The sequence below is a fragment of the Rhizobium etli CFN 42 genome (genome assembly GCF_000092045.1).
In the GTDB taxonomy this organism is placed as follows: Bacteria; Pseudomonadota; Alphaproteobacteria; order Rhizobiales; family Rhizobiaceae; genus Rhizobium; species Rhizobium etli.
This window is the reverse complement of sequence record NC_007762.1, coordinates 1-194,229: the sequence shown is the minus strand read 5'-3', so window position 1 is coordinate 194,229 and position 194,229 is coordinate 1. Positions and strand designations below refer to the sequence as shown.

The following is a 194,229-nucleotide window of genomic DNA, read 5'->3' as shown; positions in this document are numbered from 1 at the left end:
CTACGCCGACCTCAGATTTCTGCCGCCGGACCGCATAAGGGCCATCAACATCGGGCCAAGGCTAAACTCGCCCCTTCGCGTTCGCGCGGTCAGATCGCGTAGATATCCACCGGCCGAGTTTATATGTCCGGCTCGTTCCAGAATGCACGCTATTGCGACGGCGGCATTTTCCGGCCCCATGAGCTCGCAAGCGTCCTGATATGCCGACGGCGAAACTCCAAGCATGGAACGAACCACGACAGCGGCGGCCATTAAATCGCGCCAATGCTCAATTCGCCCGCCGGGGGCGTAATCCGATATCTGCGGGCACGCCCGAGCGACCATACCAAGTGGAAATGTCCTTATCGGCTCTGCATGAAGCTTCGGCCCTTGGCTCGGCTTCCCGCCCAGCTCGTTTCCAGAGCTAGGTTCAAGTTCATTAATGGAGTCAGTATTTGAATTCTGTATGTGCTGACGGATTTCGTCAGCATTGGCGTCGGATTCTTGCGAAATAAGCTGATCTTCCAACAAGTTGACAATGCCTTCTCGCAACAGTGTCAGTTCTTCGAGGATCTCCCCAAGGGCTGTGGGCGTCTTCGCGGTTCGAAGACTGCTAATCATAGCAACAAAACCGTCCTCAATGCTCTGCCAGTCGCCCGAAGCGCCCTCCTCGATCGCGGCGGAAATGAGCTTTCGTATATCCCGGCGCGCGATGGTGATCTTCTCCTTGATCACCTTCAAGCGTCGGTTTTCTTCAGCAACTTGATGAGCCATGAGCGCCAGTTCTTCGGATCGAGCGAGCAGCGGCGCTAGGTTGAAGCCGTAAGCGGTTTCAATAGACCCGTCTCGACCCTTTCGGGCATAGCGCTTGCCGTTCGGACTATCGTTCCGATGGATCAAACCAGCCTGGACGAGAAGCGCCAGATTCTCCCGAAGCGTCGTGCCGGCGATGCCGTTGGCACGGGCAGATAGCTGCGCGTTCGATGGAAACACGATGAGGTTGGCGCTCTCGATCAGATCGGTTTCAGGATAGAACGACAGAAGTGCATTGAGTACTGCGAGCGCCCGATCGCGCAGCCCGAGAAGGGAACGCGCGTCACAGGCGTCACGGTAGATCTTCCACTTATCGGCCGATTTGCCCTTTTTGATGCCTGCGGACTCGAATTGGGTCTTCACCAAGGCAAGCGTCATCGGCCGCCGCCCAAAGGGCGTCGCTATATGTTCAGTCTGCATTTTCCTCTACCTTTCTAAAGGCAACAGAAAAACGCCCACCAAAACGATGCCAAAGACTCTTGACGTGGATTCCGGGAAATGCGATTCTCTTAGGTGCGAACTAATTGAGAAGGGCTTCCGGGATCTGTTTCGGGGGCCTTTTTCTTTGCCGTGTGAGTGCGGTCTAGCCACCTATCACAGGCTTAGTTCATCGCTCATCTCCATCACCGTTGAGTTCCTGAAATTCCTTGTAAAGCTGGTCCAGCTTTGCCGAAACAAACTGTCCAAACGCTGGGACGACTTTCTCTTCGAAAGTAATTGACGTCTTTCCTTCACGCGCCTCGACGCGGGCAGCCCGTTTCCCAAGAGGGGTCTTCCAAACGTCCGTCCTATTGGCGCGCGATTTCTTGCTCGGCTCGCTAAGGGCACGCAACAGTGCGTCTAACCGCGCGTCGCTTTGAAGTCTGTTCTCCGCGAAACCAGCTACCAGTTCATGCGCAGTCGCAAGTTTAGCTGGGGAGGAGAGGTGTTCGACAAGGGTCATCCAACGCGCGCGTCCGGCTTTCGGCGCTGGGCCAATCAATTTGACCAACTCCTCCGGTACCTGTCGGGCGACAGCCACATAGCGGCTCACGTCCGCTTTGTCCGAGACAAGCGCCGCAATGATCGTCGGACGATCACATCCGTCGTCTTCAAGGTTCTTTGCAAAGAACGCTTTTTCGATGAAAGATAGGTCTTTACGATCGAGGTTTTCGCGGCCCTGGGCGATATAGAGCTGGCTATCCGAGAGGTTGCGGACGATCGCACGAACCGGGCGGCCGAGTTTCTCGGCCGCCTTTACGCGCCGACGACCGTAAGCGATCTGGAATCGCCCCGAGGCTTGCGGGTTCGGTCGCACGAGGATCGGCACTTGCTGTCCGTGTTCGGCGATACTTTCGACCAGAGCGTCGAACGCGGGGTCTACATCGATCGGAATTCGGTCGACGATTTTCGACGTGTCGATAGAAGCCGTTTCGATGGAGATGACTGCCTCACCTTCGGCGAGCTGCTGCTGTAGCTTGCTCGCCTGTTTCGCATTCTCAGCCATCTCATGCAGGGACGAGCCCATGGCCGAGATTGCGCCGGTGCGCACACGGTCGGATGACTTTGAGGCTGATGAAGCCGTCGCAACGGGCTTCTTCAGGAAGAGGGAGTCGATTGAATCCTTCCTGCTCACATTACCTCTCCTGCTGTCTTTGCGCTCGAAACTTCGGCACTGTTGGGAGCTCCCAACAACTGGCGAGCCTGCCGGCGTTTTGCGATTTGGTGAAGGTCCGTCACGCTCGACCCCATGCCTGCTTGATAAGGGTTTCGACCTCGGAATTTACCGCGTCGAGCGCTTCCATGGCCCGGTCATAGGTGGATCGGGTCAGGTTCTCGCGTCCGATCTCATAGAGCGTTTGCTTCGTGAGTCCGGCATCTGATACGGCTGCGGATTTGACCATCGGGTTCGTCAGGACGTGATCGTCAAATAGGTTACGGAGGAGGGCAGCTACTTTCGTTTGCGGGGCGTCCTGCGGCTCGAATCGCGTTAGAAGATAGCGAATGAAATCGTACTTGAGGTCGCCGCCGGCATCGCGAACGACACCAAGGAGGTCGCGGGTCATCAACAGAAATTGGCTCATCGACGAGATATCAAGCATCTGCGGGTGCACGGTTACAATCATCGCGGTCGCAGCGCATAATCCGCTCAAGGTAAGAAAGCCGAGCTGCGGCGGGCAATCGATCACGACGACGTCGTAATTATCGGCGACTTCATCGATTGCTGCTGCGACGCGCGCAAAGAAAAGAGTTTCACCGACAGCGCCAGCGCTCAGCGCCTTGGGTGTGGTATGCTCGAACTCCATGAGCTCCAGGTTGCCCGGCACGAGATCGAGGCCGTCAAAATATGTCGAACGGATAACCTCCGAGAGATTGCGGCGCTCGCTATCATATCGGATTGCAGCATAGAGGGTCTGGTTGGACGCAACGTCGAGTTCAGGGAGAACGCCGAGCAGGGCGGACAAGCTCGCTTGGGGATCGAGATCTACCGCAAGAACGCGATAACCCTGCAGCGCGAGGTACTGTGCAAGATGAGCAGAGGTGGTCGTCTTGCCTGACCCGCCTTTGAAATTCGTTACGGCGAGGACCTGAAGATGCTCGCCGGGACGGCGATGAGGAACGAACTCGATGCTTTCGCGGCCGCGGGTCGATTGTGCCAGCAGTCGTCGGATTTGATTGATGTCGGACAAGGTATAGAGCCGCCGACCGTTGCTGGTCGTTTCAGGCTGCGGGCCTTCGCCCGCCAGCGTCATCTTTCTTAGCGTGGAATCAGACACACCCATCAACCGGGCGGCTTCGCCGGAGGTGAACTTTCGCAGGATCTTCTGAGAGGAGGGCGGAAAGAGTGCTTCGCTCATCGACTGAAGCTGCGAGCTCAGCAAATCGGCCTGCTCACCAATGGTTTCATCGACGCTGGGCAAAGCCTTGCGGTTCGGGTTTGTCGCCACGCTCACGTTAGAATCTCTCATCACGGTTTTTTTGCCAGAACGGCAGATTTACCGTGACGATACGCAAAAGCCATTCGTTGGCAAGGACTTAATGGTTAACAGCCGGTTAACGCAACGAAGGCGAAAACTCAAGGCCAAGCCTATTTGTCCTTGAATATTCGCCGGTTAGCAAGCATTCTATTCCGGCGCGTTCACTATCCGTTTTACTGTGAATCCTGCAAGTCCGCCTCATCGTTTTGGGCGCAAAAGTAGCCGCGTTCGCCAACCTGGAGGCTTTCGCGGCGCGACTCACTCGTCGTGAGCTTGTAGGATTCTACAACTGCATCCCAATTCTAAATCGTGCTCATTTCCCCGCCGACCACAAACGACGGAGAAATTCATGCAAGTTGTCGCGTTCTCAACGCCTCGAACGATCGAAGAGGCACATCTCCTCCATAGTCACCACCAGCTTCGCGCACGTGTCTTCTCCGCTCGATTGGGTTGGGAAGTCGACGTTACGGCGGGATGCGAGTCGGATAATTTTGACGCGCTTCGGCCGACCTACGTTCTTGCCATCGCAGGGACTGGCCAACTGGCGGGGTGCGCGAGGCTTCTTCCCGCACTCGGCCCCACTATGGTGACCGACGTTTTCCCGGCGCTGCTCCCCGAGGGCCAACTCAATGCTCATGCCGCGATGATCGAGAGTTCGCGTTTCTGCATTGACACTTCCCTCGGAGAGGGCAGGGGAGTCGGCTCAGTGCATGAAGCGACGCTGACCATGTTCGCAGGCATCATCGAATGGTGCATGTCGAATGGCTACACCGACATCGTCACCGTGACCGATCTCCGCTTCGAGCGGATTCTCGCCCGCGTCGGTTGGCCGCTGCAGCGATTGGGCGAGCCCAAGAAGATCGGCGTGACGATGGCCGTCGCTGGCATCCTGCCCGTGAATGCCAGCATGTTCCTACGTCTGCGACCCTCCGACTATCGATCCGAACTCAGCTCCGTCAGTAAAGCAGCGTAAGGAGACAGCCGTGAACCAGCTTCGCTCCCATCCCCGACTTGTCCGAAAACTTCAGGAGGCTCTCGGCGATCAGCTTTGCGTCGCGTTGGACGACTCAACCGTCGTTGAAATCATGCTCAATCCCGATGGCAAGCTATTCATTGAACGGCTGGGGCATGGCGTGGCGCCAGCCGGCGAAATGTCTTCAGCGGCTGCGGAAATGGTGATCGGAACCGTGGCACATGCACTCCAGTCGGAGGTCGACACCGAGCAGCCGATCATCTCAGGGGAATTGCCGATCGGAGGTCATCGCTTCGAAGGATTGTTGCCTCCGGTCGTCGCCAAACCGGCCTTCACCATCAGGCGGCGTGCCTTGCGCCTGATCCCGCTCGACGATTATGTGCGGTCTGCCATGATGACCGAACACCAGGCTTCGACCATCCGCAGCGCGATTTCGTCGCGGCTCAATATCATCATCTCCGGGGGCACAGGATCAGGCAAGACGACGCTCGCCAACGCCGTTATCGCTGAAATCGTCAAGTCGGCCCCTGAAGACCGTCTGGTCATTCTGGAGGACACCGCCGAGATTCAATGCGCCGCCGACAACGCCGTGCTTCTCCACACCAGCGATACAGTCGACATGGCGCGACTGTTGAAGAGCACCATGCGCCTGCGTCCGGATCGGATCGTGGTCGGCGAGGTCCGCGACGGGGCTGCGCTCACGTTGCTGAAGGCATGGAACACCGGTCATCCAGGAGGCGTGGCAACCATCCATTCCAACACTGCAATGTCGGCGCTTCGCCGCCTTGAGCAACTGACCGCCGAAGCCAGCCAACAGCCGATGCACGAAGTGATCGGTGAAGCGGTCGATCTCATCGTCTCGATTGAACGGACGCCGCGCGGGCGGCGTGTTCGCGACGTCATCCAGGTCGAGCGCTTCGCAGGCGGCCAATACGAGATCGAATCCGACCAGCTTACAGAAGAACAGGAGGCGCGCCATGTCGCGTAGGAACGCAGTCGTAGCCGCGGTACTCCTCGCGGCACCCATCGTCCTTGCCTCGGTCGCGCCGGCGCTCGCCAGTTCCGGCGGCAGTCTTCCCTGGGAAGGACCGCTGCAGCAGATCCAGGAGTCGATCACCGGTCCGGTCGCGGGTGCCATTGCCCTTGCAGCGGTCGCAATCGCCGGCGGTATGCTGATCTTTGGCGGCGAGCTGAACGATTTCGCGCGGCGGCTCATGTACATCGTGCTCGTCGCCGGCATCCTACTTGGGGCCACCAACATCGTCGGCCTATTCGGCGCGACGGGAGCTTCCATCGGAACTCCAGACGAGCAAACCACCTCAATCGGTCAAAGCGAAACAGGGGAGGGGGCTCATGGCTGAGTCCCTGTCCGGGCTGCAACGCAACCGCATCCACCGTGCGCTGTCGCGGCCGAACCTCCTGATGGGCGCGGACCGGGAACTGGTGCTGATCACCGGCCTTGCCGCAGTCATTCTGATCTTCGTCGTCCTCACGGTCTATTCCGCGCTCTTCGGCGTTGCCGTCTGGATCGTCATCGTCGGGCTTTTGAGGATGATGGCCAAGGCCGATCCGCTGATGCGACAGGTTTATGTCCGCCATATCTCCTACAAGCATTACTACAAGGCGACCTCCTCGCCGTGGCGCCGGTATTGAGGGGCAGGCATGGTTGCTCTCAAACGTTTCCGGGCCACCGGCCCCTCCTTTGCGGATCTCGTTCCCTATGCCGGCCTGGTCGACAATGGCGTGCTCCTGTTGAAAGACGGAAGCCTGATTGCCGGCTGGTATTTTGCCGGGCCGGATTCCGAAAGCGCCACGGACCTCGAGCGCAACGAGCTCTCGCGGCAGATCAATACGATCCTGTCGCGTCTTGGAAGCGGCTGGATGATCCAGGTTGAAGCCGTGCGCATCCCGACATTCGACTATCCGTCGGATGATCGTTGCCACTTTCCCGATCCCGTCACGCGCGCGATCGACGCCGAGCGGCGGGCACACTTCGCGCGCGAGCAGGGGCATTTCGAGAGCAAGCACGCGCTCGTCCTCACCTATCGGCCGCTTGAATCAAAAAAGACGGCGCTCAGCAAATACATCTACTCGGACGAGGAAAGCCGAAAGAAGACCTATGCGGATACGGTGCTGTTCATTTTCAAGAACGCTGTCCGGGAGATCGAGCAGTATTTCGCCAACACCCTTTCAATCCGTCGCATGGAAACCCGGGAAACCGTCGAGAGGGGAGGGGAGCGGGTCGCCCGCTATGACGAGCTGCTACAATTCGTTCGCTTTTGCGTCACAGGCGAGAACCATCCGATCCGGCTGCCGGATGCCCCGATGTATCTCGATTGGCTTGCAACTGCCGAGCTCGAGCATGGCCTGACGCCGAAGGTCGAAAACCGTTTCCTCGGCGTCGTGGCGATCGACGGACTGCCGGCCGAGAGCTGGCCGGGAATTCTCAACAGCCTGGATCTGATGCCGCTCACTTATCGCTGGTCATCGCGCTTCATCTTCCTCGATGCGGAAGAGGCGCGGCAAAAACTCGAACGCACCCGTAAGAAGTGGCAGCAGAAGGTGCGGCCGTTCTTCGATCAGCTCTTCCAGACGCAGAGCCGGTCGGTAGACCAGGACGCGATGACCATGGTGGCCGAGACGGAAGACGCCATCGCCCAAGCCTCCTCGCAGCTGGTGGCCTATGGCTACTATACGCCGGTGATCGTTCTCTTTGATCACGACCGGGAGGCCCTGCAGGAAAAAGCAGAAGCAATCCGCCGGCTGATCCAGGCGGAGGGATTCGGCGCGCGGATCGAGACGCTCAACGCCACCGACGCCTTTCTCGGCAGCCTGCCCGGCAACTGGTACTGCAATATCCGCGAACCGCTGATCAACACGAGCAATCTCGCCGATCTGGTTCCGCTTAACTCTGTCTGGTCAGGCAATCCGATCGCGCCGTGCCCATTCTATCCGCCGAACTCGCCGCCGTTGATGCAGGTGGCGAGTGGGTCGACGCCGTTCCGGCTGAACCTGCATGTCGACGATGTCGGCCACACGCTGATTTTCGGGCCGACCGGTTCGGGGAAGTCGACGCTGCTGGCACTGATTGCCGCACAGTTCCGCCGGTATGAACGGGCCCAGATCTTCGCCTTCGACAAGGGGAGCTCGCTGCTACCGCTGACGCTCGCCGCCGGTGGCGATCACTATGAGATTGGTGGAGATCACAACGAAACGGAGAGGGCACTGGCCTTTTGTCCGCTATCGGAGCTCTCCAATGATGCAGATCGCGCATGGGCCACGGGATGGATCGAAATGCTGGTGACGCTGCAGGGTGTTGCCATCACCCCTGATCATCGCAACGCCATTTCGCGCCAGATTGGGTTGATGGCCAGCGCAGCCGGTCGATCGCTTTCGGACTTCGTCAGCGGCGTGCAGATGCGCGAGATCAAGGACGCGCTCCACCACTACACGGTCGACGGACCGATGGGCCAGCTTCTCGATGCGGAACAGGATGGTCTCTCGCTGGGTGCCTTCCAGACTTTCGAAATCGAGCAACTGATGAACATGGGCGAGCGCAATCTCGTGCCCGTGCTCACCTATCTGTTCCGACGTATCGAGAAGCGTCTCGACGGCTCACCGAGCCTGATCGTCCTGGACGAGGCCTGGTTGATGCTCGGCCATCCGGTATTCCGTAGCAAGATCCGCGAATGGCTTAAAGTGCTACGCAAGGCCAACTGCGCCGTTGTGCTCGCCACGCAGTCGATTTCGGATGCCGAGCGTTCCGGGATCATCGACGTGCTGAAGGAATCCTGCCCAACGAAAATCTGCCTGCCCAACGGCGCAGCCAGGGAGGCGGGGACCCGCGAGTTCTATGAGAGGATCGGGTTCAATGAGCGACAGATCGAGATCGTTTCGAACGCAATCCCCAAGCGCGAATATTACGTGGTCACCCTTGATGGCCGGCGCCTATTCGATATGGCGCTCGGTCCCGTGGCGCTCAGCTTCGTCGGCGCATCGGGCAAGGAAGACTTGAAGCGCATCCGCGCGCTCAATTCCGAACACGGCCGCGACTGGCCGATCCACTGGCTTCAAACGAGAGGAGTTCACGATGCCGCATCGCTGCTCAACTTCGAATAGGCTGTTCGCCGGCCTTGCGGCGGTCGCATTGACGATCGCCGCCGCAAATCCCGCAGATGCCGGCACCGCAACTGGTGCCGCCACCGAGTGGACGCAGGTCCTCAACAACGGCGAGCTGGTCGCTTTGGTCGGGAAGTCCGGTGAGCAGATCCAGAACCAGCTCACCCAGATCAGCCAACTCGCCCAACAGATCGAAACGCAGCTGAACATCTATCAAAATCTGCTTCAGAACACGGCAACTCTCCCGTCGCATATGTGGGGGCAGGTCGAAAGCGACCTCAATCAGTTGCGCAGCATCGTCGATCAGGGTCAAAGCATCTCGTTTTCGATGGGCAATGCGGATGACGTGCTGCAGCAGCGCTTCCAAAGCTACTCGAGTCTCAAGACCAATTTGCCGGACGCGACAAGTTTTTCGTCGAGCTACCAAACTTGGTCCGATACGAACCGGGACACGATCGCCAGCACACTGAAGGCGGCGAGTCTGACGGCGGACCAGTTCGATAGCGAGGAAGGCACGATGTCCTCGCTGCGGTCGATGTCCGAGACGGCCGACGGGCAGATGAAGGCTTTGCAGGTCGGCCACGAGATTGCTGCTCAGCAAGTCGCGCAAATGCAGAAGCTTCGCGGTCTCGTCTCCCAACAGATGACAATGATGGGGACTTGGCTTCAGACGGAACAGACCGACAAAGACCTTGCCCAGGCGCGGCGCGAGAAATTCTTCAATGCCGAGATCAAGAGCATTCCCGAAGGTCAGAAGATGGAGCCCCGCTGGTGAGCCGCGCCGTTGTCATTGCCGTGCTCGCGCTTGTGGCAGCTTTCTCCTCAGCGGCGACCGTGCTGATCGTCAATTCCAAGGAATCCAACAAGCCTGCGCTCGCCGAAGAACAACGCACCGTCAGGGAGAAGTTCTTCGGCTCGAACATGGAGCCGCCGCCGATCAAGGACGGCCAGGAGATGCGCCCAAGATGGTGAAACGCACCCTTGAACAATCGTTCCTGATCGCTGGCCTCCTTTGCCTCGTCTTTGCAGCTCCTGCCTTCGCGCAACAGGGACAAGTCCTGACAGAACTAGAAAATCAGGTTTCCACCGCCGCTAAAGGGTGGGAGACCACCATCATGGATGCGGCGAAATCTCTGTTCTGGATCCTGGCAACTATCGAGGTGGGCATTGCCGCGGTCTGGCTGGCGCTCCAGGCGGCCTCCCTCGACAGCTGGTTTGCTGAGCTTGTCCGGCGCATCATGTTCATTGGCTTTTTCGCCTTTGTTCTCACGCAAGGGCCGACTTTTGCCCGAGCGGTCGTCGACAGCCTCTTCCAGATTGGCGCCGGCGGCGGATCCGCGTCGCCCGCCGAAGTGTTCGACGCAGGCATCCGGGTTGCCTCGCAAATGTCGCAGCAGGCACAATTCGGCGTGTTCGAGGACAATGCTTTGGCGATCGCGGCCGTGCTGGCGATGGGTGTCGTCGTCATCTGCTTCTCGCTGGTCGCAGCAATTTTCGTGTCGGTCATGGTCGAGATGTATGTCGGTCTGCTTGCCGGCATGATCATGCTCGGGCTGGGGGGATCCTCCTTTACCAAGGACTTTGCTGTCCGCTATCTCGTCTACGCCTTCGGCGTCGGCATGAAGCTGATGGCGTTAGTCATGATCGCGAAGATCGGGTCCGAAGTCCTCATGGGTCTGGCAAACGCGCCAACTGCCTCCTCGGACCAGTTCGTGACGACGCTCGCCATCGCCGGGATCTCGGTCGTGGTCTTCATCATCGCCATGTATGTGCCGAACATCATTCAGGGTGTCGTTCAGGGCGCCTCCGTCTCGGGCGGCATGGAAGCAATCCGGCACGGTGGGCAGGCGGCATCCTTCGCGACCGGCGCGGGTTTCCTCGCGGCCGGCGCGACGGGCGCAGGGTTCGCGGCTGGTCAAAGCGCGCGGGCCGCAGGGTCCTCCGTTGCAGGAGCGATGCTCCGAGGTTTCGGCGCAGGGATCGGCTCGGCAGGAAAAGCAGCGGGCTCGGCTGCCAAGGAGAAGGCCATCGGCTCTCCCGGCGCCTATGCCGGGTCTATCCTGGGGCTCGCCAATTCCAAGCTCGATCAGGCGCGCAGCGGGCAAAGCGGACCAAAATCACCTCCCGAACGCAAAGACTAACAGCAATCAGAAAGTGATCGATCGATGGCAGCGAACCGCGCCCCCGAAAACCCGTATCTCGCTGCGCGCCAGGAATGGAGCGAGCGATACGGCTCCTATGTCCAGGCAGCCGCCGCATGGCGCATTGTCGGCATTCTCGGTCTGACCATGGCCGTCATAGGCTTTGGCTATTCGATGTATCTCAGCACTCAGGTCAAGCTGGTTCCCTATATCGTCCGGGTCGATAAACTGGGCACGGCGGTGACCGCGGGCTTCCCTGAACAAATCGAATATGCGGATGTCCGGGTGGTGCGTGCCACACTCGGCAATTTCGTCACCAGCTTCCGTTCGATCACACCCGATGCCGTGGTGCAGAAAAAATATATCGACCGGACCTACGCACTCCTTCGAACATCTGATCCATCGACCGAGAAGATCAACGCCTGGTTCCGCGGCAATTCCCCATTCGAGAAGGCGAAATCGTCGACGGTGGCGATCGAGGTCAACAACATCGTGGCGCTGTCGAACCAGACCTATCAGATCGACTGGACTGAATACGAACGGGACCGGAAGGGCAAGGAAATCGGCACACGCAGATTCCGCGGGATCGCGACGGTTACGCTCACCGCGCCGCAGGATGAGGCGACGATCCGCCTCAATCCGATCGGTCTCTACGTCCGGGATTTCGATTGGACAGCGCAGCTTTAAGGGCAGGGGATTTCTCAATGCACAGAACAGGATTGATCGCAGCCGCCGGCTGCCTGGCCGGGCTCGTCTTTGTCGGGGGCGCTGAGGCGCAGAGCATGACGAACAACGAGGTGAAGGGGACGAACATCTCCAGGAAGTGGCGTGGGACGTCAGGGCTGGTGACGACCGGCCCCGATGGCAAGGTCATCTTCCTCTTTGGCGAAACGCAGCCGTCGGTCGTCTGCTCGCCGCTGCAGGTCTGTGATATCGAATTGCAAGGTGGCGAAATCGTCCGCGATGTCTTGGTTGGAGACACCGTGCGGTGGAAGGTGGAACCGGCGACCTCGGGCGCCACCGGCGGGCAGGCGATCCACCTGATCGTCAAACCATCGGAACCGGGGCTCGTCACCTCGATGGTGGTCACGACATCGCGCCGCACCTATCATATTCAACTCAAGTCTCATCCGAGCCAATATATGGCCCGCGTCGGCTTCGAGTACCCGGAGGACGTCTCGACCAAGCTCGCCGATATCAATTCCCGGCTCGAGACCGGCGGCATCTCCGGGACGGCACCTGACAAACTGAACTTCTCCTACTCGGTGAACGGCAGCGCGTCCTGGAAGCCGAAGCGTGTCTATTCGGATGGTATGAAAACATACATTCAATTCTCGAAATCAGTCTCGAGCCAGGATGCACCGGTGCTCTTCGTCGTCAGCGGCGGTCAGAACCGCATCGTCAACTACAGGATGAAGAACGACATGATGATCGTCGACTACGCGATCGACAAAGCGATCCTCGTCTCCGGCGTCGGCTGGCGTCAGCAAAAAATCACCATCCGGCGGGGAGGCTGAACCATGCGCAAGCTTCTCGTCATCATCGTCGCCGGCACCCTGCTTTCAGGGTGCCAGACAGCCGAAGACGGATTGACGACCAGTTCCACGCCCGTCGCGGTCACTGGCCCCGCTGCAAGTGCGATTGCCGGCGACATGGCGAGTCGGCTCGCCGAACAGATCGGTCCGGCAGGTGCGACGACGCTTAAAATTCAAAAGGACTCCTCGGACTTCGCAACGGCACTGGAGGCGGCGCTGAAAGGATGGGGCTACACGGTCGTCAAGGACGGCAAGGTCGGAAAGGACGTGAAACCGGTCGAGCTCGCCTATTCGCTCGATGGCGTCGACGGTCAGGTGCTCGCACAGCTTTCAACGCAGTCGATCGTCCTCGGCCGGGCCTACACGACAACGGCAGCCGGCGCCACGCCGGCAAGCCCGCTCTCAATCATCCAGCGGAATTGAGGGGAGGCGGACATGGTCCAATCGCTCCAGCTGGGCGCATCCAATCAGGCTGACGATCAGAAAGGCATGCGCCGTCTCAATCGGCTGCCGGTCATCATCGCCATCGTCATCATCGCGCTGTTCGTCGGCGTGGTGGTGATCGGACTTTCATGGCGCGGGCTCCCCTTCAATCGGAACATCGAACTCGACAGCGCCTCGAATGCTCCCGCAACGAACTTCGGAGACCAACTCAAACGCGGCGTCACGGACGGCATCATCGGCGAGCCGGTGGAACGTGAGGCGTTTCAGCCAACGCCCGCCGTCGAACAGAAGGCTGAGAAGGAAACACCCATTGTAGACCGCCGGCCGACGGAGAGGGAAGAACGGCGGCCGAGGCTTGAATCCGAAGAGGAATGGAAGGCGCGCCTGAAGCGGGAGCAGGACGAGCAATATTTCCGCGAGGCTCAGCGCCAAAGGATGGCCCGGCTGCAGGCGCGGGCAACGGCGCTGGACTCGCCGTTGAAGGTGGATATCTCCGATGTCGAGAAAGCCGCCAACAACTCCACGGACGCAAGCCGGCAGACGACGACTGCGACAGCCAACAATGCCTCGGACCTCTACGCCGCCGCCATGAAATCCGGGCTCATGGGCCAGAACGTCGACCAGAATGCCCAGGGTTCCAAGGAGGACTTTTTCAATCAGGACATCAAGGATCTCGGCTATCTGCCGAACCAGGTCGTGCCTCAAATGTCGCCCTACGAACTAAAGCGCGGCTCCGTCATTCCCGCCACGTTGATCACCGGCCTCAACTCCGACCTGCCGGGGCGCATCAGCGCGCAGGTCAGTCAGAACGTCTATGACAGCGCCACCGGTTACCGGCTTCTCATCCCGCAGGGGGCAAAGCTCTTTGGCCGTTACGATTCCAAAGTTTCGTTCGGCCAGGAGCGTGTCCTCGTGGTCTGGACCGACCTCATCTTTCCGAATGGATCGACGCTGCAGATCGGCGGCATGGCCGGCACGGATGCCGAAGGATATGGTGGCTTCAAGGACAAGGTCGATCGGCATCTCTGGCGCACCTGGAGTTCGGCAGCACTCGTCGCGTTGATCGGAACCGGGATCGACATGTCGATGCCGGAGAGTTCAACGCTTGCGACGCAGGACACGGCGTCCGACGCGGCCAGGCGGAATTTCGCGGAAAGCTTCGGTCGCGTCGCCGAGCAGACGATCTCGAAGAACCTCAATGTCCAGCCGACGATCCAAATCCGACCAGGCTACAAATTCAATGTGCTCGTCGATCAGGATATTATTTTTCCGCAAGCTTATCGACCGTCGCAACTGTAATGAGTTCTCTTATCATTGCAAATGCTCCAAAAGATACTCGCGTCGATAGCGGAGGCCGCAGCATGTCGGTCTTTTCCCGCTCTCAGGGGTTGCATTTAGCGACTAGCTCGGCGATTCTATGGTCGCTAACCCGCAAACGATAATCACTGTTACGGAAAGAAGCATGCAGGAAAATGAGCATTCGACCACCTATCCCGACGCTTTCAGCGCGATGAAAAATGCGGCGACAGTGGCGGCCGCTTTGGATGAATTCCAATCGCACTATCCCATTGATTTCGTCACGTTTCATCTTGCGAGAACAATCGTCGATAACGTTGACGCTCCGTTTGTACGAACGACCTATCCCGATAGCTGGGTTTCACGCTATTTGCTCAACGATTACATAAACGTCGATCCAATCATTCGGGAGGGCTTTTCTCGACAGTTGCCTTTCGATTGGCGCGAGATCGATATTACCGAGACTGCGCAAGAGTTCATGGTCGATGCCGAGCTGCATGGGATCGGCACCAACGGAGTCTCTGTCCCGATTGTCGACAAATCGAGGCGTTCGCTCCTCTCGATCAACTCCCAGAAGAGTGATGAAGAATGGACGTTGATCGAGCGCCAGTTTTTGCCAGAGTGGCTTGAGCTTGGATTTCTTCTGCATCGCAAAGCAGTGTTCGAACTCCACGGTGAGAATGATCCCGTACCTGCGCTCGGATCACGGGAAATCGAGTGCCTTCATTGGGCCTCGCGCGGCAAAGATAGCAAGGACATTGGCAAGATCCTGGGACTATCCGAGCATACAACACGCGGCTACCTCAAATCAGCACGCTATAAGCTCGGTTGCCCCACGCTGTCGGCCGCAATAGCTCATGCAGTACACCTGAACCTCATCACGCCTCACGTGGGTACCCCAAGTTAGGGGCATCGGTTCGGGGGATTTATCTCCTCGCATTCCCGTCGCATGTTCGAACAGTGGCACGAACATGGGGAGAGTGAGATTGAATGACGCACTGAGGAATTTGATCGATACCGTTGAGGCGTCACAGGACGAGGTATCGGTCAAAGTGGCTTTGCGTAACTATGGAGCTGCATTCGGGCTCGAGCGATACGCTTACCTCGAAGCGTCAGGTGCGGAAGTCCGTACATTCAACAACTATCCTAAAGACTGGCAGGAAGCATATTTATCCGGTCACTATACACGGATAGACCCCGTAGTCACTGAGGCGAAGCGTCGACAGGAGGCCTTTGGGTGGACTGCAGATAATTGGCCAGCTCGCGGGACGTCCGACCTTCGAAAATTCCGAGAACAAGCCGTGGATCATGGGCTAAGAAGCGGCGTCACGATAGGGACCGATGGCAGTTTCGGCTCGCATCTGATGCTAACGTTTGCGACTTCCGAAGCGAGGACCGACTTAGTTGAGATGCAGCAGACGTTCCAAGCTTTGCAGGCGTTGCTGGTCGTTCATTACCGGCTGCGCTTCATAGCCGCGAGGACACAGCTGGCGCCGAAGCGAACGCTATCACCGCGGGAAATGACGTGCTTGCTTTGGGCGACGAAGGGAAAAACGGCACCTGAAACGGCGATGCTTACCGGAATCAATGCTAGAACCGTGCAACACTATCTCGACAAGGCGCGTGAAAAGTTTGACGCCCAGTCCGTGCCGCAGCTCGTCGCCATTGCCAAGGATCGTGGCCTGCTCTGACGATTACTCGTTATTCTCAAGCAGCACGTCCGGAACGTAGCCGAGCGCGTCCAGGATTTCCGAGAGTTCCTCCTGCTGGTTCTCAGACTTCTTCTGGCGCGAGATGTATTCGTTTTGAAGAGCTTGAAGGACCGACCCGGAGATCGACGGATCGTCGCTCGCGTGCGCCCACTCGTCATATACGGCTTGGTCGGCTGCGAGGAGCCGACGGTGTTCCCGGATTGCCGAAATAGCCAGCGCCTTCAAGTCCGATTTTAGCATCGAACTGTAACGAGATTGTCTTCCGTTTGTTTCGTCTGCGCCGGATAAGCTGGCGTCCTTCATCCCCGTCTCCTCAAATTGCATTTTGTGACGTCAAGAGCCGAGGCTGCATACGCTCGCGATTAAATACCAGATCGTCACAGAATGGGAGGGAGTTCATATTTTGAGCGGCTCAGCACGCGCGCGAAACTAACTTTCTGACGCTGCTGCATCATCTTGATTCGTCAACGGAATGTCTTTGTAGAGAATACTCCGTGGTGAAATACTCTACAAGCCGATGCTCTCTCGATCATGGAGATTCGAGAGGTATTTGCACGAAATTTGAAAGCCGCGCGGCTGGCCAAAGGCCTGTCGCAAGAAGAGCTTGCTTTCAGGGCAGATATCGATCGCACTTACATCAGTTCTCTGGAGCGCAGCGTCTACAATGCGAGCATCGATGTGGTAGACCGCCTGGCCGCGATTTTGGAAATGGAAGCATCTGATCTGCTGAAGCGGCCGCCGGAAAAGAAGTGAATCTTCCTTACCGGTCTGACGGGACCCCGGTATCGAGAAGCTCGGTCACAGTCTTTACGGGGTACGTGAGCTGTATTATATATTCTCCACAAGGAGAATGATTATGACCACCACGTCACACGCATACACGCCCGCCGAGGCGGCGGCTGTCAGTGAGGTCGCTGTTAAGTCGGTGCACAATGCGATCGACAAGCGGATCATCGAGACTCATCTCGTTGACAGCCGGGGTCGAGCGCTCACCGATGAGGATCTGCTTCGGTTGAAGCTCTGGTATGGCGTCGGATCGATCTTGTCTGCCGAGCGCCGCAAACGCTTGTTCGATACGATCGACCAGAACCCCGATGCCGAAACCGTGAGAGCAGACGACTATCTCATTATCGACGTCGCTCGGGCACGGGAGCAACTGGCCGCGCGGGCCGAGGCGCTTCGAGAAGCCGAACGACTGATCGAAAGTGTGAAGGGTGTCGCGGGCGGCGAGCCGGTGTTCAAGCGAACCCGTGTTCCCGTGCGAGTAATTGCCGCGATGAAGACCCAAGGCGCAAGTACAGCGGAAATCGTCGAGGGTTATCCGTCGCTCACCGAGCGCATGGTGGAACTTGCCGAGATCTGGGTTGCGGCCCATCCCGCCAGGGGGCGTCCGAGGAAGCTTTCTGAGCAGGGCCTGAAGGTGAAATCCGTGAAGCGCCTGAGCCTTCGGAACGAAAACGTCTCCAAACCGTCTGGCTCGACCTCGTGAAGTTTCTTATCGATGAATGCCTTCACACGTCTCTCGTGGCCGTCGCTCAAGCGCACGGCCACGATTGCTTCCATGTGAATTGGCTGGGACTGAGCGGCGAAGCCGACTGGGATCTGATGCCTCGGATCATCGAGGAGGATTTTACCTTCGTCACGAACAATGCTCGCGACTTCCGGAAGCTGTACGCGAAAGAAGAATTGCATACGGGCCTGGTGATCATTGTCCCGCAGGTGCTTCCCGCGCAGCAACGAGAATTGTTTGCCCTCATACTACAGGATTTGGCGGGAGAGCAGGCTATGGTCAACGAAGTCATCGAAGTGATCCTCGATGGCGAGGACGCTGTTCTCACGCGCTATTCGCTTCCGGAGGCATAGCGGCCTTCCCAAGGAGATCATTGTCCTCCAATCCTTGATAGGTCGATCCGCATTTCTGCCGATCCAACGCTCTCGCCTTTCTCGACGCTTTCAGTGTTTGCATCCGCGGGCGGTATGTCCGCGCTGGCCTTGTCCAGGTTGGCAGGCAACGTATTGTCGATCGTGACGCTTTTTCCGGGATCGTCCGCCTGGAAGACACTCACGCCCTCGAACTCTCCACTCTTCCAGGCATAGACGGCATCGTCGAAGATCTGGGGGAAGACGTCGTCGCTCTTCGGATTGCCGTACCACTTGGCAACGATCCGCAAGACCTTGGCGAACATCGCCGTTCCCTTGCGGAGGTTTTCGCAAGGATCGACGAGATCGGAGTTCAGATCGGCGGCGTCCTTCACGCCAACGCCCGCCGGAAACTGCGTCAGGCCGACGCGCACCACGGTCTGGCCGACATACTGCCGGATGATCGCCATTGCCTCGTCCTGCGTTGTCGCCTTCGGAACGAGGATCAATCTGCCACCTGATTTGACGGTGACGGCAAAGGGATCATTTGCGCCCGCCGCGGTCACGAACTGCTCGACGATCGCGGGCTTCAGTGAAGGGTCGGCGCATTGTTGAATCAGGGCGGCATCGAGCATCTTGGGCTCCTGGGAAATCAGATGTTAAAGGAAAAAACGACGGACTTGTCGAACAGGCGCGCCCAGGCTTGCGTGCTGGCGCGCTGGATGGCGACGATGGATGTCCCCTTGGTCCACCAGCCGTTGCCGACAGCGACGAGGATATCCGGCTCCTGCAGCATAGACTGCAGAACGGGCCAGACGATCAGCTGCTCGTAGCAGATCAGCGGTGCGATGCGTCCGCCGGCAACGGTCACGACGGGGTTCGAAAAGAAGTGCGCCCGCGCGCCGCCACTTGCCCCAAGCAAGGGACGCCAAGGTTGCCACATCGAGCCTGGCACCGGCATACGTTCGCGATAAAGGAGCCGAGCGGCGTCGCCAGAGATGGCGATCAGAACATTGTCGTATCCGCCCGCATCGACAACTGCCGCGCCGGCGATAACGGTGGCGTCAGTTGCCTGCAAAGCTCGCACCCATAGCCGCTTGACGGTCGGCGTCCAGAAGCCAAGAGAGCTTTCGGGAAGAACAATGGACCGGGCGCCACCGGATGCCCGATCCGTCACCGTGGCAATCAGATCACGGTGACGCTCAATGCTGGCATCCCGCCCCAGCGACGCACCCATTTCGAGGTCGATCCCCTGCCAGGATTCCGGTGGGTTCGGTTCGTCCCAGGTTGCGGCGGACCAGATCCAAAAGCTTGCCAGGACAAACGCGACAGCTGGCCACATGCGGGTTACGAGGCCCATGAGGCCGGCTGTCGCGGCAGCCAGTCCCCACCATCCCCATCCTGGAAATAGTACGCCTGCAGCGGTGATCGGATGAGCCCAGCCGGCAATGCCGAATGGCGGAACGGCCATCAGAACCGCTGCCAGGAGATAGCGACGCGGACGAGCACCCGTCCTCTTCGTCCAGAGGACGGTATGCACGATGACGAAGCCGGCGGACGCACAGAGCCACAGCAATAATCCAGGCCAAAGGTCCGAGGAATAGAAGGTCGCGGCGCCCTGCGGCAGTCCCCGGGATGCGGTCAGGAAATAGACGGCCGAGATGACCGCGGCCGTCCACCGTGCTCGCGCAAGCGCCCAGAGAACCGGAAACGCGAGGGCGACCGGAAGAAGCAGGACGTGGCCACTCCATCCCACCGTCCCGGCGACGGTTGCGACGGCAATCAATGCGGTTGGCTGGAGATACTCACGGCGCATAGGTGAGCACCGGTTTCGCCAGGCCGAGGATTCCGGAGGCGGGCAGGGGGCCGAAATAGCGGGAGTCATAGGAGCTCCTGAAGGGTGAAAGGAGAAAGACGCTTTCATCAGGCACGACGCCGCCGGGAAATGGCTTCATCGGCCGGCCCTTGCCGTCCCGTTCAGCCAGTTCGGAAAATGCAATTGGGCGTCCATCGATCGTCACGCCGGCGCCGATTTCGATATGCTGCCCGGCAATGGCTATGACCGTCTTGATGAGCGGCGCGATGCCGCCTTGGCACGTTCCGGAGCGGAGATAACCACGCTCTCTCGCCTCCCGCATTTCTGTCGTTTGCGGGGGGCAAATGAAGATGAGATCGCCGGCAACCGCCGGGCGATCGAGCGCGACGATGCGCCAGAGACCGAGAGGTTCACTGGGTGTCATGTTGATGCGAAAGCCGCCGACGGTCGCGGCAGCAACACCGCCGCCAACGATGGATGCCGCCAGGGCCAAGAGCACGACTGCATTCGTCCTCTGAGCGCGTCGCGTCCCGAACGCAAACACGGTTATCTTCATTTGAGCGACAGCCCCTGGCTCTTCGTCTGACGCAGGGCCTCGGCTTGCTTCAGCGCCTCGGTCGTGCGCTCATGCGCGGCGAGCTGCTGCACCGTCCGTATCATATTCCACGCCGATTGCACCTCGGCCTTTTGTCCGGCCGTCATTCCCGACGTGACGGCATTGAACGTCTGTCCATTGGGGTCCTTCGCGGCAAGCGACAGGAAAGTCCGCTCGCCGAAACGCTCGGAGACAGCCTTGGCGAAACCCTCCAGTTCAGCCTTCACCATTTTGTCGGCGAGCGCATATTCGAGGCCGGCGGGCAGGTCGTTTCGGTCGATCGCATCGCGAACGCGTTCCAATGTCTGTTTTGCGTTTGGCGACAGCGCGGGAATATCGATCGAGACCTTCAGACGGACAGCGCGTTCTTCGACCTCGAACTTACGTTCCGCCTCCGCCCGCTGGCGCAGATAGCGCTCCAAATTTCGGGCCAGCGCCGGCGCATTCGTTTGTGCCTTTTCTCGCTCCTGCTTGTCAGAGCGGCTGGCGAGGATCCCGGTCTTGCCCTTGAGCGCGCCGAAGCTTTCGGGCTCCGACCCGAGCTTGGTCAACGTGGATTTCGCAACGGTCTCGTTCTTCAGCATGGCGTCGACATTGACGGCCTTGAATGCGCTTTCCGCCTGTGCGTAAACGAGATGGAAGCGGGCCGAGACCTCCTCCCATTGCTTCTTCAAACCCGGATCGGCGGCGACCTTGTCCTCGATCGCCTGGTCGACCGATTTGGCGAAGGTTGTGATGCCCGAGACCATCGGCTTTGCCTCCTTGTTGCTGTTTTGGATTGGGGACTGCGCAACGCCGCGGACGAGCCGGAGCCTGTCGGCAACGGCCGCAAGGCGGGCGCCTAGATTGGCAAGCTTTTGCTTCTGACTGACGACCCATTCCAGCCGGTCGCGAACCAGGGTTCGGGCGACATTCACAAGATGCAGACCGCGGGTTTCGGCAAAACGAAGCGCTGCGCGATAGAAGGCGCTCTTTTCGTAATCGAGCGTCGTTTCCTTCGCATTCCTTCGCGACAGGATCGGGATCAACCCACCGTTCTTGGCGAAGGATCTGCGGCCGTAATAAACAGCCAGGTCCTCACGATGACGCGTCATGGCGACATAGGTGAGATGACGGTCCAGCGAAAGGGAGGCGAGCACTTTGACCTGGTCGACGGTGGCGCCCTGGCTCTTGTGGATGGTCGTGGCATAGCCGTGATCGAGGTTGTCGTAGAAGCGCTGTTCGACCAGCACTTTTCGGGCATTCTCGCCATCGCCGATCAGCGCGATGATCCGTCCCGGTCCCGCCTCGACGACCTTGGCCAGCATGCCGTTTTTGACGCCCAGTGATCCCTCGTTCTTCAGGAACACGATCTGGTCGCCGACGGCAAAATTGCGGCTGCCATCGGCCGTCTTGAACATGGATCCCTCACCAAGGATCCCGCGTTCGATCAGTTTGATGCGCGCCATCTGGTTTAGCATGCGCACGTCGCGGCGCAGATGAGCAAGGATCAGCGACGTCTTCGTCGGATCGTAATCGCGGTCCCAGGCCGCGATCAGGTTGTCGACGGCCTCGGCTTTGAGATCCGACCCGATGACCCTGCCATTGGCGCGGTAAGCATCGATCGCCTTGCCGACCTTGCCGCGCGCCAGATCAAGTGAGGCATCGCGCATCCATTGCTGGCGCTGGCGATAGATGGTTTCGAGTTCGGCATAGCCGATGCGATCGGCGATGGCGCGGAAGGCGGCACCCGCTTCGATCGGTTGAAGCTGTTCGGGATCGCCGACGAGGACGAGCTTGGCGCCGGCTTTCGTCACTGCTTCGACGAACAGCGCCATCTGCCGCGACGACACCATGCCCGCCTCGTCGAGAACGAACACCGTCTTGCTATCGAGCTGATCACGGCCTTGGTTCCAGCGGAGCTCCCACGACGCAAGTGTGCGAGAGATGATGCCCGCTTCCTTCTCCAGTCCCTCGGCCGCCTTGCCGGCAAGTGCTGCGCCGACGACCCGATAGCCGGCCGCTTCCCAGGCCTCACGCGCCGCCTTCATCATCGTCGTTTTGCCGGCGCCGGCGCGGCCGATCACGGCCGCGATCCGCTCAGTTCCCGCCACATGCTCGATCGCGGTTTTCTGCTCGTCCGACAGACGCTCATGACGCTCGAAAGTCGCGGCAAGCACTGTGTCACGCACGCCATGCGACGATCGCTGCGACAGCCAGACGGCACGATTGGCCATCTCCGCTTCGAGCCGGATCATGTCGCGGGTCGTGTACTTGGCCGGCTCGCGGGTACCGCTGGCAAGGTCGACCCGTTCGCGCTCGATGCGGAAGGTTTCGGGGCAGAGCAGGATCCGAACCATGAGGCTTTGGAACAGCACTGCGTCGTCGACGTAGCGGTGCAGGATCTTAGCCACGTCCCGTTCATCAAAGACGCTCTTCTCACGCATGATCAGGTCGAGGACGAGTTCAGGATTCCTGTCGATGCGCCTGACGTTTTCGCTCCGCCTGGCGTTCTGCAATTCGAGGCGTTCGAGCTCAATGGGCTTGGGCGCACCATCGGATTTCCGCTCGATCGCCTTCGTGCCAACGCCGAGATGGATGGTCGGCTCGAGATCGATCCCTTGCTTCTCAAAGGATCGGCCATCGACGCGAATGTCGAGACCCGCAAGCGCCAGGTGCCGGTTCTGACAGGCAAACCATCCGTCGCGGAACGCATTGAAATCATCGATGCTTCCGGCCCAGAGTTCATAGACGATCTTGCCGGCGTCGTTGCGGATCGGATTGCCGTCCGGTCCTGTTACCGCTACCTTCTTGGCACCAAATCCGTCCGCAGTCAGCGGCCGCAAGGTCGTCATCAGATGAACATGCGGGTTGCCGGGCGCGTCGTGATAGACCCAGTCCGCTACCATGCCGTTCGCCGTGATGTGCTGCTCGACGAAATCCCGCACCAGCGCAATGTTCTGCTCGGCGGTCAGCTCGATCGGCAGGGCGATCGTCACATCCTTGGCGAGCTGCGCGTCGGAGCGCTTCTCGAAACCTTCGACCTTGTTCCAGAAAGCCTCGGAGGCACCGGAAACCGAACGATCTGCGATCATCGAGCGCAGCCAGTCCGGGGCATCGGCGGGGATTACGAACTCTTCGTGGAGCAATCCCTGCTTGCGGGTGTAGTCGATCGTGCGGGCCTCACGCTCGAACTCCATCTTGGCGCAGTGGCGGTAGGCCGCCGACAGCACGGCGCTGCGGCCGGAGCCACGAGCGACGACGCTGACGGAGAAATGGGGGACGGCCACGGCGGAATTCTCTCCCGGTTGCGAACGAAATCAACGGGTTCGTCGGGAGCGGCAGGCCCCGCCGGGGCCAAAAAGCAGGGCGTCGCGCCAGCGACGTATAATTGCGCCCTTCGGATCCGCTCCTTCGGAACGGCCGGGATCATTCACCAAAGCTTGCGCTTTGGCGATTGAAGGATTCACAGTAGTGCGTGCCGCACTCACCTCCGAAAAAATGGGTTCGAAAGACAAGCTTTCTCACCCAAAGGGAGACGAACGGACATGAAGAAACCCTCCTCGAAAATCCGCGACGAAATCGCCAAACTCCAGGAGCAGCTCAAGGCCGCCGAGACCCGTGAGGCCGAGCGCATCGGCCGGATTGCCCTCAAGGCCGGTCTTGGCGAGATCGAGATCGACGAGTCCGAATTGCAAGCGGCCTTCGAGGACCTGGCGAAGCGGTTTCGCGGAGGAAAGGTCACTGCGAACGGAGGGAAAAGGGGAAGCAGCGCTGGCGAAAGCAGCGCATCGTCCACGCAGGACGCGTCTGGCGCGGCTGCGGGTGGGACTGCTGAGGCTTGAACGGATGGCACGCACGACCACGTCCGATGCCCGCAAGAAGGACACACGGGAGAAGATCGAGCTTGGCGGTCTGATCGTCAAAGCCGGTCTTCGCTACGAGAAACGGGCGCTTCTGCTGGGGGCGCTGATCGATTTGCGCCAGCGCCTCAAAGCCGACGAGATGGAACGTTCGCGACTGATGGCGATCGGTGCGGAGGCCTTCGGGAAAGCCGATGAATAGGATCATACTCTTCATCGCGCCCATCGCTCTGATGATCGTGATCGCCGTTGGTTTGACCGGGATCGAGCACTGGCTGTCCCAATTCGGAAAGACGGATGCCGCACGGCAGATGCTCGGCCGAGCCGGGATCGCGCTGCCGTATGTCGCTGCAGCCGCCATCGGCATCGTCTTCCTGTTTGCCAGCGCCGGCGCGATCAGGATCAAGACGGCAGGTTGGGGAGTGGTCGCCGGCGGTGTGGCGACGATCCTGATCGCCGCCATTCGCGAAGTAATTAGGCTCTCGGCCTTCGCGGAACAGATTCCGGCCGGCAAGTCCATCCTCTCCTATCTCGATCCGGCGACTCTGGTCGGAGCTGGGGCGGCGGCGATGGCCTTATGCTTCGCTCTGCGCGTCGCATTTGTTGGCAACGCGGCAATCGCCAATGCGGAGCCAAGGCGCATTCGCGGCAAGCGAGCGCTGCATGGCGAGGCCGAGTGGATGAAGCTGCCGGAAGCGGCAACCCTGTTTTCGGATACCGGCGGCATTGTCATCGGCGAACGGTATCGCGTCGACAAGGACAGCACCGCGGCGCGCGCGTTTCGGGCCGACGAGCCGGAAACATGGGGCGCCGGCGGCAAGTCACCGCTGCTCTGCTTCGACGGGTCCTTCGGTTCGTCGCACGGCATCGTCTTCGCCGGCTCCGGCGGTTTCAAGACGACGTCGGTGACGATACCGACGGCGCTCAAGTGGGGTGGATCGCTGATCGTTCTCGATCCGTCGAACGAGGTGGCGCCGATGGTCGCGACCCACCGGACGAGCGCCAACCGGGACCTGTTTGTCCTCGATCCCAAAAACCCGGAGACAGGCTTCAATGCGCTGGACTGGATCGGGCAGTTCGGCGGCACCAAGGAGGAGGATATCGCTTCCGTCGCCTCATGGATCATGAGCGATAGCGGCGGCACGCGCGGTGTGCGCGATGATTTCTTCCGGGCTTCGGCATTGCAATTGTTGACGGCGATGATCGCCGATGTTTGCCTGTCCGGCCATACGGAGAAAGAAAACCAGACACTGCGCCAGGTTCGCGCCAATCTCTCCGAGCCGGAGCCGCAACTGCGCCAACGCCTGCAGGAGATCTACGACAATTCGGAGTCGGATTTCGTGAAGGAAAATGTCGCGGCTTTCGTGAATATGACACCCGAAACCTTCTCTGGCGTCTACGCCAATGCGATCAAGGAAACCCATTGGCTATCTTACCCGAACTATGCCGCGCTGGTTTCGGGCAAGACGTTTTCAACGGGGGACCTTGCCCAGGGGAATACGGACGCGTTCATCAACATCGACCTCAAGACGCTGGAGACGCATGCGGGACTGGCGCGCGTCATCATCGGCTCGTTCCTCAACGCGATCTACAATCGCGATGGCTCGATGAAGGGCAGAGCGCTGTTCCTTCTCGACGAGGTGGCGCGGCTCGGCTACATGCGGATCCTGGAAACCGCTCGAGACGCCGGCCGAAAGTACGGCATCACGCTCATCATGATCTATCAGTCGATCGGCCAGATGCGCGAAACCTATGGCGGCCGCGACGCGGCAAGCAAATGGTTCGAGAGCGCGAGCTGGATTTCCTTTGCCGCGATCAACGATCCGGAAACCGCAGATTACATCTCACGTCGATGTGGCATGACGACGGTCGAGATCGACCAGGTCAGCCGCAGTTTCCAGGCGAAGGGATCGTCGCGCACGAGATCGAAGCAGCTGGCCGCGCGGCCGCTGATCCAGCCGCATGAAGTGCTTCGCATGCGCGCAGATGAGCAGATCGTCTTTACGGCGGGGAACGCGCCGCTTCGATGCGGGCGCTCGATCTGGTTTCGGCGCGAAGACATGAAATCCTGCGTTGGGATGAATAGGTTTCACAAAGTCAGAAACACGCCGGAAGGCGCTCGGATCGAGCCGGCGCGCAGTACAACGAGCAAGGCCGATCCAGAGAGATGAAGAATATCGGAGAAATCAGCATAGCGGCCGCACGACAGGGCGGGATTTCGGGAATTCTCGCCGTGCGAGGGGCGGGAAACAGCGCAGCCGCAGGAGCCTCAATATAGTGGCCCGCAGGGGAGACGGGACCGACTGCGCCCCGCGCCTCGCACACCGCTTTACCGGCCCGACTTCAGGTCGGTCGTAAACGCAGATGAAACCGAGTCCGAGATAGGTTGAGGAAAGCAGGAGAGGAGCGGGCAAGTGGCGAAATCGAATGTGGTTCCGTTCAGAAGGCCGCGGAAGTCCGGCAGTAGGAATGATCGATATCGCCTGCGGGGAAAGTCACCCCAGTCCGGACAGAAAGGTCCGCGCACATCGCTGATGGCATTGATCTCAGCCATCATGATTGCTGCTGGAGGCTGGTTTGCCATCGGCGGCGGCGATCTCTCTGGTGTGCTCGCTTTTGCCACAACGCCGACGGCGGATAGATTGGCGGCTGCGTTTGCGTATTGCCGCGAGAGCGCGCGCATGAACTGCGTCGTCGATGGGGACACGTTCTGGTTCGAGGGCGAGAAAATCCGCATCGCAGATATCGACACGCCGGAACTCAGCCCGCCTCGCTGCGAAGCGGAACGCATCAAGGGCGAGGCCGCGAAAGCACGCCTGCTGGCGCTGCTCAATGCCGGCAACTTCTCACTCGCGTCCGGCTGGCGCGACGAAGACAAGTATGGCCGCAAGCTCCGGACAGTATTGCGATCGGGACACTCGGTCGGAGACAGTCTCGTTAACGAGGGCCTTGCCAGGCGTTGGGACGGGGCCAGACACGGATGGTGCGGCTGAGGACCCGCGAGAGGATCGTTGCCGGATGGCCGAAACCGCCCAGCGGGTTCGGGGAGCGTAAGCGAGTAGAGCTGTACGCCGACGGCGTCTCGCCCAAGGCCACCACTTGTGTTTCATCACAGATCTGAATCAATCCATGCCCACCGATTCATAAGTGTCGTTGGACGGGATTCCCGCGATCAGAGATTCTGACCTCATGATCGCGCAACCCTACCATCTTTATGTCGAACGCACCGATGCGGCGAAGAACATGGCGCGCTATTATGCCATGTCGATCGAGCCGAACCTGTTTGGCGATGTCTGCCTGCTCAGGAAGTGGGGCCGCATTGGCGCCAAAGGCCAGATGTTGGTCCATCATTTCGGACGGGAAGAAGAAGCCGTCGAACTGTTTCTCGATCTGCTCCGACAAAAGCGAAAACGCGGTTATCGCCCGCGTGCCTGCGTGGCGAGTTGAGCAAGGCCCGCCGAAGCGGGCCGTGCCAGCACGTCATCGGCGCCGGTTCCAATCGGTCTCGAAGGACACTTCGATCTCGACGAAGAACGGGATCTTGATCGCGAGTTTCAGGCCGAGCTTTCCCTTGCGGAAGAAGTGGCTGATCACCTTGCCGAGAGTGCGGAGCCGGCGGCCGGTAGATGCGAGGAATTGAGCGAGTTGTTGCATGATGGATCTCCTTTCGAATTGCGGTCATCGCGGGGTGAGAGCGCAGACCGGAAAGGAGGGATGCACCTGACAAGGCCGAAACGAATGTGGAGGACCTGGCGGCGGCTGAATTTTGATCGGCGAGGAGCCGCAGAAGGCGGCGGGGAAAATTCTGTTGCCGGCAGGTTGCGTCCCGACGAACGGGCTGCAACATCCCCGATAACAGATGACAGCAGGTCGAAAGGAAGAGGCTCAACTGGCCGTTCTCGCCATCATTGCGATGGTCTCGCAGGCATCTCAACGAAGGGCCGCTGTCGCCGCCCTCCGGATGGTCGAGCCCGCCGCAGGATTGATTACGATCCTGTGCACCTGATGTAGCTGACACTGGAGGCCCTTACCGCGATACCGGTTTCGCGTGTGATATCCTTGACGATCGGCGCAAGTGAGCCGAGTTCGGCGTCGGTGAGCGCAATCAGCTCCGGATAGTCGATGTCGACGCCGGTATAGTCCGCCGTCAAAGCGCTGGACCAATCGCCGCCGTTGATGCGGAATTCGTGCGTGTCGAAATCGATGTCGAGCTCATCCATCAGGTTGATGGTGAAGCGCCCGAAGATCTCAGCCTCACCCTCAAGCCGATACTCCGCGAACTCGTCGTCTCCGATGAGAACGCTGCGCTCCAGCGCCATGATAATCCGCGCGCGCCCAATTGCTGCCTCCAGTCCTTCGAGCAGGCGATCGTGGAGGGCTCGCGAGAATTCGCTGTCGCAGCCGAAGCGGTTTGCGAGGACGACGAGCCGGAAGCCGGCAAGCTTGGTGTAAAGCATGAGGTTCTGATTGGTTGTCATGATGTGATCTCCTTCGTTGATGACGGAGATCGGCCACTCCGTGGCAAAGAGGGGTCAAGGAGCGCGGAACGCGGCTCGCAAGCGGGGGAACCGATTTTTTCGGGAAGCGAAGTGCAACGCAGCGGCGGAAAAATTGGGGGAGACCGCGCCGTCCTTGACGCCGGATTTGCTGGAGTACCATGGGACGTCAGAGAGAGAAGAGACCCACGGCCCTGGAGGGGACGTGACCGTATCCGGCGCGAGCCGGCAAGATTGTCGAGGGGGTGAAACCCCTGACAGCCGGGAGGCCGGTCGATCCGGCGGACCGGCTCATGATCCAGCAGAATGAGAGCCGCCTCAGAAAGGCGGCTCGGCTTCGATGGTGCCGTCCTGTTCGGCAAGCGCCACGGTCAGGTCGGCCTGGGCGAGCTGAAGCTCCGCTTCGATCTGGCGCCGCTCGGCGGCGTCGCAGGCGTTCCTCAACTCGGCCCGCAGTTCCTCGATGTGCTGTTCGATGGTCATCGTCTCATCTCCTTGAGTTCGTGAAAGACGAGACGGCGGGGCGGGAAGAGGTGGCGGGGTCAAGGAGCGCACAAGCGACCGGCGGAGCCGGCGAGTGGGGGGAGCCGATTTTGTTGGAGCGGAGGGAACCGGAGCGGAGGCTAAATTGGGGGAACCGCTCGTCCTTGAGGCCGGCATTTCCTCCCGGCACGATAGCATCCACTGAGCAGACATATTCCGGTTCCGCATCGCACCGAAAAAGCAGGCGGCAGGCTCGATGCCTGCCGCCTGCTTGTCTTTGTGGCCGGTTGGCCCCGCCTCGGTGGCGGGGCCGTCCGGGGCCTCAGTCCCGGTTGGGGCGGGACCAGATCAGCTGGTAGCCGTCCTCGCCCTCGACCTCGGTGAGCGTCGCGTAGATCGGAGCGGGGAAGCTCGGGTCGTCGAGCTTGACCGAGAGATAGTCGCGATCCTGCTCGGAGCGCTTCTGCCAGGCCGCGCCCAGCTCGACATTGCCGGCGTAGATGCGGTAGTGCGGACCCTTGTCGGAGGGGTTCTCGATGCGGGCGATGCGGGCCTTGACGTTGAGGGCGAGCGTGCGGATCGAGCCGTTGAAGCCGGTTTCGGTGGAGGTGAAGGTGCCGATGGTTGCCATTGTCGTATTCCTTTTGCCGTTTCGGGCCGCGCCCATCGCGGCCTCGATGGCTGTCGCAAGGATCGGGGACGATCGGCCCGCACCCCCGGGGTCCCCGTTGCGCCTGCGCAATGGGGTGGCTCGTAGGGCCGGAATGAAATGGAGGGCGGCCAAGAGAAACTTTGTTGCCGCGCGAGGAATGGCGGCGCCGCCGCCAGGGGAAGAAAGTTTCGCATGGCCGTTGCGGGAGGACGATCGAGGCGAAGCCGTTCTCCGGTCAGACATGCCTCATCGAGCCCGCGAAGGACGGGCCTGGCTGAGCCGCCAAGGGAATATGTCGATGGCAGCCACTCCCCGACTGCCTGCCGGATCCCTGCGACGGGGGATCCGCCGCCCTGTCCACATGTCAAAATCAAACGTCCGGGCATCGCCGAACAAGGGCGTTGCGTTGGCCGCTCTTCGGGCTATCGTCGTGCTCGCGAATCGTCGCCTGGAGGATCTATGCGTCAGCAGCCAAAGCCGTTTGTCGTCGAAATCAAGCCGTCCCGGAAGCTCAAGCCGACCGACCGGAAAACCTCGATCTGGGGCAAGCTGGACCTTACGGCTGATCCTGACACGCTCTCCGCGTTGAAGCCCGAACAGGTGCCGGCCGCTGACGAGACCAGCGACCGACGCTAAAGTCCTCAGGCAGCGAGCCGGTCGTCAGCACGTTCGGGCTGTAGGCCATGCAGGAAACTTACGGCCCGCTGCGCATGCGCCGCCGCCTGAAAGAGAGCCCGCCTGTCGTCGCTGAGGACCTTGAGCCAGGAGCCGACGTACGAGGCGTGATCGGGGCGGGGCTCGACCTCGGGAACAATGCCGAGATCGGCGCACAGGAAGCAGCTGCCGAGTTCAGCAATCAGTTCCTCTCGCGCCCGCTCGGATTTGTCCTTGGCATAGCGGCTGAGATCGCGGCCGAGGCGATGCGCCGGCGCCGTCCAATGGGTGACTTCATGACTCAAGGTCGCGTAATAGCTTGCCGCATCCTTGAAGCTCTCAAACGGCGGCATCTGGATGATGTCGGCGGCCGGCGCGTAGAAGGCCTGGTTGCCACCGTGGCGGATCACGGCACCAGTGTTGCGAAAGAACCGGTCGGCATCCTCGATGCGCTTGATCGGATCCGGACCAAGTGCCGGCCGGTGATAATATTGGTCGGGGAGGCCATCGATCTGTTCGACGTTGAAGACACTGTAGGCTTTCAGGAAAGGAATCTCCCGCTCGACCTCGCCGCCATTTCCATCGGTTTCGGACTTGGTGAACCGGCTGGCGAAGACGACCATGGCACCCGTCTCGCCCTTGCGGACGGCAGCACCCAGTTCGAGGGCCTGCTTGAACGTCATCCACGTAGATGACTCATATCCCCGGGCGTTGCCCTCCGACCAGAGAAGCAGCACGTTGACGCCCGAATATGGCTGCCCGTTATGACGCAGCGGCCGGGTAATACGGCCGGTCGTGTTCTCGGCGTTCCATGGCTTCATCCACGGCCGCACGCCCTTCGCCAGATCCTCAACGATTCTGTCAGTGATGCGGGTATAGAGATCGCCCCGTTGTTTCTCAGTATTGCTCATCTTCAAGCCTCCGGTTTTGAGGCCGCGCCCATCGCGGCCCGTTACGGAGGGGCGAAAGCAGAAGCAAGTCAGCCGGCGGATGCACCGGAACGGCCGTAACGAAGTGGAGGACGGCGAAGCCGTTGCATCTGCCGGTGGCTCCTGCAGACCCGACAAGCGGAACGGGCCGCTACGGGCGATTGCCTGATTTCCGTTCCCGATTGACCGTGTCAGCGACACGAGAACAGCCGGCTCCGCCCGGGAACCGGCCGTTCTCGCGTTTATCGGAGGGCGGGGGCCGGAGCCCCGCCGGCAGGGCCTAGTCGAAGGCCGAGATCTGCGCTTCGGCGGCCTTGCGGTTCAGCGAGTGGCCCGGCTGCTCGACGGGCCGGTCGAACGGCTTCCAGGTCTCGCCGATCACCTGGGCATACGCGGCAACTGCGCCCTCAGCCGCCATTCTGAGCGAATGGGCCTGTATGCCCATGTCGGCGGCGAATTCGCGCTTGCGCTGGGCGGCGCTGTCAAAGCCGACGGGGCCGTCGAGGTCCTCGTCGCGGGCATCGTTGGCGGCCTTGGCGGTAGCATCGCGCGCCTCGGTGACAGCGCGGCTGTAGAACTGCCCGGCGCCGTGGGCAGAGCCGACGAAAGCGCCGACGATCCGCTGCAGGTGGATCTGCATCGCCTTGTCGCCCAGGCCATCACCGAGCGCATCGGCGGTCTCGATGACGAGCCGTTCGTGCAGTTCGCGGATGCCGTCGCTGTCAATGACCGCGGTGCCGAAACTCTCGGCGATCTTCAGCGCCTGGCTGGCGTCCGGGCACGTCAGCCGGACCATCTCGATGGTGGCGCCCTTGCGCAGTTGCACGACGCGGGCGGATTGGCGAGAGGAGGGTGCGGGCTTGGCCATGATCGTTTCCTTTCGAGGTCGTCCGAACGGGCTCCGGCTCATGCCGGCTTGCCCTTCGGTGCGGTCGCCCCGCTCCGGCGGAAGACGGGCGTTTCAGGGTCCGGCCCTGCCTGGACGAGCGGAGCCGGTTTGCGGGCGAAGAGGGCACACTGCCCTCGATAGAGCACGCGAGCCTGCTCCGCGAAGGACGGCGGGGTCCGGCCGCCCCGCGGCGCGACAGCGGCCTTGAAGCGCACGGCCGCCGGTTCAGACCGCAGCAAAACCGAAGGGCGATCCGGCAGGGTAGGGATCATGACGTCCTCGAACGAAATGACAGGCGCCGCCGCCTCTCTCCGCCTTTCCGGCTCGCTGACGTCAAGCGCTCGGCCTATCGCTTGACCGGCTTCGGCAACCGGTAGGATTGCAGCCAGGTCGGACCGTGCGAGTTACGAATACCGCGAAGCAGACCACCGTCATCATGCGGCGGCCCGCCCATCCAGGCGTTGTTGAGGATCGATTTCCAGCGCCGTCCGTGCCTGGCGGCATAGGCATGAAGTGCTGCTTCCTGTTCCAGCGTCAAAGGCGGCAGGGTTTCGCGTGTGCGACGAAGGGCGCGCGTTTTTGGCCTAGGATCCACCCGTGCTTCCCTTAGAGCGATCAGCCGCCTGAGTTCCGCGACACCTGCCTTGAGGCAGGCTTCGCCTTCGAGGTGATGGAACTGCCGCCAGAAAGCGGTTCGCTCCGCCGGTGATGCGCCGATACCTGCTCTTCGCTCCAGGTCTCCGATCGTGCTCATGGCTTCCTACCTCCCGGGCCGGTAGCGGTCACGACTGTGCCGTCGGAACCGGCTCTCGCCCGCAGCGCCGCGATTGCCGCATCCTGTCGGGCGAGTTTTCTCGAAAGCGCGTCGATTTCCGGCTGACGCTCGGCGGTAATCGCTGCCAGATTGGCCCGGTAGCGTTCGAGAAAGACGCCCGGCTCGGGCGCCTTGCCGCGACGATATCCGAAGTGACGGCGACCAAGCTGGGGAATGATCGTCGTCATGCGTCGCGTGATCTGCCGGTCGATCAGATCGAGCTGGTGCTGGGTCTGCCGTCGCGCCGATTCCATTCTGGTAAACTGCGCGGCGCGTTGCTCGGGATTGGACATCATGCCGCCCTCCCGCGCCATGCGGCGAAGCTGGAGGAACCCTCATAGATGGCATGCCGTGTCTCATCGATGATGAATCCGAAGCGGCCGACCACATACTCGTCGCTCGGCACCAGAAACCGGCGCTCTTCCACTCGCTCGCCGCGCGTGCCGCCGATGGTGGCGATCACCTCGGTCATACCAGGATGATGGTCCGAACGAAGTGCCGCGATGACGATCCAGTCGCCGAGATGTTCCCGTGCGAACGCCTGGGCGTCCTTCTCGTACGATTCGCCGGGTGCGAGCGACCGACCGAAGATCGTTTCCCAGGCATCCGGCCAGCTGTCGCGGATCGTCTTGTCGGCGCACTTGCGCTCATAGGTCGTGAACAGGTCGGGATACGTGAGGGCGACGATTGCCCAGGCGGCGTCCTCTTCATACCAGCCACCATCTGTCCTGAGCATCGGGTGGACCTTGGCATTGCGGGCGTCGGAGAGCCTGAAGCCGCCATGACCTGCCGTCGTATGACAGACAATTCCGTCCGCGTAGACGGTGGCGCCCTGCGACGGCCCCCATGGCGTGCTGCAGGTCACCCGGACGGTCTGGCGGGATAGCAGCCGCAGTTCCCGGCTGTGTCCGGCCTGTTCGATCATGCGGTTGCGGAAAGCGGCTTCGCCCTCGACAGAGCCGTGGTGCGAATAGAAATCATCGCGCTTCAGTTCGGAAAGCGGCCGTGACACGCGCCAGGCGCTGGCAAGAAAATACCGGCCATCCCGGGCGGGAACCAAAGCAAAGACGTGATCGCCGACACGCGCGACAGCCATGCCGTCGGCGCTTCTGCCGAACTCCGCCCCTGATGCGTCAGGGGCGGAGACTTCGAAGGATTGCGAAGGAAGCATAGTCATGCTGCAGCCCTCCCTTCGATATGATCGGCGGCGACCTCGTCGGCAGTCACCTCCTCGAGAATGGCGTGGGGATATCCATGCCGGCTGAGCCATTCCGCAGCCGCCTGCCGATGCGTTGCCAGGTGAACGAGTTCGGCATTGGCGCCGGGGCGATCGAAGATGCGAACAGATCCAAGGGTGGGACGCTCGACGACTTTGAACGTCAGGCCGCTGTCGAGCGAAAAGGTCCGGTGGATCCGGACGGTAATGATGCCATTTGCGCCGAGATTGCCTTCATGCAGCGTGAAACACGGTGTCAGGCTGGTGGCGCCGACGCCGCGCTTGCCTTCCTTGCGGATCAGCCGGCCTTGGCTATTGCGCGTTTGCCAAGCTGACAGCTTCTTCTTGTGGCGCTCGGGCGGCCGTGGGGTACCATCCGACCAGGCAACGGTGGAGCCGATCGGGGCGAGATCATAAATCAGAGACGCGGACATCGCATCCTCCTTCAAATTTTGCGGGTGGTGGAAACGAAACCGCCGCCGGGAGGACCGGCGGCGGAAGGTCAAGCGGAGAAGGACGGGGCGGCGGCTATTCCGCCGCGATGCCGTAGGCAGTTTCCTCCTCGTCGGAGGCCGCATTACTCACCAGGTCGGCGACGGGATCGTCATGTCCCGTCTCCATCGGATCGAGCCCGTCGACACCGATGCTCTCGCCTTCAGCACCGTCGCTATCGTCGCCCGCGACATCATCGGTGTGTTTCATGAGATCTGCGATGTCCTTCGGGTCAGGCGCAAACAGCGCCGCCCGAAGGACGAAGGCAGCATCGGCCGCGAAGTGGTCGACGAGTGCCGCGCGGGTTTCGCGGACTCGCGCCCGCGGGACGAGATTGACCGACTTGGCTGCGGCTTCCAGCGCCTGACGCGACAGGCACAAGAGGAAATCCTCTGTTCCCATGTTCGGAAGGAAACCGTCCGCGCCGATCGCGTCACCGGCAATGCGCGAGACGACGCCACTGTTCGACATGCCGCGCCGGCATGAGAGTACATCTATGAGAACGGAGCGGGCGGCGACACGCACGCTGTCCATGTCGAACGACAAGCTTCCATCCGCGGAATAGAGGCGCGCGACATGACGCTGGAAACGCTTCGGCCCGAACACGGTGTCGTTGGCGCCGGAATCGACCCGAACATTGGTGCCGGCGAAGGCCATGACCAGGAGCGCCATCAGCATGTCATCCTCGATCGGCGCCCGGGCGAGCGCCTCATGCAGCGCATCGGTACGGAAATCACCGATCATGTCCTGGCCCTTCTGCGTGACCTCGGGCCTGGTCTTGCCGACGACATTAATGTCGTCGTCGGGCTCCGTCGAAGCGTCACCGGCGGGGCCGGGTCGCCCATCGGTTTTCCTTGGCTCCGGCATCCGGTAGTGGACGCTCTGCACCTTGCCGTCGCGATCGAGATACATCGCGGTGCAATCGCCCTTGGCCGGCTTGCCGTAGATGCGTTCGGCCTTCTTGGGCAGGTCGGGCTGTCCCCAGTTGTTGACCTCGACGATTGCGCCCTTCTTCGGAAGGCTACTCGCCATCCACTCCTGCTGGGCGCCGAGGAAAGCCTCAACATTGGTGGTGTAGCGATTGTCCTGATCGGCCGGGCCGAACAGGTCCTCGGCCCACTCGATACCGTAAGCGAGGCGAAGATCGTCGCCGAAGCTTGCATCGCGAGCATACATGCGGGTTTTCGAGAGGCCGTTGGCGATCTGCCACCAGGCTGCCGTGTCGCCCTTCTTCGGCTTGTGGGCTTTCCAGACCTCCTTCTGCTCCTCGGACGATGCGGCCGCGATCGTCCTCAGTTGCTGCTCGTTGGGCATGTCCCCCTTCGCCATCTGGTCGAGCATGGAAGGCAGCACGTTGGCGAGCAGACGGAGCTTGCGGATCTGGCGGACGGGGAGGGCAAGCGCCACGGCGATCGCCTCCTCTGTCCAGCCGAGCGTGACCAGCCGCTCGATGCCCCGCCATTGATCGACCGGATTGAGCGGCTCGCGCGCGATGTTCTCGACCATCGAGCGCATGGCGCCGTTGTCGTTGGCCGCCTCGACGACGATCACGTCGATTTCCTCGATCCCGGCGGCGATCGCCATGCGGGTGCGCCGGTGGCCGGCTTCGATGACGTAGCCGTTGCCGCCTGCTTCCGGGAAAATGACTGGCGGCTGGATCACGCCGACGGCCTTGATCGTCGCCAGAAGCAGGGCGTCGGCCTGCGGCGTCGACTTCGACTGGCGCGTGTTATCTGGGTTGTCCTTCAGCGCACGCGGATCGACCTTCATCAATTGCATGGGATACTCCTTCTCGGGGATTGGACACGGCCCTCTGCCGGCCCTTCTCGCGTCTTCATTCTTTTCGAAGACAATTCCCGGACCGCGGAGCGGGCGGTCGGGTGCAACTGCGGCCGAGCATTGCTGCCACGAAGGACGAGCGGGTCTGACAGCCCTGCGAAGGACGAGTGGCCGGGATGCGGAGGCGGCGGTTGAGCGTCAGCGGCGACCGGCGGACTGCTCTGCGACCGGTTCATCTCCCTCTTCCTTCTTCTCTCCCCTGCTTGCCTCTCATTTCGGCGGCTGAAGCGTCGGCTTGCACGCGACTGGATATCGATCGGGATAAGATGGGAGATAAAAAAATGGGCCAGCGGAAACCGCGGCCCATGAAGTGTGAAGGTCAATAAACCTCCAGAGGGGAACAGCTGCTGCGGCGGAACTGGGAGGAAAGCCGCCATGTGCATCAGCTGTGTGCGTTATGCTTGATTTTTGACCACTTGGAAAACACTTTTTGTGCACTGCAGCTATGTGAATGCTGCAGCGCTTCCAAAACCAGAGCGGACGGAGGTCCGGCATGGCGTCGGACCTCAGGCCGCTTCCGAGGCGGATAAGCCCTCCTCGCGAGCCACGGCTGCAAGCGCCTCGTCGACGTCCCATAGCTGCCGGCGCTTCTCGGCGAGTTCTTCCGAAAACGCAAACAGGCCGCCCTTGCGCGAGCGGTAGGAGGCAAGGCGCCGGTGGGCGTCATACAGTCGATGGCGATAGCGTTCCTGCTCCTCGCCAAAACCCTCGAGCGCGTGCTCGAGGCGGGAGACGGCGCCGAGCGGCGTCACGGTCACCGGCAACTCGATCTCGTAGTCCGCGCCGGTGCGCTGAAGCAGGGTCGAATAGCGATAATCGTCACCCTTGCCGAACCGCTCACCGGAATAGACGAGATCGAATCCGCCAATCGAGGCGATGACGACTTCCTGCTCCTGCTGGAGCTGGACGAGGGTGAGAATTTCCTTCATCAGCGCACGGCCGGCGAGCTTCCGCTCGTGGTGAGCCTTGCCGACGATGGTCATGGCAAAGGCGTCGGCCGCGGTCGGAACGAGGCGGTCGATGTCCTTGCCGATTTCCATGATACGCCGCTCCGAGATCTCGATATCGCGTTCGGCGTCGCGGATCTGCCGGCGCACCGCATACTGATCGTCGTCATGCGCTGCGCGCAGCCGTTCAAGACGGGCAATGTCCGCCTCGAGTCCCGCCTTCTGCATCAATCGCTCGTCGCCGCTGGCAATCGCCTTTGCCATGGCGAACTGGTTGGCCGCCCCTTCGCCGAGATCTTCCAGCCGGCGGATCGATGTGTCGCCGGACAAGGCCGCGGCGATAAAGCGGGCCTTGCGTTCGTTGTTCTGCCACATGCTGGCGTCCAGCGAGCCTTGTGTGGCATAAGCGAAGATATCGACCTCGTCGTGCTGATTGCCCTGGCGCACGATCCGGCCCTCCCGCTGTTCGATCTGCGAAGGCAGCCAGGGGACGTCGAGATGATGCAGCGCCTTGAGACGGAGCTGGGCATTGACGCCGGTACCCATGGTGTCCGACGAGCCGATCAAGAAGCGGATTTTGCCGGCGCGGACGTCGGCGAATAGACGCTGCTTCGCCTCAGTCTTCTTGTAGTCCTGCATGAAGGCGATTTCGGATGCCGGAACACCCAGGCGCACGAGCTCATCCCTGATCCAACGGTAAGCGGAAAAACCGCGGCTCTTCTCGACATTTATTGTGCCGAGATCCGAAAAGATCATCTGCGCCGCACCTGAGAGATCGTAGGGCTTGCCGTCGGGTCGCACAAACGTGCTTTGCGACGTCTCCTGCCAAATGCGGAAGGCGTTCTGGACGAGCAGGTTGAGCTTGTTGTCCGGCTCGTTGTCATTGTCCGCGTCGACCAGGCGCAAGTCGATAGCGGCATGGCGACCGTCGGTGATGACGGAGAGCAGGATATCGTCGCCGGGCTGTGCCGGCCCCTCGCGCATCTCGATCGCCTTGATACGGGCGTCGAGGATCACCTGATAATTCTTGAAGGCCTGCGTCGGTTTCGCTGTCAGGATCTGCCGCCGACCGGTCGAGATATCAGGCACCTTGACGTAGTCGCGGAGATCCGCGGGCATCACCACATCGGCGAAAGACCGGAACATGGCGATTAGCTCAGGGACGTTGACGAAGGAGGCGAAGCGGCTGACGGGCTTGTATTTGCCGGATGGTTGGATCTCCAGTTCCGTCGTCGTGTCACCGAAGGTCGAGGCCCAGGCGTCGAATTCATGCAGGCCCCGTTCGGCCAGCGCCGCGTGGCCGAGCAGACGTTGAACCGAGAACATCTCGCCAAGCGTATTGGTGATTGGCGTGCCGGACGCAAGAACCAGAGCGCGGCCAGGATTCTTCGTCTCGATGAAGCGGGACTTGACGTAGAGGTCCCAGGCACGCTGCGATCCGTTCGGATCGACGCCTTTTAAGGTCGACATGTTGGTGGCGAAGGAAAGTTTTCTGAATTCCTGCGCCTCATCGACGATAATCTGGTCGACGCCGATCTCGGAAATGGTCAACAGGCCGTCCTTGCGCGTGGACAGCGCCTCCAGTCGTTCCTTCAGTCCCTCCTTGAGCCGCTCCAGACGCTTGCGGGAGACACGGTCCTCGCTGTCGACCTTGGTCAGCAACTCCTCGTAGAGCTCGAGCTCGTCCTGGATCATCTGCTGTTCGAACGCCGGCGGCACGGCGATGAACCGGAACGCCGAATGGGTGATGATGATCGCGTCCCACGTGGCGGTCGCCGCGCGGCTGAGGAAGCGAGCCCGCTTCTCCTTCGTGAAGTTCGTTTCGTCGGCGACGAGGATTCGTGCATTGGGATAGAGCGCCAAGAACTCGCGGGCCGCCTGCGCCAGGCAATGGCTCGGCACGACCACCATCGCCTTGGCGATCAGACCGAGCCGGCGCTGTTCCATGATCGCGGCCGCCATGGTCATCGTCTTGCCGGCGCCGACAGCGTGCGCGAGATAGGTAGAACCCGATGAGATGATCCGCCAGATGCCGCGTTTCTGGTGCCCATAAAGAACAAAGGCGCCAGAGGCGCCGGGAAGTTTCAGGTGCGAGCCGTCGAATTTTCGTGGGGCGATGTTGTTGAAGCGGTCGTTGTAGACCCGCGCCAGTCGGTCGGTGCGATCAGGATCGGTCCAGACCCAATTCTGAAACGCCTGCTTGATCTTCTGGAGCTTGTCGCGGGCGGCCTCGGTATCGACGACGTTCAGAACGCGCCGCTCACCATCGGCGTCTTTGAACACGTCGAAGATCTGCGGCACGCGGCTGTTCAGCGCATCGGCAAGCAGTTCGCCGGCGTGCCGGCGATCGGTGCCCCATTCGGACGTGCCTGCCGCCGTCCATCCGAGCTGCCGCGCCTCGACGGTCCAGGAGCCCAGTTCCGGCATGTGGTGGATCCTGATCTCCGCACCCATCGTCTCTTGCACGAACTCGACGATATCGGCAGCTGGAATCCAGGGCGCACCCAGCCGAGCAGTGATGTCCGAGGGGCGAAGGTCGACGGGCTGCACCGCCTGAAGCGCACGGACGTTTCGATCATAGGCAGCATCGAGGCCGGCGGCGGCTTCCGCAATCTCAAGCTTGGTGCGCACGGCGCCGGAGAGATAGGCGTCCGAAGTTTGCCAGGAGCCATCGGCCGGATCGCGAAAGATTGCGTCACCGAGCGCATCGAGAACCGCATCCGTGTCGCAATGCAGAAGCTCGGCGATATGATCGAGATCGAGCCGACCGCGCTCGTTGAGGACGACGGCCAAGGCATCGGCGGCGGAGGTGATGACGGGCGGGGAAGGGGGCGCGATGACGCGCTCGGAGAAAATCGGCCCGGGCCTGGCGGTATCGGTTTCGAGGTCATAGTCCTCGATGGAGGCGACCAGCCAGCAATCGGGGTCATCGCGGAAGGGCATAAGGTTCGGCTGGCGATGGGTTTCACGAACCTCGCCGGTCGTCTCATCCTCCATGATCGAAACAGTGGTGTGGTTGATCGGGCCAAAATCGCGGACGAAGCTCGACCAGGCGATGCGCAGCCGCACCTGCAGCTCGCGCCACGGCCGGTCCAGTTCCTGGGCTTTCAGGACGTCGCGCACGGCATCGCGGATCGGGATCAGTTTGCGAATGATCCGGACATGCTTTTCCGAAACTCCCTCGCCGCTGCGGGCCTTGCGCACCTGAACAGGAATAGGCTCGCCATCGACGACCTGCATGAGATCATGCCCAACATCGACAAAATAGCTGCCCTCGCGCACCATGGCGTTGTCGGGCCGGAGATCGACGATCTCGGCAAGCTCATCCTCCAGATCGATGTCGATGGCCGTCGGTTCGCCGTCATAAAGGCCTTCTGGAAGAAGCGCGATGGCTCCAGTCAGTGCCGCGTCGAGCTCCTCGTCGGCGCGTGGCCGGCACGTATAGGTCTCCCCGAACGGGCCGGAGGTCAGGGCATGATCGCCGAGAACAAAGTCCGGATGCTGCGCGAACCACCGGTTCACGCGGATCGCCCCCTCGTCCTCGGCAGCCGGTCGGACTTCCTCCAAGTCGAGCCACGAAACGTCGCCTTCCGGCTCGCCTGCTTTGCGCTTACGGAAGAAGAGGACGTCGACCACGACGTCGGTTCCGGCGTCGCGCCGAAAACTGCCTTCGGGCAGTCGGATCGCGGCGATTAGGTCGGCGGACTGGGCGATATGCTCGCGGGCAGTGCCATCCACCTTGTCCATGGTGCCGGCGCTGGTGACAAAGGAGGCCAGGGCGCCCGGTTTCAGGAGATCGATCGACCGGGCGATGAAGTAATCGTGCAGCCGAAGGCCCAGCGAACGATATTGCCGGTCGGAGCGAACGGTCCGGTCGGAGAAGGGCGGGTTGCCGATGGCAAGATCGTAGATCGCATTGAGGTCGGTGCGCGCGAAGTCTCCATTGATGATGCGCGCCTTCGGCTGGAGCTGTTTCACGATACGGGCCGTGACGGGATCGAGCTCGATCCCGGTGACGTAGCTCAGTTGGCGATATTGTTTCGGCATCAGCGCAGGAAAGAGCCCGGTGCCGATACCCGGCTCCAGCACGCGGCCGCCGCGCCAGCCGAGACGTTGAATGCCCATCCAGATTGCCCGAATGACGAATTCGGGGGTGAAGTGGGCATATTGGGTGCAACGGGCGAGCGACGCGTACTCGCCCTCGCTGACCGCTGTCTCCAGCGAGTTGCCGAGATCGTCCCAGCCTGCGCGGAAGTCGGGTTCTCCCGGCCGCCGGAACATGCCATTCGCAAGCTCACCGGCGCCGAAACCAGTGAAGCGGATCAGCCTCGCCTGCGCGGCCGGGGTCGCCGGCAGGTTCATCTTCTCGATTTCGTTTGCGGTGAGGATGGCCGCGACATTGATGCGTGCCCGCTCCTTCCACGTCGCGGCGAGCTCGCGGTCGCCATCGTCGAAATAGAAGTTGGTGCGCTGCCCTTGCTTTCGCGGGACCGGCCGGTTGGTCGCCGGCAGAGCCCGCGCCGGCGCAGGAGAGGGCGGGGTCGGGTTGGGCTCGTCGTCGTTGGCGGCGAAACCGCCGAACGCGGTGACGCCAAGACCAAGTCCTGATGACAAAGCGCTGCTACCAAACATATCGAGGGTGAAGGGATCGTTGCTCATCGAAAGCTCCTTGTAAGCGAGCGTCATCGATCTGCCGCAAGGGGCAGTCGAGGAACGCGAAGGGGGGGAAGGGGCCGCCGGCATGGGCTGCGCGGCTATTGCTGGCCGAGCGCCATTGCTTCGCGCCCGGATGCAATCGGAAACTCTCAAGCCGCGATAGGCGAGGGGAGGTGGCGCAGTTGTACCGGCAGCTTGGCGGCGATCTCGTCGTCGCTGAGGTCTTCCAGCAGCTTTAGGACGGCGCCGCCTTTACCGCCGTAGATCATCAGGGTGCGCTTGCCGCGCGAGGCCTCCGGCCAGCGCTCGCCCGCATAGCCGCGATAGTCGTCCGCCGTAGTGCTCCAGATGTGCTCGAGGCGTTCCGCGCGCGTCATGGCCCGGACCGGGGGGCTCTCGCGCTCGATAATCGCTAGGCGCATGGTCTCGACGGACGATTGATCGGCAAGGTCGCAATAGCCGTGAAAATAGCGGATCGCCTCGTCGATCCGGAGTGCGAAGAACACTGACGTCACCGAGCCGGTCAGGAACTCGCGCATCGCGAACATCGAACCGCGGATCCAGAGCGGCGGCAGGATTTCGAACATGTAGTCGTGCTCGGCCTCGCCGATCTCGAACCATTCGCCGGCATAGAGCGGCATTGCGTCGTCCTCCCAACGGTTCGGCCGCTGGAGATGACGGTCAAACATGCGGAACATCTGTGGTCGGCTTGCGACGCCCTGGAAAACTTTTCGGATTGCGGGAGAGGGGTTCATCTGCAGCTCCTTCGGAGGTTTCGGACCGAAGCGCGGCACTGTCCTCTCGACCTTGCCTTCCTCTTCAGCCCTTCATGACCCCTTCGCTGCCGCCGGCATCGCGACCGTCAGCGTCAAGGGCCGGTTCCGCCGGGCGAAGCCTCCCTTGACGCAGGCGGCGCGCATGCGGCACGCCTCCTCCTTCCATCCTTTCCCTCTTTTCCTTATCCCTGATCTTCAGGGTTTCGTTCCAGTCATCTTCCGGCGGCCGAAGCCGTGTCCAGTCGCAGCCGGCATCGTCGGCAAGCGTCCGCAGCCGTTCGGCAAACATGTCGCCCTGCGGATTGGCGTCCGTCGCCGCTACCATCTGGACGCCAGTTTTCGCGGCCAGCTCCCGCAACGCTGCCTCCGTGGCCGGCGACCATCCCCCGCCGGTGCTGAAATAAAGCGTGCCCTCCCGCAAACCCTCGATCGCCGCGAGGCTCATGGCATCGATCGCGGCTTCCGTGACGGCCAGGCGCGAAGCGCTGTCCGAACCGAAACGGAAAAGAACCTTGGTTCCTCCGGATGCAAAACCCCGGTATTGCGGACCCCGCGCTTCCCAGCCGGTCAAGACCCCCGCCTGGTCTCGGTGCGCCGCCCACATGCTGCCTTGCGGACCCTCTCGCAGAAGGTCAGCTTTAATCGCCGCTTGCAGCACGTAAGTTGGCACGTGGCGCTCGCCATTGAGGTATCGCCATGACGCGGAACCTGGCCACAGACGACGGCGGGTCTGCCAACGATCGGAAAGGGATAGGTCGCATCTCTCGCCATCTTTCGCGGGCTGCCACTCCGGCTCCGTGATCCGAAACCCGACGAGAGCCGCGACCCGCTCGGCGCCTTCGAGAAAGCCGACCCGATCGAGATGCTCGACGAGCCGGAACACATCGCCTTTCGCGTCGGACAAAGGATCGAACCATCCGCGTCCTTCATAGGTGACGATGACGATCTCGCCGCCGCGGCGGAATTTGACTGCCCGCCGTGTGCTTTCCTTCGCGTCTATTGCAAACCCGGCATGCTCAAGCACCGCCGCACAGCTGACCAGCTCGCGCAACGCTTCTATCTCTCTTCTCTTCATTTTTCCTTCCGATCGCCCGGCGATCGGCCTCCATAGTCCTTGCCCGTCGGTTCACCGACGCCTTTCGGCAGGCCCCGAAGAGCAAAGACCGCAAGGGCGCGGCGCGCAATTGTCGGATCATGCAGGGTGAATTGGCCGCGGCGAAGCTTCCCTTGCGGCCTGCCGCTCGCAAGGGGCACACCCCTGAGGCGCCGGCTCAATGAGCCGGCCAGGGCATGTACTCATGCACGATCGCCAGATCATCGTCGGCATCGATCTCGTCGGAAGGAAGGACGCCGTATTCGCCGTCGACCTCGAACAGGGTGACCGGGACCATCAGGTCACGGGAGAGCTGGAAGGCGTGGGACTGAGCGAGAGAGAGATCGTGCGACATTTAAGAGGCTCCTTCGGGAGCGGGCCAATTCCCGCTCGATGGCTCCTCAAAAGGCACGGGGTCCGGGCGCGATCACCGCGACGCGAAGCGGAAGCGGCCGCAGCTTGCTAGCGGACCCCTCGCGGGTTGATCGTGGAAGATCCGGAACCGGGCCAGGACGCCATCACAGACAAGCGGGATTGGCTTGCTTCCGTTTGAGCACCATTTGCCGCACGATCCTCGAGCTTGGTGTCAGGTCGTCGCGTTCCCCGCGGCCGATTACTCGTGTCTTCGATTTAGCGGGGCACGTTGTTGGCTACAGGTGACTGCTCAATGTCGATCGGAGTGAGACCCATTGGTCTTTGCAATGGCTTCCTCAACCGACTTTGCTTCGAGTAAGACAAGCGCATGTTCCAGGCAAAGCTCGATTTCGGTGACGCTCTTACCCTGCAGTAGGGCGATTTAGGCGACGGTTTTGCCTCGAGCAACCCAGCGCAGGCACGTCATTTCCAACGGTGGCAGCATCCGTGTCTTCATATGTTATTACGTCATAACTGTGGCGGGGAAGTTGGAATGTCCGCCGTTGTGCAAAGTAGAAATGTCCGCGAGGTTGCTACGCGGCACACCGATCAGCCCCGATCTGAGCGGCTGATACCGGTTGCAAGAGCAGATCGGGGCGGGTGAGAGACACCCCTTCGGCTTTAGATCCCATGAGGAGTGAACAGCGGCCGCCGCTCTGGCAGAGTGAGGTTGCATCAAAACACTCGCTCAGGAGGAGCAGTTTATGGAACCTGCATCCATTCATCCGACCGCTGTCCGCATTGATCTTGGCGCAATTTTTGTATCATTGGAACTGAGCCGATCGACCTGGTTGATCACTTCGCTGTCGCCTGGCAGTGGCGAGAAGATGTCGAAGCACGTAGTGGCCGGTGGCAATGTAGCCGAGCTGCTGGATCGATTTGAGCAGCTACAACAGAAGGCGCGGTTGAGAACAGGGAAGTTATTTCCCATCGTGACGATCCAGGAGGCAGGATTGGACGGCTTCTGGATACACCGCGTGCTGGAGACTCACGGCATCGAAAGTTACGTCGTCGACGCAGCTTCGATCGCGACTTCCCGTCGACGTCGGCGTGCCAAGACCGACAAGATCGATGGAGAGGCTCTGACGCGCACATTGCTTGCATTCAAGCGCGGCGAGCCTCGCGTATGTGCGATGGTCAGAGCGCCAGATCCGAAGGACGAAGATCGACGTCGGATTTGCCGGGAACGCAAAGTTTTGATTGCTGAGCGGGTCAGGCATGTCAATCGCGTGAAGGGGCTACTCTTCGCTCAAGGCGTCAGCGGCTATCAACCGCTCCGTAAGGATCGCCGTCAGCGGCTGGAGGAACTCCAGACCGGAGATGGGCGCGAGTTACCGAAACACCTGAAGGCTCAAATCAATCGCGAACTCGACCGTCTCGAGTTGCTGCTAGAACAGATCGCTGCAGTGGAGAGCGAGCGTAATTCTCTCCTATCGATGGACGAGCAGCCAGCGGTTGAGGCAACCTCGCCCGCAGCGATGCTGCTGTCCTTGAAGGGTGTTGGCGCTGAATTTGCCGCCGTTCTTTGGACCGAAGCCCTGTCCCGGCATTTTGATAATCGGCGGCAGATTGCCGCCTATGCAGGTTTGACACCAACCCCATGGATGAGCGGGACCATCGACCACGAACAGGGTGTCTCAAAGGCAGGAAACCCTCGGCTGCGCACCACGATGATCCAACTGTCTTGGTTGTGGCTACGCAATCAGCCAGCATCAGCGCTTAGCCGTTGGTTTGTGGATCGGGTTCAGTCGAATGGTGGACGCTTAAAAAAAGCCGCGATAGTGGCCCTGGCGCGCAAACTCCTTATCGCACTGTGGAAGTTTGTCACCGCGGGTGTTGTCATCGAGGGGGCTGTCATGAAGACCGCCTGACGACCCCAAAAGATTGCCGAATACACAAATCTTCCAGGACTGATCACTCCTGGCGGATCCAGGTGAGCGAACCGCCTCAAAGTCGGGCTTTAAATGCCGCGCTTTAGATTGGTCCCGTTCTCCTGAGCCTTGCCGCTACGCAAGCGGGATAATGGTGCTGCCGGACAAAACGGCGACCGTATGTGAGTTTGAACCGGTGACGGAAACGTGCCGCGTCAAGCAAAGTGGCTCAGACCATGGGTTCGAAACGAAATTGAAGGGAACAAGCTATGAAACTATGATTGATCTTGACGGCAAAATCCTCATGTGAGCTTTGAGACTATCCGATCGACGGTTCACTCGGCAGCCTGCTGCCTCAACAGCGCTTTCTCTCGCCGCGCAATCACCGCCGGATCATTCATGTAGTCCGTGCGCCTTCCGGGCTTGCGACCTCTCGGCTTATAGCCATTTTTGTCGCTGTTGCTCTTCACGACCGGCTTTTCCTGCTGGTCCTGACGCTCCTTGATATAGGCCAGAACATCACCGAGCCGCTTGTTCTCGGTAATTGCCGCATGCGTCACCCGCTGGTCCTTGTCGAACACCGTGTAGGGCAGGGAATGTCCCTTCCAGCGCACATCCAGGCGGCCGTCAGCATAGGCATAGGTCTCGACATAGCGGCCCACCAGACCGCGCGTCACCTCGGTCTCCTCCAGCATGATCCGCTTGCGTTCAAACGAAAACGTCAACTGCGCCCCGACGTAACGCTGCTCGCGCTTGCAAAGGACCTCAGTTAACCGACCCGGGGCCAGATTCAGCGGCCGGTGCAAATCCTCGGACCGGGCAGGGATGATCGCAAACCGCGCATTGTAGTGCTCCATGAAGCCAGGCAAAAACGCATTGCCAGTCTCCATGTCGCAGATTCCCGCCAGCCGTAATTCCTTGACCAGCCGATCCTGCAGCGTCCGGTTCATGCGCTCGACGCGACCTTTGGCCTGGCTCGAATTTGCGCAAAGAATCTCGATGTTTAGCTCGCAAAGCGCCCGCCCGAACTGGGTCATCCCCTGGCCACCCTTGGCGTCCTTCTTCGCCACCCGGAATACCGAATGCTTGTCGGAGTAGAAGGCCACAGGCGCGCCGTGACGCCTGAGGTATAGCGCCAGTGCCTCGAAATAGCTGAAGGCGCTTTCCGAGCGCACAAACCGCAACTGCATCAATCTGCCAGTCGCATCGTCGACAAACACCAGCAGCGAGCACGGCGGCCCGCGATCCTCGAACCAGCGGTGTTCCGACCCGTCGATCTGCACCAGCTCGCCATAGGCCTCGCGCCGCAGCCGCGGCTGATGAAACGTCCGCCGCTGCTTGGCAGATAGCCACAGGCCAGCCTCCACCATCCAGCTGCGCAACGTCTCGCGCGACACACGCAATCCATCGCGTTCGGCCAGCTTCTCGGCCGCCAGCGTCGGACCGAAATCCGCATAGCGTTCGCCAACCAACGTCATCGCATAATCGCGAACGCCGTCGCTGATCCGGTTGTTCGATGGCCGACCGATCGCCTTGTGCCTTATCGATGCCGCGCCGTCAGTGCGGATCCGATCCAGCAGCCGACGCACCTGGCGCTCGCTCAGATCAAGCACATGTGCCGCCGACACCAACGTCATGCGGCCGTCGACCACCTTCGACAAAATCTCGATCCGCTGCAGATGGCGCTCGCTCATCGCTATCAATCCCATCCGCAATCTCCACCGTCATCAAAAACGGGAAGAGAGTGACATTCTAACTTTGCAGAAACAGGACACTTTAACTTTGCGGCTACAATAACATATCGCATAATCTAATTTATGGAACCGAAAAAATCTGACGGCAAGTACCTGCAAACCGGAGTGAAGGGCAGGGAGCCTTGCACGAAGCATCGGCGTGACGCCCCGACCCTAGGCCCCGGACCATCTGGATTGACCCCCGAAAGCTGGACATCGACCTTCGGGGGTCAGTTCACATCATCGGGCCTTTTGCTGGACTTATCTGTCCCGGCGGGTGGGACCCGACCACAGCAGGGCGAGGTGAGCCCCGTGGCCGCTTCCCCTCGCGCTCCCCTCCCACCCCAAAGGTTCGAGAGTTGGTATCCGCGAGATGCCGATACCGTGTTCGCCGGAAGTGAGGGGTAACTTCTACCATGTATGGATTTTTTGACGACAGACTCAGGTCCTGTGGCGATTTCCCGCCGCTTGGCAATTTCGTCATTGCTGGCGCGCATCTGCACGAGCGTGCCAAATGCGGCTATGACGGCAGGCTTCGCCAGCTTAATCGATCAGCGAAGCCGATTGATAATTGTCGTTGGGCTGCGGCCTCCATATCATGATCGCACAGCCTAGTGCCGTGTCGGATTCTTCACACATATGTCCAATACCTGACGTAGTTCTATGCTTTGAAAGTCAGATAGGGCCTCCGGCGTTGACGCCGAAGATGGCCCCTGGGAATTCGGGTGACAACGTTGCGAGAGTTGTGATCGCGTTGCTGGCAACCTGGCTTTTTAGCTTTTTAGAATTGATGGTTAGGCTAAAAGTTCTCTTGGAAGCCAGCTTTGTGGCTGCCTCTTCATGGCGTTGAATAGGATGTCTCGACCAAAGTGGGATTTCCGGCTACCTTGATGATCAGGCACTCGCGCTGTGAGGATTAGTTTTAACTGCGCCACCGACCTGTTCGGGCGATTTCTTGGTGTAAGCAGGCCCTGAGGGGTATATCGGTCACGTGTGTCCCCTTTGCCTTAGCGCCGGCCATCTGACCGCTTCGCCTGATGTACACATGGCACGCAGGAACACAGAAAGCTTTCGCGAACACCGCAACACTTGCCTTGCGGCGCGCATGGATTCCTTTCGAAGGAAATAGAGTACGGATCGTGTCCCAGTACGTGGTGTAGGTGGCGGGAGGTAGCAAAGCCGAGTGCCCGCGCGCTTCTCGTTGCGCTGTAGCGGGTGATCGGCTTTGCGGGCGGCCATCGGTGTTTTCCGCTAGGGTCGGGTGTTTAAGACCAACCTGACGGAAAGACCACCAATGACCAATGACCAATGACATGATGACGTGCGCTCCCTCGTTGAGAAGAGCGCGGATGCAGATTATTGCGTGAGATGATTGGCTTTGCCGCCGAGCGGCGGATGGAGCTGGAAGTAGGCTCGGCCACGGGTGCAGAGGTCGAGCTTCGCATCCCGAAGCTGCGCAAAGGCAGCTACTTTCCGAGCTTCCTTGAACCGCGCCGCATGGGGCATGTGCCCAGATGATTTCGCCAGCCGCCATAGCTTCCTTGATCAGGGGGATGGCCGAGCCGCCGCAGAGCCGTTGAAACAGAGGCCCCCGAAGGAGCCCCTGCATCTCGTTGCAGGTCTTGCGCGATTGGAATTTTTGGCGGCCGCAGGGGAGCTATCGAAGATTCGGCCAATCCGATGCTCGAGGATTACTCGGCAGCCTCTTGAAAGGTCGACATGAGCCTATTCGAAAGAGAGACGAAATTCCATTGTTGAGCAGGCGAACCGTTAAACTGGAATAGCCAGATCCGATTGCCGGTACTCGTTCCACGAGCGTCGTTGTCAATGCACAGCCGGTTGTCGCCGTTGCTAAGGATGAAGCCTGGTTTCTTGAGCAACTCCCATCGCTGCTTCTCGTCGGTGGGGTTGTAAACCTTGAGCGAGAGCTGAGCTTGTGGATCAAGGCGATCGGATCCAATCGCCAGATTGCCAGCGCTCGAGTTCAACGTGATGGCGCCACTATCTGAGTTCAGATCCCAGAGAGCGTGGCGATAAACCGTCGAGTCTTTTTTGCGGAGTACAACCTTAGCGCCCTCCTTCTGGTCGTCAACCCCGAGCACGAAGTCTGGATTCTGTTTAAACTCGATTACGTACTGTCCCATTTCTTGCCTCCTGTTGATTTGTTGGCTTCGTGAAGGCAGGTCTCCGCCCGACGGTGTGACACAATCGGGTGTGTGAGCCTTCACCGTGGTCTGAGCAAGGTATGTGCCAAATCGTACTATGATCGTGTCCCGGGAGGTGGTGTAGGTCGCGGCTGATGGCCGTGCTTTCCCGACATGGGTCGGAAGGGGATATCAGCGTGCCACAGCGGGCAGGCTGATTTGGGGATCATCGCTCATTTGGGCCATGGTCTCAAGCGTCATATACCTGGCGCGTTGAACGGCCCATTCATCATTCTGTTCGAGCAGCAATGCACCGACGAGACGGACGATGGCTTCGTCGTTCGGAAAGATGCCGACGACCTCGGTGCGTCGCTTGATTTCGCCGTTGAGACGCTCAATTGGATTCATCGAGTGCAGCTTTGCCCGGTGCTCTTTCGGGAAGGCCATGTAGGCGAGCACGTCCTCTTCAGCGTCGTCCATGATGGTGGCAAGCTTCGGCACTTTCGGTCTGATTTGATCGGCGACACTGCGCCATTGAGCGCTTGCTGCCTCCGGGGTCTCCTGGGCAAAGGCCGTCGCGATGAAGGCGGATAATCGCAGACCAAAGGCTGCTGCGGCTGATGGGATCTGCTCCTACGACGCCTGGCCCGGGCCGTCGGCATGCGATGCTGTAACGCGGCGTTGGCAGCCGCCGCTTCAGCCCTCCGCGGTCGGCTGAATGCCAATCTGAAAACCCTCGAGTTTTCTTTGCCGCCGCACGGTGGCAGAGGAGGGGGCGTGTCAAAGCCCGGATGCCTTGGTAAGGTTGACCCGGAAGCGGTCGCGCCGGCGCTGGTACTTGCGGCCATCTCGGCGGATGCGTGACCGAGTTGCTTCTGCACTTAGCGCTCCTCGACCTCGGCCGAGGAGGCCAGGCCTGCGCGCAGCGAGTGGCCGGAGAACTTTTCCGCACGCTCGGTTTCGGTAAGGTCGGGTCGCACGCCGGCAGCCAGTGCCGCCTTCTTGACGAGGCGCGCCACTTCCTGATCCAGCAGCCGTTCGGGGCCAACATCCTTGCCTTGACCGGTCACCCGCCGGAACAGGGGGCCGTGCGCGATCCTCGCAAGGTTGAGCCAGGTCTGCAGCGTCACGATCGGGCAGGTGGCGTCCGACGAGCCGCGGCCGATTTCCACTTCGCCAGCCGCGCTTTCCCCGCACCGTGACGACCATGCCCTTGTCAAGAATCTCGACCCAGCCGCGGCTTTCCTTCGTTTGGTCGCGGCCGACGTCGAGCCCGACGATCTCGGAACGCCGCAGCCCGCCGGCAAAACCGATCAGCAGCATCGCCCGGTCGCGCAGTCCCCAGAAGGTGCCGCAGGGCAACGTCTCCAGCATGGCGATCAGGTGTTCGGGCAGCGCCGCTTCCTTCTGGCGGGGTTGCGTGGCGTGGGTGTTGCGGATCGCGGCGAGCACAGTAGCGACATGGCGGTCCTTTCGGTCGAGCGTTGTGCCACGCCGGGCATAATTCCAGGTCAGCGCCGAAAGTCGCCGCTCGATCGTTTGACCGAATTCGACTTGCGACCGGCGATTGTCGCGCGAGGCGGTGATCCCGTCACTCCCGGCGGCACAAGCGGTGATGTAGAGGCCGACCGTCTGTGGGTCGGGCGGAAGCACCCAACCCTTGCCGGCGGCACCACACGGAACGAGATGGCGGCCGACCACTGCGGCGCGGAAATGTCACCGGCGGCCGCCGTGCTGAGGGGCGGAGAAGAGCCCGCCTCGACGTGAATTTCGCTGTTTTGCTCGGTGATTTGCGTCATTTCTCTAATGAACGACAATGGAAGTTTATCGTTCATATCACCGTGCCGGCAAGGTGTGCGGTTTGATCCTTTATTGGTGGCAAAAACCGCGCTCATGTTTATGCTCTTCCGCACGGATTCGCTCATTGCCGCCGCTCCAACGACGTCGCCATGGCCTCACCGTCTACCAGGTTGGGGATTGGCACGCGGCCGCGACGTCAGCGAATCCGATGCTGCCTTTGCCGCAGCTATCGCTTTGAAATCGCTCGATGATCTAATCCGTGCAGACCCGCCATGGCTGGGCTGTTGGCGCGATCGCCTCGCCCTCAAATCGGCCGCCGTCGCCGCCAGGATGCACGGCCGCAACGGGGAGGAAAACAACCATCGCCTTGAACTCGAACAGTGCCGCCGCCCCCTCCCCTTGTTGGCGCTGCCGAAGTTCGGATGGTCTCGGCGAACCGCGATCGTGTTTGGTGCGGCCAGCCGCCCGCGACCGACACCAATTCGTACGGTCGATCCCACAGCTCCTCGATGAGATCGTCGATCAACAGGTCAATGCTACAGTCTTTGCCGACCACCCGCGCCAGGGTCTCTCGCCTGATCGGCTCGGCCGAGGCAAAAATCACACCGCCTCGACCCGCAGCATCTATTCCCGCCAGCGCAGCTCCGGCGGCAGGTCCTCGAGCTCGCGATCGTACAGGACTTCTTGCTGTCGCCCTTTCGCCTGTCGCCGACTGGTCTTGGCTGTGCTCGATCCCGCCATCGTCACAGCCCAAAAATCCGGAAGGAGGACCGGCCGGACAGTGCGCGCACCGCCTCAAAACTTTCGAGCCGCTCGAACAGGCGGTTTGCCGCCCAGCGTGACAGAGCGCTGCCCGGAGCGGACGCCGGTACCGCGTCTTCGGTCAGCAATCGGCGAATGACCGGATCGGCGCCCTTGGTCCGGACCTTCGGCGCTACCGCCAATAGCCGCGCCTTGCCGCCGGCCCCTGGATCATCTCCCGCGGCGGTCAGCAAGACCGCGTCGCGAATGTTAAAACACGGCAGGAGTGAGGGCCACCGAGCTACCTGGGCGCGATCATGCAACGGTATATCAGCAACTCCGATTGCAAACCTCTCGTCATTTGAGCGATAAGACCGTCTGGTCTGTTTCGACTTGAACCACGGCTTAGCGGGGGGCGGCTATGAACGCTGGGGAACGCACGGCAGGGCTTGCGAAGCCAGCATGGATGCGGCGCGCGTGGAGTTTCGCCGCCTTCTGGAAGATCCGAAGTTCCAGGCGACGGAGCGCAGCCGCACGATCCCGTCGTATCTGGTGCAAAGACGGTTTGAAGGGCACCACGATCCCGTCAAGGCCTACGACATTGCGATTGACGTGCTGGCGAGACCCCATAGCTTCGATCCCGCCGACCCCATTGTTCGCATCGAAGTCGGTCGGGTGCGGACTTTCCTGAAGCAATACTATGTCCGGCGATCATCGGATCATGCTGAGCGTGCCGAAAGGGCGCTATCGGCTGGCGTTCGGGGAGGAGGACATTGGTCCGACCGAAGAGCTGGAAGACGAGGCGACGGGCTGAGAGCAGGAGTTGCAGTCTTCAGAGCAAGGGGCAAGGAAAATCATTCTCCCGTATCCGCGCTTCGCGGCTGTCGCAATCCTCTGTTTGACATCCGTTACGGGGCGGGCGGCGCGGTTGAGTACGCGGCCGGTCGTGATCGAAAAGCCTCTGCTTGCGGTGACCATGTCGGCGTCCGAGAAGCGGCTCGAGGGCGAGGCGAGCGTTACCAGGGACTTTCTGCTTTCGGCGCTGACGGGGTTCGATACGCTGACGGTTGCCACGTCGACCGGGCAGCCCATGACCACCGACGGCCGGAGAAATCTCTATTCGGCGGAACTCAAATATTATGCCGATCAGCGGTGCGGACGATCTGGTGGCAAGTCACCGACGACGCCGACGGACATGTCGTCAAGAACGGCGTGGAATCGACGCCGACGATCGATCGGCGGTATCCGCGAGGGAGGTGCTTGTCCAGTCGCTTTCACTGAAGCTTGCCGGAGAGCTCGGTGGGATCGGGCAATTCGAGATCGAACGAGCGCCGGGCCGAGCCGCAGGCAACGTCTGCGTCCTGAAGGCCGGCATCCCCTCGATCTCCCAGGGCGAGACGAGCATCCGTGCCGCGCAGCGCTGCCTGCGGCGCACCGTCGACTGGGATCGACCTGGTGCGGAAGTGCTGGCGACGCTCGCACGGACGCAGCTCGCCCTCGATCCATCGGATACGGATGGGCCGCTCGGCCTCGCTAACCAGGCGGTCGCGATGGCCCCCCTCTCTGCACGGGCGAACACCGCCCTCATGGTGGCGCAGTTTCTGAGCGGGCGCCCCGAGGCTGCGATCGAAGCTGGCAGGCGCGCTCAGGCGCTCAATCCCGGCAGTCCGAAGGTAGCGGCCAAGCTTGCCACCGTCATGTTCGCCGCCGGCCTGGTCGAGGAAGGTGTCGCTCTGGCGGGAGAAGCTCGGGCGCCGTCGAACCGCCGCCGCGGGAAGCAACGATGGTTCTTGCGCTCAACGCATATCGCAAGAATGGTCGACGGCCTCCCTCCTTGCAGAACAGGTGAATTCGGAGACCTTCTCGTCAGGGCGTTGCGGGCCGCGTCCCTCGCTCAGCTTGGATCTCCGCAGGCCCCCGCGGGCCTCGCCGATCTCAGGCGCTTCCACCCCGGATTCGAGCAGACGTTCAGCCGGAAGATCCGGGAGAGACGCTTCAAGACCGACGTCGCCGACGCCCTTGAAGCGGGCTTGCGGAAAGCGGGCGCCGGATCACTCCCGAGTTGGCGAACGCCAGTCCGTAGCTGGATCGCGTCGCGCTCAGCCGCAGTCTGCTCCTCCCTATCCATACTGTCGACAGTCCAAGCGAACTCATGCCCCCGCCCGCGTCACTCCTCAGCCCGTCAATGTTTTGATGCAGCGAAAGCCGACATGGCTGGTCGAGGTGCCTTCCGGCTCGGCATGTCGGGCGGCCGGGCGGTAACGCCGGCAATAGTTCGGCGCGCAAAGATGCGAACCGCCCTTCAGGACCCGGCGGCGGATGCGAATTTCCGGTTGCCGAGGATCGTAGCTCGCCTCCGGATCGCCGCCGCGCGGGTTGCTCGGGATGCAGCAGGAATGTCGTGCGAGCTCGGGGTGACTCGTCGACCAGTAGTCTGTCGTCCACTCCCATACGTCGCCGATCATGTCATAGAGGCCGTGGCCGTTTGCCGGGAACGACCCGACGGCGCTGGTGCGTTCGGCACCCTTAAGCTTCGACGATCTCACGGAAATCCCCTGCCAGATGCTTGCCATCGGCATGGCCTCGGGCTCCAACTCGTTACCCCAGGCATATTCTGCGTCGTCCAATCCACCACGAGCCGCCAGCAGGACCACACTGGCAGCATTAAGTCTCGTACACAACAAGACGCGCTCCGAACCATAAGAGAACGAGTACGACTTCGTACAGCGGGTTCTGAACGATAACGATGATAAAGCCGGCAGACATCATAAATAGCCCGGCCAACGTTAGCGGCACCCCAAGAAACAATGCGGGCCGTGTCGCCGCCAGGTAAAGGGCTTCTCCCAGACGGTTACTAATCAACCACCTCCAGTCAGCGTCTTGCCGAGGAAACTCGCTCCAAACATGATGACAACGCCGCCGACAACGCCGGCGATAAGACCCAGTGAAGCGCGACCGAACATCCAGGAGAGTCCGATCGCCACGATTCCAAGAACGGCGAGTGACTGGCCGAACGGACCAAGGATAAACGTGCAAATGTTGCTAACCATTGTGGCCGGGTCGGTGCCGCCACCTGCGGATTGGGCCGCAGCTGGCCCAAAGGAGAACATGCTCCAACCCATCGCGCCGCCCACGCTAGGAGCATAGCCAGATACCAGGCGCATCACCGCGTTCGACAGGGAGAGGCGATTCAGATGTACGCGGTATCTCTCAAAGCATCGCATCATTGCGAATCTCCTTTGTTTAGATCGAACAAGAGTTGGTCTCCGGATTTACGCTCGTCCTGGTCCGGCGACGGTGGCGGACCGGATGGATCGCGCCGCCCTTCGGAGAACGACGCGTATATGAACTCCAAACATCCCATTCTTCGGATGCCGACTTTTCCCGGTCATGCTTCGGCTGCTCGGTTGACGGGGGAACTAGCTGTTGAGCGGCCATTTCAACTTTTCGCACGTAGCGTTCGCAAAGCCGTGCGTGGAAGAATCTGTGTTGTAGGCGGAGATTGGCCGACGAAGCGCCAATTGCTCCTCGTCAGCCGTCTCGCCGCCAGCACACGGCGGCGCGTCGTTGAACGGGCGCGTGGAGGCCAACAAGACGATCGACAGCGGCCCCGTTGCCTTCAACATTCCTATCTCCGCGTGCTCATAGCTAACACAGCCCCTTCGGTCGGAAGAGATGCCGTCATCTGATGTTCACGATTATCGGGAGGCTCGGTTACACTAGAGTTTTCGATTTCTACATTTCAATCTCATTTGAAGCGAAAATTGAACAGCACCGGTGCGTAGCGCAATCTAGTTGAGACTCGTATTGCCTCACCCAAGAGTGTTCCCAGAAAATAATGCCGTTGCCTCACTCGGATGTTCTCGAATGCCTCACGGGTTGTTCCGATCGTATCCCCGCACCTGGTGCAGGTGACGGAGGTAGCGAAGCCGCTCGCGAGCGCGCCTCTCAATAGCGCTGTAGCGAGCGGGCGGCTTCGCGGGCGGTCATCATGTTTTCCGGTGGGGTCGGTTGTCGAAGGCCAACCTGGCGGTAAGAGCGCGGATGACGATCCTGTATTGTTCGGTAATGATCTCACTGCCCGACCTCTATACTTTCCGTCTGCCGCGCCGCATCGGCGAATGGCCCGAACACCAGCGCATTGGCCTGTGTACTGCGCCAGATTTTCATTCGGCGCTGCACGGTTCGAATGAGCGGGGTATTTGGGGTCGGAACAAGATTTGTTCCTGGCGACACGCTAAGCTCGAACGGATCGTGAACTTTCGTCACGAACCCGCATAACAGCAGCGCGCGGCAGCAATTGGATTGAGCTGGCCGTTGCCGGGCGAACTCACTGACGATGCGCTCGAGAACAAGCTCTTCGCTCGCAACGGCATCAAACAGGGCACGAGACGCCGTGTCGAACCCAATTGGGCCGATCTTGCCGTCGAACTCAAGAAGCCCGGCGTGACTCTGCTCATCCTGTGGGAGGAGTATCGTGGGTCGCATCCCGACGGTTACGGCTACAGCCGCTTTTGTGAGCTCTTTAGAAGCTTCGAGCAACGGCTTTCGCCGACGATGCGCCAGGAACACGCCGCCCACGCGGCATTGACAATCAGTTCACGGGCCCAATAATGCGCCGTGGCGCAAGCTTCCACACCAACAAGGCATGGTCTTGCAGTCGTGAAGAATTTGATCATCTCTGACCTGCCACTGCGAATTTCCTCCAGAATTGATTAGAGTCCGGCCCATCAAAGGACGGACGAATGAAGAAGCAGAGATTTACCGAAGAGCAGATTATTGCGGTGCTGAAGGAGCAGGAGGCTGGTGCGAAGGCAGCCGACCTCTGCCGCAAGCACGGGATTTCAGAAGCGACGTTTTACAACTGGAAGGCCAAATACGGCGGTATGGAAGTCTCCGAGGCGAAACGGCTAAAGGCGCTTGAAGACGAGAACGCGAGACTGAAGAAGCTGCTGGCCGAGCAGTTGCTGGATGCGGCCGCGCTCCGCGAGCTTCTTGCAAAAAAATGGTAGGGCCTGCCGCCAAGCGCGAAGCCGTCACGCATCTGAAGGCCGTGATGGGTCTTTCGGAGCGGCGGGCCTGCCAGATCATATCCGCCGACCGCAAGACGATCCGCTACCAGGCGAACCGACCGCCGGAGACGGAGTTGCGAGCAAAGCTGCGTGACCTTGCCAACGAGCGTCGGCGTTTCGGCTACCGGCGGCTGTTCGTGCTGCTTCGGCGGGAGGGAGAGCTGTCCGGGGTAAACCGCATCTACCGGCTCTATCGCGAGGAGGGTCTTTCCGTTCGCAAGCGTAAAGCCAGACGCCGTGCTGTCGGCACGCGTGCACCGATCCTGGTCGAAGCGAAGGCCAATGCCCGCTGGTCGCTGGACTTCGTGCACGACCAGTTTGCCTGCGGCAGACGATTCCGCGTGCTCAACATTGTCGATGACGTGACGCGCGAATGCCTGGCAGCAATCCCGGACACCTCGATCTCCGGCCGCCGCGTCGCACGGGAGCTGACGACGCTGATCGAACGACGTGGCAAGCCCGGAATGATCGTCTCCGACAACGTCCTATAATCGGAATGAAACGCCGTTTTGGCAGCAGGTCGTTATCGCGTCGGTCTCCCGATGCGTTTGAATTATGATGTAGGCCCGGCCAATCGTCAACGAACGGTCTCTCCCATAACAAACACAGAGTACGCATGATCGCGGCTCTCACCGTCCTTAAGACGAGATCCTTTTTGCCGTCGAGCGGAAGGCCTGAACATTATCTACGAGGTCGCTGAGCAGCTCAACGCCTCCACGGCACTGTCAGAGAAGGGTCCTTCCGCTGTGGATCGTCCCTTCAAAGAAGGGGCGATAAGGTTCACCGCTTTTGATAACCGCATGTACGGTGCGGGCCATCTTGGCGGCGATTGCTGTTGACGCCTTGCGACGTAAATGGGTGTTGTGACGGTCCTTGGTGATGTATCGCTCGAACTTGTCGCGGAAGCTGTTGGCGCGCTGCAATATCGCGACTTGAGCTGCCATCCATAAGGTCCGCCTCAGCCGTGCATTTCCATATTTGGAGAGTTTGGTCTGGCCTCGAAACATTCCTGACTGGATTGTCGCAAGATCCATGCCGCAGAACTTCAGGAACTGGCGATGGTGTTGAAACCGGCGCAGGTCCCCAGCTTCTGCCATGATTGTCAGAGCATTGATTGGGCCAATGCCGGGGATTGTGCATAAGAGCTGGTAATCTGCGTTGTCCTTCAGCATCGCAACCGCACGCGCCTCGATCTCATTACGTTGGGCGATTAGGCTTCTGCCCTCGGCCAGGATCATACGAAACATGCAGATAGCGTCAGAGTCCGGTGCAACTGGAAGGCCTATCGAACGGGCGGACGTTGCGTAAATATCTGCCAACAAACGCTCTTTGCCAACTTTGCGACCAACCACCTCCCAGGCAGCTTTGATGAAAGCGTCCTTGTTCATGGCTGCGATGAAGTGCGGAGACGGAAACAGTTCAAGGAAAGCAAAGAACCAGTCGCTGCGCGAACTGCGGTGGAAGCGATCCGCTTCAGGGAAATACAACGGCAGGTAATGCGTCAGAATCCGATGCCACAGTTCGGTCTTCGACCTTGAGATCATATCGTGGGTCTTCGACAACTCCTGAATGTCGTTGGTGCCGCGCATCAACGGGTCATGGTAGAACTGCTCGGCACCAATGGTCATCATATGGAGGATAACCTGGGCATCCTTTGGATCATTTTTATCCCAGGAATTATGCAGTGCCTCCCTGGTCCGAGCCAGTGCGATGGACGAGATCAATTTGATCTCGAAGCCCGCTAAGCCGAGCCGATATGCCAATGCGCGATGATAGTTTCCCGTTGCCTCAAAGGCGACACGGACAGGACGCTGATAGCTACGCAGCAGGCCGATGAGGCGATCGAACTCATCGAGATTGTTGAGCACGATCACTCGACGTCGACGCTTTTTGTCCGGTGCTTCGATCAGCACCTCGTGGCGTTCTTTGGAAACATCGATAGCTGCCAGAACGGGGGTAAATGCGGTAATGTCACAATCGGTCATAGCCTGTCTCCTTTACAGTGTGGCTTCGCAAAACCACTGTGAGACCTGAGGCCTGGCTATGACCACCTGCTTCGCCTGATGGGGGCTACGCAGCTGGTCAAAGCCTCATTCAACGCAGACTTCCGAAGGTGTTACGGCACCGAACTCACCTCGAATGCTATCCTTGCTTGGTCGAAGGATCACAAGGTTGACTGGCACTACATCGCGCCGGGGAAGCCGATGCAGAACGGCTATGTCGAGAGCTTCAACGGCCGGATGCGCGACGAACTGCTCAACGAAAGCCTGTTCTTCGGTCTCGATCATGCCCGAAGCGCCATTGCCGAATGGGCGGACGACTACAATCCTGTTTCATAACACCCATCTTTCTATGTCATTGAAAGAAATAGATTTTCCTGATCTGGAGGCGATCCCGCGGGGTGGCGAGGGTTCTTCCGTACACGATCGAGAATCTGACGTGCTTGCGGGGTCGCGAGTTTGGAACGGCTGAAGATCCATGGGCCATCGGGTAGCGGATGAGCCCCCTTAATATCGCCAGCCTCGGCCGCCAGACGCAGCGTCTTTGGCGATATCCCGAGTAACTTTGCCGCACCGCCCAGATTAAGCCATGGCTCAACCCCGTCGATCTGCGGACGGAAGACCGGAATCTTGCGATATGACCTCAGCGCGGTGACCCGCTCCCGTGTCCAGCGATTGCCATTGCCGGTCGTCAGTCCGTTGCGATTGAGGACACCGGCAATCACATCATCATTGGCGATCAAGACGAGCTGTTTCACAGCGTCGACAATGTCGTCAGGGGTCGCATTTCTTTGGCTACGGTGTCGCTTCGGCAGGCGCAGTTCGGTGTGGACGCCTCCAACCCAATGAATGACGAGGACGATCTCAGAGGTTCCATCATCGAGATCGGCGACCACTTCATTGATGAGCGTGCGCACGATGCGCTTCTTCAGCCTTGCATCGGTTGTCGGCGCCGTCCAGACGGCGCGAAGGTTTCCCGCAAGTGCGGTTACCTGTGATGCGGACATGGGGAACGGATGCGGCGTAACTGTCCGATGTTTGGCAATCTTGGCCTCGATCTCACCGACGCCAGTCAGCGCCTTGTTCCAGCGTGCTTCCAGCTCCGACGTCACCAGCCTATTCTCTGGATCGGCCGCGTCATATTGCCGGAATGCCCGGTCGGCTACATAGCGTGCTGCCTCGAGGTCGCGCATCAGGGCATCCTGAACCTGATCGCGTTGGTTGGCCATATTGCGTTCCGCCTCGACGGCGGCGGCAATGGCTCCTGGCTCGACCACGCCGAGAAGTGCCTCTTCGATCGCGTCATCGACCCGCAGACCGCCGAAGGCGATGCAACGTGGTTCGCCGTTGTCGAGCAACCCTCGCCAACAGGAATAGCGCGGGATGTTATGGTTGGCTCCTGTGTAACGAACCGTCAGCTTCCGGCCGCACCTTTTGCAGCGGAACAGGCCGGCAAGCAGAGCGTCGCCATGCTTCGGCGCTCCATGATGGCGACTGGCCGGTACATTGTCGCTGACCATCTTGCGGATCTCCTCCGCCCGTTCCCAACTGATGTAACCTTCGTGCGCATCCGGGATCAGCGCCAGCCATTCATCACGCGCCTTGCGGCGAATTCCAGATCGGCCATCGTATCCTGGTACGGAACGACTCTTACCATAAGCATAAGCGCCGCCGTAGATCGGGTTCGCAATCATCCGGTGGATGGTGGCATAATTTGGCCTGCGCCAGATGACGTCACCGTTGGCGCACCTGACGGGCAGGTCCAATCCCTGCTCAAGGAACCATAGCAAGGCCTGCCGGGCACTCCCGAGTTCGGTGACCTTGTCGAAGACGAGTGCGATGGCTTCCTGGATGCGCCGATTGGGATCCTTCTCGATCCTGTCACCGGCCTTTACGAAGCCGGCCGGAACAGTGACGACGAGTTCACCGCGGCGAGCCTTCTCATAGCGGGCGGAAAGGGAACGCTGACGCAAGAGATCGAGTTCATACTCGTTGAGGCTGCCCTTCAAACCCAAGAGCAGGCGGTCGTTGCCCTGGCGGGGCGCATAAACTGCTTCCTGGTCGACCAGGACGGTATCGACAACGCGGCACATCTCGATGAGTTGCTGCCAATCGCGGCTGTTTCGGGCGAAGCGCGATACCTCACGCGCGGCCACGGCGCCTACCTTGCCAAGGCAGACTTCCGCCACCATCCGATCAAATCCAGCGCGGGTCACGCCGCCGGCGGCCGAACGACCAAGGTCGTCATCCACCGTCTCTATATGTGACCATCCAAGCGCTGCCAGACGGTCGCGCATGGCGTACTGGAGGGCGCTGCTCTCTCGATTGTGCAGAACCTGGTGAGCCGAGGACTGCCGAACATAGAGGATGGCCTTCCGCTCCAGATGATGCGGCGCGATCTTCTCATGCATCATGACCGGCCTCCTTCTGTTGGCAGGCATGTCCGCACTTTGCGTGATCGACGAACAGCCGCACGATGAGCACCGTCAACGCTTGGCGGGTCTCCTCCGGCAACTCCGGCCATTGCGGCGTCCCTGCCGTCTTCCCCCGCTGCGGGGCCGAGAACAGATCGAACTGGCATGTCATGGGCTGGCGAGGCATGAACATCTCTCCGACTCGTTTCGTGAAAGACCAATGCTGCGCCCATTACCGAAGATTGCGATGAGGCATCAGCGTCCTTCAGCAATCTTGCCAAAGAATGCAGGCTTGCGAGATCGACGTGCGGGACCGCCAGGCTGCGCCAACAACCACTCACTGATCGGTCGAACATCCACGACGGGACCTCAAGAAGTCGACCAGAAGAAGAACCAGAAAGGCTGCAGCGGAAAATATGCGTCCCTTTAGACACCGCCTCATGCACGTGAACAAGCCGTCCGGACCAGGGATGCCACGGATACAGAAGCTCGCGAACCTCGGTCCCGTGGGTGTTCTGTCGTCGTGTTGTACAATAATTTCCGGCCGCACTCATCGCTCGGATATCAGACCCCGGCAGACTATGCCGGGACCATCGCCGCAACCGGCTCCAACGCTGCGCAAGATGAAAGCTTCGCGTTTCCGCCGGTTGCTCACACCGCGCCACTTGGCATATTCAAAACCGCCGAGGCTCCAATCGCAGTCGGATGAAAATTCAGTGGCAGGTCATCTCGCTTCGTCGGAGCGTCGCGGCCTTAATCACTAGGCTCAGGACTCGTTAAATCACATCCAGAAGATGACGGCTGCAGCGATGCATATGCTTGAGAAATAGGTGTGTGCGCAGCGGTCGTATCGGGTGCATGCCGCGGATGAGATCCTCGAGTGCGCTCTACGATATCCCCTGCGATGAGTGATTTGCTCGGCAAATAGCCAGTTTTTGTGCGCGCGATGGCACTGAAGAACAGGATCGCATTGTTCATCGACGAGGAACTGGCGGATTCCACCATCCCACGTCCGGATGTCGGCGAGGAGACTTTGAAGGTCGTCGATTCCATTTTCGGTCAGACCCTTCGTGCCATCGGGCCAGACAAGGGCGGCGAGCGCATCGCAAATATCCTGACCATCATTGAGACTGCCAAACTCCATGGCCACAATCCACCGGAGATCTATTTGACAGACGTCCTGACCAGGATACAGGATCACCCCAAGGACCACCTCCAGGAATTACTGCCGTGGCTTTGGACGCCGGCGATGCGAGGCTGCGTGATGGCACGTTCAAGGTTCATCTAAACGCTGAAAGAAGTCGCCAGCATGATCGGCGAGAACCTCGATTGGCGGTCGCCTCCTCGAAGATGATCGACCGTGTCATGGTAGGTGAAGCGCGTCCCATAGTCTTCAGCCGGTTGGCTTCCGATACGTCCATGCCGCCGAATTTGGTCTTCCATTTATAGATGCTGGCATTACTGACGCCGTGCTTGCGGCAAAGCTCCGAGACCGGCGTGCCAGCCTCGTGCTCCCTCAGAACGGTGATGATCTGTTCGTCTGTGAAACGTTGCGCTTCATTCCCTGGTCAAGGTCAGATTGTCGACGGACAAGACCTCAATGGGGGAAATGATTGTAGCGCATGGCCATGGACTTAAAGCCAATCGGCAATTCAGGATAGACGGCCTTCGCCGGACGGATACGTACTATGGGCGTATTCGAGATGATAGCCGGTCGATCCGGCGCATCAACGACAGGTCGCCATCGAATATTGCATTACCGGGGCCAAGGTTATCGACGCCAGATGGGGTCTTGCTCTTACGGTTCACTTTAGCTTCGGATGTAACGCAATCACACCCCAGCAACTCGCCCTCCATGGTATAGTTCATATCAGGACAGTGAACGACATCGGCGAATTCAAAAGCAGAATCGGACGCCGCTCAGGAGGCCTGGTTTTCTTAGAGCTGCTGGCGTCCCAGGGTTAAAGTATCGCTGTTAGAACAAGTTTTGCTTCAACGCGACAATGCGTCATCAAAGACGCGATTTAGTGTGAACGCTGGCGATGAAGCTTGCGCTTCGGAAAGTGAGAAGGACCACGCACTATGGCCAATCGCACGAGAGAAATTATGGCGGTCAAGTATCTAACGGATGTCATGCGAAGCCGAACTCCAGCCTATGTTCCAGACGGCAGCATTAGAAATGAATTAGAGTGGCCGCGACCAGTCCCCGGCCGCTCCTTGAAGGACGCACTTGAAATTCGAATAGACCGGCTTCTAAGTCGAACTATTCCCGATACGCCTGCATATAATAAACAACGGCTCTATGCATTGAATGCAATACATCGAGCTAATATTGGTGAGCTTACCGCGAACCCGGATCCTAACGAACTCCATCGCGTCATTGATAAAATCTATGCAAGGCGCCCGCAGTTCCCGATAGCTCTTTCTCCTAATGTAGCTGCTGCACTTTATGAGAAACTGCAGCAATACGCCAAAACCAAAGAAGGCGACCCGCGAGAATTCCCACACATTGAAATTCTGGGTCACAGACGCGATGAACTGCAGCTTCATCAATTCGATGAAAACTTTTCAAGCGGTACGCCCCGTAATCCAGCTTTACAGAAGGCCACTCTGAAGGAGCTCAATACTTTGTTGGACAAGATCGTGCCGGACGGCGCTTTTTTCAATGGTCTGCGCCAGGCGGTAGTAGATGAGGTTTGGGAAAGTGGCGAAATCTTGTCACGCTGGGCTAAGCGGGAGGCGGAAATTGTGGAAACGAGGGCCACCACTGGCGAAATAGGCTTCATCCCGAACTCCTTTCACTATGGCAAAGTGACGGTGATCAGAGCCATTGAAGAGAAAATCGTTCCTCGGAGATCGGAGTTACTACCGCAACAAAGGTTAACTCCAGAAACTGCTGTAGACATCGCAAGGTTGATACAACGGCATTGCGACCTAACCTGGCAGCGTGGTGGTAATCGTTTTTTCCTGCCCAAGCAACTGCCAAAAGGGATTAGGGACTCAATACGTCGAGCGCCTCCTCAACGAGGGCGTAACAGAGTCGCCAAGGAAATGGCAACGCGTGTTCTTGATGCCATGGACGCGGTCGTTGGCCCTCGTCGCGGAAACTTCGCGAGCCGCGCGTGGTTCCTCAAAGCGGCGTCGGAACACCGGGAATACTGGCTGGAGCGGAACAGTACGGCAGCAGATTCCCCGACCCTTTTCTCGTTGCTCCGCAGCTATTCGCGCGTCTTGAAATCAAGGACTTTGGAGATGGAAAGGCTTGTGCGAACCATAGAGGGTTACCACCGAGCCTGGCAAGGTCGTCTGCGCGAACTGCCAGAGAATGATCATCTAAAGAGATCAACAGTACCCGTACGGTCGAGCAAAATCGATTTAGAACATTCCCAAGTCATGCTTGAACTTGCCAAGGCAGCCAATATGCCTGGTCAACAGAAACTAAAACTGCCGCATCGCAATGAGTCAAAGGTGGTGGCGCCGGCTGAAAATCTGGCACGATCTATATCACCAAAAATAAAAGCGCCGCACCCCTTACAAGGGACTTCCGGCTCTTCCAGCCATAACGTCAATGGAGATATTGAAATAGGCAAATCGCCTAATGGGAGTAAGCGGCCACGCGAACTGGAGGAACGTGAGAGGGCCAACTCGATCAGCCTCTGAGAGATAGGTAACTTTTCGTGGCAACTGGCCACCTGTCAAGGGTCGACCACGTTGTTTTTTAAATGATCCTCTCGCTCGTTGCGGGAGCGCTCGCGGACAATTTTGATTGTCGATACCGGATCAATACATGGAGAGGTAATCGCGGCGCGATCCCCTTCCGGCATGCCCCTGGAGGATGACTACCTGCATTGCCGGGACCAAGGGTGTCGACGCCAGATGGGGTCTGCTTGCCGCTTAGTGCTTGCGCGGCATAACAGGATCTGCCGTTCGGCAACACGGAGTAGCAAGCTGGACGGCAGGTAGTGAGGGTGATGAGATGATGGGAACCGGACGAACCGGGGATTGGATTAATCCGAGATTCTCAAGACGCTCCGAGCGCGTTAATTTGATTGAAACCCGATCCGGGGATCCGGGGACTTCATCACGGGCCGCGGCCTTATGCGCCGCTGCGCGAAGGCGGGCGCATGGCTTGCACGCACCAGAGCGGCATCAGAGATTTTCTCTCTTGCAACAAACGGCCGCTCGAACGCGCGAATCGTGAGTTTAATAATCTAACCCGGGGCTGCGAGTCCGCTTACGCTCGTTTAATTCGCGTCGATTGCCTTCCGATCCATTGATCTCATCATGCGCCGCCTTCGATCCCAGCGCGGCGGCCGGTTCTTGCAACGAAGTGCCTTTTGACTTGCGAAAGCTAATGGTAGCGGGGTCAAAAGCTAGCCTCTCCGCGTCATCTACACCATCTTCCATACGACCAGTTGCAGCTTTGGTATGGCTCCCTTCTCCAGTCACATACGCTCTCCACGCCGACCGGTCGTCATCGAACGCCCCCGAAGAGTGGCTGTCCTCGTTCGATCGCTGTGACCTTTCAGGAGAGACATTTTCGTCCCGAAACAATTCGTTGCTACCAGGCGAGGCCGTTCGGCTGCTTAAGCCCTCTGTCCCTGATGCGGGCGAGGGTGCAGATTGCGCCTCGAAGAACGGGTCATGATCGACATCCGCTCGCCTCGCCTCGGCCTCACCATCAAGGCGTACCAGCGTTGGATCTCGCTTTTCCCTTTCCAACTGATGGGAAAGCAAGCCGATACTGGGCTCGATATCATGGATCAACGCGACGTCGTCCCTCGACCGATCTTGGAATAAATGGTCTATCGTGTACAGGCGCTCTCTAATATCCTCATACAAATGGCTCACCTCATCAACCAGCTCTATTGCCTGCTCAGACGTGAACGGGATGGTGGGTCGCACCTGTCTGGGCAGGCCCCTCTCCCGCGCTCGAAGGAACCGAAAAAGCTCCTCGGATTTGTCAATAGCATTTAAGCTCTCAGCGATTGTTTCACCGGTAGCAGTCCAGCCGAGCCCTTGCTGGTAGGGAGCGAAGTCGGTAAACTTCCCAACTCGTTCAATCAGCAAGCGCCGCCGATTGAGTGTTGGGCGGCCTGGGTCAATATGCTCATCAATCATAAGGCCCACAGCGTGGAAGCGAGTCTGAATCTCCGGACAAAAGACCGCCGGCTCACGCCTATGGATTCCTTCAGCGATGCACTCCCCGATATAGCCTACCGCCCGTTCGCGTGCTATTGTAGCTTCAGCCATATCCCACAACTCATTAGTGCGGTTGGCCCAGCGTTTCTTTAACCTTGATAGGTTCGCCAGTGCAACGAAGGTATCCAAGCTGTCTTTCATGGAAAACTCGTTGTTCATTTTCAACTCGTCTCTTTGTTTGCTGAGTCGACGGGGAGTAGTGTTAAACGGCCTGCAATCTTAAAGGCGTCGCGGTCTGCTGCTATGCTACGCAAAGCGCTGGTTGAATCGGCCCCCGTTTGAGCCGCCCCTAAAATGTTTGAAGGAAGCGTCTTCGGCCAAACCTCATGTTTGGCGGTGAGTTGGAAAGACCGTGTGGGTTTGCGTTTTCGACCGGAGTTTTCGCTTTCAAGCGTTTCGCAATCTCGGTCGGCCGCGCGCGCTCTGTGCTAGAGGACGCTTGGTCTCGCAATCCATCGTCGTGTAACTCCGGTGTTTCCAAGTCGTACGTCTAACACCCAGAACCGACTAGCTGAACCAAAATCGTGTTGCATTTGTCGCTCGTTAGCTATGCAAGCCAATCCTTCTTGCGAAGATGACGCGCGGCGATGCGGTTGAGAAGGTCGGCAAGCCGCGCCCGCGGAGTGGCTGTCGCACGGATTGATTAAAGCAGCCTAACCTGCGGCCTTCACCGACCTTACGTGAAGCAGGTTTTGTTATACGCTCAAGAGCGGACCGCTTCATTGGCGACTTGTGGGGATACCGTCCGCAAAAGTCGTCACGATCTTCAAATGCAGAAATGTGCAAACTACTTCGCAGTCACCCAGCACATCGTTGCGCTAAAACGCTCATTTGGTTATCGTTGAGCAAATTAAGCCGGGGCAATTCGAATCCGTGCAACAGTTCCAGCATTTGCGATGGAGAACTTCAAGGACCAGAAAAGGTAAAAGCCGCGCCGAACCCAAGCTCGGGCGGTTTGATGACGACTTTTCATATCTTCTAATAGCAAACCTCCCAGCTCGATCCAGTCTAAAACGCCCGTGGGATCGTGTCCATGGAAGTGGTGTAGGTCGCGGCTGATGGCCGTGCTTTCCGACATTGGGTCGGAGGGATATCAGCGAGCCACAGCGGGCAGACTGATTTGCGGATCATCGCTCATTTGCGCCATGGTCTCAAGGGTCATGTATCTGGCGCGTTGGACGGCCCATTCATCATTCTGTTCGAGCAGCAATGCGCCGACGAGACGGACGATAGCATCATCGTTCGGAAAGATACCGACGACCTCGGTACGTCGCTTGATTTCGCCGTTGAGACGCTCGATTGGATTCGTCGAATGCAACTTTGCCCGATGCTCTTTCGGAAAAGTCATGTAGGCAAGCACGTCCTCTTCCGCATCGTCCATGATGGTGGCGAGCTCCGGCACTTTTGGTCTGATCTGATCGGCGACGCTGCGCCATTGAGCGCTTGCTGCCTCCGGCGTCTCCTGGGCAAAGGCCGTTGCAATGAAAGCGGAGACCACCCGCCTACCGCTCTTTCCAGCATGCGCGAGCACGTTCCTCATGAAATGAATCCGGGGGCTGAGGCCCGCGGTCGGGATGCCGACAGCCGCTCCACGCTGCGTCAGAAGAAGTCTATGGCCATCGTCGCCAGCCTCTTCGATCTTTGGGAAAAGGAATGGGCAAGGTCTAGCGATCCATGATGCCCAGGGATGTTCCGCCTGCAGTCCTATTTCTACAATGGCGAGCGACAGGGTTATGGGGCCGGATCAACCATCATCTTGTGATGGAGGCGCGTGACTTGGAATGTCGGGAGGCCTCGCCGTCTGCGGGCGTGATCGACAGTCAAAGCGTGAAAATCACGGAACGTGGGGGAATTTCGGGCTATGACGCGGGCAAGAAGATCAAGGGACGCAAGCGTCATATCGTCGTCGACACGCTCGGACTGATGGTCGGCCTCATGGTTCACAGCGCCGATATTCAGGATCGCGACGGCGCGCCTGCCGTCCTCAAAACCATCAGGCGCTGGCCGTGGCTGAGGCATATCTTCGCCGATGGTGTTTATGCCGGACCGAAGCTGAAGGGCGCACTGCAAAAGATCGCTGCGTTCACGCTCAAGATCGTCAAGCGGACCGATAAGGCCAAGGGGCCTCGAGGTTCTGCCGCGTCGCTGGGTCGTGGAGCGCACCTTCGCATGGCTTGGCAGATGCCGACGATTGGCGAAGGATTGGGAAAAGTCCGTCGCATCAGCCGAGGCCTGGATCACTATCGCCCACATTCGGCTCCTGACACGACGCTTGGCAAGGTGCGGATATTGTTGAAACCGAGAGGAAGTCAATCTCCTGTGGTTGAAGAGGTGCTAGCTCGACGCGTGAACGGACCGCAGCAGCTACATTACAACTGTAACGCGCATGCGTTGACGCTCATCCCAAGCATTGTGGTATATAACCACATCCTCCACAGAAATGCCTCTGCTTTGAGAAATAGTGGCGCGGGGAGTTTCACATGCGTCTTAGTCGCCAAGCCAGCATCCGGCCAACTCTGGTCAAGCCGTCACATCCCAACTTTTGATCGATGCGTCGTTAATGTTACAGTTCCAATTTTAACTTTTAAGGAGCAGTGAGATGCGAATTGGGATTAAGCAACTTCCACGCTTTTCGCCACTACGGATCGTTGAAAGGCCGGGGCCGGCCACCAAGACACCGACTGCGCGCGATGTAGCGGTTAACTCACCCACTGTGCGTCCTTCCCCGCGCGCCGCAATCTCAGGTGGCGCGGATCCTGCGAAACCAAAGAAGGAGCTTGCAGAACAAGGAGCAAGTACAAGGTATAGCAGATCCCAAGGGCAAAACCTGCGTGGGTTGAAGTACGCCTTGTTAATAGCTGCTGGGGGCTACGCCTACGATAAGATCGTCAATGACTTTCCCCTCTCCACCACATCGCTGCATGACGGTAAAAAAGGATTCACCTCCAGTGAGCGGCTCAGGAGGGCTCAAGGCAGGGCACGAGAAGCTCACACGCGGTATCATGCGGCCACCGCTGAAACTCAGCGTCTAAACAAGCCGCCGATAAATCGAATTCGTACCTGCGGCGATAGACAATTTGTCACCATGATTGACTACCGGGCAGCGACGCGTGTTCACATTGCGCGGCGGGTGGACTCTGCTGATGCCCGCCGGTCGCTCGCCCTGAATCTGAATTGCATGAGGGGCCTTCTCGTGAAGGACGACTGCGTGGCAAGGTATATGCCGCCTCAGGTTCCGAAAAACTTCGACCTAACAAAAAGCCCAATCTATGACGAGAAGAATAAGTATGCGCTGACGGGAGTTTTCAACGAGCAGACCGGCGCGTATGGATACACGTCAAGATCGATTACTCATCCATTCATCAACAACGGCGTCCGGCACTTCAGGAACACTTTCCGAAGCGAGAAGGGCTTGTCGTTCAAGAACTGCGTCGAGATGCTCGAGCCGCTCCTGGCCGGTAAGACCTGCGGTCTTAGCGAAGAGGCGCAGTTTGCGGCCGGTCAGACGATCCTAAACTTCAGAAAGGTATATGCTGCTGAGGCGCACTGGGGACATGCCGAAAACGTTCTGATGAAGACGCTAATCGAGCATGGTTTGCTCTCCAAAGAGGAAACGGAAAAGCTCGATGCGACCTTAATGTTTGAGGATCCCAAGAAGAATAAGCTCAAGCGCAATTCCAGTTTGGTGGGGCCGTGGCTGCACAAGCTAGACATCTGGCTCCAGGAACTGCGATCCGGCTATGATCCCGAGCTTGTTGAGGATCTGAACCACCCGGAAATAGCAGGCATGAAGAACCTGCCGATCGCTCATGTAAAGCTGAATGAGCAAGGAGACGGATTCGAAGATTGTTCTGGACTTGGTGACTCATTTACATGCGCAAACGCCGTCGCCTGCATGAACCACGCGCGTCTGATGAGTGGTCAGGCACGGTTGTCAAAGAAAGAGGTCATTGTGATCGTAGCCTGCCTTAACGCCGTATACGACGACACGAGTTCGATTCGGCATACACTCCACGAGGTGGCGCGTGGCTGTTTTGTGGGCGCTGGATATACGGTTGAGGATGCAGACGCTTTCTATCGTGAAGTCTGCCGAAAAGCAGCGGAAGAGTACTATGGCGGCAGGAATATATCGGGCCGTTTGCAAGGCAATTCGCCTCATTCAAAGCCTGCGGAAGGAAGTCTTCTTAGGAAAGAACCGGATCTGAGAGAACCGCGTAACTCCGAAATGCGGCTGTCTGCAGCGCGTTCGCGTGACCGAAGTCATGGATTTGGCTTGTGAAAACAAACGCCGTGCCCGATTGTTCTGCTGTCAGCGAGGCATCGTAATCTATGACGGGCACCTTGTGGCCGCGTGCTGATGAACGCGGCCACAGGTTGAGCCGGTCATTCCGACGTCGCCATTATAAGCCCCTGAAACAGCTTCGGGATGTCGATCCCAGTCAACGGCTTTTCGCCAGTGGACGAAACGGCCGGATGCGGAGGTGTGATCAGGTTCGGCGTCACGATGAAGGGGTGCGTGGACATGAACAGGTTTTCGAAGGGAAACACACCTTCCCCGGTCGGCCGACGTGCACGAGCAAGTTTTATGATGACCTGTGACCTGACCTGATGTGATGGACGGCCTCCGCTCTCGGCATCGCAATGTGCCAAGATGTGGGTGTCGAACTCACATCAGGAGATGCATCCATGGAGAAGGTTACCATAATTGGCCTGGATATCGCTAAGCAGTATTTCAGGTTCACGGGATCAATGAGGCAGGCGCGATCGTGTGCCGTCGCAGGCTTCGCCGTGACGATGTCGTTACATTCTTCAAGGTATTGCCGCCGTGCCTGATCGGAATCGAGGCTTGCGCGACCGGACACCACTGGGCTCGGGTTCTCATGGCACTGGGTCACGAGGCTAGGTTGATGCCGGCGTCTTACGTTAAGCCCTACGTGAAGCGTCATAAGAATGATGCGACCGACGCCGAAGCGATCTGCGAGGCGGTAACGCGGCCAACTATGCGCTTCGTTCCGGTGAAGAGCGACGAGCAACAGAGTGTGCTGATGCTGCATCGGGTCCGCGAGCTTTTGAGCGGCAGCGGACGATGTTTGTGAACGCCTTGCGCGGCCACTTGGCCGAGTTCGGCATCGTGACGCGTCAGGGCATCCCCGATGACAGATGACGGCAGGTCGAAAGGAAGAGGCTCAGCGGGCCGTTCTCGCCATCATTGCGATGGTCTCGCAGGCATTTCAACGAAGGGCCGCTGTCGCCGCCCTCCGGATGGTCGAGCCCGCCGCAGGATTGATTACGATCCTGAGCACCTGATGTTGCTGACACGGGAGGCGCTTACCGCGATACCGGTTTCGCATGTGATATCCTTGATGACCGGCGCAAGTGAGCCGAGTTCGTCATCGGTGAGCGCAATCAGCTCCGGATAGTCGATGTCGACGCCGGTATAGTCCGCCGTCAAAGCGCTGGACCAATCGCCGCCGTTGATGCGGTATTCATGCGTGTCGAAATCGATGTCGAGCTCCTCCAGCAGGATGATGGTGAAGCGCCCGAGGATCTCGATCTCACCTTCCAGCCGGTACGCGGCATGGTCGTCGTCGCCGGCAAGAATGCTCCGCTCCAATGCCATGATGGTCCGGATACGACCAGCAGCCGCCTCCAGTCCTTCCAGCAGTCGCTTATGGAGCTTTCGCGAAACGTCGGTATCGCAGCCGAAGCGGTTCGCCAGGACGACGAGCCGGAAACCGGAAAGCTTGGTGTAGAGCGCAAGGTTCTGGTCAGATGTCATTGTGTGATCTCCTTCATCTTGATGACAGAGATCGGCCACTCGTGGCAAAGAGGGGTCAAGGACCGCGGGACGTGGCGCGCAAGCGGGGGAACCGATTTTTTCGGGAAGCGAAGGCGGCGGAAAAATTGGGGGAGACCGCGCCGTCCTTGACGCCGGATTTGCTGGAGTAAACTGGGACGTCAGAGAGAGAAGAGACCCGCGGATCCGGAGGGGACGCGACCGTATCCGGTGTGAGCCGGAGGGGAGCGTTGAGGGGTGAAATCCCTGACAACCGGGAGGCCGGTCGATCCGGCCGACAGGCTCATATTCCAGCAGAATGAGAGCCGCCTCAGAAAGGCGGCTCGGCGTCGATGATGCCGTCCTGTTCGGCAAGCGCCGCGGCCAGATCGGCCTGGGCGAGTTGAAGCTCCGCTTCGACCTGGCGCCGCTCGACGGCGTCGCAGGCGTTCCTCAACTCGGCGCGCAGCTCCTCGATGTGCTGTTCGATGGTCATCGTCTCATCTCCTTGAGTTCGTGAAAGACGAGACGGCGGGGCGGGAAGAGATGGCAGGGTCAAGGAGCGCGGAAGCGACCGGCGGAGCCGGCGAGTGGGAGAGCCGATTTTGTTGGAGTGGAGGGAACCGGAGCGGAGGCAAAATTGGGGGCAACCGCTCGTCCTCGAGGCCGGCATTTCTTCCCGGCACGATAGCGTCATCTGAGCAGACAAATTCCGGTTCCGTATCGCACCGAAAAAGCCGGCGGAAGGCTCGATGCCTGCAACCGGCTTATCTTTGGCGCCGGTTGGCCCCGCCTCGGCGGCGGGACTTGTCCGGATCTCAGTCCCGGTTGGGGCGGGACCAGATCAGCTGGTAGCCGTCCTCGCCCTCGACCTCGGTGAGCGTCGCGTAGATCGGAGCGGGGAAGCTCGGATCGTCGAGCTTGACCGAGAGGTAGTCGCGGTCCTGCTCGGAGCGCTTCTGCCAGGCCGCACCCAGCTCGACGTTGCCGGCGTAGATGCGGAAGTGCGGGCCCTTGTCGGAGGGGTTTTCGACGCGGGCGATGCGGGCCTTGACGTTGAGGGCGAGCGTGCGGATCGAGCCATTGAAGCCGGTTTCGGAGGTGGTGAAGGTGCCGATGGTTGCCATTGTCGTATTCCTTTGTTGTTTCGGGCCGCGCCCATCGCGGCCTCGATGGCTGTCGCAAAGATCGGGGACGATCGGACCGCACCCCCGGGGTCCCCGTTGCGCCCGCGCAATGGGGTGGCTCGTAGGGCCGCAATGAAATGGAGGGCGGCCAGGAGAAACTTTGTTGTTCCGCGAGGAATGGGCGCACCGCGCTCAGGGGAAGAAGGTTTTGGAAGGCCGTTGCGGGAAGACGATCGAGGCGAAGCCGGTTTTTCGATCAGACATGCCTCATCGAGCCCGCGAAGGACGTGGCCTGGCTCAGTGGCGGAAGGAATATGACGATGGCAGCCGCGCCCCGACTGCCTGCCGGACCCTTGCGACCGCGGGCCTGCCGCCTTGCCACATGTCAAAATCAAACGTCCGGAAACAGCCGAACAAGGGCGCTGCGTTGCCCGTTCTTCGCGCTATTGTCGTGCTCGCGAATCCTCGCCTGGAGGATCTATGCGTCCGCAGCCAAAGCCGTTTACCGTCGAAATCAGGCCGTCCCGGAAGCTCAAACCGATCGACCGGAAAACCTGGATCTGGGGCAAACTGGACCTCACGGCTGATCCTGACACGCTCTCCGCGTCCAAGCCTGAACAGGTGCCGGCCGCTGGCGAGACCAACGACCGACACTGATGGCCCTCAGGCAGCGAGCCGCTCGCCAGCGGTTTCGGGCTGCAGGGAGTGCAGGAAACTTACGGCCCGCTGCGCATGTGCCGCCGCCTGGAAAATAGCCCGTCTGTCGTCGCTCAGGACCTTGAGCCAGGAGTCGAGGTACGAGGCGTGATCGGGCCGGGGTTCGAGCTCGGGAACAATGCCGAGGTCGGCGCACAGAAAGCAGCTGCCGAGTTCGGCGATCAGTTCCTCTCGCGCCCGCTCGGATTTGTCCTTGGCATAGCGGCTGAGGTCGCGGCCGAGGCGATGCGCCGGCGCCGTGAAATGTGTGACCTCGTGACTCAAGATCGCATAGTAACTTGCCGCATTCTTGAAGCTCTCAAACGGCGGCATCTGGATGATGTCGGCGGCCGGCGCGTAAAAGGCCTGCCCGATCTTTCAAATGGTTTGAGATGGGAGGCGACTGTCGTAGCTCCTTCTATGTCGCTTTAGCCGAGCGGCGGCGCGGGGATTTAGCCTTTTACAGCAAGGAAGTGCCGGAAGGCGTCGTATTCTTGCAGATTAAACGAGATATTTCAGACCTCGATTCCGGCTCGTGATACGGTACTTTGTCCATTAAACAGGCACAGGATACCAGAGATATGCATAGCGAAGAATCGACGCGCCGCATTGCTGGAATCGGGACCGGCAGGCCGGTTCGATTGCCGGAGGCGATCTTCGGCGAAGTGGCAAAACGTCTAATTACCGAAGACTTCGTGGAATCTGCCAATAATATGACTCGGCTTAAATTGGCCGGGCATTCGGCAAAAGATGCAGTCGAAAAGTCTGAGGCTGGAACGTTTCACACGCGGATAAATCGGCTAGGCAACACAAGTAAAGCCCTGTTCGAGGCGGCAATACCCTCCGAAGGGTTCTCAGCTAATCCCGACCTTAGACAAGGGGCTGCGACAGCCACTTTGCGAGCTTTTGCCATTGCGCCAACTCTTCCGTTTCAAACCAGGACCAGGAAAACTGCCTTGGTGGATCGAATCCTCGATCTGCCAAATGCCGGCAAGCAGCTCGCAGCAATCAGTGCTATCACGAAGCATTTACAAGTCCTCGCTCCGGAAGATAGGGATCGGCTCATCGACAGAGCTATTTTCCATTTCGAGCGCGAAGGTGCCCAGGGGAGCGTCCGAAACTATGCCGCCCGAATACTCGCTACTAACCATGGCACGCTGAGTTCAGAGTTGCGAACACGCGTCTTAAACGCGAGAAACAGCAATCCCGAGTTGGCGGCTGCCTATGCGACCGCAGAGGAGGTCGCGCGCTTTCTAGAAACCCAGCCGGCTCCCACCGTATTCAGGTCCGATCGTTCAGTGGATGAAAATATTGAAATCATTCAGCGAGAAACCGTGTCCTGCTTGGGCAACGTCGCTCTATCGAGCAAGCAGCGTATGGAGAAAATAGAGTCGATTGCCAATGCAACCACGGAAGCCGGCGAAATGTCGCGCGCGGAACTGATGAGTGCCACCAGACCGAGGCGGCAATACGACGAGGGAAGATAGCGTCGCTGATGAGCTGACGCCGGAAGTTTGCTCCGGTGCCGAGAGGCAGCAGACAACATGTAATTTCAAATGTAGTCAAAGTTCGATTTAGCCTACCGGGTCGAGATGATAGCTTGTGAACATCCAATGCATATCGGAGGCTGATTGATGGATAGAGAAAAGCAACAGCAGGCCACCGAGGTTCAAAGCTCTCCAAGTGCCGGGAGCCGTGTCGAACAGCAGACTTATTTCCCTCCTGAATTATTCACCGAAATTGCGAAGCACATGCCTTCCGACAATCCGGTGGAAACGGCAAAAATCTCGCGAACATCATGCTTGTAAGTCACGGGGTTAAGGATGCGGTTCAGGCAAGCCCGGTCGGGTCATTTCACGAGCGGGTAAAACGGTTGGGCAATTCCACCCGGGCCGTGCATGGGGCGCTCATACCCGATGATGGTTTGCCGGAATACCTCGGCCCAGGCACCGGTGTCCACTCGGTTGCGCCTCCCGTCCCTCGATTTCCCGCGCCGCCATCACCAGAAGCTGGTTGATGCGCTGCCACAGTCCGATCGCGCGCCAAGCATAAAAATAGCCGCGCACTATCGAAACCGGCGGAAAATCGCCCGGCAGTATGCGCCATTGGCAGCCGCTCGAGGCGATATAGAGGATCGCCTCCGCGACCGAGCGCATATTCGTCGCCCGACGCCGCCCGCCACGACGCGCTGGCGGGATCAGCGGTTTGATCAACGCCCATTCCCGGTCCTTCAAATCACTTGGAAAACGAAGCACGTCTCGGTTATGCTCACGGCGAGCGATAGCAGTCCAGCTCATCGAAACCCCATTTGATGATCGTGTCCCAGCAGATGGTGTAGGTGGCGGGAGGTAGCAAAGCCGAGTGCCCGCGCGCTTCTCGTTGCGCTGTAGCGGGTGATCGGCTTTGCGGGCGGCCATGGGTGTTTTCCGCTAGGGTCGGGTTGTTCAAGACCAACCTGACGGAAAGACCACCGATGACCAATGACATGATGAACGTGCGCTCACTTGTTGAGAAGAGCGCGGATGCAGATTTGTTGCGTGAGATGATCGGCTTTGCTGCCGAGCGGCTGATGGAGCTGGAAGTAGGCTCGGCTACGGGTGCAGAGTTCGGCGAGAAGAACCCCATGCGGCTAGCACAACGCAATGGCTACCGTGACCGCGAGTGGGAAACGCGAGCTGGAACGGTCGAGCTTCGCATCCCGAAGCTGCGCAAAGGCAGCTACTTTCCGAGCTTCCTTGAACCGCGCCGCATGGCGGAAAAGGCTCTGACGGCCGTTATCCAGGAAGCGTATATCCAGGGAATCTCGACCCGTTCGCTTGGATTTCTGATCTTCGTGTTCATCCATGCTGCCGACATACAGGATCGCGACGGCGCGCACCCCATGTCCTCAAGGCGATCCGCCGCCGTTTTCCGTGGCTGCGCCACATCTTCGCCGATGGTGGCTACGCCGGAGCCAAGTTGAGGCGAGCAATGAGCGGCCATGGTGACTGGACGATCGAAATCGTCAAGCGTTCGGATCACGCCAAGGGCTTCGTCGTCCTGCCCAAGAGATGGGTGGTGGAAAGGACTTTCGCCTGGCTTGGACGCTGGCGCCGTCTCGCCAAGGATTGGGAGAAATCGATCGAAAGCGCAACCGCATGGGCGCAAATCACTTCAATCAGAATGCTCATAAGGCGCATCGCAAGATATTGGATATACGAATGAACTTTTGAATCGGGCTCTGAGAGAACCGCGTAACTCCGATATGCGACTGTCTGCAGCGCGTTCGCGTGACCGAAGTCATGGATTTGGCTTGTGAAAACAAACGCCGTGCCCGATTGTTCTGCTGTCAGCGAGGCATCGTAAACTAGACGGGCACCTTGTGGCCGCGTGCTCATGAATGCGACCACAGGTTGAGCCGGTCATTCCGACGTCGCCATTATAAGCCCCTGAAACAGCTTCGAGATGTCGATCCGAGATACCGGCTTTTCGCCAGTGGACGAACGGCCGGATGCGGAGGTGTGATCAGGTTCGGCGTCACGCACACCCGCGCCGGTTCGATGAGTTCATCGCCGCATTCAACCCCACGCCCTTTGATTTTGCCGGCGAGAACAATCGCAGCCCCGGCACGGCAATCGCGCAGTTCGCCAATGACATCATCGCGGGTGAATATACGGCCGCCGCCTACGCAGGCGTTTCCGTTTCGCGATATCGCGGCCGCAGCCTCCGCCCACTCAAACAGGAAATCCTCAGGGCCGTCGCCCGGCTGCGCCGCAATCCCGACTGGTCCCTCGCGGTCCTCGTGCCGGCGAACGTCTTGGCGGTTAGCGTCTTGAACGAAACGTCATGCAGGCCGAGTGCGCCCTGTTCGTCGAAACTGTCAGCCATATCGCCGCCGAAGACCTTAGCTTGCCGCTTTGAGCAAGCCGCGCCCCCGGCTGAAGCCGCTATCGTATATCCGTGCCCCTTTAATGTTCAGCGGCCATATCGCTGTAGCGGATAAAAAAGTCACATCCGTAGGTAAAGTCCAACAGCAACTGTTGAAAAAATGATCTTTTTACCGGAACGGCCCGACCTCAGAAGCGGATGGGGACCCTGACGATCGAGTGTCGTCGACTCTGGCCGGTTCCTGATCCGAGCGGCTGTCTGCGGTATCTGCTTTCCTGTTCAGGCTCATGCTTCCGTCTCCTTTTGCAATTTTTACCCCGCGTGAAATTTGAATGTGCTAATTGATTTGCTGTGAAGAAGGTCGGTTTCGGCTCTAATCCAACGGGATGGATACATGAGGCGCGCTCTGCATTTGAAGCAGATATTGTGTTCGCAACCTGCTCGAAGTTTGGACAACCCGTTGTTTGTCAAACACCGCCGAGGTGGTACTCTCTGGCCGCCGTCTCGGCCGCATCTAAACGATAATCTGCGATCCTAGTTCAACCACCCGGTTGGCGGGGAGGTGGAAATAGTCTGATGGTAGAGAGGCCCCATTCGCGAGGAGGATGAAGAACCGGTCCTGCCAGTAGGGCATGCCTGAATTGGTGTCCGGTATTACCTTCTGGCGGCCGAGATAGAAGGAGGTCGACATGATGTCGAACTTCAGTCCGGCCTTGCGTAACACTGCCAGGGCCTGCGAGACGTTCTGCGCTTCCATGTAGCCGAAGAGCAGTTCGACGCGGAAGAAGCGCTCGGAAATCTGCTCGATCCTGAAGCGGTCCTGGTTCAGGACGCGCGGCTTGTTGGCCGTGCGGATCGTCAGGATGACGTTGCGATCATGAAGCACATGGTTGTGCTTAAGATTGTGGAGAAGCGCGGCAGGCGCCGATTCCGGATCGCTGGTCAGGAAGATCGCGGTGCCCGGAACCTGGGCCGGCGAATGGTCGCTCTTACGCTCGATCGCGCTGACGAAGGAGGGGAGCGGAATATCGGTGTGGCGGGTCTTTTCCATCAGGATCGCGGTGCCGCGGCGCCAGGTCCACATGATGACGGTAAAGGCGGTGGCGATCAGGATCGGGATATAGCCGCCGTCGTGGATCTTCAAAAGATTGGCGCCGAGGAAGATCAATTCGAGCACGACCAGCGGCGCAAGCGCGACCACCGCAAGCGGAAGCGACCAGTTCCAGCGGGCCCGAACGAATTCGAAGGCCATGATCGAGGTGACGACCATGGCGCCGGTGACCGAGATACCATAGGCGGTCGCCAGCGCATCGGAGGTCTTGAAGCTCAGGACCAGGAAGATGACACCGATGAACAGCACGGCATTGACCGACGGCACGAAGATCTGCCCGGTATTGGTTTCCGAGGTGAAGAGGATTTCCATGCGCGGCAGGAAGCCGAGGTTGATGCCCTGGCGTACCATCGAGAAGGCGCCGGTGATGACCGCCTGGCTGGCGATGATCGTCGCGGCGGTCGCCAGAATGACGACCGGCAGCAGCGCCCATTTCGGGTACATCAGATAGAAGGGATCCGACATCGTCTCCGGCTTGCCGAGAACCAGAGCCCCCTGCCCGAGATAGTTCAGCGTCAGCGCCGGGAAGACCAGCAGGAACCAGGCCCACTGGATCGGGCGGCGGCCGAAATGGCCGAGATCGGCGTAAAGCGCCTCGGCGCCCGTCACCGTCAGAAAGACGGCGCCGAGCACGACGACGCCGTAAAAGCCCTCATGCAGCAGGAAGCTGACGGCATAATAGGGATTGAAGGCGGCGAGAATGCCGAAATCGTCGGAGATGTGGGAAATGCCGGCGGCGGCCATGACGAGGAACCAGACGGCGGTGATCGGGCCGAAGAACCTGGCGACGGCGCCGGTGCCGCGCGATTGCACGACGAAGAGCAGCGCCAGGATCACCACCGAAATCGGCACGATATAGTCCGACAAGCTCGGCGTGACGAGCTTCAGGCCCTCGACGGCCGAGAGCACCGACAGCGCCGGCGTGATCATCGCATCGCCGAGGAAGAGGGCGGCGCCCATCAGGCCGAGCAGCATAAGGATGGCGGTATGGCCGTTGGCGGTCTTCATCAACAGGGCAAGCAGCGACAGCGTGCCGCCCTCGCCCTCGTTGTCGGCGCGCAGCAGAAACAGCACATATTTGATCGTGACGATGATCGTCAGCGCCCAGATCATCAGCGAGATCAGGCTGATCACCTCGAAGCGGGTGAGGCCGTCATGGGCGATGGGCTTCAGCGCCTCGCGAAAGGCATAAAGCGGGCTCGTGCCGATATCGCCGTAGACGACACCGACGGAACCGAGCGCGAGATAGAACAGTTTGCTTGGCGTCATGTGGCCTTCGTGCGGATGGCTCTCTTCGGACATGAAGTTTCAACAAGCTCCTCAGAGCCAGCCTCTTTTTTCCCGCATCGCTTGGAGTGCCTAACAAAATTAGACGTTCGCAGCGGGTATAGATCATTGATCTGTCGAAGGACTCCTCGCTGACACAAGCCTTCTTTGAGAGCTTATCTCATGAACTCGACCGATCTGGAAAATTGAATCGAGCTTCATCTGTAGTGCTCAAGAGGTTCCAGGTCGCCGTGCAGATAAGCGCTGCGATCTGGCTCTTCATAGTCCTGAAGCGTGTTTCGCCCGCGGCTGGCACTGTTGCTTTTGCGAAGGCTGATCACTGACGCTGCACACGATACGCAGTGCCAATTTGTCGGGCACGTCCGCGCGTCTGCTGAGGCGCGACATTTTGATTTCGTTTGTAACAAGCGACTGTGCGTCGATTGAAATCGGTAGCGCGTTTAACATACAGATGGATGAAAGGCCTCATCGTATCCATCCGGCGAAGGCCGTCTGTCTTGATTTGCTGATTGGCTTTAAGTCCATACCTTATGTCATGCGCTACAATCATTTCCCCCATTGAGGTTCTGTCCGTCGACGATCTTGGTCGCCGTCGAGATTGGTCGGATGAAGAGAAGGTGCGGATTGTCGAAGAAAGTCTGCACGGATACCGGCAGGGTTCGGCGACAGCACGGCGTTATGGATTGTCGCGGTCATTGTTGACGACCTGGCGGCGGGAGTGCCGAAGCGGGCTTCTGAGCGTTTCCGCATCAACGAGCTTCGTGCCGCTTTCGATTTTGCCGCCGCCTGCAGCATCTTCCGAGATGATGGCTCCACTCCAGGCGGACGGCGATAAGTTGATCGAGATCGGCCTGCCGAACGGCCGACGACTGATGATCCCAGCCTCGCTTGATCCGACCATTCTTGCCCGCCTGTTGCCCGTCGTGGATGGGTCATGATCGCGTTTCCCGCTGGTGTGAAGGTCTGGATCGCGGGTGGCGTGACGGACATGCGTTGCGGCATGAACAGCCTGGCGCTGAAGGTCCAGCAAGGCCTTGGCCGTGGGACCCTGATGGCGGTGAGGTCTTCTGCTTCCGGGGTCGCAAGGGTGACCTGATCAAGGTCCTCTGGCATGACGGCGTCGGCATGTCGCTTTACCTGAAGCGGCTGGAAGCTGGAAAGTTCATCTGGCCGGTCAGCCAGAATGGCTCCGCCGTGCCTGTATCGTCGGCGCAGCTCGGCTATCTCCTGGAAGGGATCGACTGGCGCAACCCGCGCTGGACGCAGCGGCCTTCGAAGGCAGGCTGGCCGCCTGCATTCCTCTGTTTTTGTTGGGCTTTCGGCATGCGGCATGGTAGCTTTCGGCCATGGATGATGCTGCTTCGGAGATAGCCAGACTGCGCGCCGCGCTTGCGGCATCGGAAGCGCGTGCCGCCTCTGCCGAGGCCGACCTCGCACAGGTGCGCGCGGTCGTGACGACGTCTGAGGCGATGATCCGGCATCTCAAGCTCGAGATCGCCAAGATACGTCGCGAGCAGTACGGCCAGAGCTCGGAGCGCCGCGCCCGGCTGATCGAGCAAATGAAATTGCAGCTCCAAGAACTTGAAGCCGACGCCACCGAAGACGAGATCGCTGCGGAACGCGTGGCGACGAGAATCACAAATGTCTCCGCTTTCGAACGCCGCCGGCCGGCCCGCAAGCCGTTTCCCGAGCACCTGCCGCGCGAGCGCCTGGTCATCGATGCCCCGTCGACCTGCACCTGCTGCGGCTCGCCCCGCATCGTGAAGATGGGCGAAGACATCACCGAGACGCTGGAGATCATTCCGCGCCAGTGGAAGGTGATCCAGACGGTTCGCGAGAAGTTCACCTGTAGGGACTGCGAGAAGATCAGCCAGCCACCGGCCCCTTTCCATGCGACACCGCGGGGATGGGCAGGACCGCACCTGCTGGCGACGATCCTGTTCGAGAAGTTCGGCCAACATCAGCCATTGAACCGCCAGGCTGAGCGCTACGCCAGGGAAGGCGTCGCTCTCAGTCTCTCCACACTGGCCGATCAGGTCGGAGCCTGCACGACGGCCCTGCAGCCGATCCATGACCTGATCCGTGCCCATGTTCTGGCCGCCGAGCGGCTGCATGGTGACGACACCACCGTGCCGCTTCTGGCCAGGGGAGCAACAAAGCAGGCGAGGCTCTGGACTTACGTCCGCGATGACCGCCCTTTCGCGGGCGGCGCGCCTCCCGCCGCACTCTTCCACTTCTCTCCCGATCGCGAGAAGACCCACCCCAACACGCATCTCGCCGGATGGCACGGCACCCTGCAAGCCGATGCCTATGGCGGCTACAACGACCTCTATCGTGTCGACCGCCGCCCCGCGCTGGTGATCAGCGCACTTTGCTGGAGCCACGCGCGGCGCAAATTCTTCGAACTCGCTGACATCGCCGGCAACGTGCGCAAGGGCAAACCTGCCCACGAGATATCGCCCGTCGCGCTTGAGGCCGTTGCCCGCATCGACGCGCTCTTCGACATCGAGCGCGGCATAAACGGAATGCCTGCCGAGGATAGGCTCGCAGCGAGGCTGCAACATGCTCGCCCGCTCGTCGAAGAACTGCACGATTGGCTCATGGCCCAGCGCGGGCAAATGTCGAAGCACAACCCCGTCGCCAAGGCGATCAACTACATGTTCGAGAAGGAGGGTCGCTGGGAAGCCTTCGCCCGGTTCCTCGACGACGGCAGACTGTGTCTGACGAACAATGCCGCCGAACGAGCCCTGCGCGGCGTTGCTCTCGGAAGAACGGCATGGCTATTCGCCGGTTCCCAGCGCGGAGGCGAGCGTGCTGCCTTCATGTATTCCCTAATCGTCACGGCAAAGATGAACGATATCGATCCGCAGGCCTGGTTGGCGGACGTGCTCGCCCGCATGCCTGGCATTCCCGTATCACGGCTGCCGGAACTGTTGCCGTGGAACTTGCCCGCCGGAAGCGCCCGGCAGGTGGCGGCCTGATGGCGCGCCCGACGCATGTCTACACCATCGAATATGTCGCCACGCTGATCGGTGAGAACCTCGAGTTGCTTGAAGAAATCGCCAGCAATTCCGACAACATCGTGAGCGTACGGTGAGCTGTTTTTGCTGATCGGCCAAATCAGGCGATGTTCTGGCATTAGAACCAGCATTAGTGCTGACATTAATACCAGAACGAAGAGGTTTCATGGCTCGCATAGAGATCATGTCCGGTACCGAGCGCAGACGGCGTTGGTCGGACGAGGCGAAGCTGAGGATACTTGCGGAAGCTGATGAGCCCGGTGCTCGCATTGGCGATGTGGCGCGCCGGCACGACATTCATCCGGGCCAGATCCGCTTGTGGCGGCAATCATTCAACTATGCCGATCGGCCGACGGTGTTCCTCCCGGTGGAAATCACGGAGGAGGTTGGCGTAAGCCAGCCGTCTACCGCATCAACAAGGCCGACGATCGTTGAGATCTTGCTTCGAAACGGTCGGAGCTTGAAGGTTGCGGTTGACGTTGAGTTGAAGCTGCTTGGCCCGCTCGTCGCTTGCGTGGAGGCGGTATGATCGGCCCATCGGGGAATGTGAGGGTCTATCTGGCCTGCGGAGTGACCGATATGCGGCGTGGCATTGATGGTCTGTCCGCGCTGGTCGAGACGGTCGTGAGGGAGGCACCGGGCTCGGGCGCAATCTTCGGCTTTCGCGGAAAACGCGCGGACCGGATCAAGCTGCTTTGGTGGGATGGCCAGGGGTTCTGTCTGTTCTACAAGATTTTGGAGCGCGGATACTTTCCCTGGCCGACGGCGAAAGAGGGTGTAGCGCACCTGACGCAGGCGCAGCTTTCGATGCTCGTTGAGGGGATCGATTGGCGACGCCCGGCGTGGACTTCCGCTCCCGGCCGAACGGGATAAAAGCTATATTTTGCAGGGGCATGGGAAGCTTAACGCTGGTGCGTCAGAGGCAAATCGGCTAGTTTCGCGGATATGGAAACAGCGCCGCTGGACAGTCAGGACGAGCTCAATACTTTGCGCGCACTCGTCGCGGAACAGGCGGCAAAACTTGAGAGCCAGGAAGCCGAGGTCATCAAGCGAGACTCCATAATCGGGCTTCTTCGCGCGCAACTGGAGCTTCTCCGACATCGGCAACATGGCGCGTCTTCGGAAAAGATCGACAGGAAGATCGAGCAATTCGAGCTGATGTTGGAGGAGATCGAGGCCTCCCGGGCCGAGGCTGAACAGCGCTCCGGGAAACCGCCTCTGCCGGAGTTGGACGACGCATCCGAGAAGCCGAAGCGCAAGCCTCTACCCGATGATCTCACCACCGAAGAACTGGTCTATGCAGCTCCCTGCAATTGCCCGACCTGCGGTGGCACTTCGTTCCTGAAGGCGGCCGACAGAGTGGTCCAGGTGCTGGAGCACGTGCCGGCGTCGGTCAAGATTGTCCGGCATGTCGAGAAGCGCATGATCTGCAGGGAATGCGATACGACAGTGGCTGGCGAGATGCCGACCTTGCCGATCGAGCGCGGCAAACCCGGGCCGGGGCTGCTCGCCCACATCATGATCGCCAAATTCGACGATCACATTCCCCTTTACCGCCTGTCAGAGATGTACGACCGGTTGGGGATAGACATCTCCCGATCCGTAATGGCCGACTGGGTCGGCCGGGTATCTGCATTGCTGACACCACTTGTCCTGTTAATCAGGGCCCATATCGCCGCACTCGACCGAATACATACGGACGATACCCCGGTCGATGTTCTCGACCCCGGGCGGGGCAAGACAAAAACCGGCAGGGTCTGGGTCTACATCTTTGACGGCAGTGGCTATCAATCCGCCACTCCCGCAGCCATTGCCTATTACTACAGCCCCGACCGCAGGGGCGCACATCCGGCTGATCACCTGGCAAGCTTCAGCGGCGTCATGCATGCCGACGGCTACGGGGGTTACAAGAAGCTCTATGGCAACCAGATCATTGAAGCCGCCTGCATGGCGCATGTGCGCCGCAAGTTCCATGATGTGATAAAGCTCAAGCCGTCTCCGATCGCTGAGGAAGCGCTGTCACGCATCGGCGCTCTCTACGATATCGAGAACCGTATCCGAGGCATGTCGGCTGACGAGCGGCGCACCCTGCGCCAACACCATGCCCGGCCTGTTCTGGACGAACTCAAGGCCTGGATCGAGGCGACACTCTCGACTTTGCCTCAGAAGCAGAGGCTGGCCGAGGCGATGCGATATGCCCTGTCGCGATGGGCAGCCTTAAGCGTCTACATCGACGATGGCCGTGTCGAAATCGACAACAACATCGCTGAACGAGCCATGCGTCCGCTTGGAATTGGAAGGAAGAACTGGCTGTTTGCCGGCTCGGACAAGGGCGGCGAGCGCATCGCCAACATCCTCACCATCATCGAGACGGTCAAACTGCAAGGCCATAATCCAGAGGTCTATCTGACGGATGTCCTGACCCGGATCCAGGATCACCCCGAAGACCGAATTGAAGACCTCCTGCCTTGGAACTGGACGCCGGCAAAAGCTCGATGCGAGGCCGCCTGATGGCGCGCTCGAGGTTCATCTACACACTCAGCCAAGTCGCCGGCATGATCGGCGAAAACCTCGAACTGATCGAAGAAGTGACCGCAAACTCGGACAACATCTCCGAAGGCGAACTGGTTTACGTCGGCGATGGCAGTGAAGACGGCACGAAGGGTCTGACCGAGAATGGCATCGAAGAACTTCAAAGCCTACTCGCCGACATCAGGACGTGGGACGGCGGTATCCGCGAGTTCCTCATCGACACACAGTGCGATCCCGAAATAATCGACCGCATCATGGCCGATGAGATGAAACGCGGCCTATAGATTCCATCTCTCGACACCCGAAAATGCGTTCGCCGGACGCTTACACAACATCGACTACGGCGAGATGATCCATGTCTACGACGGCACCGACGAGGGCATCACAACCTTTACCGACCGCGGCATCGAGAGCCTGCAGGAGTTCCTTGCCGACGTGCGCTCCTGGGAAGGCGGCGTTCGCCAATTTCTTCTCGACGAGCAACGTGATCCGGAAAAGATCGAACGCATCATGGCAGACGAGCCGTAATCATAAGCCCCGCGGCCTTGGCCGGATGGTTACGAACTATCTCCCTCACCAGGATGAGTACGGAGCGGATTCGGAGAGCCGATCGTTCATCTTATTGCGAACCTTGCAGGCGTCGATGAACCAATCGCGGAAGCTTCGCGAGCCAAGTTGTCGAGCGGAACGTCCTATTACGCTTACAAGAATGGTGAGAGCGACCCATTCAGTTTTGAGGCATGCTATTTCGAAACGGGATCGACTTTTTGGCCTCAAGCATCAAGTGACCGACGCCACCTGTTCGAGCAGCATCGGTCCGTCATGGCATCGATTTTAGGTTGTTGTCTGCCTATCGCCCAAAATCTGATCGCTCTCTGTGTTCTCGCTCGAAACCCCTACTCTGATGGGTATCTATAGTGCGTTTCACTAAGTCCGCTAAATGCATCTGAATTTCGGCTGCTTTCGACATGCGGCCGTAATCACTTCCCTGGTAACCAGTCACTAACTCTTGGATGGACTTTTCGATTCCGGTTATTATAGGGTCTAAATTTGATACGCTGCAACCGGTCCTTGAAGCACTTATTTTGTCTTCCCATTTTGTACGGAGCTCACTTCTACGTTCTGCTCGTTTCTGACAGATGTTAATTGCTGCATCTAGAACATGATGCTGTCCGTTGGATTCCAGAATGGTTTGTACCATCCGTCTTTGGAGCGGAGTCATTCTAACGTCGGCTTCGACAAGCGCTATCCCGCCCGCCACCATGAGCACGTCACTCATGTCTTCAAGTTCATCCGAGAAATATTCGAATGATTTCTGAAGGATAGCGTTGCTCTCGATCTGATCGAAAATCTTAAGATTCCCGGCCAGTCGTCCAATCGCCCAAGCTTGTTCCAAGCCGTGTTCCATGTTCATAACATGCGCCACGAGTTCACGTTTCCTAAATGCCGGTTGAAGATGTAAAGTCGCCTCAACGGCTTCAATGCGAACATGCGCGTACGCCCTGTGACCTGGATTATCGTCGGGATAATCGAAGCCACTCTCCGGAATCGCGGTGCGATAGATGATGTCGATTGCTTTGCTCAACCGGCTCAAACTGCGGTACAAAGCCCCGGTACTTTCATCGTTTTCCACGATGTTGCGCAATCTCTTACTGGTGCGTCGTAACGCATTTAGAGATTTCATCGTTTCTGGAGCTTCGTTGCTGACTAAGCAACCAAGAATCTTGCCGGCGGTGTCGGAATCCAACCGATCGAAAGCGTTCAAACTACTTGTAGCTTGACGGGTCGCATTCGTCCTATCCATAGCACGTTACCTAATTTCAACGCAGTACAATCATGATACCAGGCGCTTCCCGCGAAGTATTGTTTAATTGGGTTACGGATGCAATGTATGCCTCTGCCGAGGGCCCTCTGCCCTGATTTGGTGATTGGGGCGTTGGTGCGTGGATCGTTAATTGCATTGGCGTAGGTGGTCGGCAATCGCAATAACCGGTCTTTGCAACGATGCCTTTCAAACACAACGCCTCCCGACGCCATCGCATCAGCAAGATGAAGTTGGAGCTGACGAACTGGGCGGAATACGAGGCAGGTCTTCGTCGGCGCGGTAGCCTGACGCTTTGGATCTCGCCGGAGGCATTGTCGTCCTGGTGGGCGCCGAAGCGGACGACACGCGGTGGCCAGCCACGCTATTCCGATCTGGCGATCGAGACTGCTTTGACGCTGGGATTGGTTTTCGGCCTGCGTCTCCGACAGACGGAGGGCTTTGTTTCGTCGGTGCTGAAGCTGATCGGCCTGGATCTCGCTGTTCCCGATCACACGACGCTGAGCCGGAGGGCAAGCAAACCGAGAGCGCCAAAGAAACGGCAGGAGTTTCGTCTCCCGGACAAGGGACCCTCCACGTCCTCATCGACAGTACAGGCTTGCAGATCTACGGTGCAGGCCAATGGCTGGAAGAAAAGCAAGCAACAAAATCCCGTCGGGGATGGCGCAAGCTGCACTTGGCGCTGGATGCCGACAGCGGCGACATCATCGCACACGCCATGACGGACCAGGATGCCGGCGACGCCTCGCAGGTGGAGCCGCTGCTCGACCAGATCGACATGCCGATCGATCAGTTCACGGCCGATGGCGCCTATGACGGAAACCCGACCTATGAGGCCGTCGCCGGACACAGTCCTGACGCGGCGGTCGTCATTCCACCACGCGCCAATGCGATAGAACGGCCGGACGCCGGTCCCTCCCGCCAAAGAGACCGCCACATTGCGGCGATTAACGCCGATGGCCGGTTGAAGTGGCAAGTCGCTACGGGATATGGTAAGCGATCGCTAGTCGAGACCGCGATCGGTCGGTACAAATCGATCATCGGCCGCCGGCTAAGGGCACGCTCATTCGGCGCCCAGCAGACGGAGGTCGCCATCGGCTGCGCCGTCCTCAATCGAATGCTGGAATGTGCACGCCCGAATTCTGTCCGGTACAGACAAGCTACCGAGTAGCAAAGGCATCAAAGACAGACGTCCGCTTACACGGCGATCGCTGCACCAACGCCGTTCTGTCGACGACCTGGTCAAGGCCATGGGTATGAGCGGCATCTCCAAAAGCCAGGTGAGCCGCCTGTGCGAAGAGATCGACGTCAAAGTGAAGGCGTTCCTCGACAGGCCGATTGAAGGTGAGTGGCCATACGTCTGGGTGGACGCGACCTATCTCAAGGTCCGGCGTGGCGGCCGCATCGTCTCAGTCGCCGTCATTATCGCGGTCGGCGTCAATAACGACGGTCGGCGCGAGGTCCTGGGTATGGAAGTTGGCACCTCGGAGGCCGAACCGATCTGGACGGAATTCCTGCGCAGGCTAACGCGCCGCGGTCTACGCGGGGTGAAGTTGGTTGTCTCTGATGCACATGAGGGCATCAAGGCCGCCGTTTCCAAGGTTCTCAATGCCACTTGGCAAAGGTGCCGGGTTCACTTCATGAGGAACGTGCTCGCGCATGCTGGAAAGAGCGGCAGGCGGGTCGTATCCGCCTTCATCGCGACGGCCTTTGCCCAGGAGACCCCGGAGGCAGCAAGCGCTCAATGGCGCAGTGTCGCCGACCAGATCAGACCGAAAGTGCCGAAGCTCGCGACCATCATGGACGACGCTGAAGACGATGTCCTCGCCTACATGACCTTCCCGAAAGAGCACCGGGCAAAGCTGCACTCGACGAATCCAATTGAACGCCTCAACGGCGAAATCAAACGCCGCACTGAGGTCGTTGGCATCTTTCCGAACGACGATGCCATCGTCCGTCTCGTCGGTGCATTGCTGCTCGAACAGAATGACGAATGGGCCGTCCAGCGTGCCAGGTATCTGATGCTTGAGACCATGGCCCAAATGAGCGATGATCCCCAAATCAGCCTGCCCCGCTGTGGCACGCTGATATCCCCTTCCGACCCATGTCGGGAAAGCACGGCAATCAGCCGTCAGCTACACCACTCCCGTGGACACGATCTTTTTATCCAGATATCTAAGAGCCCGATTCAAAAGTTCATTCGTATATCCAATACCTTGCGATGCGCCTTATGAGCATTCTGATTGAAGCGATTTGCGCCCATGCGGTTGCGCTTTCGATCGATTTCTCCCAATCCTTGGCGAGACGGCGGCAGCGTCCAAGCCAGGCGAAAGTCCTTTCCACCACCCATCTCTTGGGCAGGACGACGAAGCCCTTGGCGTGATCCGAACGCTTGACGATTTCGATCGTCCAGTCACCATGGCCGCTCATTGCTCGCCTCAACTTGGCTCCGGCGTAGCCACCATCGGCGAAGATGTGGCGCAGCCACGGAAAACGGCGGCGGATCGCCTTGAGGACATGGGGTGCGCCGTCGCGATCCTGTATGTCGGCAGCATGGATGAACACGAAGATCAGAAATCCAAGCGTATCGGTGACAATCTGACGCTTGCGGCCCTTAATCTTCTTGCCTGCATCATAGCCGGATATTCCGCCGCTTTGCGTGGCCTTGACGCTTTGGCTGTCGATAATCCCTGCCGTCGGTTGCGCCTCCCGTCCCTCGATTTCCCGCGCCGCCATCACCAGAAGCTGGTTGATGCTCTGCCACAGTCCGATCGCGCGCCAAGCATAAAAATAACCGCGCACTGTCGAAACCGGCGGAAAATCGCCCGGCAGTATGCGCCATTGGCAGCCGCTCGAGGCGATATAGAGGATCGCCTCCGCGACCGAGCGCATATTCGTCGTCCGACGCCGCCCGCCACGACGCGCTGGCGGGATCAGCGGTTTGATCAACGCCCATTCCCGGTCCTTCAAATCACTTGGAAAACGAAGCACGTCTCGGTTATGCTCACGGCGAGCGATAGCAGTCCAGCTCATCGAAACCCCATTTGATTTAGCACCAATAGGGAATCACAACTGCCTGTTATCGCTCAACTTCTTTTAAATCGGGCTCTAATCCTAGGGATAAACGGACATACGGACAAACGAACTCTACGTCGCTATATATCCCGTCACCTGCCACCGAACTTTCATCCGGCAGCGATTAGAGCCCCGGCGGTTTTGAACCGCTCCCAAACGTTGGACCACCGGATGCTAGAGTTTTCCGGCTTTATTCAGGGAGGCGGGCTGGTTGCGCACCCTGAATTCACCAACGAGATCGGCACCTTGTTGCCGATCGCACCATGAGGTCTTTCCTCATTGTAGTATCTACGCCAATCCTCCATCTTTTCGCGGGCATCCGCAAGGGTCAGGAACCAATGCTGGTTCAGGCATTCTGCACGGAAGCGGCCATTGAACGCTTCGATGAAGGCATTATCAGTTGGCTTGCCGGGGCGTGAGAAGTCCAACGTCACGCCCTTGGAATAGGCCCACAGGTCCAAGTCGCGCGACACGAATTCCGTCCCTTGGTCGACACGGATCGTTTTCGGATAGCCGGCTTTTTGGCACACCCGTTCAAGGGTTTGCACAACGTCTTCGCCTCTATAGCTATGACGTGGATCAAGCACCGGCACGTAGCGCGAGAAGGTGTCGACCACCGTCAGCACGCGCAGTTTCTTACCGATTGCGAGTTGGTCATGGACGAAGTCCATCGCCCAGACGTCGTTGGGTCCGACGGCCATGTGCCGATCCTCGCGAAGCTTGGCCTTTACCCTCCGCTTCGGTGTCTTGTTCCGCAACTGTAGCCCCAAGTCCCTGTAAATGCGGTAGGTTCGCTTGATGTTGGTGCCCCAACCCTCGCGTTCCAACAGCACATGCACGCGGCGATAGCCGTACCGCACACGGATCTCGCAGATCTCGCGAATACGACGTTCCAGACCGGCCTGATCAGCACGGCGAGAGGTATAGTGGTGAGTTGATCGATCGAAGTTCAACGCTCCACAAGCACGTCGGATCGAGATCGCCCAATCGCAGCACATGCCTTTCACCATCTCCCGCTTCCGAGCAGGCCTTAGAGCTTTCGGCGGATGACATCCTGCAACATCTCGCGGTCCAGCGTCAGATCCGCGACGATCTTCTTCAGGCGCGAATTCTCGTCCTCGAGCTGTTTCAGCCTCTTCATCTCCGGTGGCAGCATGCCCGCGTATTTTTTCTTCCAGTTGAAATAAGTCGCCTGGCTGATCCCCGCCTTCCTGCAGATTTCAGCAACCGACACGCCTTCATCACCTTGCTTCAGAATGAACGCCTTCTGAGCGTCCGAAAACTGCGACGCTTTCATCGTCTTCTGGTCCCTTTCCCAGCCAGGAAAATGCACCGGAAAACTCTAACCAAAACTGGTCCAGTTTGAAGGGTTCAGATCACCCGCCAAGATCGTCTTTTATAACCAATTAGACATATCAGGATCAAACACGCATTCGTTAAACAGGGCAGGGTTACGCGGCCCTTTGGTGCGACGGCAAATGGAACGTCCACTTATTGCCAGCGAAGATAAGCCGCCAGTTTTGAAATATGCGCCTTCCACTGTGCTATCGTCATGGCTTACGAGACTTACTGACAGCGCCGTGCGCATAAATCCATCGTTTTATTGAGCATCACGTGACTCAAAGACTTTCGGAATACTGGCTTGAAAATTGCCCCTATAATTAATTGCACAAAAATCAGTGAATAAAGGCACCAATTGGGGAGTGGTTATCTGCTCTGTCGTCAGCGCTTACCTCACACAGGACGAAACCCGCCTATCGCGTCCAAACGCTTGTGGGGCACAATCACGTGGCGCAAGACTTTTTGCCTTATCTTATTGTCGTCACTTGAAAATGACAGCGCAGTTTTGTTCACGGGACACCTGTAAGACCGGTCATCATTGAGTTAGTGATTGTGCTGTAGTTGTCGCGTCAAGATAATGATTAAAAGTAAAACAATTTGCGATCCCGCTGGCGCAACCGGGCTCGTTGTCAAAACTCTTGATTTGTTTAAACCAGATAAAGAACGTCTTCAGTTGATCGAGATTTTCAATATGGGGGTAATTGGGCACAGCTTTCGATATCATGATTCGTTTGCCGACTGCATCAAGCAATGGCTTATCCCTCGCTGGTTCATATCCCAGAGCAATCCGCTCAGCAATAGAATAGGCATCCTTTACGTTTTCCTTGAAGTTGTCAGCCACCCCCACCCCTTGTCGGCCAACTCGACGATATTAATGGATTTGATCTTCTGCATTGCCACGAGCGCATCTTTATTCTCGCTTGCCAGTTTTTCCTCCAAAGGTTCCCAATCGACCGCGAACTTGATCTGTACAAAATATTCAATCACTATTGCAAACGGCAGAAAATTTAAAGTACAGGCCTACCTTTTCGGAGTTCAAGCAGACAAAAAAAGCCATCTGCTGCCCCAACATCTCGCGAATTATAGGATACGGTGCTTCGGGAAATTGGCTAGACATTGCAAGAAATTTCGGCCTTTTTGGCAAATATGTTGGTCAGTGATAAGAATTTATAGACCGGGTGACGAGCCATTTTCGTGAGAATGACGTCAGGGCAGGGCTCAAATGCCCAGTGAGGTCCGGTTTGCAGGAGCAAAGTAATCCCTAGCATATTTTCGTCGAAGCCGACTGTATTGACGGACTAACCCTTCTCAAATCAAAAGCGTGTATTCGCGGGATGGTAGTCTACGCGGCTTATCAAAGAATAAAATATATGGATTATGGTACTTTGGTTGAACACGTTTTTGTAATTCCACTTGATTTAAATAGCTGTGTTTGATTTTTTATTACAGTATCCCTCCGTCGGCAGCTGCAAACACGCAACCTTTAACCGCTCAAATTGAAATAGCGTTGCCGAAATTATTTTATCAAAATCTACGTAATATTTGGCTTTCTAAGGGTAACGGATTTCGCGTAGTCGAAAATTTCGGCATCAGGGTGCAGTTCACGGGGAGCACGGAATGGTAACTCACACTTAAGATAGTCGCACAATCTTGTTGATTTACATTAAAACGATAACAAAGGCCGCTTTATTTATACATAAGAGCGAGCAGATACATCACAACCACGTACAATCCGATTTAGCGTTCTTTCATTTATAATGCATTAGAGCCTTAGGGCTCGGTTGAACGCCATCATCACACTACGGGGAGCGGCTATAACCGCATAATGTAGAGCATAACAACACTTATAACTTCCGCGAAAACACAAACGTAGATTGTGTTTCGGTACTTCTGGATTAATTTGCACCCCATTTCGCGACGATTTCATCCCCAGAGAGACCCTCCATATCCAGTTTAGCTAGGGTCAGTCCGGTTTCTTCGAAGTCCTCTCCGGCTAAAGCCCGTGCTTGAGCCAAAACCCAGTCCGCGATCTCGGCGTTGATACCGAACTTTTCTGCAAGGCCTCTGTAAAAGGGGAGCATCCGGCAGTCTTCAGTAAGGTAACGGTGCTGCATGTCGGAGGGAACTCCAAGCGTGGCATTGTGAGAGGGAGAATTGCGCGCAAACGCGAGGTAGTTTGGCTCGTTCCTTCCATACCAACGATTGACCAGACCGATGTGGCTAATCCCTGCAAAATTGAACTTCGCAATAACGGACATGCGGAGTTCATCAAGTTTCTCCATCTTCTCACAGACGGAGGGGGTCATACCGTCCCTATAAAAGCGAAAGCTCTCACCAGCCAGGATGCGCTGGGCGTTCTCTATCACGGTCACCGGATGAGTGATGAAATTGGTGTTGTGCATGGCGACATCCAGTATGTTTGCACGCCATTCAAGCCTACTTGGAAAGAGAGCTTCGACTTGACTTCGATACTCCGTCTCACTGTCAGCATCGAAAGCGGCAATCTCAATCACCTTTTTAAAGGCCTTAATGAAAGCCTTACCTTCATCGATACGGCAGCCATAAGGTGAGTTGGACGCCTCAAACGTGGCAGCAGTGCTTAGCTTAACCCCAACCAGGCTCGCCAAAAGTCCGGGAACCCATATAAGGATCTTGCTTGCGAGGTCATGTTCAGCCAGCCTGACCTTCAGCTCTTCCTTAACGCCGGCCTTAGCGGGAATGGTAACAATGATTGCTTCTGCCTCGGATACGGCATGGCCAAGGTCTGGGAGAATGGTGGGGTAGAAATGCCCAACAACAGCCCCCTTTGCTTCTAGCCCTTCATTGGCAATCTTGATGCTGTTGCCGGGATGACTGGGGTGAGTCCAAATTGAAACCCGATGATTTCGGCTGGATAAGTCCGCGGCGAACGCGTTTCCAAGATTACCGGCGCCGATAATAAGGACTTTCATATTTAGAGAAATTTGATTGTAGGATTGAGATGTGAATTTCCCCTTGCCAAACTCCGTATTTATAATCGATGAAAGGGATTTTTGACGTAAGCACTTACGCATTATGCGCTAAAGTCTTGGAGTGGCCCATCAATCACAATGGCGCACAACCATACGATCTAGAAGCCGTGGACTCTTGGGATTCCCAAAAGTGAGCAAATCAGATTCAAGACTGTCTTTTGGAGGCAGTCATGGGTCTTTTAGATCGCCTTTTGGAAACAAAATGCGCCATTTATACAACAAATAATATAGATACATTATTTCAGATTAAATAAGCCATACACTAGAGATAAAGAAAATTACGAAGCTAGTTAGCGAAACTAATTCATACCAATAATTTGACTCAGGCAGACGATGTATACTGTATTGATCTTTACATGGGTCTCGCCTTTTGAGCACAACGAGTTATACATATGAACGTATAAATAAATAATATTCGTCCCATGACAGTAGTGCTTTAGCTAAATAAGTCATCAAGATACGTATTGGTCCAGTAGTTGATATCGTGTTCCAACAGCCAGGTCATCATATTCCTCCAACGATCTTTACGCTCAGTAAGCGGCATTTCTAAGGCGTCTGCAATTGCCTGAGCCATACTTTGAATATTTCGGGGATCTACAATAATACCCGCAGAAAGCTCTTGCGCGGCGCCAGCAAACCCAGAAATAATTAAAACGCCAGGGTTGGCCGCGTCTTGCGCTGCAATATATTCCTTCGCCACGAGGTTCATGCCATCCCTGATCGGCGTTACGAATCCAACCCTCGCCAACCTAAAAAGAGCGCCAAGCTCATCTCTAGACGAACCAGAATTGATATAGCGAAGAGGCGTCCAGTCCGCCGTCCCGATTGCGCCATTTGCCTTGCCGACCGCTTCCGCGACCGCCGCTTGCAATTGTTGATATTCCAGAACGTCGGAGCGGGATATGGGAGCGATCTGGAGATAAGTCACTTTCCTGAGATACGAGGGGTTACCTTTAAGGAACGTTTCGTAAGCCCTCACACGCTCCAGGATGCCCTTCGTGTAGTCAAGGCGATCAACTGATATAATCAGCGTCTGCCCCTGCAAGCTTTCCACCATTTGACGCATCGACGGCTGCTTCGCCGCAGCCGCAGCGGACTTCGCGAAATTCAGGGTTTCAATGGAAACAGCGTACGCACCCAGTTTGATCCTCCGCCCAAACAAGAGAACAACGTCATTCTCTAGTTTTCCACCCTCATTGCAGCAATTCACAGCCTCATAAAAATTTGTCAAATCATTGCGTGTTTGAAAGCCTATCACATCATAGCTGGACATTGCTTTAAGCAAAAGCTTGTGTACAGGCACGTCATGAAGCACTTCGAACTTCGGCCACGGGACATGTAAAAAAAAACCGACACGCCCTATGGAACCTAGCTTCCTTAGTTCTTCAGCCAGTGGAATCAGGTGGTAATCATGCACCCATACTGCATCATCCGGACGCCACAAAGGAAAAAGTATTTCCGCAAAGGTGGCGTTCACCCGCCGGTAGGCCACCTCGTAATCTTCGCTAAGAACCGCACGATCCTTAAACGAGTGAAAAAGAGGCCAAAGGGTCTGATTGGAAAAGCCGTTGTAGTAGTCCCGGACGTCGGCGGTGGTGAGGTCAACTTCGACGTACGTTACATTTCCCTCTCGAGTCATTTTCGTTGATGTAGCCTCGGCGTCAGTATTTCCGGACCAGCCCATCCAGATGCCTCCCCTCAACTTCAAAGCAGCATTCACGGCGACGGCCAACCCGCCTGAATTGTTACCAGGAGACGCATCACGGCGAATTCTGTTGGAAACTACGATCAGACGACCCTGCGTGTCGATTGGGTCGACCGGGCATCCTAGAAACTCATGCTCCGTCAGCGCACAGCATTCTGAACAATTTACCGTAGATGAACCAAGTGTGTTTTGCGGCCTCACACACTTCATAATTCAAATGTATTTATTGAAATCCTACTATTAAAATGCTCGCCACAATTTCGCATTATACGTAATCTTATTTATACATACAAACAAAGAAAGGCTACAAAGCTATATATCCAGCCAAGCCTTGCCAAGCCAAACCTTGCCAAGCCAAGCCAAGCCTTGCGCGTGACGCATTGTGCCTCTTCAATCGATTTGGTGGCTCTAGTTTGATTGCGACTGCGGGGCATTCTAACCGGGCTGTTTGCGCCACGGGGCGCTCTTCCTTATTGGGCCTCCACATCCACGCATCATAAGTGTTCAGGGTCAATCCCTTGAGCTTTCGCGGCGGCTCTTCGCGGGGCGATATCAATGACCTCTTGTCTTTTGCGAAAAGCCATCAAGCGTCGCCATCTCAAAGCGTGGCCAATAAGAATAACCTAACGCTGTCGCTTTCTGTCGTTCTCCAACGGTAAGCCATGTTTGGGTCTCGCGAAGGGCCCTAGTTTTTTATTCTTTAGCGCTTCGCGCATGCAAAGGCCATTATTCTGTTCGCCCGGCTAAAAACCCACTTTGCAACGGCTGGAAGGACTTAATCCGTCCCCTATTTATATCCCTCCTCGTCATTCTAGCCATCACAACTCCTTGTCCTTCCATCACACAACGTAGACTTGCAGCATCTGCCTCCTCACGATGTCGTCGTCGTCGTGGACCCCCTTACAACTCACAAATGCGTCTGCTCGTTTTCTGACTTCTGCGCTCTATAACGCCAAGACGAACTACTCAATTGCAAAGGGTATACCCGCGATTGACCTCGGATACATCTATATGAGCAAAGCGGAGGTTGAGGAATGTGTGAGCACTAGACGGTTGAGTGGAAGCCCGTCTCTGTCGGACAAGTCTCCGGCCAACCCGCCCCCCGGGCCATCATGGTACATCGCTGTTGATCGGAACGCACCTCTGACGGGCTCGATCGACGTGGTCGGATATGGGCCAGCCGTAGGCCGGCGGTAAACGCATGATCGAAGTTGCCGTACGTTGGCCTGGGTCTATTGTTGTGTTCGTTCAGTCAGTTTTTGACTGTTGTTATTTTTTCCTTGATTTGTAAGCGTTTGCTATCGTGTTTATGTCTCGGCCTTGTGGCGAGGTCCGTCTACGTGTTTCGTTTTATGAATAAGCCAGGTCAGGCTAATGAAAAGAATTTATATTTGTATGAATTGCGTCGCAATTTTTTATGCACTGAGCACTTTTGATATTCGAACTCAAACTTTATCATCTAATAATTCCGTATTGCAAACCAGACAATTCCAGGCAGCGAACTCATAAATTGCTTGGCGTTTTTCGCGTGTCGTGATTCAAGGCTTCCGAATGAGGGAGCCTCTATGACGCGTCGCCGCTACGAACTCACCGACCACGAATGGTCGATCCTGTGCCACTGTGTGACTTCTTATTGCTATTCGTAGAAGTTGTCATATTTAACGTTATTTCGCAAGTTTAGCGCGATGTCTTTATTTTCAATGTTTAATATAAGCCAGGCACGTTGATATCTTTCTTTATTGATAATGAAATTTTCCAATGTTTACAAACGGAATAGGCGGCAAGCCCACTTAGTTACCAGGTTGTTGCCATTGTGCTGTCGCTTTCTGTTACTGGATTCACCACCGAAGGACAGTTGGAAAGGGTACGGCCGCCGTATCTCACGATGGAAGCGGCCGGTGGCGAGGTGGAGGGCGCATCACTGTCTAGCAAGAACTTAAAACCTTGTTACATAGACTGAAAGCGACATCTCCGATGTAAAACATGAGCCGGAAGTGGACCTTCCAGACTCACACGATGTTTTACATCAGGATATATCCTGCCAATGCCTGAGAGCCCGATTTAAAAGAAGTTGAGCGATAACAGTCAGTTGTGATTCCCTATTGGTGCTAAATCAAATGGGGTTTCGATGAGCTGGACTGCTATCGCTCGCCGTGAGCATAACCGAGACGTGCTTCGTTTTCCAAGTGATTTGAAGGACCGGGAATGGGCGTTGATCAAACCGCTGATCCCGCCAGCGCGTCGTGGCGGGCGGCGTCGGACGACGAATATGCGCTCGGTCGCGGAGGCGATCCTCTATATCGCCTCGAGCGGCTGCCAATGGCGCATACTGCCGGGCGATTTTCCGCCGGTTTCGACAGTGCGCGGTTATTTTTATGCTTGGCGCGCGATCGGACTGTGGCAGAGCATCAACCAGCTTCTGGTGATGGCGGCGCGGGAAATCGAGGGACGGGAGGCGCAACCGACGGCAGGGATTATCGACAGCCAAAGCGTCAAGGCCACGCAAAGCGGCGGAATATCCGGCTATGATGCAGGCAAGAAGATTAAGGGCCGCAAGCGTCAGATTGTCACCGATACGCTTGGATTTCTGATCTTCGTGTTCATCCATGCTGCCGACATACAGGATCGCGACGGCGCACCCCATGTCCTCAAGGCGATCCGCCGCCGTTTTCCGTGGCTGCGCCACATCTTCGCCGATGGTGGCTACGCCGGAGCCAAGTTGAGGCGAGCAATGAGCGGCCATGGTGACTGGACGATCGAAATCGTCAAGCGTTCGGATCACGCCAAGGGCTTCGTCGTCCTGCCCAAGAGATGGGTGGTGGAAAGGACTTTCGCCTGGCTTGGACGCTGCCGCCGTCTCGCCAAGGATTGGGAGAAATCGATCGAAAGCGCAACCGCATGGGCGCAAATCGCTTCAATCGTAAGCGTCCGGCGAACGCATTTTCGGGTGTCGAGAGATGGAATCTATAGGCCGCGTTTCATCTCATCGGCCATGATGCGGTCGATTATTTCGGGATCGCACTGTGTGTCGATGAGGAACTCGCGGATACCGCCGTCCCACGTCCTGATGTCGGCGAGTAGGCTTTGAAGTTCTTCGATGCCATTCTCGGTCAGACCCTTCGTGCCGTCTTCACTGCCATCGCCGACGTAAACCAGTTCGCCTTCGGAGATGTTGTCCGAGTTTGCGGTCACTTCTTCGATCAGTTCGAGGTTTTCGCCGATCATGCCGGCGACTTGGCTGAGTGTGTAGATGAACCTCGAGCGCGCCATCAGGCGGCCTCGCATCGAGCTTTTGCCGGCGTCCAGTTCCAAGGCAGGAGGTCTTCAATTCGGTCTTCGGGGTGATCCTGGATCCGGGTCAGGACATCCGTCAGATAGACCTCTGGATTATGGCCTTGCAGTTTGACCGTCTCGATGATGGTGAGGATGTTGGCGATGCGCTCGCCGCCCTTGTCCGAGCCGGCAAACAGCCAGTTCTTCCTTCCAATTCCAAGCGGACGCATGGCTCGTTCAGCGATGTTGTTGTCGATTTCGACACGGCCATCGTCGATGTAGACGCTTAAGGCTGCCCATCGCGACAGGGCATATCGCATCGCCTCGGCCAGCCTCTGCTTCTGAGGCAAAGTCGAGAGTGTCGCCTCGATCCAGGCCTTGAGTTCGTCCAGAACAGGCCGGGCATGGTGTTGGCGCAGGGTGCGCCGCTCGTCAGCCGACATGCCTCGGATACGGTTCTCGATATCGTAGAGAGCGCCGATGCGTGACAGCGCTTCCTCAGCGATCGGAGACGGCTTGAGCTTTATCACATCATGGAACTTGCGGCGCACATGCGCCATGCAGGCGGCTTCAATGATCTGGTTGCCATAGAGCTTCTTGTAACCCCCGTAGCCGTCGGCATGCATGACGCCGCTGAAGCTTGCCAGGTGATCAGCCGGATGTGCGCCCCTGCGGTCGGGGCTGTAGTAATAGGCAATGGCTGCGGGAGTGGCGGATTGATAGCCACTGCCGTCAAAGATGTAGACCCAGACCCTGCCGGTTTTTGTCTTGCCCCGCCCGGGGTCGAGAACATCGACCGGGGTATCGTCCGTATGTATTCGGTCGAGTGCGGCGATATGGGCCCTGATTAACAGGACAAGTGGTGTCAGCAATGCAGATACCCGGCCGACCCAGTCGGCCATTACGGATCGGGAGATGTCTATCCCCAACCGGTCGTACATCTCTGACAGGCGGTAAAGGGGAATGTGATCGTCGAATTTGGCGATCATGATGTGGGCGAGCAGCCCCGGCCCGGGTTTGCCGCGCTCGATCGGCAAGGTCGGCATCTCGCCAGCCACTGTCGTATCGCATTCCCTGCAGATCATGCGCTTCTCGACATGCCGGACAATCTTGACCGACGCCGGCACGTGCTCCAGCACCTGGACCACTCTGTCGGCCGCCTTCAGGAACGAAGTGCCACCGCAGGTCGGGCAATTGCAGGGAGCTGCATAGACCAGTTCTTCGGTGGTGAGATCATCGGGTAGAGGCTTGCGCTTCGGCTTCTCGGATGCGTCGTCCAACTCCGGCAGAGGCGGTTTCCCGGAGCGCTGTTCAGCCTCGGCCCGGGAGGCCTCGATCTCCTCCAACATCAGCTCGAATTGCTCGATCTTCCTGTCGATCTTTTCCGAAGACGCGCCATGTTGCCGATGTCGGAGAAGCTCCAGTTGCGCGCGAAGAAGCCCGATTATGGAGTCTCGCTTGATGACCTCGGCTTCCTGGCTCTCAAGTTTTGCCGCCTGTTCCGCGACGAGTGCGCGCAAAGTATTGAGCTCGTCCTGACTGTCCAGCGGCGCTGTTTCCATATCCGCGAAACTAGCCGATTTGCCTCTGACGCACCAGCGTTAAGCTTCCCATGCCCCTGCAAAATATAGCTTTTATCCCGTTCGGCCGGGAGCGGAAGTCCACGCCGGGCGTCGCCAATCGATCCCCTCAACGAGCATCGAAAGCTGCGCCTGCGTCAGGTGCGCTACACCCTCTTTCGCCGTCGGCCAGGGAAAGTATCCGCGCTCCAAAATCTTGTAGAACAGACAGAACCCCTGGCCATCCCACCAAAGCAGCTTGATCCGGTCCGCGCGTTTTCCGCGAAAGCCGAAGATTGCGCCCGAGCCCGGTGCCTCCCTCACGACCGTCTCGACCAGCGCGGACAGACCATCAATGCCACGCCGCATATCGGTCACTCCGCAGGCCAGATAGACCCTCACATTCCCCGATGGGCCGATCATACCGCCTCCACGCAAGCGACGAGCGGGCCAAGCAGCTTCAACTCAACGTCAACCGCAACCTTCAAGCTCCGACCGTTTCGAAGCAAGATCTCAACGATCGTCGGCCTTGTTGATGCGGTAGACGGCTGGCTTACGCCAACCTCCTCCGTGATTTCCACCGGGAGGAACACCGTCGGCCGATCGGCATAGTTGAATGATTGCCGCCACAAGCGGATCTGGCCCGGATGAATGTCGTGCCGGCGCGCCACATCGCCAATGCGAGCACCGGGCTCATCAGCTTCCGCAAGTATCCTCAGCTTCGCCTCGTCCGACCAACGCCGTCTGCGCTCGGTACCGGACATGATCTCTATGCGAGCCATGAAACCTCTTCGTTCTGGTATTAATGTCAGCACTAATGCTGGTTCTAATGCCAGAACATCGCCTGATTTGGCCGATCAGCAAAAACAGCTCACCGTACGCTCACCTTCAATCAGAATGCTCATAAGGCGCATCGCAAGGTATTGGATATACGAATGAACTTTTGAATCGGGCTCTTAGGTGAAACCTATTTAGAATCTGGTGCCTTTTCACCTTTGGAAAGGTTGCGTGGCTCTTCGGAACGCAAAACAATAAAGGATTTTTTATACGCGGAAAGCTAGGTAGCTCAGAGGCTCAGAGAGAGCCAAGAATTGTTCAGGATAGTGAATTGAAAACGACGTACTCGTCAAAGAACGCCTTTTCACTGAACGGAATGCTTGGTCCGTTTGATACACCTTTCACCTCACATTGTATCCAAGCGCCAAGTTGCCTCTTCGAAATCTGGTCGGGCATACAAAGAGACGGAAGGCTGGCGACAGCTTTGACGTAATTGCGGTCCTTGATGTGCCGCTTCCAATGGGCGACAACGACGAGGTCGACGAGTGATCAAGTCTGGCATACTTGGCCTGGCGCTGTACTATTGCATTTGTGTTTGCAACACTCGTCATAAGTTGCGAGTTTTATGACAGAAACAAGGCCAACAAGAACTATGGCTCTGTAAACGTGCTTCGTTGCAGTTCTATTTTACCCGGGCCCTTCTACACGAAAGCAGTCCGATTGGAATAGGCTAGACCTTCTGGCGACAGCTTGGCAAAGCCGGGAGCTTTCAGTTCGCGTCCGACCGTGGTTTCGTCGATGAGAAATCAAGGCGACATGCCCGCCAGGTGTCAAGCGAAGCGAGGAATTGACCCCCTCCATTGATTGGTCGTTTCGCTTGTTTCAAGCGACGGTGATCACCATCCGAGGAGACAGCTATCGGCTTCGCGAAAAGCGCGCCGGGACACCAGTTGGAAGAACAGGTGCGCTGCATTCGCCTCGAAGGGAAGATAGCCGAGCTCGTCAATGATCAGCAATTTCGGACGAGCCAGGATCGCCAACTGCTTGTCGAGCGAGCCGTCGATGTGGGCCTTGGCCAACATCGCCACCAGCGTCGCGGCTGTGACGAACTGCACGTTGTAGTTCTGGCGGATCGCCTCGCGGCCAAGGCTGACAGCAAGGTGGGTTTTACCGGTACCAGGAGGCCCAAGGAATAGCACCGTATCGCCGTGAGCGATCCAGCGACAGGTCGCCAGTTCCCTGATTTGCCCATGATCAAGCGACGGCTGCGCCTCGAACTCAAAGCCGTCGAGTTCGCACACGAACGGGAACTGTGCGACTTTACTCGACATGGAGATGCGCCGCTCATCGCGCCGGGCGATCTCTCGCGATACCAGGAATGTCAGAGCTTCGCGCAAGTTCATCTTCGAGCGGGGCCGCCTCGTCAAGCAGAGTGTCGAGCTGATCGCGGATCGCCGTCAAGTTTCAGTCGATCGAGTGTTGCGATGAGTAGGTCGTGATCCACGTTCGCCATCACCATCCTCCTCCAACAACCGCCTCGTATTCCGCGAGTGGCCGCAGCAAGGTGGCCGGAGGCATTTCCAAGGGAGCTGTACGCACGGATCCCTCGGCACCGGTCACGCCGACAAAATGGGACCGGTCCACGATCCGTTGCCGCCGGCCCTGGCACAGGACATGATCGGCCACGACCTGGCCTGTCAGTACCGGAGCATACTCCCCAATAGTGCCGTTTGAATCTTCCCCAGGAGCTGCGGCGCTGGTCTTCCGGGGCGCGCCCCGGAAGACCAGCGGCGCGTCATCGCCGATACTCCTTCCGATGGTCGGAAGGGGGATATTGGTGATCAAGCTGAGGGAGACGATCATGATCTTGGATCTGCATCAGCAGGGCCTGACAGTGTCAGCTATTTCCAGAGAAACCGGCATCGATCGCAAGACGGTGCGCAAATACATAGAGCGGGGCCTTGAGGTCCCGCTTATGGACCGAGAAAGCCTCGCGCGACGGTTATCGATCCGTTTGCTTCATACCTGCGGGAGCGGGTGAAGACCTATCCCGGCCTCACTGGTAGTCGGTTGCTCCGAGAACTCCGGGATCGAGGTTATGCCGGCGGTTACACCGCCGTCACGTATTTTCTTCGTGACGTGCGACCTCCGGCAAATCCAGGTTTCGAGGTTCGCTTCGAGACGCCGCCAGGCGAACAGGCCCAAGTCGATTTCGCCCAGTTCCACGTCGTTTTCACTGACGAGCCAATGACGCAAGGATCGTTTGGTTGTTCTCGATGGTGTTGGGTCACAGCCGCCTCATCTGGGCACGCTTCGTCATGCATCAGAATCTGCCGACCGTCCTACGTTGCCACATCGCCGCTTTCGAGGCGATTGGTGGTGCGCCGCGGGAGGTGCTCTACGACCGGATGAAGACTGCCGTTATCGGCGAAGGTCAGACGGAGGGCATCATCTACAACCGTGCTCTCATCGACCTGGCCCGCCATTATGGATTTCATCCTAAGGCGTGCAAGGCCTACCGAGCCAAGACAAAAGGCAAGGTCGAGCGGCCGTTTCGGTATATCCGCGAAGACTTCTTCCTCGCTCGTTCGTTCCGCAATCTCGACGACATGAACGCCCAGCTCCGGCACTGGCTCGACACCGTCGCCAATCCAAGGAAGCACGCGACGACCCAGCGTGTCGTCAACGAGGCCTTCGCCGAGGAGCGGCCGTATCTGCGGCCGCTACCTCTGGCACCGTTCAAATCCGTTCTGAAGCTGGAGCGCCGCGTATCGCGGGAAGGCATGGTCAGCGTCGGCGGCAATACCTACAGCGTTCCGGATGCCACACGCAGTCGCATGGTTGAGGTCCACTCTCTCGCCGACGAAGTCCGCATCTTCGAGAACGGCACACTGATCGCCACTCATCCTGTGCTGGAGGGCCGCAAACAGCGCCGAGTCCATCCCGATCATCGACGATCGATGACGCCGCAACATAGGCCAAGGACACGAGACGAATCCCTTGTCGTCAAGCCTGCCGGCGACACCGTGCTGCAGCGGTCGCTCGCCTTCTATGACGCCGTCGGCAAAGTCCTGGCACGGGAGAGCCGCCCATGAGCGCGACCCTCGATGCCATTCCATCCATGATCGACCGTATTCGCCATGATCTCGTCGGTCTGAAGATGCCGCGCGCACTGGAAGCACTCGACCATGTCGTGCGCCGCCTCGAGCACGGTGAGCTATCTGCCCTCGAGGCTATCGATATCCTGCTGTCCGAGGAACTGACCCTGCGCGAGAACAGCCGCATCAAGACCGCTTTAAGAATGGGCAGGTTAGCGACGATCAAAACCCTTGCCGGTTTCGACTTCACCTTCCAACCTTCCCTCGACCGAGATCGCATCTTCACCCTGGCCCAGCTTGGCTTCGTCGATCGACACGAGGCCGTGCATTTCCTCGGCCCACCTGGAACCGGTAAGAGTCATCTTGCCACGGCGCTCGGCGTCGAAGCCGTCAAAGCTGGAAAGAGCGTCTACTTCACGAACCTTGCCGACCTCATCGGTTCGCTGGCCCGTTCCGAACGGGAGGGTCGGCTTCAGGAGCGCATTCGCTTCTTCTGCAGGCCAAGCCTGCTGATCGTCGATGAGATCGGCTACCTGCCCGTCGTCCAGGGCGGCGGCAATCTATTCTTCCAACTCGTGAACGCCCGATATGAGCGAGGTGCGATGATCCTGACATCAAACCGCGGCTTCGCTGAATGGGGCGATGTCTTCGGCGATCCAGTTGTCGCAACGGCGCTGCTCGACAGACTGTTGCATCATGCCGTCGTCGTTCAGATCGAAGGATCGAGTTACCGATTGCGCCAGCATGCCGAACTGATGCCGGAGCATGTTCGCTCCAAAGCCCTCATCGCACCACCGGCATTCGCCCCACCTCAAAAGCCGCGCGGGCGGCCGCCGAAAAATCCTCAATTCTCCCTGGCATCCACGTCGGCATAAGTGGGGAATTTTACTTCGGCACTTCTGGGGAAAATTACGCGGCATTGACATGGCCCGCATGACGGATGATCACACGGCCTGCCAGTACCACGACCTGAACGCTCTCGCCGATCAGACGCCAAGGCACGGAGTAGCTGTTCGTGTCGAGGTCGATTGCGCAATCGGCCTGAACCTTGCGCATGAGATCCCGCAACTGCCCGAACGGCGCGCGGCCAGCCAGCGGGCGAAGCGCCCCAGCCTCCGCGGCAAAGCGTTCCGCTGGCGCTATGCCAGTCGTGCCGTGTTCACGCTGGTCGGCAACATCGCGTACCCACCGGTCCAGATGCGCTTCGAATGCCGCCCAGCTCTCGAACCGGCGGTTCGCACGATAGTAGCGCCGGCGACCGTGTGCCGCGTCGCAGTTCCGTGGGCGGTTCGATGCGAGTGACGCCGCAGTCGCTGGCGCCGGAGAGGGGTTCGGGGCAGCAAGACGTCGATGCCGCAACGGAGACTCTCGAGCTGGCAACAACACGGCAATCAACCGGCACCGAAGGACCTTCGGCTTGCAATGTACTGGGATGACTTGCTGCCGAGCGCGGACAACCCCCAGACCAACTTCAGTATCCATGGTGTGCCCTACACGGCCACTCTGGGGCCATCAGGCATGCAGAGCGACATTTACCTTTTTCTGCAATAGGGTGGAGATGGATCGAGCAATAGATGCCAGTCGTTCTTGAAAAAGCACCAAACCGTTGAGAGAATCCGTTTTTTACGCGGCCACGTGCAGCGCGCCAACCCAGATGAGACGATCCCCAGTGCCGGGGGCGACATCGAATGTGCACGTCGCCAGTCTTCCTTCAAAACGTTGACGTTTAGCCAGCATCCCAAGAGGCGGCGACTGTCGCATCTCTCTTATGTCGTATGCAGTTCTTTAGTCATGCTTTTTCCTTCCGGCTTTGACGACGAAAGCACAGCGTGAAGCTACTGAGCAAACGAGGGAGACAGGGCATTTTGACGACGGCTCCCTTCCCAGACCATCGTCGAAACGGCTGACAGCCGGCGGAGGTGTCTGCGGCGCGGCCGGGCTAAGATTAGCTTGAATGTTGGAGGTGGCCTTGGAAGATTTACCGCCCCGCTAATAGCTGCTTGGCGCGGCGCAACTCCCATACGGCCAAAGAGCGACAATCCGGGAAAGCCTGCGCGCATGTCGGTATGGTCCGTCGCCAGCCAGACCTTCACGCCGCTCGGAATGGGGATCATCGCAGATGAAGCGCTTCTGTGTCGATGTCGGCGTCCATGCGGACGCGTCGGTCGCGACCCAGTTCGATCGTGACGTCGCTGCGCTTCCGGCGGGGGTGCGGCGGGGCCGGCGCTTCCGTCACGGCGGGTTGGACCGCCGGCGCGGCCTCCGACACGATCATGGGCACCAATGTGCTCACCGTCTCAGGCCGGGGGGCTTACAAAACACACGCTCCAATGCACAGAAACCTAGAAATGTAGGAACCATTGAAATTGACATGTCTATATATCCTGCCAAACATTTTATGAAGATTATCAAAGTCGTCCGGTTGCCCGGAATTTGATGGAGGGATGCATTATGAAGCGCGCTGTGGAGACCGGGTCAAGATAGTCTGGTGGGATGGGTCAGGGGTCTGCCTCTATTCGGGCAGCCCTATGGCAGAACCTAAAGCTGCGATCTCTACCTTCAGCGTCATCCAAGGACTGCACAGAAGCTGCGGCTCTTCGCGAGGTACGAGAGGCATTCAAAATGCCTTCTCATTGCACCGAAACGGCATATCTGCCGATTGAAAATTTTAAAAATGCGGCTCAATGAGGTAGGGCGCCCTTCTCCAGACACGAACAGCCATGCGACAACCCTTGGTCATAGAGCCAGAATGCCTGGAGTCACTCGCGCACCCGGAAATCCCCTATATAAGCCTCATTGGTTCTGGCATTCCAAGACAATCTCCATCCTTACCCTGCCTACTAAGCGTCGAACGTTTTCGAAGAACGAATTTGGTTCTCTCCCCTCAACCATAATCTTACCTAAAATCACCAAACCCCGGCATGACGTTTGCGCTGATGGTTGCAGTTGGCGCGCTCGTGGCGCTGTGCAAAGGCCTTTATGTTATAGGCGGTGCTCTGGCCTTCATCGCTTTCGTTCTTGCTATTTCCTCGGCAGAGCTTTCGCATGAGTAGACGCGCCTCGAAGCAGGCTGCCATGTGGGCCCGGCGAGTTTGTTTTTCTTCAGTCAGGGGTTTAGGATCCCCGCTTATGTTTCTTATCGCTCTTGTACTTGTAAGTTGATGCCAGAGCATCATATTTCAATTGTTGAAATAAAATTCTATCTTGTTTAGTACTACAACTTTCTTAATGCCCGCTAATTTTGAGGCTATTTTTGATCCGTCATTATTGTCGTAAGCAACTACGCAGAGCGCGGATAACTGGCAAACGCAATGTCCATTAAATAAGTGCAAACCTAATTAGCAAACGACATCAAGTGTCATGCGGTAAACCTTTGGTGTGAGTCAAAACGTGCATTCTGCCCTTACCCAGTTTTCCCCTTGGTTACGTTACTATAGCGATCGCGCCGTCTTCGTTGGGAGGCGCCGACATTCTTTAGCGATCATAAGTGGAAAAACTTATTACCAACTGCAATCATGGCCGGCCGTCTTTCAGGGAGCTTAGCAGGATGATTGTTCTTTTTACGGCCAAATCGAGGTTCCGCACCGTTGGCTCAATTGAGTGCGTGTTGTATTTCTGTTATCTTCAAGATGTATGGCGGCGTGTGCTGTTTTTGCGCCGCCACTTTTATTTAATTGTTTTTTATGAGGGTACTGTGTTATGCTGACGCCTCCTTTCACGTTAATTTTATTATGTTCTTATTCGAATTAATGAATGTGACTCTTTATATATATCTTTTGGATAATCTGTATTGTTTATGTCTTAAGGCATAAGAGTTTCCGGCGACGACCGACTGCCTTGATTTGCTGATTGGCCAAGTCGGGTAACGGTCCCCGCCTCGCACTCCACGGGTTCGATAGAAGGCCTGGTCGTTCAATACCAGAATAGTATTTCCTTGAACTTACTTGGAGTTAATTGATTAGAATAACGAGAGGCAATAGGAAAATACTCATCGTCTCAAACTTACGACGCCAAATAATCGTAAAGCGGTGATAAATAGAAATATAGTATAATAGTGGCGTGACGCGCCCGTCCGTGGCTGCTCGATCAGCGGTCGCCAAGCATCGGAAGCATAGAAATAATCAACACAAGCATATTGTTGACCTGACTTATTGATAATAATCTATTACCCGCCGCATATGACGGTTAAATACAAGGACTTTAAGGGAAACAAACACATGCAAAAAGCAACAAACCGCAAAACACTCCATAAGCGCCAGGTCAATGAGCGGGGATTTCGATCATGACCTTATCGCTCTCCCCCATGCTATCACATCAATCGCGCCATTCAGGTTTGCGCTGCTGTCAACAACGATGAACCAGGGCTTTGCATCAACAGGAGCGGCATACGGAGGGTAGGTCTGAACTTCATATGTTCCGGTTCCGACCAACCGTCCAGCGTCCACAGAGCGTTCTGCATCCGCACTCTCAAGATAAAGGTATTTGACTCTAACCGTCCCTCTCTTATGAACTGCGTAGCTCCTAGTAGCGTCGAACAGGGCATTCCGCATGTGATAAACTTCATTATCCATCAATTTGTAGGTTAGCCATACCATACTTGCAAGATAGGAGAGATTTGTTTAATTTTCTATATGATGAAGAATGCGTCGTTGTAGCAATGAGAAAAGGTGAGGTGATATATATAGCTTAACTAATCAAGGAACTCGAAACGAATAATGGCATTTTTACGATCGAAACGCTATCGAATAATTGTGTGGCCCTTTGCTTAAGCATATCTGCAGCTCGACAGCGACGGATAGTGATATCAAAGGTCATTCCACGCCATTTGACGGTGACATTTGTTGGCTTTTCGAGGGCAAGAGGGCTTGGATATGCACCCCGTGACTTACCATTAAGAAATTGATCTCCCTAAAGCGTTGCCACCAGCCGCACGGCATATACATCAGGATATATCCTGCCGAAGATTGGTAAGCGCGATTTTCGATGCGCATTGACGGCTGCGGCACCGCTGGAGCCGCCTCGCATCGGTAGCGATATCCGGCTCCGTTAGGCGGCGGAGGTTTTCGAGAAGTTGATCGGTAGCAGGTCGCCGATGTCGGCGTAGTCGTCTCGCTGCGGCAACTCAGTAAGCACGTGCCGCAGCCAGATCAGAGGGTCGACGCCACAGGCGCGGCAGGTCAGCATCAAACTATAGATCACTGCGCTGACCTTGGCTCTGTCAGCAGTGTCGCTGAACAGTCACGATTTTCTTCCCGTCGCAAAAACCCTGATGTCGCGTTCGAGAATGTTGTCAGAGCTGGCTCGGTTTGTCTGAACAGCTTCGGGCGTTTTTCTAAGTGGATTTCCGCCTCGATTATGCTGCCACAATCATCGGTGCCAGCGCGTTGAAGTAAGCCTGATCCGGCGTCTGCCGGTCAAGGGATGAATGTGGGCGTCGGGTGCCGATGCCAGCGCGAGCTTCAGACGGTTTTATAGGCGTGGAGGTAAACCTCCTCGTATTTGATCGACCGCCAGAGCCGCTCGACAAAGACGTTGTCCCGCCATGCGCCTTTGCTGTCCATCGAGATGGCGCTTTCGGCCTTCTTCAACACCGCCGTGAAGTCGATGGAGGTGAACTGCGATCCCTGATCCGTATTGAAGATTTCCGGCCTGCCGTAACGAGCAAGCGCTTCCTCGACCGCTTCGATGCAAAGTCCGCTTCCATCGTGATCGACAACCGCCACGACAGAACCCGACGACTGAACCAGTCGACGACGGCGCAGAGATAGACGAAGCCCCGTGCCATAGGGATGTAAGTCAGGTCCATTGCCCATACCTGGTTGGGCCGATGACCGCCAGTTTTCGCAGGAGATAAGGATAGATCTTGTGACCGGGAGCCGGTTTCGAAGTGTTTGGGCGGCGGTAGATAGCCTCAATGCCCATCTTCTTCATCAGCGTGGCAATGTGCAATCGCCCAGCTTCCAGCCCTTCTCCCCTCAAAAGCCCCTGCAACATCCGACTTCCCGCAAACGGGTATTCGAGATGCAGTTCATCAAATCGGCGCATCAGAGCAAGATCGCCACCCGACACTGGACGTGGAGAATAGTAGACGCTGCCACGGCTGAAGCCGAGAAGCTTCGCCTGGCGCACGACCGACAGTTTGTGTGCGCGGTCGATCATTTCTTTCCGCCCAGCAATCCCGCCTTGCCGAGCGCACCGGACAAAAATCGTTCTCCAGTGTCAGCTCGCCGATCTTGGCGTGCAGTGTTTTGACATCCACGGTTGGACCCGCCGGTTCCGCCTTCGCTTCATCACCGAAAACGCCTGTCGCCCCCTCAAGGAGCTGGTCTTTCCACTGTTTGATCTGGTTGGCGTGCACGTCAAACTGCTGGGACAATTCCACCAGCGTCTGCTCGCCCCTGATGGCGGCAAGCGCCACCTTTGCCTTGAAGGCCGGGTATGGTTCCGGCGCGGTCTCTCGTCATGGTCTCTCCTGTTCCACTGCTGTCCGGTTTAAATTTAGTGGACATGGTGCACGGTGTTGATTCTACTCATGTTCGAGCGTTTCGCGACGATCTCGGACACGTGTCAATGCCGCGTAATTTTCCCCAGAAGTGCCGAAGTAAAATTCCCCACTTATGCCGACGTGGATGCCAGGGAGAATTGAGGATTTTTCGGCGGCCGCCCGCGCGGCTTTTGAGGTGGGGCGAATGCCGGTGGTGCGATGAGGGCTTTGGAGCGAACATGCTCCGGCATCAGTTCGGCATGCTGGCGCAATCGGTAACTCGATCCTTCGATCTGAACGACGACGGCATGATGCAACAGTCTGTCGAGCAGCGCCGTTGCGACAACTGGATCGCCGAAGACATCGCCCCATTCAGCGAAGCCGCGGTTTGATGTCAGGATCATCGCACCTCGCTCATATCGGGCGTTCACGAGTTGGAAGAATAGATTGCCGCCGCCCTGGACGACGGGCAGGTAGCCGATCTCATCGACGATCAGCAGGCTTGGCCTGCAGAAGAAGCGAATGCGCTCCTGAAGCCGACCCTCCCGTTCGGAACGGGCCAGCGAACCGATGAGGTCGGCAAGGTTCGTGAAGTAGACGCTCTTTCCAGCTTTGACGGCTTCGACGCCGAGCGCCGTGGCAAGATGACTCTTACCGGTTCCAGGTGGGCCGAGGAAATGCACGGCCTCGTGTCGATCGACGAAGCCAAGCTGGGCCAGGGTGAAGATGCGATCTCGGTCGAGGGAAGGTTGGAAGGTGAAGTCGAAACCGGCAAGGGTTTTGATCGTCGCTAACCTGCCCATTCTTAAAGCGGTCTTGATGCGGCTGTTCTCGCGCAGGGTCAGTTCCTCGGACAGCAGGATATCGATAGCCTCGAGGGCAGATAGCTCACCGTGCTCGAGGCGGCGCACGACATGGTCGAGTGCTTCCAGTGCGCGCGGCATCTTCAGACCGACGAGATCATGGCGAATACGGTCGATCATGGATGGAATGGCATCGAGGGTCGCGCTCATGGGCGGCTCTCCCGTGCCAGGACTTTGCCGACGGCGTCATAGAAGGCGAGCGACCGCTGCAGCACGGTGTCGCCGGCAGGCTTGACGACAAGGGATTCGTCTCGTGTCCTTGGCCTATGTTGCGGCGTCATCGATCGTCGATGATCGGGATGGACTCGGCGCTGTTTGCGGCCCTCCAGCACAGGATGAGTGGCGATCAGTGTGCCGTTCTCGAAGATGCGGACTTCGTCGGCGAGAGAGTGGACCTCAACCATGCGACTGCGTGTGGCATCCGGAACGCTGTAGGTATTGCCGCCGACGCTGACCATGCCTTCCCGCGATACGCGGCGCTCCAGCTTCAGAACGGATTTGAACGGTGCCAGAGGTAGCGGCCGCAGATACGGCCGCTCCTCGGCGAAGGCCTCGTTGACGACACGCTGGGTCGTCGCGTGCTTCCTTGGATTGGCGACGGTGTCGAGCCAGTGCCGGAGCTGGGCGTTCATGTCGTCGAGATTGCGGAACGAACGAGCGAGGAAGAAGTCTTCGCGGATATACCGAAACGGCCGCTCGACCTTGCCTTTTGTCTTGGCTCGGTAGGCCTTGCACGCCTTAGGATGAAATCCATAATGGCGGGCCAGGTCGATGAGAGCACGGTTGTAGATGATGCCCTCCGTCTGACCTTCGCCGATAACGGCAGTCTTCATCCGGTCGTAGAGCACCTCCCGCGGCGCACCACCAATCGCCTCGAAAGCGGCGATGTGGCAACGTAGGACGGTCGGCAGATTCTGATGCATGACGAAGCGTGCCCAGATGAGGCGGCTGTGACCCAACACCATCGAGAACAACCAAACGATCCTTGCGTCATTGGCTCGTCAGTGAAAACGACGTGGAACTGGGCGAAATCGACTTGGGCCTGTTCGCCTGGCGGCGTCTCGAAGCGAACCTCGAAACCTGGATTTGCCGGAGGTCGCACGTCACGAAGAAAATACGTGACGGCGGTGTAACCGCCGGCATAACCTCGATCCCGGAGTTCTCGGAGCAACCGACTACCAGTGAGGCCGGGATAGGTCTTCACCCGCTCCCGCAGGTATGAAGCAAACGGATCGATAACCGTCGCGCGAGGCTTTCTCGGTCCATAAGCGGGACCTCAAGGCCCCGCTCTATGTATTTGCGCACCGTCTTGCGATCGATGCCGGTTTCTCTGGAAATAGCTGACACTGTCAGGCCCTGCTGATGCAGATCCAAGATCATGATCGTCTCCCTCAGCTTGATCACCAATATCCCCCTTCCGACCATCGGAAGGAGTATCGGCGATGACGCGCCGCTGGAAGACCAGCGGCGCAGCTCCTGGGGAAGATTCAAACGGCACTATTGGGGAGTATGCTCCGGTACTGACAACACGAAAGAGGAACAACACCGTGCGGCATGACAATAGCGTCTTTCATGATCTGTTGAAGCGGATTCCGTGGACGGTGTTCGAAAGACTTGTGGAGGAGCATCAGGCCGACAAGCACGTTCGGCGGCTGTCGACGAAGAGCCAGTTGATCGCGCTGCTTTACGGCCAGCTTGCCGGTGCCGTCAGCCCGCGCGAGATCGTCGGCTCCCTGGAAAGCCATAGTGCCCGCCTTTACCATCTCGGCGCTCGCCCGGTGTCGCGCTCGACCTTCGCCGATGCCAACGGCCTGCGTCCGAGCGCCGTTTTTGCAGAGTTGTTCACGCAGATGCTGGCCCGCGCCGGGCGCGGCCTCAAGCGGGCCGTCGGCGAGGCGGTCTATCTGATCGACGGCAGCAGTCTGCCACTTTCCGGGGCGGGATCGCAGTGGGCCCGCTTTTCCGATCAGGCCTGCGGCGCCAAGATGCACGTCGTCTATGATGCCAAGGCCGAACGGCCGATCTACGCGGCCGTCACCCCGGCCAATGTCAACGACATCACCGCCGCCAAGGAGATGCCGATCGAGGCCGGCGCCACCTATGTCTTCGACCTCGGCTATTACGACTTCGGCTGGTGGGCGAAGCTGGACGCCGCCGGCTGCCGCATCGTCAGCCGCCTAAAGTCCCACACGAAACTGACGGTGAGCGCCGAGCAGGCGGCAAACGAGGATGCCGGCATCCTGTTCGACCGCATCGGCCTGTTGCCGCAGCGTCAGGCCAAGAGCCGCCGCAACCCGATGAACCGGCCGGTGCGCGAGATCGGCGAGCGGATCGAAACCGGCAAGGTGCTGCGCATCTTCTCCAACGATCTTACTGCCCCGGCCGAGGAGATCGCCGCGCTTTACAAGCGCCGCTGGGCGATCGAACTGTTTTTCCCCTGGGTCAAGCAGACGCTGAAGATCCGCCATTTCCTCGGCAACAGCGAAAATGCCGTGCGCATCCAGGTGGCCGTCGCTCTGATCGCCTATCTGCTGCTGCAGATGGCAAAGGCCGACCAGGCCACCATCATAAGCCCGCTGGCCTTCGCCCGCCTGGTGCGCACCAACCTGATGCACCGCAAAAGGATCGACCGCCTGCTAAAGCCACGCCACAGCCCTCCCGGAAATCCCGGCCAGATGAGCCTCCAATGGTGACAAAATTTAAACCGGACAGCAGTGCTCCTGTTCCCGGCATCTAAGCCGAAGTCAGGCAGAAATTCCACTTATCCTAGCTGTGTAGATTTCCCGAGCCAGCTCTGCCGAGCAGTTAACTCACCCTCTTTCGCTCTTGCGATCCAGCGGATCGCCGTCGAAATCCCAACTCCGAAACGAGCCGCAGCCTGTCGAGCCGACATGCCCGCCGCAGACGCTTTCAAAACCCATATTAGGAGATCATCGCTCAGGGCCTGTCCCATCATCCACCTCTCCGCTGTGGATGTTGAATCAGCTTCGGTCGCTCTCGTCACCTCACAATCGATTCATCAATCGCAGGACATGTCTAGGTCTGGCACCGCATCGATCGAACCGCAATATCTGACCGACTCCGGCATCGAATGATGCCGAACGACGCTGCTTCAAATCAATCCCCGGGGTTTGACGAGCCAGACCTATACCGTTGCTGAAGCGCGATTATCCGTTTCAGCAATTGTTCTTGCGCAACCAGAGCCGGAGCGACTTCGGCAGACGGGCCGGCATCGGCGGTGACACAAGCTGTGCTGGCGTATTCCTCCAGATCGTCGATTTCAATCGGGCCGTACGGGATATCAAATCCGATGGCCCCATCGTTGTCGTGATTGCAGTTGCCGTTGTACCCATCGGTTTCCGCATTGTCGCCTACAAAATCCTTGTCGCCGGGCTCTCGCGCCGCCGCGAGGACAGTCGGCTGTTCCAGGTCTCCGCGATTGATGTTCTCCGGCAGCACAAGGGGCGCTGGCTCGGGGAGCGAACCGGTCTGGGCTTCGAAAATACGCTTCAGCGCGCGATCCGAGTAATATTGCACTTTTCGCAGTTTAAGTGGCGGGTGCCCCTTTATGAGGATGATTTCATTCCTGTCGTCGATCAAGCGCACCTGTTCGGGGCGCAAAAGCGGTGCCCCCTGATCGGAGATCTGGATGTTCTGGTCGAACATGCGTGTCTGATTATAGGAGGTCGAGCGCGCCTTGAACGTATATTCCCCGATAGCCTTCGAGATATATGTCGGTGTTTCGTCGTCAGCGGTGGCCATAAATACCTGCACACCGGTATTGCTGAGAAAGTTCTGTTTGCCCGCCTCGTCGTAGGTACCCGTCAGCGCGGAGAGACTCTGAATAATAAACATGAAACGGCCATTGTATCCGGCGATGGTGGTGATCGCGGTCTCGATGGCCTCAAGTTTGCCCAGATGCCTGAATTCGTCGAGGAGAAACAGAACTTCGTAGCGCTCGTCCTTCCCTGGCAGGGATCGCTGCAAAATCGACACGACCTGCTGAAAAAGAAGGCGCATCAACGGCGCAACGACCTCAAGATCGTTGGGACTTACACAAAGATAAACGCAGGTCTTCCTGCGACGCAGGTCGTAGATGGAAAAGTCGGATCGGCTGGTCGCTGCCTTGACCAGCGGATCAGCCCAAAGATTGAGACCGCCGTCGCCGAGCACCGACGTATAGGAGGTTAGGATTTTCGTGTCGTTGCCCGCCATGTTGTCAAAGATGCGCTGAGCCTCCTTATTCTGGCTTTCTTCCGCGAGTTGCGCAAAAAGCTTGTACTTCTCGCCAGGCTGGGCAAAAAGGTCGTAGACTGCGCCTATTGTCGGAGTGCCGCGCTCGATACAAGCAAGGATACCCGCAACAAAAAGGTCTCGTGCGCCATCGATGAAGCCTTCCGCTCCCTTGCCTTTCGCAGTGATAAGGTTTGCAGCAAGTCGGCGTGTCTCGGTAAACTGCCTCTCGGGAGGCATTGCCGCAATATCGAGAACCGGATTGTAGCAATGGGTCCGTCGCTCCGGATCCAGAGGCGCGAACTTGAAAACGACGTTGCCGTTTGCCTTTCGTGCCCTGGACGTCAGGTCAAAAAGCTCACCTTTGACATCGAGTGCTATCACCGAGCCCCTGAAGGTCAGCAGCGTCGGAATGACGACGCCGACGCCCTTGCCGGCTCGCGTCGGCGCGACGACCAGACTATGGGGCTGTTCGCCGTTGGTCAGATAGCTGCCGAACCAGTGGGGACCACAGGTCTTGCCAAACACCGCACCATTGATACTGGTGTAACGCTGCAGGTAGCCGGCACGTCGCATTTCCCCGAATTCTGCCCAGCGAGCCGTTCCATGATGCTCGCGGTTGCGCAGCGACACGAACAGTTGGCTGAGTAGAACGACGGCTGAAGTTGATACGACAATGGCCAGAGCGTAGTAGAATACCGAGGTCGTATGCCCCAGATAGAGCGGCGACTCGTACCAGATGGCGAAGACACTGAAGGTCATCATCGCTTCGCCATTAAAGCCTTGGCGGAACGTTACATACAAGCTTGCAACACAAAGACCGGCTGCCAGCGAGCATACGACACTAACGGCCAAACGTAGGGGCGTGCTCTTGCTCGAGTTCATCTCTTCACCAAACACTGCGGGACAAATCGGAAATCGCGTTTGAGGTCCGGGCGCTGCCAGAACAGAACCCAACGGTCGTAACCTTCACGCGATCGCGGTTCCGGTCGGCTGGCCGGTGGCCGGCTCCCGCGGTCCCGTTCATCCAGCCGTCGATTTCCGACAGCATCACATCATCAAAAGGCGTGAACCTACCCCTTCTGCTAGGACGATGGTGTCCGGGAACAGGAGCGGTATCATGAAACCTGGCGGGTGCGTGCCCGACGTTTTTTCGTGGTCTGGCGATGCAGGCAACCGGCGTCGGGCAAGCGCTTGCTACTAGTTCGTTACAGATCATCTCGGGCTCGCGGAGCCACAATGACGTCAGTTGACTGGCATCGTGGGACATCGTGGGCAGATGACCGGCGGCTGATTGCGTCGGGATATGGGTTGCCTGAACCGGACCGCAGGTCAGCCGGAGACGATATCTGTTGCTTTCCCTTTTCAGCAGTGGTCGTTGCGAGCCGCGCACACTTCTTGATGTGAGCCGTTTCAGCGCCGGACAGATCGGAAAATTCCCGGCGTGCGCCGTGTCGCAGGCCGGCATCCCGGGCGAATTTCTGACAGCGCGCCCATTCCGGGAGACGCTGTCGGGACCAGCCGCGGTGAATTTCGGCGGAATGTTTCGCGTCGGGGACCAACCGTCCGAGCGAAAACTCACGATTGCATCGATTTTTTCAAGATCGGCCGATGTGAAGCCAGGCCAGCCACAGGGCTCCGCTGCAGCGCACTCCGGTGCTTGCGGCAAGAGTCCATGGCGTTTAACAGCGTGCATCTCCGGATCGACGCAGGGCCCGTCCACGACCCCGGGGAATGCCTCGCCTGATCCGGACTGCATATCCGGTATGACACTCGTCGTCCCCCCGGGCATTCTCAACGGGGCGTCGTATGCCGCATCGATTTCGGCCAGAGCTGCTTCGTTCAGGTCGGGGATATCCTCGTGGCGACCTTGTGGCGAGGTTTGCGTACCCGGAAATAACCCCTGAGATGATCCGGGGGTCGTTTCTTCGCGGAAACGACTGTGGAGTTCTTTCGTGCGGGTACTGCCGGCATCGTCCAGAACTTCGGTATGTGTCACGCTGCGAGAACCTCTCATCGTGTCGGAAGTTGGAGTGTTCGCATGAACCGCAAGATTTTCGGCTTCACGGTCTCCTCCACCCCCCAGTTCGCAAGCGGAATGGTATCAGCCGAGTTTCTATCCGTATCGGTATCCCTCCCGAACCAATGCGCGGGTGGACCCGAATGGGGTAAGGAGACGGGAGTGGCGTCCGGAATTGATGAGCTTTCCTGCCAGTTTCCCCGTGTTGTTTCTGTCGGTGGCCGAATGTTGTATACACTCGCTTCGGATGGGCGTTGCTCGGCTGGCAGAGACTGCCGAGCGCGCTTTGCCGCTGTACGGCCGATTTGACTGTCCAGCCGGGGGACTGGTTTCCGCGCAGTCGCTTCGCGGCCCGTGCTGGCGGCTCCGGCGACATGGCAGGTTCACCGGCGCGCCTGTCTGATCGTTCCGGTTCAAGCGAGCGCAAGTACTGCATGGCGGCGCGGAAATCACCTTTGTTATTGTGCAGGATGGCGGGTACATTTGCAGTCGCTTCGAATGCGCCAGGCGAGTCCGCAGCGGCCTCGATGAGGCCGGCAGCAGTACTCGCCGGCATTTCCCTGATATGTGGGTGCACTCCTTCATTCGGTCGTGTCGGCAGATCGGCCGCGACTGCCGCGCCCTCTCCGCCGCCCCGTACCTTGATCTGCCCCTCCAGCGCCGGGATTGTTGCCGTTCCATGGCCGTCGTCCGAGACTGTCAGCGCCGGACGCGCGCGATAATCGGTGAACTGCCCATGGGTCATGATTGGCTCCTTACCTGCGTCCTAATCCCGGCGACGATCCTGGCTGCTCCCATCCCTTGCCCGTTTTCGGTCACCCGGTGCCTCGTCCTCAAGTGCCCGCTTCGAGGAAAGCGGTCTCTGCTGCTGGCTTTCGAAAACCGCAGGCAGTGAATCAGTCGCCGATCCGCTACGGGCGGTGTCATTCAACGACAGTGACCTGGGGGGGGCGGCCAGCAATGTTGCGGGGTTATTGCGATCGTTCTGCTCCCGGGCGGTTGTCTCCGGCTCGGTGGCAATTGATCTCCCGCCCTTTGCCCCACTCGGCTCGCCAGCATCATCGCGTCGTCGTTTTGGATTCTCTTGCGCGGTGTCTGGCGACTGCACCGCATTCTGGTTTGCTGTGCCAGGAACTCCGGAATTGTCCCTTGGCTTGCATGCGCCGTCCCGGACAGCATTTGGTGCGTCATCACCGAGGTTGCCCGCCGGAACGAATCCTGCGCTCTCCAACAAGGGAACGGGCGACGCGTTATGTGCGACGGACGGTTGAACTGCGGCCTTCGATTTGCTCGAAGGCCCGGCAGGAGGCAACGTATCCACAGGTTGGTCCTGCAAGGGATGATCTTCACGCGGTGACCCCTGTTCCGTATCTGCATCGTCGAACCGGACCCGGCTGGCCTGCCGCTCAAGGCGCCGGAACTGGGCGTAAGTCATCGGACGCTCAAGGATACCACGTTCTGCTCGTGAGCTGGCATCAAGGACAATGCCGTGGCGGAGCGAAATCTCGGCCATCTTCATGCGCAAGGCTTCGTAATTCAGATGCGGGTGGCGCCGCGAAATCTTCAGCCACTCACGTCCCAGAAGTTCGCGGCGGTTGACCACGACATGCAGGTGCGGGTGATCGCGGTCAACGTGGAAGGCCGTAAGATAGTTGTATCGCCCGCCCCCGTTGCCTGACCCAAACATCTCGGCTGCCCACTCGCGGCTCGCCGCATAAGCATCTGCTCGACCTGTGCCCGGGGGGAAGCTTACAATAATATGCGTGGTCAACTCCTGTTCCCTTCGCTCATCCGGCTGACTTTCGTCATAAACTCCGGTCTCCTGGACCCAGCTTCGGGCAAGTTCAGCGATTTGATCCGGCGGCACGGGGATATCGAGGTGCCGGGCTGAACGCTGCAACTCGAGTTTTCCCTTCCGGGAGAGATACTCCAGCTGATTGATGATCTGCTGGAGGGTCCTAGTTCCACCATCAGGTACTATGCGAATGATAACCTGAGGTCGATCCGGCATCGAACATGCTCCCGGGCGGGTGCCACGTCAGCGCTGCAATGTGTCTTTCAGCATAGCGCAACCATCTATACGCCGGCGGGATACGGACAAAATAGAACGGAGCAAGCCGTCAAGGTCGGCGAACGCCTTGCCGAAAGCGATACGTTCGGCTCTCAGGGCCTCCAAATCCGGCCGCGGATTATCCGCGTAAGCAGACAACAGGGCGGCAATATTGCCTGAAAGCGTTCCCATGGACAAAAGAATACCTTCCATCTTACCACGCGTTTTTTCATCTATTTCGAGAAAGCCCCCAATGCGGCGCACTGCAACGCGCATGGCCATACTGTCAGACAGTCCCAGCGAGCGCGCTTGGTGGGAGAAGGTCTCATATTCAGCCGATCGCAAACGCGTGCTTACGACCTTAAAGCCGTCGATACACACGCGATTATGCTGGTCGGTAGCAGTATCATACGGAGCCGGTTTGGCCTGCGCCATGACTTCCTCCATGGAATTGGAACGATTTTGTTCCGTCCGGGGCTTCGCCGCCAGGAGCAATGGAAAGCCTAGTCCTATTAAATCCCAAATCAATATTATACTTCCACAATTTCAGTTTATATTATTACAATCGCAATCATTATAACAACAGCGAAACCGTCTTTCATTGAACTGCTTGCAAATTAAAAGAACGAAAACAAATGAGCGGGCAGACGCCAGTCTGTGGGACGCCAAAGCCGAGACAGGTTGCGGTTCAGCAGGCTGGAGCGATTGCTGGCTTGGGACTGGACACCGACGCAAACAGCAGCGGTTCTACGACTTCCGATATTCACATCAGCGTTGGAAGGCGGCCCTTTCCGGGAGCTTACTCGGTGATTGACCTTGCCCCTAAGTTTTATCCAATTTTGAATTCGTTCCAGCGGTTGCTGTATTCGGGGCGGTAACGGCGGGTTGCGGTGCGGCCATTCCGGCTGCGCAGCACCGCATCAAGTCGCGGGTTGATTGTTTGAGAGAACTCGGCAGGTGTCATCCAGCCGAGGGCCGGAAATTATTGTACAACACGACGACAGAACACCCACGGGACGGAGGTTCGTGAGCTTTTGTATCCGTGGCATCCCTGGTCCGGTCAGTTCGTCCACGTCCATGAGGCGCTGACCAAAGGAACGGCTATTTTTCGCTGCAGCCTTTCTGGCGCTTCTTCTGATCGGCTTATTGAAGTCCCGGCGTGGATGTTCGACCGATCCGTGAGTGTCCTTCCCGAGAGAAGGGTGACAGTTCATACCGGAGACATGGGTTACACTTTTGGCCTTTGCGAGGAGAGCAAAGGTGCCTTGGCAGGAGTGTAATCTCATGGACGAGCGTCTCAAATTCGTTGCGCGGGTTCTGGATGGCGAGAAGATTGCGGCGCTGTGCCGCGAGTTCGGCATCTCCTGAATCAATCTGTCGAGCAGCGCCGTCGCGACGGGATCTCCGAACACATCGCCCCATTCCGCGAAGCCGCGGTTTGACGTCAGGATCATCGCGCCGCGTTCATATCGGGCGTTGACGAGCTGAAAGAAGAGATTGCCGCCGCCTTGGACGACCGGCAGGTAGCCGATCTGGTCGACGATCAGCAAGCTTGGCCTGCAGAAGAAGCGAATGCGATCCTGAAGCCTGCCTTCTCGTTCGGAACGGGCAAGCGAACCAATGAGATCGGCGAGCGTCGTAAAATACACGCTCTTTCCGGCCTTCACGGTTTCGACGCCGAGCGCTGTGGCGAGATGGCTTTTGCCTGTTCCCGGTGGGCCAAGGAAATGAACGGCTTCATGACGATCGACGAAGCCGAGCTGCGCCAGGGTGAGGATACGATCGCGATCGAGCGAAGGCTGGAAGGTGAAGTCGAAGCCGGCGAGCGTCTTGATCGTGGCAAGCCTACCCATTCGCAGTGCGGTCTTGATCCGGCTGTTCTCGCGTAAGGTGAGTTCCTCGGAGAGAAGGATATCAATGGCTTCCAGGGCGGAAAGCTCACCGTGCTCGACGCGTCGAACGACATGGTCGAGAGCTTCGAGTGCACGTGGCATCTTCAGGCCGACGAGATCATGAGGGATACGATCGATCATGGACGGAATGGAATCAAGGGTCGCGCTCATGGGCGGCCCTCCTGCGCCAGGACCTTGCCGATGGCATCGTAGAAGGCGAGAACCTCGCGGAGAAAATCCGTCACAGCCGTGTAGCCGCCGGTATAGCCTCGTTCACGCAGTTCTCGAAATAATCGACTGCCGTCAGACCAGGGTAGGATTTTACCCGTTCCCGCAGGTATGAAGCGAACGGGTCGATGACCGTCGCCCGAGGCTTTCTTGGACCATAGGCTGGAGCTTCGAGGCCTCGCTCTATGTACTTGCGCACCGCCTTGCGATCGATGCCTGTTTCTCTGGAAATAGCTGACACCGTCAGCCCCTGCTGATGCAGATCCAGGATCATGATCGTCTCCCTCAGCTTGATCACCAACATCCCCTTCCGACCATCGGAAGGAGTATCGGCGATGACGGGCCATCGGTCTTCCGGGGCGCGCCCCGGAAGACCGATGGCCGCAGCACCTGGGGAAGACTCAAACGGCACTATTGGGGAGTATTGCGCCGGTACTGACAGCCTGAGGATATCGTCGACGCCGTACGACAGCTCGTCCTTATCGCCAATGATGATGTGATTGCCGGTGTCCTCAATCGCAACGGACTGACGACCGGCAATGGCAATCGGTGGACACGGGAGCGGGTCACCGCGCTGAGGTCATATCGCAAGATTCCGGTCTTCCGTCCCCAGGTCGACGGGGTCGAGCCGTGGCTTAATCTGGGCGGTGCGGCGAAGTTGGTCGGGATAACGCCAAAACGCCGCGTCTGGCGGCCGAGGCTGGCGATATTGAGGGGGCTCATCCGCTACCCGATGGCCCATGGATCTTCAGCCGTTCCAAACTCGCCACCCCGCAAGCACGTCAGATCCTCGATCGCGCCCGGCAGAACCCTCGACACCCCACAGGATCGCATCCAGATCAGGAAAACCTATTCTCTTCCACAACATAAACGATGGGCGTTATGAAACAGGATTATAATCGCTGCGCCAGTTTGAAAGCGCTGAGCGAGCAACATGGGTCAGTGCCGAGATTAGCGTTCATTCAAGAATTCGTCTCGCAGCCGCCCATTGAAGCTTTCGATGAAGGCATTTTGGATCGGCTTACCCGGTGCGATGTAGTGCTATTCCACCTTGGTCCAATCCGTCCATTGCAGGATCGCGTTGCTGGTGAACTCGCTGCCATTTGTCGCTGACGATCATCTTCGGCTTGCCTCGTTCCTCGATGATCCGGTCCAACTCAAGGGCAACCCGCAGGCCGGAAAGGGACGTATCGGCGACGAGGCCCAGGCATTCCCTGGTGCAATCGCCGACGACCGCAAACACCCGGAACCTGCGACCATCGGTGAGTTAATCCGACACGAAGTCCAGCGACCATCGATCAGTGGCTGCCATCGGGATCAGCATCGGCGCGGGTGTGCCGATCGCTCGCTTCCGGCCGCCACGTTTGCGCACTGACAGCTTCTCCTCCCGATAGAGCCGGAAGAGCCGCTTGTGGTTCACAAGGCGACCCTCACGCATGAGCAGCACATGAAGGCGTCGATATCCAAAGCAGCGGCGTTCATGCGCCAGCGCCTTCATCCGCTCTCGAAGGTCATGGTCATCGCTGCGCCTGGTTTCGTAGCGGATCGTCATTCGGCAAAATCCGAGGAGCGCACGCTCATCATGTCATTGGTCATCGGTGGTCTTTCCGTCAGGTTGGTCTTGAACAACCCGATCCTAGTGGAGAAGACCTTCGCAGAATCGAAGAAATTTGTTCCGAGTTTACAAATCATCGATAACTTTGTGTGGCCGAGGGTGAGGGCGTGAAGCGCCTTGCCGGGGTGTCTCATTTCCCACTCTATAGCGAAAGCCCTCCTGACACGGGCCGCTCTCGACTCCGTGAACCTTCCAAAATCATCGATCGTTCGGAATTCATCTTCGCAGAACGAGCCGGTAGCGGTATAGCCAGCAACCCGTTCAGCAACGCTTGCTGTTCCGCATCCGATAGACGGTCGCCTTGCGCTGGAAATTCCAGCCTTAATTCCGAAGCGCGTGACAAGTCTGGTTCGCCGAACAATGACTGCGGATCAAAAGCCGCATTTGATGCAGCAACATCTCGGTTGTGCTCAGCAATACGCTCTCCGCCACTATGCACTGGGGCTGGCACACCATTCAAAAAACTCAAGAGCTCTTGTTCCGGAGCAGACTGATGACTGACCGCTGAAGAAGTTACCTGCGGAGCCTGAGCATCGTTTATGGCGTCAGACGATTGCAGATCCAAGGATGAGTGTGGTGGCGTTTCCCGCAAGCCGGTTAGTGTTGGTTTTTGCGGCGATCCATGAAGCGTGATCTCCGACAGAGACTCATTTGACGAGACGGAATGTCCGAGATACTTGTCAAGATTTTCTTCCGATCGCACCTCCCGTTCATTGCCGCGACGAGGACTCTGCGATATTGGACCTTTGCCTAGTGTAACCCCTTCCGCCTTAGAAGCCGAATCCGAAAAATGCACTGCTGACGACGGAGATTGTGGTTGCAAACCAAACTGCTGCTCTGATGCCTGTTGGAGAAATAGGGGGGAGTTTTGTGAAGCAAGATCAACTGGTTTGTCGTTCACGAGCGTGAGTTTGGCTTCGGTCTGGACACCACGGCCGTTTCGAACTCGGTCAGTCCGGTCCGGCTTCGACACCAAAGGGATGCTAGGATCCTCCCTTGGCGAAGATCTGGTGATAGCGGTGGGCTCCTGCCAGGCTTTCCTATGCTCGACCGATTCCGAAACACGGAGTCTCTGCGCGCAAAGTTCAGGTTCGCTCAATGCCGTCAGTTTCCGACGAACCGTCACTCCGAGTATCTTTTTTGAGACTTTCTTTATCTCAGCGCTCAGGTATTGCGACTCACTCTTATAAATTTTGCCGAAGGTGTGTTTAATGCTTGTCAATTGCTTTGTGGACTCATCGTAGATGGCCGATCTCTTGTTGAACATCCGACGGTGACTCAGGATATCTCGGCCTACTTCGTTGCCTTCCTTGTCCAGGAGGGACCTGTAAGATTTGCTGAATGTCCCACCAAGTTTCCGAATCTTCGTTTGCGAGGTATGGCGATCTTCCGATTTCGTTGTATTCCTGGAAAAGCCGGGGCGTTTATAGCCGACTAGCTCAAGGCCGCCTTTGTCGTCCCGCTCAAATGTTTCCCGCCTGGACCCTACTTGACGAGTCAGTTTGCGGTAGAGTCTGTTCTCTGGTCCGCCAGGCTCAGGCGCACTCAGCTCCTCAGAAACAGGCCGAAACAGCCGACCACTGAGCCTGCCTCGGTTGACATACCGTGTCCGGACAAGGGAACCGGTTTCGTCCCGCTCCCACTTTTCCTCGAAGCGCCCGTCTCGATATTTTACATGCTTCGTGCGAAGAGTGCCGTCCTCAGCGTACTGATGGCTCGTAACCCTAGCCCAACTCTTCTTTTCGTGAAGGCTCAAATAAACTGCGCCCGTTTCTGCGTTGCGCTTTAGAACTTTCTTCGTTTTTTCAAAGATACCGTGCTCACGGGTTAGTTCTTTTGGGCGGTCGATTCGAAGCTGCTTATTTCCAAAAATTTTATAGCTTATTTCACCTCGAAAGCCGGCGTCCAGCTTGTCGACCATCTCCATATCGACAGTATATTTTCGCTTCTTTTTCGGCATCTCGAGCCGTGCCTGCCGCCTCATTGCGTTCTCTTCCGTAAGCAACGCTTTACACATTTGCTCATACAGGCGCTTGGTGGCACGACGCATGTCACTTGTAAGCGATTTGGTGACAGTCTTTTTTGTGATGCTGACCACGGCTGAGCTCTTTCACTAGCTACTTCGGACGGTACAGGTCTCATCGCTCCCGCAGTGGCGGAACGTCACAGCCCGTTTATGCTTTGACCACGCTGTCGATTTTCGTAGTTTCGGCGACTATCAACGATTGGCCGTACCACGGGATCCGGACGGACAAAATCACGCGAATATTTATCGGTCGGTTCGCGAAGCAATTGGGCCGCGTCGTCTGGTAACTTAATTAAGAGCCGCTTATATTCCGCAGCACTCGTGTAGGTACCGGTTCGCTGGCCTTTCTCATTTCGGTCCGCAATGAGAACGTTGTTCTCGGTCAGCTGTTGTTGCAGCTTTTCCGAAGAAAGATCTCGAATGTCACGTAGATCTGCGCCGTTCGCAACAATCACTGCCGCCTGCCCGGCAAACTGCTCAAATTTTATGGAATTCGCATAGCTTTGTCGGCCCATCGAGTGGGGTAGTCCAACTCGATTCATCACCTGAGCGAAATGCTCCGGATCGGAATATTCCAATCTGGCAGGGGTCATATAGCGATTACCATCGCGGGCAAGGACTTGAACGCGATCCCATTGCTCGCCCTTTTTCAAAGCTTGCGACCAGGGCGAGTTGGGGGCGTGTTGCATTAGGAAATCGACGCTAACGAAGCGATCGCGAGTCGTTCCTCCCTGCCCATCCGGCTGCCCTCCCATATTGATGGTCGCAAGCGGCAAAGCTTTGTTGTGAGCTCGATTCTCTCCTGCGAATTCCGCGAAGCGGATATCCGCAGCTCCCCGTTCCCATGACTCCAGATACCTGGAATCATGCATGATACCCGACTTCGATTTCAGCTTGATCTCGGTGTCACTACCATACTTAGTCTTTATTATCCGCTCGAACTCCGCAAAGGACTTATTGGCGAACTTGTCACCGGCAGACCTGTACACTAGATGGACATGATTTTCCGGGGTCTTGATCAGAATATCAGGCAGAAGCGAGCCAGCCTGGAATTGGTGTTCGTAGCGCTTCTGAACCTCTCGGGGGCCATATTTCGTTTGTATGTACCTGTCTTGAGGCCTCAATCTGTAATTTTGATCGAGCTTTATGTTCTTATCTGTTTGATAGAATATATTCGTACCCGTGACGCCCATCTCTGCGTGAGCACGATTCCAGACTTCCAACTTGTATTGAAAACGCGCCTTATCCTGGTCTTTTGGCTCAAGGTTATGCCATCTCGCGCTTAATTCCGCCGGGACGTCAATTCTTTCAAATGCGAGAGGCGGGGGATAATAATTGCCGGCCCCGTCCCTATAGAGGCGGCAGCTTGCGTTGAATTCCGCTTTGGTGGGTAGATGCTCAAGATCACCTTTAGACGTACCGGCAAACGCATCCGGTCCAGTTTGCCGCACCAGAATATACTCGTCTGCACGCCGATCATGGCCAGGCAAAACCATATTGGCGAACAGGCTGGATAACTCATTGTCCACTTCGGACTGATTGCCGTGGACGCTATGGGAATCATGACTGGATTGGGAATTAAGCATCTCGTCGAACTGAGAGCTTACATTTTCCGTGTGAGCTGGGGTCCCGGGGATGTCGAACTCGAAAGTTTCGTGGCTACCCGTCATCTCGATATCAGGAGTCGTGCTTGAGTCTAGTGCTTCCTTCCTTTGACGCTTGGGATCGACGACAACAGCATTTTCGAAGTCGCGCTCGCCAGTCACAGGGATATTTTCCCCATTGTCTTCGCTTTTCGGATCCATCGTTTAAATCCTTCCTGCGAGATTCTCTTCGGGCAGCGGGCACCGGAGGACAAAATTCTCCAGTTCAATCATTTCGAGATCCAAACTCGTGAAACCGTTTGAGCGGTGATTGATGCTGAACGCTTCTGTGTGAATTTCTCGCGGCTCCTCAGGCAAGGAGACGGGCCTGGTTTTATTCGCATTTAGTTTAATGATCGCCATGTCGTTGTTTCTCCTGCAAAACTTGCGACGTTCTCCATCTCCGCGGCCTTGAACGGCCTGAGCGATTGCAGGGCGCTAAGCGCGACCCTTTCCTCAGACTTGGAGCCGTTTTGCTGGGGAGCCGGGCCGCAATCGGCTCTTCCGACGCAAGGTCGACATCACACGTTCCCGGCCGAAGATCGTTCAGAACAACTCGCACTTTGAGTTCGCCGAATTGCCGCCTTTTCAGCTTGACTGTCGGCAGACAGCGGCTCCAATCGGAACCCCGCGCGCGATGTAAGCCGCATCAACATTCTTGCCGTGCTCTGAATTTCAAGGCTCCTGCGCCAGCAGTCTCTCTTCGGACACAGTTTTGCCTCCTGAATTGAAGTGAATGTGTGTGGAATCTACCATTTGAGCCCCGGTCTTTGAACGACTATCGCGCTTCATCTGAAACTCTTGCTAGAGCATGTCCTGCGATTGATGAATCGATTGTGAGGTGACGAGAGCGACCGAAGCTGATTCAACATCCACAGCGGAGAGGTGGATGATGGGACAGGCCCTGAGTGATGATCTCCGAATACGGGTTTTGAAAGCGTCTGCGTCGGGCATGTCGGCTCGGCAGGCTGCGGCTCGTTTCGGTGTTGGGATTTCGACAGCGATCCGCTGGATCGCAAGAGCGAAAGAGGGTGAGTTAACTGCTCGGCCACAGGGCTGGAGACGACCTTCGGCAGTGGATGCACACGAGGAATTCGTTGTCGCGTTGATCGACGAGCGTAGGGATGTGACGCTCGGTGAGATGGTTGAGCGCTTGTCCGTCGAGCGGCAGGTGAAGATCAGCCGCAGCGCACTTGGCGCCTGGCTCCGAGGCCGTGGGTGGACCTTTAAAAAAGACCCCCACGCACTGGAGCAGGACCGACCGGACGTCCTGAAGCGCCGGCGCGCCTGGTTCGATGGTCAATTGGACCTCGATCCGGAGAAACTGATCTTCATCGACGAAAGTGTGCTTCAGAGGCACGGAAGGAGTTCAGTATGAGCTAACCCCGTAACGTGAAGCTGCGTGAATGATGGAGGATGGCCCTCCGGGATCGGCTTTCAGGAGCGGGTCTCAAACCAGTCCGAGCTGCTGCGGTAAAGAGCCGTGGTGGTGAGCGCCGGATGAAAAGTTCGGACGAGATCCGAGCAGGTGCGTGTCCGAAAGACGAACGAAAGTGAACCCTCCGAAGACGCGCCGTTATGAATATAAGCGTCGTCGAAACCAGGACTGTTTCGTCATCCTGGGACGAGTCCGCCGGGTGCCTGATGATTGGGCGGGCGGCGATCGGCGTAGAGGGGGCGTGAGTTGGACACAGGCTTTCACCCGGAACTGCAGGAACCAGGCTCCTGATGCCAAGGGAGAAGCCCAAGCGGAGAAACCGTAAGGCGAGAGTACCGATGCAGGAGACTGGGGCGGACCGATCCGTATGAGCGTTGAGGGCCCTGTAATGGGGCCGGAGCAAAGGGATCGGATCAGGTGGTCGTATTGTTTGGAACAACTGGAAACAGGATGACTTCGATAGGTACGACAGACAAGCCGTTTCGGATTGAGAAGCGGCAAGTGTACGAAGCTTACAAAGCGGTCAAAGCCAACCGTGGTGCAGCCGGGTGGACGGTGAGACCCTGGAGATGTTTGACAAAGACCTTCCGAGAAATCTCTACAAGATCTGGAATCGGATGTCTTCTGGGGCTTACTTTCCGCCGCCGGTGCGCGCCGTCTCCATTCCAAAGAAGACTGGAGGCGAAAGGGTTTTGGGCGTGCCGACGGTCAGTGATCGGATCGCGCAGATGGTGGTCAAGCAGATGATTGAGCCGGATTAGAGACGTGGTCATTATGGATAACCTGCCTGCACGGGACTGTCAGGAATTCTGTGCGTGAGGCCGGTTCGTCATTGGTTGAAGAACCGTTCGCCAAAGACGACGGCGAACTGGGTTTTGGCCTCGAACCATTCGCGAGGCGGACGTTTCCAGTCTTCGGCCGCGTGGTTCAGAACTAAATATAGCAGCTTCATGGCGGCATCGTCACTGGGGAAATGGCCCCGCGAGCGGACTGCCCGCCGGAGTTTGGAGTTTAACGCCTCGATGGCGTTGGTCGTGTAGATGATCCGACGCACGCTTTCGGGAAAGGCGAAGAAAGGAATGACGTGTTCCCAATTGCGTCGCCAGCTCTGAGCGATGGCAGGATATTTTTGACCCCAGTATCCGGTTTCGAACGCTTCTAGCGCCTTCATTCCGGCTTCGGCGTCCTTGGCGCGGTAGATTGCCCGCAGCGCCGGGACAACCGGTTTTCGGTCTTTCCATGACACGAATTCGAGCGAATGGCGGATGATGCACGATGCAGGTCTGGACGATCGTCTGCGGGAAAGCAGCGGTGATCGCCTCTGGAAAGCCTTTCAGCCCGTCGACGACGGCAATCAGGATGTCCTGGCAGCCCCGGTTCTTCAGTTCGTTCATCACCCGCAGCCAGAACTTCGCGTCTTCCGTCTGCTCAATCCACAGGCCGAGGATTTCCTTGGTGCCGTCCGCCAGAACGGCAAGCGCGATATAGACGGCCTTGTTGCGGACGAAGCCCTCATCCCTGATCTTGACCCGGATTGCATCGAAGAACACGAGCGGATAGCAAAGCTCGAGCGGCCGGTTCTGCCATTCCCCAACTTCCTCGAGAACAGCATTGGTGACCGCAGAGATCAGATCCGGCGACACCTCGATACCGTAGATTTCTTCGAGATGACCCTGGATCTCGCGCACCGTCATGCCGCGCGCATACATCGAGATGATCTTGTGATCAAAGTCCGGGAAGCGACGCTGGTATTTCGCAATCAGCTTCGGATCAAAGGTCCCGGCCCGATCGCGCGGGATCGACAGCGTCATCTTTGACGTACCTGTCAGCACCGTCTTCTTCGAAGAGCCGTTGCGACGATTGGCGTTGCCCTCCGCCTGTTCGTCATCGAGATGCTCGTCCAACTCGGCATGGAGAATGCGCTCTGAAAGCGCCTTCCTCAGATCGTCGAGCAAGCCATCCTTGCCGAACACCTCAGACGGATCGCGGCCAGCCAAAAGCTGGTCCAGAAGTTCCTTGTCGATAGCCATGTGATGATTCTCTCCTTTCCATCATCATGGCCTCACGCACAGGATTCCTGGCAGTCCCTGCTGCACACAAGATAGCCGGTGTCCGCGATGCCATCGAACGTGCCGGCGCCAAGCTCATGTTCCTTCCGCCCTATAGCCCGGACTTCAATCCAATCGAGAACGCATTTTCGAAGCTGAAAGCCATGTTGCGAGGCCGAGCCGAGCGAGAGATCGATGCTCTATGGGATGCGGTCGGGGCCTTGATGCCTCGCTTCACTGCGGCAGAATGCGCAAACTACTTTAAGGCCGCTGGATATGGCATCTGCCAAGTCATGCGAAGGTGCGCTCCACGACCCAGCGACGCGGCAGAACCTCGAGGCCCCTTGGCCTTATCGGTCCGCTTGACGATCTGGAGAGTGAACGCAGCGATCTTTTGCAGTGCGCCCTTCAGCTTCGGTCCGGCATAAACACCATCGGCGAAGATATGCCTCAGCCACGGCCAGCGCCTGATGGTTTTGAGGACGGCAGGCGCGCCGTCGCGATCCTGAATATCGGCGCTGTGAACGATGAGGCCGACCATCAGTCCGAGCGTGTCGACGACACTATGACGCTTGCGTCCCTTGATCTTCTTGCCCGCGTCATAGCCCGAAATTCCCCCACGTTCCGTGATTTTCACGCTTTGACTGTCGATCACGCCCGCAGACGGCGAGGCCTCCCGACCTTCCAAGTCACGCGCCTCCATCACAAGATGATGGTTGATCCGGCCCCATAACCCTGTCGCTCGCCATTCATAGAAATAGGACCGCACAGTTGTAAAAGGTGGAAAATCTCTGGGCATCATCCGCCACTGGCACCCCGTCGTGGCGATGTAAAGCAGCGCATTCACGACCTCGCGAAGATCGGTGCTGCGCGGTCTGCCCAACCGCCTCGGTCCAGGCAGGCAAGGCGAGATCAATCCCCATTCCCGGTCCGTCAGATCGCTTGCATACCGCACTGCGCGTCGGGCATATTGCCGACGGGTGAAATCAGTCCAGCCCATTGTGGTCTCCGTTTGTCCTAAGCAAACAAACAGAATCACAACTGGCTGATTTCACTCAACTCTTTTTCGGTCAGCTCTTAGACCCGCGCGCTCCCCCGCCCATTCATCGATCTCGTCAGTCGCATTCGACCTCCGCGGTCGATGATCGAGCCTTCAAAGGGATTTGCCTGCACTGCCAGGAATGGCGGATCTCGCGTGGTCGCATTGTGCCCCCCGTTGCAAAGTTTGCAAACGCAGCGGCTCACCTCTCGCGCTTGCCGGGATTTTCCCGTTCAAGTTAGAACAAGTGCTACATGGTCGTGGGGAAATCGCCGTTCTCCCTCCTCAGTTCGTTCTGTCGAAAAATTTGGGCGTTGCGGTCTGAATATTGGTCGACACACGCTCCAGGCCACAAGCCAATGTTTCTGGGACGTCTGCCGCGGACATGCACTTGGCCATCTTGAAATGCCAGTTGGGATCGAGGTGTCCCTACTATCTCCTTGAACATCGATCGATCATGCAGGGATGGAGATGGATGGGGCCGTGCACGATTTGTCGTTCAAGCCGCCTGGAGCGGGCCGCGCCGGGCGTCTCTTGGCCGTTTGCGCTCGCGGCTAGTGAGCGAGGAGGACCGGAATCTCCCTTTACATTGCGCGTACCGTCCTCGTCAGCACGAGGCGAGCTACCGCCGTATTGGCCTCACGGACATAAGCGTGCGATTCATGCTGACCGTTGTCGGATCGAGGCCTATTACACTTCTGGAACGGCCGTCTATTGCTACATTCGCGATCAATATAACAGGAATGAAATATAAAATTCGATTAATAGATGCCCTCATGAATACTCGAAGAAACACGGGAATATACGAACAGGCAGACGCCATTTCAGTGTCACACCACAGGCAGGACAAAAAATGAAACTTCTGACATTTTGCTCCTTCAAAGGAGGTGCAGGCAAAACGACTGCGCTCATGGGTGTTTGCGCTGCCCTTGCAAACGACGGCAAACGGGTGGCTCTCTTCGATGCCGACGAGAACCGGCCGCTGCCGAGGTGGAAGGAAAATGCAATACGCAGCGGGACCTGGGACCCTTGCTGCGAGGTTTACGCCGCCGAGGAGATGGCCCTTCTCGAGGCAGCCTATGAGGACGCCGAGCTTCAGGGATTTGATTATGCGTTGGCAGATACGCATGGAGGATCGAGCGAACTCAACAACACCATCATTGCCAGCTCAAACATGCTTCTGATCCCTACAATGTTGACCCCGCTCGATATTGACGAGGCATTGTCGACCTACCGCTACGTTATCGAGCTGTTGCTGAGCGAGAACCTCGCAGTTCCCACAACCGTATTGCGACAACGTGTTCCGGTCGGCCGATTGACCACATCGCAGCGCGCGATGTCGGACATGCTCGCGAGCCTCCCGGTTGTGCAGGCTCCCATGCACGAGAGGGATGCCTTTGCCGCAATGAAGGAACGCGGCATGTTGCATCTCACATTGTTGAACATGAGAGCTGATTCAACGATGCGTCTGCTTGAGCGGAATATCAGGATTGCGATGGAGGAACTCGTGGTCATCTCAAAATTGATTGGCGACGCCCTGGAGGGTTGAAGATGGGTATCCGCAAACCGGCCCTGTCCGTCGACGAAGCGAAGCGGCTTGCTGCAGCTCGACCCGGGATTATTCATCCGGACCTGCAACATTTCTCCCGGGATGCAGCCGCGCCACGGTTGCCCCAAAGAGCCGGCCATGAAGAGCGACGAACGACATCTGCTCTTGCCAAGCGTTCCGGCCCCGAATCGCAATCGATAAGAACTGTGGATGCGCTCAATTCGAGCACGGCGCCGGAAAAGGTCCAGGTTTTTCTTTCAGCGCGGCCGCCCGCGCCTGGAGTATCAGAAATATATGACAGTCTGATCCTGCAATACAGCGCTTCCAAGTCTCTGCAGATGATACTGCGTCGTGCGCTCGACGATTTCGTAACCATGCTGATGGACGGATCGTTTAGCAAGGCTTCCCAAAGCTATCCAATCCCTCAGGAAACTTCCGAAAAACGCGTCATTGTTCAGACATCCCGCATGCTCCCCGTATCGGCGCTGAAAATCGCACGCGATCACTTCGATCCATCCGGACTGGAGACTTCGCGCGCGTTTGGCCTTAAACTCGCCACCGCCGCGCTTGCTTCATTCTTTGACGCGGCGAAGGCACCGGGACGCGGCCGGAGGACGTGAGATGCCCGAACAATTCGAGCACCTGCCGGACGCGGGAAAAATTGGTTCGGGATCGAACCGCCGGATGGCTGCTACGCCAGATCAGGCAGCCATCACTCCTCCGTAGGAAACATTCACATCAATATCGAAGAAGTAGCCGGCACCTCTTGCAGTCTTGATCAGCCGAGGGTTCGCCGCATCTTGCTCGAGCTTGCGGCGAAGCCTCAGGATGAGGACGTCGATGCTTCGGTCATATACCTCCTCTTCGCGCACCCGGCTCGCAATCAGAAGCTGCTCGCGGGATAACACATCGCGCGGTTTCTCGAGGAATGCGACCAGAAGGTTGAACTCACCTGCAGTGAGCTTGACCTCGGCGCCGCCTTCCGAAGTCAAACGGCGTTGTCTGAGATTAAGTGTCCAGCCGTCGAAATAGAATGTGCGCCGATCCTTGGTGCGCGCGACGGTCGGACGCACACGCAAGGCAACGCGGATCCGTGCCAGAAACTCCCGCGTTCCGAAGGGTTTTGCGATAAAATCGGTGGCTCCGAGTTCGAGAGCCAAGACCTTGTCCGCTTCTTCCAGGCGATCTCCGCTGATGATTATGATCGGAACGTCTGATTTTGTTGCTAGCGTGCGGACGATTTCAAGCCCATCCTCACGTCCCAGATTGAGATCAACGACCACAACATCGACGGTCTCGGATGAGAGGACGCGGTTAAACTGCTGGCTGTCGGCTACGGCAGTCACCTTCAAGGCATGAACCGTGAGACATTCGACGATAAGATGCCGCATCGCGAGGTCGTCATCAATGACAAGAACGTGTTTCAACCGTTCACCTTTCATTCCAGGATCCCAGCGGCTGAGGCTGAGCGTGCATAAAAATGATTTGTTACAAACATAACCCGATACATATCTCGCCTGCTTGAAAGTTGAGCAACATCTAGTGCTGATCCAGAAGATCGCCAATCGCCTCTCCCCGACGGCGCGCATCAGCGGCGAGCCAGATTTCTTCCACCTCGTAAATGTCGCCGTAGGCTCGAAAGGGTATGATGACATCAATCGCGCTCGAAAGCATGTCGATCAGTGTTCTATCTTCCAGGCCAGCGCCCTGCGAGCTGCTTTTCACCAGTGAAAACAGTTTCTTGAACCCCTGAACAGGATTGGCGCCGTGTATGGTGGAAATCGATCCCGGATGCCCTGAGACGACTTCACTCAGATAGGCCCATGCCGCGTCGTCACGCATCTCTCCGAGAAGAATCCGGTCCGGCCGCATGCGCAGACTGGCCTGCAGCAGGTGCTCGGCGGTTACAGCGTCCGGTCCGCCCGCATTTTTTGCATAGAGCAGCCGGACGTGGTTCTCATGTGGAATGACGAGTTCGAGGGTATCCTCGATTGTGATCAGCCGTTCCTGCGGCGGGATTGCACTGATCAGAGTCTTGCTCATCGTCGTCTTGCCGCTCCCGGTTGGGCCGCAAAGCAGCATCGTCAACCGACCCACGACGCATGCATGCAGAAATGCCTCCAGATCGCCGCTGTCGTAGTGCCTGAGGATAGTTTCATCCTGTTGATCCCGGCGCCTTTTTCGCCTCTCCCACTGGTTCCATCTTGAAACATCGTAACGGTCCGTAACCCCGTTGAGACCGGAAACATGGGAAGCTGGCCGTCGAATCGTCAAGCTCACAGTGCCCGCCAGGACAGCGGGCGGCAGGCAAATTTGCAGCCGCTCACCACCCGGAAGTTCAGTGGCGCAAAGGGGATTTCGTGGTCCGACATCCTGCTTTCTCAATGCGCCTGCCAGAATGGCGATATCTTCGAGATCGTTGTATGACAGAGGCAGGGACATTTTGGTGAAGATGCCGCCCTGGCGCAGAAATGCCTCGCCAGGTCGATTTATCGCAACCTCTTCGGTCCTCGGGTCGTCGAGCCATTCCAAAACCGGATTGAGAAGAAATCGCAGCTGCGTATTGACCTCCATTGTATCACATCCCGTTCTGTGAGCGAAAAAGTTGGCTTTGTCAGCGGCGGTGCTGCCGGTATCGGGTCGCGCCACCCGTCACGCGAAGCTGGTAAATGTCGGAGAAATCAAGGTCACGAGCCACGAAAATCGAGACCGTATCGCCCTGATTTTTCCTCAGGGTCGGCGGTATGTTGATGGTTGCCTTGAGAGCAGTATCCGCCGTTTGTTCACCGTTGTTCTGGATACTGTTGAAGCTCGTTCCGCCGTCCGAGCTGCCGGCATAGGTGCTCGCTGCCTGGAATGCCCCTTGAACGACACTAAGGAGCATGGCGCCGCCAAAGCGCTGCCAGAAGTGGTTATCGACGGTGCCCGGCAATCCCGAGCGGCCGAGTTCATCCGTGCCGGGCGATGAAAGCGAAATCATGGCATGATTGGGCGTCTCCGCGCGGTCCCAAAGAACAAATACCCGCGCATCTCCTTGTTGCAGACCACGCTGGATTTCGCCGACGACTGTGGTACCACGATCAAGTAGCACAACATTGTTGGTCGTGCCGCGAACATCCCTGGGCAATACGCATTTTACATAGCCAGCCAAATTCGTGTCGATTGCCGTTTGCAGGATGCACGGGATGATCGTTCCCTGGGTTATCATGAAATCCGGGTGGGGCAACAGCGTTGCCTTGCTGGGCTGGAGTTCGGTGGGCTTCATGCGTATCGAAACATCGCTTCCTGCAGACACCTCACCGTTCGGCGGCGTCCGCTCTTCGTCCTTGTCATCTTGCCGGCCGGTGGCGCCATGACCGGGGCGGTCATCGCCACCGGTATACGCGAAGATCGGTGTTTCCGCCGGCTGCGGCTCACTGCGTGCTGGTTCCGGAGCAGGCAACTGGACGGCTCTCTCGGCCGGCGGGGCATCGGGTGAAATCTCGATTGGTGCCGGATGAAACGGCTGCGTGTTCGTGGAGATCATGGGAGACGGTGGCGGGTTTGCATCCGCCTTCTTCTGTCGCCCGCCGAGCCAGATGAGACCAAGTGAAAGCACAAGAACAAGACCTGCAACGATCAGCTTGCGGGGTCCCGAAAGTCGCTGGTGATGTGTGCCGGAGACAAGGGATCCGCCGGCATCGATATCGTGGGACGGTTGCTGATCATCCCCGATCACCCTCTCTCCTCCATCAGCACGCGCTTCACATCCGGCCTGACCGTACCCGTATCCGGCCTTCGGCCAACAGGATCGTAGGCAGTATTCCAGACACACAAAACGGTGTTACCATCTCTCAGCCGCCAACCACTAGAAACTGAAGAAATCTCGACATAGCTCCCCTTGACTGAATAGTTCGCAACCGCTTCCTTGCCGTCAGGATCAATCGTGTAGATGGAGGGTATGCGAACATTGCCGGGAAAGCGGAATACAGTTGTAAATCCGTTATCGAATACTTCGAGCGGCAACAGCGAACGATCACCCTGGGCCACGTAGTGCCAGTTCCTGTCTCCGGTGGCCCCTGTTGTGGCGGGCTGATCCAGCAAATCTGCCGCCCTGCGTTGATACTGCGCTTCCCCACGCAAGCGGTCTGCGGCTGCCTTGTCCTGCGCCTCCTTTCGGCGGGCCGCCGCTTCATCGGCAGGATAGGCGAATTGTACGCTGTAGTAGAGATCAGGCTGTTCCTTATCGAGATGTGCCAGCGTACTGGAAGAGATGCTGAAGACATAGCGCCGCATCCCGGCATCGCTTGCGGTCAGCACCACCACCGGCTCGGGCGGCAGAACCTGACTGGCTTTGAAGAACAGATAGTTTCCGCGTGGAAGTGCCGCGAGAGTCTTGCTGTTGGAAACGGCCACTGCCGTCACCGTTTCGTTGGCTGCGAACGAAACAACCAGAGTGGCTCCAACCGCCGTCGACAGGTGTACCACCTGATCGGGATTGTAGGCCAGATAACGCATACGCGGGTCCAGTCTGCCTGGCGTTGGCGTTTCTTCGGCCATCACGCCGGTCGCGGCAAACAGCAGACATGCCAAGGTGAGAAGCTCTTTTTTTTTCATGGTTCGCCGGCGCCCGCGTTGGAAACGGTATCTTCGGATGTCTGGTATGATGTGATGACCAAACCTCCCGGATTGGTAAGCCTTAATCTGCCGGGCAGGCTGTTCACCTTTTCGTAGTGAATTGTTGCGGTCCACGTACTCACCACCGGCATTTTGCTGTCGATGACGAGGGTCCGTTTGTAGCGAATTTCCTGCACACCCGGCGCTACATCGTTCGAAGCAATGTGCTCAACCTCCAGCCTGCCGCGTTTTCCGACGACGACCTGAGGTGAACCTGGATTGGGATAATTGAAGAACTGCTGGTAATCCTGGCGCACCGCCGGGGCGCTGAAGTTCGAGACCAGATCATAGGCGTACTGGGCAGTATCAGCGGTGTAACTCTCGCGCATCCGGACATACTCCCACAATGAGGCGTTGACGACGGCTTTTTCCTGGGTGGCAGGCAAGCGCGAGACGGATACCTCGCTGTCCACTGTGCCGTCCGGCCGGATCCACAGATACACCGGCACAAGCCTTGTCAGCGGTACCATTGTGGCAATCGTGAACGCTTGAGCGACATTGCCCAAGGTTGCGACGGCTGCGACAACCGCAGCCACTCTGGAGAGACGTCGCGCCGATTTCGCACGTGCGGTTTGAAAAGCCTCCACTTCCTTGTAGTGCTCGGCCAGCTTTTCCCGCCCTACCAGCAGCGCATAGTCAGACCCTTTCATGCTGTCCATCCGCCATACCCGGGTGAAGATCTGACGGCGCAGGTTGCCATCGTCCCACATTCAGCGGGAAAATAGGTCCTTTACAACTCGCCGGTTTGTCATTCGTCTGGCAACCGGTCAAAACGATAGCCAAGCACAGCAAGCAATATTTCATTGAGTCCTCCTTTGGCGCAATGTTTCACCCTAGCGTCGTTCAACCTGTGCAAAGCGGCGGTACAGGCTGTTGGCAGATTGGGTTACACCGCTCCAGTAGCTGCCACCGATATTGCCGGCGATCGCCGGCAGGGCGACGATGAGTGCGTCCCCGGTGAGAAAGAACATGTCGAGTTCATAAAGACCAATGATCTTAGCCGCGGTCGTACCGGCAAGCGTGATCACACCGAGTATAAGGGCGAGTGCAGTCGCCTCGGTCAGAATGACTATCGTCGCCACGATGTTGAGCAGCAGCAGCAGGAAACCGTAGGTGATGAGTTGTCCGATCCACTTGGCCGCGATATCGCGAGTGCGATCAAAGATGTATCCCACGAGGACTAGCGGACCAATCGTCAAAAGCACCTCCGTGAGAATGCCGACGGCATCATAGATTCCGAAGGCAGACCAGAGCGTGCCGTAAAAGACCCACTGAGCCCCCTGAAAGGCAAGAATGTCCTGGTCGTTCATAGGTCCGATTTCGGACGCGATTTTCTGGAATGCGGCCTGGCTGAGCGCGAACATCGAGTCCAGTTGCGTGGGGATCGTCTGCAGTGGAAGGCCGCTGCCACTAAACTGCTGTATGAAATCCGGGATTGTCTCTTCAAACACGGAAACCACATAATCGTGGTAGTTGGCCTGCCCGACGACAAGGGCAACGACGACACTGACCATGATCACCCGTGTGATACCACCGCGTACGTCGACCTCACCACGCATCACAAGAACACCCTGGACGATAATCCAGAGGGTAACACAAGCGATCAGCGGAGCGCTCACTTTCTCCTGGATCGCCTCCAGCACTGTATCAAGACGTGTCTTGAAGGCCAGATCGAAGATCGTATGGATGGCCGTAAACGGCGCCGGAATGGTGAAATTCATCGCTTGCACCTGATCTCGACTGTCTTGTCACGGAGTATCGGGCAGGACTGTTGGCGTCCCCGGCGCGCGAATCGGCGACACTGACAGGTTGCGCGTCCTCATGGCAGCGCCCCGAAGATGGCCGCGGTCTTCTGGTGCTCCTTGCGTTGTTCGGCCGCTTCTTCCGCCGCATGAAGGCCCGCCTGCGCAGTGGTCATGGTCAGCAAGCTGGTCGCCTGGACATTTTGAATCGCTGCATCGTGGATCTGCTTCAGGAGCAGCCCATTGGTGACAGTTGCCTGCATTATATTGCGGGAGCGGGAAAGCTGTGCTGAAGTTTCCGCATTCGCCTTCAGTCGTTTGTCCATCGCTTCCAGGTTGTCGGCTGCAATTCCCGTGCTGTTTGCAGCACCGGTGATCTGCGACCGCAACAGGTCCGCTTCAGCGTCACTACCAGTCACGGTACGGTCGGCGTCGCCGGCGATCGCACGCGCCGTGGTCGACGCGGGCCGTTGCGCCGAGAACATTTCGGTATCCAGGTCCCTCGTGGCGGGATACTGGTTTTTCTGGTTGAGTAAGGTCAGCAAGCCGGTCACGCCATAGGCCGACGTCAGCATCGTCACCATCGCAATGGTCTGGGCGAGATTATCTGCCGTTGCGAGCGCCGTCGCCAGTGTTTCGGCATCTGCCACCGGGTCACTGACAACCATCTGCGCCCTGGCAGGTACGACAGAAAGAAGGCTACCGGCAACAGCCGCAGTAACTAGTCTCGACATCTTCATGGTTTCCCACCTTTGATCAGTCTTTTGCCTCGTGGTAACGGTTCATGAATTCGCTCAGCCAGGCAGAGGGGTCTTCTCCCCGTGCCTCGCGCAGTTGATCTGCAAAGCGCACTGTGTTCGCACGTCCCGAAAGTACGGCGATATATTCTCGCATTTCGCGCAGATCAAATTCGCAGATGACACTTCCGCTCTCCCGTTTGAGCAGAAATTTTCGATTGCCCACAGCCATCTCTTCGCGGATCGCCTGGAATTCCTTTTCGGTGCATTTCAGTCCATCGATGTAGGCCGACCGATTTGCCGTAGGCGACGGATAAAAGATCTTCGTCATGCACTGGGCAACCAGGCTTGCGCCCAGTTGCGATTCCAGAACATGTTCGGGTTGCTGTGTCGCGAGTATCAGCATCCCGTTGTTTTTGCGTACGGTCAGCAGGAACTTGTCGATGACGGCTGAAAACTTGGGATTCAGCAAATAGGCGCGAAACTCGTCGCAACTCATCACGAACCGGCGCCCGTCGAGCAGCGCTCCAATACGGTGCAGGAGATATGCTGCCGCGGGAGCGCATACTTCCTCGTATTCGAGCAGATGCGTCATGTCGAAACCGGTAATCGAAGGGTCCAGCCTAACGTCGTCAAGCTCGCCGTCGAATGCCCAGCCCAGCGCATTGCCGCGGCACCAGCGCTGCAGTCTTGCTCCGGCCCCTTCGGCAGGCCCGTGCAACAGAAATTCGCGCAGCCCCGCGATCGAGCGCATAGGGGGATCGAACGACAGCTGTCTATGGATACCCCGCACCAGCCGCCGGTTCTCCTCGGGGGATATTCCGCCCCGCCCATCGCTCTCTATGAGCGCGACAAGCCATTCCCGCAGAAAGTCACGTGAGGCTGCTGTATTTTCCAGGCCGCGCAACGGGGCCAGTCCACTGGGCACACCTCTGCGAAGCGCGAGATACGTTCCTCCGGTGGCGCGAACGAGCAGTTCACCGCCACGATCCTTATCGAAGAAGACGACCGCACCCTCACGCTCGAGCATGCTCTGCTCGAGCATGGCGAGTATGAATGTCATAAGCGTCGTCTTTCCCCTGCCGATCGGACCGAATATCGCCGTCATGCCGACATCGTGCTCATGGGGAATGTAATCGAATGGAGTTCCACCGTTGGTGCGGAAGCGCGCGATCGCATCGCCCCAATGTCCAGAGCGGGCACCTTCGGGATAGTTTTCGAATGAGACCAGGCCGGCGAAATTGCGCGAGTTGATGGCTCCCGGGCGTGTGCGCCATCTGCAGTTGCCCGGCAACTGCGACCAGTAGGCCGCCTCCATGCCTATGCCCTCCTGGACAACGACGGCTCCCGCATCCGCAAGTCGCGTCCGGGCCCGGGCTCCTTTGTCGGCGAGGCTCTCAAGATCCTTCGCATATATGCAGAGGCTCAAATGGTGTGATCCCATAACAAATTGGTTGCTGGCCAATGCATCCTCCGCTTCGGCCAGTTCGCTAATCTGGGTAACGGCCTTGTCGCCGGAACTTAGCATCTGGCGCGACTTGAGGCTGAGCTTCGCATGCGCTTGCGCGCGGGTCAGGAATGAAAAGCTCTGCGTCAGAACAATCGGAAAATCGAGGGACAGCAGGGTGTTGAGCATACCCGGTCGCGTTCGCGCGGGGTATTCTCGAAACGAGTAGATCGATCCGACGTAACTTTCTTTAGGCGTCCGGATCTCGATCCCCCGCTTCCCGCAAATGACACGGTCGGTATAGATCGAGGCGCCCAGTGAGCCGCTGACGACCGGTACCGGTGCAAATCGACCGGTCATGACGAGCCGCAGCGCCTCTCCAACCTCCGAGAAAAGTACATCCTGCTTCTCGCGAACGCCGAGGCGTCGCAGGCCGTATTCTTCAAGAGCACCGGCAACGACATGCCAAAGGTCTTCCAGGTGCCTGATCTGGCCTGCGAGTTCATTTTCCTTCTTCATGTAGAGTTTGGCGAACTTCCTCTTCACCTTCCCGAGCGCTGTCCGCGGAAAGACCATTAGCGTGAGGAAGTGGTCGTTGCGAAGAAGCTGGCCGCACAGGACCCGCTGTTCGAAGGCTCCGCTCAGGCTGGCAGAAAAAGCGCTGCGAAAATGTCGCGCCGGTGCTGGCGACACATCGTCGTGACGCACTAGGTGAGCATATAGCGACACATGATCATCGGCGATATTGCGCAGGAGCGTGTTGAATGCACGACAACGCGCATTGCGCATTTCGGCATCCTCGAGTTCGAACGCCACGCCGCTGATATGTGCCATGGTCATGATCGAGCCGTCTTCGAGAAGGACGATATGGTCGCTGAGGTGTCCGACGTAGGGTAGATAGACTTCACCGGATCTTTCGGTCGTGCCACTTGTGCCGAGCATTACGCCATTCCTCTGCCTCTTGCGGGAACCCTGATTGGATTCGGACTGACGCTTGCGCCACCCCAAACCAGACCATCGACATTCCTTCCGGCCGTCTGCAAAAATAGCAGGACGACGCTTGCCGCGTTGTAATCTCGCTCCACGACAAGTCGTGCTGAGAACCATAAGGGTATGATAACCACTTCGTAGAGCGGGTTCTGGACGACAACGATGACGAAACCGCCCAACATCATGAATATCCCCGCCAGAGTCAGCGGCACCCCGAGAAACAAAGCGGGTCGTGTCGCTGCCAGGTAAAGGGTCGCTTCTTCGAGACGCTCATTCATCAGCCGGCCGGGCTTGAGGAAAAAATGCTCCACCACATTGCCCCTCCCATGCTAGATGCAGAACCGGATACGGCGCGAATCACGGCGTTCGAGAGCGCGACCCGATTCAGGTTTAGCCGACATCTATATATGCATTGCCTCATTGCTGACCTCCTTGATCCAAGTCAAACGGCAGTCGATCGTCGTCTTCGATCCTGCGAGTGTCCCGGTCAGGCACAGTTGGCGCACCGGACGCGCCGCCAGACTTGCCCTCGGGAGAAAGACGTTTGTATGAGCCCCAAACATCCCATGTTTCTTCGGATCGCGGCTTATCGCGATCATCCGTTGTTCGCCCGGTGATCGGCGGGACGAGTTGTTGAGCGGCGAGTTCGACCTTTCGGACGTAGCCGTTCGTAAAGCCGTGCGTGAAGTCACCGGTGTTGTAGGCCGAGATTGCCTTGCGAAGCGCCAGTTGCTTCATACTGGGCGTTTCGCCCCCTGCATAACTGCGACCAAGCAGTTTTGCCGCGACGGACAATGAGGTACATGCGTCAAGGGCAAGGGCGGCTGACAGGCTCAGACCGGAGAAATTCCCAGAATTGATCTGCATGAGACCGACATCGAGCGAGTGCCGGGCCTTGAGGCGCTCCATCACGGCCTGTGCTGCCTGTGCGTGGTTGTTCCAGCGAAGCGTTTCGCGCGTGGTATTGTCATGTACAGTGAGCGGATCAAGGCGGCTCTCGACCCTTGCGATCGCCGCGAGCGTAGATGGTGCAACGGAGGGGGCGCATTCGCGAGCGAAACGATTGAACTCGTCAAAAGAGAGCGGCGCCGCGTCGCTCGGCGGGCACACCCAGACCAGCATGACGATCGAAAGCGGTACCGTTTCCCTGAGCATTCCAGTCTCCTCAAATCGTCACCAAAGCGGGCCCTCTTCGTTGGAAAAGATGCCGCAGTTTGATGCTCACGATTATCGGCAGTTCGGTTACACTAGGATTTTCGATTTTTTATTTTCGATGTCATATGAAGCGCGCGGCCGGCTCACAATAGGCATTGAGAGCCCGCCCTTTGGAGACACAGCTCTCCGGTGCGGGAAATCACCGGATAGCACCCTGTGTCCTGATCTTGAGACTAATTGCATACGCCATGGTTCTGGAAGATAAGGGCTTCGGCAGAAACAGGGCGCTCAACATGTCGTCCCCCAGGGAAGACATGTTCAGGCCACTTTCTCCAATGACGATGACGGCGGTCTTGAAAGCCGGCTGCAGGGCAATCGCAGCCTGATTTCTGGGAAGGGACGAGTAGTCGATCAGAATCAGATCGGCTTGTTTGCCTTTCGAAATCCAGTCTTGAAACTGACCAAATGTTCTAAAACCAGCAGGCTCATAGCCCAGAGCTGCGATATTGTCCTCGTAAACCTCCCGCAAGACGAGATCAGGCTCAACGAGTGCTACTGTCTCGCCCCTCCCGCGCGGCGTTTCATAGCGGCCGAAAAATGTGTCGGGACTGACGGGTTCCCTAGAGGATGGCGGCAGATAGATGTCAAAACGCGTCCCCTCGCCAACGGCTGAAGCAACATCAATGTATCCTGCAAAACCGCTGACTTGCCCGTGGACGGCGGCGAGCCCCAAGCCAGTACCACCGCAACGAGCGCGCGTGGTGAAGAACGGTTCGAAAATGTGAGGCAGGACAGCCTCGGAAATGCCTTCACCGGTATCACTGACACATAGAAGAACATAATCACCGGCTGGCATGATACCATGCGCCAGTGCTTTCGGTCCGGATACAATCCGGTCAACGACGATGTCGATCCGACCGTCAGTATTAATGGCTTGTGACGCGTTCTTGCATAGATTCATCAACATCTGCTGAAGCTCAAGAGGACTTCCCTCGACCACGGTCCGTTTGTCGTCAAACCGGAAATTGAGGTCGATGTTGCGTGGCAACGCAACGCGTAACAATGGCGCGATTTCCGTCACGAGTTCCGAGACACTGAACGGCGTGATCACGCGTTCCCGCTTTCGGCTCAACGTCAGAATCTGGTCGATGATGAGCCTGGCCCGGTCGCCCGAAGAGATTATATGCTCGATGTATTTTCGCGCGACCGAAGATCGACGCAATGAATTTTGCGCCATTTCGGCGTGCCCGATGATCGCGCCCAGGATGTTGTTGAATTCGTGCGCTATTCCACCGGCGAGTGTTCCGACTGCCTGAAGGCGTTCCGCATGCTCCAGGCGTCTCCCAAGAATACCACATTCGGTTTGCTTGCGCCGCACATCGATGTGATGACATAGACAGGCCGTAGCGAGTTCGAGGAGCTGAATTTCACCAGCACTCGCTCGCAGATGATAGCTTTGGTAGCCCAGGGAGCAAATTGCTATCAACTGATCCGTGGATTTATGTGCCAGAAGTATCGAGAGGCCCGGAATTTCCCGCGAAAAACAGCCAGTCTTGCGCGTCGGCATGACGCGAAACACCGACGCCCGTTCATTCGACTTGGCAAGCGAGACCATTTCGCGTAGCGTCCGGTCCTCCCATACCGGCAAAGGAAGCGTCGCGGCGAAAGTTTCAACAGCCCACCTGTCGCCGTGGTCCACCAGTGCCAGCGCGCATGCATCGGCATTAAAGAAGCGCTGGATAATTTCAAGCGCAACTTGCGCCGAGGACTCAAGCGATGGCGCCGAGACTCCGTCAGCTTCGAAACAAACGCCGATCTCCTTGATCAATTCCTCGTGGTCCAGCCGCCTCGCTAGCCAGTCAGTCTTGCGGCGTAGCCGGTAGACCAGTGAAATGATGTAGATGCAGAGGCAAACCGCAACAAAACCCAGGAAGGTTCGTGCACGCTGCTCCCTCACGCTTTCCAAGCTGTACGCCTCCAGACATCTGCGCTGCAATCTTTCGGCGATTTCAGTGGCATCGGAGATCTGAATCACGTTTACCGCATCGTTTACCCGGGGCAAGAGCGACAGAATAATTGGCCCCTCGCGCGAAAGTATGCGCAACGTGGCTTCATCTGCACCGCGGGTGTTTTGGATCCTGTCAAGTTCAAGGCTAATCGCCCCCGAAAGAGCTGGGCTTGGCTGACGTATATACTGCAGCATCAGGTTATCCAGTTTCAGGAATTGGCCCCTTTGATCCGTAGACGACGGTCCTGGAAGAATGCTGAGCGCGCGGGTGAAGCTGGCCAGCGAATCCTGCAGGAGGACGTTCTGCGCGCCAAAGGTTGCGACGGCAGCATCGGTCGTGTCCACGGACACCTTCAGCTGGTTCAGCATTTGAGAGAAATCGTCGCCGCTCAAAAGGGGAGATTGTTGAAACCGCAGCTTAAGATTTTCCAGATTTCTTCGCAAATTTCCTAACCTGGAAAGGATGGGCCGGTAGGTCGTAACCATACCGGTACGGGCGCGGAGGACATCCCGCTGCAACGAGGCGCTGTCGATATTGATCGCTCGCAGCTGGGTAAGGATTGCCCAATTGGTTTCGTTGTCCTGCCAGCATACAACTGCCATCACGCCAAAGATCACCGCAGTAACGGTGAGGGCTGGGATAGACCACGACCTTGCACCCATTTTGAAATTCTGGCGAGTCGGTGAATATCTTTCATTCATCCGTACATACCTCCCCGCGCCGGCGATTGACCACCCGGGCGACGCTTACCGCATGGCAGGGTTTGTAAATGGTCGCGACGTGCAAAGGTCGCGTGAAATGGTTTCAAATGAAATATTGGTCCGCATGCCGAAGAATATTCCGGTCGCAGGAGTATTTTTTGCGCGTCTGCCAGAAACAGAGGAGTTGTCGCCGTCATCGTCCGAAGATGCCGTCGTTGAAGAAAGCAAAGCGGTTGATCATGCATCTCCGAGTGAGTTACATGGCAGGCGTAGCGGGTACGGTCGTCCGTTGCCAGCCACACTCAATCGTTAAAACAGCTGCCCGTTCGGCGCTTTTGTCATTTTGAGCGGGCCATCAGCCGCTGCGCCAGCCATCGTAATGGGATACCTCACTAGGGACGCGTTTTTAATCGTGCGTACAGAGCGTCGTCGCCGACTTTTCATCAGAATTCGAACACGACATTATCCGGGAAGCTTCGTATGATTCCGACGGACGCATTAGCCCGTCAATTGGAATGTTTGCAACTAAAGCGCGTCGCGTCAAACTTGATTCATGCGACGCGCTTTAGCTCTTTGTTTTAACGCATGTCGTTGCCGCAAAACCGCTGCACACTTTTGCGCGACATGCTTTAAGGCACTGTAGCGGCGCGGGAAATATTATCGACCGCGTCCTTCCCTCTGCCTATCCGCAGACATCAATTCCGCTCGCGCACCGTCATGGGCTTCCTTAATTGATTTGGCGATCGGCCGAATCTTCGGCATCAACTCATGAGCGGAGATCTCCCTAAACATTACGGGTTCCGCCACGTCGAAGACCTCGTCAGAGATGCCCTCGATTCTACGGGCCAAGTCGGTCCCTGCCAACCGTTCTGGAGCTTGGCCAGCGTGATGGGTATACGCGGTGCCCAACACTGGACGATATGCAACTTCGCTTTGCATGCGTGCCAGTTGGTTTTCAGTCAGCCGTTCCCCGTCTGGAAGTGTTGGTGCGTGCCTAACCGTGTGAGGCAGCAGTTTCGCATGATAGCTGAGTATTTTGAGGCGCGATTTAAACGTCTCGAAAGGTTCTGTTCGAGTCGAAAGGCTGGTCAAGGCATGAGTTTCGTTAAAATTTGCGACATTTTCCGCTGTCTCGACTGGATTTTCTGTAGTCAAACGTTTCGCTACTTCCGTCAGCAGCGAGTCGGGTAGATCAAGCAATTGTGTCTCGCGGGCGTCATGCGCGGCTACAGTTCCGGATCCGCCACCTTGCAGAGTGGAACTATCCATAATTGAGCTCCTCTTGTTTCTTTCAATCACATTACCCCTCAGGCGCGATCCATCAAGGCATTTTGTATTTCATTAGAAACACTTCGTTGGGATCAAGACAAAAGCCGTAGACTCACTGATCGTTAGTGGCGCGCATTCCTCAGGAGGCGCTGGGAGTAAGGTATGGCGGAATCCGGGGGGCGCCCGGCCCAAGGCTTTAGTAGACCCGGATTCCAGGTGCGTGTAGGCAGTCGAGAACAAAGCAAATGGGAAACAAGATCCTTGAAGCTTCGCATCGATGCTTTTGCATTGTCTGCCGCAACCCTCGGCGAGCTCGTCATGCAGTTCCAGCAAGAATGCGTCCGCGCAGTCGATGCGATTGGCGAGGACGATAAGCCTGAAACCCGCAAGCACTGCGAGTTGATGGACGTAGTACGAAGGCCATTTAAACCTGCCTCTTTCGAGCCGTTTTGTGAACAGGCAGGCTCCCTGGCCATCGTGCCAAACGACCTTGATCAGATCACCACAGTGCGCTTCATAATGCATCCCTCCATCAAATTCCGGGCAACCGGGCGACTTTATCGTATTGATAATCTTCATAAAACTTGGGGCGTCGATCGACGACACCCTGCACCCCTGGACGGCTTCCGAGGTTAACGCATCTACCGGAACCATCCACGGCGAGCCAGGAAGGATTTGCGTTGCAGGAAGAATTCCTCTGCACCAGGCTTTTGGCCGATCCCACGCAAATACCGAGTTTCTCCGCCGCTTTCATCAAGCTGATCATCGGTATCTCCACTTTGGTGGCATCATATTCGGGAATTCCCAGACGCTCGCGCATGTCACGAACACGCACGGCCGTCCAGCTCTCGCCATTACCTGTCTTGCAAAGCATCCGATTGAGGGAGACCGCGAGTTCCCGATCTGGCCAATGTCCGCCCAGTTTGCGCAGTGCTTCGACGGCCGATGGTGCGAGCTCAGCAGGATATCTTCCGGTCTTGACGCGCGCCACACGCACCTCTGTGTGCCGACCTCCGGTCCAATGGATCAACAGCACCGCCTCGTTGGTCGCATCGTCGAGATCGCAAATAATCTCCTGAACCAGGATGTGAATGAGCCGCTGCTTTGTTCTCGTCTCAGTGGAGGGCGCATTCCAGACGGTCGGGAGATCCTGGGCAAGCTGCAGGAGTCGGCCACGATCGATGACGGGGCGCGCTGCTGACAGCGCGGACAGGTCCTTGATCTTGCGCTCAAGCACGCCCACTCGCTCCAGGGCATCATTCCATCGGGCCTCCAGTTCGCGTGCAACATGCCGCTTGGCCGGGTCCACAAGCTCATACCTGCGACTGGCCAACAGCGCTTCGTAGCGTGAGCCTTCGAGATCCCGCTCGAGTGCCGCAATGCCATCTCTTCGGGACCGCTCGACTTGATCCGAGGCGAAGATTGCCGCTTCGACGGCACGATAAGACACCGCTTCCAGAATCTGGACCGCAACGGCGCGATCGACCCTGACGCCGCCAATGCCGATACAAAGGCCGACACCCACGTGTGCATCGTCGCCGCGGCACTGATAGCGATGCGCGTTGCCCTTCGCGCTGCCGTAGAAGACGCGCATCATTCGGCCACAGCGACCGCATCGCATCAGCCCGGTCAAAAGGGCACGGCCGCCACGCGCTGACTTGCGATCGCAGTTCTTCTTCATGTGCGCGTTCTCGGCCAGGAGCTTGTGGTTCTCCTCGTATTCCCGCCAACTGATGTAACCTTGATGATTGTCGCGCAGCAACACGCTCCATTCATCCCGGGGTTTGCGCACCCCGGTGGCTTTGCGAGCGCGACCATCGATGATCCGCGTTCGCTGTGCGCGTCTTCCGAAGGCATAGGCGCCTGCATAGAGTGGGTTGTGGAGGATCTGCATGACGCTGTGGTACGCTGGCGCTTTCCAGACGAGCTTGCAGACGTCCACATTGCGCAGAACGACCGGCATCTTGATATCGGCCGACCGCAGCCACAAAAAGACCTGTCGTCCACTTCCCAGCTCCCGGAATTTGGCAAAGACAAGCCTGATCGTCTCAGCCACATGTTCGTCCGGGTCGATCTCGATCTTGCCCACTTCGCTCCAGCACAAGCCCGGCGGCAACATGAACCGCAGTTCCCCGCGTCCAGCCTTGGAACCGCGTGCTGCGATGCCGCGCTGACGCATCAAGCTAAGCTCATACTCCGACATCGTGCCTTTCAATCCAAGCAGCAGACGATCGTTGACGAGCCGCGGGTCATAGGCACCATCCGGATCAATGACCAGCGTACCGGCAAGGGCGCAAAGGTCGATCAGATGATGCCAGTCCCTGCCATTGCGCGCCAGGCGGGATGCCTCGATGCAATAGACCGCTCCCACATCGCCGGAGCAAACCTGTGCCACAAGCCGTTCGAATCCAGGCCGTTCCATGCTGCCTGAGCCGGAGCGGCCGAGATCGTCATCGATTACGGTCACCGATGCAAAGCCGGTCGTTGCGGCAGCTCCAGCCAGATCATACTGCCGGCGCTGACTTTCCAGATTGCCGGTGACCTGAGTCATTGTGGACTGGCGGACATAGACCACAGCGGCGCGGCCAAGATGGTCAGGCGTGATCTTCGTGTTCATCAACGCCTCCCGTCTTCGTCATTCTGTTCGCGTCCAAAGCTTCCAGCAGAAGATCCGCCAGCGCTTCCTCCAACCCTTTGACGTTCTTGACCGCCGGAACCTGTAGATTTTGGCGCTCCAACTGCAGAACGAGTTGGTCGCGATTTTGATGTCGCCTGCTTCGCATCATCCTTCTCCTTCTCCTTCTTCCTCGAAGGACGGTATTTTGCTCCTATTGCGTGAGTCGCGCCGAACGATGCCAGCGCCGCTGCCAATTCGTTGAGACCGGCAATGCTGATCTCAGGCAGCCCTAGCGCCATGGTAGTGCAATAGCTTTGATCGAACATCCAATTCGGCAACTCGCGGCACAGATCTGGACGCTCATCCGTGTAGATGCAGGTTAAACTTTTGCCACGCCTGAACGGTGAGACCTGCACTTTCCTCCCGAACAGCGGGTGCCAAGGATAGGCAATCGTCGAATAACGGGAAACGTATGCAGAATGTCGGTAGTTGTCCGCGCTTGCCCCTGAAGCAGAACAGATGACCGCCCAGCGGGTCATGTTTCAGCACCTCCTGCACCCGCAGCGCCAAGGACGGGAACCCGCACCGCATATCCGTATGGCCCGTCGCCAGCCACACCCGAACGCCTGTCGGGATCGGGATCATCGCAACGTCTCCAGCCCGCGCAGGATGCGCAGCAGCACAGCGACGTCTACGTCACGGTCGACGATCACGCGCCGGCCGTTCGCGCTCAGCACCTCCATACGACCACCACCCGCGACCGGCTTCGATGCAGCCGGCACGGGCGCAGGGGCGTCCGGCGTGATCAACGCCGGCACGAAGCCCTCAATCCGAATGCTGCCCAGATTGCCGGTCTGCACCAACTGACGCCAGCGATACAGTTGCGAGCGGGAAACCCCATGCTTCGCCGCCGTCGCGGAAACCTGGCGACGATGGCCAGAAAACGCATCTTCAGCTTCGCTTCGGCGGTAAAACGCCGCCGACGCCCCATGTCGATGATTTCAAGCCGGCTCACCGCTGTCCGAAAACTGTCCATATGCCTGTCCATAGCCACAAAACGACAGATTCATCCTACGCGCTCAAGGCGGCGCTCCTCGGACGCTTACGTACCAGTCATCGGACATATCAGTTTCTCCTTTCTGTCTCTGACGAAAGGAGACCGCACCGTAGCCGCGAGGGGCCAGGGATCGCGGAACGCGACCGCCAGCGGCGGCAAGCGGGGGAACCGATTTTTCTGAGAAGCGCAGCGGCGGAAAAATTGGGGGAGACCGCGTCGTCCTTGACGCCGGAGTGCGACCTGAAGTCGCATGAATCTCTGTTTCGAGAGGAGAAACGTGATCTTCACCACGTGTTGGTAATACGACAACTTGCAAGATAATAGCAGATGGTGTGATCGATCGATCCGGGACACAGGATACTCTGGGCATCCCTTTGGACCCTCAAGGCCGACTTGATGTCTGGGCCTGTGTTGCGGAAACCATCTTGGCCAGCGTTCATGTGCGAACGCAACAACAGGCCGCACATATGGACGCAAGCGATCAGTTGTTGGGCCGGCCGGACAGGTAACAGCTGTTACTCCTCTCATGAACTTTCATACCTGCTGTCTGCCAGTCCGAAAAGGCTCCGCTCCAGGTTCAGCCTTCCGACGATCGCTCGATCTATCATGGCCCGGAAATAGCCCCCCGGCCTGGAAATCTGCTCCGGATCTCGAATTGACTTTTCAAGCACGGTCGCTAAGATCGCCGCTGCCGCGTACTGGCCCACTTTCTTCTGACCATCTGCCCAACCTGCTTCGGACAACCCTATCATCCTGCGCAGCGTTTCGCCTGACCGGCCGATCGCATACCAACTTTCGAACTCTTGGCCTATCATTGATTGAGCACCGGGGCACGCCGCGCGAATGAGCCCAACTGACACAGAGCCCAAAACCTCCCCTTGGATCGTGGAAGAGTCGCGGCCATCGCAACTTCCGTTGTCTTGCTTAACCCCCTCCGCTTCGCGAGACTTTCTTTTAAAAGCCATTTCGACCGCGGAGCGGTCGTTCTTGCTAATTTGTTCCCGCTCTGTAGAGCGGGCCCGCAATTTTCTACTTTCAGATTCTGATTCATGGGTTGTATTGATATTAGCGCTGTCATCAATGTCACCCTCGCATGACAAACGGAACGGAATGTCCTCCGGCGCCAATGCAGCCAACGCCTGTTCGTGAAGCGAACTTATACGATTTGCGCGTTCAACCAACCCGCCCCCACCCGCCAGTATGGACTCGAGCTCGGATCTTTCAGTCGTCATCTGCGAGGGATTGGACAGGCAGAGATCTTCAATCGCACGCGACAGGCGGCTGATGTCGCGTTTGGCAGCGAGTTCGGCGTTCAATTGCTGATGGTACTGGATCACCGCCTGCTTAAGTTCGCCAGCCCTTACACGGGATGGTGTGAAGTCAATTCCAAAGCCAGCCGTCACTTCGCCTTTATCGTTGCGATATACAAAGCGCCGACCTGTCGAACTGTCCCGGTAGGCTGCAACACCCGCCTCTACGAGCCGTCGGATGCATCGCATTACGGTGCGCTGCGAGCGCAGCGTATACTCAGCGAGTTTCGCATTAGATATGGCCACGATTGGACGCCCAGAGCCTTTCCAGTCATCGGCCTGGGAAAGACCGAGAAGGATATCCATTACATGATACGTCGTGCCATCTATGCCCAAAACTGGAGCAGCCTTCTTCAGGAGCAAAGCCATTTCCGATTTTGTCGTATCTGGTATGTCGTTTGCCATTGCAAGACGTGCACTTGCGGCAATTCCAGGAGTCACGCGTCGGAACGACGCCACTGACAAAGCTTCAGTCATAGCTATCCTGCTGCGGATCTCTCGATCGCAGTCCCAATAATGCGATTTTTCAGGAAGCCGCCGGAAGCTAAGCGCAAAAAAACCGTCCCTGACAGTTACAGCGACTTGATTAACACCCTTATCCGTCTTAGAATTAGCCCGCTAGAGCTGACGTTGACGGTGCCGAGATGCTCCGTTGGCCGTGATTGAAGGGTCTGTCGATTGCAGTCGATAGGCCCTTTTTCCATTTCTCGTTTCTAGATCATTCCAGAACCCTTCCCTTGTCGTCTTTGAACTCCTGAAAGAGATCGGGTAGCCGTTGCAGCAGCCAGTCCGAAAGCCCCGGAAGTCGATCGTCAGGAATTGAAAAGCGAGTCGAATTATCGGTACGCCTCGTTACTATGACGATGCCATCGTCCAAGGCGACTCTACAATATCCGGTTTGCTTTTTGCAGAAAGATCAAACGCTTCCATGATGAGCGCGAACCGCTGGTCGCTTCGGCACTGAGCCCATGCTGGAGACGCAGTCAGCTCCGCCAAGATTTCCCTTTGCCGGGCGTTCAGGATTCGATTGTGGACGCGAGCGCCCAGCTTTTCCGATTTTGGACGTCCAACCGACGGCGCCGGGCCGATCACCGGATGAGTCCCTCAGGTATCAGGGCCGCGGTATTTGTAAGAATCGATATCGAGGCGAGGCGCTGGCCCTCTTTACGTCCAAGCGCGTTCGATATTAATTCCCGCGAGTACTTCCGCTCCTTCAGATTAAAGGCAAACAGGGCCTGCTCGATGAAGGATAGATTGAGTCGTTCCGAGTTCTCAATACCCCGTGAGATAACAAGCTCCTCGTCGCTTAGCTCGCGTACGATCGCCTTGACGGGGCGTTTAAGTATCTGGCAAGCGCGAAGACGCCGGTGGCCATATGCAGCCTGGTATTGACCTGGCCTCCCAGCCAAGGGACGCACGAGGATCGGAAGTTTCTGCCCGGCCTCTCTAATCCCTTCGACAAACGCTTGAAACGTACCATCGCCCTCTATATCCAAGCGGTCGCTGATAAACGACGGGGCGACTCGATCGGGATCGAGTTCGATAACCGATTCACACGAAAGCAACTGATCATGAAGGCGCCTGTTCTCATCTTCGATCGAGACGAAGGCACGATCCATTGATTTTACAGCCACCGAACCGACTCGCCGCTTTTCCTGCTCGGCGCGTGAGGGTGCCGATTGCTTAGCAAGGACCTCCGTATCGACCTGAGCAAACAGGCTCTTCATTCGCTGGTTTCGCTCTTTGGGATTGACCATCATCTACCCCACACGTTTTTGATATGATGGAAAATCTCGCGATTGACCGAATCCACCGACTCGAGTGCGCGACTAAGCGTATCGCGTCCGACACCCCTTGACAATTCATAAAGACTCTTGTTTTCAAGCCCGGCACTTGCAATCGCAGTAGTCTCGGCAACAGCCGGAGCCAAAACATCCTCTTTAAACAGGGAGCGTAACAAAGTGACGACGTTAACTTGAGGACCGTCGTTGGGGTTGTGTCGCGTGATCACATAGCGGATGAAATCGTGGCTGAGTGTACCGCCGCGTTTCTCGATCACGCCCATGAGATCACTCATCATAGCTAGAAACTGATTCATACTGGCAACGTCAATCATTGCTGGATGAATTGTGATAAGCAGCGCGGTGGCAGCACAGAGGGCGCCGAGCGTAAGGTAACCGAGCTGGGGAGGGGCATCGACAAGGACTATATCGTAGTCCGCCTCAACTTCGCTGATGACCGTCAAAAGCCTGCGAAAAAAGATCTCGTCTCCTCGCCCATAGCCATCCGCGATAGCATGCGGAGTTTCGTGTTCGTACTCCATCAACTCGAGGTTTGCCGGGATCAAATCGATTCCTGCGAAATAGGTTCGTCTGATTACCTCGTGAACAGACCTGCGACGATCATCGTAACGAATCGCGGCATAGACAGTTTCGTTTTCATCAACGTCGAACTCGGGCTGGTATCCGAACATTGCCGACAATGATGCTTGCGGGTCTAGATCAATTGCAAGCACCCGAAGCCCCCGGATTGCCAGATAGTGCGCCAGATGCACGGTTGTGGTAGTTTTAGCCGAGCCGCCCTTGAAGTTTGCGACGGCAACAACCTGTAGCTTGTCACCCGCCCGGCGTCGGGGCAAGAACACCAGTGCTTCGTTTGGACGCTTTTGGGCGAGATGCTCACGTATCTGATTTACCTGGTGAAGCGTATAGATCCGCCGGCCGTTGTCCTGTCGGTCGGGGATAGCGCTCTCACCGTCAAGCGACATCTGGCGTAGCGTGGATTCCGCAATGCCGAGTAGCGCAGCAACCTCGCGCGACGTAAAAGTTTTAAGGGATTTTGCAGCCTCAGGCTCATAAAGTCGTTCGCGAATTGACTGGAGTTGCGAAGACAACAACTGTGACTGTCGCCTGATCTTCATCGCCGACGATTCAGCTTGTTGGATCTGCTGCTGGTTTGTTATCATTTTTCCTCACGACGGTTTTTTCGCGATCGTCAGTGATTTTCCGTCGATAAGCAGTTACCCGATTCCCAGATTGCGTCAAACCATACTTCGTTAACCAACGGTTACGAACCAGCGGGTAAAACCTCTGCCACCCAAGGGCAGACCTCCTATAAATACAGAGACTTAGGATGCTATCCTCCAAGCAGTGTCGCCAATTGTTTTACTATGAATCCTACAACCGTAACGCATCTCTAAGTGCGATCGAAACGCAATTCCAGCACACGCCGATCGCTTTCACCATTCTTCACGACCGAATCTGCCTTGTAAGATTTACAACTAGCGGCCGACTCCGATTTGTGCCGACTTCAACGACGACGGCGAAATTCATGCAGGTGTTCGCGCTCAGTAAACCGCGGAATGTCCACAAAACTCAGCTCCTTCACCAACACCACCAGCTACGCGCTCGCGTCTTCTCGGAGCGGCTAGGCTGGGAGGTCAAGGTTGTAGACGGCCAAGCATCCGGCTTCGAGACTCTAGACCCAACCTACATCGTTGCCGCTTCCAACAACGGCTACCGGAGGACAGGCTGAACGCACACCGGCGATGGTCAAGAGCTCCCGCTTCTGCGTTGATACGACCCTTGAAGAGCGCAGGCGATCGGGTTCAGTACATGAGATAACGCTGACCAGGTTTGCGGGCATCATCGAGTGGTGCCTCGCAAATGGTTATGCCGAGGTCAAGACCGGGCTCACGAGGCCGACGAAGCTGACCGAGCAACAGGCCATCAACCAAGCCAAAGGCTTGGTGCGTATTCCGATGTGATGGAGTATCATGAAATTCCGTCGCTGACCGCGGCCGAGATCAAGAACATCGGCGAACGCGTTGCTGGCGCGACGAACCAGTTCATCAGCCGAGCAAACCCGATGCTCTCCGCAGCCTTGCCAACAGGGGAGCGAAGCCAAATCGTCCTACCGCCGGCAGCGGCCGACGGTGGCGCCATCTCGATCCGCAAGCAAACGCCGTCCAGCCGATGCGGCGCTTGGCGGCCTTGAATACAGTACCTCAGCGGAGGCGCAGAGGTCATCGCAAGCAAGCCCCAAGGACGTTCCCGATTTAGCCGAATCCGATTTGGCGGATGTCAGTGAGTTGTCGCCCATCGACACCAGGAGGGCTGCTTTTGGAACGGGGAACCGGCAGATCAGGCTTGAAGATCAAGTCAGGGCAGGTCCTGTCACTTCCTACGCGCAACAGGCGGGGTACCAATCAGTCACCCACACGGTTTTTGATGCCGAACATATTGGTGACAACCGGCTAGTCGGGAGCGCGCCAATCCCTCCTTTGCTCGAAGACGAGCATATCGCGGCCGATTTTGCACTGCTTGGCGAGGCGCTGCGCAGGGCCAGTCCCGACATCGCCGCCCGGACACGGTTGGTGGCGCCTGCGGTGGCCCATTTCTTGCGCATGGCTCGGAACCCGGCCGACGCGGCCGCCGCTTTCCACGACATCATCGATGGCGGCAGAGCCAACTTCGGGAGCGGCACGGCCAGCTTCGTGTTCCTTCCGGTCAACAATGCTGGGACTGGCGCGGGGGGCACCCACTGGTCGCTTTTGTTTGTCGATCTGCGCGGGCGCCAGCCGGTCGCCTATCATTACGACTCCTTGGGCACCCTGAACAGCGCCATTGCAAAGGGGCTGGCAGCACGTCTGGGGGCCCGCTTGGATGGAGTGCGGATGGCCCAGCAGGACAACAGCTACGATTGCGGGGTATTTGTCGTGGACGCCACCAGGGCGCTGGCCGCGCGATTGGCTGATGGAGAACGGCCCGGGAGCCAGCCGCTGCACCTCGACACCCTCGTCGCCGACCGGCAGGCTTTACTGGACCGCCTCACGGCCCCAAGTAACGCACGAGTGGAAGTGGCGTCTTCCTCGAGAAGCAGAGAACGCTTTAGGGAGCGATAAGCTTCAGGGCGCCCGCATTAATAGGCCCACCGAACGGCTAGCCCGGCGAAAAATCGGAGGCGCGCGCGAAAGCCCTCGTGAATGCTGCCGGTCCCTGGGTTGCCAATGTCATCTCCGATGTCGTTGGTCTGAAGACGAATGATCGTATCCGGCTGGTTCAGGGCAGCCATATCGTCGTCAACAGGCTTTATGATCACGACCGCTGCTACATTTTCCAGAATCCGGACGGTCGCATCTTCTTCGCCATTCCTTATGAAGACGACTTTACGCTCGTGGGCACGACCGATCGTGATTACGATGCTGCTCCCGAGAACGTCGCGGCTTCGTCGGAAGAAATCGATTATCTCGTGCAGGCAGTTTCTTCCTATTTGGCAAGGATGTGAAACGCGCCGAATGTGGTCTGGAGCTATTCGGTCGTACAGGCGCTTAAACAACGGCGCGGCCAACGCCCAGGAGACCACGCGCGACAATTTGCCGCAGCTTGATGGCGGTCCGGGGAAGGCCCCGCTTCTCTCGGTCCTTGGCGGCAAGATAACGACCTATCGGGTGCTTGCTGAAGATGCACTGGGAAAGCTTGCATCGCTCTTTCCCGGTTGGGCGAAGGGCGCCGCACCCTGACGATCGTCACCGCAGCACTCAGTTCAAGGCGACCGAGCTACTGCGTGCAGAGCTTGCTAAAATCAAAGACCATTCTCGCGTCTCCCTGCACGGCATTGGTGATGGCGGTCGCCAATGGAAATTCGTTTTCCGCATTGTCGATTTGATGCAGCAGGGAGAGAACAACGCCAGCCGTGTCGATGCCTTCCACCGTTTCACCCGCAAGCTCACCGGATTTTATTTCGGAAACCGAGTGCCCCAGCCCCCGTGACCGAGCCTACTGTTGCGTCCGCCGCCGACCGTGACATGCAAGTCGCCGAGACCGGCAAGATCAAAGGCTGTGGCGCGGTGCCCGCCGATACGCTCGCAAAGCGAGGCCATTTCCAGCATTGCCTGATTGAACACACCAGCGGTGGGGTTTTTGGATTGCCCGTCCGGTCGCGTCGGGTCCGGATAGCGTGTCTGCATGGCGCTTACACCGATGGCAAAGAAGTTTTTCAAGGCCGCGCAGGCCTCCACGCCTGTCACGTCGTCGGTGATCGCAAGACGATAATAAGGCGTGCGCATCAGTTCCACCGCTCGCTCCGTCGCCTCGCGGTCACGGCCAGAATAAACGCTGAGGGTCGGAAAGCGGTTGGACAGCTCTTTCGCGATACAGGGACCGCCGATGCCAATGAAAGCCGACATCCTCTCGATGCGGCGCGGCAGGGTCTCGGCATAGGTGACCACGCGGCCGCCATCTCGGTCCAGCCCTTGGTCACGAAGGCGATGGGTATTTCCGATACGAGCAGCCCGTTCAGCCGATCCGCGACCCACTCGATACCGGGGTTGGACACGCCGACGACAACGAGATCGGCAGCCTCCACATGCGCTGGCGTCAGTTCCCCACCGGCAATGACTTGCACGGCATCGAAAAGGGGTGCGTCCAGCTCGGGATGGATGCCACCCCACTGTTTGAGCCGGTCGATGATGGCAGCATCGAGCGGTGTTCCCGCAAGCAGGACGGTGTGCCCGTTATCGGTCGCGGGAACGGCGAGGGCCGAACCCATGACGCCTGCGCCCAGGATGAGGATGGTTGCTATGCCCGATGTCCTTCCAATGCCATATGATGATGGCGGCGATGACCGGCACGCCGCCTACGAAAAAGCCGTTTGCGCGTTATCGCATCATCGCGGCGACGTTTCCGCCGTCCACGGTGATAACTGCCCCTGTCGAGGCGCGCGCCTTGGCGAGATGCAGGAAGGCGGCGGCCACGTCTGCGGCGGTCACCTCCCGCTTCAGCATGTTGCCGCGCATGTATTCCTCCGGGGGCAGGCCGCGCGCCTTGGAGCGATCCTCCACCATCTGGTCGGTCATCAGGCCGGTACGAATGCGGTCGGCATTGACCGCATTCGACGTGATGCCGGATGCACCGTGTTCAACCGCATATTGCCGCATTAGCGCCATCAGCGCTGCTTTGGACGTGCCATAGGGACCGAAATCAGCACCCGGATTGACCGCCTGTTTCGAGACATTGAAGACCAAGGCACCGCCGGTTCCCTGCTTTTCCATGATGCGAACGGCAGCCCGGGCGACATAGTGATGGCCCCAGAAATTCAGCTCAAACGCCATGCGGAACGTGGCCTCGTCGACGGAGAGAAGCTTGCCCTGAAAAGCCGCTCCGGCATTGGAAATCAGGATGTCGACGCCGCCGTAATGACGGGCAACCTCCGCCACGGCGCGATCTACTGCATCGGGGTTGGTCACATCGCAGACGACGGGCAGCGCACCTAGACGTTTCGCGGCGACCTTCAGCGGCTCTTCCGAGATGTCGAACAGCGCGACATCGGCGCCCTCCGCCTTTAACGCTTCGGCGACCGACAGACCGAGGCCGCTTGCCGCACCCGTTACGATCGCTACCTGCCGTGTCAAGGGCTTTTCCTGGACCTTGATAAGCTTGACCTGTTCAAGCGACCAATACTCGATATCGAAGAGATCGGCTTCCGAAAGGGCCTCGAAGGCATCGATCCCCTCGGCATTGCTGATGACCTCGATTGTTGCCTCCGCGACATCGGCAGCCACTATCGCATTCTTGTGCGCCGCGCCGGCGGCAAAGAGGCCCAGTCCAGCAACATAGAAGACACGCGGCTTCGGATCGAGCATTCGCTTGATCCCGCCCGCGCGAAGATTGTTGCGGGCGAAGTAATCCTTGTAGTCGGCCTCATAGCTGGAAACCGCTTCCTGCACCGTGGCAGCCCACTCCTCAAGCTTGTCTTTCCGGGGCGCCGGGAGCGCCACGCCAAAGCGCTTGATGTGAATGACGTGTTCCGGGGTCGCATTGCCACGGCGCACGAGGCTTTCCACCTTGTCCGAATTGCAGAAATCGAGGATTCGTTCGCTTGAGCGGTGTTCCAACACGAAGCGTCTGGGTTCGCCGTCCTGGCCCGTGTCGACCGCCAGCGCACCACGCAGGATCGGGGCAATATCGGCAGTATCGGCCAGTCCTCCCGGTACGCTGACGCTCTGGAACGGCTTCGCCCTCCCCTTGGCGATACGTTTTTTTGCCTGATCTATCTTCGCGATCATATCCTCATAGGAAGTGCGCGGATCTTCCGACCATGTGAAGATGCCATGTTTTAAGAGGATCATGCCATCGCCCTTGGGATTGGCGCGGTAGGCAGCATCGCAGACCTTGGCGAGATCGAAGCCTGGCATGACATAGGGAACGATAATCGAGTCCGGGAAGAGCTCGCGGATGATGTCTTCGCCATGGGGCTGGTTGGTCAGGGATACGATGGCGTTCGCATGGGTGTGGTCTATGTGCTTGAACGGGAGCAGGGCATGCAGGATCGCCTCGACGGAGGGATTGGGGGCAGAGGGATCGATCAGCAATCGTCTTTGTAGCATCACCATGTCGTCATCGGAGAGCGTTTCGAAGCCGACCATGGCGCGCAACGGCTCAAGACGCACTGCCGGCAACCCCTGGGGTTCGATCGTGCCCATGTCCCAGCCGCTGCCCTTGACGCCGAGCACCTCGACCTCGGATCCATCCATTTCGGTCAGAACGGTTTTGACGGAGGTGTTGCCGCCGCCATGCAGAACCAGTTCCGGGTCGCAGCCGAGCAACCGGGTCGTGTAGGTGCGGATGGCGAGGTCACGGTTGATACCTTTGGCGACGTATCCATCGACCACCGAGGCAAATTCGGATACCGACCAGCGCGATTTCATAAAAGTTCCTTTCCTGACCGCCCGGCGGGTCCGGCACGGCGCGATAAACCTGTGATTGGAAGAGCCCGCGAACCTAGATGCGCGCCTCGGTAGCAGTATCGAAAACGTGAACTTTGGACGTGGGCACGGTGAAGCGGACGTCGCTTCCGGGCGCGAGCCGCGCGGCCTTGTCAACCACCGCGACGAACCGGCCATCCGGCCCTTCGCAGAACAACTGCGCGTCATGCCCCAGACGCTCCAGCAGGATCGATTTAGCCGCAAGCGGTCCGGCGGGATCGACCTGGAGATCGGTCGGGCGCAATCCGATCACGACCGACTGCCCCGGCTTTTCCCGCGTGGACGCATCCAGCGGCACCCGTCCGGTCGCCGTGTCGACGGCGGGAACGCCATCGGCCACGACGACCGTTCCGGGGAGGAAGTTGATGGCCGAGGAGCCGATGAAATCCGCGACATATTTGCTTTCCGGCCTGTCATAGACGTCGTCGTTAGAACCTATCTGCTTGATCTTGCCGGCACGCATAACGACGATCTTGCCCGCCATTGTCATGGCCTCGACCTGCTCGTGGGTCACGTAGATGGTGGTGGTTTTCAACCGGTTGTGCAGCTGACGGATTTCGGTACGGATATGCGCGCGCAGCTTCGCATCGAGGTTCGAAAGAGGTTCGTCGAAGAGAAACACCGCTGCCTCACGCACCATGGCGCGGCCCATGGCGACACGCTGGCGCTGACCACCGGAAAGCTCCTTCGGGTAGCGGCCGAGATAATCCGTCAGCTTCAACGTCGCCGCGGCCCACTCGACACGCCTCTTGATGTCCGCGGCGGGCACTTTGGCGACTTCGAGAGAGAAGGCGATATTGTCGTAGACCTTCATCGTCGGGTAAAGCGTTCTGGAACACCATCGCGATCGAGCGGTCGCGCGGGTGCACGTCATTCACGCGCTTGCCATCAATCAGCAAGTCGCCTTCCGTGACGGTCTCGAGGCCCGCCGTCATGCGCAGCAAAGTCGTCTTGCCACAGCCCGACGGCCCGAGCAGAACAACGAACTCATGGCCTTCAATCTTGAACGAGATGTCTCGCATGATCGTAAAGGCGCCGAAGTACTTTCCGATGCGCTGATATACCACGGTCGCCATGGGGGTGTTAACTCCGTTTGCGCAGCCTGCCCCTGATGGAGGAGGGTGGCCGCCACGTTTCAATACTTCTGCCGGGTTGGCGTGATGACGATTTCCTGGACGATGGCGCGCTGCGGCTTCTGGTAGGCGTCGAGGATCAGTTCCGCCACGATATCCGCCGAAATACCGCCGCCGATCTCGGCCTTGTTCGCCTTGTAGTTGGCAAGCGTCGTCTCGTCGCGCACGCTGTCCAGCACCTCCGTATCGATAATGCCCGGTGAGATGACGATGACGCGGACATTATGCGGCGACAGATATTCGCGCAGGCTTTCCGAGACGGCATGGACAAAGAACTTGGTGCCACAATAGACGGTATGATCGGGATAAACCTTCCGCCCGGCGATCGAGCTCATCATCATCAGCGTCCCGTGCTTGCGCTCGATCATGCCGTTCATAACCGCATGGACGCTGTTCATCACGCCCTTGGTGTTTATGTCGATCATTTCGTCCCATTCTTCAGGCGGCTGACGGGCGATATCTCCGAGCCGGGCGATGCCGGCGTTGGCAAACATCATGTCCACCGGTCCATGCTGGGTCTCGGCGGCTTTGACAGCTTCAACCAGCGCTTCGCGGTCGCGCACATCGGCCTGCTTCAGCACCGCGTTGGGCAGGGAGAGCTTCTGCAGCCGGTCCAGCCTGCGGGCAATCAGCAGCAACGGGTGGCCGGCCGCGGAAAACGCCCGGGCCACGGCCTCGCCAATGCCGGAACTCGCACCGGTAATTGCGATCAAAGGTTTGTCCACCACATTCTCCATCCTCTTTCTCCAGCGAAGTGTCTGAGGAAGGGGCATCGCGGTTGCGCCGCCGCTTCCCACTTCTGTCATCAGCCCTTCATAACGGTCTCTATCTGCGTGGCGATGTCATCCATCGCTTCCTTCTGCGAGCCATAGCTGCCGGCGAAATACTTGCCGAGGCTCACAGGGATGGTGTCGGACGAAATCTGCGCCCATTCCGGGAGACCCGGTTCCGATCCCATATATTTGGCGATCGTTTCCCGCACGACCGGCAGATGCCGCGTCGTGCCGGCGCCGACGCGGGCGTTGCCCTTGACGCGCGGGTCGTCATAGACGGATGCGCGTGTGGGGCCTGTTCCACCGCCAAGCGTAGTGATGAGAGCCTGTCTATCGGCGCAGGTCGCCCATTGCATGAACAGCCATGCGGCGTCCGGACTCTTCGAATATTTGGAGACTGCGAGCAAAGAGCCGCCCTGGTGGCCAGCACCCGGGATTTCACCATAACCGCACTCTTCCGGCTTGTGCAGCGCGATCGGTTGCGGCGGAATGACGGCTTCGCAAAGCCCGGAAACCGTGGTCTGGGAGCGACCGTGGACGAAACGATCCGTCACCAGGGCGAGATAGGATTTTCTGTCATGTTCATTCATGCTTTCTTCCTTCTCCATATCCGGGACCGGGCTTGGGCCGAATTTCTCGTTTGCCGGGAGCAGGCCTCCTCCAGGCCCATTCCCTTCTTTTTCTATTGTTTGAGCGACCCCATGGCGAGGCCGCGAACCAGGTGGCGCTGCACCAGCAGAATGACGATAAAGGCGGAACGATAGCGGCTGCGCCAAGCGCTGCCATGCGGTACCGATGGAGGTCACGAAGGTCGAAGACACGACCGGAACCGTTTTGAGGCCCGTCTGCGTCAGCGTCAGCACGAACAGGAATTCCGTCCACGAAAAGATGAAGCAGAGAACCGCGCTGGCGGCGATGCCGCCCTTGGCCATCGCATAACGATGCGCCGATGATGCCGGCACCGATGATCGCGATATCGTAAACCGAGCCGCTCATGCCGCCTGTCCCCGTGCTTCTAGGATGCGGTTCACCACCGCGACGAATCCATAGCCTCCCTTCCTGGCCGCGACATAGGTCGGCTCGCTATCGAGGTTCCTCGAAAATCCAGAACATTGGCGACGCCGCAGGCGTTTGGAAAGAAACCGAACATGGGAGCGTCGTTGGGGCTGTCCCCGACAAAGACGATACGATCCTTCTCGGCATCGATATCCATGCCGAGAATATCGGCCGCAAACCGGCGGCTCGTGGTCAGCTTGTTATAGGCGCCATACCAGCCGTTGACATGGATCGAAGAGATTTTTGCGACGGCTCCCTCTTTCTCGAAAATATGCTTGATACGATCGACATCGGTGTTGGCAAGCGGCTGGATATCCTCGCAGACATCAATGGCGAGGTCGGCCTCACGGTAAAGTTGATCAGCAGAAATTGCAGCGCCGGGAACTTCCGACAGAATTCGGTCACCGACCCGCGCCAGCCGTTGGCGATCGGCGGTGCGTTGTGTTTCGCCGATCGCAAAACTGCGGCGCATACGACGTGCTTCCTCGTCATAGGCGAAATAGAAAGCGCCGTTTTCGCCGACCACGCCGACGACAGGCCACATGCGGGCGATCATGTCACACCAACCCGCCGGCCGGCCGGTAATTGGGGCAACGGCGATGCCGGCCGCACTCAGCCGCTCGAGCGCATCATAGGCGACAGCAGGCAGCCGCCCCTCATTAGTCAACGTGTCGTCGATGTCAGCAAAAAGCACGCGAACCGCGCCAGCGACATCTTTCGGCATCTCGGCAACCGGGCGCATGGCCTACACCTCCCCGGCAGCGAAGTCCTCGAGCAGCCCCGCATCGGCGGCTATATCGAGGAAGGCGTAGCGATTGCGCATTTCGCGGCAATGCACGAGCGCCTCTCTGTATGTTTCCACTGGTAAGCCGAGATCGGCTGATGTCATCGGGCCTCCGGCATCTCTTAGAAGCTGCTCCATGTCTTCAACCGGAAGCGCAAAGGCTTTCAGCTCTTGGCGCAGCGTCGGCCAGATATCGGCCAGCTTTTCGTTGATTTCAGCGGCGGCCCGCGCATCGAAGGCCTTCGGCTGGATTTCTTGCCAGCATTGGGCAGCAATCTCGTGGCCCATGCGGGCGTTCATACCCTCTCGGTCGATCTTGGTGGGGCGGATCACCGGTGGCTTTTCGCTATCGAGGAATAGGCGTTGCAACCTTGCCATCGAGAGGGTCGCAACGCCGACCTGCTGGCCATGCAAGGTCCCCGGATGCTTCTCTCCGGCAAAGCAGTCTATATAGTGTGACACCTGGTGTTCACCCATCGAACCGTGGTTCGACATGCCCGTGAAGGACACGCCGAGACCGCACATTGTCAGCACCCGGTGCAGGTAACCATTGGCGGCGATATCGCCGTTGGCGATACCCTTGGCGCGTGTATTGAGCTCCTGCTCATCTGCATCCTGAATGATGTAGGGTACCTTGGAATAAAGGCTGCCGATCAGCCTGTGAGACATCCACCAGTCAACCTGCGCCACCGAACGCACGAGGCAATCGGCAAAGCCGGCGGCCGAGAGATAGGCCGGAGCTGCGGCATTGACGTTGAGATCGATAAAGAAGCCGGACGGTGCATGGGACGGCAAAGACACTTTCAGACCGCTTTTCAGCGTGATCGAAGCCGTCGTAGACGTATATCCGTTCATCGAGGCCGCCGTACCGAACACGGCATAGCGGCGATTGGTGCGGCCGGTAACGAACTTGCAGAGATCGTTGATCGTGCCGGAGCCAACAGCCACGACGCCTTCGGCGCCGGCCAGCCTTTCGCTCAGATCTGCAACATTGGCCATGTCCGCATGGGGATGCTCGAGGATAACGGTATCCACCGGAGCAAGCGAACCCAGTGCCTTCGCCACGCGCGAGCCCATCGCATCCCAGGTATCGGCATCTGCAACAACCGTATAGCGATCGCCTAGCTCAAGGCCAGCAACCAGCGCTGCCTCGCGACCGTCCAGGCTCTCTTCAATGACGATCTTCTCGTAGGGAACGGATGCCAGCATGCCCGTTTCCGGGTTGCTCCACCTGCCGCCCACGATGTCATCAATCAACGCCGTCCAGCCGCCGTAAGGCATTGTGACTGCCATGCGATCCTCCTTTGCCGACACCGCCGCTCCCCCTCCAGGGCTTGCACTGCCGTCTTTCTGCGTTGGGAAGACAAAAGACAACCTTGATTGCCATTTGTCAATACACATGACAACAAAGATTGACAAAAGACACGCACCTCTGCCATATAGCCCCATGGGACGAGCAAAATCTTCAGTGAAACGCGGCGACGAAACCGGGACATCAGTGCCCACTGAGTTCGATGATACCGTGATGTGGGCGGCGTGGCTCTATTATGCCGACCAGCTGACGCAGAGCGAGATCGCGAAGCAGCTGAATGTCTCCCGCGCCACGATCGTCAACTACCTGCAGGAGGCTCGCGAGCGCGGGATTGTGTCCGTCGTCATCAACCCGAAGGCCGGCGGCCGTACCAGCGTTGCGCGGGCGTTGATGAGCAAATACGGGCTTTCCGGCGTCTTCGTCATTCCCAATGGCACGGATGAAAGCCTGTCCCAACGCCTCGGAGACGCCGGCGCCCGGGTGCTCGCAGACCAAATTGAGGACGGCGACGTCATCGGTGTTGCCTGGGGCCGTACGGTACTTGCCGTCGCGGATCAGATTGTCCTGACGCGGCCGCTATCGAACCTGACCGTGGTGCAGGTTTCCGGTAGCTCGACCGGCGAGCCGGAGTTTTCACCGGAACTTTGTACGTCGCTGCTTTCAAATCGCATCCAGGCGCGCTGCGTCAACCTCTTGGCGCCGGCCGTCTTGTCGACGCGCGAACTGAAAGCCGCGCTGCTCGCCGAACCCGTGCTTAAAAAGCAGATGGACCTGGTGCATTCTTGCAATCGCATCCTTTTTGGCGTCGGTGATCTGGGACCTCGCAGCACGGTTCGGGTCTCCGGGATCGCCAGTCAAGAAGAGATCGATGACTACGTCGCCCGCGGCGCCGCCGCGGTGATCATCGGCCGTTTTCTGGATGCCCACGGCGCCGCCGTCGAGGGGGATCATGACGACCGCATGGTCGGCATCACCCTTGGCGATCTGCGCCAGGTCCCAAGCCGGATCTGTGTTGCCGGGGGAGTGTCCAAATTACCCGCCATCGTCGCTACCCTTGAAGCGGGCTATGCGACACATTTTGTAACCGACGTCGCCACGGGAGAGGCGTTGCTGGAGCTTTAGGCATGTTTCGTAAAATTGCACCAATTTTGCAAAGCGACATGCGTAAAAACAAAGAACTAAAGCGTCAGGAGCAGACCTTAGAGACGAAACGCTTTCGCAGGACACCGCGTTCAGCGCGGTGTGAGGAGTGTTGGGTAAAGCCGACAGGAGGAGCCGGGGAACCGGCAAGGGAGATCGGCGGAGAGTACCTCCGTCTGTGGAGGAGCGTGCATGCGGCCTGACGAACGATACGTCATTGGCATGGATTCATCGACTCAATCGGTCAAGGCGGTTGCCTGGACCGCCGATGGCACACCCCGGGCAGAAGGTCGGGCCGCCCATGTCATTTCAACACCACATCCGCTGCATGCCGAACAGGATGCCGACGACTGGTGGACAGCGGCCTGCATGGCGCTTTCATCGCTGATCCGTGAGATCGACCCTGCCCGCGTGGATGGCATTGCGATATCAAACCAGCGCGAAACCATGGTTCTGCTCGACAAGGATCGAAAGCCACTTGCCCCGGCGACGCTCTGGCTCGACCGCCGCGCAAAGGACGTGGTGCGCACGCTTGCCGCGGAGATCGGTGCAGAGCGGCTCCACGCGATCACCGGCAAACCGATCGACGTCATCCCCTGCGTCTACCGTCTGCGGTTTTTCCACGAAACCCAGCCGGACCTTCTCGACAATGCCGCGCAGATTCTCAGTGTTCATGACTTCCTGACGCAGAAGCTGACGGGAGAAGCGCAGGCCAGCTGGACCAGCGGCGATCCTTTCGGGATTCTCGATATCGAAAAGAAAGTCTGGTCACGCGAGATCCTCGATCATCTGGGTATTCCGCTTGAAAAGCTGCCGCCACTGAACAGGCCGGGCTCCGCGATCGGCCGCGTCACAGCAGAAGCAGCGGCGGCAACGGGTCTTCGTCCCGGGACACCCGTCTTTGCCGGCGGAGGCGACGGAAACTGCGCAGGTCTCGGCGTCAATGCGATAAACCCCGGCGCTGTCTACCTGAACCTCGGCACGGCAGTCGTTGGCGGCGGGTGGTCGGAAACACCGGAACTCAGCCGCTACTGGCGCACCCTGGCCTCGCCCAGCGGCGAGGGCTATCTTCTGGAAAGCTGCCAGCGCGGAGGCGCCTATTTTGTGAACTGGCTTCTGGATACCTTCGCCGGCAGTCGTAACGGTGCCCGAATTTTCGAACGCCTTGAGGCTGAGGCAAACAGCCTTGGCGTTGGGTCGGGCGGCGTCACGGTCTGCTCCTATCTCGTAGGGTGCATGGATCCCCACTGGGACGAAAATGCGCGCGCAAGCTTCACCGGCATGGGGCCTGAAACCGGTATGGGGCATCTCTATCGCGCGTCGATGGAGGCGATTACGCTGGAGTTTGTTCGATCGCTCAATGAAATGCGGCGAAGGGACGTGGCAGCCGACCGTGTCTTTGTCATCGGAGGCGGCGCCAGCAGTGCGTTGTGGCGGCAAATGGTCGCCGATTCGACCGGCCTTCCCGTCATCCGCAGCCTCTCGAATGAAGCATCCGCTCTCGGCGCGGGCATGTCGGCTGCCGTTGGTGCCGGATGGTATTCAGGCTTTCATGCGGCCGCAGATGCAATGTCGCGCCTCGCCGAACAGGTTGATCCGGACCTTACGAAAAACCACGCCTGGGCGGAATTGTCGCACCGGCAAGCAAACGTTTATCTCTCGCTTCGCAAGCTGAACAGATAGTCTGCATGGCTTGCAAGCGTGTGGGTTACTGCGAGGCCATTGAGGTTGGCGCCAAGACCGTGACCATGAAGGTCAAATTTGCCGACTTCAACCAGATCACCCGCAGCACGACGGTTACGGCCCCCTTGCCGGCGATCACTGATCTTGAGGATTTCGTCGGCCTGTTGCGGCGCTGATCTTCCCGCCGCAAGCGCATTCGTCTGCTTGGCTGCCCTGGTCTTGCGGTCACACTCAAGATCGATGGAAAACTGCTTCGCATCATGGATGTCCACCTCAAGTCGAGCTGCGTGTCGCCATTCGACGGTGGAAATCTGGAGGAAAGTGGTAATCACTGCATGATCCTGCAGCAACAGATCGACCCGCTCGAAAGCTGGATTGAGCGCTCGGCGGCCGATGGCGCCAGGATCGTTCTCCTCGGCGATTTTAACCGCAATCTCTGGCACGAACTGCGCGACCAGCGGCCGGCCAGGACCGGCGCCAGCGGAACCTCATCGCCCGGCCGGCGGGCGTGCTGTCGCGGTCTCTAATAGAAGAATTCGCCGATGGTCAGCCGGCGGCTGCCAATCTCGAGGTTCTCGACGAGCACTGCCAGATCAGCGATGCCGGGCAGGCACTTTGCACCTAGGCCGAAATCCGCGACCTGACCATGCCGGAAACACAGTTGCTCGCATCAGACAGTTATCTCGAGTGCCGCAATCCGGTAGGCCTTGATCACATCCTCGTCGGCCCCGGAATCAAAGGCGATGGCCCGGCCGAACATCTGAGCATCGGAAACCTTGGTGGCAACAAAGCAGGCACCCCGAACGGGAAAGACCAAGTATTGGCTATTTCCGATCACTGCCCGATGATCGCCCGGCTGAATTTTTGAACCCTCGTGACGATCAGAACGCTTGGCGGGCATTTCATGTCTGCATTGCATCGAGGCCGAGTTGGGGGATGGTTATGTTACGTCGAACTTTTCTAACGCAGGCATCTTTGTCTGCTGTCGCATTGACTGCGGGTTGCGGACGACCGAGCCCGTCGGTACCGGGCGAAGGCGTCCCGTTGGTCGACGCTCACTGCCACGTCTTCAATGCGTCGGATCTGCCGACCACCCGCTTCCTGCGGCAAGTCGTCTTCGAAGATTTTCCCAAGCAGTCGGCCGCCCGCATTCTCGCAGTTCGTGATCCCGACGTGACCGACGAATTCATCGCACTTCTTCTGAAGCTACTCGGCACCGGTAGCGCACCGACGGCGGATGAGGAGATCGCGTTTCTCGAGACCGGACGGAACGGAAAAGCGGCCTCGCTGACGGTCGACAAAGCGCGCGCAGCGGCGGTCGAAGACACAAGCCAGCATCTCCTGGAACTCGATCGGAAGAGGCGGCGGATCGTTACGGTGGCAGACCCGGGCGATCTGTCGACACGATCATCTATCTCCGAGGAAAAGTTCCTAAATTATATGCTCGGTGACCCGATCAAGACTTTGCGCGCGAACGAACCGCTCACGATTGGAGAAGCCCGCGGAGCCAGCCAGCGCGCTTTCCTGAGGCAAGATCCTGTGGGGCGCTATCTCAATTGGTTCAGCCTGTTTCGCCTTTACCGGCACGTCCTTGTCGATCGCCTGGTTGCTGACAGCAAGGCACAGGGCTTCAATCCGCTCCTGTTAACGCCGGCGCTCGTCGATTATGATGAGTGGCTCTATGAAGATGTAGACTCTTCGCCCTTACCCCGGCAGATGGTAGTGATGGACCGGATTTCGCAGCGCATGGCGAAAGCTAAATCCGGTCCCGTCGTCCACGGCTACATGGGATTTGATCCACTCCGGGAAGTGGCATTCCGGAAAGGGAAAAGCAGCGTAAGCTCGCTTGCGACTGCCCATTCGGCTTTGATGAAACATGGTTTCATCGGCATCAAGCTCTACCCGCCGATGGGCTTTCGTCCCGAGGGCAACCAGCCGCCATATCCGGAGCGAACAGTGAAGAGCCTGGGATTTGAGCCCAACGAGGAACTCGATGCTGCGCTTCGAGACCTCTACAAGCTCTGTGTCGATGTTGATGCCCCAATATTGGCTCATGGCTATTCGTCGAACGGTTCCGGTCCAGATTATGCAAAGCGGGGCGATCCGGCCTACCGGATCCCCGTGTTCAAGGAGTTCCCCAAGTTACGGGTTTGTATCGCGCATTTCGGTCGTTTCCGCGCACGGTCGGCTGGACGGGAAGGAATGCCTTTGCCGGATGGCAGTTGGGAATGGCGGCTGGGTGAATTCATCAAGGAAAATCCCGGCGGGAACGTGGTCGCCGACATCAGCTATTTTTCGGAGGTGCTTTCGGCTGGCTCGAAAGAACGAGACTTCCTTGCGAGGTCCTTCAACAAATGGCTGGAAAAATTCGACAGCGGTTGCGATCACATCGTTTACGGGAGCGATTGGATAATGCTTGGGAAGGAGGCAGGCTATAATCACTATATCGAAAGCGTGAACGCCTTCCTGCGCACCGACTGCGGTCTTTCGGACGATATTTGCGACAAGATCTTCCGTCGTAATGCGCTTCGTTTCCTTCCCTTGGAACGAGGAACACTCGGGCGCGAGCGACTTCTCGCCTACTATCGAACAAATGGACTGGATGAGGGTCGCCTTCCCTCTGCAAGCTCGCGCCTGGTCGCCAGTCTCTTTGGTCGGTGAACAAGCAGCGACCGGCTCATTGTACCGAACGTGAGCGCCTTGAAGGGATCAGAACCAACGACCCTGTTGTTACTAAGCCTTCCGTCTCGCATCCCCTCGTAGCAGACATCGGCTCGGTCTGAACTAGCGCGACCGATTCGGAAGCGGGTGCGGGCTGCTGCTCACGTTGTACGCAGACGGTCGATCAGCGGCAAAGATCTCGAATGGCGCATAGCAGACGCCGTTTGGAAGCCAGGAACTCAAGATAATCGCACGCGACACCTTAGCAGCCCGAAATTAAGCCGAAGCGAAGGGCCTGTCAGACTACTACAGGTTTACTCGTAATTTTATTCAGTTAAACTTTAGATACGAATCGCTCAATTGATGGAGTAAGCATGGCAAAGTCTCCGAATACTGCTCCTGAGGCTGCGGGCAAAAAAACCGGATCGAAGAACAAGATAACCTTGACGATTGTTGTGAATGGCGAACCGGTTTCTGTTGAAGCCAATGTTAATGCACCTCTTCATACAGCAATCGCCAAGGCGCTGGAGGAATCAGGCAACGTAGGGCAGCCTCCTGAGAATTGGGAACTCAAGGATGAGAACGGGACAGTGTTCGACGCGAGCAAGAAGATTGAGGATCTTGGAATTACAGCCGGACAGAAGCTATTCCTGAGCCTTAAGGCTGGAGCCGCAGGTTGACCGAAAGTCAGTTCGTCGACGAGGCGGTTTCTCGACGAAAGTTCGAACGCGAAGTCGCACAGTATCGGGAGCTTGAAGACTCGTATCGCCGGCGAGGTTGGTTCCTTTTGGACGCCACGTTTCCTACTGTCTTGGTTTTGTTTGTCGCATTGAAGGTCACACCCCGGTCGCTTGTGTGCGCGGTACGCCTGGATTTCACGAACTACGACCTTGAGCCACCGTCGGTGACGTTCGTTGATCCCTCAACTGGGACTGCATTGCCGGCGAAAAGCCTGGGTTTTAAGATGCTGCGTCTCAACGGTTTGAAAGAAGCGTCGCCAGAAACCGTAACCACTCTGGCGCAACAACAGCGGCTATCTGTTCAAGAGCTGCTTCAGGCCCATAGCCCCGACGAGACCCCGTTCCTTTGCCTTCCCGGGGTTCGAGAATATCACGATCATCCGGCTCATACAGGTGACTTATGGCTATTGCATCGTCGCTCTGGCGAAGGCTCGTTGCACTTTATTCTCGAACAAATTTGGGCCAGCGGGATCAATCCAATACGGATGCTAGAGTACCAAATTCAAATGAACTTCTCAGGCTTCCAGATGGACGCAGCGGCTCTACCCAGGTAATTGGTCTCGCCGCTGTCGAACGCTTCGTAGTCCCGCGCGCGGCCGTCAACGATGTGCATGAGCATCTGGCAGAGGTAGGCCGCTCTGGATACGAGGGACTGGGGCTCTGGGTGGGGACCGTGGCAGCCGAAATCGCAACCGTCGAGCGAGCGCTCATCCCTCAGCAACGCCTTATTCGATCCGCGGCGGGAGTCGGCGTTCACGTCGACGGAACCGAGTTGCATCGCATAAACATGTGGCTCTTCGATAACGGGCTTCGCATCCTCGCGCAGATTCACAGTCACCCTAGTGACGCGTACCACTCCGATACAGACGACGAATACGCGTTGGCAACGGCGGTCGGCTCGCTCTCGCTTGTCGTGCCGGACTTTGCGACAGGTCCCACTGATCTCTCGCAGACCGCTGTTTACCGGCTCGACAAAGCGGGAAAGTGGATGGCGGTGTCGCAGGAAACGGTGAACCGTCTCATAGAAATCGTGGATTGAAACATGGCATTGGCGAAATACTTCGTTCGCGCGGCCACGGCGGCGTCACAAATTCTCCAGGGCTTCGACCCCAAGGATTTTGAGGACCTGCTCAACGACCTAGTGATCGGAATTGCGTTTGATGAGCAGGCATGCGCGACCGAGGGCAGAGCGTCACTCGATCTCCTGGTCAGGTTGGTGGCGCGCCTCTATCCGACCATTTGCCTGTTGCCTTCGGGAGAGGAGGCAAAAAAGCTAGCCAAGAATCTCGCCTCACTGGCTCGCTCAATCAACGAAGACATCACAATCGCTCGCCGTGGATCATCGGCGCTTTCGCATTGTCTGGTTGTTGGCTCTACCAACCCCGAAATCTCCTGCCCAAAGTTCTTCCTCGGCTCTGACGGGTGGATTGCAAAATTCTCCCCAGAGGAGCCGGTCGGAACCGCCGGCAGTAACAATGCTTTCGGCGCAGGTGCCGCCGCGTGCATTGCTGCGTCGAACTTATTTCGACATATATTCAGAGATCAGATCCCCGGTGCGACAGTGGACAAGGCGGTCACGTTTTCCTTGTTTGACTACGCTCCTGGCTCGCGCGCTAACCCGCCACTTTCCGACACCGCGCTCGATGATTTATTCCTTCTCGGGCTAGGCGCGATCGGTAACGGCGCAGTGTGGGCGCTCTCCCGCGTTCCGCACTTGCAAGGGCACTTGCAGGTGGTTGATGGCGAGCAGGTAGACCAAGGGAATCTTCAGCGTTACGTGCTGGCGCTCGAGCGGGATATTGGCCAGAGCAAGGTGAAGCTTGCTTGGCGATACCTGAAAGCTCAACGCAACCTTACAATCGACGGCCATAGCGCCAGATGGCAAACGCTGCCAATCATCCGCTCCATGCAGCATGTGGCAGTCGCACTAGATACGGCGGCGGATCGAATTGCCGTACAAGGTACGCTACCTCGCTGGACTATCAATTCTTGGACTCAGCGCGGTGACCTCGGAGTGTCGCACCACGGATTTGAGGGGGAGATGGCATGCCTTGCATGCTTGTATATACCGAACGGAACGGTTCCCGACGAGGACCAAGTCATTGCCGAGGCCCTCGGCCTCGAGGACCGGAAAATAGATATAGTGCGACCTATGCTTCACGATGGTGCCCCCGTTAGCGAGGAATTGATGCGAGATATCGCAAGCCGGCTGACAGTCCCCGTTGAGCCACTCCTTCAATTCGTAGACCAGCCCTTGAGGAACCTTTACCGAGGCGCCATCTGCGGCGGCGTTGTGTTTGAGCTCACAGCTGGGAGCAAGCCGGTGCGTGTCGAGGTTCCGATGGCTTTCCAGTCGGCGATGGCCGGCATCATGCTGGCCGGAGAAATCATCAAGCAGGCGGCAGGCAATGCGCCAGATTGGACCACTGCCAAACTTAATTTGCTACGCAATATCCCTAGTGACATAGTCACAGAGCGGCGCAAGAAGGATCGGCTGGGTCGCTGCATTTGTCAGGATGAGGATTACTTAGACGTTTACCGCGCCAAGTACCAGGCACCGGAGGTAGGCGGCTTCGGCAAAAAATGATCCTTGTTTGCCGACAAATCAGTCCTCAGAGTCGCGCTATCCCGTCCTTCACGTCACGTCGCTAGATGGAGCTGTACTGCGATGCTTACTTAGCAGCCGCAACATTCACTTTCACGGCCGTATCTCTCGACGGTTCATACGGTGGAGGCCGCAGGTCAGGCCGCTTGAGCGTCGATGGTCGGCGGTGTCCAATTCCACGGAAGCAGTTGCTCCAGCCTGGCAATAAGCGTGTCAGCGACGCGGCAAGAACGTCGGCAAGCCATGCTTGCGGCTCGATGTTGTTGAGCTTTGCCGTCATGATCAGTGTGGCCATGCAGGCGGCACGATCTGCACCGCTCGGTTTGAAGCCGGGCCTGCAGATCGTCGATGAGCGGTAAACGTGACTGCGGCGGCGCTCCAAGCGTTAATCGGCGGCGGCAAGCCCGTTGATATCCCGCTCGATGTCGAACAGGGCATCGATTCAAAGTCCGAGTTCGACAGGTTCGGCAACCGCCAAGCCGGTACTAAGACCGGCTGAGACCAGCGACGCTGAAAGCGGCGATGTCGCCAACAAAAACGACCAATTTTGCTAAAGGCGCTCTTGATTGACCGAGGCCGTAGGGGCGGCGGCGGGGGCTGAAGACCGGCAAGAACAACTTTTTCTGCTCGTCGTCGTTACTACTCGCTCGGATTTTTTGATAGTGTTCCAGAAAGAGAATCAGTCGGAAGGTGGGGCACGCATGGCCGACAAGAAAGTTGTTTTTGTAGCATTTGCGATCGAAGACGTTCGTTGCCGCGACTACCTCAAGGGTCAGTCACTCAATACCCGCTCCCCATTCGAATACGTGGATATGTCGGTGAAGGAAGCTTACGATGAGGATTGGAAAGCGCGCGTGCGAACCCGCATCAGGCGGTCAGACAGCGTGCTTGTTCTCGTCAGTGAGAACTCACTCAAGTCGAGTGGTCAGAAGTGGGAGATCAAGTGCGCAAGGGAAGAGGGAAAGCTGGTGCGCGGGATGTGGTGCTACAAGGACGACCGCACCAAGATCGAAGGCCTAAATACCATGGTCTGGACTTGGGACAATATCGCGAACTGGATCGATAGCCTCTAAATGCGCAAAGCTCTCGTCGTCGGCATTGACTACTACGATAATGTGTCGCCGCTCTATGGGTGTGTGAACGATTCCTTCGCGGTCAAATCCATGCTCGACCGCCATGCTGACGGATCGGTGAATTTCGGCGTCCGCCATATCACAGGCACCGGCCCAAATGACATGGTTCCGAGGGAAGAGCTTCGGATCGCGATCAAGGAGCTTTTCGCTGGAGATGGCGAGGTCTCGCTGCTCTACTTCGCGGGTCACGGGCACGTCGAGGCGACGGGCGGCTATCTCTGCTCGTCCGAGGTGAAGACCGGCAACGACGGCGTCTCGCTGGCGGAGATCATGACGATGGCCAACAATTCTAAGATCGCCAACCGTGTCATCATCCTCGACAGTTGCCATAGCGGCGTAGCTGGAGGGAGCGCGCTTCAGCAGAAGGTTGCGGAGATCAGCGATGGCGTCAGCATTCTCACAGCCTCCACCGACGAGCAGTATGCCAGCGAGGAGAACGGTGCCGGGGTCTTCACTTCCCTTCTGGTAGACGCGCTTGGCGGGGCTGCAGCCAACCTGATTGGTGAAGTCACCCCTGGCGGCGTGTACGCTCATGTCGATCAGTCACTCGGGCCATGGGCACAACGCCCTGTTTTCAAAACCAACGTGAAGCGCTTCGTGTCTCTGCGGAAGGTTCGGCCGCCGCTTGAGCTCGGCGAGCTGCGGAGGATTTCCGAATTCTTCCCGTCGGCTGGGTACCAGATGCACCTTGACCCCACCTACGAGCCGGAGCGGCCGGACACGTGGGCGACCGATCCACGAGGCATTCCCGCTCCCGATCCGGATCACAACGCCATCTTTGCTATCCTGCAGAAGTACAACCGCGTCGGCTTGCTGGTCCCCGAGGAAGCTCCGCACATGTGGCATGCCGCCATGGAGTCGAAGACTGTTCGACTGACTGCCCTCGGAGAGCACTACAGGCGGCTGGCGGCGAAGGATCTGATATAGACGGCTGATGAAACGGAAAGAAATTGAAGAGGCCCTGCAGCGCACTTTGGAAGGCCTAGCGCATATCGAACACGAGCGCTGGTCGCACTGGCAGAAGTACATGCATGCTAAGGGAATCCGGCAGACCGATGGAAGTCTGCTAATACCTGCCGACCTTGTCGCGCAGTGGGATCGTCAGATCGCGACGCCATATGCGGAGCTGTCCGAGAATGAGAAGGAGAGCGACCGCGACCAGGTGCGGAAATATCTCCCCGCGATCATCGAAGCCCTATGTCCTAAGTGAAAAGGCTAGGAAACTCATTTTCTCACCGATCGGGTTAATTGGAGCAAGGTCGCGCTGCAACGCCGGCTGATCTGACGGCGCAATGAGATCTGGATTCCGCACATTTTTATCTAGCCTACGATGGCAACCACCTGATTTGTATCCGGGAGACCAGTTCATTGATCGAAGCCGACGTGGCCGATGTATATGGAAAGCTGACGTACCACTGGCTGCTGTTCTTGACCATTCTGCCGACCGCCTTCGTCAGGATTGAATCAGCCGCCTGACTGCCCCCAGCTTCGTGCGATATTCCTCACCAACCGCCGCAAGCTTGAGCAGGTGCTAAGCGACATCAAGGTGGATGGTAGTGAGCAAAAATTATGTATTTGCGGGTATTAGTAGTCGAGTTGAACGAATCCTATGGACTGCCACGAGAGATTGCTTTGCCTGTCACCTTGAACCTCTACCTCGACGATTCCGGAACTAGACATCCCACCCACAAGGTCGGGAAGAAAGCGGCGCACGGGTATGACTGGTTCGCACTCGGTGGAATCCTGGTTCGAAGTGACGAAGAGGACAACGCCCGAGATCTTCACGCAAAGTTCTGCGAGAAATGGGAAATCACGGCGCCCTTGCACTCGTCGGAAATCAGATCGCAGAACGAGAACTTCGATTTCCTGCGGGGCTGGGAGAAGGACAAGCTGGGAGCATTCTACGAAGAACTTTACATTCTAATGCGAGAGGCGCCCGTGGTGGGTATCGCGTGCACTGTCGACCGTCCCGGATACTGTGGACGATACCTCGAGCAGTACAAGCAGAATCCTTGGATGCTCTGCAAAACCGCCTTCACTGTCGTCGTCGAACGCGCCGCGAAATACGCTATCGCCCAAGGCATGAAGCTGCGCGTGCATCCTGAGCGCTGCAACAAGGCCGAAGATGCGGACCTAGAGGGCTATTACAAGGCTCTAAAGGCGGAGGGAATGCCGTTCGCTAAGGACAATTCCGATAAGTATGGCCCCTTGACCCCCGAGCGGTTTACCCAGGCGCTCTACGAGTTCAAGACCAAGCGGAAGACTTCACCGATGGCACAACTGGCGGATCTGTATCTTTGGCCGATCTGCATGGGCGGCTATCATGCCAGCAATCGTCCTTACCAGCGCCTGATCGGCGATGGAAAGCTGATTGACTGCCGTATTAAGGAAGACGAGCGGCCGATGCTCGGATCCAAATATAGCTGCTTTGAGAATATCGAGCGGAAGACCTAAAAACTCAAAAAGCCTCCGATGTTTCCATCGAGGCTTTTGGGCGACCGCAAAGGCGATCTCGTGGGCCAGGCCCGGCCGAATAACTATCGTACCCCATGATTTGTTGCAAGGAATTTTTCGTTAAACCGAATTAACCTGACGGTGGTCTGAACGAAACATTCGTCGAATCATGTATGCAGATTCCGAGGCAATCCGCCCCCGCATTCCGAAATGATGCCGCCCCCCAATTCCGAGAATTAACCGCCCCCTTGTTCCGAGATGATGCCGCCCCCTCATTGGGGCTGTTTGTCGGGGTGTCCTGCTGGTGAGACGTTCTTCCTTTCAGTTGCTCGAGAGGAAGGAACGCGATGCCAGCGGAGAGACTAAAGATGCGGCGTGTCCGCGAGATTCTGAGATACAGATTTGAGGAAGGCCTTGGCCACAAGTCGATTGCGGTGCGCGTTGGTACGGCGCCCTCGACGGTGCGCGAGACGTTGCGCCGTTTGGAGCGTGCCGGACTTTCCAGGCCTTTGGGCGACGATGTCAGCGATGCGGTGTTGGAGGCGGCTCTCTATAAGGCTGCCGGCACGAAGACCGGTCACCGTCGCAGTGTCGAGCCGGATTGGGCGCATGTTCACCGGGAGCTGAAGCGCAAGCATGTGACGCTGCAGATCCTCTGGGACGAGTATATCGGCCTTCATCCCGATGGATATCGCTACAGCCGCTACTGTGATTTGTATCGCGCTTGGGCGGTGAAGCTGCCGGTGACGATGCGCCAGGATCATGCGGCTGGCGAAAAGCTGTTCGTCGATTATGCCGGCGACACAGTGACGGTGGTCGTCGACAGATTGTCGGGAAAGACGCGACAGGCGCATCTGTTCGTTGCGGTGTTGGGGGCATCGAGCCTGTCATTTGCACACGCCCGCTGGAGCGAAACACTTCCCGACTGGATTGAGTGCCACCTGCTGGCGCTTGAGGCGTTTGGTGGCGCGCCGGCATTGCTTGTCCCTGACAACGCCAAAGTGGCCGTGATCAAGGCCTGCCATTTTGATCCGCAGGTCAATCGCACCTATGCCGGGATGGCAGCTCACTACGGAAGCTCTGTTCTTCCGACGCGACCACGCCGGCCGCGGGACAAGGCGAAAGTGGAGGCAGCGGTTCGCATTGTCGAGCGCTGGTTGCTTGGCCGAATGCGCCACCGCGTCTTCTACAGCCTTGCCGACGTCAATGCGGCAATCATGGAATTGCTCGCCGATCTCAACGACACCCGTGTTCTGCGTCGTGTCGGGCGCACAAGGCGACAGTTGTTTGAAGAGATCGACTATCCGGCCCTGCGGCCGCTTGCCGTCGAACGATACGTCTTTGCTGAATGGAAGATACGCCGGGCTGGGCTCGATTATCATGTCGATATCGACAAGCACTATTACTCCGTGCCCTATCGTTTTGCCCGTGAGCAAGTCGAGGCACGCATCACCGCCAATACCATCGAGATCTTCTACAAGGGCGAGCGGATTGCCGCCCACCGGCGTTCGAGCGGCAATGGCAAGCACACGACAACTCCCGAGCACATGCCATCATCCCATCGCCGCTTTGCCGACTGGACGATAGAGCGCATTAGCCGCGAGGCGTCGGCAATCGGATCGGACGTTGCATTGCTCTGCGAGCGTATTCTCGCTGATCGGCCGCATCCGGAACAGGGCTACAGAGCCTGCCTGGGCATTATCCGCCTCGTCAAAGCATTCGAACGCGAGAGGGTCAACGCGGCCTGCGGCCGAGCATTGGAAATCGGCGCTCGAACCTATGGATCGGTGCGCTCCATTCTCGACAATCACCTCGACCGATCTTCGTCATCAAGCACAGCATCACCCGAGCCGATCAATCACTCCAACATCCGCGGCCCCCGCTATTACCACTGAGGAGACGACATATGCTTGCACATCCCACCCTTGATAAATTGAATGCCATGGGCCTGACCGGCATGGCCAAGGCGTTCAACGAACTGATCAGCAACGGCGAGAGCGAACAACTCTCCCATGCCGAATGGCTCGGGCTGCTGCTCGAACGAGAATGGAGCTCGCGCCACGATCGCAAGCTTGCCGCCCGTCTGCGGTTTGCCAAACTGCGCCACCATGCTGTGCCTGAGGATGTCGATTACCGCAGCGAGCGCGGTCTCGATCGGGCGCTGTTCATGAAGCTGATCGGCGGCGACTGGATCGATGCCCACGACAACCTCGCGATCTGCGGGCCATCTGGCGTCGGAAAAAGCTGGTTGGCCTGTGCGCTCGGGCACAAGGCTTGCCGCGATGATCGCTCGGTTCTCTATCAGCGCGTGCCGCGGCTGTTTGCCAATCTTGCTCTCGCTCACGGCGATGGCCGCTATGCAAGGCTGCAGCGAACCCTCGGGCACGTCCAGCTCTTGATCCTCGATGACTGGGGTCTGGAACCGCTCAACGAGCAGGCTCGCCACGACCTTCTGGAGATCCTCGAGGATCGCTACGGCCGCCGCTCGACAATCATTACCAGTCAGCTTCCGGTATCAGCCTGGCATGAGATCATCGGCAACCCAACCTACGCCGATGCCATCCTCGATCGCCTCGTTCACAACGCCCATCGCATAGACCTATCCGGGGAAAGCTTGCGGCGAAATCAGCGCCGGAAATCTTGACTCGCTACACGAATGAACTGACAACAATCACTGCCAGCAGGACCCCAGCCTCAGGGGGGCGAGATCATCCCGGAATCCCGGGGCGCAATCATCTCGGAACAAAGGGGCGGCTTCATCGGAATCGGCAATCATGTACGAGCTGGCATCGCTCGTTCCCGCGTAACCTATCAGCAAGCGGCTGTTGTTGTCGACATACCCCCGCGCGATGAATTCCACGGTCACCGTCCCGCGCGGCTGCCGACTTCGTCGATCAGAAGCTCGATCCCGACCACCTTGCCCTTAGGATAGTTCCTTGGAAAACGATGATGTGTGCGAACCGGCACATCAGGCTGCGATGTTAATTTTTGTAGAATTGAACTGCCTTGCCGTTATGAGCTGTTGGCGGCTATCGATCGGGGCCGGACCTGAAAAGCCAAGTCACAAAATTCTTCGTTGCAGCCAGGAATCTGTGTAACATCCACGTTGCAATGGGACTGGGGGGCATGGGGTGCCATTCTACATACGCAAGTCAGTCAAGGCGGGACCATTCCGGTTTAATTTTTCCCAAGGAGGTATCGGCGTCTCTGTCGGCGCGAAGGGCTTAAGGGTCGGTACCGGATCTCGGGGCCACTATATCCATGCCGGACGAGGCGGACTATATTATCGAACGTCACTTGGCAATGCTGGCCAACGTCGACAGCGGGCTGTGAGCGAGCCACCGCCCGCTCAGGTCACTTTTGAAGTACCTGCGGTCAACATGATCGAGTTCGAGTCCGGTGACGTCTTGTTGATGCGCGACGAGAACTTTGACGAAGTGTTGGACGAAATCAACGCGAAGGCCAATCAATGGCGGTTGTCGGCTCTTTTCGGATGGCTCACGGCCCTCCTCGGCATCCTTGTGCTGGCGAAAGCGCCGCCAGTGGGGATTTGGGTGTTGATCGCGGCCCTTCCCGCCTGGGCGATCGGGTCATGGCTCGACTCCTACCGCCGGTCGACAGTTCTCTTCTATGATATCGATGGTCCGGTCGAGCAGGCATACAAGGAGACGATCGCGGCTTTCGATGACTTACGCTCCTGCGCCGGCAAATGGCATATCGAGGCTGGCGGTGCGATCAACGATCTAACGACCTGGAAAAGAAATGCAGGCGCATCCCACCTGGTAAAGCGAACCGCCACGAAGCTCGTCTACGCTTTACCCAAGGTTATCAAGAGCAATATAACGCCGCCCTCGATACATGTCGGCAAGCAGGTCATCTATTTCATGCCGGACGTTGCTTTGGTAGCCCACAATTCGCGCTTCGGTGCAATGTCATATTCTGATCTCCGCGCTCGCTGGCAGGCGTCACGGTTTATCGAAGATGGTCATGTCCCTCGTGACGCGAAGGTCGTCGACCACACTTGGCAGCACCCCAACAAGAATGGCGGGCCCGATCGGCGTTTTCGGAATAACCGCCAACTGCCTGTCTGTCTGTACGACACCCTTCATCTGCAAAGCGACAGCGGTCTCAACGAGGTACTGGAATTTTCGCAAGTGGGAAAGCTGGCTAGCTTTGTTGCCGGTTTCCAAGCTTTAGCGAGGGCAAAGATCGAGGCCTCACAAGCACCGAAGACGATCCCATCGACCGCAACGCCAGTATCGCCACCAGTGGCACTAAGTTCGCCTCTGCCGGATACACAGAGACGAAAGAGCGCTGTGCCTGCTATGGCCCTCATCATTGGCGGCATCTTTGGGCTTCCTATTGCTATCGCCGCACTCCAAAACGCGGAGAAATCGGCTAGGCCCGCCACAACGCAAGCCGCTGTTCCCACCGGTTCGGGGCAAGTTGCGTCGTCATCGTCAACGCCGGGAAGGCCCGCGGCCTCTGCGGCCGGTTCAGCACAGGTGGCATCATCACCGTCGACGATGGCCCCTGCCACAACCTCTTTTGGCTCCGCCTCGGAAACCAGCAACCTGGCACCCCCCATCCAGGCACCGAACGTTGACGCAACGGCGACAGCAGATGGTCAGATATCTTCGACACCTGCCGCCCTTCGGGCTGATCAGGAGCCCGCACCCGATCCTGCGATCTTTGAGACGCTCGCGGCGGCCGCGACTGCGCCCGCCGCGTCTACGGCAGTTGCGACATCAGAGCCGCCTGTCACGCCTTACATCGCCCCACCGGAACCGAAGTTCGCCTACATGAAGCAGCCCTTCCAGCTGAGGGATGGACCCGGTGCAAAATACATCCCCGTCGGGGCAGTCGGCCAGAATGCTTTGCTCGCCATCCTTGAGACGGAAAGCGGATGGGTCCATGTCTCTGGTGGTCCGTCAGCGATGGGATGGGTACCGAAGGAGCTGCTTGGTCAACGTCCAGTTTCGCGTCCAGCAACCAAGCCCAAGGTGCAGAACACCTTCCAGCCCCCGCCCGCGTTTGGTGGTCGGACCTATTGAAGAGTGCACGGTCCCCAAGTCGCATCGGCTTTGCGGCACCAGCCGCTGTTGCTCAATTCCGTCAGAAGCAGTGCTTGTGAATTACAAGCGTCCTGCGCGTAGGACAACGAGCACGCAGCGTTGTCGGTCAGCCAGCGACGAATAATCCGATCTGGTCCAGCTACCGAATTATCCTTGGTCGTGATCTTACCGTTCTCCGCCAGAATTTTGTGGGTCGCGGGGTCCCATGTCATCACCGCGTTCACCGCGCCAGAGGAGGATTTTTTACGTGAGGGGCTGTAGGTATACCAATCGACCACAGCGACGACGGTACAGATATCAAAGCATGCTGCGTGTGCTGTGCCAGACCGCACGGCATAAATGCGCACAGGCCACCGTTCAGCGAACTGTTGCTTCTCATTTAGGACGTCCGCCTTCGAGCGCGGGGAGCCGTAATAGACAACGGAGTCTCCATAGTTGTTCTCGAGGAAGGACATTCCTTCGTTCGTCGACCAGGTCCGCTGTGTTTCCAGGAAAAACTGGAGCGCGGCTCCGTTCAATGCTGTCGAGGGCGCCTCGTTGGATACGGCAGTTTCTTCCGCCGTCGGTGCCACATAGGGGGTAGGCTGCCCCGTCACGAGACCAAAGCCAGCCATGTCGATCAGCGACAGCACCCGTCGATCACCGTCGGCCAGACTGGTGACAAACGTGAACAAGGTGGGGTCGAGGCCCATGTCCGCAAGGTAGGCCTTGTATCTTTCGGTTCCGGTTTGCAGGCCCGAGCTTCCCGGCGAGAGAAGTGTTCGATCAACGAGCATCGAGGCGTCTTCCGCATAACGCCGCACTCCACCGGCAAAAGCGAGTAAGCATGCAGACTCGCACTTCGAACCCGAAACTTGCAGCGTCGAAATCTTCATCCGACGAATAGCCCGGCCATATCCGATCGCGGCATCTGTATCACCGCCCGGCGAATTGAACGCGATGAATTTCGGAGCGCTGTTCTTGATTTCGGCTTCGAGCTTATCAGGAAGATCGCTGGGCTCGAACGTTCCTTGAATCAACAAGATGTCGTTGTTCGCCGCTTTCACGTGGGCAAATCTGATCGCTGCGTGACTGGGGCTTGCGATTAGCGCGGCCAATGAAATCAGGCAGGAAATGAAAACAGACGAGCGCATCGCTCCCTCCCTAATCTGATCGGATCAGTTTGTTGAAATACCAAAAGCTGTGAGAACTTGAGGCGTGATCGTTCCGGTCACCTTCAGCCCATAGGCATCCTGCATTTTATTAAGTCCAACCCTCGTTGCGGCGTCGACCTGCCCTGTTATCGGGCCGCCGAAATAGCCGAAGGCAACCAGAGCGGTCTGAACCTGAATAACGATACGCCGAAATTTGTCTGAGTTGCCCGGCAACGTCTTCAGGGGCATTGGGGCTGTATTCACCGCGGAGGATTGCGGGGCAACCCCCGTCGAATAGCTGCCAGTCGAAGTCGTCGCCGGTATGTTGGGAGTCGTCGGTAGACTTCTGATGACCGGTCCCGGATTGGGCGAATAGCTCGGCGTCGGGTCGGGCTGCGTATAGGTCGTGCTGTTGTTGTAGTCGCCGCGCGGCACAACGTATCCGCCCCCAGAGCCTGACGCATGGCTCGCGTGACTAGCATGACTGCTATGACTTGCGTGGCTCGAATGTGAGCTATGACCAGCGAGGGTGTAGGCCTGCTTGACCCGCAGCCGCTCAAAGAGAGTGGGTTCTGGCTTCTTTTGGGTAAGGCCGACAAGTGGCGCTGCATCGCCTTTCGACGGCATGAACCCAGCCGCAATCAATGACGGCAACAGGTAAACCTTGCGCTTCTTCATTGTCGTGACAGTCCCCCAAATCCCTGATCAGCTTTATACCATTCAAAAAATCCACCACAAGTAGAGCGCAACGTACACTCGCCGCACTCTTCCAGGAATTTGTTCTTCCAGTCTGAAATCGTGCTTGGTGCCAAATGCCGGTACGGTGGGGGAACCGTGCAAAGCGGGAAATTATAAAGAAGAGTATGAATACCGCGCCCAATCGCGAGATTGATGGCGCTCCCCAGTTGGCCGAAATCCAGCGACGTATCCTTGAACGAATGCGCCCAATTCATTCTGCCGTAACCGATATTTTCTAGTTGCATGATGGCCCAGACATCAATGAACGGAAGCCGGGTCGAGGCGTAGTCCGCAAGCTGTGGCAACACATCCCAGTTCTGCTGAAGGACAACCGTCCGAAGCTCGACGGCCGCCCCGGCCCTCATTAGCGTCACGAAATTCTGCGACAACGTTTCAAACGCACCCCGCTTTGCAACGATGCTGTCGTGAAGTTCGGCATGAGGCGCATACAATGGAATGCCCCACAACACGCGCTCCCTTCCGACCCCATCAATTATGGCAATGTCGCCAGGTTCGAAAAACTGGCCGTTGGTCAAAACATGAAATGAGATGTCGGGTCGAGCCTTCGCGGCGACTGCGAGGAATTGAAACAGTCTTCGTTTGTGCAGCAGCGGCTCGCCGCCAGATATCGTGATGCGCGCGTTTTCCGGGGCCAAGGTGGCGGCGACTGTGAATTGGTCGAAGAGGTCGACGTGATATTTCTTCGGAGGCTGCGAGCACATCACGCAGAGCTGGTCGCATTGCTCGGTCACCAGGAAGGTGTTGTGCCTCGACCCTGCTCGCAGCAATCGATGAGCCGAGTTTCGACCAGGTACTAGAAGGAGCACGTCGCCGTCGAGATCAGTTTGGGGATCGCAGTAAACTCGAAGCGAATAGCCCGCGAGATCGAAGATTTGACTCTCGTGGTCACGATCGATCAGGACAGCATCATGCTCACTCTCCACCGTGTCGGTGCGCAGGCGAACGATACTTGGATGGTCGATTGGAACGTCATCGATCTTAAGCCGCAAATCGATCATCTGTGTATCGGAGCCAGCGAAGGATCGAACTCCGGAATTTCGGCCCATGCCGCAAGGCTCTTGTGAGCTTTTTTGTCATCCGAATAGAGCAGCTCGAATATCTTGTCGAAGATCGCGGTATGGCGTCGGCAGAAGGTAGTGTCACGCTTCGGCACGTCGATACGACCGTACCGGGAGAGGTCGTCGATCACGTCAATGCCGCAGGCCGCTTGGTATGGACAGTGGATGCAATCTGGATGGAACGAGTTAGTCGCTTCCTCATTCAGGACATCCAGCTTTGCCTGATCGATGCCATCCCAAAGATTGCCGACACTCAGGTCGATCTGCCCCACTCTCGTCACCATCCTGGCTTCGTCCGACGGATAAAACGTGCCGTCGAAATCGATGACCAGGTAGTCCTTACCGAGGATGTTCGGGTTGCGAAGGTCCACATGGTGGTTATGGCCGCCGCGCAGCACCCGGCGAAGACAATGCGTGAAGTAGAATTCCTCGACAGGGAAATCTGCTGTCCAATTGTGCTCGATCAACGCATCGATGAATCGGCCATGACAGTCGTTCCATCGCTCATCCATGCCCATTGTCCGGTATCGCTTCCGAGCGAAACCTTGATGGTTGATAGGCCGGAGGAAAATGGAACGAAAGCCGAAGTCACCGAACGTCTCAATGATCTGGTTCGGGGTTGGCAAATTGTTGACATCAAGCGTGGGCAACGCCGACACTTTACCTTGCCCTAGCCTTCCGATCCCATAGCGAAGGTTCGAAACAAACTGGTCGGTGTCACGGGATGTGATTGTCCGCTGCCGTTGGTGAGCCGAAAGTTCGCCATCAAGCGACGTACTAATCAATGTGTCCGAAGCGTCGAGAAACGCCCAGGCTTCATCGGAAACAGACTGCAGATTGGTGCAAACGGTGAAGCTTACGTCCTTGAATTTGCGCCGCGCAAACTCTCGAACCGTCTCCAGCAAATCCAATCGCAAAAGCGGTTCGCCGCCTTGAAACTCGATTTTCGCACTTGCCGTGTCCATGCCATCGAGAAAACGAAGAACCTGGGCGAGCGTGTCCTCGGTCCAGTCAAACCCACTGGTGTTTTCGTTGACCCGCGACACCTGGCAGTAGCCGCACGCCAAATTGCAGCGAAGTGTCGGCACGAGGATGACGTAGTTCAGCTCCTGCGGACGATGCAGTCGCTGTGCCCACCGATATGCAAATCCGATATATGCTGGGTCGCCGACTTCATCGAATGCATGCCCGTTCGAATGAAGAAACTCGGTGTCTGAGGCGGTCAAATTGCCACCGACGTATCGCTCGAGGAAGTTGCGATCTCCCCGAAAATACCCACCGGCGTCGTCAGCGAAGAGGTAATCAGAAGCCAACCGCGTGAATTTCAGTGGGAAGACGGTCATCGCCCGAGAACACCGCTGATGAGAGCCCGTCGAAGGGAAAGCGTCTCCGAATAGATTTTCTCACGGTAGAGGCAGTGGTGAAAATTTGCGATCAACGTGTCGATGGGCGAGGTACCGTCATCGGATAAAGTAATTTGCTTCGAGACCTCGACCCTTACCGCAGCATTCGCTGCATTGAAACGAAGGATGGCCGCAGCAAGGTAAGGTCGATGCGCTTCATCGACATCGATCAAAGTGCGTCGTTCAACTCTCTGGATCGGCGTGCTGGATTCTGTTCTTTCCATCGGACAATGGCAATCGACTTCCTCTCCGTATCACTGTAGCAACTCAGCCGCTTGATCACCAGATGGTTGTATTGCATTTTCCCGAGAATAACAGGGTGTCCATTACTCATCTTCTGGGGCCGGAGATCAATTCTGAAAGAAAGTGATCTCGATTTCCTTCCGCAGGAAGGCGGCGCTCACCGCAAAAATCATGAACCGGGAGGCGGCATAGGCCAGACGGCCCACTGGCTGAGTGCTTAGCCTCGGTCAGAATACTCTGTCGGCTCATTTCGCAGCGTGCGCTGCCGGCAAGTTAACCGAAGCTTGAGATTTTTATACGTCATTAACTATATGAATTAATGTTGTTCTTTTCCAAAACGGAAGCGACGTCAGCATTTGTTTCCGTCGTCCGTTATGGCATCGGCGCGCATGGCTAACCTCCGATAAGTACTGCTTATCGGAAGTGATTGATAAAAGCCCGCAAATCAGCGAGAACGGTGTCATTGCACGGTCAGCGCCACCGTTTTGACCGCCGCATTCCACCGATTCAGGAGCGACCTTTGGACATCATCCTTGCCCCGACCGCAGCACCGGATCCGGTGGCCCGGCGGGCCGAAGCGCTCGACACCATCGCCGCGGTGCTGCCGATCGACCGGCGCGACAAGCTCGCCGAAATCCTCACCGACCAGGACGTCGAGACGCTCAAACACCTGGTCAACGAAGGGATGGGCGCCAATACGCTGCGGGCACTGACTTCCGACCTGGCCTACCTCGAAGCCTGGTGCTTGGCGGCGACCGAAACTCCCCTGCCCTGGCCGGCGCCGGAAGCGCTGCTGCTGAAATTCGTCGCCCATCATCTCTGGGACCCGGCACGGCGCGAAACCGATCCCGAGCACGGCATGCCGACCGCAGTCGACCAGTCCTTGCGAGACGGGGGCTTCCTCCGGTCACCAGGGCCGCACGCGCCCGACACCGTGCGCCGGCGGCTGGCGAGTTGGTCGACGCTGACCAAATGGCGCGGCCTTGATGGAGCCTTCGCCTCCCCTGCCCTCAAGTCGGCGCTTCGTCTCGCCGTGCGGGCCGTCCCCCGGACGCGCCGCCGCAAGAGCGCCAAGGCGGTCACCGGCGACGTACTGGCGAAGTTGCTGGCGACCTGCGGCGAACAGAGCCTACGCGACGTTCGCGACCGGGCGATCCTGATGGTCGCCTTCGCCTCCGGCGGCCGCCGGCGCAGCGAAGTGGCCGGCCTGCGCAAGGAGCAGCTGACGATCGAGGCGCCGGTGACCGGCGACGACGGGATCGCCCTCCCCTCGCTGTCGATCCATCTCGGCCGCACCAAGAATTCCGGCGCCGGCCAGGACGAGGTCGTATACCTCACCGGCCGGCCGGTCGAGGCGCTGAACGCCTGGCTTGCGGCTGCCAAGATCGACGCTGGCAGCGTGTTTCGGGCGATCGATCGCTGGGGCCATGTTTCCAAGCGGGCGCTTGATCCGAAGGCGGTCAATGACATCGTCAAGTTGCGGGTGAAAATGGCCGGGCTGGAGGTGGGGGAGTTTTCCGCGCATGGGTTGCGGTCTGGATACCTGACCGAGGCTGCGAATCGCGGCATTCCCCTGCCCGAGGCGATGGAGCAGTCGCGACATCGGTCGTTGCAACAAGCAGCCAGTTACTACAACAGCGCCGGTCGTCGCAGCGGGCGGGCCGCACGACTTATTTAAGGATGAAAGTCCCATCTCGTCAAAAGTGACCAATGCTCCCGCGGCGCGCACCGAACGACTTAATTGTTGGTGCGTTTGAATCACCGATCTGGAAGAATGAAGATCCCGATTTTTGCGTTGTCGTCAGGTTCGTTTTCGCCAATCATTTTGTCGGCTCCGACGTTGCCATCGACGCCATGCTCTGAGCCAAAAAATGCCTTTCTCTTCTTAGCGGTTTGGAGATCGTAGAGCACGAAATGCGTCTCTGCCGGGTGAATGGTGGGAGAAGACAACGTTATGGGCATATCATCGAATGTGAACTCGGCCGCGATCTGGCAGAATTCCTTCTCGTAACAATCGAGTAGGATTTTGTGATTTGTTGAAGGAAAACTGTCCTTAAAAAGAACGTTGTATTTCGGTTTAAAATAACGAATTAAAGAGGCCTCGTATAGAGCAATTCTTTCGACAGCTGTAGTTCCGAGTATCTTCTCCTCACGAGCTCGATATTGTTTGTCGAAGGAATTCCGGTCACCGACAAATGAATTTATTTTCGTCAGAACCTCGGTAGCAGAATACACCTCGATGAGGAGGACCTGGAGCTGATATCCCTCTGGTGCACCCGTGATTGCCATTTTCTGCAGCGTCTCGTGCTTCCCCAAGCGGTCCAGCGCGGCGCGTGATCCGTCCGTTCCATAGGCTTGCCCTATATACTGAATCGAAAAGTCGGGCTTTCCAAATCGGCTGTAGAGTTGATGTGCGATCTGCGGGCTTTTCGGATCTATTGAAGCCGGGTCCATTCCCTCACGAACATCCCAGTCCAATTGGAACCCTTTGTCGAGAATTGAGAAGATTTGCCGCAGCCGAGATCCGTCAACCTGGCTTCCAAGAAAATTGATCGTCGGAAATAGACCAAGCATGTAAACGTGGCATTTGTCGAACAATTCAGCATGACGCGAGAGTTCCACCTCGTCGTATAGACTGGTCGCTGGGAAATGATAAAAGCTATGTGCATGCAGACCAAGCGTATGCGCAGCCGAGCGATCTTTACCGATGGCCAAAAGTTAATCCTCCAACCCGGTGGCGTCCTGCGGTGAAGCGTTCGTACTGCGGCCAAGTAGAGGAACAATTAACACCGCGATCAATTCAGTTCCGCTACGGGTCCCCATCAAATGCTTCTCCGTCTCCCCTGCCGCCGCCCCAGAGGTGATCACAGATCGCCGATCTTGATGCGCTCTTCCCATAGGCCCGCTCCATTTGGAAGACCGCAATATTATCCCCACGCTGCGACCTGTTGGGAGCTCCCAACAAAAGAGTTCCGTAGGCGATATCCGCGTCCAAAAACCTTGGAGAAGGCGGCGG

Annotated in this window: 149 protein-coding genes and 55 pseudogenes; 86 read left to right on the top strand and 118 right to left on the bottom strand. The window is 58.0% G+C overall.

Annotated features, from left to right (window positions below):
• The 3 genes from repC (RHE_RS21990) to repA (RHE_RS21980) form a co-directional block, all read right to left on the bottom strand.
• Positions 1-1,212 (bottom strand): plasmid replication protein RepC, encoded by a 1,212-nt coding sequence (gene repC / locus RHE_RS21990; RefSeq protein WP_011427466.1) that lies wholly within the window; start codon positions 1,210-1,212, stop codon positions 1-3.
• Between the two features lie 187 nt (positions 1,213-1,399).
• Positions 1,400-2,407, bottom strand: coding sequence for a plasmid partitioning protein RepB (gene repB, locus RHE_RS21985; protein WP_011427465.1), 1,008 nt, complete (start codon positions 2,405-2,407; stop codon positions 1,400-1,402).
• A 100-nt stretch (positions 2,408-2,507) separates the two neighbouring features.
• Complete coding sequence (gene repA, locus RHE_RS21980; RefSeq protein ID WP_032490543.1) at positions 2,508-3,740, bottom strand: plasmid partitioning protein RepA; 1,233 nt, start codon at positions 3,738-3,740, stop codon at positions 2,508-2,510.
• Between the two features lie 358 nt (positions 3,741-4,098).
• Between repA (RHE_RS21980) and traI the strand changes: the two genes are divergently transcribed.
• The 14 genes from traI (at position 4,099) to RHE_RS21910 (ending at position 15,948) form a co-directional block, all read left to right on the top strand.
• Complete coding sequence (traI, locus tag RHE_RS21975) at positions 4,099-4,722, top strand: acyl-homoserine-lactone synthase (RefSeq protein ID WP_011427463.1); 624 nt, start codon at positions 4,099-4,101, stop codon at positions 4,720-4,722.
• Between the two features lie 10 nt (positions 4,723-4,732).
• A complete protein-coding gene (gene trbB, locus RHE_RS21970; RefSeq protein WP_011427462.1) occupies positions 4,733-5,710 on the top strand; it encodes a P-type conjugative transfer ATPase TrbB in 978 nt (325 codons plus the stop codon).
• The gene (locus RHE_RS21965) at positions 5,700-6,083 is read left to right on the top strand and encodes a TrbC/VirB2 family protein (protein ID WP_011427461.1); all 384 of its coding nucleotides are present in this window, start codon (positions 5,700-5,702) and stop codon (positions 6,081-6,083) included. The genes trbB and RHE_RS21965 overlap by 11 nt, the downstream gene beginning before the upstream one ends.
• On the top strand, positions 6,076-6,375 hold the full coding sequence (locus RHE_RS21960) for a conjugal transfer protein TrbD (RefSeq protein ID WP_011427460.1): 300 nt from the start codon (positions 6,076-6,078) through the stop codon (positions 6,373-6,375). The genes RHE_RS21965 and RHE_RS21960 overlap by 8 nt, the downstream gene beginning before the upstream one ends.
• A 9-nt stretch (positions 6,376-6,384) precedes the next feature.
• A complete protein-coding gene (locus RHE_RS21955) occupies positions 6,385-8,841 on the top strand; it encodes a conjugal transfer protein TrbE (protein WP_011427459.1) in 2,457 nt (818 codons plus the stop codon).
• Complete coding sequence (gene trbJ / locus RHE_RS21950) at positions 8,813-9,616, top strand: P-type conjugative transfer protein TrbJ (protein WP_011427458.1); 804 nt, start codon at positions 8,813-8,815, stop codon at positions 9,614-9,616. Before RHE_RS21955 ends, trbJ begins: the two co-directional genes overlap by 29 nt.
• Positions 9,613-9,813: an entry exclusion protein TrbK gene (gene trbK, locus RHE_RS21945; RefSeq protein ID WP_032490541.1), complete on the top strand. Its 201-nt coding sequence runs from the start codon at positions 9,613-9,615 to the stop codon at positions 9,811-9,813. Before trbJ ends, trbK begins: the two co-directional genes overlap by 4 nt.
• Entirely contained in the window at positions 9,807-10,982 is a 1,176-nt protein-coding gene (gene trbL, locus RHE_RS21940; protein WP_032490540.1) for a P-type conjugative transfer protein TrbL, read from the top strand. Before trbK ends, trbL begins: the two co-directional genes overlap by 7 nt.
• 24 nt (positions 10,983-11,006) lie before the next feature.
• A complete protein-coding gene (locus tag RHE_RS21935; protein ID WP_011427456.1) occupies positions 11,007-11,669 on the top strand; it encodes a conjugal transfer protein TrbF in 663 nt (220 codons plus the stop codon).
• 17 nt (positions 11,670-11,686) lie between these two features.
• Positions 11,687-12,499: a P-type conjugative transfer protein TrbG gene (gene trbG, locus RHE_RS21930; protein WP_011427455.1), complete on the top strand. Its 813-nt coding sequence runs from the start codon at positions 11,687-11,689 to the stop codon at positions 12,497-12,499.
• A 3-nt stretch (positions 12,500-12,502) separates the two neighbouring features.
• Entirely contained in the window at positions 12,503-12,940 is a 438-nt protein-coding gene (gene trbH / locus RHE_RS21925) for a conjugal transfer protein TrbH (protein WP_011427454.1), read from the top strand.
• A 12-nt stretch (positions 12,941-12,952) separates the two neighbouring features.
• Complete coding sequence (gene trbI / locus RHE_RS21920) at positions 12,953-14,260, top strand: IncP-type conjugal transfer protein TrbI (protein WP_011427453.1); 1,308 nt, start codon at positions 12,953-12,955, stop codon at positions 14,258-14,260.
• A 163-nt stretch (positions 14,261-14,423) separates the two neighbouring features.
• The gene (locus tag RHE_RS21915) at positions 14,424-15,164 is read left to right on the top strand and encodes a LuxR family transcriptional regulator (protein ID WP_032490539.1); all 741 of its coding nucleotides are present in this window, start codon (positions 14,424-14,426) and stop codon (positions 15,162-15,164) included.
• Positions 15,165-15,243: 79 nt separating this feature from the next.
• Complete coding sequence (locus RHE_RS21910) at positions 15,244-15,948, top strand: autoinducer binding domain-containing protein (protein ID WP_042119569.1); 705 nt, start codon at positions 15,244-15,246, stop codon at positions 15,946-15,948.
• Between the two features lie 3 nt (positions 15,949-15,951).
• Here RHE_RS21910 and RHE_RS21905 read toward each other — a convergent pair whose 3' ends face one another.
• Positions 15,952-16,293, bottom strand: coding sequence for a transcriptional repressor TraM (locus RHE_RS21905; protein WP_032490538.1), 342 nt, complete (start codon positions 16,291-16,293; stop codon positions 15,952-15,954).
• A 207-nt stretch (positions 16,294-16,500) separates the two neighbouring features.
• Here RHE_RS21905 and RHE_RS21900 point away from each other — a divergent pair, with 207 nt between their 5' ends.
• The 3 genes from RHE_RS21900 to RHE_RS21890 all read left to right on the top strand — a co-directional run bounded on the left by RHE_RS21900 (position 16,501) and on the right by RHE_RS21890 (position 17,832).
• Positions 16,501-16,722 carry a helix-turn-helix domain-containing protein gene (locus tag RHE_RS21900; protein WP_011427449.1) on the top strand — a complete coding sequence of 74 codons (222 nt, stop codon included), beginning with the start codon at positions 16,501-16,503 and terminating at the stop codon, positions 16,720-16,722.
• A 103-nt stretch (positions 16,723-16,825) separates the two neighbouring features.
• A complete protein-coding gene (locus tag RHE_RS21895) occupies positions 16,826-17,458 on the top strand; it encodes a DUF433 domain-containing protein (protein ID WP_011427448.1) in 633 nt (210 codons plus the stop codon).
• Complete coding sequence (locus tag RHE_RS21890) at positions 17,455-17,832, top strand: DUF5615 family PIN-like protein (RefSeq protein ID WP_011427447.1); 378 nt, start codon at positions 17,455-17,457, stop codon at positions 17,830-17,832. The genes RHE_RS21895 and RHE_RS21890 overlap by 4 nt, the downstream gene beginning before the upstream one ends.
• 17 nt (positions 17,833-17,849) lie before the next feature.
• Here the strand turns inward: RHE_RS21890 and RHE_RS21885 are convergent, their stop codons facing one another.
• Genes RHE_RS21885 through traA form a run of 4 tightly spaced genes read right to left on the bottom strand, consistent with a single transcriptional unit; the run spans position 17,850 to position 23,509 of the window.
• Positions 17,850-18,464: a TraH family protein gene (locus tag RHE_RS21885; protein ID WP_011427446.1), complete on the bottom strand. Its 615-nt coding sequence runs from the start codon at positions 18,462-18,464 to the stop codon at positions 17,850-17,852.
• Positions 18,465-18,481: 17 nt separating this feature from the next.
• Complete coding sequence (locus RHE_RS21880) at positions 18,482-19,645, bottom strand: conjugal transfer protein TraB (protein ID WP_011427445.1); 1,164 nt, start codon at positions 19,643-19,645, stop codon at positions 18,482-18,484.
• Positions 19,635-20,201, bottom strand: a complete 567-nt coding sequence (gene traF, locus RHE_RS21875) for a conjugative transfer signal peptidase TraF (protein ID WP_011427444.1) — start codon at positions 20,199-20,201, stop codon at positions 19,635-19,637. The genes RHE_RS21880 and traF overlap by 11 nt, the downstream gene beginning before the upstream one ends.
• Positions 20,198-23,509 carry a Ti-type conjugative transfer relaxase TraA gene (gene traA / locus RHE_RS21870; RefSeq protein WP_011427443.1) on the bottom strand — a complete coding sequence of 1,104 codons (3,312 nt, stop codon included), beginning with the start codon at positions 23,507-23,509 and terminating at the stop codon, positions 20,198-20,200. The genes traF and traA overlap by 4 nt, the downstream gene beginning before the upstream one ends.
• Before the next feature lie 258 nt (positions 23,510-23,767).
• Here traA and traC point away from each other — a divergent pair, with 258 nt between their 5' ends.
• From traC to RHE_RS21845, 5 genes are all read left to right on the top strand, one after another.
• Positions 23,768-24,064 carry a conjugal transfer protein TraC gene (gene traC, locus RHE_RS21865; protein ID WP_011427442.1) on the top strand — a complete coding sequence of 99 codons (297 nt, stop codon included), beginning with the start codon at positions 23,768-23,770 and terminating at the stop codon, positions 24,062-24,064.
• A gap of 4 nt (positions 24,065-24,068) precedes the next feature.
• Positions 24,069-24,284, top strand: a complete 216-nt coding sequence (gene traD / locus RHE_RS21860) for a type IV conjugative transfer system coupling protein TraD (RefSeq protein ID WP_011427441.1) — start codon at positions 24,069-24,071, stop codon at positions 24,282-24,284.
• Complete coding sequence (gene traG / locus RHE_RS21855) at positions 24,277-26,253, top strand: Ti-type conjugative transfer system protein TraG (RefSeq protein ID WP_042119566.1); 1,977 nt, start codon at positions 24,277-24,279, stop codon at positions 26,251-26,253. Before traD ends, traG begins: the two co-directional genes overlap by 8 nt.
• 243 nt (positions 26,254-26,496) lie before the next feature.
• Entirely contained in the window at positions 26,497-27,075 is a 579-nt protein-coding gene (locus tag RHE_RS21850) for a thermonuclease family protein (protein WP_011427439.1), read from the top strand.
• Between the two features lie 196 nt (positions 27,076-27,271).
• A complete protein-coding gene (locus RHE_RS21845) occupies positions 27,272-27,529 on the top strand; it encodes a WGR domain-containing protein (RefSeq protein WP_042119563.1) in 258 nt (85 codons plus the stop codon).
• 33 nt (positions 27,530-27,562) lie between these two features.
• Here RHE_RS21845 and RHE_RS33810 read toward each other — a convergent pair whose 3' ends face one another.
• The 4 genes from RHE_RS33810 to RHE_RS21835 form a co-directional block, all read right to left on the bottom strand.
• Positions 27,563-27,736, bottom strand: coding sequence for a hypothetical protein (locus tag RHE_RS33810; protein ID WP_166486938.1), 174 nt, complete (start codon positions 27,734-27,736; stop codon positions 27,563-27,565).
• A gap of 332 nt (positions 27,737-28,068) precedes the next feature.
• A complete protein-coding gene (locus RHE_RS21840; protein WP_011427437.1) occupies positions 28,069-28,560 on the bottom strand; it encodes a hypothetical protein in 492 nt (163 codons plus the stop codon).
• 336 nt (positions 28,561-28,896) lie between these two features.
• On the bottom strand, positions 28,897-29,061 hold the full coding sequence (locus RHE_RS33805) for a hypothetical protein (protein WP_166486937.1): 165 nt from the start codon (positions 29,059-29,061) through the stop codon (positions 28,897-28,899).
• Between the two features lie 322 nt (positions 29,062-29,383).
• Positions 29,384-29,692, bottom strand: a complete 309-nt coding sequence (locus tag RHE_RS21835) for a DUF736 domain-containing protein (RefSeq protein ID WP_011427435.1) — start codon at positions 29,690-29,692, stop codon at positions 29,384-29,386.
• Between the two features lie 480 nt (positions 29,693-30,172).
• Between RHE_RS21835 and RHE_RS33800 the strand changes: the two genes are divergently transcribed.
• Complete coding sequence (locus RHE_RS33800) at positions 30,173-30,349, top strand: hypothetical protein (protein WP_166486936.1); 177 nt, start codon at positions 30,173-30,175, stop codon at positions 30,347-30,349.
• A gap of 5 nt (positions 30,350-30,354) precedes the next feature.
• Here RHE_RS33800 and RHE_RS21830 read toward each other — a convergent pair whose 3' ends face one another.
• The 12 genes from RHE_RS21830 to RHE_RS33790 form a co-directional block, all read right to left on the bottom strand.
• On the bottom strand, positions 30,355-31,278 hold the full coding sequence (locus RHE_RS21830; protein ID WP_011427433.1) for an ArdC family protein: 924 nt from the start codon (positions 31,276-31,278) through the stop codon (positions 30,355-30,357).
• 298 nt (positions 31,279-31,576) lie between these two features.
• On the bottom strand, positions 31,577-32,164 hold the full coding sequence (locus RHE_RS21825) for a hypothetical protein (protein ID WP_011427432.1): 588 nt from the start codon (positions 32,162-32,164) through the stop codon (positions 31,577-31,579).
• Between the two features lie 38 nt (positions 32,165-32,202).
• Positions 32,203-32,457 carry a hypothetical protein gene (locus tag RHE_RS21820; RefSeq protein WP_042119559.1) on the bottom strand — a complete coding sequence of 85 codons (255 nt, stop codon included), beginning with the start codon at positions 32,455-32,457 and terminating at the stop codon, positions 32,203-32,205.
• 74 nt (positions 32,458-32,531) lie between these two features.
• Positions 32,532-32,939 carry a hypothetical protein gene (locus RHE_RS34125; protein ID WP_011427431.1) on the bottom strand — a complete coding sequence of 136 codons (408 nt, stop codon included), beginning with the start codon at positions 32,937-32,939 and terminating at the stop codon, positions 32,532-32,534.
• Positions 32,936-33,295, bottom strand: coding sequence for a hypothetical protein (locus tag RHE_RS21810; protein ID WP_011427430.1), 360 nt, complete (start codon positions 33,293-33,295; stop codon positions 32,936-32,938). The genes RHE_RS34125 and RHE_RS21810 overlap by 4 nt, the downstream gene beginning before the upstream one ends.
• The gene (locus RHE_RS21805) at positions 33,292-34,176 is read right to left on the bottom strand and encodes a DUF7007 domain-containing protein (RefSeq protein WP_011427429.1); all 885 of its coding nucleotides are present in this window, start codon (positions 34,174-34,176) and stop codon (positions 33,292-33,294) included. Before RHE_RS21805 ends, RHE_RS21810 begins: the two co-directional genes overlap by 4 nt.
• Positions 34,173-34,649 carry a hypothetical protein gene (locus tag RHE_RS21800; protein ID WP_011427428.1) on the bottom strand — a complete coding sequence of 159 codons (477 nt, stop codon included), beginning with the start codon at positions 34,647-34,649 and terminating at the stop codon, positions 34,173-34,175. The genes RHE_RS21805 and RHE_RS21800 overlap by 4 nt, the downstream gene beginning before the upstream one ends.
• A gap of 94 nt (positions 34,650-34,743) precedes the next feature.
• The gene (locus RHE_RS21795; RefSeq protein WP_011427427.1) at positions 34,744-36,486 is read right to left on the bottom strand and encodes a ParB N-terminal domain-containing protein; all 1,743 of its coding nucleotides are present in this window, start codon (positions 36,484-36,486) and stop codon (positions 34,744-34,746) included.
• A 566-nt stretch (positions 36,487-37,052) separates the two neighbouring features.
• Positions 37,053-42,152, bottom strand: coding sequence for a DEAD/DEAH box helicase family protein (locus RHE_RS21790; RefSeq protein WP_011427425.1), 5,100 nt, complete (start codon positions 42,150-42,152; stop codon positions 37,053-37,055).
• Between the two features lie 146 nt (positions 42,153-42,298).
• Positions 42,299-42,904 carry a DUF1419 domain-containing protein gene (locus RHE_RS21785; protein WP_011427424.1) on the bottom strand — a complete coding sequence of 202 codons (606 nt, stop codon included), beginning with the start codon at positions 42,902-42,904 and terminating at the stop codon, positions 42,299-42,301.
• Between the two features lie 64 nt (positions 42,905-42,968).
• On the bottom strand, positions 42,969-44,000 hold the full coding sequence (locus tag RHE_RS21780) for a DUF3991 and toprim domain-containing protein (RefSeq protein ID WP_011427423.1): 1,032 nt from the start codon (positions 43,998-44,000) through the stop codon (positions 42,969-42,971).
• 196 nt (positions 44,001-44,196) lie between these two features.
• Positions 44,197-44,373, bottom strand: coding sequence for a hypothetical protein (locus RHE_RS33790; protein ID WP_042119556.1), 177 nt, complete (start codon positions 44,371-44,373; stop codon positions 44,197-44,199).
• A 763-nt stretch (positions 44,374-45,136) separates the two neighbouring features.
• Here RHE_RS33790 and RHE_RS21765 point away from each other — a divergent pair.
• On the top strand, positions 45,137-46,303 hold the full coding sequence (locus tag RHE_RS21765) for an IS110-like element ISRel9 family transposase (RefSeq protein ID WP_011053406.1): 1,167 nt from the start codon (positions 45,137-45,139) through the stop codon (positions 46,301-46,303).
• Positions 46,304-46,638: 335 nt separating this feature from the next.
• On the opposite strand, the gene RHE_RS21760 is transcribed toward RHE_RS21765, so the two are convergent.
• Positions 46,639-48,012 carry an ISNCY-like element ISRel26 family transposase gene (locus RHE_RS21760; RefSeq protein WP_011427422.1) on the bottom strand — a complete coding sequence of 458 codons (1,374 nt, stop codon included), beginning with the start codon at positions 48,010-48,012 and terminating at the stop codon, positions 46,639-46,641.
• A gap of 1,325 nt (positions 48,013-49,337) precedes the next feature.
• Here RHE_RS21760 and RHE_RS33015 point away from each other — a divergent pair.
• Positions 49,338-49,533 (top strand): annotated as a pseudogene (locus RHE_RS33015) (IS256 family transposase); the annotation flags it as partial.
• A 194-nt stretch (positions 49,534-49,727) separates the two neighbouring features.
• On the opposite strand, the gene RHE_RS21755 reads toward RHE_RS33015, so the two are convergent.
• The 3 genes and pseudogenes from RHE_RS21755 to RHE_RS21745 form a co-directional block, all read right to left on the bottom strand.
• Complete coding sequence (locus tag RHE_RS21755) at positions 49,728-50,180, bottom strand: RICIN domain-containing protein (RefSeq protein ID WP_011427421.1); 453 nt, start codon at positions 50,178-50,180, stop codon at positions 49,728-49,730.
• 192 nt (positions 50,181-50,372) lie between these two features.
• Positions 50,373-50,774, bottom strand: a pseudogene (locus RHE_RS21750) (IS256 family transposase); the annotation flags it as partial.
• 186 nt (positions 50,775-50,960) lie between these two features.
• Positions 50,961-51,861 (bottom strand): annotated as a pseudogene (locus tag RHE_RS21745) (site-specific integrase); the annotation flags it as partial.
• Positions 51,862-51,986: 125 nt separating this feature from the next.
• On the opposite strand from RHE_RS21745, the pseudogene RHE_RS32070 reads away from it, so the two are divergent.
• Positions 51,987-52,286: pseudogene (locus RHE_RS32070) on the top strand (DUF1403 family protein); the annotation flags it as partial.
• A 48-nt stretch (positions 52,287-52,334) separates the two neighbouring features.
• Here RHE_RS32070 and RHE_RS32065 read toward each other — a convergent pair.
• The 7 genes and pseudogenes from RHE_RS32065 to RHE_RS34470 all read right to left on the bottom strand — a co-directional run.
• A pseudogene (locus RHE_RS32065) lies at positions 52,335-52,721 on the bottom strand (SMC-Scp complex subunit ScpB); the annotation flags it as partial.
• 2 nt (positions 52,722-52,723) lie between these two features.
• Positions 52,724-52,930, bottom strand: a pseudogene (locus tag RHE_RS21740) (DUF1403 family protein); the annotation flags it as partial.
• A gap of 1,065 nt (positions 52,931-53,995) precedes the next feature.
• Entirely contained in the window at positions 53,996-54,502 is a 507-nt protein-coding gene (locus RHE_RS21730) for a hypothetical protein (protein WP_011427416.1), read from the bottom strand.
• Between the two features lie 393 nt (positions 54,503-54,895).
• Positions 54,896-55,366 (bottom strand): annotated as a pseudogene (locus RHE_RS21725) (SUMF1/EgtB/PvdO family nonheme iron enzyme); the annotation flags it as partial.
• A gap of 19 nt (positions 55,367-55,385) precedes the next feature.
• Positions 55,386-55,517 (bottom strand): hypothetical protein, encoded by a 132-nt coding sequence (locus RHE_RS35145; RefSeq protein WP_406550286.1) that lies wholly within the window; start codon positions 55,515-55,517, stop codon positions 55,386-55,388.
• A gap of 62 nt (positions 55,518-55,579) precedes the next feature.
• Entirely contained in the window at positions 55,580-55,945 is a 366-nt protein-coding gene (virB2, locus tag RHE_RS21715; protein ID WP_077991700.1) for a pilin major subunit VirB2, read from the bottom strand.
• Positions 55,946-56,140: 195 nt separating this feature from the next.
• The gene (locus tag RHE_RS34470) at positions 56,141-56,347 is read right to left on the bottom strand and encodes a hypothetical protein (RefSeq protein ID WP_225882632.1); all 207 of its coding nucleotides are present in this window, start codon (positions 56,345-56,347) and stop codon (positions 56,141-56,143) included.
• Positions 56,348-57,008: 661 nt separating this feature from the next.
• On the opposite strand from RHE_RS34470, the pseudogene RHE_RS34465 reads away from it, so the two are divergent.
• Positions 57,009-57,299, top strand: a pseudogene (locus tag RHE_RS34465) (IS21 family transposase); the annotation flags it as partial.
• Between the two features lie 17 nt (positions 57,300-57,316).
• On the opposite strand, the pseudogene RHE_RS35140 reads toward RHE_RS34465, so the two are convergent.
• A pseudogene (locus tag RHE_RS35140) lies at positions 57,317-57,409 on the bottom strand (hypothetical protein); the annotation flags it as partial.
• Positions 57,410-57,466: 57 nt separating this feature from the next.
• Here RHE_RS35140 and RHE_RS21695 point away from each other — a divergent pair.
• Positions 57,467-58,275 (top strand): annotated as a pseudogene (locus RHE_RS21695) (IS3 family transposase); the annotation flags it as partial.
• A gap of 243 nt (positions 58,276-58,518) precedes the next feature.
• Here RHE_RS21695 and RHE_RS21690 read toward each other — a convergent pair.
• Complete coding sequence (locus RHE_RS21690) at positions 58,519-59,778, bottom strand: IS110-like element ISRel25 family transposase (protein WP_011053446.1); 1,260 nt, start codon at positions 59,776-59,778, stop codon at positions 58,519-58,521.
• A 135-nt stretch (positions 59,779-59,913) separates the two neighbouring features.
• On the opposite strand from RHE_RS21690, the pseudogene RHE_RS21685 reads away from it, so the two are divergent.
• Positions 59,914-60,120, top strand: a pseudogene (locus tag RHE_RS21685) (integrase core domain-containing protein); the annotation flags it as partial.
• A 23-nt stretch (positions 60,121-60,143) separates the two neighbouring features.
• Here RHE_RS21685 and RHE_RS21680 read toward each other — a convergent pair.
• Positions 60,144-62,207, bottom strand: coding sequence for a recombinase family protein (locus RHE_RS21680; RefSeq protein WP_011427411.1), 2,064 nt, complete (start codon positions 62,205-62,207; stop codon positions 60,144-60,146).
• A complete protein-coding gene (locus RHE_RS21675) occupies positions 62,197-62,394 on the bottom strand; it encodes a hypothetical protein (protein ID WP_037145433.1) in 198 nt (65 codons plus the stop codon). Before RHE_RS21675 ends, RHE_RS21680 begins: the two co-directional genes overlap by 11 nt.
• A 342-nt stretch (positions 62,395-62,736) precedes the next feature.
• On the opposite strand from RHE_RS21675, the pseudogene RHE_RS33780 reads away from it, so the two are divergent.
• Positions 62,737-62,916: pseudogene (locus RHE_RS33780) on the top strand (IS3 family transposase); the annotation flags it as partial.
• A gap of 252 nt (positions 62,917-63,168) precedes the next feature.
• Here the strand turns inward: RHE_RS33780 and RHE_RS34460 are convergent.
• Positions 63,169-63,285 (bottom strand): annotated as a pseudogene (locus tag RHE_RS34460) (transposase); the annotation flags it as partial.
• Between RHE_RS34460 and RHE_RS21670 the strand changes: the two are divergent.
• A pseudogene (locus RHE_RS21670) lies at positions 63,286-63,495 on the top strand (transposase domain-containing protein); the annotation flags it as partial. It lies immediately after the preceding pseudogene.
• Positions 63,496-63,592: 97 nt separating this feature from the next.
• Here the strand turns inward: RHE_RS21670 and RHE_RS33775 are convergent.
• Positions 63,593-63,757, bottom strand: a pseudogene (locus RHE_RS33775) (transposase); the annotation flags it as partial.
• 532 nt (positions 63,758-64,289) lie between these two features.
• Here RHE_RS33775 and RHE_RS32035 point away from each other — a divergent pair.
• Positions 64,290-65,867 carry a hypothetical protein gene (locus tag RHE_RS32035; RefSeq protein WP_103671223.1) on the top strand — a complete coding sequence of 526 codons (1,578 nt, stop codon included), beginning with the start codon at positions 64,290-64,292 and terminating at the stop codon, positions 65,865-65,867.
• A 543-nt stretch (positions 65,868-66,410) separates the two neighbouring features.
• Here the strand turns inward: RHE_RS32035 and RHE_RS21660 are convergent.
• Positions 66,411-67,568 carry a hypothetical protein gene (locus RHE_RS21660; protein WP_011427406.1) on the bottom strand — a complete coding sequence of 386 codons (1,158 nt, stop codon included), beginning with the start codon at positions 67,566-67,568 and terminating at the stop codon, positions 66,411-66,413.
• Between the two features lie 934 nt (positions 67,569-68,502).
• Positions 68,503-68,961: pseudogene (locus RHE_RS21655) on the bottom strand (IS256 family transposase); the annotation flags it as partial.
• 122 nt (positions 68,962-69,083) lie between these two features.
• Here RHE_RS21655 and RHE_RS31300 point away from each other — a divergent pair.
• The 3 genes and pseudogenes from RHE_RS31300 to RHE_RS21640 form a co-directional block, all read left to right on the top strand.
• Positions 69,084-69,705, top strand: a pseudogene (locus tag RHE_RS31300) (IS5 family transposase); the annotation flags it as partial.
• Between the two features lie 303 nt (positions 69,706-70,008).
• Entirely contained in the window at positions 70,009-71,688 is a 1,680-nt protein-coding gene (xopAG, locus tag RHE_RS21645) for a XopAG/AvrGf1 family type III secretion system effector (protein ID WP_011427403.1), read from the top strand.
• A gap of 407 nt (positions 71,689-72,095) precedes the next feature.
• Positions 72,096-72,555 (top strand): annotated as a pseudogene (locus RHE_RS21640) (IS110 family transposase); the annotation flags it as partial.
• Between the two features lie 141 nt (positions 72,556-72,696).
• Here the strand turns inward: RHE_RS21640 and RHE_RS21635 are convergent.
• The 3 genes from RHE_RS21635 to RHE_RS21630 form a co-directional block, all read right to left on the bottom strand.
• Complete coding sequence (locus RHE_RS21635) at positions 72,697-73,188, bottom strand: hypothetical protein (protein WP_042119538.1); 492 nt, start codon at positions 73,186-73,188, stop codon at positions 72,697-72,699.
• A gap of 328 nt (positions 73,189-73,516) precedes the next feature.
• Entirely contained in the window at positions 73,517-73,681 is a 165-nt protein-coding gene (locus tag RHE_RS33770; RefSeq protein WP_165779456.1) for a hypothetical protein, read from the bottom strand.
• Positions 73,682-74,003: 322 nt separating this feature from the next.
• Positions 74,004-74,312, bottom strand: a complete 309-nt coding sequence (locus RHE_RS21630; RefSeq protein ID WP_011427400.1) for a DUF736 domain-containing protein — start codon at positions 74,310-74,312, stop codon at positions 74,004-74,006.
• Positions 74,313-74,792: 480 nt separating this feature from the next.
• Between RHE_RS21630 and RHE_RS34110 the strand changes: the two genes are divergently transcribed.
• Positions 74,793-74,969: a hypothetical protein gene (locus tag RHE_RS34110; RefSeq protein ID WP_183741011.1), complete on the top strand. Its 177-nt coding sequence runs from the start codon at positions 74,793-74,795 to the stop codon at positions 74,967-74,969.
• Positions 74,970-74,975: 6 nt separating this feature from the next.
• Here RHE_RS34110 and RHE_RS21625 read toward each other — a convergent pair.
• Positions 74,976-75,377 (bottom strand): annotated as a pseudogene (locus tag RHE_RS21625) (zincin-like metallopeptidase domain-containing protein); the annotation flags it as partial.
• Positions 75,378-75,589: 212 nt separating this feature from the next.
• Here RHE_RS21625 and RHE_RS21620 point away from each other — a divergent pair.
• Both RHE_RS21620 and RHE_RS33765 read left to right on the top strand, forming a co-directional pair.
• The gene (locus RHE_RS21620) at positions 75,590-76,495 is read left to right on the top strand and encodes a hypothetical protein (RefSeq protein ID WP_011427397.1); all 906 of its coding nucleotides are present in this window, start codon (positions 75,590-75,592) and stop codon (positions 76,493-76,495) included.
• Positions 76,496-76,642: 147 nt separating this feature from the next.
• Positions 76,643-76,816, top strand: coding sequence for a hypothetical protein (locus tag RHE_RS33765; RefSeq protein ID WP_165779457.1), 174 nt, complete (start codon positions 76,643-76,645; stop codon positions 76,814-76,816).
• 150 nt (positions 76,817-76,966) lie between these two features.
• Here RHE_RS33765 and RHE_RS21615 read toward each other — a convergent pair.
• Positions 76,967-77,305, bottom strand: a pseudogene (locus RHE_RS21615) (transposase); the annotation flags it as partial.
• Positions 77,306-77,481: 176 nt separating this feature from the next.
• On the opposite strand from RHE_RS21615, the pseudogene RHE_RS34105 reads away from it, so the two are divergent.
• Positions 77,482-77,766 (top strand): annotated as a pseudogene (locus RHE_RS34105) (transposase); the annotation flags it as partial.
• 42 nt (positions 77,767-77,808) lie between these two features.
• A pseudogene (locus RHE_RS34100) lies at positions 77,809-78,212 on the top strand (transposase); the annotation flags it as partial.
• 156 nt (positions 78,213-78,368) lie between these two features.
• Here the strand turns inward: RHE_RS34100 and RHE_RS34455 are convergent.
• Positions 78,369-78,491, bottom strand: a pseudogene (locus tag RHE_RS34455) (IS5/IS1182 family transposase); the annotation flags it as partial.
• Positions 78,492-79,389: 898 nt separating this feature from the next.
• A complete protein-coding gene (locus tag RHE_RS21600; RefSeq protein WP_011427392.1) occupies positions 79,390-81,288 on the bottom strand; it encodes a potassium transporter Kup in 1,899 nt (632 codons plus the stop codon).
• A gap of 515 nt (positions 81,289-81,803) precedes the next feature.
• Here RHE_RS21600 and tnpA (RHE_RS35135) point away from each other — a divergent pair.
• The 9 genes from tnpA (RHE_RS35135) to RHE_RS21560 all read left to right on the top strand — a co-directional run bounded on the left by tnpA (RHE_RS35135) (position 81,804) and on the right by RHE_RS21560 (position 87,353).
• A complete protein-coding gene (gene tnpA / locus RHE_RS35135) occupies positions 81,804-82,211 on the top strand; it encodes an IS66-like element accessory protein TnpA (RefSeq protein ID WP_011427391.1) in 408 nt (135 codons plus the stop codon).
• Positions 82,208-82,369 carry a hypothetical protein gene (locus RHE_RS35130; RefSeq protein WP_406550290.1) on the top strand — a complete coding sequence of 54 codons (162 nt, stop codon included), beginning with the start codon at positions 82,208-82,210 and terminating at the stop codon, positions 82,367-82,369. The genes tnpA (RHE_RS35135) and RHE_RS35130 overlap by 4 nt, the downstream gene beginning before the upstream one ends.
• A complete protein-coding gene (gene tnpB / locus RHE_RS35125; protein WP_406550289.1) occupies positions 82,366-82,644 on the top strand; it encodes an IS66 family insertion sequence element accessory protein TnpB in 279 nt (92 codons plus the stop codon). The genes RHE_RS35130 and tnpB (RHE_RS35125) overlap by 4 nt, the downstream gene beginning before the upstream one ends.
• Positions 82,620-84,254, top strand: coding sequence for an IS66-like element ISRel24 family transposase (locus RHE_RS21585; protein WP_011427389.1), 1,635 nt, complete (start codon positions 82,620-82,622; stop codon positions 84,252-84,254). Before tnpB (RHE_RS35125) ends, RHE_RS21585 begins: the two co-directional genes overlap by 25 nt.
• A 205-nt stretch (positions 84,255-84,459) precedes the next feature.
• Positions 84,460-84,822 (top strand): IS66-like element accessory protein TnpA, encoded by a 363-nt coding sequence (gene tnpA / locus RHE_RS21580; RefSeq protein WP_009996987.1) that lies wholly within the window; start codon positions 84,460-84,462, stop codon positions 84,820-84,822.
• Positions 84,819-85,166, top strand: a complete 348-nt coding sequence (gene tnpB / locus RHE_RS21575; RefSeq protein WP_009996986.1) for an IS66 family insertion sequence element accessory protein TnpB — start codon at positions 84,819-84,821, stop codon at positions 85,164-85,166. Before tnpA (RHE_RS21580) ends, tnpB (RHE_RS21575) begins: the two co-directional genes overlap by 4 nt.
• Positions 85,167-85,238: 72 nt before the next feature.
• Complete coding sequence (locus tag RHE_RS21570) at positions 85,239-86,804, top strand: IS66-like element ISRel19 family transposase (protein WP_009996985.1); 1,566 nt, start codon at positions 85,239-85,241, stop codon at positions 86,802-86,804.
• Positions 86,804-87,109, top strand: coding sequence for a hypothetical protein (locus RHE_RS35005; RefSeq protein WP_009996984.1), 306 nt, complete (start codon positions 86,804-86,806; stop codon positions 87,107-87,109). The genes RHE_RS21570 and RHE_RS35005 overlap by 1 nt, the downstream gene beginning before the upstream one ends.
• A 64-nt stretch (positions 87,110-87,173) precedes the next feature.
• Positions 87,174-87,353: a hypothetical protein gene (locus RHE_RS21560; protein WP_244425803.1), complete on the top strand. Its 180-nt coding sequence runs from the start codon at positions 87,174-87,176 to the stop codon at positions 87,351-87,353.
• 322 nt (positions 87,354-87,675) lie between these two features.
• Here RHE_RS21560 and RHE_RS21555 read toward each other — a convergent pair whose 3' ends face one another.
• Positions 87,676-88,629 (bottom strand): hypothetical protein, encoded by a 954-nt coding sequence (locus RHE_RS21555; protein WP_011427388.1) that lies wholly within the window; start codon positions 88,627-88,629, stop codon positions 87,676-87,678.
• Positions 88,630-88,829: 200 nt separating this feature from the next.
• On the opposite strand from RHE_RS21555, the pseudogene RHE_RS21550 reads away from it, so the two are divergent.
• Together RHE_RS21550 and RHE_RS21545 are read left to right on the top strand one after the other, a co-directional pair.
• Positions 88,830-89,818: pseudogene (locus RHE_RS21550) on the top strand (IS5 family transposase).
• A 52-nt stretch (positions 89,819-89,870) separates the two neighbouring features.
• Positions 89,871-90,719 (top strand): annotated as a pseudogene (locus tag RHE_RS21545) (IS256 family transposase); the annotation flags it as partial.
• 124 nt (positions 90,720-90,843) lie between these two features.
• Here RHE_RS21545 and RHE_RS21540 read toward each other — a convergent pair.
• The 5 genes from RHE_RS21540 to RHE_RS21520 form a co-directional block, all read right to left on the bottom strand.
• Complete coding sequence (locus tag RHE_RS21540; protein WP_011427384.1) at positions 90,844-91,680, bottom strand: IS5-like element ISRel20 family transposase; 837 nt, start codon at positions 91,678-91,680, stop codon at positions 90,844-90,846.
• Between the two features lie 236 nt (positions 91,681-91,916).
• A protein-coding gene (locus RHE_RS21535) for an IS3-like element ISRel21 family transposase (RefSeq protein WP_086005037.1) occupies positions 91,917-93,019 on the bottom strand; the annotation gives its coding sequence in 2 pieces (ribosomal slippage) (positions 91,917-92,758 and positions 92,758-93,019; 1,104 coding nt in all).
• Positions 93,020-93,598: 579 nt separating this feature from the next.
• On the bottom strand, positions 93,599-93,904 hold the full coding sequence (locus RHE_RS32005; RefSeq protein WP_011427381.1) for a hypothetical protein: 306 nt from the start codon (positions 93,902-93,904) through the stop codon (positions 93,599-93,601).
• A gap of 1,054 nt (positions 93,905-94,958) precedes the next feature.
• Positions 94,959-96,116 (bottom strand): NAD/NADP octopine/nopaline dehydrogenase family protein, encoded by a 1,158-nt coding sequence (locus RHE_RS21525; RefSeq protein ID WP_103671229.1) that lies wholly within the window; start codon positions 96,114-96,116, stop codon positions 94,959-94,961.
• 394 nt (positions 96,117-96,510) lie between these two features.
• Positions 96,511-97,989, bottom strand: coding sequence for an alpha,alpha-trehalose-phosphate synthase (UDP-forming) (locus RHE_RS21520; RefSeq protein ID WP_011427379.1), 1,479 nt, complete (start codon positions 97,987-97,989; stop codon positions 96,511-96,513).
• A 1,918-nt stretch (positions 97,990-99,907) separates the two neighbouring features.
• Here RHE_RS21520 and RHE_RS21515 point away from each other — a divergent pair.
• Positions 99,908-100,717: pseudogene (locus RHE_RS21515) on the top strand (IS5-like element ISRel20 family transposase); the annotation flags it as partial.
• Between the two features lie 26 nt (positions 100,718-100,743).
• On the opposite strand, the gene RHE_RS21510 reads toward RHE_RS21515, so the two are convergent.
• The 6 genes and pseudogenes from RHE_RS21510 to RHE_RS32000 form a co-directional block, all read right to left on the bottom strand.
• Positions 100,744-101,049, bottom strand: coding sequence for a hypothetical protein (locus tag RHE_RS21510; RefSeq protein WP_009996984.1), 306 nt, complete (start codon positions 101,047-101,049; stop codon positions 100,744-100,746).
• Positions 101,049-102,614: an IS66-like element ISRel19 family transposase gene (locus RHE_RS21505; protein ID WP_009996985.1), complete on the bottom strand. Its 1,566-nt coding sequence runs from the start codon at positions 102,612-102,614 to the stop codon at positions 101,049-101,051. Before RHE_RS21505 ends, RHE_RS21510 begins: the two co-directional genes overlap by 1 nt.
• 72 nt (positions 102,615-102,686) lie before the next feature.
• Positions 102,687-103,034 carry an IS66 family insertion sequence element accessory protein TnpB gene (gene tnpB, locus RHE_RS21500; RefSeq protein ID WP_009996986.1) on the bottom strand — a complete coding sequence of 116 codons (348 nt, stop codon included), beginning with the start codon at positions 103,032-103,034 and terminating at the stop codon, positions 102,687-102,689.
• Positions 103,031-103,393 carry an IS66-like element accessory protein TnpA gene (gene tnpA, locus RHE_RS21495; protein ID WP_009996987.1) on the bottom strand — a complete coding sequence of 121 codons (363 nt, stop codon included), beginning with the start codon at positions 103,391-103,393 and terminating at the stop codon, positions 103,031-103,033. The genes tnpB (RHE_RS21500) and tnpA (RHE_RS21495) overlap by 4 nt, the downstream gene beginning before the upstream one ends.
• 930 nt (positions 103,394-104,323) lie before the next feature.
• Positions 104,324-104,901, bottom strand: a pseudogene (locus tag RHE_RS21490) (ATP-binding protein); the annotation flags it as partial.
• Positions 104,901-105,083, bottom strand: a pseudogene (locus RHE_RS32000) (IS21 family transposase); the annotation flags it as partial. The pseudogenes RHE_RS21490 and RHE_RS32000, both read right to left, overlap by 1 nt.
• A 142-nt stretch (positions 105,084-105,225) precedes the next feature.
• Between RHE_RS32000 and istA (RHE_RS21485) the strand changes: the two are divergent.
• Positions 105,226-106,483, top strand: a pseudogene (istA, locus tag RHE_RS21485) (IS21 family transposase).
• Positions 106,480-107,361 carry an IS21-like element ISRel3 family helper ATPase IstB gene (gene istB, locus RHE_RS21480; RefSeq protein WP_003563080.1) on the top strand — a complete coding sequence of 294 codons (882 nt, stop codon included), beginning with the start codon at positions 106,480-106,482 and terminating at the stop codon, positions 107,359-107,361. Before istA (RHE_RS21485) ends, istB (RHE_RS21480) begins: the two are co-directional and overlap by 4 nt.
• A gap of 40 nt (positions 107,362-107,401) precedes the next feature.
• Here istB (RHE_RS21480) and RHE_RS31995 read toward each other — a convergent pair.
• From RHE_RS31995 to istA (RHE_RS21450), 5 genes and pseudogenes are all read right to left on the bottom strand, one after another.
• Positions 107,402-107,725 (bottom strand): annotated as a pseudogene (locus tag RHE_RS31995) (Mu transposase domain-containing protein); the annotation flags it as partial.
• A gap of 3,807 nt (positions 107,726-111,532) precedes the next feature.
• A pseudogene (locus RHE_RS31985) lies at positions 111,533-111,778 on the bottom strand (transposase domain-containing protein); the annotation flags it as partial.
• 61 nt (positions 111,779-111,839) lie between these two features.
• A pseudogene (locus RHE_RS21460) lies at positions 111,840-112,942 on the bottom strand (IS3 family transposase); the annotation flags it as partial.
• Between the two features lie 159 nt (positions 112,943-113,101).
• Positions 113,102-113,983, bottom strand: a complete 882-nt coding sequence (istB, locus tag RHE_RS21455) for an IS21-like element ISRel3 family helper ATPase IstB (RefSeq protein ID WP_003563080.1) — start codon at positions 113,981-113,983, stop codon at positions 113,102-113,104.
• Positions 113,980-115,237 (bottom strand): annotated as a pseudogene (gene istA, locus RHE_RS21450) (IS21 family transposase). Before istA (RHE_RS21450) ends, istB (RHE_RS21455) begins: the two are co-directional and overlap by 4 nt.
• A 143-nt stretch (positions 115,238-115,380) precedes the next feature.
• On the opposite strand from istA (RHE_RS21450), the gene RHE_RS21445 reads away from it, so the two are divergent.
• The gene (locus RHE_RS21445) at positions 115,381-116,526 is read left to right on the top strand and encodes an IS4-like element ISRel1 family transposase (protein ID WP_042119525.1); all 1,146 of its coding nucleotides are present in this window, start codon (positions 115,381-115,383) and stop codon (positions 116,524-116,526) included.
• Positions 116,527-116,621: 95 nt separating this feature from the next.
• On the opposite strand, the pseudogene RHE_RS21440 reads toward RHE_RS21445, so the two are convergent.
• The 5 genes and pseudogenes from RHE_RS21440 to RHE_RS33760 form a co-directional block, all read right to left on the bottom strand.
• A pseudogene (locus RHE_RS21440) lies at positions 116,622-116,786 on the bottom strand (helix-turn-helix domain-containing protein); the annotation flags it as partial.
• 164 nt (positions 116,787-116,950) lie between these two features.
• Positions 116,951-118,951, bottom strand: a complete 2,001-nt coding sequence (gene virD4 / locus RHE_RS21435; RefSeq protein WP_011427370.1) for a type IV secretion system ATPase VirD4 — start codon at positions 118,949-118,951, stop codon at positions 116,951-116,953.
• 1,901 nt (positions 118,952-120,852) lie between these two features.
• On the bottom strand, positions 120,853-122,097 hold the full coding sequence (locus RHE_RS21430; protein WP_011427369.1) for a T-DNA border endonuclease VirD2: 1,245 nt from the start codon (positions 122,095-122,097) through the stop codon (positions 120,853-120,855).
• Between the two features lie 27 nt (positions 122,098-122,124).
• Positions 122,125-122,571: a T-DNA border endonuclease subunit VirD1 gene (virD1, locus tag RHE_RS21425; protein WP_011427368.1), complete on the bottom strand. Its 447-nt coding sequence runs from the start codon at positions 122,569-122,571 to the stop codon at positions 122,125-122,127.
• A 387-nt stretch (positions 122,572-122,958) separates the two neighbouring features.
• Positions 122,959-123,109 (bottom strand): annotated as a pseudogene (locus RHE_RS33760) (IS3 family transposase); the annotation flags it as partial.
• Positions 123,110-123,396: 287 nt separating this feature from the next.
• Here RHE_RS33760 and RHE_RS35205 point away from each other — a divergent pair.
• Positions 123,397-123,501, top strand: a pseudogene (locus RHE_RS35205) (helix-turn-helix domain-containing protein); the annotation flags it as partial.
• 2 nt (positions 123,502-123,503) lie between these two features.
• Here RHE_RS35205 and istB (RHE_RS33755) read toward each other — a convergent pair.
• Both istB (RHE_RS33755) and RHE_RS21415 read right to left on the bottom strand, forming a co-directional pair.
• Positions 123,504-124,199, bottom strand: a pseudogene (gene istB / locus RHE_RS33755) (IS21-like element helper ATPase IstB); the annotation flags it as partial.
• Positions 124,200-124,270: 71 nt separating this feature from the next.
• Positions 124,271-124,554 (bottom strand): annotated as a pseudogene (locus tag RHE_RS21415) (helix-turn-helix domain-containing protein); the annotation flags it as partial.
• Between the two features lie 144 nt (positions 124,555-124,698).
• Here RHE_RS21415 and RHE_RS34435 point away from each other — a divergent pair.
• Positions 124,699-125,126, top strand: a pseudogene (locus tag RHE_RS34435) (recombinase family protein); the annotation flags it as partial.
• A gap of 22 nt (positions 125,127-125,148) precedes the next feature.
• Here the strand turns inward: RHE_RS34435 and RHE_RS21410 are convergent.
• Positions 125,149-125,823 (bottom strand): annotated as a pseudogene (locus RHE_RS21410) (IS3 family transposase); the annotation flags it as partial.
• On the opposite strand from RHE_RS21410, the gene RHE_RS33750 reads away from it, so the two are divergent.
• Complete coding sequence (locus RHE_RS33750; RefSeq protein ID WP_166486934.1) at positions 125,704-125,982, top strand: hypothetical protein; 279 nt, start codon at positions 125,704-125,706, stop codon at positions 125,980-125,982. The pseudogene RHE_RS21410 and the gene RHE_RS33750 overlap by 120 nt on opposite strands.
• 31 nt (positions 125,983-126,013) lie before the next feature.
• Here the strand turns inward: RHE_RS33750 and RHE_RS21400 are convergent, their stop codons facing one another.
• From RHE_RS21400 to virE1, 3 genes are all read right to left on the bottom strand, one after another.
• Entirely contained in the window at positions 126,014-127,969 is a 1,956-nt protein-coding gene (locus RHE_RS21400) for a virulence VirE3 protein (protein ID WP_011427365.1), read from the bottom strand.
• A gap of 65 nt (positions 127,970-128,034) precedes the next feature.
• On the bottom strand, positions 128,035-129,702 hold the full coding sequence (locus RHE_RS21395) for a type IV secretion system single-stranded DNA binding effector VirE2 (protein WP_011427364.1): 1,668 nt from the start codon (positions 129,700-129,702) through the stop codon (positions 128,035-128,037).
• Positions 129,703-129,705: 3 nt separating this feature from the next.
• The gene (gene virE1 / locus RHE_RS21390) at positions 129,706-129,903 is read right to left on the bottom strand and encodes a type IV secretion system effector chaperone VirE1 (RefSeq protein ID WP_011427363.1); all 198 of its coding nucleotides are present in this window, start codon (positions 129,901-129,903) and stop codon (positions 129,706-129,708) included.
• 529 nt (positions 129,904-130,432) lie between these two features.
• Between virE1 and RHE_RS21385 the strand changes: the two are divergent.
• Positions 130,433-130,891 (top strand): annotated as a pseudogene (locus RHE_RS21385) (helix-turn-helix domain-containing protein); the annotation flags it as partial.
• A gap of 537 nt (positions 130,892-131,428) precedes the next feature.
• Positions 131,429-131,736: pseudogene (locus RHE_RS31965) on the top strand (group II intron reverse transcriptase/maturase); the annotation flags it as partial.
• A 71-nt stretch (positions 131,737-131,807) separates the two neighbouring features.
• Here RHE_RS31965 and RHE_RS21375 read toward each other — a convergent pair.
• Positions 131,808-133,008, bottom strand: a pseudogene (locus tag RHE_RS21375) (IS256-like element ISRle12 family transposase).
• Positions 133,009-133,070: 62 nt separating this feature from the next.
• Between RHE_RS21375 and RHE_RS31960 the strand changes: the two are divergent.
• Positions 133,071-133,304: pseudogene (locus tag RHE_RS31960) on the top strand (transposase); the annotation flags it as partial.
• Positions 133,305-133,320: 16 nt separating this feature from the next.
• On the opposite strand, the pseudogene RHE_RS21370 reads toward RHE_RS31960, so the two are convergent.
• Positions 133,321-134,026: pseudogene (locus RHE_RS21370) on the bottom strand (IS5 family transposase); the annotation flags it as partial.
• 892 nt (positions 134,027-134,918) lie between these two features.
• Between RHE_RS21370 and RHE_RS21365 the strand changes: the two are divergent.
• Both RHE_RS21365 and RHE_RS21360 read left to right on the top strand, forming a co-directional pair.
• Complete coding sequence (locus tag RHE_RS21365) at positions 134,919-135,614, top strand: conjugal transfer ATPase VirC1 (protein WP_011427359.1); 696 nt, start codon at positions 134,919-134,921, stop codon at positions 135,612-135,614.
• Positions 135,615-135,616: 2 nt separating this feature from the next.
• Complete coding sequence (locus RHE_RS21360) at positions 135,617-136,234, top strand: conjugal transfer protein VirC2 (protein ID WP_011427358.1); 618 nt, start codon at positions 135,617-135,619, stop codon at positions 136,232-136,234.
• Positions 136,235-136,315: 81 nt separating this feature from the next.
• Here the strand turns inward: RHE_RS21360 and RHE_RS21355 are convergent, their stop codons facing one another.
• From RHE_RS21355 to RHE_RS21305, 12 genes are all read right to left on the bottom strand, one after another.
• Positions 136,316-137,056, bottom strand: a complete 741-nt coding sequence (locus RHE_RS21355) for a response regulator (protein WP_011427357.1) — start codon at positions 137,054-137,056, stop codon at positions 136,316-136,318.
• Between the two features lie 97 nt (positions 137,057-137,153).
• Positions 137,154-138,188: a P-type DNA transfer ATPase VirB11 gene (virB11, locus tag RHE_RS21350; RefSeq protein ID WP_011427356.1), complete on the bottom strand. Its 1,035-nt coding sequence runs from the start codon at positions 138,186-138,188 to the stop codon at positions 137,154-137,156.
• A 40-nt stretch (positions 138,189-138,228) separates the two neighbouring features.
• Complete coding sequence (gene virB10, locus RHE_RS21345; protein WP_011427355.1) at positions 138,229-139,332, bottom strand: type IV secretion system protein VirB10; 1,104 nt, start codon at positions 139,330-139,332, stop codon at positions 138,229-138,231.
• A complete protein-coding gene (gene virB9, locus RHE_RS21340) occupies positions 139,329-140,210 on the bottom strand; it encodes a P-type conjugative transfer protein VirB9 (protein WP_011427354.1) in 882 nt (293 codons plus the stop codon). Before virB9 ends, virB10 begins: the two co-directional genes overlap by 4 nt.
• A complete protein-coding gene (locus RHE_RS21335) occupies positions 140,207-140,920 on the bottom strand; it encodes a type IV secretion system protein VirB8 (protein ID WP_042119589.1) in 714 nt (237 codons plus the stop codon). The genes virB9 and RHE_RS21335 overlap by 4 nt, the downstream gene beginning before the upstream one ends.
• Complete coding sequence (locus RHE_RS31950) at positions 140,907-141,074, bottom strand: type IV secretion system lipoprotein VirB7 (RefSeq protein WP_011427352.1); 168 nt, start codon at positions 141,072-141,074, stop codon at positions 140,907-140,909. The genes RHE_RS21335 and RHE_RS31950 overlap by 14 nt, the downstream gene beginning before the upstream one ends.
• Before the next feature lie 29 nt (positions 141,075-141,103).
• Entirely contained in the window at positions 141,104-141,991 is an 888-nt protein-coding gene (locus tag RHE_RS21330; protein WP_011427351.1) for a type IV secretion system protein, read from the bottom strand.
• Positions 141,992-142,089: 98 nt separating this feature from the next.
• A complete protein-coding gene (gene virB5, locus RHE_RS21325) occupies positions 142,090-142,752 on the bottom strand; it encodes a pilin minor subunit VirB5 (protein ID WP_011427350.1) in 663 nt (220 codons plus the stop codon).
• A 16-nt stretch (positions 142,753-142,768) separates the two neighbouring features.
• Entirely contained in the window at positions 142,769-145,138 is a 2,370-nt protein-coding gene (locus RHE_RS21320) for a VirB4 family type IV secretion/conjugal transfer ATPase (protein WP_011427349.1), read from the bottom strand.
• Positions 145,138-145,464 (bottom strand): type IV secretion system protein VirB3, encoded by a 327-nt coding sequence (locus RHE_RS21315; protein ID WP_011427348.1) that lies wholly within the window; start codon positions 145,462-145,464, stop codon positions 145,138-145,140. Before RHE_RS21315 ends, RHE_RS21320 begins: the two co-directional genes overlap by 1 nt.
• Positions 145,465-145,603: 139 nt before the next feature.
• Positions 145,604-146,341, bottom strand: a complete 738-nt coding sequence (locus tag RHE_RS21310; protein WP_011427347.1) for a type IV secretion system lytic transglycosylase VirB1 — start codon at positions 146,339-146,341, stop codon at positions 145,604-145,606.
• A gap of 199 nt (positions 146,342-146,540) precedes the next feature.
• On the bottom strand, positions 146,541-149,051 hold the full coding sequence (locus RHE_RS21305; RefSeq protein WP_011427346.1) for a two-component system VirA-like sensor kinase: 2,511 nt from the start codon (positions 149,049-149,051) through the stop codon (positions 146,541-146,543).
• Between the two features lie 52 nt (positions 149,052-149,103).
• Between RHE_RS21305 and RHE_RS31945 the strand changes: the two genes are divergently transcribed.
• Entirely contained in the window at positions 149,104-149,364 is a 261-nt protein-coding gene (locus RHE_RS31945; protein ID WP_133118182.1) for a hypothetical protein, read from the top strand.
• Between the two features lie 344 nt (positions 149,365-149,708).
• Here the strand turns inward: RHE_RS31945 and RHE_RS21300 are convergent, their stop codons facing one another.
• From RHE_RS21300 to repA (RHE_RS21265), 8 genes and pseudogenes are all read right to left on the bottom strand, one after another.
• Positions 149,709-150,320, bottom strand: coding sequence for a hypothetical protein (locus tag RHE_RS21300; RefSeq protein ID WP_011427344.1), 612 nt, complete (start codon positions 150,318-150,320; stop codon positions 149,709-149,711).
• Positions 150,321-150,736: 416 nt separating this feature from the next.
• A pseudogene (tnpB, locus tag RHE_RS34430) lies at positions 150,737-150,824 on the bottom strand (IS66 family insertion sequence element accessory protein TnpB); the annotation flags it as partial.
• A gap of 28 nt (positions 150,825-150,852) precedes the next feature.
• Positions 150,853-152,937: a recombinase family protein gene (locus tag RHE_RS21295; RefSeq protein WP_011427342.1), complete on the bottom strand. Its 2,085-nt coding sequence runs from the start codon at positions 152,935-152,937 to the stop codon at positions 150,853-150,855.
• Positions 152,937-153,476, bottom strand: coding sequence for a hypothetical protein (locus RHE_RS34425; RefSeq protein ID WP_011427341.1), 540 nt, complete (start codon positions 153,474-153,476; stop codon positions 152,937-152,939). Before RHE_RS34425 ends, RHE_RS21295 begins: the two co-directional genes overlap by 1 nt.
• A 102-nt stretch (positions 153,477-153,578) precedes the next feature.
• Positions 153,579-153,985: pseudogene (gene tnpA, locus RHE_RS21280) on the bottom strand (IS66-like element accessory protein TnpA).
• A 533-nt stretch (positions 153,986-154,518) separates the two neighbouring features.
• Positions 154,519-155,781: a plasmid replication protein RepC gene (gene repC, locus RHE_RS21275; RefSeq protein WP_011427339.1), complete on the bottom strand. Its 1,263-nt coding sequence runs from the start codon at positions 155,779-155,781 to the stop codon at positions 154,519-154,521.
• Positions 155,782-156,392: 611 nt separating this feature from the next.
• Positions 156,393-157,064: a plasmid partitioning protein RepB gene (gene repB / locus RHE_RS34415; RefSeq protein WP_225882624.1), complete on the bottom strand. Its 672-nt coding sequence runs from the start codon at positions 157,062-157,064 to the stop codon at positions 156,393-156,395.
• Positions 157,061-158,269 carry a plasmid partitioning protein RepA gene (gene repA / locus RHE_RS21265; RefSeq protein ID WP_011427337.1) on the bottom strand — a complete coding sequence of 403 codons (1,209 nt, stop codon included), beginning with the start codon at positions 158,267-158,269 and terminating at the stop codon, positions 157,061-157,063. Before repA (RHE_RS21265) ends, repB (RHE_RS34415) begins: the two co-directional genes overlap by 4 nt.
• A 167-nt stretch (positions 158,270-158,436) precedes the next feature.
• On the opposite strand from repA (RHE_RS21265), the gene RHE_RS35000 reads away from it, so the two are divergent.
• The 5 genes and pseudogenes from RHE_RS35000 to RHE_RS34990 all read left to right on the top strand — a co-directional run bounded on the left by RHE_RS35000 (position 158,437) and on the right by RHE_RS34990 (position 160,590).
• Positions 158,437-158,838, top strand: a complete 402-nt coding sequence (locus RHE_RS35000) for an acyl-homoserine-lactone synthase (RefSeq protein WP_011427336.1) — start codon at positions 158,437-158,439, stop codon at positions 158,836-158,838.
• Positions 158,839-158,851: 13 nt separating this feature from the next.
• A complete protein-coding gene (locus RHE_RS34995; protein WP_063503098.1) occupies positions 158,852-159,070 on the top strand; it encodes an acyl-homoserine-lactone synthase in 219 nt (72 codons plus the stop codon).
• Positions 159,028-159,264: pseudogene (locus tag RHE_RS21255) on the top strand (hypothetical protein); the annotation flags it as partial. The gene RHE_RS34995 and the pseudogene RHE_RS21255, both read left to right, overlap by 43 nt.
• Positions 159,265-159,394: 130 nt before the next feature.
• The gene (locus tag RHE_RS31280) at positions 159,395-160,207 is read left to right on the top strand and encodes a Ulp1 family isopeptidase (RefSeq protein WP_011427334.1); all 813 of its coding nucleotides are present in this window, start codon (positions 159,395-159,397) and stop codon (positions 160,205-160,207) included.
• Between the two features lie 77 nt (positions 160,208-160,284).
• On the top strand, positions 160,285-160,590 hold the full coding sequence (locus RHE_RS34990) for an FAD-dependent oxidoreductase (RefSeq protein WP_011427333.1): 306 nt from the start codon (positions 160,285-160,287) through the stop codon (positions 160,588-160,590).
• 272 nt (positions 160,591-160,862) lie between these two features.
• On the opposite strand, the gene RHE_RS35120 is transcribed toward RHE_RS34990, so the two are convergent.
• The 10 genes and pseudogenes from RHE_RS35120 to RHE_RS21210 all read right to left on the bottom strand — a co-directional run bounded on the left by RHE_RS35120 (position 160,863) and on the right by RHE_RS21210 (position 169,107).
• Complete coding sequence (locus RHE_RS35120; protein WP_406550282.1) at positions 160,863-161,015, bottom strand: hypothetical protein; 153 nt, start codon at positions 161,013-161,015, stop codon at positions 160,863-160,865.
• Between the two features lie 26 nt (positions 161,016-161,041).
• A complete protein-coding gene (locus RHE_RS35115) occupies positions 161,042-161,533 on the bottom strand; it encodes a hypothetical protein (protein ID WP_406550283.1) in 492 nt (163 codons plus the stop codon).
• A gap of 71 nt (positions 161,534-161,604) precedes the next feature.
• Positions 161,605-161,853 (bottom strand): annotated as a pseudogene (locus RHE_RS35110) (glycerol-3-phosphate dehydrogenase); the annotation flags it as partial.
• 109 nt (positions 161,854-161,962) lie between these two features.
• Complete coding sequence (locus tag RHE_RS21235) at positions 161,963-164,011, bottom strand: bifunctional aldolase/short-chain dehydrogenase (protein ID WP_011427331.1); 2,049 nt, start codon at positions 164,009-164,011, stop codon at positions 161,963-161,965.
• A 73-nt stretch (positions 164,012-164,084) separates the two neighbouring features.
• Positions 164,085-165,144, bottom strand: a pseudogene (locus tag RHE_RS21230) (ABC transporter ATP-binding protein).
• Between the two features lie 59 nt (positions 165,145-165,203).
• Positions 165,204-165,929, bottom strand: coding sequence for an SDR family oxidoreductase (locus RHE_RS21225; protein WP_086005040.1), 726 nt, complete (start codon positions 165,927-165,929; stop codon positions 165,204-165,206).
• Positions 165,930-166,006: 77 nt separating this feature from the next.
• Positions 166,007-166,501, bottom strand: a pseudogene (locus RHE_RS31925) (extracellular solute-binding protein); the annotation flags it as partial.
• 155 nt (positions 166,502-166,656) lie between these two features.
• Positions 166,657-166,966: pseudogene (locus RHE_RS34410) on the bottom strand (carbohydrate ABC transporter permease); the annotation flags it as partial.
• Positions 166,967-167,772, bottom strand: a pseudogene (locus RHE_RS21215) (HAD-IIB family hydrolase).
• 3 nt (positions 167,773-167,775) lie between these two features.
• Positions 167,776-169,107 carry an iron-containing alcohol dehydrogenase gene (locus RHE_RS21210; protein ID WP_011427326.1) on the bottom strand — a complete coding sequence of 444 codons (1,332 nt, stop codon included), beginning with the start codon at positions 169,105-169,107 and terminating at the stop codon, positions 167,776-167,778.
• 154 nt (positions 169,108-169,261) lie between these two features.
• On the opposite strand from RHE_RS21210, the gene RHE_RS21205 reads away from it, so the two are divergent.
• The 3 genes and pseudogenes from RHE_RS21205 to RHE_RS34405 form a co-directional block, all read left to right on the top strand.
• Positions 169,262-170,248: a sugar-binding transcriptional regulator gene (locus RHE_RS21205; RefSeq protein WP_042119508.1), complete on the top strand. Its 987-nt coding sequence runs from the start codon at positions 169,262-169,264 to the stop codon at positions 170,246-170,248.
• Between the two features lie 210 nt (positions 170,249-170,458).
• Positions 170,459-171,949 (top strand): xylulokinase, encoded by a 1,491-nt coding sequence (locus RHE_RS21200; RefSeq protein WP_011427324.1) that lies wholly within the window; start codon positions 170,459-170,461, stop codon positions 171,947-171,949.
• A 26-nt stretch (positions 171,950-171,975) separates the two neighbouring features.
• A pseudogene (locus RHE_RS34405) lies at positions 171,976-172,158 on the top strand (DinB/UmuC family translesion DNA polymerase); the annotation flags it as partial.
• Between the two features lie 461 nt (positions 172,159-172,619).
• On the opposite strand, the gene RHE_RS33730 reads toward RHE_RS34405, so the two are convergent.
• On the bottom strand, positions 172,620-172,850 hold the full coding sequence (locus tag RHE_RS33730; protein WP_165779395.1) for a hypothetical protein: 231 nt from the start codon (positions 172,848-172,850) through the stop codon (positions 172,620-172,622).
• Between the two features lie 143 nt (positions 172,851-172,993).
• Here RHE_RS33730 and RHE_RS21190 point away from each other — a divergent pair, with 143 nt between their 5' ends.
• The 5 genes from RHE_RS21190 (at position 172,994) to RHE_RS21170 (ending at position 177,937) form a co-directional block, all read left to right on the top strand.
• The gene (locus tag RHE_RS21190; RefSeq protein ID WP_225882628.1) at positions 172,994-174,610 is read left to right on the top strand and encodes an amidohydrolase family protein; all 1,617 of its coding nucleotides are present in this window, start codon (positions 172,994-172,996) and stop codon (positions 174,608-174,610) included.
• A gap of 374 nt (positions 174,611-174,984) precedes the next feature.
• Complete coding sequence (locus RHE_RS21185; RefSeq protein ID WP_011427321.1) at positions 174,985-175,290, top strand: DUF2604 domain-containing protein; 306 nt, start codon at positions 174,985-174,987, stop codon at positions 175,288-175,290.
• On the top strand, positions 175,287-175,904 hold the full coding sequence (locus tag RHE_RS21180; protein ID WP_011427320.1) for a putative metal-binding protein: 618 nt from the start codon (positions 175,287-175,289) through the stop codon (positions 175,902-175,904). Before RHE_RS21185 ends, RHE_RS21180 begins: the two co-directional genes overlap by 4 nt.
• Positions 175,905-176,023: 119 nt before the next feature.
• Positions 176,024-176,389 (top strand): Mov34/MPN/PAD-1 family protein, encoded by a 366-nt coding sequence (locus tag RHE_RS21175; protein ID WP_239789428.1) that lies wholly within the window; start codon positions 176,024-176,026, stop codon positions 176,387-176,389.
• A 3-nt stretch (positions 176,390-176,392) separates the two neighbouring features.
• The gene (locus RHE_RS21170) at positions 176,393-177,937 is read left to right on the top strand and encodes an E2 ligase fold family C protein (protein WP_011427318.1); all 1,545 of its coding nucleotides are present in this window, start codon (positions 176,393-176,395) and stop codon (positions 177,935-177,937) included.
• Between the two features lie 155 nt (positions 177,938-178,092).
• Here the strand turns inward: RHE_RS21170 and RHE_RS34090 are convergent.
• Positions 178,093-178,271, bottom strand: a pseudogene (locus tag RHE_RS34090) (transposase domain-containing protein); the annotation flags it as partial.
• Positions 178,272-178,316: 45 nt separating this feature from the next.
• Between RHE_RS34090 and RHE_RS34085 the strand changes: the two are divergent.
• From RHE_RS34085 to RHE_RS21135, 8 genes are all read left to right on the top strand, one after another.
• The gene (locus RHE_RS34085; RefSeq protein WP_176539351.1) at positions 178,317-178,454 is read left to right on the top strand and encodes a hypothetical protein; all 138 of its coding nucleotides are present in this window, start codon (positions 178,317-178,319) and stop codon (positions 178,452-178,454) included.
• A 202-nt stretch (positions 178,455-178,656) separates the two neighbouring features.
• A complete protein-coding gene (locus tag RHE_RS21165) occupies positions 178,657-179,028 on the top strand; it encodes a TIR domain-containing protein (protein WP_042119579.1) in 372 nt (123 codons plus the stop codon).
• On the top strand, positions 179,029-180,015 hold the full coding sequence (locus RHE_RS21160) for a caspase family protein (RefSeq protein ID WP_011427315.1): 987 nt from the start codon (positions 179,029-179,031) through the stop codon (positions 180,013-180,015).
• A 7-nt stretch (positions 180,016-180,022) separates the two neighbouring features.
• Complete coding sequence (locus RHE_RS21155; protein WP_042119506.1) at positions 180,023-180,298, top strand: hypothetical protein; 276 nt, start codon at positions 180,023-180,025, stop codon at positions 180,296-180,298.
• A gap of 386 nt (positions 180,299-180,684) precedes the next feature.
• On the top strand, positions 180,685-181,542 hold the full coding sequence (locus tag RHE_RS21150) for a DUF3800 domain-containing protein (RefSeq protein WP_166486932.1): 858 nt from the start codon (positions 180,685-180,687) through the stop codon (positions 181,540-181,542).
• 368 nt (positions 181,543-181,910) lie between these two features.
• Entirely contained in the window at positions 181,911-183,437 is a 1,527-nt protein-coding gene (istA, locus tag RHE_RS21145; RefSeq protein WP_011427313.1) for an IS21-like element ISRel16 family transposase, read from the top strand.
• Between the two features lie 11 nt (positions 183,438-183,448).
• Positions 183,449-184,186: an IS21-like element ISRel16 family helper ATPase IstB gene (gene istB / locus RHE_RS21140; protein ID WP_007539334.1), complete on the top strand. Its 738-nt coding sequence runs from the start codon at positions 183,449-183,451 to the stop codon at positions 184,184-184,186.
• A 487-nt stretch (positions 184,187-184,673) separates the two neighbouring features.
• A complete protein-coding gene (locus RHE_RS21135) occupies positions 184,674-186,596 on the top strand; it encodes a DUF4236 domain-containing protein (protein ID WP_011427312.1) in 1,923 nt (640 codons plus the stop codon).
• Here RHE_RS21135 and RHE_RS21130 read toward each other — a convergent pair.
• The 5 genes from RHE_RS21130 to RHE_RS21110 are packed head-to-tail and all read right to left on the bottom strand — an operon-like array spanning position 186,590 to position 191,194.
• Positions 186,590-187,750 carry a COG3904 family protein gene (locus RHE_RS21130; RefSeq protein WP_011427311.1) on the bottom strand — a complete coding sequence of 387 codons (1,161 nt, stop codon included), beginning with the start codon at positions 187,748-187,750 and terminating at the stop codon, positions 186,590-186,592. The genes RHE_RS21135 and RHE_RS21130 overlap by 7 nt on opposite strands.
• A gap of 24 nt (positions 187,751-187,774) precedes the next feature.
• Positions 187,775-188,428, bottom strand: coding sequence for a His-Xaa-Ser repeat protein HxsA (gene hxsA / locus RHE_RS21125; RefSeq protein WP_011427310.1), 654 nt, complete (start codon positions 188,426-188,428; stop codon positions 187,775-187,777).
• The gene (gene hxsC, locus RHE_RS21120) at positions 188,425-189,507 is read right to left on the bottom strand and encodes a His-Xaa-Ser system radical SAM maturase HxsC (RefSeq protein ID WP_011427309.1); all 1,083 of its coding nucleotides are present in this window, start codon (positions 189,505-189,507) and stop codon (positions 188,425-188,427) included. The genes hxsA and hxsC overlap by 4 nt, the downstream gene beginning before the upstream one ends.
• On the bottom strand, positions 189,504-190,910 hold the full coding sequence (gene hxsB, locus RHE_RS21115; RefSeq protein WP_011427308.1) for a His-Xaa-Ser system radical SAM maturase HxsB: 1,407 nt from the start codon (positions 190,908-190,910) through the stop codon (positions 189,504-189,506). Before hxsB ends, hxsC begins: the two co-directional genes overlap by 4 nt.
• On the bottom strand, positions 190,907-191,194 hold the full coding sequence (locus tag RHE_RS21110; RefSeq protein ID WP_063503094.1) for a hypothetical protein: 288 nt from the start codon (positions 191,192-191,194) through the stop codon (positions 190,907-190,909). Before RHE_RS21110 ends, hxsB begins: the two co-directional genes overlap by 4 nt.
• 539 nt (positions 191,195-191,733) lie before the next feature.
• On the opposite strand from RHE_RS21110, the gene RHE_RS21105 reads away from it, so the two are divergent.
• A complete protein-coding gene (locus RHE_RS21105; protein ID WP_183740841.1) occupies positions 191,734-192,891 on the top strand; it encodes a site-specific integrase in 1,158 nt (385 codons plus the stop codon).
• Positions 192,892-192,971: 80 nt separating this feature from the next.
• Here the strand turns inward: RHE_RS21105 and RHE_RS21100 are convergent, their stop codons facing one another.
• The gene (locus RHE_RS21100; RefSeq protein ID WP_011427306.1) at positions 192,972-193,928 is read right to left on the bottom strand and encodes a hypothetical protein; all 957 of its coding nucleotides are present in this window, start codon (positions 193,926-193,928) and stop codon (positions 192,972-192,974) included.
• Between the last annotated feature and the right edge of the window lie 301 nt (positions 193,929-194,229).

Coding starts and splice junctions, on each gene's coding strand:
- istB (WP_003563080.1), bottom strand. CDS start 113,983: ATGAGCGCGACCCTCGATGCCATTCCATCCATGATCGACCGTATTCGC.
- RHE_RS21825 (WP_011427432.1), bottom strand. CDS start 32,164: ATGGCCAAGCCCGCACCCTCCTCTCGCCAATCCGCCCGCGTCGTGCAA.
- RHE_RS21320 (WP_011427349.1), bottom strand. CDS start 145,138: ATGCTCGGCACAAGTGGCACGACCGAAAGATCCGGTGAAGTCTATCTA.
- RHE_RS34125 (WP_011427431.1), bottom strand. CDS start 32,939: ATGAGCACGATCGGAGACCTGGAGCGAAGAGCAGGTATCGGCGCATCA.
- trbI (WP_011427453.1), top strand. CDS start 12,953: ATGGTCCAATCGCTCCAGCTGGGCGCATCCAATCAGGCTGACGATCAG.
- RHE_RS21200 (WP_011427324.1), top strand. CDS start 170,459: ATGCGGCCTGACGAACGATACGTCATTGGCATGGATTCATCGACTCAA.
- RHE_RS34995 (WP_063503098.1), top strand. CDS start 158,852: ATGGTCAAGAGCTCCCGCTTCTGCGTTGATACGACCCTTGAAGAGCGC.
- RHE_RS21315 (WP_011427348.1), bottom strand. CDS start 145,464: ATGAATGAGCGTCTCGAAGAAGCGACCCTTTACCTGGCAGCGACACGA.
- RHE_RS21555 (WP_011427388.1), bottom strand. CDS start 88,629: ATGGATAGGACGAATGCGACCCGTCAAGCTACAAGTAGTTTGAACGCT.
- RHE_RS21915 (WP_032490539.1), top strand. CDS start 14,424: ATGCAGGAAAATGAGCATTCGACCACCTATCCCGACGCTTTCAGCGCG.
- repC (WP_011427466.1), bottom strand. CDS start 1,212: ATGCAGACTGAACATATAGCGACGCCCTTTGGGCGGCGGCCGATGACG.
- RHE_RS21680 (WP_011427411.1), bottom strand. CDS start 62,207: ATGATGCATGAGAAGATCGCGCCGCATCATCTGGAGCGGAAGGCCATC.
- traD (WP_011427441.1), top strand. CDS start 24,069: ATGGCACGCACGACCACGTCCGATGCCCGCAAGAAGGACACACGGGAG.
- RHE_RS21935 (WP_011427456.1), top strand. CDS start 11,007: ATGGCAGCGAACCGCGCCCCCGAAAACCCGTATCTCGCTGCGCGCCAG.
- RHE_RS35005 (WP_009996984.1), top strand. CDS start 86,804: ATGGCGCGCTCGAGGTTCATCTACACACTCAGCCAAGTCGCCGGCATG.
- RHE_RS33750 (WP_166486934.1), top strand. CDS start 125,704: ATGAAGGCGTCGATATCCAAAGCAGCGGCGTTCATGCGCCAGCGCCTT.
- RHE_RS32035 (WP_103671223.1), top strand. CDS start 64,290: ATGGCCAATCGCACGAGAGAAATTATGGCGGTCAAGTATCTAACGGAT.
- RHE_RS21510 (WP_009996984.1), bottom strand. CDS start 101,049: ATGGCGCGCTCGAGGTTCATCTACACACTCAGCCAAGTCGCCGGCATG.
- RHE_RS21885 (WP_011427446.1), bottom strand. CDS start 18,464: ATGCTCGATGCCGCCCTGATTCAACAATGCGCCGACCCTTCACTGAAG.
- RHE_RS21300 (WP_011427344.1), bottom strand. CDS start 150,320: ATGGATAGTTCCACTCTGCAAGGTGGCGGATCCGGAACTGTAGCCGCG.
- RHE_RS21820 (WP_042119559.1), bottom strand. CDS start 32,457: ATGATCCCTACCCTGCCGGATCGCCCTTCGGTTTTGCTGCGGTCTGAA.
- RHE_RS35000 (WP_011427336.1), top strand. CDS start 158,437: ATGCTATCCTCCAAGCAGTGTCGCCAATTGTTTTACTATGAATCCTAC.
- RHE_RS21845 (WP_042119563.1), top strand. CDS start 27,272: ATGATCGCGCAACCCTACCATCTTTATGTCGAACGCACCGATGCGGCG.
- istA (WP_011427313.1), top strand. CDS start 181,911: ATGCGGCGTGTCCGCGAGATTCTGAGATACAGATTTGAGGAAGGCCTT.
- RHE_RS21235 (WP_011427331.1), bottom strand. CDS start 164,011: ATGAAATCGCGCTGGTCGGTATCCGAATTTGCCTCGGTGGTCGATGGA.
- repC (WP_011427339.1), bottom strand. CDS start 155,781: ATGACTGAAGCTTTGTCAGTGGCGTCGTTCCGACGCGTGACTCCTGGA.
- tnpA (WP_009996987.1), bottom strand. CDS start 103,393: ATGGCTCGCATAGAGATCATGTCCGGTACCGAGCGCAGACGGCGTTGG.
- trbG (WP_011427455.1), top strand. CDS start 11,687: ATGCACAGAACAGGATTGATCGCAGCCGCCGGCTGCCTGGCCGGGCTC.
- RHE_RS21895 (WP_011427448.1), top strand. CDS start 16,826: ATGACCACCACGTCACACGCATACACGCCCGCCGAGGCGGCGGCTGTC.
- RHE_RS21900 (WP_011427449.1), top strand. CDS start 16,501: ATGGAGATTCGAGAGGTATTTGCACGAAATTTGAAAGCCGCGCGGCTG.
- RHE_RS21110 (WP_063503094.1), bottom strand. CDS start 191,194: ATGGAAAGAACAGAATCCAGCACGCCGATCCAGAGAGTTGAACGACGC.
- RHE_RS21840 (WP_011427437.1), bottom strand. CDS start 28,560: ATGACAACCAATCAGAACCTCATGCTTTACACCAAGCTTGCCGGCTTC.
- virB11 (WP_011427356.1), bottom strand. CDS start 138,188: ATGGAGGTCAATACGCAGCTGCGATTTCTTCTCAATCCGGTTTTGGAA.
- virB5 (WP_011427350.1), bottom strand. CDS start 142,752: ATGAAGATGTCGAGACTAGTTACTGCGGCTGTTGCCGGTAGCCTTCTT.
- RHE_RS31945 (WP_133118182.1), top strand. CDS start 149,104: ATGGCAGGGTTTGTAAATGGTCGCGACGTGCAAAGGTCGCGTGAAATG.
- RHE_RS33810 (WP_166486938.1), bottom strand. CDS start 27,736: ATGCAACAACTCGCTCAATTCCTCGCATCTACCGGCCGCCGGCTCCGC.
- RHE_RS21210 (WP_011427326.1), bottom strand. CDS start 169,107: ATGGCAGTCACAATGCCTTACGGCGGCTGGACGGCGTTGATTGATGAC.
- repA (WP_032490543.1), bottom strand. CDS start 3,740: ATGAGAGATTCTAACGTGAGCGTGGCGACAAACCCGAACCGCAAGGCT.
- virB9 (WP_011427354.1), bottom strand. CDS start 140,210: ATGAAAAAAAAAGAGCTTCTCACCTTGGCATGTCTGCTGTTTGCCGCG.
- RHE_RS21505 (WP_009996985.1), bottom strand. CDS start 102,614: ATGGAAACAGCGCCGCTGGACAGTCAGGACGAGCTCAATACTTTGCGC.
- RHE_RS21170 (WP_011427318.1), top strand. CDS start 176,393: ATGGCATTGGCGAAATACTTCGTTCGCGCGGCCACGGCGGCGTCACAA.
- RHE_RS21660 (WP_011427406.1), bottom strand. CDS start 67,568: ATGAACAACGAGTTTTCCATGAAAGACAGCTTGGATACCTTCGTTGCA.
- RHE_RS21395 (WP_011427364.1), bottom strand. CDS start 129,702: ATGGATCCGAAAAGCGAAGACAATGGGGAAAATATCCCTGTGACTGGC.
- RHE_RS21540 (WP_011427384.1), bottom strand. CDS start 91,680: ATGAGCTGGACTGCTATCGCTCGCCGTGAGCATAACCGAGACGTGCTT.
- RHE_RS34425 (WP_011427341.1), bottom strand. CDS start 153,476: ATGACCCGCTGGGCGGTCATCTGTTCTGCTTCAGGGGCAAGCGCGGAC.
- RHE_RS21810 (WP_011427430.1), bottom strand. CDS start 33,295: ATGATGTCCAATCCCGAGCAACGCGCCGCGCAGTTTACCAGAATGGAA.
- RHE_RS33790 (WP_042119556.1), bottom strand. CDS start 44,373: ATGTCGCACGATCTCTCTCTCGCTCAGTCCCACGCCTTCCAGCTCTCC.
- hxsB (WP_011427308.1), bottom strand. CDS start 190,910: ATGACCGTCTTCCCACTGAAATTCACGCGGTTGGCTTCTGATTACCTC.
- tnpB (WP_009996986.1), top strand. CDS start 84,819: ATGATCGGCCCATCGGGGAATGTGAGGGTCTATCTGGCCTGCGGAGTG.
- RHE_RS33805 (WP_166486937.1), bottom strand. CDS start 29,061: ATGACCATCGAACAGCACATCGAGGAACTGCGGGCCGAGTTGAGGAAC.
- RHE_RS21525 (WP_103671229.1), bottom strand. CDS start 96,116: ATGCGTAAGTGCTTACGTCAAAAATCCCTTTCATCGATTATAAATACG.
- RHE_RS21630 (WP_011427400.1), bottom strand. CDS start 74,312: ATGGCAACCATCGGCACCTTCACCACCTCCGAAACCGGCTTCAATGGC.
- RHE_RS21355 (WP_011427357.1), bottom strand. CDS start 137,056: ATGAAAGGTGAACGGTTGAAACACGTTCTTGTCATTGATGACGACCTC.
- trbL (WP_032490540.1), top strand. CDS start 9,807: ATGGTGAAACGCACCCTTGAACAATCGTTCCTGATCGCTGGCCTCCTT.
- RHE_RS35130 (WP_406550290.1), top strand. CDS start 82,208: ATGATCGCGTTTCCCGCTGGTGTGAAGGTCTGGATCGCGGGTGGCGTG.
- RHE_RS21520 (WP_011427379.1), bottom strand. CDS start 97,989: ATGAAGTGTGTGAGGCCGCAAAACACACTTGGTTCATCTACGGTAAAT.
- RHE_RS33730 (WP_165779395.1), bottom strand. CDS start 172,850: ATGCCCGCCAAGCGTTCTGATCGTCACGAGGGTTCAAAAATTCAGCCG.
- repA (WP_011427337.1), bottom strand. CDS start 158,269: ATGATAACAAACCAGCAGCAGATCCAACAAGCTGAATCGTCGGCGATG.
- RHE_RS21635 (WP_042119538.1), bottom strand. CDS start 73,188: ATGACATCTGACCAGAACCTTGCGCTCTACACCAAGCTTTCCGGTTTC.
- RHE_RS21905 (WP_032490538.1), bottom strand. CDS start 16,293: ATGCAATTTGAGGAGACGGGGATGAAGGACGCCAGCTTATCCGGCGCA.
- RHE_RS21965 (WP_011427461.1), top strand. CDS start 5,700: ATGTCGCGTAGGAACGCAGTCGTAGCCGCGGTACTCCTCGCGGCACCC.
- RHE_RS33800 (WP_166486936.1), top strand. CDS start 30,173: ATGCGTCAGCAGCCAAAGCCGTTTGTCGTCGAAATCAAGCCGTCCCGG.
- RHE_RS21765 (WP_011053406.1), top strand. CDS start 45,137: ATGGAACCTGCATCCATTCATCCGACCGCTGTCCGCATTGATCTTGGC.
- trbJ (WP_011427458.1), top strand. CDS start 8,813: ATGCCGCATCGCTGCTCAACTTCGAATAGGCTGTTCGCCGGCCTTGCG.
- RHE_RS21755 (WP_011427421.1), bottom strand. CDS start 50,180: ATGGGACAGTACGTAATCGAGTTTAAACAGAATCCAGACTTCGTGCTC.
- tnpB (WP_009996986.1), bottom strand. CDS start 103,034: ATGATCGGCCCATCGGGGAATGTGAGGGTCTATCTGGCCTGCGGAGTG.
- RHE_RS21205 (WP_042119508.1), top strand. CDS start 169,262: ATGGGACGAGCAAAATCTTCAGTGAAACGCGGCGACGAAACCGGGACA.
- RHE_RS33765 (WP_165779457.1), top strand. CDS start 76,643: ATGGATAGAGAAAAGCAACAGCAGGCCACCGAGGTTCAAAGCTCTCCA.
- RHE_RS21960 (WP_011427460.1), top strand. CDS start 6,076: ATGGCTGAGTCCCTGTCCGGGCTGCAACGCAACCGCATCCACCGTGCG.
- hxsC (WP_011427309.1), bottom strand. CDS start 189,507: ATGATCGATTTGCGGCTTAAGATCGATGACGTTCCAATCGACCATCCA.
- RHE_RS21955 (WP_011427459.1), top strand. CDS start 6,385: ATGGTTGCTCTCAAACGTTTCCGGGCCACCGGCCCCTCCTTTGCGGAT.
- RHE_RS21760 (WP_011427422.1), bottom strand. CDS start 48,012: ATGGGATTGATAGCGATGAGCGAGCGCCATCTGCAGCGGATCGAGATT.
- istB (WP_003563080.1), top strand. CDS start 106,480: ATGAGCGCGACCCTCGATGCCATTCCATCCATGATCGACCGTATTCGC.
- RHE_RS34110 (WP_183741011.1), top strand. CDS start 74,793: ATGCGTCCGCAGCCAAAGCCGTTTACCGTCGAAATCAGGCCGTCCCGG.
- traI (WP_011427463.1), top strand. CDS start 4,099: ATGCAAGTTGTCGCGTTCTCAACGCCTCGAACGATCGAAGAGGCACAT.
- RHE_RS21185 (WP_011427321.1), top strand. CDS start 174,985: ATGGCAAAGTCTCCGAATACTGCTCCTGAGGCTGCGGGCAAAAAAACC.
- RHE_RS34470 (WP_225882632.1), bottom strand. CDS start 56,347: ATGTTGAAGGCAACGGGGCCGCTGTCGATCGTCTTGTTGGCCTCCACG.
- RHE_RS21795 (WP_011427427.1), bottom strand. CDS start 36,486: ATGCAATTGATGAAGGTCGATCCGCGTGCGCTGAAGGACAACCCAGAT.
- RHE_RS21585 (WP_011427389.1), top strand. CDS start 82,620: ATGGATGATGCTGCTTCGGAGATAGCCAGACTGCGCGCCGCGCTTGCG.
- RHE_RS21155 (WP_042119506.1), top strand. CDS start 180,023: ATGAAACGGAAAGAAATTGAAGAGGCCCTGCAGCGCACTTTGGAAGGC.
- RHE_RS21160 (WP_011427315.1), top strand. CDS start 179,029: ATGCGCAAAGCTCTCGTCGTCGGCATTGACTACTACGATAATGTGTCG.
- RHE_RS21335 (WP_042119589.1), bottom strand. CDS start 140,920: ATGAAAGGGTCTGACTATGCGCTGCTGGTAGGGCGGGAAAAGCTGGCC.
- repB (WP_225882624.1), bottom strand. CDS start 157,064: ATGATGGTCAATCCCAAAGAGCGAAACCAGCGAATGAAGAGCCTGTTT.
- tnpA (WP_009996987.1), top strand. CDS start 84,460: ATGGCTCGCATAGAGATCATGTCCGGTACCGAGCGCAGACGGCGTTGG.
- RHE_RS21800 (WP_011427428.1), bottom strand. CDS start 34,649: ATGTCCGCGTCTCTGATTTATGATCTCGCCCCGATCGGCTCCACCGTT.
- RHE_RS21360 (WP_011427358.1), top strand. CDS start 135,617: ATGGGTATCCGCAAACCGGCCCTGTCCGTCGACGAAGCGAAGCGGCTT.
- RHE_RS21130 (WP_011427311.1), bottom strand. CDS start 187,750: ATGCGCTCGTCTGTTTTCATTTCCTGCCTGATTTCATTGGCCGCGCTA.
- RHE_RS21675 (WP_037145433.1), bottom strand. CDS start 62,394: ATGCCTCGCCAGCCCATGACATGCCAGTTCGATCTGTTCTCGGCCCCG.
- RHE_RS21830 (WP_011427433.1), bottom strand. CDS start 31,278: ATGAGCAATACTGAGAAACAACGGGGCGATCTCTATACCCGCATCACT.
- tnpA (WP_011427391.1), top strand. CDS start 81,804: ATGTCATGCGCTACAATCATTTCCCCCATTGAGGTTCTGTCCGTCGAC.
- RHE_RS21295 (WP_011427342.1), bottom strand. CDS start 152,937: ATGAACACGAAGATCACGCCTGACCATCTTGGCCGCGCCGCTGTGGTC.
- RHE_RS21330 (WP_011427351.1), bottom strand. CDS start 141,991: ATGAATTTCACCATTCCGGCGCCGTTTACGGCCATCCATACGATCTTC.
- virE1 (WP_011427363.1), bottom strand. CDS start 129,903: ATGGCGATCATTAAACTAAATGCGAATAAAACCAGGCCCGTCTCCTTG.
- virD4 (WP_011427370.1), bottom strand. CDS start 118,951: ATGAACTCGAGCAAGAGCACGCCCCTACGTTTGGCCGTTAGTGTCGTA.
- RHE_RS21690 (WP_011053446.1), bottom strand. CDS start 59,778: ATGACCGATTGTGACATTACCGCATTTACCCCCGTTCTGGCAGCTATC.
- RHE_RS21560 (WP_244425803.1), top strand. CDS start 87,174: ATGATCCATGTCTACGACGGCACCGACGAGGGCATCACAACCTTTACC.
- RHE_RS21620 (WP_011427397.1), top strand. CDS start 75,590: ATGCATAGCGAAGAATCGACGCGCCGCATTGCTGGAATCGGGACCGGC.
- RHE_RS21600 (WP_011427392.1), bottom strand. CDS start 81,288: ATGTCCGAAGAGAGCCATCCGCACGAAGGCCACATGACGCCAAGCAAA.
- RHE_RS21430 (WP_011427369.1), bottom strand. CDS start 122,097: ATGCCGGATCGACCTCAGGTTATCATTCGCATAGTACCTGATGGTGGA.
- traF (WP_011427444.1), bottom strand. CDS start 20,201: ATGAAGATAACCGTGTTTGCGTTCGGGACGCGACGCGCTCAGAGGACG.
- RHE_RS31950 (WP_011427352.1), bottom strand. CDS start 141,074: ATGAAATATTGCTTGCTGTGCTTGGCTATCGTTTTGACCGGTTGCCAG.
- RHE_RS21805 (WP_011427429.1), bottom strand. CDS start 34,176: ATGACTATGCTTCCTTCGCAATCCTTCGAAGTCTCCGCCCCTGACGCA.
- RHE_RS33770 (WP_165779456.1), bottom strand. CDS start 73,681: ATGACCATCGAACAGCACATCGAGGAGCTGCGCGCCGAGTTGAGGAAC.
- RHE_RS21835 (WP_011427435.1), bottom strand. CDS start 29,692: ATGGCAACCATCGGCACCTTCACCTCCACCGAAACCGGCTTCAACGGC.
- RHE_RS21310 (WP_011427347.1), bottom strand. CDS start 146,341: ATGCTCAGGGAAACGGTACCGCTTTCGATCGTCATGCTGGTCTGGGTG.
- xopAG (WP_011427403.1), top strand. CDS start 70,009: ATGCGAATTGGGATTAAGCAACTTCCACGCTTTTCGCCACTACGGATC.
- traG (WP_042119566.1), top strand. CDS start 24,277: ATGAATAGGATCATACTCTTCATCGCGCCCATCGCTCTGATGATCGTG.
- virD1 (WP_011427368.1), bottom strand. CDS start 122,571: ATGGCGCAGGCCAAACCGGCTCCGTATGATACTGCTACCGACCAGCAT.
- RHE_RS21790 (WP_011427425.1), bottom strand. CDS start 42,152: ATGAGCAACGATCCCTTCACCCTCGATATGTTTGGTAGCAGCGCTTTG.
- istB (WP_007539334.1), top strand. CDS start 183,449: ATGCTTGCACATCCCACCCTTGATAAATTGAATGCCATGGGCCTGACC.
- RHE_RS21365 (WP_011427359.1), top strand. CDS start 134,919: ATGAAACTTCTGACATTTTGCTCCTTCAAAGGAGGTGCAGGCAAAACG.
- RHE_RS21305 (WP_011427346.1), bottom strand. CDS start 149,051: ATGAATGAAAGATATTCACCGACTCGCCAGAATTTCAAAATGGGTGCA.
- RHE_RS21570 (WP_009996985.1), top strand. CDS start 85,239: ATGGAAACAGCGCCGCTGGACAGTCAGGACGAGCTCAATACTTTGCGC.
- virB2 (WP_077991700.1), bottom strand. CDS start 55,945: ATGCGATGCTTTGAGAGATACCGCGTACATCTGAATCGCCTCTCCCTG.
- traC (WP_011427442.1), top strand. CDS start 23,768: ATGAAGAAACCCTCCTCGAAAATCCGCGACGAAATCGCCAAACTCCAG.
- RHE_RS21880 (WP_011427445.1), bottom strand. CDS start 19,645: ATGCGCCGTGAGTATCTCCAGCCAACCGCATTGATTGCCGTCGCAACC.
- trbH (WP_011427454.1), top strand. CDS start 12,503: ATGCGCAAGCTTCTCGTCATCATCGTCGCCGGCACCCTGCTTTCAGGG.
- RHE_RS21165 (WP_042119579.1), top strand. CDS start 178,657: ATGGCCGACAAGAAAGTTGTTTTTGTAGCATTTGCGATCGAAGACGTT.
- hxsA (WP_011427310.1), bottom strand. CDS start 188,428: ATGAAGAAGCGCAAGGTTTACCTGTTGCCGTCATTGATTGCGGCTGGG.
- RHE_RS21785 (WP_011427424.1), bottom strand. CDS start 42,904: ATGAACCCCTCTCCCGCAATCCGAAAAGTTTTCCAGGGCGTCGCAAGC.
- RHE_RS21780 (WP_011427423.1), bottom strand. CDS start 44,000: ATGAAGAGAAGAGAGATAGAAGCGTTGCGCGAGCTGGTCAGCTGTGCG.